We start from the raw sequence: 227,463 nt of genomic DNA on the forward strand, positions 1-227,463 counted from the left end.
TTCTGCACTACTCGACCGCCTGACATAGCGATGCCGGTTCGCGTATCCATTTCAACAGAGAGCACTGCGGTGGTCGGGTTGTTGATTTGGATAAACACATCATTATGGTTATGATTGACTATCCTACAGTGCCCGCCAGGTAATAGATTGACCTTGATGATGTTGTCATATCTAGGCGCACTACCCGGTATGAGTGGTCGTGCTTCGTATTTATTGTTGGGTAGTAACTGGATGCTGTCTGGCTCGGTGCTGCGCCATACGCCCGCTGGGATCGTGAATGTGTATTCCACGTCCATACCGTGCAATTGCGCATCGTCCCACATGGTGCCGATACTGCTACCGGTTAAGTATGCATCCGCGCTAATATCAAATTGGAACAGCGATAGCAAGTCCTCTTCATCGTCATAATAATTTGTGTCGGTCTCGCGGATCGTTACTGGTCTACCAGCTGGTGCAAGTATCGATTCCACTTTTGTCTTGTAACCCATGAGTGCGTTGTAAGACTGGGCACAATAAGACATGGTAAGTGAAAAAGCGGCTGGGCCTGCGGTGTGTGTGCCGGGGATCACTTGCTCTCCAAAGCGTCCGCCTAGCTTCACCGTCTGGATATTGAGGTTGTTAGGCCCGTGCAACTTTTGCGCGTCGGTCACCCAATGCCCGCCTGTATTAGCTATTTTCTCTGGGTCAGTGTTGAGCTTGTTACCGTCAACTGAGAACTCTGAGCGTTCAATTCTAGCTAAATTCCAGTCCATGTCTTAAGCCCCCATACCAATAAGTGCTGCGTTACGTCGGATAGAGTCAACATCCTTTTCCGATACTGGGTTATAGATGTTGATCTGGTTATATGGCCTATCGCCTCGATCTCTATCGCCCTCGCGCTTGCCTGCGTTGAATTCTTTAAGCGTTAAAGCGTCTGGCCGGTGTGATAGGTCAATTGTGCTTGCTAGGTTGACCTTCGGAATAAAGCTCTTGTGATTGGTGAAAATATTGTCTTCCCACCCAAAGTGCTTCATGAGCTTATCTAGCTTCGGCCAAAGGTCGCGCCCGATAGCGTCGCCAATTGAGAAGATTGAGTTTAGGAATGTATCTATGAGGCCTAACAGTGTTTTGAGTAGACCCTTCATACCGTAGATAAACCAGTCCCCGGCCTTGCGGAAATTGCCTTTGAATAGCTCGCGAATAGCGTTCCAAAAACCGATAAACATCCCCTTGATACCATCGACCAAGTTCTTGATGTTCTCGGATACCTTGCGCCCCCAGTCTACAATCGCCATTAGCGCCCCCATTGCGCCTTCGACAAAGGCTGGAGCCAAAGTGCCAACAAGCCCGATAACAGCGCCAACATCAGCGATAAGCTGAGGTAACATCTCAATAATCCGGGGTAGTGACTCGGAAACGCTTTCGAAAATCTTCGTAATGTTTCCGATAAATTCCTCATCGCTAAAGGCTTCTACTGCCTTAGTGATGAGGTCAATAACCAGCGGAACCAGTGGCGGGATCTGCTCGGTTAAGACCGGCAATACTTCCTGAACCAACTTAGCGATCGTCTCACCGATACGCTGGCCTGCACCGTCTGCACCTATACCACTAAACAGCTCACCCAACTGCTTCGCGATCATTCCGAAGAATTCCGCAACGACCGGGATTATCGGCTGGAGATCTCGGAGAAGTTGCGTTATTCCCTCAAATAGTGTAAGGATACCATCTTTAAGCGCGGTGTTAGAGCTGAACTCAACTAGCATATCGATGATCAGCTTGAGACCTTCGGCTATGACGTTCGCGAAATCACCGATAAAAGGTGCCGCGTTTTCGATGATCTTTGCCAGACCCTCGCCCGCGTGGCTAAACAGTCCACCAAAAGCGCCGCCCAAAGACTCGATAATTTGAGCGACTGGCCCGGCTATTGACGTGAGAGCCTTGAGTCCGTCGGTTAAACCGTAGACAATTGAGGTAATGCCTTTAGAGAATCCTGGCTTGGTTGATAACTCCGCAACAAAGTTGGCGACCATGACCACTGCGCCGCCTAGGTAGTTAATAAGCGTCGTAATCAACGGCTCGTTATTGCGTATAAGCGTTGAAATGGCGTTAGCCACACTATTCAGCGCTGGCCCGAATTGACCCGCGAGAGTGCCGAATAAGCGCCCAATTGAGGGGGCTAGGCTCGCCATCACCTTGAGCGCGCTGACAATACTGTTAACAACTGAGACAATGCCGGTATTAAATTGAGGGCTTGCGGATAGCTGCTGGATGAACGTTGCAAAGATTGAAACGGCCTCGCCAACACCTGAGATAATGCGCGTGAGCGCTGGACCCATATTGGTAGTGACGGTAGCGATTGTGTCTAGCACATTTTTGACAACATTACCAATCATTGTGAGCAATTCGCCAAAAATGCTACCAATTCTAGGTGCTGCGCCTGCTAGGTTGCTTGTGCCGCTAATGAGGGCTGCAAACATATTATTAGCGCCGCGTGCGAAATCACCACTAGAGAGAATCCCCGCCAACAGGTTAATGAGGTTGCCCAGTACTTGCCCTGCTTGCTTCATTGAGGTAACAAAGCGCGGGATACCGTCGATCATCACTCCGAACAGGTTGCGCCATGCTGGAGCGGCTACCGCCATGGCGTCGCGCGCGCCGTTGAACAATTCCGCCATCTTGCCCTGAACGTGAGCTGAATTGATAACGCTGGCAAACTGCTTGACATCTTGCGCCATCTGGCTAAATGTGGTAACGCGTCCACCCGCCATACCTTTAAGAAGGCCGATCGTGATATCCCAAACAGCCTTGAGAAGGGTAGCCATATCTTTAAGCGCGGCTATGCCCTGGTCGATAAGGTCGATAAACTTACCCGTAGCGATAGCGTCGGTTAACCATCGATCGATATAGTCAACAACCCGCCCAAGCCATACGGTCAAGAACGGCAACATCTGCGAACTGGCTGCTACTAGCTTAATGAAAGCTTGTGTCAACTGCGCCAAGACTGGAGCCATAAGCTTCATTGACCATGCGACATTAGCGAAGATCACCTTGAGATGGAGAAGGGTCTCTGGCTTCATCAGCGTCTGAGATACGGCCTTGAGAATAATGCCGGTAGCGTGACCGATCGCATTCATACCAGCCGACAAAATAGGCATGATCGTGTGGATCATTGCCTTGATAGAGTCTCCGGCGACTTCGAAAGCAGACTCGCCGATAGACTCGAACATATATTTGAAGTTGTGTAATTCTTCGTCTAGCTGCTCGCCAATAGTCTTAAACGCGGCTTTAAACCCGACTAGGGCTAGTCCCGCGCCTGCTAGTGCGCCTGGTAATAATAAGGCTGCTCCGCTTGCGGTAACCAGACCCTTACCTAAGGTGAGAGCCATGCTGGAAAGGCTCGCCATCGACGCAAGAACTGGAGCGGATAACAGGGGAGTGAGGAAGGTAGCGCCACCAACAATAGCGCCACTGATAAGGGTAGCTTTAGCGGCTGCTATTGACATAGCTTTAAAAGCGCCTGCCACCCCGTAAACAGCGCGCTTTGTGCGCCCTAATGACATCTCAAGAAGGCGTAATGATGCACGGGTAGCGACCAGATAAGGCTTTGAAATAACCGGCTTGACTTTGGCTACAATAGTCTTGCCTAAAGTCTTGAGCTGCGCCCAGACAAACCCGAAAGACTTGCCCATAAGCGGTGCCACTTTAGCTACTACGGTGCCGCCTAATTTCGTAATAGCTGCTCGCGTTGCAACAGCACCAGCGCCTAGCTTTGTGTGAATTGTCTTCGTGATAGGCTTGCGGATCGCGTTGAGTACCGCAAGAGTCTGACCTGCGCCGCGTAATACCGCCGTAACGCGCGCCGTGACTGGTCGGCTGATAGCTCGAATCTGCGCGCGCGCTTTAGCTGCGCCGCGAATGACGGGGCGGATATGAGCCTTGATAGGCTTAGCGACCACCCGAAGGGCTGCGCGCGTCTTCGACAGATCAAGAAGGCCATTAGTACGTCTACCAACAGAAAGCGCGCGTCGCGTGTCCCGCTCTAATGCTTTTGCGGCTGCGCGCTGCTTCGCTATAGCCCGGCCTAAACCTTTAGTATTGACCCTGAGATCAATATCACCGTCTAGTCGCTTGAGTTGTGCTCGCGTTTGTGCTAATGACTGCTTAGTAAGCTTCGCTTCAACCTTGATATTAAGCGTCGTGGCCTCTTGAACGGCCTTGAGCTTAGCGCGCAATTCCTGCTTAAACCCGGTTAGGTCTGGCGTGACCTTGATACCGAGCTGGCCTACTGTCTTGCGCGCTGACATGTTAACCCCCGAGAAGTGTTAGGGAAGTACCCCAGTCCATTTCCGCAACCCTCTTTGCCTTTGCGCTACCCACTTGTGTGTGAATGTGTGGCTCTGGTGGTTCAATGATTGGTGTGAATCGTGCTTTATTTTGTGCGGCTGCTTGTGCCGTGAAAAAGACACCATCGGTAATGTGCGCTAAGAGTGATTGCGTTGACCCCCACCCGATAAACTTAGCGTTACCTAATGTGTCTGCGCGGTGTAGTGACATTGGTTCATGTTGTAACCTCGTGATAAGTTGAGCTAACCGGTCCGCGCTCTTGTTATCGGCTAGCCACTTATCAGCGTCCACGTGATACAGTGCGAACAGATCCGACCACACGTTAGGATGTGCTGCAATGTATTCTTTTAGCTTTGCTCTTTTCCCAGCTCTGCCGCATAGGACAAAGTGAGGCTCAAAGCCTTATTGAGGCCACCGTAACCGGCTGTAAATTCGCGGAACTTATCAGCGTTGACGGCAAAGTTATCGGTCACATAATCGATAAAGTCCGCGACAGACTCCATATCTAATGACTGGAGGTCTGTATCCTCGTCACCATCGATATCAAAACCGAGAGTGGTTAAGCGGCCAATGAGTCGCGCCTGGTCTGCTGCGTAGACAGTCGCGAAAGGTCGCAAAAGGTTAGAACCCTCGATATCGGCAAAGTTGAGTACTTCTGGTGTGGTGGTCTCGGTGTTATTTGACATATGATTACCTTTGTGCTAGGGGGTCGGTGTTATTGGCGGGGTAGTGGTTACTTAGCTACTGGCGGGAACCATTCCCAAAGAAGCTGGCCACCAGAACCCGCGCTTTGAGTAGCGGAACCGTTAATAGCCAAGTTGATCGGAATCTCGGTGAACTCCTCAAGAGAGAAGTTAGGGAAGGAACCCTTAAGAGATACGTTAGGAAGGTAAAGACCCGCTACATTCTCTTCATCCTCGACAACGATGAAAAACGCCTTATTGGTAGCCTGCGCGTTAGCGCCGATCTTTACACTGCCGGTGCCGCTGCTAGCGCCGAAGGCTAACTGGAAGGTCTCGGCCTCAAGGTTGACAATGTGCAAAGTGCCGGTGACGTTTTCAGCGGATCGGGTAGTGCGAAGAGAGAGACGATCCCAAGAGCGCTTAGTGGTGGTGTCTCCGCCATCGGTAGAGAACTCCGGCATGGATTCGGAAGAGTGATCGCCGATCCATTTCCACTCGCCCTCCGACTGCGCCGCGCCGCCTTTGAACTGGTAGCTGGTGAGAGAGAAGGGCTTTTTGTCGGCCTCGGCGTAGTAGACGTGTCCTAAGCCTGCAATATTGAGCTTTGCGGATGATGTGGTAGCCATGTGCTATTTGGGGTTGCCCGCAAATCGTGGACACGTAGTGGAGCTACCTAGTGGCTAGGCAGCTATTTCTTTTCTACTGGTGGTTAGACCAATGTGGTTTTCGAAGTCGACGGGGCTGACCATCCCGAGTGCAGAGTGCCGGCGCCGGCGGTTGTAGACGACTTCAATCCAGTAGGCAACGGCCTTGCGTGCAGCATCACGGGTCGCCCAGCGCTGCCGGTCATAGAATTCAGTCTTTAGCGTCGACCAGAACGACTCAGCCATCGCGTTATCGAAGCACACACCAGTACGCCCCACAGACTGGGCAATGCCCAGGTTGCGGCAGACCTCCCAGAGCTTCTCACTGGTAAATTGCGTTCCGCGGTCAGCGTGAAACACCAGCCCATCAGGAACATCACCGCGTAGCGTATGCGCCATCCGCAGGGCCCGTTCAACCAGGTGTGTGTCTTGAACGCTATCCATAGCCCAGCCCAGTACCCTGCGGGAATGACCATCGCGGACCGCGCACAAGTACAACCAGCCCTCACCGGTGCGCAGGTAGGTAATATCTGACATCCACACTCGGTTGAGCTGACCAGTATCAAACATGCGCTTGACCAGGTCAGGAAGAGTTGACTTACGCTTGGCTTGAATCGTTGTCACCGGGACAAAGGCACGCGGTGAAATCCCTTCAATGCCCATCATGCGCATCCGTTTAGCCACAGTCTTGCGATTCAAGGTGATCTGGTAGCGCTCGGCAAGCTCTGCGGTGATCCGCGGAGCACCATAAACCTCATCGGAGTCTTTCCAAATCTGATGAATCTTTCGGTCAACATCATCGTAAAATGCTGCCCGATCATCTTCGCCGGATAGTCGTTTCTGCTGCGCATGGGCCCATTTGTAGTATCCAGACCGAGATACTTTTAATAGTCGTGCCATGCGCTTGATGCTGTAGTTCGCCTTCTCCTGCTGCATTAGTTCGAACTTTTCTGCTCGCGTTGCTTCGCGGCGAAGAAGGCTGTCGCTTTTGACAAAAACTCGTTATCCATCTTGGCTTCTGCCAGCTCCCGGCGCAGACGAGCATTCTCAGCTCGGAGGTCAGCCTCGCTCATCCCATCGGAGGATCCTCGGCGTTCACGTTCGAGTTTGACCCACCGGCCCAAAAGCCCGGCGGAAACACCGATTTCCTTAGCCACATGAGCGATCGGTCGCTCTGACTCGATTACCAGGTTCGCGGCTTCACGCCGGTACTCCGGCGTGTACTTCTTGCGCTGTTGACTCACAATGAACATCCTCTCTTACGGACACAAGATCCGTACAAATAGGGTGTCCACTAAACGAGGGTAACCTCATATTCCTTTGCGGTGTGGGTAGATGCGACTATGGGGATCGCAAAATCAAACCGTGTAATTGTGTGGTCTTCAAGGTCAGAATCGACCTCGTACGGATACCCCATTCCCCTAGAAATATGAGATATCCCCCCGTGCTTATTGCTGTAGCCAGCATACCATAGGCGAAGGGCATTATGTCTTAATGTGTTAGCTAGATCATATGCGGTTGAGTATTCACGCGCGTAAATAGAGAGATCGACATCACCCATAAACCCAACCTCACGCGGCCCGTTGTTGATCTCTTGCGGTGACCCAACATCGACAATAACTAGCGGGAGTGAGCCTGGATCATCAGGCCATCGCCTAAATTCGGTAGTGACGTGTTTAGGGGCACAATCTCGGATAAACTGCAAGACAAAGCGGTTAACGTCCATCATGTGCCCCTATTGTGTGAATTTTCGCCAGATGTGGTGGCCTGGATGATACTTGCCAGACTTGTAGTGTTTGAACCCTAGTTCTAATGCGTAGTGCGCCGGATCGTAGCTCACGATGTAGTGGTCTGCTAAACCTTTTAAGGTCTCAATCTCCCGCGCAAATTGACCCTCAGAGTACGGATGACCTGCGAAATGAGCATTGATAGTTGACTGTAGCTTTTGCTTTTGTGACTCGACTATTGCCTCATATTCAGGCGTATCACTAACCATACGTGCGACAGTGCGGTTAAGTGCTTTATCGCTAATAAATTCGATATCAGGCATTATGTCGGCCTAACCTTCACACCCCGTGAGCGTAAGAATACGTTGTAATGAGCGGTTCTAGGTGAGTTGTCGTAATAGCGTGTCGGCCCTACTTGATCCCAGTGCCCCCGGTAGTGACCTGTAGGAATGTAGACAGTGCACGAAGTATCCCCCGGCCACGTACCTCGCGCAATTGCCTTAATTGTTGCACCTGCTGCGGTTGCCGTCTCGTCTTCACTGACTGGCTGGACTGTAACGCCCGTCACAATGATAGGCGGCATGTCTTTAACCTCGCGGCCTAGGTCTGTATCCACGGCTTTGCGGTTAGTGACAAAAAGGGTAGTGTTCCCCTTATCTATAAGTCTACCCACGTCCACCCCACGTTGTCGTGATAGTAGTTCTTCACCCGGTTACGTGCGTAGCCATCAGTCTCAGGCATGATCGTGTTATACACACCCCCGGCCCCTAGCTTGCTCAACTCTTCATCCAAGACATCAAGCAAACCAGACGCTACCTTGAGGTTCATACTATAGGAGTAATCACCCTCAGATTCGCGGGTATAGATCGAACCGTCAGCGCGAAAGACTCGCGCTACCATCTCCGCTTCAACATCGGCAACTAGTCGTTTATAAGACTCAACATTGGAGACATTGCGCTGGAGATTAGGGACTCGCGTCTCTAGAAGTCGCTCCGCCCTGTCTAGCAACAGCGGCGCATACTGCTTTTCCGTTGTTGTCAACGGTCGCAATAATGAGACCTCAAGATCCGCCGTTGTTGCTAGTGCCATGTGGCGCACCCCTTGTTAGTAGTTGTTTAGGCTGCGCTGCCTGCTGGCTTGTCGGTGTAGACTGCGAAACCGTCGACATCACCGATAATCCAGCCAAAGATAGCCTCAACGCGGATAGCCTCCAGGTTGTGCACAAAAAGGCTAATTTGGTTGCCGTCTGAGTCGGTGATGGATGCATCCTCTGAGCGGTAATAGGAAATACCATCGACAAAGCCAAAGCGCAAGTTGTCCTGGAAGTTACCACCGATCATGCGAACGCCGGTATCTGCTACAGCGCCATAGCGGCCTGCGACAGTCTGGCCAAAGTAGGTTGGCAAACCGAGGATGCTGCTATCACCAGAATCAGCCAAGTTGACATTGTCGTACAGTGGTCGGCCATTAGCGTCAAAGGCGCGGCCTAACTTTGTGCGAACCTGCGGCGCTGCAATGAACGCGTCAAAGTCAAAATCATTCTCGACAACCTTGTCATAGCCATCAAGAATATCAGCGGTAAGACCGCCATCCTTTACGGACGCGGTGCCTAACTGGATCTTGTTCTTGCTCTGAGTTAAGTACTCAACACCCGGGATCGTGTTACCGGTCAAACCGTCCTTGCCGTGGATGATAGCCACGTCAATAGCACGACGGATAGCCTTAGCGGCCTCGTCGATAAAGTGCTGGGTAACACCGTACTCATCAGCAATTCGGTGCTCCTTTGACCACGGGATAATAGTGGCGACCTTGATAGGCTTGACAGACTTAGCGGTAGATCCGACATTTGCCGTCGGCTTCATGCCGCCCTCGCCAACAACACCCGCGACAACCTCGCCAACCGGGGTAATGAACTGGTTACCAGACATTGCCATCGGGGTAGTGCCTGCTGCTTTGAGGATTACAGAATCATCAGCAGCCTTTTTATAGATAAGTGCGGAAGCCTTGGTGGGCAAAATGCCGCTCTTCCCAAGGGTCAAGACATTTTTAAGTTCTTTAGCCATTTTGTCATCTCCTGGTTGTGGTGGTTCTGCTTCGTGGCCTACGGTTGTACCGTCGGCATCGATCTCAGTATCAGTATTCGGTGTGGTCATGGTGCTCCCTTATTCGCTAAACAGCGCTGCGCTTAAGTCGGCAATCGGATCGCTCTTTGTGCGCTGCGTTGCTTGTGCTGGATCCGGGCGTCGTTGTGTCGGCTTAGACTGCGTAAGCTCAAACAATGCGTTAACAGACTTTTCCCACTCTTCAGGTGTGTCGCCAACCACATTTTCAGCAAACTTTCGATCAAGGCCTGCATCCAAAAGAAGGTTCTCTTTGTGACGTAGCGCCGACAGTGCCAAGTGGTCAGCCTCGATCTGCTTCGCGTTATCCTCAGCCAGTGCTAGAGTGCCCTGCAACTCTTGAATAGTTGAGTCTCGCTCAGTCAACCCCGCGATAGCCTGGTCTCGCTCTTGTGTTAGTGCGTGTGCTCGCTCTTGCGCTTTGGTCTTATCCTCGCGCAGATTCTGGATCAGATTCCACGCCTTTTCGGCGTTGAATTCCTCGTCCCCCCATGGCGGCGTGTTCGCGGCCTCGTGGTCATCGTTGGGTGTCTGCTCTTTAGTTGTTTGTGCCTCGTCGGACATTAAGTAACCTCACTCAGGTAGATGTTGTGGTGCGTAATCTATACGCAAACATGTACCAAGAATTATACAAGTGACCTTAGGCACTTAATTTTTTCTAGCCCGGCCCCATTGGATTCTTGCCCTGGTGCTCACCTGGCCACATACCGGTTGCGCGGTGATGTAACTTAGCGCAATACCCATCAGCTCGCCCCGGCATATACTTATTCAAGTGTCGAACGCATCGTCTATAGTCTCCGGGCGTGCCCCATGCAATTTTCACGCCACCTTTGCCTACGGTCCAATAGCGCCGTAGCTTCTCAGCGTTACCGTCGCCCGGCCTTAAGTCTGCCATTTTCTAAACTCCTAATATCGACAACCGGAAGTGCTTTACCATCTTCACGCATCTTTTTCAAGCGCTTGTTTAGCTCTAAAATGACCTGGTTCCCCTTGCCATAACTAGGGCCATGGTTATATGAAATGTAGGCTTGCCTAACCCCGTGCTTGTCTGTCCATTTCGTCCCCGTTACTTCATTGTACAAAGCTTGAGCGGCCTCAAACTGCTCTTTACCCGGCCAGTCCTTCGACGTGTAAACAGGTACAACAATGCAATCGCAATTGGGGTGATAGGAATTGATATATTCAACAACCCCGGCTTCTGCATAAGCGGTGGATACAGTGCGCGCGCCTGCTGCTTTTGCGCTGGAATAAACAGGGCCACGGCTTGCTAACATGACACAAAAAGCGCAATTCTCAGCCCCGGTCAACACTCGCGCATAACCAAAAGGGCGTTTACCGTTGTGTAGGTCTTTGTGGCGCAATACGCGGCCATTGATGATCTGCTTTTTAGTCGCTTGTGTGTCGTCTGGCTTGTTCTGCTGCTCGATAACGTCCGCGTACTCGTTATCGTCCCACTCGTCCCACCCATCGAACGAATCTAAGCCATCGTCCCAATCATCATCCTCAATAAGCTCTTCTTGCTCTACCGCTTCGCGTGCAACTGCGCGCCCTGCGTCCTCGACATGAATAGCTAGCATGTCGGCAACCTTGCGCGCTGCTTCTTGACGGTTACCGCGTAAGTGCTTACGTAAGACAGTCTCGACAGACTTATCAGGATATCCCGGCTGGGTAGGAATGAACGGATCATAAACCCCGGCATCTCTAGCGGTGTGCTTGAGTAGCGCAATACCCGCTTCCCAAGCCCTCGCGCGGTGCTGGCGGGTAATATCAACGGCTAAATCGGTGATCTGTTTTGCCGATTCTTCCTTGTTTTCTGGATCATAAAGTGCTATGATCAGCTTCTCGATCAGCGCTGTATAGGCTCTAACAATGGAGTCAAGAGTCAACCTATAAGACTGGATAGCTTGGTAATCACTAGCCATTAATGGCTCCTACCCGTGGGTACTCTTTCGCGTCTTCTTCACGCTCGCGTGCTAGCTGTTCCGGTGTTAAGCCCAAACCCTCGCGCGCGGTCTCAGCTGAAATAATGCCTTGAGCGTGTGCCTGCATGAGCGCGGCTTTTTGGCTTGCGGTGTTCGCGTCGGCTGGATCGCGCCATCTCAACTCAAGCGCCGCAGAATCCTTAAAATCTGCGACATCGTACATATCAAGCGCTACCCGCATAGCTTCAACAATTGCGCCACCAAAAGAGCGCTGTTTATCCTCAGCCCTGGTAACCAGTCGGTCTTTTGCCGTACGCAACGCCTCGGCACTTGACGGGTTATCCGTGGAGATACCCAACATCGCTGGTGGTATACCAGTGACAGAAGACACAATCTGCGCATAGAGCTTGTAAGAGTTGATGATTTGTGATAAGTCAGCACCCGGCAATTGTCCAAAGTTGGTACCCTCTGGCCCGATCCAAAGCGCGCTAAAGTAAGCCTTGAGTAGTGCGGCCTCTTTTTCAATAGTGCCGCCCTCGACTCCGCTTGCGTTAGCTGCGATAGCCTTGCCGATATCTTTTCCGGCCATATAGCGCTGCGGCATCGATAACGTCTCTTGCGCTACCTGCAAGTTAGTTAAAGAACGGCTTGCCGCGTCGGTGATAGTCGCGATCTCGACAATCTCACTGCGCCCTGTTCGGTCATCGATCCGCACTTTGTTGTACATCGGGATAAGCGTTGGCCGGTCTGTACCGGTGTCGATAGAGTCATATAGCTTCCAGCCACCGTTAAGAACGTAATAATCAACCCGGCCTGGTAGATAGTGTGCTGCATAGCTCACATCGCCAATGTCGTAGCGCTTAATAGCCTCCGCAAGTCGCCCCATGTGGTCATAGCGGGTTGAGATACCTTTTCGGGTATGCACCGAAATTCTAGGTACCCCGTCTTCACCGTGTCCGACAATGAAATAAGCTGCGCCCTGGACTAGCGCCTCTCGGATAGCGCGCGGTACTTCGGCTTCTAGGTTATTTGCACCCCACCATTCGCGGATCTTGTCCGGGATATCGTGCCCTCTAGCCATCGCGAAACCAGCGGGAACCAGAATCTCAGCTAAGACATCAACAGATAAGCGGGGGAAGGGTGCCACCATCTCTAGAAGTCGCATTTTTGGCGGTAATGTTACGCCTAGCGCGTCTAGTCGCTTCGTGCCCTCATAATAGGCTTCTAAAGAGTCGTAGTGTGGCGCGTAATCGGCTTGTGTGATGAATTCGTGTAAGTCAAGCATTCCAGTTTACCCTATAAGAACATATAATCGCTACTAAAGTCAGTGTGAGATCCGTCATAGTTAGGATCAGATTTCACGTGGTGATAAAGCATCCTCGCGCCCACCATGCACACTGCCGCGTCGATTTTGCGTGGCGAATTACCCGAATCTTTAGCGATAGATACCCATTTCTTGAGCGGGTAAGCGACCGCGTTTGTTACATGCTGGCTTAGGACTGGATCGCCGTTATGAGAAAATCGCCCCTCCACAATTTCCATATAAGTATACTCGACGGCTTTGGCAAACTGGATCTGCTTGCCAGAATTACCGCCGCGCATATCGAAGGCAATCATCGTGGAATACCCACCAGAAGGGGAGACCGGATAGCGGATCGTGTCTTCAAAGTGTCTCGGCCATTCATCAGCCACATAAGACTGCCAAAGAGTCATATCAGCCCAGAAACCTATAACGTTGAACTTATCCTTAACGTTTAGAACGGTGCGGTTGACATCCTGGTAATCGATAATCTTTTTACCGTCAGCAATCGGCTGCGGCTCCCATACGCCAATAGGGAAGACAAAGCCATCAGACATACAACAGGCGACTAAAGCGGTTGTGTCATCAGACTTTGACCCGTCAAAGAACATAACAATATCTTCGCCCTCGACTAGCTCGCGCTCGGTGTCAATAAGGCGCGCCCATTGCTCGTGTGATACCCAAGCGCCGCTTCGTGTGGAAGGCTGGTTAAGGTACTTGCGCCGTGATGTTGCTGCGCTCGCGGTAGGGGTGAGGATAGCGGCCTTAACTGTATCTATATTCACCCAAGAAGCATCCGCGTAGACATAGGCTAAAGCGTCATCAAGTGAAATTTCCCCCTCGCCCGGTGCTCCGAATACCGTGTTAGGTGGTGCAATCTTTGCGTCATACAAATTAGGTTTTTCCGCGTTTGACTTGCCCTCATGAAATAGGCACCAGTCCTCAAAATTGCGCTCTGCGATCGAATTTAGGTTAGGCTCCCATGCGTTGCACGTCTCAACAAAGCGACCGCCCAATTTAGCCAAGTTATCCTTGACAGCCTCAAAGAGTTTTACACCACGCTCGCCCACCCAGTGCTCCGTCTCGTCAAGAATTGCAAAAGTTGGGCTGTTACCCTCCATAGATTCGGGACTTGACGTAATCTGCTCTAACAGTCCACGCGCACCGTCAATCTCGATCTTTGTTTTTTGTATGTCGAGATCGTATTTATCAGCTAATGGCGAGTCTTTCGGCATCAGTTGGCGAACAATCTTCATCGTGTTTTTGGTCTGCTCAAGAGATACCGCGATAATTTGTACCCACGGTGCTGGTTCTGGAATGCCGACCGCTCCACCCGGTGCTTCGGGATCGAAATGATCGAATTTGACAGGTCCTAAAAGTTCTGCTACTGCGTGCACTGCTGCGAATGGTGACTTACCTGAACCTTTAGCAAGTCTGCGGGTAGCGTTGACGTGCTTGAAAGTGCCATCTGGCTCTAATTCGTAGAATTTGACAATAAAAAGTGCTTGACGTGGCGTTAATTGGAATGGTTTTCCTGCTCGTGGCCCGTTAACATGCTTTAAATTGTCATAAATCCACGCGATCACCTGAAAGCCCAGGGTAGGGGTGACCCCATCCCAGGCTTCTAGTGTGTCGGTGCGATCTCGTGGCGCAAGTGTGAGTTGGTCCCGCTCGCGCCAGTCTATTTTTGTGGCTTTAGCATTGCTAGACATTGTTCCGCGAATTTCTCTCCAGGCGTATCACCTTGCGCTTTGGCGATAATCACCTCTAGCGACAGATCCAAGCGTCTGCGGGTACCCTCCGTGAGCATCAAGTTAGACCGGATAGAGTGGATAGCCTGCATTAGTGCGCCCGAAGTCTTACCCGCCTTCATCGCTGCAATGTGCATCCGCGTAGTCTCGGTGAGCACGAAGTGCAAGACTGCCCAATCCGTCGGTTCGTAATACCGTGTAATGTCCGGCGTGTCTCTGGTGGCTCGCCATAGCGCTCGACAGTCTGGATCCCAATCCGGTGACCCCTTTGGCGGCTTTGGCGGCTCGTTATAGGCGGGAAGTTGCGCCCCTGCTCTGCGTCGCGCGCCCTCTGTCATGAGCAAATCATCAATACCAGCGCCAATAGTGGCTAGTACTTGCGCGTTAGGTAGGGCTCTCTGGAACTGCGACACATCAGCCATAAGCTGCCTAGCGGTTGCCCAGTCTGTAGCTGGCCAATGTGCGGTGTGTCGTGACTGTCCTAAGGCCTTCCACATCAGTTTCGCCGATTCTGACCAGCCTGTAGCTGCTCGCGGCTGCTTTGTGGTGCGCTTAATAGGCGCATCCGTCGTAATATGCGGCTGCGGGGTGGTGTTTCGTCGCGCTTTAAGCTCGGCTTTAGTGCGGTGGCCTTTGACATCCTCCGCCCGCTTAGGCATAGGACCTCGAACACCCATTCACACACCTCACTGCATATTATGCGCGCCCCCGAAGGCTTGAAAGCTTGAGAAATCTTATAAAAAGCTGAACCTCTGCCGGTTCCGTCCACCCTAAAACTCGGGAATTTTCCTGATGCCTAAACCAAAGGGCCAGGTCAGAGCGCCGGGGAGGGTATACCCCGGGGGTAGCTGAGAAACTCCTGAAAAATTTATTTTATATACATACTCCGAGAAGTCTGTATATTATTCACCGTCTTGTAAAGTTTACAATGTGGCGTTGATGATTCCATTATAGAGTAGGCCTTAGGCACTCAACCCCGATCACTTCTTCAGCCCGGGGTTGTCTTCGTGATAGCTGTACTTCCTCAAGCGTTGCGCCCTTACCCGGCTGCTATCTCGACCCCCGCGAGATGAATTGCACCGATAGTGTGCTGGTCGTAATTCACCATCAGGTGCACCGCCAAAGGCTAAAGGCTCGACATGATCAGCGGTAAGCGATAGGGGATGGCGTGCTGGTAGGTCTGTATCGATTACGCCCCGGCAAATGTGGCAGGTTGGATTAGTACCCCACTCCCGTAACGCTTTAGCGCGCGCTGCGAAATATCTTTTGTCCTTGTGACCGTCGCTTAAACTCATGCCGACATCTGCTCCAACTCTAGAAGGCTAGTCAGCCTCGATTCTGAGAACCCGCCCCACACTTCATCCCCGGCGACACATACAGGAAGGGAAGTAACGCCGTAACGCTTGACTAGATCATCAGCTAGGCCCGGCTCGTCATCGACATCAACGAAAGTAAAGGGAACGCGCTTGCGCTTGAGCCAATTTTTCGTGATTCTGCATTGCATGCAACCATGTTCACGCCCGTAAACTATTACGCTAGGCCGCTCGCTCGTCGGTGCGATAGCGTTTCCGATAGTTGTGTGCCCATGTAGTTGTTGCATATTCTAATACCTCATTAATTTTATACATTGCTGCGCCGTGTTCGCTGCGCCCCCAAACAGTCAAAACCCCCTGCGCCCCCAGCTTGTCCATGCTCTTGCGCGACATGACAGCACCATAAGCTGCTAAAGCTAGATAGCCGGTATAAGAACTGACCAACGCGCACGGATCAGCTAGTGCCGCATAATATGCGGCAGACTCTTGTAGATTGTCCTCTTCGTCTAGGACTAGGCTCTTCCACCATTGCGACAGTTGAAAGTGGAGAGCGTAAAGATCCATTCTATCAGAGAAGTCTATAACCTTAGCCGTGGTCTCGTGATGGATGATAAGCCAAAGCGCGTCTACAATACTTCGTCCTCGGTGTGGTTTATCAGGTGGATCAGTAGACCATCGCCGTACATCGTCAACAATCGCCGCTAGTGTTCGTTTACTTGTACCTAATAGTGCTAGTGGTTGCTGGCCGCTTATATGGCTAGAGAATCGCCCACTGTTCGTGGTAACTGACAACTCCAGGTCGTGCACCATGACCGCGATCTCCGCAACCTGCTTTATAAAATATTTGTCCATGCATACTATAATACATTAGAAATACCTTTTTGTCACCTAAATAATGCTTATTTAGTGTGTGATGTTCGCCACTCTGCATAGGTTAACAACAGGTGAATGCCGTTAACCGTTTGTTAATGTTCACCTACAAAAGTATTATCTGCAAAACTGTTAGCCGGATGAAGCAACTGAGACACCAAAATGGGCGATCCAACTTTTGGATTTCAAAACTTGGATCCTTTTTTAGGCTATAACCGCAGGTCGCTCGCTTGCATGGCAAAACGATCCAACTTTTGACCCCCTAGAAAAAAAAGAATTTACCTCTAGAGACGGCTCGCGACTCTCTCGCGTGTGAAAACTTCTTGTTCAAAACTTGGAAACTTGGATCGTGAGTGTGTTTGCCCAGCTCACACCCTATTTTTACTATCCAACTTTTAAAAACAAAAAATGGCAGAACTTGGATCGTCTCTCAAAAACCCCCTCTGACCTCGTTACTTGCCACTATGGAAAGTGTCCAAGTTTTACCTGGGCTTTTGCAAAACTTGGATCCTTTTCCCTTTATCGAACATAGCAACCAGTTGTTACCGTTCCGTTACACTATACCCATATAGCCTTCCCACGCTGTCCTATCACTAGCGCCATGTGATGATCACGCTGTCTGGCTGGAAGTGGTTGTTGCCCTTCTCACCGCGTCTTAAATGCACCACACACACCGCGTCTATGATCGCTCTTTTACTCAACAAATCCGCCTTCTTAAAATCCGCGCCCGGGTGAATGACGGCATCAAGTACGCGGCCTGTTGTGGTAGCTGCCGCTTTCTTAGTCTCGGCTGCAATCTCTGCCTCTACTTTGTCACGCGCTGCCGCATATTCCCGCCCCGTAATAACCCCATCCGCGTAGTCTGCCGCGAAGGTCTCTAATCGCCGCATCAGCGCCTCCACGCGCCCCGCTGCCGCGTTAGAACCATCATCGCTACTAAGACTAGCCGCCGCCTTCCTTAGACCCTTTAAAACGTCCTCGCGCGACAAATAAGCACTAATAACATCAAGCACAAAATCATCCACGGAACCGCGCTGCCGAACCATGCCACACTTATCGCACCGATACCTAGGACCATGATTCTTTAACGGAACATCGCAGTCATAACACCGAAATAACCCCGCCCCTAATCGCCGCCGCTCACGGGAACCGGTATAGCTGCTGAGCCTTCGCGGATCATCTAGCACCGCCTGCACCGCCCACCAATCATCCGCTGCAATAATTGGATCCCACTTGCCGCGAATAGGGGAACCATCATCATCGCGAACAATCGCGTCTGTTGTCTTGCTATCCCGTGTCGAATAGGTAACACCATCACGCCGCGCACTCATGCCTGTAGCCCTATAGGTAACCATCCCCGCATAGATAGGATTACGCAGAATCCGCCGCACCGTTGTCGGCCCCCACCCGTAAGGCTCTGGAACCTTAAGCGCCGCTCGCCCCTCACGCGCCCTTACCTCGTTGCGCTCGCGCGTAATTGTGTGTGACGGTCTAGGACACTTCTTCAACCCGTCCACATCACTATCACCATCAAGCGCGCGCGCTATATCTCTGAGCGAATGACCTTTAAGAAATGCTGCATACATCGCGCGCACCAATGCCGCCTCTTCTTCTATGATCACCCGCTCGCTGTCATAGCCAAAAGGCCTCACTCCGGATGGTGGATTACCCTTGCGCGCGCGTTGCTTTTGCGCATAGCTGCGCCGCCTCGACATGGTTTCTACTTCTTGCCGCGCTAGTGCAGCCTTGATACGTACGAATAACCGCCCGTAGTCCGTGCTTAGGTTAACCTCATTATCTGCCGTGACAATGTTGAGACCGCCCCGCTCCGCGCGCTCTAGCCACTGCTCAAGTTGCCCCGGCCTCCTGGATAACCGGTCAATGTCATAGCAGACAATGGTGGAAAATTCGCCCGCCTCAAAGGCTTTTTCCATAGCGTTATAACCTGGTCTATCCTTATCACCGCTGGCACTTATCGACTGGTCGACGTATTCACCCACCACGTCAAGCCCTAGCGCTGCCGCCTTCTTCTGGCACCCGTCGCGCTGCCGCTCAATAGCGAGACCATCACCCCGCGAGTCCAAAGAAATACGCAAGTAGAACACCGCGCGCTTATCGGCCATATCCTCACACCTTCTGTCCTGGTTGTTTAGTGGTTACTTTTTAACCATAGACGACTGCCTTGTCTTCCCATTCCCAGAAGCGCAAGGTAGGGCCGCGCTTTCCTGCGGCTACCTCGTTGAGAAGGACCTCGTCGAGCGCGACATTGACTGGAGTGGGGAGAACGCCGGGACGCAGAATTTCCCACGAATGGTCGGTGAAATCGGTGCCGCCGGACAGCGCTCGCTTGATGGTCGTAGCGAGGTGCCGGGTGTTAAAACCGTGCAGGGCGACGGGTTCGTCGACGCGTTCCAGGGCGGCGTCGAGGCGGGATTGAATGTCGGCCGTATTAGAGGCGGTGGTGAGGCCGACGAGGGCTGGGCTGAGGGCGTCGTAGGCTTCTTCGGGCTCAAGGAAGAAGTCTCCAGAGACTGTGGCATTGCTAATTGTGTTGTCGGGGTCCACGTCGATATCGACGACGATGAGTTTGCCGCCGGGGACCTTGAGTTCAAAGTGTCTATTTGTGCTCATGGTGTTCAGAGTACCTAGAGGGGTAGAAGTGTACGCGTGGAAATAGACCTTTAACCCCATACTGCGAGCGTGGGGGTACCGATGATTTGTTGATATTTCCTGTGAAGGGGGTAGAGGTTCGCGTGGAAATTGGACATTGTTGCAATGGAGGCGGAAGTGTACGTTGCCTTTCCGTCATGTGGTGCAGCGATACTCTGTCGCTTCGTTTTCGACCGGGGGGGTGTATAAAACGGGCCACTATGGTGCATAAATGAGTACGTTACCTAATCGTTATAGGTTGTGTGACCTGCGATAAGTGCGTGGAAGCTGGTTAATTTGCGTCGCGGAGGTGGCGAGTTGTTGATTTGTCCGTATCGTGGAGAGCAGAGCAAACGAAATAGCAAATCGCTACCCCTTCCAACCTTAGATACGGGGGTGGCGATCGGCTCGGCACGTTTGCCACCGATAGATAGACCATTTGTAGAAAGGTTTAAAGAACAATGGGCAAGAACATCAAGGATCTTTTCGACGCAACCGCATACGACAAGGCTGGCGAGAAGCTTGGTTCCGTCAAGGAGGTCTTCGTTGATGAGCAGACCGGTCAGCCGACCTTCGTTGAGGTCAACCACGGCCTGTTCGGCATGAACTCCAGCCTGGTTCCGCTCCGCGGCCACGACTTCAACGGTGATGAGCTCAAGCTGGCTTTCTCCAAGGACCGCATTGAGGATGCTCCGGACTTCGACTCCGATAAGCCGCTGACCCCGGAGGCTCAGGCCGATATCTTTAAGCACTACAACCTGGAAAACGCACAGGACGTCACCACCTACCGCGATGAGCGCACTGGCACCACCACCGGTGCAGGCGCTGCTGGCGCAGGCGTTGCAGGTGCTGGCGTTGCCGGTGCAGGCGCTCACGCCAACGATGAGACCGTGACCACCGAGCGCACCGCAGCCACCGACCGCGCTGCTGCCACCGACACCACCGCTGGTCACAACCTGACCGACAACGATAACGAGCTCATCCGTTCCGAGGAGCGCCTGGACGTTAACAAGGAGCGCGTAGCTACCGGCGAGGCACGTCTGCGCAAGTACGTTGTGACCGACACCGAGACCGTTGAGGTTCCGGTTGAGCGCGAAGAGGTTCGCGTCGAGCGCACCCCGATCTCCGAGGCTGACGCCGCTAACTTCAACGGCAACATCGGTGACAACGACACCGCAGAGGCTTCCGTCACCCTGCACGAGGAGCGCGTGAACGTTGACAAGAAGACCGTTCCGGTTGAGAAGGTCAACCTGTCCAAGGAGACCGTCCAGGACACCGAGACCCACACCGAGGAGCTGCGCAAGGAGCAGATCGACACCGACGGTATCACCGACGTCCGCAAGTAAAGCGGGATAAAGAAAAGGGCTTGAAGCTTAAGGGCTTCAGGCCCTTTTGGTGTTTGTAGAGGCCGTCTAGCAAATCGATGCGGAAGTAAGTAGGTTTGAGGGTATGTCTCGATTTAGTCCGCTGAACTGGCCAGTCGTGCGCCAGATCCGCAACAAGGATGCCTTCGGTCGCGACTTGTCGACCCAGTCGGCACACAGCGAGGATCTTCGCGGCCGCACTGTCGACGCAGACCGCGTGGTGCAGTCGGTATGCCCCTACTGCGCGGTGGGCTGCTCCCAGCGCGTCTACGTGAAGGATGACCGCGTCATCCAGATTGAGGGCGACCCGGATTCCCCGATTTCCCGCGGCCGCTTGTGCCCGAAGGGCTCTGCTTCTGAGCAGCTGATCAACTCCTCGTCGCGCGTTACCACGATTAAGTACCGTGCTCCCTATGCCACCGAGTGGCAAGAGCTCGATGAAGAAACCGCGATGAACATGATCGCGGATCGCTTTGTGGAATCGCGAAAGAGGCATTGGGAAGACGTCGATAAGCAAGGGCGTCCCCTCAACCGCACCATGGGCATTGCCGGATTGGGCGGTGCGACGCTGGACAATGAGGAGAATTACCTCATTAAGAAGCTGTTTACAGCAACCGGCGCGATTCAGGTCGAGAACCAGGCGCGCATATGACACTCCGCTACCGTTCCTAGTCTAGGAACGTCGTTTGGCCGCGGCGGCGCAACCCAACCGCTGCAGGATATGGCGAATGCGGACTGCATCGTCATCGAGGGTTCTAACATGGCCGAATGCCACCCCGTGGGTTTCCAGTGGGTCGTTGAAGCCAAGAAGCGTGGTGCACGTATTATCCACGTGGATCCGCGCTACACACGTACCTCTGCCTTTGCGAACCGCCACATTGGTATTCGCGGTGGCACGGACGTGGTACTGCTTGGTGCAATCATCAAGTACGTGCTGGATAATGACCTGTATTTCCACGATTACGTGGTGAATTACACAAATGCGGCGTCCATTATTTCCTCCGATTTCCAGGACACGGAAGACCTAGAGGGTCTGTTCTCTGGTTATGACTCGGAGACGGGCAAGTATGTCACGGATTCGTGGCAGTACGTGCAGAAACCTGAGGGCTCCTCATGGAACGTGGAGAAGGATCCGACTCTTCAGGACCCGAACACTGTCTTCCAGATTCTGAAGCGTCACTACTCGCGCTATACCCCGGAGATGGTGGAAGAAACCTGCGGTATTTCGCAGGAGGATTTCCACTACTTGGCTAACTCCATCGCGGAGAATTCCACCCCGGAACGTACGACCTGTTTCGCCTACGCACTGGGATTTACCCAACACACCCTGGGTGCTCAATTCATCCGCACGGCGGCAATTTTGCAGCTGCTAATGGGCAACATTGGCCGCCCGGGTTCGGGCATCATGGCACTGCGTGGACACGCCTCGATTCAGGGATCGACGGATATTCCCACGCTGTTCAACTCGTTGCCGGGCTACCTTCCGATGCCGCACGTGGACCAAGCGAACTGGAGCGAGTACCTCGATTCCTTCCGCAAGGACGACCAGAAGGGCTTCTGGCAGATAGGTGAAAACTATGCCGTGTCCTTGATGAAGTCCTACTGGGGCGACGCCGCCACTGAGGAAAACGAGTGGGGCTTTAACTTCATGCCACGCTTGTCTGGTGCGCATTCGACGTACGAGACACTTCTCGCCATGCTGCGCCAGGAGGTGGAAGGCTACATCGTCTTTGGACAGAACCCTGCTGTGGCACAGTCCAACGGTGGTATGCAGCGTCGCGGCCTCGCTTCGTTGAAGTGGTTGGTCGTGCGTGACTTCCAGGAGATTGAGACCGCATCCTTCTGGAAGGACTCCCCGGAAATCAAGAACGGCGAGCTTAAGACCGAGGACATTGGAACTGAGGTCTTCCTGATGCCGGCAGCCACCCACGTGGAGAAGTCCGGTACCTTCACCCAGACTCAGCGCATGGTGCAGTGGCGCTTCCAGGCGACTCCGCCTCCAGGCCAAGCACGCAGTGAGGCGTGGTTCTTCTACCACTTGGGCAAGAAGATTAGGGAGCGCCTCGCGGATTCCACTGATCCGCGCGATCTGCCGATTAAGGCTGTGACGTGGGATTACACGGAGGACGAGCACGGCGACCCGAGCTCGGATGAGATCCTGCGTGAAATCAACGGCTACTACCTCGATGGGCCGAAGAAGGGCCAGCTCCTGCCGGCCTTCACAGAGATGCGTGCCGACGGCTCGACGTCTGGCGGATGCTGGATTTACACCGGCGTGTACAAGGATGGCATCAACCATGCCGCGAAGAAGGTTCCGGGCTCCGAGCAGAACGAAGTTGCACTCGACTGGGGCTGGGTCTGGCCGGCTAATCGCCGCATCCTGTACAACCGTGCCTCCGCGAAGCCGGATGGAACCCCATGGTCGGAGCGCAAGAAGTACGTGTGGTGGGATGAAGCCCAAGGCAGGTGGGTCGGTGACGACGTACCGGATTTCCCAGCCACGAAGCGTCCAGACTATGTTGCACCCGTGGATGCCGTAGGCCCAGATGCCCTCGACGGTGATGATCCGTTCATCATGCAGGCAGACGGCTTGGGTTGGCTCTTTGCTCCCAAGGGGTTGTCCGATGGTCCGCTGCCGACTCACTACGAGCCGCAGGAATCCCCGGTCACGAACGCTCTGTACAAGCAGCAGCAATCGCCAACTCGCCTGACCATTAAACGTGAGGACAACCTCTCACGCCCAGAGCCAGGAGAGCATGGCGCAGATGTGTTCCCGTTTGTGTTCTCCACGTACCGACTGACGGAGATGTACACCTCGGGTGCAATGTCACGCCGACTGCCGTTCTTGGCGGAGCTGCAGCCAGGTTTGTTCTGCGAAGTGGATAAGGACTTGGCAGCAAAACGTGGCCTGGTCAACGGCGAGTGGGCAACCATCGTCTCGCCTCGTGGCGTCATTGAAGCCCAGGTGCTGGTGACTGACCGCATGGAGATGCTCACCATTAACGGTGAGGAGTTCCACCAGATTGGTCTGCCGTATCACTACGGAGAATCGGAGACCACCGATGTGGCTGGTGACGGTGCCAATGATCTGTTGGGCCTAACCCTGGAACCGAACGTGTTCATTCAGAACTCCAAGGTGGGTGCCTGCGATATTCAGCCGGGACGTCGCCCGCGTGGAGAAGCACGTGTCAAACTATTGCGGGAGTACCAAGAAAGGGCCAACCTGACTGTGGAATCCGGCAACCAGGTTCTCGACGTCGGTGATGAATTCACCACTAAAGGACAGGCAACTGAAGACAACACCGGTGATGATTCCACCGCAGGCAACGTAGCTGATTACGAAGGCAAGGAGGGTTAGACACCGTGGCTAATGCATTAACGGAAAAAGCCGACAAGCACGGCTACGAGTCCTACCAGCGCATGGCCTTCTTTACCGATACCTCCATTTGTATTGGATGTAAGGCCTGCGAGGTGGCGTGTAAAGAGTGGAACCGCAACCCGGTTGAGGGTTATGCGGTGACCGGTAACTCTTATGACAACACCGGTTCCTTAGGCGCAAACACGTGGCGTCACGTGGCGTTTGTTGAGCAGAACAACGAGCGCATTGAACAGGCACGCGAGGAAGGCCGCCAGCTCATCTCGCTGGGTATGCCGACGAGTAAAGCACCGACGACGCCACCAGATACCGACGACTTCCGCTGGCTCATGTCTTCGGATGTGTGCAAGCACTGCACCAATGCCGGCTGCCTGGATGTCTGCCCGACGGGTGCGTTGTTCCGCTCGGAGTTCGGCACCGTCGTGGTCCAAGATGACGTGTGTAATGGCTGCGGTACCTGTGTGGCTGGCTGCCCCTTTGGCGTGATTGAGCGCCGCGATGATGGTGGCGTCACGCTGAAAGCAGATAAGACGGCCACCGTAGACTATGAGGTACCTGATCACGCGGGCGTGAATGTGTTGGCCAAGCTCAAGCAACTCAAGCCGCAGGGCCCAGACCACGTGCCGGGACAGACCATGCCTATTAAGAACCTCGGCGTGGCCCAGAAATGCACCATGTGTTACGACCGCCTCAAGATTGGTGAGCAGCCCGCCTGCGCGAAGACGTGTCCTACGGATTCCATCCAGTTCGGCCCCTACGAGGAGATGCTTGCCGCAGCGCAGGAACGCGTTCGCATATTGCACGAGCAGGGGCTGACTGAGGCACGCCTGTATGGCGCGAACAGCGAGGACGGAGTCGGTGGCACCGGTTCCATCTTCCTGCTGCTGGATTCGCCGGAGGTCTATGGTCTGCCGCCCGATCCTCGCGTGCCCACGGCAGACTTGCCGCAGATGTACAAGACCGCGGTGAAAGCCATCGGAGGAATGGCACTCGCCGTAGCAGGAGCATTCGTGATGGGAGGCCGCAAGTGAGCGAGTTTGATGAGTACCGCCCGCCGCAAGAGCCACGTCGCTTTCGCGGCAAAAAAGGTGCTAAGAAGCGTAAGCGGGTAGGCGCTGGCGCCCAGGACGGATCCAAAGAACAGCGTATGGCGGAGGACTTCGAGTTCACTTCCTACTACGGCAAACCCGTGGTCAAGGCTCCGCCGTGGGAGTGGCCGATTGGTGGGTACCTCTTCCTTGGTGGCCTCGCGGGCGGTTCAGCTCTGTTGGCTACTGGTGCGCAGGCGACAGGTAATAAGGAATTGCGCCGTTCGACGAGGCTGACGGCCTTTTCGACGGCGTCGGTAGGCTCGGTGTTCTTGATTCTGGACTTGGGCCGCCCGGAGCGCCTCCTCAACATGTTCCGCGTGTTTAAAGTGACCTCACCGATGTCTATTGGCTCGTGGATTCTGGGCAGTTTCGCCTCGGCTGCTGCACTCCCCGCGGCTGTGGAAGCTGACGAGCTGGTTGGAGGGATGCTTCCTGCTAAGATTCGGGGTCTCCTCGACAAGGCAGCTGCTCCGGCTGGCGTGGTGGCCGGAGTATTCGGTGGTCCGCTGGCCGGATACACCGCAGTCTTGCTGGCGAATACCTCGAATCCGACGTGGAACGATGCAAAGAAGCATCTGCCGTATGTGTTCGTGTCCTCAGCATCGGCAGCCGCATCAGGAGCCGCCATGGTTTTCACCCCAGTAGAGAGCGCAGCGCCCGCACGTGCTCTTGGCATGGCGGCCGCTGCGAGTGACCTGGTGGCCACGCGGATTATGGAAGACAACATGGAGCCCGAGCCCAAGCGCCCGCTGCATGAGGGAATTCCAGGAAAGCTCATGAAGGCCTCCGAGGCGCTCATTGCGGCCGGCGGCGTGGGTTCCGCAGTAGCGGCACTGACGAAATCGCGGGCGGTATCGGTAGCTTCGGGTCTGGCGCTGATGGCGGGCTCAGCCTGCACACGCTTTGGCGTGCTCAATGCCGGACTGGAAGCGGTGAAGGATCCGTCGACGACCATCGGGCCGCAAAAGCGCCGCGCGGAGGCCCGCCGCAGGGCAGAGGGCCTAAAGCGCTCGACGGTGACTAGCGGATAGTAATCCCGGAGCCCTCCACGGTGCGGCCGATGACCGGGTAGCCGGGGACCTCGCCGATGACGAGCAGGCCGCCCGAGGTCTGGGCGTCGGCGAGGAGAACGAGGTTCTCCTCGCTGAGCTCGGTGTCGAGGTGGGAGCGTACCCACTCCAGGTTGCGGCGCGAGCCGCCCGGGATGAACCCTTCTGCCAGGGCCTCCTTCGCGCCCTCAATGGCAGGAACAGCAGAGAAGTCGAGCTCCGCACCGATTCCGGAGGCGCGGCACATCTTGTAGAGGTGCCCCAACAGTCCGAAGCCGGTGACGTCGGTGGCGGCACGTACCCCGGCTGCTACCGCGGCAGCGGCCGCATCGCGGTTAAGCGTGGTCATAGAGTCCACCGCGGCTTGGGAGACCTCGCCGGTGGCCTTGTGCTTGTTGTTGAGGATGCCCACGCCAATCGGCTTGGTCAGCGTGATGGGAAGCCCGGCCTCGGCGGCGTCGTTGCGCAAGATTTTGTCCGGGTGGACGATGCCCGTGGCCGCCAAACCATAGGTGGGTTCCGGAGCAGTGATGGAGTGACCACCGGTGATGGAGATGCCGGCTTGAGATGCCACGTCCATTCCACCGCGCAGGACCTCGCGCAAAATGTCGAGGCCAAGCACTTCGCGCGGCCAGCCGACGAGGTTGATGGCGGTAATGGGGGTGCCGCCCATAGCGTAGACGTCGGAAAGCGCATTGGCAGCGGCGACGCGGCCCCAGTCATACGGATCGTTGAGCATCGGCGTGAAGAAGTCCGCGGTAGAGATGACCGCGAGACCATCTGGGATGCGCACGGCGGAGGCATCGTCGCCGTCGTCAAGCCCGACCAACACGTTGGGGTCTGCGGTGCCCACGAGTCCCTCAACGGCAGACTCGAGTTCGCCCGGGGGAATCTTGCATGCACAGCCGCCACCGGCGGCAAAGGACGTTAGTTTAATGTCAGTCATAAGTACTACTTTAGCCACGTGTAAGGTGAGCAGGCGGAGGCGTACGTGTCCTGGTGGGCGCCCCGGTCTTCAAAACCGGTGAGGCCGAGCATCTCGGTCTGGCAGGTTCGATTCCTGTCCGTCTCCGCCATCCGCGCAGCTAGGAGGACCCATGACGACAGACCCCCGCCGCTTCATCCCCAAGATGGATGTGATCCTCAAGTATCCGGCAGTGCAGGCAGCGCACGAGCGCGTGGCGCCGTACAGGGTTCGTGCGGTTATTGACGCTGTGCTTGACGACGTCCGCTCCGCCTCCCTCGCGCCCTCCCAGATTGAGGAGGAGCTGGCTGCGAGGCTAGAGGAGGTACAGCCCTTTTCTTTGCGCCCGGTTATTAATGCCACGGGCGTTATTGTTCACACGAACCTGGGCCGCGCCCCGTTGCCGCCCGCAGCGGTCGATGCACTCGTGGCGGCGGCGTCCTACACAGATGTCGAGATGGATCTGGACAGTGGGCTGCGCTCCAGAAACAGGGGCCGCGCAGCTACTGAGGCGGTACTGGCCGCGTGCCCTGGCGCGGAGGACGCGCTCGTAGTGAACAACGGTGCGTCCGCGTTGCTGTTGGCCACGGCGGCGCTGGCGCCCGGCAAGGAGGTCATCATCTCGCGCGGGGAGCTCATCGAGATCGGCGCGGGCTTCCGCCTGCCGGAGCTTATCGAATCCACGGCTACGCGGCTGCGCGAGGTAGGTGCAACGAACCGAACACACCTGGCTGATTATGAGCGCGCCTTGGGGGAGAACACGGGCGCGATTCTCAAGGTGCATCCGTCGAACTTTCTCATCAGCGGCTTTACCTCTTCGGTGTCTGTGGCGCAGTTGCGTCAACTGACGGACTTGCCGCTTATTGCGGATATCGGTTCGGGACTACTCACGCCGGATGAGGTGCTTCCCGACGAACCCTCCGCGAGCGAGGCCCTGCGCAATGGCGCCGACGTGGTGCTTTTCTCTGGGGACAAGCTGCTCGGAGGCCCGCAGGCAGGCGTGCTCGTAGGGACGAAGGAGGCCATTGCTGCCTGCAAGAAACACCCGCTGGCACGGGCGGTGCGTATTGACAAGCTACGCCTCAATGCCTTGGAAGCGGCTATTTCTACCTCGACCAACGCGGTGCACGAGGCGCTGCATATTTCTGCCGAGCGCCACAAGGAGCGCACTGCGAGGATTGCCGCCGCGGTCGGGGCAGACGTCGTCGAGCACGACGGGCGCGTGGGCGGCGGCGGTGCCCCGGAGGTGCCACTGCCCGGTTGGGCCGTGGTGTTGCCGGAAGACCTGGCGCGTCCGCTTCGTTTGGGGGCTACACCTGTGGTGGCACGCGTGAGCCAAGGGCACTGCCTAGTTGATGTGCGGTGCGTTCCGGAGAGCCAAGATGCGGAGCTTATTGCGGCGATACGGGCGGTGATGTAGGTGTTTGTGGTTGCCACCGCAGGCCACGTGGACCATGGCAAGTCCAGCCTGGTTAAAGCGCTGACCGGTATGGAGCCGGATCGGTGGGAGGAGGAACAACGTCGCGGGCTCACGATTGACTTAGGCTTTGTGTGGACCAGGCTGGACTCCGGCGCGGACGTGGCCTTTGTGGACGTGCCGGGCCACGAGAAGTTCCTGGGGAACATGCTCGCCGGGGTGGGCCCGGCCCCAGTCGTGCTGTTCGTCGTCGCTGCCGACGAAGGCTGGCAGCCGCAGTCCACCGACCATCGCGATGCGCTGCGCGCACTCGGCGTGCAGCACGGCATCGTGGCGCTGACCCGTGCCGATAAAGCAGATGCAGCGCGCCGAGCGGAGGTGGCGGCGCAGGTTCGCACAGAGCTGGCTGGAATACGGCTTGCCGGTGCCCCCGTGATTGAGGTGTCGGCGAAGACTGGGGAGGGCGTCGATAAGCTCCGTGCGTCTTTAGATGTTCTCCTTGCTGGCATGCCAGCGCCGGATAAGAATGCCCGCGTGCGGCTGTGGGTGGACCGAGCGTTTAGCGTGAAGGGCGCTGGCACAGTGGTGACTGGAACGCTGGCCGCGGGCACACTTGCGGTCGGTGATGAGCTCATGCTGCGGGGCAGAAAGGTGCTGGTGAGAGGGCTGCAAAGCGAGAATGCTTCCGTGTCCTCAGTGGGGCCGGTCTCCCGCGTGGCGGTGAACGTCCGCGGGGTAGATGCAGACGAGATTCATCGCGGTGATGCACTGCTCAGTCCGAGTGCATGGCGCGTTCTTGAGACGGTGGATGTACGGCGCACGTGTGGCACTGACATGGCGGAGCTGCCTCGAAACCTCGTGGTCCACACCGGCACGGCTGGAGTAGGCGCGCGGCTGCGTCCGCTGGGAGGCGACTTTGCTCGACTGACTCTCGAGGAGCCGCTGCCGCTTACTCTGCTCGATAGGTTTGTTGTGCGCAGCCCTGGTGGGCGGCACGTGGTGGCCGGAGTAGAGGTCGTGGATGTGCACCCAGCTCCGCTTACTCGGCGCGGGGACGCGAAGAAACGAGCAGACCAGCTGGCGCAGGTAATTCCGCAGGATCCGGCTGACTGGCTGAAGCGCAGCGGCTACGACCGCGTGGACAACCTCATCCGCGACGGGTTCTCTATATCGGAGCGGCCAGCAGGAATCATTGAGTTTCGGGATTGGTGGATCTCCGCTGGCCAGGTTTCCCTCTGGAAGCAGGAGTTGCTGCGCGCGGTGACGGAGCATTCAGAGGCCAACCCGCTTGCGCCGGGGCTGCCGCGGCCAGCTGCCATGGATTCCTTGCAGCTCACTGAACCCGCACTCCTGGGACTAGCGGTGGCTGCGGCTAAAGTCGAATCGGTCGACGGCGTGCTCCGCCTGCCTGGTCAGAGTGTGGATTTGGGGCCTGCTGAAAAAGGCGTGGCCGAGCTCGAGCGGCGCTTGCGCGATGATTGTTTTGCAGCACCGGAGGCTGAAGACCTCAAGGACCTAGGTCTGGGGGCCAAAGAGCTTGCCGCAGCCGAGCGCGCCGGGCGTTTGCTCCGACTGCCGGGAGGAGTGGTGTTGCTGCCCTCCGCGCCCCGCGAGGCACAGGCCGTGATCTCCAAGCTGGAGCAGCCCTTTACGCTCTCGGCTGCGCGCAAGGTGTTGGGGACGACGCGCCGGGTCGCTATCCCGCTGCTAGAGCACCTCGATTCGATTGGGGTGACTCGCTTGGTGGACGGGCAGCGGACGGTGCGCTAAGTGCTGGTGGGTGGCTGTTTAGCAGTAGGGCGCGGTGCCTGGCGTGATGGCTGGGGAGCACTGGCTCGGTACTAGGAGCAAAGGAACCAAAGTAGGGGAACCATTTGTGGGGTGGTTTCGGAGAAAGTCCAGGTCGAAGCGTAAGGACAAGTGCATAAGATACTTGTCAAAAGGTGCCTTTGCCCCTTTGTGGTAGGCGAGCGGTGGCGGGGCTAAGAGTCCGGGGAGATGAAGGTGCGCGGGCCGGTGGGAAGCGGGGATGCGAGAGGGTCAGCTGAGGCGGTGACGTCCCAGTCGGCGGTGAGGTCGAGAACAGGCGGAATGGCGGGGTGATCCGGCGAAAGCGGCAGCGGGGGAAGCGCGGGAGAAAAGAGCGCGCTGGTATCGAGGGGTAGGTCGACGGCAATGCGGCCGGCAGCGGCATAAGCGCGGGCAGCGAGCGTTGCGCCGGAAGAGGCGGCAGCCTCGAAGGCGGCGGCGAGGGCGGGGGAGTCGCTCAGCGATGTGCATGGGCCAAGGACGAGGTCACAGTAGGTAGCGAGCACGGTGCCGTCGAGGACGACGAGGGACACAATGAGCTGTTGGGTGCCCATCTCGCGGAGCTGGTGGGCGGTGAGTTGGCCGGCGGAGACGTCGATAAGCACGCCGTGCCCGCCGGCCACCAAGGCAGTGCCTCCTGGCTGGTTGTTCGCGGGAATCATCCAGGGATCGAGGCCGAGGGCGACTGCCACGTCGACGGCGCCGTCGATAATCTCGACCGTCGCATGCGTCGACGGCGTCAGCCCGGCCGCGCGCAGACGGGCGAGTGACGGATACTCCGCGGACTCCTCGCCATCGAGAGCCCCCAAGAAACCAAAAGGCGAGCGGATGCGCCAGCCGCGGGTGGCGGGGTCGGGGATGAGGGAGACGTCGACAAGCACAGGCTCCGATGCCAACCCCGGGATGCTCAACGCGGTGCCGAGACTGACGTGGTCGAGGACCGCCACGTGCTCAACACCGAAGTAAGAGGGGGCCAGCGGGTACAGCGCCATGGTTGTGCGAAGTCACCTCGTGTTGTTGGGGGAAGGGTGGACTTTATCAATCTTACGCAGAGGGGGAATCATCTCTGTGGCGACGTCCACGGACGACGACTCAAAAGCGCTATAGTTTCCCACTATGGATCTAGCCACCGTCGCTTTCGCATTCGGCCTCGTGCTTTTTTCTGGCTTGTCGACGTCCATCGGGGGCGCGTTGGCCGTCGGAAAGCGCGAGCCAGGCCCGGGGTTCATGGCGACTGCCCTGGGCCTGTCTGCGGGAGTGATGCTCTACGTGTCCTTTATGGAGATTCTCCCGGAAGGAATCGCCAAGCTGGGGGAGGCCTCCGGAACCGAAAAAACTGCCACCTGGCTGGGGGTCATCGCGTTCTTTGTCGGTATTGCCGTCATCGCCATCATTGACCGTGCCGTGCCGGAGGAAATCAACCCGCACGAGCCGGCGACGACGGAGGAAGAAGCACGCCGCAGGAGACTCATGAAGACAGGTGTCTTCACCGCCTTTGCCCTGGCGCTGCACAACTTCCCCGAGGGTTTTGCTACGTTCCTCTCCGGCTTGGAGGCCCCTGAAATTGCGATCCCGATCGCCGTGGCCATTGCAATTCACAATATTCCGGAAGGTATTGCCGTGGCGGTGCCTCTGCGCGCGGCGACGGGTTCGCGAAAGAAAGCCTTCTGGTGGGCCACCATTTCGGGGCTCGCGGAGCCTGTCGGTGCGCTCATTGGCTTTGCTATTCTTATGCCCTTTATTGGGCCGGCGACGATGGGCTTTAGCTTCGCCGCCATCGCCGGCATCATGGTCTTCATCTCCCTCGATGAGCTCCTGCCCACCGCGGAGGAGACCGGCAAGCATCACTTCGCCATTTACGGGCTGATTGCCGGCATGGCCATCATGGCAGTATCGCTGATGCTCTTTATGTAAGCGCTACTTCACACGCTCAGCAGTGGCCTTGACCGCCATGATGACGGTGGCCACGACGGTGCCCAAAATAAGGCCGAAAACCATGGACATGCCGGTATCTGCCAGCCAGGTCAGCGCTCCGTTGCTGATGTTTTCAGTGACACCGTGGATGAAGCCATAGGGCTGCTCCGCACCGAATTCATGCAGACCCTTGATGACGATGTGGCCACCGACCCACAACATGGCGGCGGTACCGATGACACCGATGATGTCGAGAACCACGGGCATACCTTTGACCAAGGCGGTGCCAAGAGCGGAATCGCCGTTGTTGCGCTCAAGGAGGCCCATGCCGATGTCATCCATTTTCACCAAGACGGCGACCGCGCCATAGACACCGAGAGTCAGGATGATGCCCACAATGATGAGGGACGCCAAGCGCATCCAGAAGGGCTGGTCAATGACTTCGTTGAGCGAGATGACCATGATCTCTGCGGAGAGAATAAGGTCGGTCGTAATAGCGGAACGCACCAGGGAATCTTCGGCGTTGGCGCCTTTTTCCCGGACAGGCTTCTTTTCTTCCTCGCCGCGGTGGAAGAGGACGTGGATAATTTTCTCCGCGCCCTCGAAGCAAAGGTAGGTGCCGCCGCACATGAGAATCGGGGTGAGGGCCCAAGGAGCGATCCAGGAGAGGATCAGCGCGATGGGCAGAATGATGATGAGCTTGTTGATGAGCGAGCCCTTGGTGATGCGCCAAATCATGGGCAGCTCGCGCTGCGGTTTCACGCCATCAACGAATTGTGGGGTCACGGCTGCATCGTCGACGACCACACCGACGGATTTCATGGAAGTCTTGCCGGCGAGTGCCGCCACGTCATCGACGCTAGAGGCAGCGGATCGGGCGATGAGGGCGACGTCGTCAAGCAGGGCGAACAGGCCACCGGCCATGGCTTACATCCTTTTGAGGTAGGGAGAAGAGTGCTTTCCTTAGGCTACTCGGCGGGGACGAGTTCCACATTGTCAGCCCACGTGAGATCCATCCCCAACGTACGCAGCCAGTCCATGGCGTCATCGCCATAGCGCGTAATACCCTCTACGGCCGTGAGAGTGCGTTCCATGGCGCGCTCGGCCTCTTCGGCGCTGATGAGGCCCGTGGAGGTGGCGGCGGCGAGTTCGTCGATATCGAGCACGTCGACCGGTTCGCCGGAGGTGGACACCAGGTCAACATAGAGATCGCGGGTGGTCCACACGTCACCCTCAACGTCGATATCGGCGACATCGAAGTAGAAATCCTGCTCCACGTCGACGCCCTCACGGAAGTGGAAGATGCTGGCGCGCAGGCCCAACTCCGGCAGAAGCCAAGACTCGAGGTAGCCAAAGCGCGGGTGGTTGGCGCCGCGGGCCATGTAGAGACCGAAATCGGTGACGCGGTAGGTGTCTACCTCCCGCACAAACCCTTTGGGGTCAACGTTGGTGTTGGCCGCCGTATTAAAGGTCTCTTGCTTGACTGGATGTAGCTCAGTACTCATTAGTTCACCTCGAGGAAGGCCGCGGTGGGTGGGAAGGTACACGAGGAATCAGCAGTGTTGACGGAGCCAGACAGGATCGCCACGACCGTTCCCTTGCCGGTGCTGGCGCGGCCAGAAACCGTCGTGGGGCCATCGGCGTTGATGCCGTTGTTAAACAGCGGAGTGGTGCCAAACTGGAAGGTATCCAGGTTGAACCACTGAACGTTCATCGAGCCCTGCTGCTCGGCGGCAGTTGGCGTGCCCAAGGCGGTGAAGAGGAAGACGGTTTCTCCTTCCCCGGCGCCGGGAGCGGGGATATCGGTAGGGCCGGGCACAGCGATAGCCGAACCGACCGAATCGCCCTGCCCGCCGATGCACTGCGCGGAGACCGTCGGCCAGTAGAACTGACGGAAGGCGGGATTGTTGCCCTCCGGCATGGCCACGCCACCCTCGCCGTCCTCACCAGCAGTGAAATTAAGGGCGGTGAGGATAGCGCTACGGGCATCCTGGGGGATCCATGGCTGTGCGGCGAAAGCGCGGACGCGTTCCTGAGTCTCCGGGGTTGGTCGGCCGAGGCTGTCCAGCGGATTGCTGCTGTGGGCGGCAGTGGCCAGGGAGGAGAGATCGGGTGCATCAGCATGCGCAGGGGTGACGCTGAGCAGGCCCAGCATCACAGCAGCCGTCATTCCGGCAAGGCCGCGGTGGGCGGCGCTGCCGGTGGAGTGCTGTTCGTCGAGAGCCATGGACATCCTTGTGTAGAAGACGGCGCGCGCAAACAACATTAGTCACACGCGCCACAATAGTATCTGCTGTCACAATATTCACTTTTTTGGCGTAGTCAACTCGAAACGAGCTCTACTGTGGGGTATGTCGGCACTCGATATGAATTCGTTACACAAGGAACGCGATGCTGCATGGATGTGGTGGAGCGAGTATATTTAAGGGCCGTTCACACCGCTAATGCATCATGCTTGAAGGAGCACCCCACACGTGAGTAATACTGAGTTCCGTAACGTAGCCATCGTCGCACACGTTGACCACGGTAAAACCACCCTCGTCAACGGCATGCTGGAACAGTCCGGCGCTTTCGGCGACCATGGCGAACACTCGGATCGCGTCATGGACTCCAATGATCAGGAGCGCGAGCGTGGCATCACCATTCTGGCGAAGAACACCGCCATTCACCGCAAGGGCCTAGGCAAGGACGGCGGGGATCTCATCATCAACGTCATCGATACCCCGGGTCACGCCGACTTCGGCGGCGAGGTCGAGCGCGGCATCTCCATGGTGGACGGCGTCGTGCTGCTTGTCGACGCCTCCGAAGGCCCCCTCCCGCAGACCCGCTTCGTCCTCACCAAGGCGCTTGAGGCGAAGCTGCCAGTGATCATTTGTGTCAACAAGACCGATCGCCCGGATGCCCGCATCGACGAAGTGGTGACCGAGGCACAGGACCTCTTGCTGGAAATCGCCGCGGGTCTGGAAGACGAGGAAGCCGCTGCCGCCGCAGAGGAGCTTTTGGATCTGCCGGTTCTCTACGCTTCCGGCCGCGAGGGCAAGGCTTCCACCGAGAACCCGGGTGACGGCAACGTCCCGAACGCCGAGGACCTGCAGGCGCTTTTCGACGTCATCTACGACGTCCTCCCCGAGCCCTCCGCCTCCGTCGACGGCCCGCTCCAGGCACACGTGACCAACCTGGACTCTGATGACTTCCTGGGCCGTATTGCTCTGCTGCGCATCTACTCCGGCACCATCAAGAAGGGGCAGCAGGTGGCCTGGATTCACTACGATGACGAAGGTGAGATGCACACCAAGACCGTCAAGGTGGCTGAGCTTTTGCGCACCGTCGGCTTCCAGCGCCAGCCCGATACCGAGGCTATCGCGGGTGACATCGTGGCTATCTCCGGCATCTCCGACATTATGATCGGTGACACCATCGCTGACGTGGAGAACCCTGAGCCGCTGCCGCGCATCAAGGTTGATGAGCCGGCCATCTCCATGACCATTGGTGTTAATACGTCCCCAATGGCTGGCCAGGGCGGCGGCGACAAGCTCACCGCCCGCATGGTCAAGGCCCGTCTGGACCAGGAGCTCATCGGTAACGTGTCCATCAAGGTGCTGCCGACCGACCGCCCAGATGCCTGGGAGGTGCAGGGCCGCGGCGAGATGGCCCTCTCCGTGCTTATTGAGAACATGCGCCGCGAAGGCTTCGAGCTCACCGTGGGCAAGCCGCAGGTGGTCACCCAGGTCATCGACGGCAAGACTATGGAGCCTTACGAGATGCTCACCATCGATTCCCCCTCAGAGCACCAGGGTGCAATCACCCAGCTGCTGGCTGGCCGCAAGGGCCAGATGCAGTCCATGGACGTGCGCGAAGGTGACTGGGTCCGCATGGTCTTCCGCATCCCAGCCCGTGGCCTGATTGGTTTCCGTACGCAGTTCCTGACTGAGACCCGCGGCGCAGGTATTGCCAACTCCATTTCCGATGGCCTGGACGTTTGGGCCGGTGAAATCAAGGCTCGCCCAACCGGTTCGCTCGTGGCTGACCGCTCCGGCCAGATCACCGCCTACGCACTGCAGCAGCTGGCCGACCGCGGCGACTTCTTCGTCGAGCCGGGTATGGAGGCCTACGAGGGCATGGTCGTTGGTGCCAACAACCGTGATGAGGATATGGACATCAACATCACGAAGGAAAAGAAGCTCACCAACATGCGCTCCGCCACCGCGGATGCCACCGTCACTTTGGCCAAGGCGAAGACCCTGTCTCTCGATGAGGCGCTTGAGTTCTGTGGCAATGACGAGTGCGTCGAGGTTGGCCCGAAGGTGCTGCGCGTGCGCAAGGTCGAACTTTCCGCGACCGACCGCAAGCGTGCCGCTGCTCGCGCGAAGCAGCTCAACAAGTAAAGCGTTGAAGGTGTGGTGGCGTGGTCCGTTTCTCCCGGTTGCTGGCTGCGTGTGTGCTGGTCAGTGGGTTGAGTGCTTGCCAGGCTAATCCTGGACCACCGCCCGTCGTGGAGGCGGACGAGCAGAGTGCGTCGCCCACCGAGTCGACTACGGAAAGCCCCACTCCAGAGGAGGATCCGGAGGAGGATGTGCTGCCTGAGCGCAGCACCGTGGCCATCGGCGTAGACCCACTGCGCGGCGGCCTTAATCCGCACCTCATCGCACATAACTCGGAGTTGGTGAGCCAGATTGCGGAGCTCGTCCTTCCCTCCGCCTTCCACGGCGATGAGATGGATACGGACGTGCTGGAATCGGCAGAGGAGATCGATGCCCCAGGCACCATCGCCATGCGCGTGCGCTACACCATTGCCGGGCCCGCGCAATGGTCGGACGGCACACCGATTAGCGGTTCGGATTTTCACTACCTGTGGTCACAGATCACCCGTACACCCGGGGCCAATTCGGCGTCGGGGTACCAGGCGATCTCGGCGGTGAGGACGTCGGGTAGCGGCCGCGTTGTCACAGTGGACTTTGAGCGCCGCGTCGAGGACTGGCACAGGCTTTTTGCCCATCTGTTGCCCTCGCATTTGCTCGTGGACAAGGAGTTTTCTTCTGTTCTCTCGGAGGGCATTCCGGCCTCTGCTGGGCGCTACATGGTGGCCGGCATGGACCGCAGCCGCGGCGTCATCACGCTGAATCGCAATGACCGCTTCTGGGGTGAGGACCCTGCGACCATTGACGTCATCCAGCTCCGCGCCCTGCGGGATACCACCCAGGCTGTTAATATGCTGCGCTCGCACCAGATTGGGTTTGCGGACTTTACCCCGCAGCAGACCAGTTTGGAGAGCTTGAGCTTGCTCAACAACGTCAACACTGGGGTAGTAACGCGCTCACGCCAATTGCGCGTGCAGATGTCCACTCTCGAGGAGGCGCTGCCGGAAGAACCCCAACGCCGCGCGCTGGCCTCTCTGCTCAACACTGAGCAGATCGCGCGCCTGGCCACGGGCCGCTCCTCCAACTTAGAGCCAGGTCACAATCCTTTTAACGACCCCGTAGAGCTCTCCCCACTGCGCGAGCGTGCCGGGCGCAAGCCGCTGCGCATCGCCGTCGATCCGCTCAACCCCACTGCGCTGGCGGCAGCCAACACCATCGCGGACGTGCTGCAGTCGAAGGCTATCGACGTCGAAATTGTCTCCGAACGCCTCAGCACCATCACCACGGAGCTGCTTCCCGCCGGCAAGGTGGATGTGGTTTTGGCCTGGGACGAGAATGGTAAAGATTCGTTGAGCATGGCGGATTTTTTCACCTGTGCGACGACGAGCAGCCCCGCAGGCGAGCTCAACGGCTTCTGTCCCGAGCACGCAGAAGACACAGCGGCGGAGATTCTCGATGGTTCCCTCGATTCCATGGCAGCCCAAGAGCGGGTCAACCAACTCAATATGGAGCACGTGCTTTTTGTCCCTTTGCTGAATGAAGTGCGAATTCACGCCTTGGGCAAGGGTATCGTGGGGCCCGGACAAAGCATTGAGGACTGGGATTCTGGCCTCGTCAGCGCACCGCAGTGGAGGAAAGATGAAGACTAAAGATCTCACCGGCTACCGCGTTCTAGCGGTGCACGCCCACCCAGATGACGAGGTGCTTTTCACCGGTGGCACCTTGGCGGATATGGCTGCCCGCGGCGCCGACGTCGCCGTTATTACCGCAACGTTGGGCGAGGAAGGCGAGGTTATTGGTGAAACCTACCAGGGGCTGGCGGAAAGCGATCGCCTCGGAGGCTTCCGCGCGTGGGAGCTGAAACGTTCTCTCGACGCTTTGGGTGTTCGCGGCATCCAACTCGGCGGGTTCGGGCACTTTCGTGATTCTGGCATGGCCGGGTCTCCCGCGCACGAGAACCCACAGGCACTGGTCAACCGCGTCGACGAAGCAGCAGACTTGCTCAGGGCCCACCTGGATCGATGGCAGCCGCACGCCGTGCTCACGTATGGCCCCGATGGCGGCTATGGCCACCCGGATCACATCGCGGTACACCGCGCGGTTCATGCCGCCGCGGCGCCAGAGCAGCGCATCTGGTGGGCCATTTTCGAGCGCGCTGCCCACTACCGCGCGCTGGAGTCCATCACCCCACCGGAGGGCTGGAGCCTGCCGGATAAGGCCTACCTGGATAACTTCACCACCGAAGGTTTCGACGTGGCCTATGCGCTTGCCGACGTCCCCCTAGCCTCCAAGCGCGCCGCCATGCTCGCCCACGCCACGCAAATTTGGCTGGCCGATGGTTCGCTCAACCCCGTCAACCCACATGCAGCCCAGGCTGGACTCAGCAACCCCGCTGAAGTACCCGCCGCCTATGCGCTCTCCAACCTGTTCACCATGCCGCTTCTGCGCCACGAGTATTACCAGCTGGGCCAAGGCGCACCGCAGGATTCCTTGCTGGGGGAGAAGTGAGGGAGCGCGCCATCCGCACTGATTTCTCTCGCGGCGAGCAAATTGGCGGCCTCGTGTGGCTGGTGTTGGGAGCGCTGTGCTCGCTGACTCTCGAGGTGGTGTACCTCACCGCTCGCGTGCCGTGGTTCGACGGATCCAGCGTTCCTTTCCCCATCACCATCCTCATCGCTTGGTGGTTTAACGGGGTGCTCACGCGCACAGCACGACTATGGAGTGAGAATCCCTACATCGCGGGTCTGCCGGGATTCGCGTGGGTGGGCGGATTCTTCGCATTCATGCTGGGAGGAGCCATTGGTGACGGTTCGTTGCTGGCCAATAATATTCTTAGCCTGCTCCTGTTGACGGCGGGAATCGCGGGTAGCGTTTGGCCATTTTTTAAGCCGGAGTAGCATACTGTTATTCGTAGAAAACCCGTGACACACAGGAGTTTGAACCCCTTATGACTTACACCATCGCGCAGCCTTGCGTCGACGTGATGGACCGCGGCTGCGTTGAAGAGTGCCCGGTCGACTGCATCTACGAGGGCAAGCGCATGCTCTACATCCACCCAGACGAGTGCGTGGACTGTGGCGCCTGCGAGCCTGCTTGCCCGGTCGAAGCCATTTTCTACGAGGACGATGTTCCGGATGAGTGGCTGGATTACAACGACGCCAACGCTGCGTTCTTCGACGACCTTGGCTCCCCAGGCGGCGCTGCGGCCTTGGGACCGCAAGACTTCGACGTCCCGATGATCGCCGCACTCCCGCCGCAGAACCAGGAGTAGACCATGAGCCGCACGCCGCTCGGAGACTCACTTCCGGATTTCCCGTGGAACTCCTTGGCCGATGCCAAGAAGAAGGCCCAGGCCCATCCGGACGGAATCGTGGATCTCTCTGTAGGCAACCCTGTCGATCCGGTCGCACCCGGTGTGCAGCTAGCTCTTTCTTCTGTAGCGGAAGCTCCCGGCTACCCGCAAACACAAGGCACTCCGGAACTGCGGGAGGCCATCGCTCAGGCCCTAGAACGCCGTTACCACATGCAGGTGGACGCGGTCCTGCCGGTCATCGGCACCAAGGAAGCCATCGCGTGGCTGCCCACCTTGTTGGGCATGCGCGGCCAGACCGTGGCCTTCCCCTCGGTGGCATACCCCACCTATGAGGTCGGCGCGCTCCTTGCAGGCGCGAAGCCGCTGCGCGCGGACGAGGACTTCCAGGACGCCTCGCTGGTATTCATCAATTCGCCGTCTAATCCGACGGGCAAGGTGTTGGGCGTCGATAGGCTTCGCGAAATCGTCGCCTGGGCGCGCGCGAACAATGCCATCGTGGCCTCCGACGAGTGCTACATGAGCCTCGGTTGGGATGACGCGAACCCGCCCGTATCCATTCTCGACCCGCGGGTCACCGACGGCGATAACACCGGGCTCATCGCTATGCATTCGCTGTCCAAGACCGCGAACATGGCGTCCTACCGCGCTGGTTTCTTTGCCGGCGATGCCGAACTCATTGCCGAGCTGCTGGAACTGCGTAAGCACGCAGGGCTCATCGTTCCGGGCCCGATTCAGGCCGCCATGGTCGCCGCGCTTGACGACGACCCCTCCGAAGCCCTCCAACGCCAGCGCTACGCCACCCGCCGTGCCAAGCTTATGCGCGCGCTGACCGACGCTGGTTTCACCATCGAGCACTCGGAGGCCGGCATGTACCTGTGGGCTACGCGTGGTGAGAATTGCCGCGCAACCGTCGATTGGCTGGCGGAACGCGGCATCCTCGTTGCCCCTGGTGATTTCTACGGTCCCGCCGGCGAGCAGTACGTGCGCATTGGCTTGAACGGCACTGATGAGCGCATCGCCGCAGCGGTCGCACGGTTGGCTGCGTAAGTGGCCTTTCGCCCTCCAGCGCGGGAGGGGATTAGCCCGCGCAAGGTGATGCTCACCGGCATCGTGCCTGCTTCTCCTACCTATTGGGCAGGGGAGGCGGGGGATTCCGCGTTTTCGCCCGGGACACGCTTGGAGCCAGGCACTCTACTTCCTGGGCCCACGTTGGCGTGGTATCACCCTTCCGTCCCGCGTGAAGAACCCATTCCTTTCGACTACTGGGTGGTGTATGAGGACGGGGATCTGATAGTCGTCGATAAGCCGCACTTCTTACCCACGACGTCGAATGGGCGCATCGTGCGCGAAACCCTGCAGACTCGGCTCCGAGTGGATTTCGGGGAGGACGAGATTGTGCCGCTGCACCGTCTGGACAGGCTGACTGCGGGGCTGGTGTTGTGCTCGCGCAATCCCCGGACGCGGCCTTGTTACCAGCGTCTTTTTCAGGATCGAGTGGTGGTGAAACATTACCAAGCTCGAGTAGCCGCTCCCTTTTCTTTTGACGGTACGGTCCGCCTAGGCATGCGGCGCGTGCGCGGTGAGCGTCAGGTGCGCGTGGATCCTTCCGGGACTCTTACGCAGACTCGCGTGCTTGCCCAAGGCACGCTTGTCGACGTCTGGCCGCTCACCGGCCATACCCACCAGATTCGCGTGGTGCTCAATCACCTGGGCCATCCGATCATGGGCGATGATACCTATCCCGTGGACCGCGGGCTGGCCCTTTATGATTTCTCTTCGCCCTTGCAGCTTGCACACATCGCGATGAGCTTTACTGACCCCATAAGTGGCCGTGAGCGTGTGTTTAAGCGCGTGCACGGCGAGCGTTTTTAGTTTGCGCGAGGCGAGGGACTAAACTCGTACGAAGTTTTATTCATCAATATTGAGCATTCTGCATGAAGGGTGGGTCCATGGCGGACTTGAGCTTTGCTCGCTTTGCCTCGAACTTTGGCCAGTTCATCAAGTTCGGACTGGTTGGCGGTTCGGGCACGCTGGTCAACATTGCGACCTCCATCGTGGCCGCGAAATGCGGCTTGGCCTGGTTCGGCGCCACTCCGCATGATGCGATGTTTAACCTCTTTGGCACCCAGTTCCACGTGCGCTGGTTCATGCTCTTTTCCACCATTGCCTTTCTTGTGGCTAATACGTGGAACTACCAGCTCAATCGCATGTGGACCTTCAAGTCCGTGAACAAGGTGTCGTGGTTGCGAGGATTCTTGCCGTTCCTCATTACTGGCATTGGCGCCTACTTGGTAACTCTCGCGGTGCAGTACTTGCTCATGAATCCGACCTCGCCGCTGCAGCTTCCGCCTCATATCTTCGACGACACCACCGGCTTCCGCACGATGTACTACTGGGCGAACGCCATCTCCATTGTCGTGGCCATGCCTATCAATTTTGTGTTCAACAAGCTGTGGACCTTCCGCTCGACGCCCAAGAAGCCGGTCGTGGTGCACGAAACTAAGCCCGCTTAAGCGTCGTTGCAGCCTGGGGCCACGTGCTTTCCCGCCCCGCCACCCTCCACTCTCCGCGCCATCCTGCCCCCGCTGCTCTTCCCGCCACACCGACCCTCCACACCGACCCTCCACCCTTCGCGCTCACCAGCGTCCGGTCGCGGGATCTTCGTGCTTCTCCGGTGAGCGCGAAAGGCGCGGACCTTCACCCACCACTCCCTTCGCGCTCACGGGAAACGCCCGTTCTGCGAGAATCTTGGTTTCGGTGAGCGTCTAGGGCAGCCACCACCCGAGCGGCAGCTACCACTCGAACGTCAGCCACCACCCTTGGCGCTCACAGGGATGAGAAAACAGCAACACCCGCCTTCCGCGGTGAGCGCGAAGGGCGGGCCGGAAAATGAAAGCAGTTAGTCCTCGAGTTCGGCATCGAGGCGGGCTTGGTCGCGACGATGCTGGCGACGTCGAATGAAGGGCGTCAGGATCACCACGGTCATAACACCAGCCACGGCGCCAATGAGATAAGAGGCCGGGGCAGGCTTGTAGGCGTTACACGCAATGCCGGCGAACATAACGATGAGCGGTACGAGGTACAAGACCATCACAGTCCAATTGCGGCTGACGAGTGGTGTCGCGATGCGACGGCGCAGCCACACCGTACCAATGGTATTTCCGATAACCGTGGGCACAAGCACGAGAAGGCAGAGCATGCTCATCTGGCCTGGGAGTACCCACGCGAGAATGGCAGCGACGACGAGTTCGAGAAACTGGATGAGAGGCGCAGCAATGGTGCACGCCTTGTAGAAGGTTTCGCGCTCGTATTCGTCGTGTGATGCACGTTCGATTTCTCGAAGTGAGTAGTTGGCAATTGCATTAATCATGTTGATCATCTCCAAAAATTTCTTCGACGGTTTTTCCAAGTTCGCGGCAGATGTCTAGGGCGAGATGCACTGAAGGGGAATAGTTTCCGCGTTCAATGTTCGCGATGGTCTGGCGGGAGACGCCTGCTCGTTCGGCGAGTTCAGCCTGTGACAGCTCGAGCCAACGCCGCCATTTGCGGACCATGTTGGGGTTGTCGGGCATCGAACCTCCTTTAAGGTGTGTCGCGCTTACATGACTCAGTGTAAAGAATAATTGACACTAAGGCAACCGTTGTAGGCATAAATGCCACATCCAATAGGGCTGTGTCACGCACGAGGGCAGTTGCGGCTCTCGACCTTTGAGCAGCTCAAGCGTCGCTTTGATGAGGGCGAGGGCATCATCGAGGTGGTAACGGATATCGTCGGCAGTAAAGCGCAAAACTGTGTAACCGTGAGCGACAGCCGCATTCTGTTTGGATCGATCTGCCTGAAAAACCTCACTGTGCTTGTGGTACTCCCAGCCATCAACTTCGATGATGAGTTTGTCAATGAGAAAGTCGAAGCGGTACCCCGCGATGAGCACATTATGCTCCGGGTAAATCCCTTTCGCCCGCAAACTCCGGCTGAGCTCCTGCTCCGACCGGCTATCCGTGCCTATCGGGGTGTTTCGAATCGCCTCTTTCAGCCGCCGGGGCACTCGCCGCATCCTCTGCTTGTCTTTCTCTAAGCGTCCGGGGCCGTCTTTGCCGCGATAATGCTTCTCCAGCAAAGGGCCGCTCGCGCCAGCTATACGGCGCGCCGACCACAGCGCCTCGACAACGGGCAGGCCTCCCACCTTGGTTGTAGCGCGAAGCCGCGAATGCGTCACGCGAAACTTCTTCCCTTTAAGAGTTCGCGGCCCCTCTGCTTCCAGGGGAAATGTCAGCTGTCGACCGAGGTAAATCTCCTGCGCAGTCTTGCCCGTGAAATGAACGCGGCTCAACCCATGCACCAAAGCCCGCGCGACCGCCAGCGGCGTCCACTCGTCGGTGTAAATCCCCCGATGCACACGGAAGAGCGTACGCTCGCGAAGCTTCCGCTTGATAGCCTCTTTGCCGAGTCCCTGTTCGCGTAGTTCTGCGGTAGTCCATGTTCCCATAGGACCGAAAATAAGCAGTGCTTAGCGACGCCCCCACCACCCCAACCACAGCCTGTGGAGAACTAGCTCTCGCGAGCGGCCCCCAGGGCTGAATTGCTGTTCCCCTGTGGATAACGTCCCTTCGCGCTCACCGACGAGTGGCGGAATGTGGTAGTGGAGGCTGACTGTGAGCGTGTCGGGCTTGAAGCTGGGTCAGCTCACCGCACCAACCGCCCATCGCGCCGCCCCCAACCTTTCGCACCGACTCGTTGCCAACGGCCTTACGCCCTTCGCATCGCCCCACCAATGAACACCGCCCTTTGCGCTCACCGAAATCAAGTTTCGACAATATGTGGCGCTTACGGTGAGCGCGAAGGGAGGGTAAGGGGCGCGGGGTGGTGCGAGATTAGCTCACAACGCCCTTTGCGCTCACGGGGCGAGTTGAAGTGGCGCTCTGGTGGTCGATGGTGAGCGCGAAGGGAGGGAAAGAGGCGCGGGGTGGTGCGGGATTAGCTCACAACGCCCTTTGCGCTCACGGGGCGAGTTGAAGTGGCGCTCTGGTGGTCGATGGTGAGCGCGAAGGGAGGGTAAGAGGCGCGGGGTGGTGCGGGATTAGCTCACAACGCCCTTCGCGCTCACGGAGCGAGTTGAAATGGTGCTCTGGTGGTCGCTGGTGAGCGCGAAGGGAGGGTAAGACGCGCGGATTGGGGAGGGGAAGGGGAGAGAACTGCAGGGGGGGAGAGGAGAGTTGGGGAGAGAACGGCAGTGAAAGTGGTAATAGGAGAGAGAAGAGAGGAGCAGGGTAGCTAGCGGGCTTCTAGCTCGGCGGCGGTAGGCAGCGGGAGGCGAGCCGTGGGGGCGATGCCGCGAGCCTTGGCGTTGATAACACCGGCGATGGCGAGTACCGCGAACATGGAGGCGGCGGAGAGGAGTTGGATGCGGGCGGAGGCGTCGGTAAGCATGAGCACCGCAATGGCAGCAAAGAGTGCCAGGGCGAACCACGTGAGGTAAGGGTAGGCCCACATGCGCACGGGCAGCGGGTGAATGGCCTCGAGCTGGCGGCGCAAGCGCAGCTGGCTCACGGCGATGAACACCCACACGATGAGCAACGACGCGCCGGCCGCGTTGAGCATGAAGGACAAAAGCCAGCCCGTATCGGCGTAATTCAGCACGACCATGACCACGGACAACGCCACAGAGAGAGCAATGGCGGCCGTGGGCACGCCGCGGCGGTCAGTCGAAGCGAAAAGCTTGGGAGCCTCACCGCGTGAGGCCAGCGAATGCATCATGCGCGAAGAAGCGTAAATCTGCGCGTTGAAGGCAGAGAGCAGCGCGAGGACGATGACAACCTCCATGATGACCGCAGCACCTGGGATGCCAGCGCGGTCGAGCACCATGGTGAAGGGGGATTCGGCAGCGGACTGCGCGGAACCGAGCGAGGAGTAGGGCAGGAGGAAGGTGATGACGAGGACGGAGCCAAGGTAGAACACCGAAATGCGCGTAATCGTGGTGCGCACAGCGTTAACGAGGGACTTTTCTGGGTCCTCGGACTCGGCAGCCGCGATGGCGACGACCTCGATGCCGCCGAAAGCGAAGGCCACGGCAAGCAGGCCCGCTGCGACGCCACCGAGGCCGTTCGGCATGAAGCCATCTTCCAAGAAGATCGACGTGCCGATAAAGGAGTGGCCGGGCAGGAGGCCAAAGACGAGGAGCGCGCCAATGATGAGGAAGAGGACAATGACGGCGACCTTGATGAAGGCGAACCAGTACTCGAACTCGCCAAACATGCGCACGCGCAGCAGGTTAATGAGGCCGAAGAGCGCGACGCAGATGGCAGCAGGGATCCACGGTGGGCAGTCGAACCACGCGCCGATAAAACCTGCGGCGCCGGTGATTTCGGCACCGAGGACTGCGACAGTGGCGAGCCAATAAATCCAGCCTTGGGTAAAGCCTGCCCAGCGACCGATGCCGTGCTCCGCGTACTCGGAGAAGGAACCGGAGGCGGGGATGACCGTGCCCATCTCACCAAGCATCTGCATGACGAGGATAGCAAGGAAACCAGCGATGAGATAGGCCAACAGAACGGCCGGGCCGGCGGCGGAAATGCCCACACCGGTACCCAGGAAAAGGCCCGCGCCAATGGTGGAACCGAGGCCCATCATAGTGAGATGGCGGACCTTCAGGCCGCTGCCGAGCGAGCGAGTAGAGGAATCGTTTTGAGCAGTCACCTCTAGCATTCTAGGCAGCCACTCGCGGGATTTGGGCAAAAGGGGAGATTTTGGCCGAGCCTGAGTAGTGGCGGATCGCACAAGGCCCCGCAGAGCGGGGCCTTAGGGCAGTAAAGATTAGTTCTTGTGCAGGTCCTCGTTGAGGGCCACAGCCTCCGACTTCCAGTCCACGGCCTCGACGGCGCCGGTGGTGGAGTTGCGGCGCAGCAGCACGCCCGAGACACCAGAGAGCTGAGAACCCTTGACGGTCTCGCCCTCGGCAACATCGAGCGCCTGAGCAATCTTGCCGAAGACGGCGATCTTGGTACCTGCGGTGACGTAGAGGCCGGCTTCGACGACGGCGTCGTCGCCAAGCGAAATGCCAATGCCGGAGTTAGCGCCGAGCAGGCAGCGCTCACCGATGGAGATGACCTCCTTGCCGCCGCCGGACAAAGTACCCATGATGGAGACACCGCCGCCGATATCGGAGCCATCGCCCACGACGACGCCCGCAGAAATACGGCCCTCGACCATGGAAGCGCCCAAGGTACCAGCGTTGAAGTTCACGAAGCCCTCGTGCATTACCGTGGTGCCCTCAGCCAAGTGAGCGCCCAGGCGAACGCGGTCGGCGTCACCAATGCGCACGCCGGACGGGACAACGTAGTCCACCATGCGCGGGAACTTATCGACGGAGTAGACCACGACCGGGCCGCGGGAGGCGAGGCGGCCGCGGACCATCTGGAAATCAGCAACCGCGCAGGGGCCGTAGTTAGTCCAGACCACGTTGGCCAGCTTGCCAAAGATGCCATCGACGTTCAGGCCGTGCGGCTTGACTGCGCGGTGGGAAAGCAGGTGGAGGCGCAGGTAAGCGTCGTACGTATCGGCCGGAGCCTCGTCCAGATCCTTGATGGAGGTTTCCACCGCAATGCGGGCCACCCCGCGCTCTTCATCCGGACCAACGAGTTCGGCGAACTGCTGCGGAGTCTCCTCCAAGCGCTTGGTGCCGCTGGCATCTACAGGGGTATCGAGGTGGACTGCTGGGAACCAGACGTCCAGGACGGTGCCGTCGTGGGTAATGGTTGCCAGGCCACGTGCGGAAGCAGTAGTCATAGCGTCACACCCTAGCAGCTACACGTCTGAGTGTCGCTTCTTCCTACCCGGTAGTAGGTAGAAGATAACAATGAGCCCGGCCGTGAGGATGAGGACGGCGATGACTTGGTTGCGGGCGGAGGCGTCGAAAAGCATGAGCAACGTCAAGCCGACAAGGGCCAGGACGGTCAGCCACGGCAGCCACGGGTAGCCCGGAACGCGCAGCGTGGTGAGCTCGCCATTGGCCTTGAGTTGGGGATGCAGCCTGATGTAGGAGGCCACGATGAAGCACCAAATCACGAGGAGGCAACCGCCCACCGCGTTAAAGAGGAAGGCCAAGAGCCCCGGCGGATTCCAGTACTGCAGCACCACCGACGCGAAAGCGAAAATGATGGACAGCAGCACCGCGAAGATGGGGGAGCCGGAGGTGTTGGTCTTCAAGAAGACGTGGTGGGCGCTGTGGTCCTTGGCCATGTCGTAGACCAAACGGGAGGTGGCGTAAATCTGTGCGTTGAACGCAGAGAGCAGCGCGAGGGCGATAACAACCTCCATAAAGCCGGCGGCAAAAGGAATCTGTGCTGCGCCCAAGACGAGGGTGAAGGGCGAATCGGCAGCCACGTCGGCATCCTGGATGGAGCTGAAAGGCAGAGCCATCGTGATAACGAGGATGGAGCCGATGTAGAAGACCATGATGCGCACGATGATGGCGCGGACGGCAGTGGCCACGTTGTGGGCGGGGTCCTCGGATTCGGCCGCGGCAATCGTCACCAGCTCAATTCCGCCGAAAGCAAAGGCCACGGCCAAAAGGCCAGCAGCAAATCCCGGCCCGCCGTTGGGCAGGAAATTCTCCGTAAAGTTGTGGCCGGCCACGGAGAGGTCCATACCGGGCAGGATGCCCAGAGCCATGAGCACACCGACGCCAAGGAAGGCGACAATGGTGCCCACTTTGATGATGGCAAACCAGAATTCAAACTCGCCAAAGCCGCCCACGGCCGCAAAATTGACCACCGCAAAGAAGACCACGGCGACTAGGGCCGGAATCCACGGATCCACGCCAAACCAGTTGGAGATGATGGCCGCGGCGCCGGTGATTTCAGCGCCCATGACCATGACGAGCATGAACCAATAAATCCAGCCCAGGGTAAAACGCGCCCACGGGCCAAAAGCTTGGCCCGCGTAGGTGGAGAACGCTCCGAGGGAGGGGCGGGCAGCGGCCATTTCTCCGAGCATCCACATCACCAAGGCGATGAGGGCGCCCGCTACTGCATAGGAGACGAGGATAGACGTGCCGGAGACCTGGATTCCCAGTCCTACGCCGAGAAACAGCCCCGCACCCACCGCCGAGCCGAGGCCCATCATGGTGAGGTGTCGGGTTTTGAGTTGTGTGGCCGCAGCCATGTGAGATCACCTTCAACAACGTTGATTATTTGCAACGGGAAGTACTTTACGCAATGCACTAACTGACGGGGAACGCTAGCATGGCGGGTTGTGACTTTAAATCTCTTCGCCGACCCCATTGAGCTCACCAAGGCACTGGTGGATATCCCCAGTCCCTCTCACCACGAGGAGGCTATTGCCACTGCCGTCGAGGAGGCCCTGCGCGGCCTGGACCAGAGCGAGGTCGAGGTTGAGCGCTACGGCAATACTGTCTGTGCCCGCACCAATCGCGGTCTGAAGACTCGCGTCGTGCTCGCTGGGCACATCGACACCGTGCCGCTGGCCGATAACGTGCCTCACTCCATGTCTGAAGATGGCACCACCATGTATGGCTGCGGCACCGTGGACATGAAGTCCGGCATGGCCGTCTACCTCAACGCGTTTGCGCAGCTCTATGACGCAGAGGAGCTTAAGCACGATCTCACCGTCATCGCCTACGAGGGCGAGGAGGTGGCCACCGAGTTCAACGGCTTGGGCCATCTGCAAAAGGATCACCCGGAGTGGCTGCAGGGAGACCTCGCGCTGCTGGGCGAACCTTCCGGCGCCATGATCGAGGCCGGTTGCCAGGGCACCATTCGCCTGCGCGTGACAGCACAGGGCACCCGAGCGCACTCGGCCCGTGCGTGGCTGGGCTCCAATGCCGCCCACACCTTGGCCCCTGTGATGATGAACGTGGCCAACTACCAGCCGCGCGAGGTGGAGATTGATGGCTGCACCTACAAGGAAGGCCTCAATATCGTGCACCTCGAATCCGGCGTGGCTACCAACACGATTCCGGATGAAGCCTGGATGTTCGTCAATTTCCGCTTTGCCCCGGACCGCACCGCGGAGGAAGCGTTGGCGCATATGAAGGAGGTCATCGGCGAGCACGAGAACGTCAGCATCGAGGTCGATGACATCGCCAGTGCCGCCCTGCCGGGCCTGGGACAGCCGGCGGCACGTGCGCTTGTCGACGCCGTCGGGGGCAACGTCCGCGCCAAGTACGGCTGGACCGACGTCGCCCGCTTCTCCGAGATGGGGACCCCAGCCGTTAACTTCGGCCCCGGCGATCCGGGCTTTGCTCATAAGAAGGACGAACAAGTCCTCGTTGAGCAGATTACCGAGGTTTCTCACGCTCTCTTGAACTACCTGAAGGGATAATTCACCATGACCCCTGAGCAAATCCGCACTCTCCGCGGCCCACTGCTCGTCCGCACCGCCGGCGAGCAATCCTCCACCTTCGACCAGCGCCTTCTGCAGTCCGGCGCGGATCACGAATGGCAGCATGCTGATCCGTGGCGCGTCCTGCGCATCCAGGGCGAGTTCGTGGATGGTTTCGATGCTCTGGCCAAGCTTCCGAAGGCCGTGACCGTCTTTGGCTCCGCGCGGTCGCGCGAGGAGGATCCGATCTACCGGCTTGGTGTGACCGTCGGCAAGCGCTTGGCGGAGGCCCAGTACGCCGTCATCACTGGTGGAGGTCCCGGCGTTATGGAAGCGGCCAATCGCGGTGCGCACGAGGCCGGTGGGCTCTCTGTGGGCCTGGGCATCGAGTTGCCCCACGAGCAGGGCCTTAACCCATACGTCGATCTGGGCTTAAACTTCCGATACTTCTTCGCGCGCAAGACCATGTTCCTCAAATACTCCCAGGCCTTCATCTGCTTGCCCGGCGGCATGGGCACGATGGATGAATTCTTCGAGGTCATGTGTATGGTTCAGACCGGCAAGGTCACCAACTATCCCATCGTGCTGATGGGCACCGACTACTGGTCGGGCCTGGTGGAATGGATGAAGCGCACGCTGGCGGATGGAGGTTTTATTAACCCGGAGGACCTGGATCTTTTCCTCGTGACCGACGATCCGGATGAAGCCCTGGCCCACATCGTGGCGGCGCACAAGGTGATGTCGGATAAGCGCATCCGGGAGCAGGAGGACAAGTGAGCCCCCAGCGTGGTCTGGCCCAGGTCATGGCGATTGTGAACCGCACGCCGGATTCCTTTTATGACAAGGGCGCTACCTTCGAGCTGGACCCCGCAGTGGAGCGAGGGGAGCAGGCGCTTGCCGACGGCGCCTCCATCATCGACATCGGCGGAGTCAAGGCCGGGCCGGGAGAACATGTCGACGCGACCGAGGAAATCGAGCGCGTCGTGCCTACCATCGCGGAGTTGCATCGCCGCCACCCGGAGGCGCTGATTTCGGTGGACACGTGGCGCGCAGAGGTGGCCGAAGCCGCGATTGCGGCCGGCGCCGGTCTGGTCAATGACACGTGGGCAGGCTGGGACCCAGAGCTCATCGAGGTCGCCGGCGACAAGAAGGTGGGCTACGTGTGCTCCCATACCGGTGGAGTGGTACCGCGTACCCGCCCGCATCGCGTGCACTTCGATGATGTGGTGGCTGACGTTATCGCAGAAACCACGCGGCTGGCCGAGCGAGCCGCAAGCCTCGGGTGCCCGGAGGAACTGACCTTCATCGACCCCACGCATGACTTTGGCAAGAACACCTTTCACGGCTTAGAGCTGTTGCGCCGTATCGACGAGGTTGTCGCCACCGGATGGCCGGTGCTCATGGCCTTGTCCAACAAGGATTTTGTGGGCGAGACCCTCGACCGCGCCGTGGACCAACGCGTGGCGGGCACGCTGGCGGCGACGGCGTGGTCGGCTGCGCGCGGCGTGGCCGCCTTCCGCGTACACGAAGTGGGGCCGACACTCGACGTCATCCGCATGACCGCTGCCATCCAGGGCGAGATGCAGCCCTTGGCGACGACCCGCGGGTTGGCATGAAAGTTTCCGTCATTATCCCCGCGCTCAACGAGGAGTGCACCGTGGCGCACGTCGTGCGCGCATGCCTAGCCGATGAACCCCACGAGGTGCTCGTCATCGATGCGGACTCGAGCGATGAGACTTCGGCTGAGTCACAGGCAGCAGGAGCTCGGGTGCTCAACTGGCGGGAAATCCTGCCTGAGGAGCCCCGACCCGGCAAGGGCGAATCCCTCTGGCGCGGCGTGGCGGCAGCTGAGGGCGACATCGTCGTCTTTATTGATGCTGATCTTGAATCCGCTGCTGCCGGAATGGTCTCCGCGCTTACTGAGCCTTTCATCGATCCGCACATCCAGATGGTCAAGGCGCGCTACCAGCGCAGTTTTCAAGGAAAGCCCACTGGCGGCGGGCGTGTGACTGAGCTAACCGCCAAGCCGCTGTTGCGGCAGTTCTTTCCGGAGCTCGCGCACATTGACCAGCCTCTCGGCGGCGAATACGCCTTAAGGCGCGCGGCTGCCATGGAGCTGCCGTTCGTGGAAGGATACGGGGTGGAAGCGGGGCTGCTGGTGGACGTCGCCAAGCGCTATGGCCCCCACGCCGTCGCCGAGGTGGACCTGGGCACCCGTGCACACCGCAACCGCCCGCTGGAGGAGCTGGCGCCGATGGCGGACGTGGTGGCGCGCACGATCCTCTCGCGCGCCGGCGTCATTGGGGCGGTGCCGCAGCGACCACCACTGATGGGTAGGATTTAGCGCATGATGTCCTGGATTTTGCTCATCGTTGTCCTCATTGCGCTCATCATCATCGGTTCATGGGCGTGGGGCAGCATTGTCGGCCGCGGCACCGTTATGGATACCCCAGACGAAGCCGTCGATGTCGACGCCGAAAATCTCCGCGCCTTGGAAGAGGGCCGCTTCGATGACCTGCGCTTTGACGTGGTTCCGCGTGGCTACCGCCAGGACCAAGTCGACGCGCTCATTGCTGCAGTAGAACGCCGTCTGACTGCTCCGCACGGCTCGTCTGCTGTGCCCGCGAGCGTAAACGCGCCGCGTGAGTCTGAAAAAGGGCTAGACTAGAAGGACGTTATAACAAAAGTCGAAGGAGACTCACTATGGCAGCGATGAAGCCACGTACTACTGGTGGAGAGATGGAAGCAGTAGAGGAGTCCCGCAAGATCGTCATGCGTATTCCTTCTGACGGGGGTGGCCGCATTGTCATCGAGCTCAGCAAAGAAGAAGCCGCGCAGCTCGGTTCACTCCTCGTCGAAGTTTCTAGCTAGTCTAGGAACATGCTTTCACATATCGTCGATATTCTGGCCGATCCCGCCGATGGCAGCGCCCTCACGGGCGCGGATGACTTTGCTCGCCTCGTCTCGGAGACCGGCCATTCCTATGATGTGGCCAAGCAGGGCTATGTCACGCTGGCGGCCGGTGCTGGACTGAAGCACCAGGGTGATGATGCCTCCATGGTGACTGCACGTGAAACCTACCTCGCCATGGGCCACTTTGCGCCCTTCGTGGAGGCAGTCACCGGCGCTGTGCAAGATTCCCTGGAAACCCAGGACGAGGCCAGCTATGCCGCAGGTCTGGACGAACATACCGCTCCCACTCTCCTCGAGGTGGGTGCCGGAACTGGTTACTATCTAGCCCATACCCTGGACTCTATTGAAGGTGCACGGGGAGTCGGGCTCGACATTTCCACGAATGCTGCCAAGCATTTGGCCAAATCCCACGAGCGCGTGGGTGCCGTGGTGGCGGATGTGTGGGAGCGTCTGCCTATTCGCGATAACTCGATTCACGCCATCTCCGTGGTCTTTGCCCCGCGTAACCCGGCGGAATTCCAGCGAGTCCTGGCTCCCGGCGGCGAGGTCATCGTTCTGACCCCGCAGGCAGGCCACCTGGATGAGCTGCGTGAGCCACTCGGCATCCTGGGCGTGGAAGAGGGCAAGGTGGAGCGCCTCTACGCCCAGGCGGAGGGCTTCTTAGAGCAGGCAGCTGAGCCGGTGGATATTTCTTTCCCTATTATCTTGGACAAGGCGTCGATTGCCGCCCAAGTAGGAATGAGCCCGTCGGCGCGCCACATTAGCCCGGAGGAGCTGGCAGAGCGTATGGCCGCCCTGCCGCAGTCCCTAACCGTGACGGCACACGCGCGCCTGGACCGACTGCGTTCGGCGCCCTAGACGCCGAACGAGCTAATCACATTAGGAGCGCTTGGATCCCTTACGGTTCCAGGACTGCTCAATAATGGCCTCACCGTCTGTGTCGACTTCGATGGCGGAGCAGCCACCCTCGAAGTAGACGCGGGAGCTCATGGCAACGAGGCCACCGTCGACGAAGACCTCCACGCTCGCACCATCCTGAATGATGGTGAGCGTGTCGGAATCTCCCTCCGCCAGTGGGGCCACGGCTGGAGCGGAATCCTTGAAGTAGTGATCGAAGGCCTTGGACATTGAACGGTCCACGCTGATTTCGTCACCAGTGTGGCGAATCACGACGGCTGGCTCACCGGAGCCATCAAGCAGCGTCACGGTAACGCTGGAGTTTTCCGGAACCTCGAGAACGCCGGTCCAGGACTGCGCGTAGTCAGACAGCTTGACCGCATCCGGCAAACCCTGGGCCGGGGTCTGGTAGAGCACCCCGCCTTGGAGCGTCACCGCACGAGGCAACGACAGGCTGTTCGCCCAGCCCTCGGCTTCCCATGTTGGGTGCTTGGACGCATCATCACCGCGACCATTGCCGTTGAGCAGTCCCAGAATGACAGCGCGGTCATAGCGGCGCTCCTGGGCAATCGTGCCTGTCGTAGTGTTGGTGTTGCGCGGACGGGAGAAATCGTGGCCGAAGTCCACGCGTTGGAAACCCTTGGCCACGGTGAACTCGGTGCCGTCGAGGCGCCCCACGATGTAGCCGGACACGTCACGGCCGGCGCGCTCCAAAGTGACGAAGAGGACGTCGTAGATTTCTCCGTCTACTTCGTCGCGCAGGCGCACCAGACGCGGCGACACCACCGGCGGGATGGGGGAGGTGGCCGGGACTTCGCCCTCATTAAACCCTGGGTCACCGTTGAAACTCAGCCTGCCCAGCAGGGACCAGGACTCTCCATTAGGGCTCTCGAGGATGACCGGGACGGGGGCATCGGCATCACCGGTCAGGGCTAGCATGAGCCAGCCATCGTGGCCTTCCTCGCGATCCTCCTTGGCCCAATCAGGCACCACAGACGGCGAGCGGAAGCGGTCAAAGTCAGTATGAGCTCCTACAGCTTCCCCGAAGCGGACCACGCCCGGGTCCAAGGCAGTCGGGTCATCAGAGACGACACATTCGTCGGCATAGTCGGTATAGCGTGCCAAACGCACGCTGGTGCCCACGGACGTTACGGATGTGAAATACAAGTTGAGAGCATCCTGACCTTCCGCCACGGAGCCAGCGCGCAGGGAAAGCTCACCGCCGACGGGGGCTAGGACATCATCGCAGTCCAGCCACGCGAACGGCGTTTCTTCGGAGAAGGTGTGTCCCCAGCGGGCCGGTTGGCCGGGCTCGGGGCGGTATTGGTGGAACAAGTGCCACGTATCACCATCGCGGACGATGCCGGCGGGCGCATCGAGGATACCGCTATCGGGGACGAAATGAATTTCTGGTCGGTGTTGTTGGGGTTGCGTCACGGCAGTCCTTCCTACATCAACGAGCGGTAAATGTCCACGGTCTGCTGCGCGATCGTGGCCCAGGAGAACTCACGAATTGCGCGTTCACGGCCGACAGTGCCGAAGCGTTGCGCCAGCTCAGCGTCCGCAGCCACACGGTTGACCGCAGCGGCAATATCAGCCTCAAACGAGGCTTCATCGGCAGCGTCAAAGTGCACCAGGACACCGGTCTCGCCGTCGACGACGACCTCCGGAATGCCGCCGACATCAGAGGCCACAACGGCCGTGCCACAGGCCATAGCCTCCAGGTTGACAATGCCCAGCGGCTCGTAAATGGAGGGACACACGAACACATCCGCGCCGGAGTACACCTGTTTAATTTCTTCGCGGGAGAGCATCTCCTTGACCCAAAACACGCCATCGCGCTGCGCACGTAGCTCGTCGACGAGGGCCTCAGTCTCTGCGGCAATTTCCGGGGTATCCGGAGCGCCCGCACAGAGCACGAGCTGGATATCCTCATCGAAGCTCTGCGCGGCTTTAAGGAGGTGCTTCACGCCCTTCTGCCGGGTAATACGGCCCACGAAGGCAGCGATGGGGCGCTGCTTGTCGACGCCCAACCTATCCAGCACCGGCGCCTCTCCCGGTTGCCAGATCTCAGTGTCGATGCCGTTAAGGACGACGTGGACCTTGTCGGCAGAAATACGCGGGTAGGCCTCGAGGATGGACTCTTTCATGCCGACTGAGACCGCAATGACGGCGTCGGCGTATTCCATGGCATTCTTCTCTGACCACGAGGAGATCTCATAGCCTCCGCCGAGCTGTTCCCGCTTCCACGGGCGGTGCGGTTCCAAGGAGTGTGCGGTGACAACGTGTGGGATGCCATAGAGGCGGCCGGCAAGGTGGCCACCCAAACCGGTGTACCAGGTGTGGGAGTGGGCCACGTCGATGTCGGACGCTGCGTTAGCCATGCGCAGTCCCGTGGACAGGGTCTGGATCGCAGCGTTTGCCTCAGTGTCCTTCAGTTCAGGGTCGACTCCATGCACAAAGACGTCCTCTTCATCGCGCGGGGACCCCATGCAGTGAACAGAAACGTCAATAATGTCACGCATAAATCGGGTCAGCTCCGCAACGTGCACACCCGCTCCGCCGTAGATTTCCGGCGGGTACTCCTTAGAAAAAATTCCGGCTCTCATACCCTCCCAGAGTACGGATCTTCCCCTGCGCGCGCAGAAGGTCAGCGAAAGGGCAGTAGTAGGGCAGTAGTAGGGCAGACGTGATTCTGCGCGACCCCGATGGCGGGGGTGAAAACCTGCATCTTTTCCCTGCAGAATGTGGAAAAACTCGTTAGATTGGGTGTCGTGAGAAGCCTTCCTAACGTCCTTGCCATTGTCCTCGCCGGCGGCGAGGGAAAGCGCCTCTTCCCCCTGACTGAAGACCGCGCTAAGCCCGCCGTTCCGTTTGGTGGTTCCTACCGCCTCATTGACTTCGTGTTGTCTAACCTCGTCAACGCCGGTTTCTTGAAGATTGCCGTGCTGACTCAGTACAAGTCCCACTCCCTGGACCGCCACATTTCCCAGGCGTGGAACTTGTCGGGGCCGACACCGCAGTTCATTGCCTCCGTCCCGGCCCAGCAGCGCCGCGGTAAGCGCTGGTACAACGGTTCGGCCGATGCCATCCTGCAGTCGTTGAACCTGATCTATGACGAGAAGCCGGATTACGTCATCGTCTTCGGCGCGGACCACGTCTACCGTATGGATCCGGCTCAGATGGTGGAGGAGCACATCGCTACGGGTCTGGACTGCTCTGTCGCGGGTATTCGCGTTCCGCGCTCGGAAGCGACCGCCTTCGGCTGTATCCAGGCAGACGGCATGGGCACCATCACGTCCTTCGTGGAGAAACCTGCTGACCCGCCAGCTACTCCGGATGACCCGAACATGACTTATGCGTCGATGGGCAACTACGTCTTCACCACCGAGGCCCTCATTGAGGCCCTCCTGCAGGATGAGAAGAATGAGGAATCTGCCCACGATATGGGTGGTGACATCATCCCGTACTTCGTGGAGCGCCAGCAGGCGCACGTCTATGACTTCATGTCTAATGAGGTCCCCGGCTCCACGGAGCGCGACCATGGTTACTGGCGTGATGTCGGTACCATCGATTCCTTCTATGAGGCGCATATGGACATGATTTCCGTGCACCCCATTTTCAATCTGTACAACCGCTCATGGCCAATTCATTCCACGGATGATTCCAACTTCCCGCCGGCCAAGTTCGTGCAGAACGGTATTGCCCAGTCCTCGATGGTGGCCCCTGGCTGCATTGTCTCCGGTGGTACTGTGCGCAACTCGGTGCTGGCTTCCGACGTTCACGTGGCCGACGGTGCGACGGTCGAAGGATCCGTCATTCTCCCCGGCGTGCGCATCGGCCGCGGTGCCGTGGTGCGCCGCGCCATCTTGGACAAGAACGTCGTCGTGAGCGACGGCGCCATTATCGGTGTGGACCGTGAGCGCGATGAGCAGCGCTTCAAGGTCTCCGATGGCGGCGTGGTCGTCGTGGGCAAGAACGAGAAGGTTTAACTCAGTCCACACCGCGACCCCAGACCGGAACCAGCTCCCGATTAAGTCCAAAGGGAGGGCGCAAGGACAACAATCCCGGCCTCTTCACCCCACGCAAGGGGGGAGGAGAGCCGGGATATTTATTCGCCTTGGTGAGTTAGAGCTTGGTCACGAGGGTGAGCCCCGCACCATAAGGCAGGCGGGTGACGGCCGCGCCTTCGAGGGAACGCGCAATTTCGTCGGCCTCACGGGCAGCGGCGGTGTCGCGGTCAGTGCGCGAGCTATCAGCCACGGTGCCATCCAGCAGCGAGTTCGCGAGCACCAACGTGCCGTGCTGGTGTAGGAGCGGCCAGGCGGCCTTCACCAGCGCGGGCATGTCGAGGGCAGGTACCTCGGCGTAGATGACCTGGTAGGTGTCGTTGGCCAAACGCCCCATGATGTCGAGCGGACGTGAGGGCAGGAAGCGCCCGCGGCTAGAGGAGTAGCCGGCATCGCGGAAGGTCTGCTTTGCGCTGGCTTGGTGCTCAGCTTCCGGATCAATACAGGTGAGAATGCCGTTCTCCGGCATTCCGGCGAGTAGGTAGAGACCCACCACAGAGGCCGCCGGGGTAATTGCAACCGCCTGGGGGCGCGACGTCGTTCCAGAGGAGACGGCCGCCAGGGTGCTCAGTAGCTGTCCGGTGGATTCATCCGGAACCGGCAGTCCGTATTCCTCTGCGTGGGCGCGGGCGCTGGTGAGCGCTTCCGATACCTCGCTGGTGGATTCGATGAAAGATCGCAGTGCGTCATAAGCAGTAGTAGTCACAGTGAAAACCATAGTGAAAGGACCGTGGCTGTGGGACAAGAATCGCGCAGGATGCAGTGCCCAATGTGACGCGAGTAGCGCATGAAACCCGTGGTATGGATTCACAGGGTGCTCACAGTACTGTGGCTGGAGTTTCCGTGCTGTCTATAGAAAGATGATGGTCATGACAAAAAAGCAGCGCGAGAATGTACCCCCGCTCAGCTCTGAAGAACAGATCAGCACCGTCGAAGAGCACACTGCTGAAGCTGAAGAGCTTACGGGTACTGCCGCGTTCGATGCCGGTGAAGCCGATATGCCCTCGTGGGGCGAGCTGGTGGCCGAGCATGCTGATGGTGTCTACCGCTTGGCGTACCGCCTCTCCGGTAACCAACACGATGCCGAAGACCTGACGCAGGAAACCTTCATGCGCGTCTTCCGCTCTCTGGATAAGTACCAGGCCGGTACGTTCCAGGGTTGGCTGCACCGCATCACCACTAACCTCTTCCTCGATATGGTGCGCCACCGCTCCAAGATTCGTATGGAGGCCCTGCCGGAGGATTACGAGCGCGTGCCGGGCACCGACATGACACCGGAGCAGGCCTACTCGGTAGCCAACTTGGACCCGGCGCTGCAGTCGGCGCTGGATAACCTGGCTCCGGACTTCCGTGTCGCCGTGGTTCTCTGTGATGTCGTGGGCATGAGCTATGACGAGATTGCCGAAACCCTCGGCGTAAAGATGGGTACTGTGCGCTCCCGCATTCACCGTGGCCGCTCCCAGCTACGTGCCGCACTGGAGAAGGAGGCACAGACCAACGCGGACACCCGCAGCCTCTTGCGTACGCGCTAAAGCTAGACTTGGCCAACAACTAGCCCCTCGGCAGAGGGGCTGCCCAAAGATTGAGGACGAAAGGAGAACGTTTCGTGGAGTCGCTAAATGACAAGCCCCACGAGCGTTCCCTTTCCTTGCCCGGCATCTTTACGGAGGCACAGGCCAAGGTTCGTGACAAAGCTAAGGCTCGCGCACAGCGCGCGGACACCATCGGGCACTTGGGTCCAGAAGCCATCGTGGCCTTCGTGGATGGGGAAATGCCCGCCAAGTACGCTCACCGCGTCCGCGTCCACCTCGTGCACTGTGCCGAGTGCCGCGCCGAAATCCACCACCAGCGCAACGCCTCCGAGTGGGTACGTGAATGCAGCGTGGAATCGCACGTGCGGGCCCCGGAATCCCTCATGGCCAAACTGACCGGCATCGCCCACCAGGGAGCGGGTCCAGGTCCTGATGCGGAGGAACCTGCCTGCCAGCCGCGCCAGGACTTCTTGGACAAGGTGGAGATGGTGATGCGCGCCATTAAGCACAATCAGCGCGGTTGAGTTGGGGGGGTGTTCCTATATAGTTTGTCAACCTCGCGGGTGGATTAGCCGGGGTTGATTTTTCAGCCGGGGTTGTTTGGCCGTGTTGTTTTCTGGCATGGCTGTTAGCCGACTGGGGTTTCCCAGTCGGCTGTTTGGTTCTTGGGGTTTAGGCTGCTTTGACTTCCTGTGATTGGTCGGGATCGCGGTAGTACTCGTGGTTGCTCATCATGGCGTATAGGACGTTGAGCCGTCTGCGGGCTAGTGCTACGACTGCAGCGTTGTGTCTCTTGCCTTCACGGCGCTTTCGTTCATAGAATTGCCGTGAACGCTCGTGGAATCTGATGGATGCAAAAGATGATTGCCATAGGGCGTTCTTTAATTTTTTATTGCCAGCTCTGTTCAGTGAGTTCGACATGATTGAGGTTCCGGACTGATTCGTTCGGGGTGATAAGCCAGCGTAAGAGGCTAGGTGCGCAGCTGTCGGGAAGTCGGACATGTCGCCCGCGGTCATGAGAATTTGGGCAGCCGTCTTCGGCCCGATTCCTGGCATGGATAGCAGGATTTGAGTGTGGGGGATGTCGTTGATGAGCTCGATGACTTCCTGCTCGATTTGTTTGCGGTGCTCGAGCTTTAAAAGCGCGTCCTTCGCCGACATTGCTACGCCCATTTCGGCATATTGTGCACCAGCAATGGCGACTGTTTGCTCAGAGATGGCAGCGAATATGGCATCGATGACGGGCTCGGGATTGCGTGCCTTATAGCGTCGAGCGAAGGCAGCTGCTTTGGCTTTTCCGAGGCGCTTTATCTTGGTCGGCCCGCCGTAGCGTGCAAGTAGGTGCAGAACCCATTTGCGGTGGATCACCTGGCCGCGAAGGGCTTGCTCGAATTGCGGGTAGCAGCCAACTAGTGCACTTCGAATCTGATTGATGAGCCTGGTGTAGGAGCGCGCTAAGTCTTCGTCGATGCCGTTGAGGACTTTCAACTGGAGAAAGGCTTCTTCGACGCGGTCGACACTGCGGAGGGATTCCGGAAGGTTCTTTGCAGCGTGGGCGATGATATATGCATCCCGGATATCAGTTTTGGCATTACCAGCGTGGATACGTGAGAGTTGACGCATAGCCAAACCTGGAAGGTAGCGCACATCGATTCCGATATCTTGGGCAACCGCGACAGTTAGTCGCCCAATGTTATTGGGCTGGTCCACGACGACAAGGACCTTGTGGTCGTTTGCGCTAAACGTTGAAAAGAGTGTGCGCAGGGATTTTTCGTTTTGGTTGATACGCTTTGATAGCACTTGGGCGCCGTCGATATCTAAGACGCAAGCGTGGTGAAAGTATTTGCCAACGTCCATGCCGATGACATAGTCGTAGGTCATGCCAGACCTCCTAGCGAATTGAACGAGTATGAGACTTATTTCATCGCTGGTGGTCGGACATACTTCACGCTGGCATCCACATTACTTGAGACCTCACACATCCTGTGTGGGTCAGGTTCCTATTAGCAGTCTGGAGTATGTCACTGCCTTCGGCGGCATCACCCCCCGGATCATTTTCAGACAGGGACGAAAACAAGCCATACCGAAGCCAGCGACTAGTTCCGCTGCCACAAGGCAGAAGGAACGCAGATAAACATAGCCTGCCCCAGCATGGGGCTAGGAGTACGAATCCTGGGCTCCTTCAAGCGGAACTGCTAACAACGTAATGGGGAGTACTCGTGCTCAGTGAGCGCGGCATGCTCGTCCCAGATTCTGCCGGCAAAGTGGTTAAGATAGTCTCGTGTTTTCCTCAATCGGTTGGCTGGAGATCATCACTATTGTTCTCCTTGGCCTCGTCATCATTGGTCCGGAGCGCCTCCCCGGCGTGATAATGGACGTGCGTGCGGCCATCTACGCGGCGCGTAAGGCCATCAACAATGCCAAAGCGGAGCTCAATGGTGAGATGAACGGATTGGGTGCGGAATTCGATGACCTCCGCGTTCCCTTAAGTCAGGCGGCGGAATGGACGCGCTTGGGTCCGCGTGGCGTTATTACTAAGGCGCTTTTCGACGGCGACGATTCCGCCTGGGATGACTTCAATCCGAAGAAGATGGCGGAGGACATCAAGCACAGTACGGACCCTGCGCAGAAGGACATGCCGTCTCCTGCGGCCCAGACCGGGCAGGCGCCACAGCAGACCGGTGGGCCACAGCCGGCCACGCAGAATCCGCACGAGCAGCACTCACAGCAGCCAGGCCGGCCAACGTTCGATTATTCCCAGATTTACGCCGACCCCAACGCCAGCGCCCCTGAGACAGAGCAACCCCCGCGCGGCGGGAATGCATCCACCGGCGGGGGCAGCGTCTCCTGGGAAGACGTCACGTAACCGTGACGGTCTAGCTTTTAGGGGGACGGACTAGCTTTTACGGGTCACGCCTAGGCCGAGCTTCTTACCCACGAGGGAATCAGAGCGCACGGCGATCGAGTCTGCGACGGAGTTGATGGCCTGGGTGGCAGGAGAATCAGGGGCCTTGAGGACGATGGGCGTTCCCTCGTCACCGGCTGCGCGCAGGGCAGGGTCCAGTGGGATGGAGGCCATCAGCGGAACGTCGTGGCCCAACAGCACGCTGAGGCGCTCAGCGACGACCTGCCCGCCGCCCTCGCCGAAAATGTCCATGGTGGAACCATCTGGCATCACCATGGCACCCATGTTTTCGATGACGCCGGCAACGCGCTGGCGAGTCTGCTGGGAAATGGAACCGGCGCGCTCGGCTACCTCAGCAGCCGCAGCCTGCGGGGTTGTCACGATGAGCAGCTCGGCATTCGGGATGAGCTGCGCTACCGACAACGCGACGTCACCGGTGCCCGGCGGAAGGTCGAGGAGGAGAACATCTAGGTCACCCCAGAAGACATCTGCGAGGAACTGCTGGAGTGCGCGGTGGAGCATGGGCCCGCGCCAGACGACGGGTGCATTGCCCTCCACGAATTGCCCAATGGAGATGTGCTTGATGTCGTGGGAGATGGGGGGAAGCAGCATTTCGTCGTCAAGCACGGTGGGGCCCGCCGTAGAGCCGAGCAAGCTGGGAACGGAGTGGCCATAAATGTCGGCGTCCACAATGCCGACCTTGAGACCCTTCTCCACAAGTGCAGCTGCCAGATTCACCGTGACGGAGGACTTTCCCACGCCACCCTTGCCGGATGCTACGGCGAACACGCGCGTGGTGGATTCCGGCTTGGCAAAAGGAATCTCTGGCTCGGCCTGTCCACCGCGCAGCTTCTGCTTCAGCTCTTGGCGTTGCTCATCGCTCATCGGCGTCATGGAGATAGAAATCTCACCCACGCCGTCTAACTCAGCGACGGCAGCGCGAGTGTTGGATTCGATGGTGCTCTTCATCGGGCAGCCGGCGATGGTGAGATACAGCTCGATGTCCACATCCGCACCGTTGACGGCAACGGACTTCACCATGCCGAGCTCAGTGATGGGACGGCCGATTTCAGGGTCGTCGACGCGCTCAAGCGCGGAACGAACAGCAGATTCAGTAATTGCGCTAGTCATAACTCGCACCAGTCTAGTCATCCTCCATTGAGGAGAGCCACACAGCATGAGTGCTACGGGGTGTGTAAGATTCAGCCAGACGCTGCAGCTGAGCGCTGTAGCCGCTGAGTTGTGACATGTTGTGCTTCATGTCCTGCGCCTTGTCCGGTAGAAGAGAAAGAATGCGCCAGATTTTGATGCCTCGCCTTGCTGCACGTTCCCGAACCTTTTCTCGCGTTGTTGGGGTAGCGGTGGTGGGGATAATGGGGGCGTCGATCAGCGCTTGCTCCGGGTATGAACCCCATCCGGACCCGCAACCATTTGCGTCTTCGCCCATTACCATCATGATTGACCCAACGTCCCACAAACAGCGCGTGCTGGCGGAGATCTACCGCCAGACTTTGCTTGACGAAGGACGTGCGGTCACTGTTTCCCAGGATCCCATGGTGGTGCGGCGGGGCAATGGACATTCTGGCGGTGTGAGCCGCACCGGCAACTTCTTTGTTGGCTGCACGGGTGAGTTCTTGAACGTTTTCAACCCAGCGGAGGCCCGCTCGATATCGAAGGACTACGTGGCCGCCCAAGATAAGGGCACAAAGGACGTAGATTTCTTGGAGCGCGCACACATCGCGCTCATGGCGTCGATGCCGCCAGAGCTATCCGTCGTGGAACCCGCCGGTGCACAAGGCTGCCCGAACTCCACACCGGAGCTGCCGCAAAACTACGTCGTGGTGTACCAAGACGGCCTGTTCAATCGAGATGAGAAGTTGGAAGTGGCTTCCTTCACCAAGTTCCTTACCGCACAGGACCTCGACGAGGTAGTGCAGGACGTTAAGGATTCCGAGGACTTTGAGTCGGCCGTACGTGCTTGGATGGAGGCCAACCTCCAGCAAAACCTTAACGAGGAAGGCGACTCCAATTCCTCCGGCGGATCAGATTTGGTGCACGACGAAAAATAGGCATCCAGTCGGGCTCGGAAATGTGGAGAAATTAATAAAATGTTATTGGTTGCAGTTTTCCACAAATCGCTGGTTAAACGAAAAAACTGTTGTGTTCTTTAGGGGGAGGAAGTAGGATCTTTTGGTGTTGCTCTGCCTATTGCCGTTAATTCTCTCGGGCAGTTGTGGGGAAACTTTTTAACATGCCCCGGTGCTGCTCTGTTCTCACTGGGGCGAGGCAGAATGCTGCATTGGAAAGGACATAATCGAAGGAGTTCGACCCAACGCCGTACTTCCCGCAGGGGAGTAGCCACTCTCTCTGCCATCACTCTCGCTCTCAGTGGTCTCAGCATCACTTCTTTTAACTCGGTGGCCCCAGAGGCTTCCGCTGAATCGTTTACCGGCGGCATCCGTGATAAGTCCGGCGCGGTAGAGAAGGACGCCCAGCAGGCGTCCGACCTGCCGGCCGGTTCATGTGTTGTTGAGAGCGGTGAGAGGAGCGGAAGTCAGGCAGGTTTCAGCTGGAGCACCCTGGAGCCGAGTAAGTCCAGCCTCGACAGAAAGCTTGGGGCCTGAGCGTCGCCTTTGATAACTCGAAGGACCGCACATTCGCCGATTGGTACTTCACCAATACGGGGAACCTTGGCGCATTCTTGAATACCGTCGAGGTGCCTTCCATGGAGGCCGGCCAGACCTTCCTTGACAAGAGCGTCACTCACAAGGCCGACGAAAACATCAACATTACTGCTAGTGGTCGCATTCTACGGAACTTGAATATCTACGCAGAGCTGACCGATGAGAAAGTCAAGCAGTTCGCTTCGGCCTCTGGTGATCACCCTGTACGTTACGCCTGGCAAAGCAACTACAAGCGGGACAATCCTGATGGTCTGAACGCGACCCTGGGGCCCAGCGCTGCTTTTGGCGCTACTGTAAACCCGTGGCCGAGCGAGAACATCGAATGTAACCCGATCACGGTTTCGTGGGAGAGTCAAGAAAAGCTGGTCATTAGGCCCGGCGAAGAGCTCAAAGTCGGCAAAATCAATGTCCCGGCTGTGAAGAATGGTGGCACGGATGATTCCCTGTCCCGCATGGTCGTGGAGGCTTACGACGCGCAGGGTAACTTCATTGGCACAAGCGACACCGGTGCTTCCGGAGGTGGTGCGTCGAGTGTACGTATTGATCAGACCACCGGCGAAATCTTCTACACCATGCCGAAGTACAAGGGCACGGACCTGAGCGACCAGCAGGGCATGCGCTTTAGCGCGCTTGCTAAGCCCCGTACCGTCGAGCAGTTGCAGGCTGCGGTTGAACACAACAATAGCGGTGCAGGCAGTGCATTCGAAAGCTCCAACTCGCTGACCCGCTACAACCAGGCGAACGTTATCGCGAACCACCAGTGGAGCTTCGACGACACCCAGTTCCACGACCAATGTTGAGTCCAAGGATGTTCAGCCGAGCCAGAGCGACAACACCAGCCGCTACACTGGCAAGTCCCCGAGCACCACGGATTCCAAGAAGAGCACCAACTCTGGCTTCCTGGCTAACACTGGTGCGAACGTCTTGGGTCTGCTGGCCGCAGGTCTGGCACTCATTGCCGGTGCCGCACTGCTGCTGCGCCCTGGTCGCCGCCGCAAGGAGTCCTAGAACTACCTAGGACCCTGGGGCCAATTTGGCACCCTAGGCCACGGCTACTGAGGCCGTGAAGAAAACGCCCGAGCACAACGCTCGGGCGTTTCTTGTTTTGTCTATTTGGCACTCTGGTTACCGAGGTGATGCTAGTACTTCTATCCGTGTGGCGTGGTGGCGAGGTTGCGGCTGGGAAGCCACCAGTTCATTCCCGTTCCGGTGGATAGGGCGGCACGGGAACCTTCTGGCTTTGATGTAGCTTCCGCGCAACGTTGAGAGCGCAAAAAATGAGCACGATAGGCGGCGCAACGAGGTCGGTTGAAGGGCTATCGTGCTCATTTTTCGCAGGCGGGGAGGGAGAGAATGATCCGAAGAAGGATCCCTAGGTTCCAGCCGGGGCAGAAGGCATAGCAAAGGCCCCAGCCGCCACTGCTCGGGGAGAGGTGGAAAGACCGGGGCCTTGGAAGGGCCTAGACGCTACTAGATGTCGAATGCCTCTTCCAGCAGGTTCTTCTGCTCAATCTGGTGAACCTTCGCGTTACCGGTTGCAGTCGAGGACTGCGAGCGACGGGAGACGCGGACCAGCTCCGGCATATCCGGGATGAGCTCACGCAGGTGCTCGTTGTAGAACGGCCACGGACCCTGGTTGGCCGGCTCGTCCTGAACAAAGCGAACCTGCTCAGCGTTCGGGTAGGACTCAAAGGCCTCACGCAGGCGGTTGAACGGAATCGGGTGAAGCATCTCCACACGCACGATGGCGATGTCATCGCGGCCATCGGCTTCCTTCTTCTTGGCCAGCTCCCAGTAGAGCTTGCCGGAGACCAGCATGATGGTCTTGACCTTGTCGGCGTCGCCCACCTTCTTACCGTTGATGTCGAAGAAGTTCGGGTCGTTGATAACGGACTGGAACTTCGTGACCTCGGTGAAGTCGGATACGGAGGAGGTCGCAGCCTTGTTACGCAGCATGGACTTCGGGGTGAAGACGACCAGCGGGCGCTTCATCTCACCGAGGGCCTGGCGGCGCAGCAGGTGGAAGTGATTGGCCGGGGTGGATGGCTGGGCCACGGTCATGGAGCCCTCAGCGCACAGCTGCAGGTAACGCTCGATGCGGGCGGAGGAGTGGTCCGGGCCCTGGCCCTCGTAGCCGTGCGGCAGCAGCAGGATCAGGCTGGAGAGCTGGCCCCACTTGGCCTCACCGGAGGAGATGTACTCATCGATGATGGTCTGAGCGCCGTTGGCGAAGTCACCGAACTGTGCCTCCCAGGCCACGACGGCATCCGGGTTACCCACGGTGTAGCCGTACTCGAAGCCCATGCCGGCGAACTCGGTCAGTGCCGAGTTGTAGACCATGAACTTACCGCCGTTGCCCTTGGACGTAGCCAGGTGAGCAACCGGGTTGTACTCTTCGCCGGTGGCTGGGTCGAAGGCCACAGCGTGGCGCTGGGTAAAGGTACCGCGGCGGGAATCCTCACCGGCGAGGCGAACAACCTTGCCGGAGTTAGCCAGGGAACCGAAGGCGATGAGCTCGCCCCAACCCCAGTCGATGCCGCCTTCGCGGGCGGACTTCTGGCGCTCCTTGGCAACCTTGCCCACACGCTTGTGGTACTCGAAGCCCTCCGGCGGGGTGCCGTAGGCATCGCCAATCTCCGCCATCTCCTCGGCGGTGATGGAGGTATCCAGACCGCGGGTGAGATCCTGGGAGGAAGTAATACCGGTCTGCTCCTTCGGGCCGGCCTTCTCCGCTTCCTTATGCTCAGCGAAGACGGACTCCATCTGGTCATGGAAGTCACGTGCAGCTGCCTCTGCTTCTTCATCAGACAGGTCACCGCGGCCGATGAGCTCCTCGGTGTAGCGCTCACGGACGGACTTGTGGTTGTCAATGATGTCGTAGAGCCGCGGCTGTGTCATGGACGGATCATCAGCCTCGTTGTGGCCGCGCAGGCGGTAGCACACGAGGTCAATGAAGACGTCCTTGCCAAAGCGGCGGCGGTACTCAGTGGCGAGCTTACCTACCCAAACAACAGCCTCCGGGTTGTCGCCATTGACGTGGAAGACCGGGCAGTCGAAGCCCTTGGCCAAGTCGGTGGCGTAGTGCGTGGAACGGCCGGAATCCGGGGTAGTGGTGAAGCCCACCTGGTTGTTGACCACAACGTGGACCGTACCGCCGGTGGTGTAGCCACGCAGCTGGGACAGGTTGATGGTCTCCTGCACCACGCCGAGGCCGGTGAAGGAAGCATCGCCGTGGAGCATGATCGGGACAACGGTGTGGCCCTCCGGGCCCTTGTCCAGGATGTCCTGCTTAGCGCGGGCAATACCTTCCATGACCGGGTCAACGGCCTCGAGGTGAGACGGGTTAGCAGCGAGGGTGACCTTGATTTCCCCATCGCCGAACATCTGCAGGTGCTCGCCCTCAGCACCGAGGTGGTACTTCACGTCGCCAGAGCCGCCAAGCTGGCCGCCCTTGTAGTTGCCATCGAACTCACCGAAGATATCGGCCAGCGGCTTGCCCACGATGTTAAAGAGCACGTTGAGGCGGCCGCGGTGCGGCATACCGATGACGACCTCGTCAAGATCCTGGCCAGCGGCAGTGTCCACGATGGAGTCCAGCAGAGCGATGAGGGACTCAGCACCCTCCAGGGAGAAACGCTTTTGGCCTACGTACTTGGTCTGCAGGAAGTTCTCGAATGCCTCGGCAGCGTTGACCTTCTGCAGGATGTACTTCTGCTCAGAGTTGGACGGCTTCGGCATGCCGGCCTCAATCTGCTCCTGCAGCCAGCTGCGCTCATCGCGGTCCAGGATGTGGGTGTATTCCGAGCCCACCTTGAGGGTGTAGGCGGAGCGTAGGCGAGTAACCACCTCGCGCAGTGTCATGGTCTCCTTGCCACCGAAACCACCCACGTTGAAGGTACGGTCCAGATCCCAAATGGTCAGACCGTGAGTAGACAGGTCGAGGTCGCGGTGGTCCGGCCACGGCAAGCCCGGCTGCTTCCAACCCAGCGGGTTGATGTCAGCAAGGAGGTGGCCGCGGGAGCGGTAAGCCTCGATGTACTGCATGACGCGAGTGTTCTTATCGACGCCCGTGTTAGGCACGTCAGCAGCCCAACGGAAGGGCTGGTAGGGAACACCCAGGGACTCGAAGAGCTCGTCCCAGAAAGCATCATCCAGAATGAGCTGGCCAATGGTGCGCAGGAACTCACCGGACTCCGCGCCCTGAATAACGCGGTGGTCGTAGGTGGAGGTCAGAGTAACCAGGCGGCCTACGCCCAAGTCAGCCAAGCGGTCGGCGGAGGTGCCAGCGAACTCAGCCGGGTAGTCCATGGAACCGACACCAATGATGGAGCCGGAGCCCTTGGTCAAGCGGGCGATGGAGTGGCGGGTACCGATGCCGCCCGGGTTGGTGAGGTTAATGGTGACGCCGGAGAAGTCATCCATCGTCAGCTTGTTCTTGCGGGAACGGTCAACGATGTCCTGGTAGGCATCGATGAACTCGGCAAAAGTCTTGTTCTCTGCTTCCTTAATGGCGGCAACCACGAGGGCGCGGGAGCCATCCTTCTGCGGAAGGTCAATGGCCAGGCCCAGGTTGACGTGCTCCGGCTGAACCACGGTGGGCTTGCCGTCCTGAATCTCGTAACGCACGTTCATGTCCGGGTGGATCTGAACGGCCTTAACCAGGGCGTAACCCAGGATGTGGGTAAAGGAGATCTTGCCTCCGCGGGTGCGCTTGAGGTGATCGTTGATCATTGCGCGGTTTTCCCACATGAGCTTGACCGGGATGTCGCGGACGGTCGTAGCGGTGGGGATCTCCAGGGATTCGTCCATGTTCTTGGCAATTGCCTTGAACATGCCCTTGAGCACACGGGAGCCGGGCTCCGGGGCGTCCTTGATGCGGTCGAGCGGGGACTCCGACTTCTTCTGATCCGCCTTCGGCTTCGTCGCCGAAGACTTCGAGTCGCTCGGTGACTTAGCGCCAGGGGCAGCAGGGGACTTCTCTGCAGGTTTAGCGGCGGAGCTTGCCTTCTTCTGTTCCGGTTTCTGTGCCGGGGCAGAAGCCGTGGAGCCAGAGGCCTTGGCGGAGGCCTTGGGCTGTGCGGCCTGCTTGGGAGCCCCGTTAGCCTCAAAGTAGTCACGCCACTCCTTATCTACGGAGTTTGGGTCCTTTGAGTACTGCTGGAACTGTTCGTCAATCAGCCACGCGTTCGGGCCGTAGATGCTCGATTTGCTCACGGCAGGTGTTCGCCTCTTTCTGTGCTTTAAAGTTTGTCTTTAATCGACTGTAGTAGGCCATTCCATGGGCGCGAAAGGCACCCGGAAAGGTGTCTCCCCATATGATACGGCCCACGTAAGTTTGCTCACTACCCTGGGGCGCGTTTCCCGTGTTTATTCCCCCTGCAGGGGGGGTGTTCCTATATAGTTTGTCAACCTCGCGGGTGGATTAGCCGGGGTTGATTTTTCAGCCGGGGTTGTTTGGCCGTGTTGTTTTCTGGCATGGCTGTTAGCCGACTGGGGTTTCCCAGTCGGCTGTTTGGTTCTTGGGGTTTAGGCTGCTTTGACTTCCTGTGATTGGTCGGGATCGCGGTAGTACTCGTGGTTGCTCATCATGGCGTATAGGACGTTGAGCCGTCTGCGGGCTAGTGCTACGACTGCAGCGTTGTGTCTCTTGCCTTCACGGCGCTTTCGTTCATAGAATTGCCGTGAACGCTCGTGGAATCTGATGGATGCAAAAGATGATTGCCATAGGGCGTTCTTTAATTTTTTATTGCCAGCTCTGTTCAGTGAGTTCGACATGATTGAGGTTCCGGACTGATTCGTTCGGGGTGATAAGCCAGCGTAAGAGGCTAGGTGCGCAGCTGTCGGGAAGTCGGACATGTCGCCCGCGGTCATGAGAATTTGGGCAGCCGTCTTCGGCCCGATTCCTGGCATGGATAGCAGGATTTGAGTGTGGGGGATGTCGTTGATGAGCTCGATGACTTCCTGCTCGATTTGTTTGCGGTGCTCGAGCTTTAAAAGCGCGTCCTTCGCCGACATTGCTACGCCCATTTCGGCATATTGTGCACCAGCAATGGCGACTGTTTGCTCAGAGATGGCAGCGAATATGGCATCGATGACGGGCTCGGGATTGCGTGCCTTATAGCGTCGAGCGAAGGCAGCTGCTTTGGCTTTTCCGAGGCGCTTTATCTTGGTCGGCCCGCCGTAGCGTGCAAGTAGGTGCAGAACCCATTTGCGGTGGATCACCTGGCCGCGAAGGGCTTGCTCGAATTGCGGGTAGCAGCCAACTAGTGCACTTCGAATCTGATTGATGAGCCTGGTGTAGGAGCGCGCTAAGTCTTCGTCGATGCCGTTGAGGACTTTCAACTGGAGAAAGGCTTCTTCGACGCGGTCGACACTGCGGAGGGATTCCGGAAGGTTCTTTGCAGCGTGGGCGATGATATATGCATCCCGGATATCAGTTTTGGCATTACCAGCGTGGATACGTGAGAGTTGACGCATAGCCAAACCTGGAAGGTAGCGCACATCGATTCCGATATCTTGGGCAACCGCGACAGTTAGTCGCCCAATGTTATTGGGCTGGTCCACGACGACAAGGACCTTGTGGTCGTTTGCGCTAAACGTTGAAAAGAGTGTGCGCAGGGATTTTTCGTTTTGGTTGATACGCTTTGATAGCACTTGGGCGCCGTCGATATCTAAGACGCAAGCGTGGTGAAAGTATTTGCCAACGTCCATGCCGATGACATAGTCGTAGGTCATGCCAGACCTCCTAGCGAATTGAACGAGTATGAGACTTATTTCATCGCTGGTGGTCGGACATACTTCACGCTGGCATCCACATTACTTGAGACCTCACACATCCTGTGTGGGTCAGGTTCCTATTAGCAGTCTGGAGTATGTCACTGCCTTCGGCGGCATCACCCCCCGGATCATTTTCAGACAGGGACGAAAACAAGCCATACCGAAGCCAGCGACTAGTTCCGCTGCCACAAGGCAGAAGGAACGCAGATAAACATAGCCTGCCCCAGCATGGGGCTAGGAGTACGAATCCTGGGCTCCTTCAAGCGGAACTGCTAACAACGTAATGGGGGAGAGCTGGGTGCCCGCATGGTTAATAACTTGGCGGGCAATTTTACGGTTGGCAGTCGTTCCCAGTACTGCACCTACCCCCATCGGCAAGAGTTTGGACAGCCATGCCCACTTCACTTTCTTACGGGCTTGCTTCAAAAAGAGCTTGGTCAGTCGGCCGTTGATACCACTCAGAGTTGGCCCCGAGAAACGGGAGAGGGTAGCAGCGGACTTCATGCCGGAGAGCGTGGTGACGTCGCCAAGCATGGTGTCCACCAGAGCACTGCCCTGGGATCCGGTGAGGACTACGAGGACGAGCGCGCGGCGGCGCTCTTCATCGCGGATGTCATCGCCACGCAGGTGCGCCGAGGCCAGGATGTACCATGCGGCAGCCTCAAGGAAGACGAGGGATTCTGCACCTACTGCAGCCGCACCGGAGACCAGGCCGATGCCGGGGAAGGCAGCCGAGGCGCCTGCGGCCGCACCGGTGCCCGAGACAATGTTGAGGAAGTGCTTGTCAATGAGCTCCTGCAGCTCCTCGGGAGAGGCATTCTTGTTCTTCTTCTTCAAACGATCGACGTAGCCGATGATGATGGAGGATTGCACCGACACCACCTTGTTGATGGCCGCCAGAAAACCTTGACTAATACGGTTGCTCTCGTCCACGTCGAGCTTTTCCACCTCGGTCGGAGCGTCCTTTTCCTTCTGTCCAATTCCAAGCATGTTCTTCACCTGATTTCGTCTACATTGTTAACGGTATGTTCACTACCGTATCGAAAAAGCTGTTCCCAGCGCAGAGTCAGGCTGGGGGATTAGTCTAGGGGCCATGAGCGAGTACGAGCCTTTCCCCCCGCGCGAGGTAAGCGCGGCTGCGGCCCGCCTGCTTGCTGAGTCGTTACACGCCCGCGCCCGTGCCGCTCAGGAGGCAGCGAGGACAGCGTGGGCGGATGAGATTACGGTTCTGACAACTTCCGGCTGGGTACGCGGCAGCCTCGAGGAGGACTTGCGCCCAGACCGGCCGCTGTCGACACCAGTGCGGTCGTGGCGTGGCATTCCCTTTGGGGCAACGACCGCGGGAGAGTATCGCTTCCGTGAACCGCGCCCAGCGCCGCCATGGCAGGGGATTCGGGACTGCCGTGAGTTCGGCGATGTGGCCCCGCAGCCCGTCTACTCGTGGACGGACCGCATCGAAGGCACGGAAGATTGCTTGACTCTCGATATCGTCCGACCACACACCGAACATGACGCCGCTCCCAACACGGAGAAACTACCCGTTGTTGTCTACCTGCATGGCGGCAGTTTCATCGTGGGGTCCTCGCACATGCTCATGCTGCGCGGCTTTGAATTCGCCGCGCAGATGGGCGTGGTCTATGTGTCCGTCAACTTCCGCTTAGGCGCGCTGGGGTACCTCGACGTGCGCAGTTTGGGTGGGGAGGCCTGCGCTAATCCCGCAGTGGCGGACCAAGTCCTTGCTTTGGAGTGGGTACGCGACAACATCGCTGCTTTCGGCGGAGACCCGAATAACGTGACTCTTATGGGCGAATCCGCGGGTGGCGCAGCAGTGCTGACCCTCATGGCCGTTCCCCGCGCGGAAGGCCTCTTTCATCGTGCCATTGCCCAGTCGCCGCCGATTGGCATGATTCATTCCCGGGCACAGTCAATGTTCTGGGCGCGCGAGCTCGTGGATAAGATGGCCCTGCCGCGTGATACCACGGCGGATGATTTGCGCCGCGAGGATTTTGCGGACCTAGTGCGCTCGGGGCAATCCATGATGTGGCGCGCAGGCGAGTTGCTCTACCTGAACTCCTGCTACGCGCCCACCGTGGATGGTGAACTCATTCCGCAGCATCCGATTGAGGCTTTCGAGGAGGGCGCCCAACACCCAGTGCCGCTGCTCATCGGTACCAATTCCGGTGAGGCGAGCTTTGGAAAGTTCCTCTATCAACGCCAACGCTCCCGCGAACGTGCGGCCTTGCGGCTGTTGGCGTCCTTCGACCCGGAGAGCGCACCGGACGTCGTTGCGGCCTACGGCGGGGCGGTCTCGCGCAGTGACTTCGGGGACTTGCTGACCGACGCCCTCTTTTGGGCCCCCACCGTCCGCGTCGCCTCAGAACATGCTCGCCGGTACCCCACGTGGATGTATCGTTTCGACTTCGCGCCGGCAGCGCTGCGCTGGCTGGGGCTGGGGGCGATGCACTCGATGGAGCTGTCGAATATCTTCGGCGATCCCGGTGCGTCACGAGTGTCCTTCTTGACCACCATGGGCAAGTCCTCCGACATGGAGGAGGTCACTGAGAATATGCAGGCCCAATGGAGCGCGTTCATCAATGGTGGCGCTCCGCGTGAGGATTGGCCGCGGTACCGGGCTCCGCAGCGAGAGACGATGATTTTTGATGTGCGGCCTCATATCGAAGAGGCGCCGATGGAGACGCGCCGCCAAGCCTGGGAGTCCTATGACATGTTGGAGTGGGGAACCGGACGCCCGGAGATCCTGAAGCTTCTGGGTTTCATGCCCGATGACCACAATCGCGGGTAGGATGTGTGGGGCCTTGGTAGCAGCCGGGGTGACACTGCCACATGGACGGATGTTGATCACATGAGCTTTTTTGAAGATATTGCTTCTGCGCTGGACGGGGAAGGTATTGAATCCCGCGTCAATGACGATGTGATGTTCGTGCCCATCACCTCTGACTTGGAGATCCAGTTTGTAGAAATTGACCCGATTCTCCCTGCCGCCAACGTCTACATCGCCGCCGCGGACGTGGATGAGGATGATGAGGATTTCGAGGCCGTCTTGGTCTCCGTTGCGTTCTCTGTGGAGGATGCGGTGGAAGCGGTGTCGCGCCATATCGCTACCGACCAAGTGGTCACTGTGCTTCGTGACCTTCTTGAGGGCACCGATGAGCGCATTGCTGAACTGGAGTTTCTCCAGGATGAGTTCAACCCTAATCTTGTCGTGGCGGAGGTCGCTAACGATTCCGAGCTGCGCGTGCTCGTGGAGACTATTGACGGCATCCCCAGCGCCGTGGTGCGTTTCCTCTCCTTTGACTTCGACGAGGAGGAGCTCGACGATCTTGAAGATGAGGCCATCAGTGAGCTCTGGGACAACGACGCCGTGGAGGACCTGGGGGAGGAAGAGCGCGTGGCGCTTTTCGACGCCGGCGAGTTCGACGACACCACCCTCGCTCCCATCATCGAGGTTCCCGCCGAGGCGCTCGAGCTTGGCACCTACACTGACTTTGATCGCCTCTTCGACGTCCTGAGCTTGGTCTCTGACCAGGCCCTGGATTGGGAAGCCCAGCTGGTTAGCGTGGAGGACCCCGACTTTGATGAGCCGGACGTCTATGACATCTTCGGTGCCGACGACGGTGAGGACGATGATGACGTTCTCTACGATGACGACACCGATGTCGACGATGTCGACGTTGATGACGAGGACGATGACAACCTTGATCACGAGGGCGACGAGAGCTAGGACTAGTCGCCTCCTCGGCATGGGCACGCTAGGATAATCGGGTATATTTGTTGAACTCGATGAGGGGCAGCCAGGGTCTATGCCGGTTAATATGGCTTTTCGCGGTCACCGCATCTGCGTTCTTCTCGGCCTAGCCTGTGCTGTGGTGGCGTGGGGCCTCACCCTCACCCCGGGCTTCAAGAATGTTGAAGGGACCTTTGATTCCCTCCTCCCGACAACGGTGTGGGGCTTGAGCCTTTTGAGCGTCCTGCTCTTCTTTGGCTCCCAGCGCGGACTCTGGCGCAGCCCTGCGCTCATTAACGCCCTTCTTGCCGCCGTGGTGGACATAGTGGGCTCGACGTTGTTCTTCGAACTCAGCATCCCGCTCTACATGGACACCGCAGGAATAGTGTTCGTCGCGATGATTTATGGCCCGGTTCTCGGCATGGGAACAGCGGTTTTGTCGTTGACCTTAAGAACCGTGGTCAGTCCCTGGGAGCTTGCGTATCTGCCCAACGTGCTGATTTTGGCCATAATGGTGGGCTGGCTCGCACGCCGTGGTGCGTTCAAACGCATGATTTCCACTCTGTTTACAGGTTATGGAATCGGCATCGTTGCGGCACTTGTGTCCTTGGCGTCGACCCTGTTCGCGCTGGAGCAGAATCTGCCGCGCGGCGCCCGCGAGCTCGCCAACTTTTTTCAGTTGGCCACCCATGACGAAACCACGGCGACTCTACTGCAAGTATTGACCTCTGACCCGCTTGATAAGGCTTTCACCGTCGTGCTGGTGTGCTTGTTTATCCGCTTCGTGCCGAAGCCCGTGCGGAATTCGTTCGACCGGCCAGAAACTCAGTCGGCCGTGGCCCGTGTGCTGACAGAGGATCGCTTCAGTCTTTCCTTGGATGACGATCCTCCCCGCAACTTTGTCGGCCGACTGCAACGCTACCTGTAGCGGACCACGGCTTAAGCAGCTTGGCTGAAGTCCTCGAAGAGCGATAGGGGAGAGCGGACTGGAGTGTAGGAGCTATCGACGAGCCAGACGAAGGTCGCGGCGCTACTGCTTGAAATCTCATGTACTGCCGTGACTAAGTTCGCAGGAACGAGCGCGCGGACCCACGCTTCCGCAATCGCAGGGGATACAAGCTGGCCAGTAGGGGAAGTAATGCGAACGGTAATGAGGTAGGACGGGACTCGCTTTTCCCCGAAGCCAAGCACACGAGCTTTCACCCGTTCCCCTACCCGGTGACGAGACACAGTCAGCGTCAGCGGTGGGGTAGCTTCTCCTTCCTCGTCTCGAAGGGGTACTGAGGGAAGAGACTTTGACGGTGGCCGCCATTGCGGTGTGGGACGTGCCAGTGAGCGCGGATGGCGAATGATGCTCTCCACGGAGTTCAGAGTGTCGGCATGATGAAAGAGGATGTCAGCGGTGAGTTCTCCAGCAGCAATGCTGGACGGGGTGGAGTGTGGAACCGCGGTACGAAAGCTGTAGTAATTCTTCATGGCCCTCACAGTAGAAACCAGTGCGGACATTGAAACCCACACTATCGAAAAGAGGTTCGATGATTTGGATGGATGGGCTACAGTTGGTGTCGCTATGAGTAAGGGCGTTACACAAGAACTGAAGATTCCGCGGGAGATCTGGGTGATGGTCACCGCGGGCTTCATCATCGCATTGGGCTATGGGCTGATAGCGCCCCTTCTTCCGCAGTTCATTGTCAGCTTTGATGTGTCGATGGCGGCCGCAGGCCTTGTCGTCTCCATTTTCTCCGCTAGCCGCCTCGTCTTCGCACCCGGTGCTGGCCGCCTCATCGACCGCGTGGGCACGCGCGGCGTCTACCTGACCGGATTGTTAACCGTTGCGATTACAACAGGTCTTGTGGGTATTGCCCAGGAGTATTGGCACATCGTGGTGCTGCGCGCCATCGCGGGGATTGGCTCCACCATGTTCACTGTGGCAGCCATGGCGCTCATCGTGAAGCTCTCGCCACCCCCGATTCGTGGTCGCTGCTCGGCAACGTATGCCACCTCTTTTCTCCTGGGTAACGTCATCGGCCCGCTCGTTGGCGCCAGTTTGTCCTTCCTTGGTTTTCGGTGGCCATTCTTCATCTACGGGCTAGGCGTGGCGCTCGCGGCACTCGTTGTGTGGATTCTGATGCCGGCCGTCGACACGGATGCTGAACGCCAGCACCGACTTCCGCCGATGAAGCTGCGGGAGGCCTGGGGTGATACCGCCTACCGTGCGGTGCTGACCTCGAACTTCGCCCAGGGATGGATCAACATGGGCGTGCGTGTCGCAGTCCTTCCACTGTTTGCGGCGTCCATCTTCCACAATGGTGGCCAGGCCTCAGGCATTGCCCTGGCGGTCTTCGCGGCGGGCAATGCGGTTGTGCTGCAGTTCTCTGGTTCCTGGTCTGACCGCATTGGGCGGCGCCCACTTATTCTCGCGGGCCTTGTGGGCTCGGCACTGTTCGTCGGAACGCTGGGCTTGGCGACGTCCGTGTGGGCCCTCCTCGTCCTCTCCGCTTTTGCCGGTGCCTCCTCAGGGTTGATTGTGCCGTCGCAGCAGGCGGCCATCGCCGATGTGGTGGGCTCACACCGTTCTGGTGGACAGGTGCTCTCTACCTTTCAGATGGCTGGTGACTTTGGGCAGATCCTGGGGCCGATCGTGATTGGATTCCTTGCGGATCAATTTGGCTTCGGGGTGGCCTTCGGTATGTGCGCCCTTGTGGCAGCTGGCGGAGTCCTTGCGTGGAGCTTCGGGCGCGACACCTTGCAGGATAAGAAAATTATGTTGCAGGGGCTTCGTCGTAGGTATAAATAGACGCTGCACAGCACTACTTTTGCCGCAACGCTGCGAAAGCTGAGGCCACGCTTAAAAAAGTTTTTGTTAAACTTGTGGTGTGAATTTTCAACAAAGGGTGGAGCGCCACCGGGCATCACTGAGTCGGGCAGACGAGGCGGTCGTCGATGTGATTCTCAGCCGACCGCAAGAAGCAGCCCTGTGGCGCGGCGAAGACGTTGCCGCCAAAGCCGGTGTCCATGGCTCTGCTGTGACCCGCACCGCCAAGAAGCTTGGGTACAAAGGTTATCTGGAGCTGCGCCAAGAATTGCGCAGGATGCATGACCAGTACCTTGCTGCTGAGCACTCCAACGGTCGTCGTGCATTCCGCAATGAAGCGGGACAGACAGTGCTGGGGCAGCTGGTGTCTAAGGAGATGGATTCGCTGTCCGCGGCGTCGGGAAGCGTAGACCAGCACTCTATTAACAGAGCAGCGGATTTAGTGATGAATGCCCGCGATATCTACATCTACGGCCGCGGCAACTCCATTCCTCTGTGTGATCAGACAGAGCGCCGCTTTCGCCGCCTGGGACGGTCTGTCCATGACCTTTCTGGTGAGACGGACCATGACATGGCTGAACAGCTGCTCCGCATGGGGGAGCCAGACCTTCTTGTGGTCTTTGCCTTCCGCCGTTCCACGCGGCCGCTACGTCAGTTGCTGAACTATGCTGAGGCGGTCAATTGCAAGGTCCTGCTCATTACTGATGACCTTCGCGTTGTTCACCCAGTACCTGTCGTAACTTTGGCCGCCCCGCGTGGCGATGAGGGAACCTTTACCACCCTGTCGGTTCCTATGCTCATGTTGAATGCCATTGTGCTGTCGATTCAGCGACGATACGAGCACGATGTTGCCCCATTTCAGCAGAAGCTGAAGAATATTCTCGAAGGCTTCGAGACTTAACGCGTGGTACGTGCTCGCTTGCTGCAGGCGGCCCAGCGTGGGGAGTGGCCCAATGCAGCCTTGAAGTCACGCTCGCGATAACGCGTGAAGCCATAAGTCGAAGCTTCGGAACCGGTATTCGGGCGGCTCCATCGCTTCTGGCTACGATCGCTGGCGGCTTCCATGCCACTCCTCCGTAAATTGCTCAACTATTTTTCGCTCAGTTGACACTAATCTTCTAAGAAAATATTAGGTTAACCCAAGATGTCCGTCAATTCCGCGCTGTGAGATCCTCACATTCGGGGGTGGGGTTCTCAATAAAAGCAAACATAACTGCGTGGCTTAATCTTGATTGAACCCGAATATCTGCAATCTTTGATGCATTAGGGGGTAGGGATATGTGCGAGAGTGGCCGTACTTGCTCAACCATTGGTTCCTGAAATTTCTTACATAAAGTGAGTTAATTGTTGCATTTGTATATCTAGGGGCCTGGAGGGGTACTAGACCAAAAGCGGGAAATAGGGCCTAGGCGACAGTTCGTCCTGCTGCATACAACTTCTTAGGCATGTCGCGACGTAGGCTCCATTCGAATTGGATGGGCTTTTCGCCGCGGTGCGTTACATAGTCAACGTTGCCGAGGAAGGTGTACGCTGCGGCGGTATCCACCCTATTCTTCTTGGTGAAGCGAGTAGCGATGATGATGTGTCCGCCGAGCTTTTGATGTTCAATGTAGCGCTTGGCCATCGCCGATTTCAGAGTGGTCGTGGATTGGGACTCCCAGTGAAGCCGATCCGGAGATAGGGGGTAGTCGCGGTAATTCGTTGAAGCACTTACATTCTCATCTTTCTGGAAAGTCACCAAGAAGAGATCAGTGTTCGAGGTGTCGAAGCGTTTGACTCCTTCGCGAGGAAGGTTGGCGAGCTTTTTGAGCGGGCCTTCGTCCAAAGCGCCGACAAGCTCAGCAAGGCTATAGTCTGCATGCGTCTCAAGCACGCTGTGAGAAGACTGCTGGGGAATCACGCGGGATGCTTCAAGCGCAATCTGCATGACTTGATTGACTTCGTTGACGAATGCGGGATGGGAACGCACGGTATCGAGCGCTTCATCCAGAGAAGCCGGGATGGCTGTATTGGAATTCGCCCATAGTGCCAGAACGAGCATCGTGGCGTAGCGCTTTTCACGCTCAGTCATGTCTTGTTCTGAGGGCCCGTCCGCTTCCATGAGTCGGCTGTAGGCTGCTACGCGGTCAGGGTCATTGATGTGGAGGAGTACTCGGATACGGCTCAGGAGGAAGGCTTCTTCGCAGTCCTCATCGGACGCAGGTAGAAGCTTTTCATCGCGAAGGAGGGTAGTCCAGGAGATTCCTTTCCTGCGGTAGATGTCCTCTAAAGGAATGTTGGACTCGCGAAGAAAAGCTGCAAGGTCAATAGTTCCGTGTTCGCTAATCTGTGAGCGGATCTTTTTGACAGAGTTTCTTGCCAGGCGCTTGACGTTGGCCAAAACGCGGTCTGTCGTCATACGATCCAACGTGATGTTGGAGCCCGGTGGCGCAGTGGGGAAGCCTTGCTCGACTTCTTTGATGAAGCTCTTGCCGCGGGCAGCGGTCAGTACCTTGAAGCGTTCTTCGAAGTCGAATTCTTCGTGCTGGAGTCCAAGAAAATCGAACACAATACACGCGTCTTTACCCTGGTTAAGGCGCAGCCCGCGGCCCAGCTGCTGAACAAAAAGAACCGGGCTCTGAGTGGGACGTAGAAGTAAAAGAGTGTTGATGGAAGGGATGTCGATGCCCTCGTTGAAAATGTCGACCGCAAAGATGATCTTGATGTCGCCATCGCGCAGCTGCGCGATAGCCTTCCTGCGTTCCTCAGTACTTTGCTTGCTGCTTACCGCCAAAGCTGGGATGCCGAAAGCATTGAATTGTTCGGACATGTACTCGGCGTGGGCGATCGAAACACAAAAGCCGAGGGCCTTCATCTGGGAGAGATCGAAGATACGACGGTTGAGCTCATTGATGATGAATCGGGTGCGCTTCTCTCCAGCTTTGATATAAAACTCGCTGAGCTCTGACGTGTTGTAGTCCGTTTTACCTCGGTTCCATGTCAGGCTCGTGAGATCGGTATCGTCATCGACCCCGTAATAATGCAAAGGCGCGAGTAGCTGTAGGCGCAGTGCATCCCACAGTCGTAGTTCATGGGCTACGCGGTAGTCGAAAAACTTCTGGACGTTCTCGCCGTCTCCGCGCTCGGGCGTTGCTGTGAGTCCGAGGAGCTCTTGAGGTTGGAAGTAGTTCAGAGTTTTGCGGTAGGTCGGGGCCTCTGCGTGGTGGAATTCATCGATCACGATGACATCGAAGTGGTCAGGAGCGATGCGTGTCAGTCGATCACCGTGGAGGGATTGAACGCTTGCAAAAACATGGGTCCAGCGACGGGGCTCCTCGCCTCCGATGAGAATTTCACCAAAGTCCGAGCTTTGAAGTACCTCCCGGTACGTGCGCTGAGCTTGTTGGAGGATCTCCCTGCGGTGAGCCACAAACAGAAGACGTGGACGGCGCCCAAACTCCGCACAGAGTTGGCGATAGTCTAAGGCTGCGACGACGGTCTTACCAGTGCCGGTAGCCGCAATCAGCAGGTTTTTGTGTCGGCCGTGCACTGCTCGTTCCGAATGCAATGCCTCAAGCATCTCTTGCTGGTAGGGGTAGGGCTCGACACGCAGACCCGATAGCTCGAGCTTCTCGTCCTGTTTCGCTTCAAGGAACTTTGCGCCGCGAAGTGCCTCTAGCAAGCGCTCGTAATCACGCTCCGGGTCGAAGTGCTTGAAGTGATTGTCGTGCCAATAGCTGTCGAAAGTCTTGATGAACTTTTCGATGATCTCCGGAGTAGTAGAGCGGGAGCCGCGAACGTTCCACTCCCAGCCGTCGACAAGCGCAGAACGGGACAGGTTAGAGCTGCCGATGAAGGCGGTATCGAATCCAGACTCGCGGCGGAAGAGCCACGCCTTTGCATGCAAACGGGTGGTCTTGTGCTCGTAGCAAATACGGACTTCAGCGTTGTAGTCCTCGACAAGGCGGCGTACAGCAGCGGCTTCAGTCGCACCACAATACGTTGAGGTGATGACTCGGAGGGGGATCTGGTGATCGCGTAGGTACTCCAGTTCATCACTAATGGCCGAAATGCCTGAGTTCTTGATGAATGCACAGAGCAGATCGACGGAATCGGCAGTACGAATCTCGCGGGCAATTTCCACCGACATGTTGGTATCGTCCACGCTATTGGTAAAAAGCGCGCTGGAGTTCAGTGAAACTTCGGGCAAGACAGGTGGCTCGGTGAGCTCAGACCTGTACATGGCATAGAGCAACTGTTCAGCTGATACTTTCTCGTCCGCGCCAAGGTGCTGTGCGAGGTTGTTGATGAGTGCGACGCGTTCTTCCGGCTTTTTGATCTCGAGGAGTCGTTGCTCAATAACCCGTGCGAAGTGTTGGGATACTGCCGCGGCGAATCTGGGGTCGACATCCTTAGTGGTAGCTTCGGTAATTCCGGAAGCCGCGGTGGGAATGGCTCGCTGGGTCTCCTTGATTCGCTCGTGAATACGGGCGGTGATGGGGGTTTCGTAAATACCGAAAGGCAGCAGATCGTGAGGGGTCATAGGCGGGAGGAGATGAGCTCAACGGCGGGGATGTCAGCGGGAGCCCAGTCGAGCTCTTGGGCTTCGGCGGCGGTGACCCACCGGGTGGCGTCATGGTCGGTGAGTACAAGGTCTCCGGATTGGATGGTGCACAGGAAGGTGGTGAGCTCGATGGTAGCGAACTCATAAGTGTGGACCGTCGTGGTGACTTTGTCACCGACAGTCGCTGTAAGGGAAAGCTCTTCTGCCAACTCGCGTGCTAAGGCATCCTGTGGAGTCTCGCCCGGCTCGATCTTTCCACCGGGGAACTCCCACATGCCGGCTAGAGACTTTCCTGGGGCCTTACGACAGGCCAGGATTCGGTCACCATCAATAAAGACGGCGCCAACCACACGAATCGGAGAACTCATGGGACCAGTATGCCGGCTGGCCCGAATCTTAGCCAGAAGGTACGGCCTGTGTTTAGGCCGAAACCGCGGAAAAGTGCGCGGTAACGATGTCGTCGATAAGCCGGGCGGCGAGCTTGGCGGTGCGGTTGTCGAGGTCGAAGGAGGGGTTGAGCTCGACGACGTCGACAAGCGCGAGGCGACCCGTGGCGGCGATGGTGACGGCGAGTTCGCGGATGATGGGAAGGTCAACGCCGAGTCCGGCCGGAGCAGAAACGCCTGGGGCCTGCGCTGCGGGGAGGACATCCAGGTCAATGGAGAGATGGATGGGGGCTGTGCCGGCGCAGAGCTGCTCGGCGTGGGCGCGGAGCTGCTCCACGTTCATGGTGAGGAGTTCCTCGTCGAGGGAGATGGTGACGCCGAGATCGGCGGCTTCGTCGAAGAGAACCTTGGTGTTGTTGGGGCGGGAAATGCCCAGGACGGTGTAGTCGAAATCGGGGCGGCCAACGAGTTCAGAAATCTGCTTAAACGGCGTGCCGGAAGTGGGCACATCCGCGGTACGCAGATCGAAGTGGGCATCGAGGTTGATGATCTTCAGCGGCCCCTTCGCATGGAAGGCGCCGCGGTGGGAGCCGAAGGCAGTTTCGTGGCCGCCGCCCAAGATGATGGGAAGGTGGCCAGCAGCGGATAGGGCTTCGACGGACGTAGAGAGGCGCTCGTGGGCGCCCTCCAGGTCGGTGCTTTGGGTGGTGATCGTGCCGGCGTCGTAAAGCGCATGCTCATGGTGCACCGCGAGGGAGCCTAGGGCGTTGCGCAGTGCCTCCGGGCCCGCAGCCGCGCCGGGGCGGCCATGGTTGCGCTCAACTCCCTCGTCGGAGGCGAAGCCCAGCAGTGCTACGCCGGGCTGCGCCTGTGGGTTGTCCACGTCGAGGGGGCGAATCACGCTGTGCCACCGCGCGTGCTCCGGGCCGGGGCCATCGGAGCGGCCAGACCACTCGGGTGCAGGGGAGTAAGCGGGGGCTTCAACGCTGTTCATGGTTATCCTTTCGGGACGGAACTGGGTTCGGCGTGCGCAGCGGCGTGGTTGCGCCGGCCGGTGAGGTAGAAGATGGCTGTCATAAGGATGATGAAACCAACGCCTACCGCTAGGGCCGGACGGTACTGCGGCTGCCATGCCATGATGCCAAAAGTGAACGTGATGAAGGCGATGGCGAAGTATTGACCCCACGGCCAGAAGGGCACTGTGTAGGTCAGGCTGGCGCGTTCCTGCGGCGACATCTGCTTACGGGAAGCCACGTGGGCCAGCAGAATCATGAGCCAGACATAGATGGTGGCGAACGTGGCCAGGGAGGCGATGACCTCGAAGACGTTGTCGGGGATAAAGGCGTTGAGGACCGTGCCGATGACCATGACGATGAGCAAAATGACCATGGTCATCACCGGTACGCCGCGTGCTTTCTTGGCCATAATTTTAGGTGCGAGATTTTGGCGTGCCAGGCCGGTGAGCACGTTGCCGGCACCGAAGAGATCGGCATTGATGGCGGAGACAGCCGCGGTGATGACCACGACGTTGAGAGCGGCTGCTGCCCACGTGACGCCCAGGGTGGAGAAGATTTGGACGAAGGGGCTTTCCTCACCCGTAATGGTGCGCCAGGGGTTAATCATGAGGATGACCAGGATGGCCAGCACGTAGAACAGCAGGATGCGCACGGGGATGGTGTTGACGGCTTTGGGGACGGACTTCTCCGGTTCCTCGGCCTCCGCACTGGCCACGCCCACGATTTCTGTGCCGCCGAAGGCGAAGAGAACGAGGATGAAGGAGGCGATCATGCCGGAGGGGCCGTTGGGGAAGAAACCACCGTCATTGACTAAGTTGGCAGGGCCGGTGGTCTCCGCGGTGGAGAGACCGAAGACTAAGACGGCTACGCCGCCGATTATCATCGCGACGACCGCGCCGACTTTGACGATGGTGAAGGCGAATTCCAGCTCGCCGAAGGCTTTGACCGTGGCGAGGTTCGCGCCGCCGACGAGTAATAGGGTAGCGGCCACCCAGACCCATTGCGGTGAGCCGGGAAACCAGAACTGCATATAGACGCCGATGGCGGTGAGGTCCGCGAGCGCCACGATGACCATTTCAAAGGCGAACATCCAGCCGGTGATGTAGCCCGCCCAAGGCCCGAGGAAGGCACGGGCGTATTCGGCGAAGGAGCCGGTGACTGGGTGGTGGACCGACATCTCTCCGAGCGCGCGCAGGAGGAAGTACACGACGGCGCCGCCGAGGAGGTAGACCAGCAGCACGGAGGGGCCGGCAGCTTGGATGGCGCTGGCGGAGCCGTAGAACAAGCCGGTGCCGATGGCGGAGCCGAGTGCGATGAAGTGCAGGTGGCGGTGCTTAAGGCCTCTGCGCTGGGTGGTGGTCTCGGGCACGGTGGCCGTCCTCCTCCTTCGTGAAGAATGCGAGTGAAAATGCGTCTGAGAGCTACTTTCCTCTAGTTACTGCGTGGGGTCAATTCAATGAAATTCAGCCAGGTGACATGTCTTTCACTAGATGTCCGGGGGTGATCTAAGTGACATTTAAGAAAGTTGTGGTTAGTATCTTTGTGACCCGCGTGTGGCTGTTGCGTGGGCATGGTTGGCGTTTCATCCCGCACTGTGCGTCGTTGGAACGCGCGTTGTTGGTCCGCCTGCCGTGCTAGAGACGTGTAATTTGTCGCCCATACCGTGAGGTAAAAAATGAAGAACGAAGACGCCCTTGTTGACGCCTTCTACGAGCCCGAAGAGGCCACGCCCACCAAGAAGGGGCTGTGGCGGCTGTTTGTCTACAGCGCCATCGGAGCTTTCGTTTTCTTTTTCCCCGTCAGCTACGGCGGGAAGAAGTCGATTCCGCTTGACCATATGGTCACCATCATCCGTACACACGCGGAGGCTGTGGTGCCGTGGATCATCTTGGCGCTGGCCGTCTATGGCACTGTGCGCAGCATTGTGAATAAGAACTGGCGGGAAGGTGCCCTGCAGGCGGTGTTCACCGTGCTCAACGTCGTGGGCATGGTGGTGTCCTTCCTTATGGTGTTAGGAACACTGCCTGGTGTGTTGGGCAACGAGGATATTGTTCCCTTCCTGTGGAACTCCATCGCCACGCCCGTAGGGCTCATCGTTCCCATTGGCGGTGCCTTCCTTGGCCTGCTCATTGGTTATGGTCTGCTGGAGTTTGTAGGCGTGTTCATGCAGCCCATCATGCGGCCCCTGTGGCGCACGCCGGGGCGCTCCGCCATCGATGCCGTTGCCTCCTTCGTGGGTTCCTACTCGTTGGGCATTCTCATTACTGACCGCGTGTACCAGCGTGGCGGCTACACGGCGCGTGAGGCCTCCATCATCGCGACGGGTTTCTCCACGGTGTCTGCAGCTTTTATGGTCATCGTGGCCAAGCAGCTGGACTTGATGGGCATGTGGGGAATCTATTTTGCCGTGTCCCTGGTGGTGACGTTCCTCGTTACCGCTATCACCGTGTGGATTCCGCCGCTGAGCACCATTCCCAACGAGTATGTTTCCGGCGTAACGCCGGATCCGGAGAAGCCGGTCAAAGGCAACTACTTCAAGGCAGCGTGGAGGGAAGCGCTGTTGCAGCTCGACCGCGCACCGTCGTTGGGCGCTGCCATCTGGGAGAACCTGCGCGATGGCGTGCGCATGGCCGCAGCCATTGTTCCCTCCATCATGTCGGTCGGCCTCATTGGCTTGCTTCTGGCTAAATTCACGCCGCTCTTTGATTGGTTGGGCTATGTGTTCTACCCCTTCGCGTGGATTGTGCAGCTTCCAGAACCCGAACTAGCGGGTAAAGCTGCAGCGATGGGGATTGCGGAGATGTTCCTGCCGGCCACGATGGTGGCGGATTCCTCCAGCCTGACGCTGAAATTCGTCATCGGTGTGGTGGCGGTGTCAGCCATCATCTTCTTCTCCGCGCTGGTGCCGTGCATTCTGGCCACCAAGATTCCAATTAAGCTGTGGCATCTTGTTGTCATCTGGTTCGAGCGCGTGGTCCTCACCATCATCATTGCCACGCCGATTGCTTTCCTCGTGACCTAGCTAAACTGTCGCGCTATGAGTAACTCCCGCGTTCCGGCCGCGCGCAATGCGCTGGAAATCCTCCGGCTGCTATCGACCATTGATGTCCCCATTTCCGCGGCGCGGATCCGCAGCGAGTTGGACCTGCCACGCTCATCTACCTATCACCTTCTCAAAGAGATGGTGGACGCGGGATTCGTGGTGCACCTGCCGGAGAACCAAACCTATGGATTGGGCCTTGCGGCCTACTCCATGGCGGCTGCCTATGCCACGCAGCAGCCCCTCGTTCGGGCAACGCAGGGGCACCTGGAACGTATTGCTAGCAAGGTAGATGGCTCCGGTCACCTGTCGCGCCTAGCGGGGTCGGAGATCCTGTACCTCAATGAGGTCCGAGCGCCAAAGGCTATGTCCTTGGTGACGGAAAGAGGAGTGCGCCTCCAAGCGCAGCGCACGGCCTCGGGGCGAGCGATGCTCGCGGTGCTTCCGGAAGCCGAATGGCGTGCGGCCTATTCGGCTGGGGCGCTTAGCTTTGGAGAGTTTAAGACCATCCTGCGTGACGTTCGGGAGCGAGGCTGGGCTGAAGAGGTTGAGGTGGTCGCCCGCGGGCAGGCCTCGGTTGGGGTGGCGATTGTTGACCATGTAGGCAGGCCCGCAGCAGCACTGGCGGTGACCTATCCAGTAGGTACTGCCGACGCCGCCGCAGTGGCCCACGAGCTTAAAGCCGCCGCCGCGCAGGTGGCGAAGCGGATGTATGGCCGGCGTTAAGCTGCGTTAACCCGTGCACGGACACTGCGCGGAGGTGTAGCAGGTGTGCTAGCCGAGGTGGCTGTTGTACTATGAGCGCAACGCGTGAGGCTGTAGCGCGCATCACTATATTCTGAAAACTTGTGAAAGCACATACGTATGTGTGACCGCAAATACATTGTTCTGTGTGCCTGTGTGCTCCGAGCTTTTGGTCACCCTTGGCGGCCATTGGCAGGGTATTTGGTGCGCAGCGATACGTGAAGGAGCCTTTAATGCCTAATTCTTATCCCTCCACCGTGACCGTGGGCATCGGTGCCCTGAGCATTGAGGAGGTCGTGGCCGTTGCGCGTTATGGTGCGAAGGTAGAGATTTCCCAGGAAGCGCTGGAGGGCATTGCCTCCACGCGTGACCGTGTAGAAGAGCTTGCCCAGGACCCGACGCCGGTTTACGGAATCTCCACTGGTTTTGGTGCGCTGGCGCGCCGCCACATCCCGGAGGAGATGCGCGCGCAGCTGCAGCTGTCCCTGGTGCGCTCCCATGCCGCAGGTACTGGTCCGGAGGTAGAGACCGAAGTTATTCGCGCTCTTATGCTTCTGCGTTTGTCTACCTTGTGTACCGGCCGCACCGGCGTGCGTCCGGTCGTAGCAGAAACCTATGCGGCAGTGCTTAATGCCAACATTCATCCGGTGGTTCGTGAGTATGGTTCCCTGGGCTGCTCCGGTGACCTGGCTCCGCTCGCGCACTGTGCCCTGGCGCTGTTGGGTGAAGGCGAGGTGCGCGTCGACGGCGGCGACATTACGCCCGCTGGTGAGGCCCTCGCGGCAGCCGGTATCGAGCCACTGCAGCTTCGTGAGAAGGAAGGCTTGGCCCTTATCAACGGCACCGATGGCATGTTGGGTCAGCTCTGCCTCGCTATCACTGACCTGCGCGAATTGGCCAAGACGGCTGACATCGCCACCGCGATGACGGTGGAGGGATTGCTGGGCACCCTAGTGGTCTTCGCCGACGACCTGCAGCAGCTGCGCCCGCACCCGGGTCAGGCCGATGCTGCTGCTAACATCCTCACCGTGGCCGAGGGCTCTGCGATTCTGGACGCAGCTCGTGAAGAATTCAAGAAGAACCAGGTGCAGGACGCCTACTCGGTGCGCTGTGCCCCGCAGGTGGCTGGCGGCTTCCGCGATACCTTGGCGCACACCGCACTGGTAGCTGAACGTGAGCTTGCCGCCGCCGTCGATAACCCGGTGGTGGCGAAGGACGGCCGCGTAGTCTCCAACGGCAACTTCCACGGCGCGCCGGTGGCCTACGTGCTGGACTTCCTGGCGATTGTGGTGGCTGACCTGGCCTCCATCTCTGAGCGTCGAACGGACCGTTTCCTCGACGTTGCCCGCAACCGCGGCCTTCACGCCTTCCTGGCCGATGACCCAGGCGTAGATTCCGGCCACATGATTGCGCAGTATGCGCAGGCGGGCATCGTCTCTGAGCTCAAACGCCTGGCCAACCCGTCGTCTGCGGACTCCATCCCGTCCTCGGCGATGCAGGAGGACCACGTCTCCATGGGCTGGACTGGTGCGCGCAAACTGCGCAAGGCCGTCGACGGCCTGCAGCGTGTGCTTGCCATCGAAATCCTGACTGCCGCCCGCGCTATCGATATGCGTGAGGGTGAGCCGGCCAAGGGGACTGGCGCGGTTATCGCCGCCCTCCGCAAGACCGTGCAGGGCCCGGGCACAGACCGCTACTTGAGCCCGGAGATTGAGGAAACCGTGCGCCTAGTCAAGGAAGGCGCGCTCGTGGCTGCGGTGGAGGAGGTCGTCGGCACGCTGCGCTAAGCGCCACCCCGGCCCCCATGGTCGTGCTGAGTTCCGCACGGTCCATGGGGGCCTTTTCTGTGCGCACCGCCCAAGCACCGGTCGCTCGACAGTCTGGCATATGAGACAGGTGGATAAAATGTGGCCTGGAAGATAGGCGTGGGTCACAGTACCTTGTCCTGTGTGACGCCAACCAAGCCTTCAGGGACAGCCCCGGGAAACCGGCCTGGGGCTTGGGAGGGCGTCGAGAAGCACGAGCGAAAGGAAGTCATGTCTGAACCCCGCGAAGTACGCGCCCCGCGCGGAACTGAACTCACTGCCAAGTCGTGGCAGACCGAAGCCCCGCTGCGCATGCTCATGAACAACCTTGATCCTGAGGTTGCTGAGCGCCCCGAGGACCTCGTCGTCTACGGCGGCACTGGGCGTGCTGCCCGCAGCTGGGAAGCCTTCGATGCCATCGTGGAGTCTCTGAAAGACCTCGAGTCCGATGAGACCCTCTTGGTGCAGTCCGGCAAGCCGGTGGGTATCTGGAAAACCAACGAGTGGGCACCGCGCGTGCTCATTGCGAATTCCAACCTGGTCGGTGACTGGGCCAACTGGGAGCACTTCCGCCAGCTCGAGGATGAAGGCTTGATGATGTACGGCCAGATGACGGCCGGTTCCTGGATTTACATTGCGACCCAGGGCATCCTGCAGGGAACCTTTGAGACTTTCGCGGCCGTGGCCAAGAAGCGTTTCAACGGCACGCTTGCCGGTACCTTCACCCTGACCGGCGGCTGCGGCGGCATGGGCGGTGCACAGCCGCTGTCCGTCACCCTCAACGGCGGTGCCTGTCTCATCGTGGATGTGGACGAGACCCGCTTGAAGCGCCGTCAGCACAAGCGCTACCTCGATGAGGTTGTTACCGACCTGGATGAGGCTCTCAAGCTGGTGTTGGAGGCCAAGGAGAACAAGAAGCCGCTGTCCGTCGGCCTGGTGGGCAACGCCGCCGAGGTCTTCCCGGAGGTGCTGCGTCGCCAGCGCGCCGGCGAGTTCACCGTGGATATCGTCACGGACCAGACCTCCGCGCACGACCCGCTGAGCTACCTGCCCACCGAAATCACGGTGGAGGATTGGCACAACGAGGCCAAGGCGGATCCGACCACCTTCACCAAGAAGGCTCGCGAGGCCATGGCCGCCCAGGTCCAGGCCATGGTGGAATTCCAGGACGAGGGCGCTGAGGTCTTCGACTACGGCAACTCCATCCGCGACGAGGCCCGCAAGGCCGGCTACCAGCGCGCCTTCGAGTTCCCGGGCTTCGTCCCGGCCTACATCCGCCCGCTCTTCTGCGAGGGTCTCGGACCTTTCCGCTGGGCAGCGCTTTCCGGCGACCCGGAGGACATCAAGGTCACCGACCAGGCGCTCAAGGAGCTCTTCCCGGACAACGAGCACCTGCACAACTGGCTCGATGCCGCCGAGGAGTACGTGGAGTTCGAGGGCCTGCCGGCACGTATTTGCTGGCTGGGCTACAACGAGCGCCACAAGGCCGGCCTGCTCTTCAACGACTTGGTCAAGGAAGGCAAGATCAAGGCTCCGATCGTCATCGGCCGCGACCACCTGGACTCCGGCTCCGTGGCCTCCCCGTACCGCGAGACCGAGGCCATGCTCGATGGCACCGATGCTGTGGCCGACTGGCCGCTGCTCAACGCCATGACCGCTGTCTCCTCCGGTGCCACCTGGGTATCCATCCACCACGGCGGTGGCGTGGGCATGGGTCGCTCCATCCACGCCGGTCAGGTCACCGTGGCCGATGGCACCGAGCTGGCCGCCGCCAAGCTGCGTGCGGTGCTGACCAACGACCCAGGCATGGGTGTTATCCGCCACGTGGATTCCGGTTACACTCGCGCCAAGGAAGTCGCCGACGAGCGCGGCGTGCGTATCCCGATGGAGTTCAAGGCCCGCGACTAGACACGAGAGGAAAAGAAGATCATGTCCACCCTGTTTACTGGAATCTCAGAGCTGCGTACGGTGTCGGAGGCCGGCACGCTTGCCGACGCCGCCCTTATCGCCAACACCGACGGCACCATCGCCTGGATCGGCCCGGCCTCCGAGGCCCCGGCTGCGGATGAAAAGGTTGACCTTGGCGGGCGCGCAGTTCTGCCGGGCTGGGTGGATTCCCATACGCACATGATCTTCGACGGCGACCGCTCCGCTGAGTTCGAAGCCCGCATGGCGGGTGAGTCCTACCAGGCCGGCGGCATCGCCGTAACCATGGATGCCACCCGCTCGGCGGGGGAGGAGCGTCTGGAAAAGCTCCTCGTGGAACGCATCGCTGCTGCCCACCGCGGTGGTACGACGACCTTGGAGACGAAGACCGGCTATGGCCTCAACACTGAGTCCGAGATTGAGGCCGCTCGGGTAGCTGCCCGCCACGTCGATGACGTCACCTTCCTCGGCGCGCACCTCGTGCCGCCGGGAGCGGAAGCGGAAACCTACCTCGACGAGGTTGTCGGCCCGATGCTCGATGGTGTCGCCGAACACGTGCAGTGGATCGACGTCTTCTGCGAGCGCGGCGCCTTTGACGAGGAGCAGTCGCGCCACGTGCTGGAGGCAGGCAAAGCCCGCGGACTCGGCGTGCGCGTGCACGGCAACCAACTCGGCGAGGGGCCTGGTGTGGCGCTCGCCGTGGAGTTGGGCGCGGCTTCCGTGGACCACGTCAACTACCTCAGCGATGCTGATATCGAGGCGCTGGCCTCCTCCGAGACGGTGGCCACGCTGTTGCCGGCCTGTGATCTGTCGACCCGCGAGCCGCTGGCCCCGGGGCGCAAGCTTCTCGATGCCGGCGCGACCGTCGCCATCGCCTCCAACCTCAACCCCGGCACGTCGTACACGTCCTCGATGAACTTCTGTGTCACCACGGCCGTGCTCCAGCAGCACCTCACCCTTGATGAGGCCATTGCTGCCGGCACGGTGGGTGGAGCTACCGCACTGCGTCGTCAGAATGTTGGTGAAGGTAAGGATGCGCAGGGCCGTCCGGCCAAGGGCTCGCTGGTCGTCGGCGCTGCCGCGGACCTCCACGTCCTCGATGCTCCGAGCGCCATCCACTTGGCCTACCGGCCGGGCATGCCGATGACGTTTAAGACCTTCGTCGGTGGCCGCGAGGTCTAGCCCCGTGGGCAAAGGCACCATATGAGGGGCACCTTATGAAGAAAACCGTATACGTCGACCTGGGGTTTTAGGCGTCGAAGGCGGTAAAAGGTGCCTTTAGTATGGTGCCTTTGGTCTTTCGGGACCTGCGGACTCTAGGGATTGGGTAAGGCCCACGGGGGAGTGGGGAGCAGCATGGGGGGGAGCGGCAGGCTGCGGGGAGGAATAGATAATCTCACCGCAGTGCCGTACTCTGGTCTAAGCAATGAGCATTACCGATAACGTCACCGGCGGCGTCAACGAGCCGGAAGAATTCAATAAGTCGGAATCTCAGGAAAACTCGCAAGGTGGCGAAGCGCAGGACGCTTCGCAGGCTTCTAGCCAGGACACCGGGGCTGCGAATAACCCTGAGGACACCGGCGCTGAAGAAACTTCAGCCAACGACAACTCCCAGGGTTTTGCGCACCTCGGTCTGCCTGATGACGTTCAGGAAGCCGTAGCTAAGGTGGGCTTTACCAAGCCATCCCCAATTCAGGAAGAAACCATCCCGATCCTCATGGAGGGCCGCGACGTCGTCGGCCTCGCCCAGACGGGTACAGGTAAGACCGCAGCCTTCGCGCTGCCGGTTCTCTCCCAGATCGATACCAAGGCCCGCTACCCGCAGGCACTCGTTCTCGCGCCCACGCGCGAGCTGGCCCTCCAGGTCGCGGACTCCTTCCAGTCCTTCGCCGACCACTTGGGCCGCATCGACGTCCTGCCCATCTACGGCGGCCAGGCCTATGGCATTCAGCTCTCCGGGCTGCGCCGCGGTGCCCAGATCATCGTCGGCACCCCGGGCCGTGTCATCGACCACCTGGAGAAGGGTTCCCTGGACATCTCCCAGCTGCGCTTCCTCGTCCTCGATGAGGCGGACGAGATGCTCAACATGGGCTTCCAGGAAGACGTTGAGCGCATTCTTGAGGACACCCCGGAGGACAAGCAGGTCGCACTCTTCTCGGCCACCATGCCGAATTCGATTCGCCGCCTGTCCAAGCAGTACCTCAACAACCCCGCCGAGGTCACTGTGAAGTCGGAGCGCCGCACGAATGACAACATCACGCAGCGCTTCCTGCTGACCCCGCACCGCCACAAGATGGATGCGTTTACCCGCATCCTCGAGGTCATTGATTACGACGCCATCATCGTCTTCTGTCGCACCAAGCACGCGACGGAGGACGTGGCCGACAGCCTCAAGGAGGCCGGCTACAACGCTGCCGCTATCAACGGCGATATCGCTCAGCAACAGCGTGAGCGCACCGTGGACCAGCTCAAGGATGGCCGCCTGGACATTCTCGTGGCGACCGACGTCGCCGCGCGTGGCCTCGACGTGGACCGCATTACCCACGTGGTCAACTACGACATTCCGAATGACACCGAGTCCTATGTGCACCGTATCGGCCGTACCGGCCGTGCTGGCCGCACGGGCGAGGCCATCCTGTTCGTCACCCCGCGTGAGCGCCGCATGCTGCGCTCCATTGAGCGCGTGACCAACGCCCGCTTGGAGGAGATGGACCTTCCGACCGCGGATGAGGTCAACGCCAAGCGCAAGGAGAAGTTCTTCGCTTCCATCGGTGCTTCGCAGGAGGACAAGCAGTTCGAGTTCTTCCGCGACATGGTGCGCGAGTACTCTGCTGCAGAAAACGTGGCGATGGACGATATCGCTGCGGCCTTGGCCGTGCAGCTACAGGGCGGGACGGAGTTCCTGCTCAAGGAGCGCCCAATGACCAAGAAGGATCGTCGCGAGCGCGAACGCTTCGACCGCGATGACCGCGGGCGTGACCGCGGCCGTGACCGCGACCGCGGTGGCCGTGGACGAGATCGTGACCGAGGCCCGCGCCGCCCAGACGGCGACTTCGAAACCTACCGTCTGGACGTGGGCAAGCGCCAGAACGTGCGCCCAGGCGCCATCGTTGGTGCGCTGGCTAACGAAGGTGGTTTGACCTCCAAGGACTTCGGCCGAATCACCATTGCGGTGGGCCATACCCTGGTGGATTTGCCGAAGAATCTGGACCCGGCTGTTCTGGACCGTCTCAAGGACACCCGCATTTCCGGCCAGCTGATCAAGATCCAGAAGGATACTGGCCGCCCGCCGCGCCGTAACTTCGATGATGATCGTGGCGGCCGCGGTGGACGCGGCGGCCGTGGTGGTTATCGCGACCGCGACCGCGGTGGACGTGGCGGCCGTGGAGGCTGGCGCGACTAAGTAACTGTCGGCGCTAGTGCACGTGCTCGTGCCGACACAGAAAACCCCCCGAACTTGCGAAAGTCTTAGCCCAGATAGGATTTCTGAGCAGACTTTCGTGAGTTCGGGAGGTTGTGCGTTTTCGGTGTGCTGTCCTGGGACTCTAAAAGTGAGTTACACGTACATCAGGATGGCGCAGACAACCCACAGCAGGTTGAAGATACCGGAGAACATAGCCAGTTGCTTCTTCAGCTTGGCCACATCGGCGCTGCCCGGGCTAGCAATCGCAGCCATAGCCTTGTTCTGCTTCGGGATAACCACGACGAGCAGAATGACCCAGGCAATAACGGAGAGCAGAAGGGCAATGTGGAACTGGACCTGGGACTTATAGGCGTCAAGGTCAGTAAGGAAGACAGCTAGTCCGATTACCGGAACGATGGCAGAGATGTAGCCATACGTCGAGGTGATCTTGTTGAGGATGCCCGCTGCGCCAGCAGCGGACGCATCGCCAGCAGCGGCCTTCTCAAGTTGGCCGGGGAAGGCAGAAGTGGAGACACACACGGTACCGACCAACAAAATGGCGGCGAAGGCGTGGAGGAAGATGAGCAAGCTAGTCATGAGGAGAAGTCTTTACCTTTCTGGTCATGGGTTTCCCTGCGAAAGTCTAACGACGCTCCGTGATGAAATCGAATCGACACTGATGGCGCATTGCCTCGTAGTCACGGGCGGGGAGCGGTAGCTCATACTTCCGCGCAACGGCAGCGAGCCTGCGTGAATAGTCGCAGCGATCTGACGGCGGAAGCCAATCAGCCGGCAAAGAATCGGACTTTGCTTGGTTCAGGCTGCGGGCGGTGGCAACAAGGTTGAGCGGATCGTTGGCAAACGCCAGCTTTTGCTCCCTAGTCCACGTCGATGCACCGAGGTCCCATGCTGCAGAGAGAGGAAAGACGTGGTCCACTTCAACGCGGTCTGGGGCGGGGCCACTGGAGTAAGGATCAACAAGGACGCCGTTGATAGTTTGGGTGTCCTTGATGGCCTCGCGTGTGCCAGGCAGCCAACCACCAAAATCAGCACGTTCATAACCCGGCGTTGATACGCGTGCCGGCACTGTGGCCACTCCCAGGCTGGGGCCCGGGAAGAAGTGGTATCCGGCATAGGTGAGTGTGGCTAGGGAAAGGAGTCCGAAATAGGCGGTACGCAGGTCCATGACCATTTAGACTGTGTGCAACGTTGAGAGGTTCCCTGTAGAGATGTCGAGAAGTGTGGAGATGAAGGGAACGTGTGCGGGGGATTAATAAAACTTGACACAATCAAATGAAGGTTAATAATAAACATGACCTTTCTTAGAAAGAGTCAAAACCTATCGAACCTGTTGACACTGCTTAAAGAAAGGATATGCAGTTTAAAGAAAGGATATGCAGTGAAATCGTCCCTTCCCATTCTTACTGTGGCATGTCTCGTTGCCGCATCAAGCCCTGTTGCCTTAGCGCAGGAAGTCGCGCCAGAACTACCAGAATCCGCTCTCGCTGAGGAAGCCCTTAAAGATCCCGTAGCAACGAAGAGCCCGGAGGAATCCGGTGATATTGAGGATGCTGCAGAGGAGTTGAGGAACTACTCCACGGCACCGGAACCTGGTATGAACAACCCGGTCGGTGATGAATACTCGGCCTTCTACCACGACTCCGTTGATGTGGAGTCATCCGCTCCCGGCCAGCTTTTCCGTTCCGAGCCTGTTCGCAACCCGTCGAACACCCTCGGAATTACCAACATTGGACCGTACAAGGCCCAGCGAATCCTGTATTCGTCTACCAACCGCACTGGAAAAAAGACTGCTGTTAGCGGCATTGTTATTGAGCCCAAAGCTGCATGGGTGAGGCCCGGCCCGCGCCCAGTTGTAGCATTCGCCCCGGGGACGCAGGGAGTGGCAGACCGATGCGCGCCGTCGCGCAAGATCGCTGAAGGTGTGGGGGACTACGAGCAGTTCTTCTTTGAGCAATACCTGAAGAAGGGCTACGCGGTTGTGGTCACAGACTATGAAGGTCTTGGGACCCCAGGTATGCACACCTACATGGATCGAATCTCTCAGGCGCATGCCGTCTTGGATAGTGCGCGTGCAGCACAGCAGCTTAGCGGTTGGGATATTGCTGCCGATAACCCCGTGTTTATCAATGGTTACTCGCAGGGCGGTGGGGCAGCGGCATCAGCAGCGGAGCTCTATGACGATTACGCGCCTGAACTTAACGTCAAACTAGCTACCATTGGCGCTGCGCCCGCCGACCTGACGTTGCTGCCGCCGGCGCTCGACGGCACGTTGTACTTCCTGTTTGAATCCTATGCGTTGCTGGGGCTGAGTGACTCCTATGGGGAAGACCTTTATTCCCACCTCAATGAGAAGGGCGCTGAAATCCTTAAACGCGCCACCAACACCTGCACCTTGGGGCTCACAAGCTTTGCAGGAACTACTATTGAGCAGATCAGCAATGAGGAGAAGGATGTTGACCAGTTCATTGCTTCTGCGCCATACGACCGTATCCTCGCGGACCAGCACATCGGTTACGATGCGCCGTCGATCCCAGTGGTAGTCACGCATGGCCGCGGCGATGACGTGATTCCTTTCTCGACCGCTGAGCAGTTGGTTAACCAATGGACATCGCGCGGCGCGAACGTGACGTTTATCCCGAATGATGCACGTTCACATGTTGCTGGCACCGTCCCACACATTACTGAGTCAGTCAAAGCTATTGAGGCGGTGTTGTCTTAAAAGTTCTTGCGCATAAGACAAACCCCTCGCCGAAGCTTTGTGATGAATTAGCTCAGCGAGGGGCTTGAAAGGAAATGGGATAGCGGTCAGCGTTTAGCTTTGCACCTGTTCCGCAGCCTCCTCGAAGTCGAGGTTCTTGTTGTTCTCGACGAGCTTGGCCAGACGGGAGGCCTCCTCAAACTCCTGGGTGACCTTCTCGTCCGGGGCCTTGGTGGCCAGGGAAACACCGACGGCCACGAGCAGAGCGGAGATGAAGCCCGGAACCAGCTCGTAGAGGGCATCGCCCAGCGGGCTCATGCCCCAGCCAATAGCAACGATGGCACCGGTGAGCATTCCGGCGATGGCGCCAGTGGAGTTCAGGCGCTTCCAGTACAGCGACAGAAGGACGATCGGGCCGAAGGCAGAGCCGAAGCCAGCCCAGGCGAAGCCAACCAGACCCAAAATCGAGTCAGATGGGTTGATAGCCAGCAGGGCAGCGATGATGGCGATGGCCACGACAGCGGTGCGGGACAGGTTAATCAGGACGTTCTGGCTTGGCTTCTTCTTCGCAAAGATGAGGTAGAGGTCCTCAATCAAGGAGGTAGAGACAACCAGCATCTGGGAGGACATGGTGGACATGATGGCTGCCAGAACCGCAGTCAGGACCAGACCGGCAAATAGCGGGTGGAACATAACCTGCGCCATGTCCAGGAAGATGGTCTCGTAGTTCTCCTGGTCGGTGATGGAGTGACCGGTCTGGGTGAAGAAGACGGTGCCGGAGAGTGCCACGAAGATGGCGCCGATAAGGGAGATGCCCATCCAGCTCACGCCGTAGAAACGGCCCGCGCGGGCGTCGGACGGCTTACGCAATGCCATGAAGCGCACGATGATGTGGGGCTGTCCGAAGTAGCCCAGGCCCCAGGCCACGTTACCGATGATGACGGCGGCGGAAACACCGGAGAACATAGAGAAGTAGTTCGGGTTCTCAATAACGCCATCGGTGGCGTAGGGATTCTCAGCAGCAAAGCTGAAGATTTCGCTGGGGTTGTCCAGTGCGAAGATCACCATGATCGGCACGATGATGAGGGAAGCGAACATGAGCAGGCCCTGGACGGTATCGGTATAGGACACCGCGAGGAAGCCGCCGACAAACGTGTAGAACACCGTCACGGCAGCCACGACGAGCATGCCGACCATGTAGTCGCCGCCGAAGCTGGACTCGAAGTAGCGGCCACCGGCGACCATGCCGGAGGACACGTAGAAAGTGAAGAAGAAGATGATAATGGCCGCAGCGATAATGCGCAGCATGCGCGACTTATCGTGTAGGCGGTTCTCAAAGAAGGACGGCACAGTAATAGAATTGCCGGCAATTTCGGAGTAGGAACGCAGACGCGGCGCAACCCACTTCCAGTTCGCCCAAGCACCTGCCAGAAGGCCGATGGCCATCCAGAGCTCGGACATACCGGTGAGGAACAGGGCGCCCGGCAGGCCCATGAGTAGCCAGCCGGACATATCGGAAGCGCCGGCGGACAGTGCGGCTACGAACGGGTGAAGCCCGCGGCCGGCTAGAACATAGTCGTCGTATTCATCCGTCTGCTTGTAGCTCCAGAAGCCGATGGCGGCCATGGCAAGCAGGTAGATGATCATCGCAACGACGTACCAAGTGGAGTCTTGCACTGATCTCTCCTTGAGATTGAGATTAAGAGTAGGACTCATTCACGCTAACGAGGTAAACGGCCCTGCCCAACTGAAAATCGGCAAGGTGACCAGTATTCGGTTACCTTGGTCACAGCTTAATGTACGGTCTTACTGGCGTAACGCCGAAATGTAACGAGACTATAACGATTGGGTATTGCGGCAGCATTTGGGAACTTTCTGCACCCAGTGCCCCCAGATGGTGTGCTGCTAAACTGGCCGTTATGGCTTCTTACCTGCTGCATGGCCTCTGGCTGCCCGTCTCTGGGCTGAGTCTGTGGATCGAACAGGTCGAAGGACACAAAATCGTCATGCCCTCCGCCGTTCCGGAGGGCACCTTCCCCGATGTCGTCGACACCATCTTGGGGAAGAAGACGTTCCGCAACCGAGCGCGGGTGTCGCTGCGCACGCCGAAAGGAAAAGACGTCTCCCTGATGGTGCCCATGGCCATGTTCGCACCTGATGAGGCAGTCGAGACCCTGGCCAAACTGGAATACCTCGACACTGACAGCCAAGCGGTGACGGCAGAGCAGCGCCTGACCATTGCCCCGGATCTCATGTGGCTCATACGGGCTTACCGCGGTCTCTACCGTTTCGTCCGGGCCGGACGCGTGACTATTCGCCTGTCCTATCAAGCAGGCGAGTGGTACCCCATGTGGCAGCTCGCCTCCGGACTGGGAGAGCGCAGCTGGCTGGCGGAAATGCTCGCCGCAGCACCTGGCATTCTGACGATTAATAACCGCGCGCTGTCAGATGATCTAGCTGATGAGCTCACGCACTGGATTGCCTATACCCAGCTGCGTTCGCAGATTGATGCTCCACGTGCAGCACCCTGGCATGATTTCGCCCTCTCACTGCTGAAGACCTCCCCCGTGAAGAAGGGCCGCGCCCAGCTGCTTCGCGGGCTCAATGAGTGGAAGGACTCCATCACGTCGGTGGACCTGCAATTGGTCTTCCTCGTCGAAGAGCCGCAGGAGGATGAGGATCCAGAAGAGACCACGTGGCCCATCCGCGTGCTTGTGCGCTCTGGCACCGATTCGCCGCGCCCGGTGAAGCAGGAGCAGTTGGACCGCGGGAGCGTCGAGAAGCTTCGCGATGCCCGCCGCCACGCCTTTGACGTGGCCCCGCGCCTGAAATACAACTCGGGGGCACCCTCGCCCTATGCCGGTGACTGGGACGTGTATCTGACGACCGAACAGCTCGTGGAGTTTGTCACCCACGATGCTGCAGCCTTGCGCAAGGCCGGTTTCACCGTCATGCTGCCGAAATCGTGGTCGCATATGGAGACCAAGGCCAAGCTGGAGACCGTCGAGGTGCACGACCCGGCTGAAGGTTCCACCAAGGCGCATATCGGCATGGAGAAACTCGTCAACTATGACTGGAAACTCTCCGTCGGTGACACGCAGCTCACCGATGCCGAAATGGAGGAGCTGGTTAAGTCCAAGTCCGGCCTCATCAAGTTGCGCGGTGAGTGGGTCATGGCGGATACCCAGGCACTTAACAAGATTCAGCAGTACATGCGTGAGCTTGCCGATACCGCCCGCAGGCGAGCCCTCAAAGAACTCGAGCAGCTCGCAAAAACCGCCGAAATGGCTCGCCAGCTGGAGCAACCCGGCTGGGAGGAGCTCGTCGCTGAGGTAGAGCGCCGCCGTAAGGAATTCAACGAAGGCGAAGAAGATAACGTCGTTTCCATTGCGGACCTGCGCGAGATGGCGCTCAAGTCGATGGCGGAGGATCCCATCGCCTTTACCGGCTCCCAGTGGCACACCTCGCTGCTCGGAGGCCTCGAAACCACTGCTCCGGACCGCGTGGACATCCCCGATACCGTCCATGCGGAGCTGCGCGAGTACCAGCGTCGCGGCGTGGATTGGCTCTACTGGATGTCCCAGAACAATATTGGAGCAGTGCTTGCCGACGACATGGGGTTGGGCAAAACCCTCCAACTACTGTCGTTGCTGGCCGTCGAAAAGGCGGCGTGGGCGAAAGCCCACGCCGCGGAAGACAAGGATGCCGCGGAGGATAAGGACGCCACGGCGTGGAACCCCACGCTGGTTGTCGCCCCCACCTCCGTCGTGGGCAACTGGGCCCGTGAGGCCGCGCGCTTCGTGCCGAGCTTCAAGGTCGTCGTCCAACACGGCACCGGCAGGCTCAAAGGCGAAAAACTGGTGGAGGCGGCCCAGAACGCTGACGTCGTCATTACCTCCTATGGCACCGTGGCCCGAGACTTCCTTACCTTGAGCCAGGTGGACTGGGACCGCGTTGTGCTCGATGAAGCACAAGCCATCAAGAATGCGGCAACACGTTCTTCCAAAGCGGTGCGCGCCATCCCGTCGCGCCACCGCGTGGCGCTGACCGGTACGCCGATTGAAAACCGCTTGTCAGAGATGCGCTCCATCCTGGACTATTGCAACCCCGGCATCCTCGGCTCAGCCTCGTTCTTTCGCAACCATTTTGCCAAGTCCATCGAACGCGAAGGCAACGAGGAGATGGCCGAGCGCCTGCGCCTTCTCACCGCGCCGTTTATCCTGCGTCGGCTGAAGACGGACCCAAACATCATCGATGACCTGCCTGACAAATCCGAGCAGATCATCACCGTGCGCATGACCGACGAGCAAGCAGCTCTCTATAAGGCACTCGTTGCTGACGTGGAACAAGCCCTAGGCAAAAAGGAAGGCATGTCGCGCCGCGGGCTCGTGCTGGCCTCGCTCACGCGTATCAAACAGATTTGTAACCACCCGGCCCACTTCCTTGGTGACGGCAGCGCGGTCACCATCAAAGGCAAGCACCGCTCCGGCAAAGTGGAAGAGCTCATGCGCATTGTGGACCAGGCGATTGAATCCCGCGAGCGCGTGCTCATCTTTACCCAATACAGGGCCTTCGGCGATATTCTCCAGCCTTATCTTTCTGACCAGTTGGGCACTGATATTCCCTTCCTCCACGGCGGAGTGAGCAAGAACAAACGTGATCAGATGGTGCAGGATTTCCAAGCCGATGACGGAGCTCCCGTCATGTTGCTCTCGCTAAAGGCGGGAGGTACGGGGTTGAACCTCACGGCGGCGTCGATAGTCGTGCACATGGACCGCTGGTGGAACCCAGCCGTGGAGAACCAGGCTACCGACCGTGCCTTCCGCATCGGTCAGGAGCGCAACGTGCAGGTCTACAAGATGATTACAGCTGGCACGCTGGAGGAGTCCATCCAAGACATCCTCGACGGTAAGACGCAGCTCGCTGGCGCTGTGGTGGGCGAGGGCGAAGGCTGGCTCACGGAGCTAACCCCGGAGCAGCTGGCAGATCTCATGAGCTACAAGGGACAGGAGAACTAAATGGCACCGTCACGCCCTGGAGACGACAACGTCATCTACGCCAACTTTGGCACCCGGAAGCGCGTCAGCACGCCTGAGGAGGTCCACCGCGTAGACCGCGTGCGCACGATGCAGCCGGCTGCGACTCGTGTGGTGAACTTTGTCAATGGGCAGACGGATTCCGGGCGCATCAGCCGCGGGCGCCAATACGCCACGGAAGGTCACGTCGTGGGCCTTGACGTGCGCAACGGTGCGGTTCACGGCAAGGTGGCAGGCTCCCAGAACGAACCTTTCGCGGTGCTGATCCAGGTCCCGTACCGCAACAACGAGGACATCGGCCGTTTGTCGGAGATGTTTGCGCGCACCCCCAACTCCGTGGCGAAGGCGAGGGAGGGCCTGCTTGCCGACGACGCCCTTGACATCCTCTTCGCCGAATTCGCCGACGACCTCCGTTTCTCTTGCACCTGCCCCGACCCGGAATATGTGTGCAAACACATCGTCGCCGTGGCAGATCGCCTTGCTGCCCGCATGGATGCCGATCCGTCTGTCATCTTCGCCCTGCGCGGACTGGACTTTGCTCGTTTGGAGCAATCCGTTATGGAGCAGGCCAAGGCGGCCTCTGAGGATTCTTATAGCGGCGTAGAGATGGACCCTGAAGAGCGCAATGCTCTGTTCTGGGAAGGGCGCGAACTGCCACCGCTTCCCGAACCTAAGTACGCACCCGCAGTGGATGATTCTGACCCTGACCTGCTGCGCCGTGCCATGCGTGCGGTGAGCCATACGAACATAGATGTGCTTCGCGCAGTCTCCGATGTCGATGACCTTTACTACCATCTGACGCATTAGAGTTGTCGTCTCCGCGACCCGTGAGGAGTAAGAATTCATGGCCGCTGTCACGTTCATCCATACCTCCGACTTTCAGCTGGGGATGAGCCGCTGGTTTCTTTCCCCCGCAGCGCAATCGCGCTTCGATGATGACCGGGAGGAGGCGGTAGCGCGTCTCGGTGAGCTAGCCAGCGAAACGGGTGCCGAATTCATCGTGGTGGCTGGTGACGTGTTTGAACATAACTCCCTCAACAAGTCCACGTTGCTGCGCGCAAAAGAGGTCTTTAAGAACTTGCCCGTGCCCGTCTACCTGTTGCCAGGCAACCACGACCCGCTCGTGGCGGACTCCATTTTCTTTCACTCCTTTGCGGATAACGTCCACGTTATTGCAGATTCCGAGCCCATCGAGGTACGCCCAGGGGTAGAAATCGTCGGCGCGCCCTACCTGTCGAAACGCGCGAATTACGACCTCGTGCGCCGTGCACTGGAGCCCTTGGAGCCATTCGATAAGGCAGCGGGCGGGATTGCCCGCATCGCGGTGGGCCACGGCCAAGTGGAATCCCGCGCAGGTGAATCTGCTGATACCGATGCAGACACCATTGACTTGGCATTCGTGGAGCGCTGCCTCGACGAAGGAATTATTGATTACCTGGCGCTCGGGGATACTCACTCCACGGCCTCTCTTGGCCGCACCGGCAAGGTGTGGTTCTCCGGTAGCCCGGAAACCACGGCCTTCGATGATCGCGAGCGCGATTCCGGTAATGCGTTGGTAGTGACGGTTGAGGGTGAGCGGGTGGACGTCGCCAAGCACAGCGTTGGACGTTGGCACTTCCGCGCCATCGATGTTGACCTTAACTCGATGGAGGAGGTCGAGCGCTTCTTGTCGGATCTGGATGAGCTGCCTGGAAAGACGCGCACTGCGGTGAAGTACAGCCTGTGCGGAACGCTGGGCCTGAACGCTCAAGCACGGCTAGAGCAGGGCCTTGCGGATCTGGAAGAGGTCTTTGCCTCCCTGAAACCACGTGAGCGGACGATGGACCTGCACCTTGCTCCGTCAGAGGAGGAATTGGGCGAGCTGAGTGTGAGTGGCTATGCCGCCGATGCACTGACAGAACTGCTGGAGGATCTGGACAACCCCACCGCCCGTGATGCCGCCAACCTGCTGTTTCGTCTCAGTGCGAAGGGAGCCTAAACCATGATGCAACTGCATTCTGTTGAACTGACAAATGTCCGCGCTGTGGAACACCTGGTGGTTTCGGATTTGCCGGAGACGGGTGTCGTGGTGATTGGCGGCCCAAATGAGGCCGGCAAGTCCACGTTCGTGGAGGCCATCGACTTTGTTCTGACGGAAAAGCACACGGCGGGATCAAAGAAGATTAAGGCGCTCAAACCCGTGGGCCGTGACGTAGCGCCCGAGGTCACGCTGGAAGCGACCGTGGGCCCTTATCGCTTCCGGATTCACAAGAGGTGGTTGAAGAAGCGTGCCTCGGAATTGCAGGTGTTGTCTCCGCGCCCCGGGCAATGGACAGGTGCTGAGGCCGATAATGAGCTCGACCGCATCTTGAGCGAGCACCTTGACCGCGCACTACTCGATGCGCTGTTTGTGCGCCAGGATGACCAGAATGAGGGCATCGCTGCAGTCGGCATCCCGTCTCTAACTGCCGCACTGGAAGAAGAAACCGGGTCGAGCGCTGTGGCTGAGGATTCCAAGCTACTCACGCGCATCGAAACTGAGTACACGCAGTACTACACCGCCAAGACGGATAAACCGGCAGGGGAGTACAAGGCTGCTATTGCGGCTTTAGAGGAAGCGGAGGACGCCCATGCCTCTGCTGAAGCCGCCCTGCGCGAGCTCGATGGCGTGGTGGAGCGCTACGAGGCTGCGGAGCTCAAGCAGAGTGAAGCTGAGGCCGCCCTGCCTGCTGCCGAAGAGGACTGCGCTCGCCTCGATGCAGAACTTGTCGCGGCACGCGCGGCTCAGGAGAAGGTGAGTGCGCAAGAGGCTGCTGTTACTCGCGCTGCGGAGGCTTTGATGCGTGCCCAGGAGGATGCCAAGCGCCGACAGACCCTCGTGGAGGAGCACTCCCTCGCGGTCAAGGCCGTTGAGCGTGCTGCGATGGTTCTAGCGCAGGCAACTGAACGGGCAGACACCGAAGCAGCTGCACGGCTGAAACTCGAAGGAGAACGCGCTGAAGTACAGAAGCGCTATGACGCAGTGCGTGAGGAGCGTCAGCGGGCGAGCCGTGCGTGGCAGCGCGCGGAGCACGACGCTTTGGGCACACGCTTAGAAACGTTGAATGCTCTCGAGGAAACCCTGGCGGTTCGCCGCCGTGAAATGGCCGCAGCACCCGCCATTGCGAACCTTGATGCGCTGGTGGAAGCTGAACGTGAGGTTAGCATTCAGAAGCGCCTGCGTGCGGCCGCCGCCGCGAAGCTCTATGTCACCGGCTCGGGTGAGATCACGGTGGACGGTGAGCCTCTGGCTCTCGATTCCGGTGAGGAAACCCCGGTTGAGCTGCACGATGGCACGATGGTGTGCATCGGCGAGGTCACCGCGCGCTATGCCGCCGCTGCCGGCGAATCCGGAGTCGATGGTGTTGAGAAAGCCCAGGCAGAGCTAGTCCGCCTTCTGGACAACGCTGGCTGCGAGACCGTCGAGGTAGCTCGCGCGGCCCATGAGAAGCACGAGCAGCTTGCTACAGCGCTAGACAGCGCTTCCCGTGAGCTGGTTGCTGCCTTGGGTGGTGATGATTTGGGCGAGCTTCGCGCGCGCTTTGAGGCTAGTGCCATCGAAGAACTGGAGACTGCCGATGAAAATGACGACGAGCCACGTGAGCTTGCCGTTGTGGAGAAAGAAGAGGAATTGTTGCGCACTCAGCTCGACGAGCTGGACCGTGCGTTGGCTCCCTATCGCGAGAACAAAGCTGGGGCGGCTCTCGACGTTGCTCAAGTCCGCGCCGACGAAGCCGAATCGCAGCGTGGCCTCAAGGCCCAGGCCATTGCCGCCGCCCGCGAGCAGCGTAGTGACGACGACGTTCGCGCCGCCATAGAAAAAGCCCGTTCAGCACAGGCTAACGAGGAAGCCGTCCTTAAAGAGATGTCGGGCGTGGATGTTGCCACCGCAGAAACCTTGGCACAAGGCGCACGAACGCACGTTGAGTCGCTTAAAGCCGCGGTGTCTGATGCCAATGGTGAGAAGCGTGAGCTTACTGGCCGCATTGAGTTGCACTCCGGTGCGGCCGAAGCACGAGAAAGGGCCGCTGCCGAGCTGGAGATGGCCCGCGAACGCCACGCCGCCACCGAACGCCGGGCTGAGGCCGCCCGTTATCTACGCATGCTTATGCTGCGCCATCGTGACGCCGCCCGCCAGCGCTATGCGGAGCCTTTTGTCACGGCACTCAATGGTTTGGCGCGCACCGTCTTTGGCAGCGACGTGGATTTCCACCTGTCAGAAGAACTCAAGGTAGAAACGCGCAGCCGCAATGGCGACACCGTGGATTTTGAGGGCCTATCCGGGGGAGCCAAGGAGCAGTTGGGGATTCTGACGCGGTTTGCCATCGCGCAGCTCGTCTCTGGGGATTCCGTGCCCATCATTATTGATGATGCATTGGGGTCCACCGATTCTTCCCGTCTGCAGCTCATGGCAGCGCTTTTCACTAAGGCGGGAAAGAGTTCCCAGGTCATTGTGTTGACCTGCATGCCTCAGCGTTATTCCTGGGTTGGTGGGCGCACCGAGTTGAGCATGGAAAAATTAAAAGGGCTGTAACTCCAAAGTGTAGGGTTGTTGTCATGACTGCGGAAACTCGATGGCTCAACGAAGAAGAACAAGACCTGTGGCGTCACCTCTTGGCCTGCATCCGCAAGATCAACCGCGGCATGGAGGAGACCCTCTTGGCTTGCGGAGATATCTCCATGTCTGAGTACTCCGTGCTCGTGTCCCTCTCTGAAGCCCCGAACCACCGCCTGCGTCTGCGTGAACTGTGCTCGGAGCTGGAGTGGGATCGCTCCCGCGCCTCGCACCAAATCACGCGGATGGAAAAACGTGGTCTCGTGTCCAAAGAAAAATGCGAAGGCGATGCCAGGGGAGTCGAGGTCGTTATCACGCGACTCGGCTTTAAGCGGCTTCGAGCATCCGTACCGGAACACGTGGAGTCCGTTCGCCGCATGGTCTTTGACCACCTCGATTCCGCAGATGCCCCAGCGCTCCTGCGGTTTTGTGAGGGCGTGTTAGCAGAGAATAACTTGCCCGGTTATAAGGACTTCGTCCCCGACGAGCTCCTGCGCGGAAGTCGCTCTTAAGATCGAGCGATTCACGGGTACAGTGGGCCCAGACCGCATTCTCACCAGGAGGTGTATCCCCACATCATGATGGGACAAGAACTATTCGAGCACCCGAAACGCCAATACGCTCAGTACCGCATTGAAGCGCTGGAGGAGTTGAGCGCGCAGGTGGGCCCAGTGGAGGACGTTGACGAGCTGAGCGATGAACAGGCCGCGGCTTTAGAGCAGGCTCTGGAACAGCATCCAGAAAGCGCTGTGACCTTCGATGAGCTTTCACAGCAATGGATTGTTGGCGCTGAAGATGACATCAATCGCATGTTCCACGACCGCGAAGAATTCATCGAGGCGTTGGAGAATAACGAGGATCCTGGGGTCTAGCTCACACACGGTGTCAAACTTCTGACGGATAGCCGCTGAAAATCTGCGTATAACTACGGCCGGTACTGTATAACCTGCTAACATACTCTGTGTTAATGGGCGAGCGTCCCTCAGCTGTGAGGGAGAAGACTCCAGCATGAGCTCCTCGGAGAGGGAGCTAAGTGAAAGGATTGAACATGATCAACCAGCGCGATTTGGCTCAGGAAGAGCGCGAGGCTGCCGCACGCGACAAGGCTGACGGTTGGGTATCCGTCTTCGTTCAGTGGATTCCCTTGATGCTCATCTCCGTGGTTATTCTGACCGCCCTTTTCTTCGGTATGTACTACATCGAGCACGGTACCTTGGACATCACGCAGGAGATCGTGAACCCGTTCATCACTCAGTAACGCGAACGGACGCGCGGACGCTGTAAAGCCTCCGCAGCCCGTGGTGCAGTAGCCACGGCACCAACAAAGCCCCGGCAGCTCAATCGCAGAAGCTGCTGGGGCTTTTTCATACCCGTTTGCCATGCGGCCATGCCGCTAGCACGCTGGCTAATCGATGGGAGCCACGCGAACACGGTTACCGTCGGGATCAGCAACGACAAACGTTGTGCCGAAGACATCCTCGTGCGGTTCTTCAAGGACCTCTACGCCTGTGGCCGTCCAGTTGTTGTAAACCTTAAGTACTTCGTCCTTGTCCACATTGAGGCAGACTTCCGAGGTACGCGTCGGGGCAGAGGAGAGTGCTTGGCTCTCGCCGCTCCACACAGCGAGTGAAACGCCATCGCCTAGGTCGAAGGTGACGTAGCGGGGTGAGGTGAAGTCAACCGTGAGTCCAAGATGCTGTGAATAGAACTCAACGGATTTCTCGACGTTGCTGGCATAAACAATGAAGACGATTTCACGGTTCGACATGCGTAAAATTTTACCTATGAACGACAATCTCCGCATTCGACAAGATTGAAGAAACCGACTCCGGTGATGCTCCACGAGGCTGGAACGCTTCTAACTACCCTTGAGAACCATGAGTGACAACGTCTATGTGCGCTTTCTCAATGGCCCGCTCCAGTGGCTCGGTATCGTCGTTGGCCTCGCAGTTGTGACAGCGCTTCTGCCAACAATGGTTAATTCCACGTGGGTAGCTATCCTTTTTGGCGCAGTGGTTATCGTGGCAACGTTGGCCTGCATTGTGATGCGGGTGAAGATCGTCGTGAGCGACGACGGCGTGACGGCTTCCGTCTTGGGCTTGTTTTCAAAGACGATTTCCCTCAAGGACATCACCGGTGTCAGCGTCGGTCCGGAGACAGGACTGAAAGAAGGCGCAGGTCCACGCGTGGTCGATGGTTCATCGGCCTATATCGTTTCCGGGCCCACCGTGTGTATCGAGCAAGGAGCCTCCTCTTTTATCGCCTCAGCCAAGAACCCAGAGGAGGTTGTTGCAGACATTCAGGCGCGCCTTGCGCGTGCGGCTTAGGCGAAAAGGACGTTAGCGAGGATGGTTCTCCTCATAAGGTTTGTTTGGGCCCAAACGAACCATATGAGGAGGGGAGGAAGGTTCGTTTGCCCCCAGGGGAACCTTGTGAGTAGTGCCTTATGACTGGAACCATCTTGATGTGGTGTTAGGGGGTGTGACGGCTATGGGAAGGCACCGGACCTATGCATCAAAAAGTGCCCCTGACAGTGTCCGGTTCGGAGACATCGTTTCGCATGTCTCATGAGACTGTTCCGGTAGAAAGCCCTGAAGCCACAACTGCCCAGACACGACGAAAAGCGATGTCTCAAGACATCGATCCTCTGAGGCTTTCCACACCAAAGTGACGACTGCCAAAAATCCGCTCGTGTGAGGCCCAGCTCGGTTGCTTTTAGCGCTTTCAGGAGCAGTTCTAGGAGTGTGTCTCAAACTATGAACGACAACTGAGGTCGGAACTAGGTCTCAGTTATCGTGCATACGGGCACGATCTTGGGCCGCACAGTTGCCTGTACTGAGGAGTATCCGTGACGATGCGGCTAGCCGATTTCCGAGCTCTAGTCCACAGCCCCGGGGTCTCACACAACTGTCACTGTCATTCACGGTAGATAGCGGCTAAAAATTACAGGATTCTGGCCCTTATCTACCGTGAATGTGGCCGTTAGCCTAAATGTTGGCCTCGGCTCCGAAAACGAAAAGTCTCGAGACACCGACCGGAACGATGTCTCGAGACTTCACAGAGTGCCCCTGACAGGGATCGAACCTGCGACCTTCGGTACCGGAAACCGATGCTCTAATCCGCTGAGCTACAAGGGCATCGCTGGCGAAATGCCAACGATGCGATTCTAGCGCATAGGGGTGAGCGCCTAGAAATTGGCTCGCGCAGTGAGTAGCCCTTGAAAGGTGCGGCTGGTGAGGTGATGCGGTGAGGTGCTTACTGCTCGAAATAGCCGGGGGCGTCGGTGGTGCTGACGTGGCCGGTGCGCAGGTACTCCATGACGATGTCATCGACGGCACCGTTGCCGGTGGCGAACTGGCCGTGGCCCGGACCATGCACCGTGACGATCTGGGAGCGCATGGCGTCTGACATACCGCGGAAATCGCTATACGGCGTTAAGGGATCGCCGGTAGCTTGAAGCTGGAGGGGCGGGGTGGTGAGGCGGGAGCCGTCGAGAAGCACAGGCGTCGTTATAGGTTCGCGCCCGCCGCAGAACTGTCCAGAGCGGAATTGGTTGTTCTGTACCGTGAATGGATCCTTGGTGACGAAAGCGTCCCACAGAAACGCCGCGCCATAACCGAATTCGTGGGCCGAGTAGGTTTCATTGCACAGCACAAGGTTGGTGGTAAAGCCTTGCGCGCGGCCGGAAGCGTCCGTGGGGAGGGAGTCTGTGGTCTGAGCATTACCGAGGTCAATGGTCTCGATTCCGGCGATGTGATGGGCTGCCGTCTCCCACGAACTTGGGTAGGGCAGGATCGTTGCAGCGATCTGTAGCGTTGGGGAGTTCGACTGGCTGGCACCAAGGTTTCGGAGTTGGTCGAAGAGGTTCTCCAGTTGGACGCGCAGTGGGTTCGTCGCGGTTATGACTTCAGCACCACGTTGGCCGGTAAAGGCCAGGGGAGCAGGCAGGTCTTCGGTGCTAGCAGCAGGCGGATGTGCAGTGGGGCGCACACCGGATTCGGCCCTAACCTTGTCTGCCCAGTGTTCATATACCTGCAGGGGAGTTGTGCCCAGGTGATATGTGGCGTCGTTCGCTGCGATGTAGCCGAAGAAGTCAGCGAGAGCCCGTGTGGTGCCTCGTTGCTGGCTGGCGGCCTGACGGTTCAGCGACGCAGACGGGGTGTAGCCGGAATCAAGAACGACGCGGTCGGTGTGCTCCGGAAAGAACGTGGCGTAGGTGGAGGCCACCAAGGTGCCGTAGGAAACACCAGAGGCGATGATCGTCTCCGTACCCAAGGCGGCGCGGACCTGCTCCCAATCACGGGCGACGTTTGCCGTGGTCATGGAATCGGCATAGCCAGGGAAGGACTGTTCGCAGGCATCGCGGATCAGCTGGCCAAAGTGTGTGAACTGACCCGTACCCTCGGCGTCTTCGACAACGGAGCTGTCACAGTCAAGGGGCGTGGAAAAGCGTAAACCCCGGGACTGTACACCCACCATGTCGTAGTGCGTAGTGAGTTCCTCGGGCCAGAGAAAACTGGAGATAGCCGCCAAGGCATCACCGCCGGGGCCACCAGGGTTGATGAAGATTGTGCCGCGGGACTGTGCGGTGGCAGGACGGCGCACGAATCCGACCTGGATGCTGCCGCGCTCGGGGGCATCGTAGAAAGTAGGCACGGTGATGTGACCGCACTCGGCGCCAGGTGCATCGACGTCCGCAGGGCATGGTACCCAATCGATGGTTGGGGTGCCTGCGGGCGCGGGGGTTGAGGAAGGGCCGACAGCGGTGTTTGGTGCGGCAGTGGCTGGTGTACTGATTACGAGTCCAACACAACCGAGTAGTGCGGCGGCGAGCGTGGCGGTCACCGCGCGAGCTGAGTCGAAAACGTGAGAAAGGCGCATAACAGAACTCCTTGCCGGTCTGGCTACAGTTCTAGTTTATGCGCCTTGAGCAGTGCTTTTTCTCAGGTTTGACCTCTGCGTGCGAGGCTATGTGTAACCTCACACGCCAACTGCGTGCCCTACTGGTTCTGGGGCTGCTCGGCCCGGGGCTGGTCGAAGAAGCCCGGGGCATCGGCGGTGTTTACCTCGCCGGTGCGCAGGTAGTTAACCACAATGTTGTCAACGGCCTGGTTGCCTACGGCGAAGTGGCCGTGGCCGGGGCCATGGACGGTGACCACGCGGGACTGCATCGGATCCGACAGCCCACGGAAGTGAGCGTACGGGGTCTGCGGGTCACCGGTGGATTGGATCTGCAGTGGCTTGGTGGCGAGGTTGGCACCGTTCACGGCCACCGGCTTGGTGATGGGGGCGCGGCCGCCGCAGCCGGAGCCGGAGGAGTACAGCGAGTTGAACAAGGTGAACGGGTCCAGGGTGAAGTAGTTCGACCACAGGAAGGCCGGGATGGTGGTCGGATCCGACGGCGCAGTGTTCTCATTGCACATGATGATGTTCTGCATGCTCGTCGCATTCAGAATGGCCTGTTGAGCCTGCTTCGGGTCCTGCGGGCCTTCCTTGGCTGCTTCTTCAAAGTTGATGGGCTCAATGCCGGCAATGTGCTTAGCCAGTGTTTCCCATGCCTCTGGGCGCGGCAGAAGCTCACGGGTGGTGTTCAGCGTAGGGGAGGTTACCTGTAGTGCCTGCGGGTTGCGAGCCCTGCCTGCCAAGTGCTCTGCCTGCACGCGCAGCTGGCCGGTAGCAGTCATAATGTTTGCGCCTGGCTGGCCAGCGAACTCAAGGCCCGGTGGGAGGTCACCAATCTGTGCATCCGGCGGGAGGACGGTGGGGCGCACGCCGGCCTCGGCAGCGACAACCTGGGACCAGCGCTCATACGCCTTCAGCGGAGTTTTACCAGCGTGGTAGGTGGCGTCATTCTTCGCCATGTAGGTGAAGAAATCTTCCAGGGCGTTTTCGTAGCCCGCCTGTTGGGAGGCGAAGATTCCGTTCCAGGCCATGTTCGGATTCATGCCGGAATCGAGCACCATCTTGTCGGTGTGCTGCGGGAACAAGGTGGCGTAGGTCGAGCCCAAGAAGGTGCCGTAGGACAGACCAGCGATGTTGATGCGCTCCTCGCCGAGTGCCTGGCGCACGACCTCCCAGTCACGGGCAGTGTTTTCTGTGGTGATGGAGTCGGTGTAACCAGGGGTGTTCTTCTCACAATCCTGGCGGGTGATGGCGCCAATCTGCGTCAGCGCAACGATTGGGTTATCACCCGGGTTGCTTGCCGTGCAGTTGACGGGCGCGGACTCGCGCAAGCCACGCGGCTGCACACCAATGATATCGAACTCCTGCTCAATCTCTTTCGGCCATGCGGCGTTGTTGACCCAGCCATAAGCGTCACCGTTCGGACCACCCGGGTTGGTGAACAGGCTGCCCTTGCGCGCACCCGTTGCCTTCAGGCGGATAAAACCAACCTCAATGGTGCCCTTGTCCGGGGCATCGTAGTAGGTCGGTACGGTCACATGACCGCATTCAGCACGCTCATGGTCAACCCCCTCTGGACACTCTCCCCACGTGATGGTGGGCTGGTCAGCGTGGGCAACGGTGGGAACGGCTACTAAGCCGGCAGCCAGAGCTACAGGGCCTAGAACCGAGCCCAGAACGCGAGAAAGGCGCATAGAACAAGGCTCCTAAAATGGTGAGTAGGTACTCGCCTTATCCTATGCGCCATGGGTGATGTAAGACAGCTAAGTCAGCATGGAGGAGGGGGAGTGGCTACCCCCGTTTACCTCACTACTTAACAATCACCACAATGAGATCACGCGGACCGTGGACACCCTCCACGCGGCTGAGCTCAATATCGGACGTCGCCGACGGGCCGGAAATCCACGTAGCCGGGCGCTCCGGGTTCATGCGGGAGACAACCTCCGGGATGCCGTACACGATCTGGTCGTCGCGCACGATGCAGATGTGGCGGTCCGGGACCAGAGTCAGGGCACGGCGGCCACAGAGTTCGTTGGACTCCAGGACGATGGTGCCGGTCTGTGCCGAGGTGACGTGGGACTCGGTAAGCACCGCGTCAACGTCGTTCAGCTCGCGCGGATCCTTGGCATTGTCATCCGGGTTGGTAGTGCCCTCGAAACCATTGAGTAGGCCGGTATCGATACCAGGCGCATAGGTAACGGTGGAGCAGCCACGGTCCTTCAGGATGTCCACAATCGTGGAATTGAGCCCGGCCTCGTCGGTGACGTGGACGTCAGCCTTGTAGTCCTCGAGGCGGTCGACGAGCATGTCGCGCAGTTCATCGTCGCTCAGCGTGCCTTCACGCTGGTACTCACGCGGAACCTCGACGTGGTCCGGCAATCCGGCCTGCTTCTGAGCAGAAGAGATGCGCTTCAGAATCTCTTCCTTGGCGGCGCTGTTCTTGGTGGTCACTTGATGCCCTCCTTCTTGGCTTGGGCGAGGAGTTCTTGGGCTTCGTCAGAGTTGAACCACTGACGGAAGGACTTCTTCGGCGGAACGGCAGTATCGCGTACATCGGACCAACCGGACATGAACAGCGGCAGCTTGTCGATGACACCGTTGAAACCACCAAGGACGCGACCCAGAGCCACCATGTGGGTGACCTGGTTCCATATCTTCGGGTTGGTCCACAGAAGCTGCGGAACCTTGAAGATCTTCTCCTCGATCGGCGGGGTCGCGTTGGTGACCTTCTGGTGGCGGTTTTCCAGAATCACCTGGGAAAGCGGGATGCGTACCGGGCAGACCTCGTCGCAACGGCCACACAGCGAGCAGGCATAGGGCAAGCTTGCCGACGGATCGTTGTGGTCCTTCATGCCCGTCAACTGCGGCGTCAGGGAGATACCAATCGGGCCCGGGTAGACGGAGCCGTAGGCGTGGCCACCGGCGCGCTCGTAGACCGGGCAGACGTTGAGGCAGGCGGAGCAGCGGATGCACTTGAGCGCCTGGCTGCCCACCGGAGAAGACAGGGCAGCGGTGCGGCCATTGTCCAGGAGAACCAGGTGGAAGTTCTGCGGGCCGTCACCTTCGGTCACGCCGGACCACATCGAGGTGTACGGGTTCATGCGCTCAGCGGTGGAGGAGCGTGGCAGCAGCTGAAGGAATACCTCAAGATCCTGGAACGTCGGAACGAGTTTCTCAATACCCATGACGGTAATGAGGGTCTCCGGCAGGGTCAGACACATACGGCCGTTGCCCTCGGACTCTACGATGTTGATGGTGCCGGTCTCGGCCACACCGAAGTTTGCGCCGGAGATGGCAACCTTGGCCTTCATGAACTGCTCGCGCAGGAACTGGCGGGATGCCTCAGCCAGCTCAGCAGGCTCGGCTTTGAGGGAGTCATCGGTATTCGGCATCTTGTTGACGAAGATGTCACGGATTTCCGCACGGTTGCGGTGAATAGCCGGGACCAGAATGTGGGACGGCTTATCCTCACCCAGCTGGACGATGAGCTCCGCCAGGTCGGTTTCGCGGGCGTGGATGCCGGCTTCTTCGAGGTGCTCGTTGAGCGCGATTTCCTGGGTAGCCATGGACTTGACCTTGACCACGTCGGTCTCGCCGGTCTCCCTAATGAGCCCCTCGATGATCTCGTTGGCTTCCTTAGCATCACGTGCCCAGTGCACGATGCCGCCTCGCTTGGTCACTTGCTCCTCAAACTGGAGAAGGAGCTCGCTCATGCGGGCGCCGACGTCCTCCTTGAGGGCGGAACCAGCGTCACGCAACTGCTCCCAGTCCGGGGTCTCATCGACAGCGCCCTGGCGCTTGTTACGAATGGTGGTGGTGGCGTGGTGGAGGTTGCGGCGCTGGGTAGCGTTATTAAGACCGACGTGTGCCAGCGGCACAAAAGCCTTGGAACCGCGCAGGTTGCCGTAACCTTCGGGCGCGCGCGGCGGGGTGGTGTCGAGGAAGGAAGTCATTAGAGCATCTTCTCCTTAGAGTAGGCCGCGGACTCTGGGGTCCACGGGTGTTCCTTGGTGGAGGCGAGGATCTCAGCCAAGTGAATGGCGCGCACGCCAGCACGCTGACGTGACAGGGCACCACCGATGTTCATGAGACAGGAAGAGTCACCACCGGTGACGAACTCGGCTGCGGTTTCGCGGACGTGGCGAGTCTTATCACCAACCATGGCCGCGGAGACCTCTGCGTTCTTGAGGGCGAAGGTACCGCCGAAGCCGCAGCACTCTTCCTTGTTAGGAAGCTCCACCAAGTCGATTCCCTCGACTTCCTGCAGTAGCTGATAGGGGCGGTCACCAAGCTTGAGGAAGCGCAGGCCGTGGCAGGAAGGGTGGTAGGTCACGCGGTGCGGGAAGAACGCGCCCACGTTGGTTACGCCGGCGACGTCCACGAGGAATTCCGGCAGGTCCAGGGTCTTTTCTGAGGTCTTCTTAGCGCCATCGACATCAGCGGCGGTGCCGAAGCGTTGAGCAATCATCGTGTGCTGCTCGCGCACTGCTCCTACGCAGGAGCCGGAGGAAGAAACCACGTAATCGATGGACGGATCAGCAAAGGCGTCCGCATAGGAGCGGATCATGCCTAGCGTTTCCTTCTGGTAACCGGTGTTGATGTGCATCTGACCGCAGCAGGTCTGCTCTTCGGGGAAGACCACGTCATAGCCTAGACGGGACAGGACGAGGGCCGTGGCCTTGTGCGCATCGGGGAACAGAGAATCACCGATACAGGTGGAAAACAATGCTATTCGCATTAGTGTTGCGCTCCTTATCTGCCCCACGCGTCCGCTGTCGTCTCCATGGAGAGAGTTTGTACATGGTAGACAGCGGTGCGCAGAACATGTGCCTACAGGTATAGGCAGAATTCTACCGTGGAAAATCGTTTTTCTCGACACGAAAAATTCCCACTACCTGGCACTTTAACGCAACATTAATGTTGTGAAATTCTTACGTGCACAGATGCTGACACATCAGCCGCCGAGCAGTAAGGACTACTCAGCGGCTGGTGGAGCGGATGCGCCCGAATCCGGGGGCAGGCGTTCTAAGGAGTGCGCGGTGTGCTGACCATTTTCTACGGAACGAGGAAGCCCAGAACGTTGGTCATGAGGAAGACGATGATGCAGACGACGGCAAGGAAGGCTACGGAGTAGCCCACGACGGCCTTGAAGATGCGGGACTCCTCGCCTTCCATCTTCACTGCGGTAGCGGCAATGGCCAGGGACTGCGGAGAAATCATCTTGCCCACAACACCACCTGAGGTGTTGGCTGCCAGCATGAGATCCGGGTTGACGCCAATACGGTCGGCGGCGGTGACCTGCAGGTTGGCAAAGAGCGCATTGGCGGAGGTATCGGAACCTGTCACGGCGGTACCAATCCAACCCAGGACCGGGGAGAAGAGTGCGAAGATGCCACCGACGGATGCTACGAACTGACCAATGGAAATGGTCTGGCCCGAGTAGTTCATGGTGTACGCCAGCGCCAGAACCAAGATGATGGTCAGTGCGGAGAACTTCATGCGGTTGATAACTTCGCCGAACTTCGCCAGCGGCTCGGAGGCCTCCAGCGTGTAGCGGCCGTTCTCGTTAAAGGCCATGTAGATGATAGCCACGATGATGCCGGAGATGAGAAGCAAGGTGCCCGGGTTGCCCAAGACGTTGAACTTGAAGGCGGTGTCCATGGCGTTGCCGTCGGCGTCGATAATGGTGCCGTCGAGAAGCGGCCACGGGATGTTGAGCTGGATGAAACCGAAGATGGCTGGCCACGCAGTGGCTACGGCGAAGACGGCGGTGACAACCGCGTAGGGCAGCAGCGCCATCCAGATGCGGCGGCCGTTAAGATCGGACACCTCTTCCTGGGCGGGCAGCTCCATGCGCTCACGCAGGCTGTCGACGCCCTTGGGCTTCCATACACGCAGGAAGAGGAAGCCCGCGCCCAGGGAGACAATGCAGGCCACGACGTTGGTGAGCTGGTAGGCGAAGAACGTGGCGGCTGCCCACTGCGCGATGGCGAAGGACACACCGATGACCGCGGCGGCGGGGCCGGCTTCCTTGACGCCACGCATGCCGTCGAGGATGAAAAGGATGAAGAAGGGCACGACCGCAGCGATGAGCAGCACCTGCAGGGAGATCAGGCTGGCGATGTCCGCGGTCTGCTCGGCGGTACGGCCGCCGACGGAACCGGCGGTGGTGACCGGGATGCCCACAGCACCAAAGGCCACCGGGGCGGTGTTCGCAATCAACACGGTGGTGGCGGCCTTTAGGGGCTTCACACCCAGCGCCAGGATCATCGTGGCGGTAATAGCCACCGGTGCACCGAAGCCGGCGAGGGCCTCCAGCAGGCCACCGAAGCAGAAAGCAATGAGGATGGCCTGGATACGGATATCGCCATCGCCCAAGAGGTCGAAGGTCTTACGTAGGTCCTCGAAGCGGCCGGACGACACGGTCACTTCGTAGAACCAAATGGCGGTGATGATGACCCAAACGATGGGGAAGAGGCCGAAGAGGCCGCCGCGTAGTGCGGAGGACAGTGCCATATCGGCAGGCATGCCGATGCCGAAGATGGCGATGAGAAGCGCCACAAGGAGTGCGACTGCTCCCGAGGTGTGAGCGCGGGCTTTGAGGCCCAGCAGCATGATGAAGAACGCGATCAGCGGCAGGGTAGAGACCGCAGCGGTGGCTCCCACGCTGCCAGCGATGGCATCGGTGGTGATGTTGAAGGTTGACATAAAGCTCAATTCACAGTGTTTCCCGCTTTTCCTCCACGTACTGCGTGGTCACTGTGAAGTAGTGACCTGTACGGAGGAGGAGGTGCGAGGCGATGGAACGATACAGTTAGCGTGTTTAGCGTAGAACCTCACACCCTCATGTGCCGCATTATTCACCTGATGGGGGTGAGTGCGCTAGTTAACGTTTGAGCGTCCCGAGTACGCGAGCAGCCTGATCGTGCCTCCCAGCGGCAAGGACGATAGACTTTGGCCCTATGAATCCTGAAGATCTTTCCGCCCTGATCAAAGAGACCGCTGCGGCCGTCCTTACCGAGCATGAGCTGGACGCCTTCGTCCTGCCGGAGACCGTGACCGTCGAGCGCCCGCGTAACCCGGAGCACGGTGACTACGCCACGAACCTGGCCCTCCAGGTGGCCAAGAAGGCCGGTGCCCAGCCCCGCGAGCTGGCGCAGTGGTTGGCAGATGCCCTCGCCGGCAACGATGCCATCGATGAAGCCTCCATCGCAGGCCCGGGATTCCTCAACATTCGCCTTGCCGCCGCAGCGCAGGGCGCTATTGTGGCCCAGGTCCTCAACGGCGGTGCAGACTTCGGTAGCAACACCACCTACCAGGGCACGAAGATCAACCTGGAGTTCGTTTCCGCGAACCCGACTGGCCCGATCCACCTGGGTGGTACCCGCTGGGCCGCCGTGGGTGACTCGCTCGGCCGCGTGCTCGAAGCCTCCGGCGCGGAAGTTACCCGCGAGTACTACTTCAACGACCACGGCGGACAGATCGACCGCTTTGCGCGTTCGCTGGTGGCCGCCGCCAAGGGCGAACCCACCCCGGAGGACGGTTACGGCGGCGACTATATTAAGGAAATCGCGCAGGGCGTGCTCGAACAGAACCCGGACGCCCTCGACGGTGGCGATGCCGAAGTGCAGGAAGCCTTCCGCTCGGCGGGCGTGGAGATGATGTTCGCCCAAATTAAGGAGTCCCTCCACGAGTTCGGCGTGGACTTCGACGTCTACTTCCACGAGAATTCCCTCTTCGAGTCCGGCGCGGTGGAAAAGTCCATCCAGAAGCTCAAGGACAACGGCAAGCTCTACGAGTCCGAGGGCGCATGGTGGCTGAAGTCCACCGAGTACGGCGATGACAAGGACCGCGTGGTTATTAAGTCCGATGGCAATGCCGCCTACATCGCCGGTGATATCGCCTACGTGGCCGATAAGTTCGACCGCGGACACGACCTGGCCATCTACATGCTGGGCGCGGACCATCACGGCTACATCGCTCGCTTGCGCGCATCCGCCCAGGCTCTCGGGTACAACCCAGAGGCCGTCGAGGTCCTCATCGGCCAGATGGTTAACCTGGTCCGCGATGGCCAGGCGGTGAAGATGTCCAAGCGTGCGGGCACTGTCATTACCCTCGATGATCTTGTTGAAGCCATCGGCGTCGACGGTGCGCGCTACTCCCTGGTGCGCTCCTCCGTGGACTCCAGCCTGGACATCGACTTAGGCCTGTGGGCTTCCCAGTCGGCGGATAACCCAGTCTACTACGTGCAGTACGGCCACGCCCGCATTTGTTCCATCCTGCGTAAGGCAGCGGAACTGGGCTTCGACACCGCCGCGCTTGCCGACGCCCCCCTCGACCTCCTCACCCACGACAAGGAAGGCGATCTCATCCGCACTCTGGGCGAGTTCCCCGAGGTGGTGGCTACCGCAGCGACCCTGCGCGAGCCGCACCGCATCGCGCGCTACGCCGAGGAACTGGCAGCCGTCTTCCACCGCTTCTATGACCAGTGCCAGGTGCTGCCGAAGACTGATGAAGCGACCGAGCCGATTCACTCCGCGCGCCTCGCCCTGGCCAACGCCACCCGCCAGGTCATGGCCAATGCCTTGACCATGGTGGGGGTTAGCGCACCGGAGAAGATGTAAGACGGAGAAGATGTAAGACAAGGTATCGATGACTGACTTCAATTCCCTTCCGGCCCACGTGTGGCCGCGTAACGCTGCTCGAGATTCGGATGGCGTGGTCTCGATTGGCGGCGTTTCTTTGACCGAGCTGGCTGAAGAATACGGCACTCCGCTCTACGTTTTCGATGAGCAAGACTTCCGCTCGCGCTGTAAGGATATGGCCCAAGCCTTCGGCGGCCCCGACCACGTGCACTACGCTTCCAAGGCCTTCATTACCAAGCGCATCGTGCGCTGGGTGGATGAGGAGGGGCTGTGCCTCGACGTGGCTTCCCTTAACGAAGCCAAGCTGGCGCTAGCCGCGAACTTCCCACCGGAGCGCATGACCGCGCACGGCAACAACAAGGAAGACGAATATTTGCAGCTGTGTGTGAGCGAGGGGATTGGGCATGTAGTGCTGGATAACGCGGAGGAGCTCTCGCGTCTCAACAGCATTGCCGCAGCCGCCGGACGCGTCCAGCCGGTCATGATCCGCGTCAAACCCGGTATCGACGCCCACACGCACGAATTCATCGCCACCGCCCACGAGGACCAGAAGTTCGGCATTTCCCTGTCCACCGGCGCCGCCTTTGAGGTTGCTCGCACGGTGTTGGAATCCGCCAATCTTAAGCTGGTGGGCCTGCACTGCCACGTCGGTTCCTCGGTGTTCAACGCCGATGGCTTCAAGCTGGCTGCTGAGCGCGTGCTGAGCCTGTACAAGCGCATTCACTCCGAGCTCGGCGTTGCCCTCGAAGAGCTGGACTTGGGCGGCGGCTTTGGCATTCCTTATATGGAATATGAGGAGGCCCTCGACGTCGCCACCCTGGCTAAAGACCTCCTCGACGCCGTGCAGCGCACCGCTACTGAACTCGGTATCAAGCCGCCGTTCGTGCTGGTGGAACCTGGCCGCTCTCTGGTGGGTGCCTCCGCGGTCACCGTCTACCGCGTGGGCACGGTCAAGGATGTGGAGACCGGCAAGGCGGATCTGCCGATGCGCCGCTACCTGTCCGTGGACGGCGGCATGTCGGACAATATCCGGCCGGCACTCTATGGCTCGGACTACGACGTGCGTGTGGTCAACCGTCGTACCCAGGGCGAGCCAGTGGACTCGCGTATCGTGGGCTTCCACTGTGAATCCGGTGACATTCTGGTCAATGAGCGCCGTTTCCCCTCGGATATCACCACCGGCGATCTCCTCGCCTTCGCCACCACCGGCGCCTATCAGTACATGATGGCCTCGCGCTATAACGGCGCTCTGCGCCCAGCGGTAGTCTCCGTGCGTGACGGCAAAGCTTCACTCATGCTGCGCCGGGAAACGGTGGAGGACTTGCTGGCGTTGGACGTCGATTAGCGCGGCGTTGGCACAGCTCACCGCATTTTATTCAGGGTGACATGGCCGGTCGCGCGGAGTGCAGGCCATTCCGCGTAGAAATAGACAGCTCGTTCTGTATAGTGATGGGCTAGCACGTAACAACCATTCGCAATTTCAACAAAGGGACACCATGACGACGAACCGTAGCAAGAAGCCCGAAGGCGAGCCTGTAGGAATCGCATTGCTTGGCTTTGGCACCGTGGGCGCCGAGGTTTTCCGCCTCGTGCAAGAAAACGCTGATGCTTTTGCGCACCGTATCGGCGGCCCCGTGGAGATCCGCGGCGTGGCCGTGCACAACAAGAATAAATTGCGCCCGGGCGTGCCGGCGGAGCTGCTGACCGACGACGCCAAGGCGCTCGTCCTGCGCGATGATATCGACCTCGTCGTCGAGGTAATCGGCGGCATTGATTTCCCGCGCGAGCTCGTCCTCGCCGCCCTCAACGCCGGCAAGTCCGTGGTCACCGCCAACAAGGCTCTCGTGGCCGCGCACGCGGATGAGCTGGCGGAGGCTGCCGACCGCGCCGACGTCGACCTTTACTTTGAGGCCGCCGTGGCCGCCGCCATCCCGGTGGTGGGCATGCTGCGCCGCTCTCTGGCCGGTGACAAGATCCAGCGCATCTCCGGAATCGTCAACGGCACCACCAACTTCATCCTGGACGCTATGGAGTCCACTGGTGCCTCCTATGAGGATGCACTGGCTGAGGCGACCCGCCTGGGCTACGCCGAGGCCGATCCCACCGCTGACGTGGAGGGCCACGACGCCGCCTCGAAGGCTGCCATCTTGGCATCCCTGGGCTTCTACACCCGCCTGACCTTCGACGATGTCTACTGCGAGGGTATTTCGAAGATCACCGCCGATGACATCACGGCCGCCAACCAGGCTGGCTACTCCATCAAGTTGCTGGCCATCTGCGAGCGCCTTGTGGATGAGGAGACCGGTGCGGAATCCGTCAACGCCCGTGTCCACCCGACGTTGGTTCCGAAGGATCACCCACTGGCTTCGGTCAGCCAGTCCTACAACGCTATCTTCGTTGAGGCAGAGGCCGCTGGCTCACTGATGTTCTACGGCAACGGCGCTGGCGGTAACCCGACCGCCTCTGCTGTGCTGGGTGATGTCATCGGCGCGGCACGCAACATCGTCCACGGCGGCCGTGCGCCGGGGGAGAATACCTACGCCAACCTGCCCATCGCTGAGTTTGGTGAGGTGGAGACCCGCTACCACGTGGACATGGAGGTGGATGACCGCACCGGCGTGTTGTCAGTCATCTCCGGCGTTTTTGCCCGCCATGGTGTTTCCCTGCGCACCGTGCGCCAGGAAGATGGCGAGGAGACCGCTCGCCTTATCGTGGTCACCCACGCGGCTAAGGAAGCGGTGCTGGAGGACATCGTCGCGGCCCTTGGCGAGCTCGATGAGGTCAAGGCCGTTCACTCCGTCATCCGCCTAGGCGTCTAAAGCTGAGGCTGTGACAATGAGCATCGATATCGAAGTTGGCACCAAAGTCACCGTCCAGGTCCCAGCCTCCTCGGCTAACCTGGGGCCGGGTTACGACACCCTCGGCATCGCGCTGAGCCTCTACGACACCGTGGAGGTAGAGGTCACTCGCTCCGGCTTGGAGGTGGAGATTTTTGGCGAGGGCGCAGATGATTTGCCCCGCGACGGCTCCCACCTGGTAGTCAAGGCCATCCGTTCTGCGCTTCAGGCTGCCGACGTCGAGGCCTCCGGCCTGCGCGTGGTGTGTACGAATAACATCCCGCAGTCCCGCGGCTTGGGCTCCTCGGCGTCTGCCGCGGTGGCTGGCGTGGCCGCAGGCAACGGCCTGGCCGGTTTCCCGCTCTCCGCGGAGCAGGTTGTCCAGCTCTCCTCGGCCTTCGAAGGGCACCCGGATAACGCCGCAGCGTCCGTGCTGGGTAACGCCGTCGTCTCGTGGACCACGGTGCCTGTCGACGGCCGCTCGCTCCCGGAATACCGCGCCGCTACTCTCGACGTCCACGAATCCATCAAGGCCACGGCCCTGGTCCCAGATTTCCACGCCTCAACGCAGGCAGTGCGCCGCGTGCTTCCCTCGCACGTCACGCATGCCGACGCCGCTTTCAACGTCTCCCGCACCGCGGTCAACGTGGCAGCGCTGACCGCCTACCCGGAGCTGCTCTGGGAGGGCACCCGCGACCGCCTGCACCAGCCTTATCGCGCGGACGTGTTGCCGGTAACCGCGGAGTGGGTCAACCGCCTGCGCAACCGCGGCTACGCGGCCTACCTCTCAGGTGCGGGTCCTACCATCATGGTCCTCCACACGGAGCCCATTGAAGAGTCCATCTTGGATGAAGCCCGAGAGCAAGGCCTTCGTGTCCTCGAGCTGGAGGTCGCTGGACCGGTGAGTGTCGAGCGCGGTTAAAACCTTCGAGCGCGGTGCCGTATGGCACCGCGCTTTCTCGTGGCTAGCTCGCCGTCTTGACGTTGACCCGGCAGACCCCGTTGCCGGACTGCGGCATGAGTGTGAGGTGGAGGCGCCCGCCAGCCTCCACGGCTGCTTGCTCAAGGTAGCCATCGTGAATGGCGCAGACAAAGGGGGAGGGGCGGATACCCGCGGTGACGAACGGGCACGCGTGAAGCTCTAAGTCTGTCTCGCCCGTCTGGTTGAACCTATCGATGGATGTCACCGGATCGAAGCCCATATCGCGCATGGCGCGATACAGCGGAGCGAGAGCATCAGCCTTATTGACAGTCTTGTCGGCGGTGGCCTGTGCCCAGCGGCGACCAATCTCTCGTGCCTGCTCAGAAGCGAAGTCATCAAGCTGGTCCTTATCCGCCAGCATTTCTGCGAGGACGCTGATGAGGGACACATACTCCTCTGCCACGGAGCGATTATCAGGGATACGCACTTGGAAAATGAGGGAGGGGCGCCCGCGGCCTTGTGCTGGAGCGGTGATGACGCGGACGGCACCGGCATTCACTAACTCGTCGAGGTGACCACGCGCGGTGTTGACGTGCATACCCATCGCGTCCGCGACGTCCGCTGCTTTCGCCCCTTGGGGATATTCCTGCAGGGCTTTGAGTACTTCTCGCTGCTTGGGGGAGAGATGAAGCGACTCGGGAAAAAGCTCCGTGGAGGAACGGGGAGTATGCGTAGACATCGGCAGATGGATCCTTCAGACGGTTCTAGTGGGGATCCTACAACTCGGACATCCATTTTCTATAATTTTTACCGACTTTTTCGTAGGATAATGCTCACTACGTGCGCTAACTCAGAGGACTACATACGGGGATATACCGATACTGCGTCTTGATTGAGACGGCAGCGCACCGAGGCGCCCGGCGCGGGCTCGCCCGCAACCCCGCTGACACGCACGCGTTGGGGGCCGGTTTGAGCGAGCACGATGCCGCCGCCTACTGCGGCAACTGCCTGCAGGGAGAGCTCGCCAGCCGCATCTGCGTAGAGCGCGGTGGGTGGGAAGGCTACCCACGCAGATCCGTCATCCACGTCGGGGGCGGGGAGAGCAATCTCACCGGCGGTGCAGACTCCATCTGCCACGGTTCCTTCAAGAAGGTTAAGACCCGCGAGGGAGGCCACGAAGGCGTTGGGAGGATGGGCGAGCAGGTCCTGTGCATAGCCCTTGGCGGTGATGGAACCGCCTTCCATGACGAGGATGTCGGTGGCCAGGGCGCTGATGTCGTGGAGGTTGTGCGTGACCAGCACGGTCGTGCGGTCGGGCGCTGCGACCGAGAGGAGGTGGCGCCATCGGGCGGCTGACTCGACATCCATAGCAGCGAAAGGTTCGTCGAGTACAAGGACCTCTGGGCGGGCAGCGAGCGCGCGTAGTAGGGCCACCTGGGCTGCTTGCCCGCCGGATAGTTCGCGCACGTAGTTCAAATTCTCCAGCCCGGCATTGCCCAGGAGCTCTTCTGTGCGTGCATCGTCCTTGGTCACCATGGACAGTGCTTGTCGTACCGTCGCGGTGGGCGGAAGACCGGGGTTCTGGGTGAGCATCACCACGCGGTCTGCGGAGACCGTGGCGCCCCGAAGGCGACCTGAGAGGAAACGCATGAGGGTGGTCTTACCAGCACCGTTAGGGCCCACCACGGCGGTGATTGCCCCTCCCCGGAAGGTCACGTCGTGGGGGCCCGCGACGAGGCTTACCTCTCGTGGACTCTGCACAGGTGCCGTGAGCGCGCGGAGGGACTCAGTGTTCATAGGGGAGAGCGTGCGGGCGACTGCCTCACGGTGCCGGCGGAGCAGCGAGGGCACGCCTGCTGCAGCCAGGAGGAGAACTGCCAGTGCGATGAGGATAGCAGAAAGTGCATAGGCGGTGTCGGCGCTGACCTCGCGTTCGAGGTAGATGCCGCTGGACATTGTGCGGGTGATACCAGGCATCGAGCCCGCGAAAGTGATGGTGGTGCCGAATTCACCGAGTGAACGCGCAAAGGCCAAGGCGGCGCCTGTGAGGACAGCTGGGGCGATGGCGGGCGCGGTGATGTGGCGCAGAATCTCGCCTGGGCGCATGCCGACGCCACGCGCGCTCGCCACAACCTCATGATCAAGCTGGCGCAGGGCGGAATCGACGGCCACGACCACGAAGGGCAAGGTGACGAAGATATGTGCTACCACCACGCCCGCGAAAGCGAAGGCCACGCGAATCTCAGCGGCTTCGAGCAGGGGGCCCAAAAGGCCGCGTCGTCCCAAGAGAGCGGTGAGGGCCAAACCACCCACCACCGGCGGCAGCGCCAGTGGCAGATAGACCACCAGCCGCACGAGGTGCGCAGTGCGGTGCAGCTGCTGTAGCCACAGCGCCAAGCAGGTTCCGAGAAGAGTGGAGAGAATCGTGGCGAGCGCAGCTGAGCTCAGCGTGATGCGAAGGAGGTCTTGAGTGGCTGGCGCGCGGAGATTCTCTGGGAGTTGTCCCCAGGGGATGCGGAGCCCTAATGCCAGGATGGGGGCAACGATGTAGACGGCGGCGAGGGCGCCGACAGCAACTACCGCCCACGGCACGCGGGGGTGTTGCTCACGCAGATCAAGAGAGGTGTTCATTTAGTCAACCGGGGTAAAGCCATACTTTTGCCACTCGGCGTCAAAGCCATCGTCTAGAAGATCCAAGACCGCTTGTGCTTCATCGCGACGAGGTGAGGCGGCCACTACGGCGCCGAGGATTTCGTTGGGGAAGTCTTCGGCGCCATCAATGGGGATGGCTTCCACATCATCGCTGGATGTGGCGTCGGTGGCGTAGACCATACCGGCATCGGCTTCCCCGGAAGCTACTTTACCGAGGACGTTGGCGACTTGGGATTCCAGGGAATACGGCTCCACGTTGAGCCCCTTGGCTGCAAGAATCTTCGCCGACAGTGCACCGCAGGGTACTTGGGCATCACAGAGGACGAGGCGCGTGGAGGCATCAATGTCCTCGATAGTCTCCAGTCCGGCGGGGTTGCCCTTGGGCACCACCATGACCATCGTGTTGGTAGCCAGTACCTTTGGCTTGTCGACATCGCCGTGTGAAACGGCCCGGTCCATCGTGGTCGCAGAAGCGGTGATGAGGAGGTCGGCCGGGGCGCCGTCGTAAAGCTGCTGCACCAACCCCGAGGAACCACCGTTGTTGATAGCCAGGTCGATGTCGGTGTGCGCAGCCAAGTCGTTGTTGATAAGACGCGTCGAGGACGCTGCGAATACCGAAAGCGGCTTATCCGTTGGCTGCGCGGTGCACCCAGCAAGGCTGAGCGCGGCGGCGAGGATGGGGAGGATAAAACGGCGCATGCCCGCTTACTTTACGCGGTGCGGGTGAACTTAATGTGGACGTCCTCTGGTTCCTTCTTGAGGTACTCCAGCTCGAAGCGTTCTTCGCGTTGCTCGATTTCTGTGAGTAGCGGCAGCGGATCGTGTGGGGCAATAAGGATCATGGCTTCACCGACGTTGAGTGTTCCCAGCGCGCCGTGGATGGCGCCGTGGCGGACGGCGTGGGGAATCTCAGAGGCGTTAAGGGTGGGGAGGCTCGCGCCCTTGGAGGAGTCGAAGATTGGCAGGTTCATGGTTGTGGTCCTTTCCGTCACACGCGGCGGCACGCGTTGCCGCTCACGATGCCAATTTACTACGATTAAAGCCGTGAAAAAAGATGTGAACCTGCTAGATGTCTCCCTTGCCGCTCGCCGGCGTTGGCACACCACAGCTTTCGCGTTGGTAGCCTTCTGGATTCTCGCGGGCATCGGGCTCACCATCGCCGGTTCCCTTGGCGCCCCGGTGGTGTGGTGGGTTCTCATCCACCCCTTCACCATTGGTGCGCTCACCACCGCCATCGTGGTCTTTTCCACGCACTTTACTGAAGCACTCACCCGCACCCCGGCGACGAACTACCGCGGTGTTGCCACGCGCGTGGCCGCCATCCAGCTGGGACTGGTGCTCCTCCTTGTCGACCGCGCGGGCTACGACTGGGGCGCGCTTGCCGACGCCTCCTCCGTCCTCCTCATCCTCACCCTCACATGGCACGCGTGGGCGCTGTGGCAGAAACTGCGCGGCTCGCTGTCCGGTTCCTTCGCGCTCACCGTGCCCTTCTATCTGGCGGCAGCCGGCTTCATGGTGTGCGCGATCGGCGTTGTTTTCCTCGCCGCCCACGGCGTGGGCAACTATTCATTGCTCGTTGCTGCGCACTCGCGCGGGATGGTGTGGGGCTTCGCTCTGCTCACCATCCTGGGAACCGTGGTGACCTTGCTGCCCACGCTGACCCGCACGCCGATTTCGCCCATCGCGCGTTCTCGCTGCACCCGCGCGCTCATCGTGCACTGCGCTGGGCTGGCTTCGGCCATGGGGCTAGAGGCCGCAGGGCTGACCCGCGCCGCCGGTGTAGCCCAGCTGCTTGTGGTCGTAGCGGGGGTTCTCATCATCCAACCCGTGCTCGCGGGTGCGCTGGCCGGCAGGATGTCCACGGCGAGCATGTCCGCCATGGCGGGGCTGGTGTGGATGCTGGCCCTCTGCGCGGGCGATGCCGTTGCCAGCGCTGTAGGTGCCTATCCCCGCGCAGTCACGCTGTTGCTCATGCCCGCCTTTGTCGGCGCAGGGTTGTTGCAGCTGGTCACGGGTGTCCTTCACCACATGCTGCCCATCCTGGCGCGCGCCCGGCGCACCGAGCGTGCTGGCTACCTGCGCCTGGGGTTGATCAACGTGGGTGGCTTGGCTTGCCTGCTGGGGATTCCGGTGGTGCACGCTGCCGGGCTTATCATGATGGGGCTAGGCCTTATCGCTGCCGTCGCGGTCTTAGTCTGGGCCGTGGTTTCTACCAAAGGAGATGTTCATGTCTAGCGCGCCTGCTCAGGCCCCTGAGACAAAGAAGTGGACCGCATGGCTCATCATTATTCTCGCGCTCGTCGCGGTGATCGGCTTGGCGGTGATGAATTCTACGGCGGCGCAGCGCGGCGCTACCTCCGCCGCGCCTGCCGACGCCACCACGATCGACGTCTCCGTCGACGGCATGGCCTTCGTTCCCGCCTCGGTGGACATTCCGGCCGGAACCCACCTCGTGGTGAACTTCACCAACACCGGTGACCAAGTCCATGACCTAAAGATCGGTGGGGCAGAGACCAGCCGAGTGGAGCCGGGCGAGAGTGCGGTGCTGGATGTCGGTGTTATCACCGAATCCGTCGAGGGATACTGCACCATCGCCGGGCACAAAATGCAGGGCATGACCTTTATGGTCAACGTGACCGATGACCCGGCAGCGGGTGAGAAGTCAACATCGGGCCATCATCATGCCGTTGCCGCTCCCGCGAACGTGCCTTCCCTGGCTGAGCGCATGGCGCCGCGTGAGGATTTCGAGGCCTTTGACCCAGTGCTGAAGCCTGCGAAAGGCACAGTCCACGAGGAAACGTGGACCATGACGGAGGAGGAAGTCGAGGTCGCTCCTGGTGTGCGCCAAACGCGCTGGCTCTTCAACGGCCAAGCACCCGGCCCCACCCTGCGCGGCACGGTGGGCGATACCTTCCGCATCACCATTAAAAACGAAGGTTCCATGGGCCACTCCGTCGACTTCCACGCCGGTGAGGTCAGCCCTAATGAGACGATGAAGACCATTCAACCGGGCGAATCCTTGACCTATGAGTTCGTGGCACACCGCGCGGGTGCGTGGATGTATCACTGCTCGACCATGCCGATGAGCCTGCACATTGCCAACGGCATGGCCGGTGCCGTCATCATTGATCCGAAGGGCGAGGATGCGCTTTCCGACGTCGACGCGGAATACCTCCTCACCTCCGCTGAAGTTTTCCTCGCCGCAGAGGGCAGCGAGGCTGAGGGCGCGGATCCGCAGCGCGTGAGCGATGGCTCCTATGACCTCACCGCCTTCAACTACTATCCCAATCAATACGACGACGGCCTCGCCCCGCTGCATGCGAAGGTGGGCGATACGGTGCGCATTTGGCTGGTGAACCTAGGCCCGGATTTGCCGCTGAGCTTCCACGTCGTGGGCGAGATCTTCGATACCGTCTACAAGGAAGGTGCATACCTTCTGCAGGATGCCGAGGATTCCGGTTCGCAGGCTGTTGACCTTCTCCCGGCACAGGGCGGCTTCGTGGAAATGACCTTCAACGAACCCGGCACCTACTCCTTTGTCAACCACATCATGACTAATGCGGAAAAGGGCCAGCACGGACAGATCATCGTCGAGTAGTCTGGCGGGCCTGCCTGCGAGCGCGCAGTTCATCGACGGTATCGATGTCGCGCACGGCCTCCGTTCCCGGAACGTGCACAACGTTCTCGGCTAGGCGCAGCAGACGCATAGCGGGCTGATTGCGCGGATCGCCAAGCTCACCCAGGGCTTTCTGCAGCGCTTCGGTGCGCCAGAGTGCGCAGAGAGGCTGCAGATGGCCGTCGAGAGTAGCGATGGCGACGTCAGCGCCCGATTGCTCGAGTGCCCCGGCCAAGGCTGGCAGCATCTGTGGGGAATCAGGGGCGTCGACCGCCAAGACAGCCGTGGTGCGTAGAGAGAGGCCTGAAAGCGCTGCATGGCCTGCCGCAATACCTGCGACTGGCCCGCCGAAGAGAGGAGACTCGCAGACCTGAGGCATACCCAGCCGGTATGGCGAGACCACTGCGGTGGGCATGCCGTAAGGAAGTTGGCGCACCAGGCGGTCGATGAGGCGCTCGCCGGCGAGAATGACGCTGGCCTTATCCACGCCGCCCATCCGCGTGCCGCGCCCACCGGCCAGGATGATGACGCCGTGCATGGCTAGACTTCCTGCGCGCCGGGCAACTCGCGGGACCACTCACCGGAGCGCCCGCCGGACTTGGCGGTGATGCCGCAGCGCCGGATATAGGCAGATCGGTCCACGCCTTTGACCATGTCAATGAGCGCTAGGGCAGCAACGTTGACGGCGGTGAGCGCTTCCATCTCTACGCCGGTGCGGTCGGCGGTGCGCACGGTGGCCTCGATGAACACATGGTCGTCGCGTAGCTCAATGTCCACGGCACAACCATGCACACCGATGGTGTGGGCCAGCGGCAAGAGATCTGGCACCTTCTTGGCGGCGGCAATGCCGGCCACGCGGGCCACGGCGAGGACGTCACCTTTGGGCACGTTGCCCTCGCGCAGCGCGGTGAGGACCTCCGGGGAACAGGCCACCTCACCTTGGGCGGTGGCTGTGCGCACGGTGGGGTTCTTCTCCGTCACATCCACCATGTAGGCAGAGCCGGAGTCGTTGAGGTGCGTGAACTTCATGGTGTCAGGATTCCTTTGATTAGTAGGGATACACGGTGAGCGTGTTGCCGGGGGCGATGGACTCGGTAATGAGCGCGAAAGCATTCGTGTCGAGTAGGGCGCCGACGTGATGGCTGCGCATCCGGGGACCCGGGGGTGGGGCTGCGGTGACCATGCCGTTGAGGGCGAGATGACAGGGCTGGATGAGGGGATGCGAGGCCGCGGGGAAATCGGCCGCAGCAGTGGCGGTGAGGTGTGGCCGGTCCACAACGCTTTGCGGTCGGGGCAATCCAGCAAGCGTTCGCAGTAGTGGGGTGAGGTAGAGATGCGCGGAGACAAATGCCGCGACAGGGTTGCCGGGCAGACACACGACGGGCACCTCGTTCCACAGCGCGTGGCCTTGTGGCGCGCCGGGGCGCTGGTCCACGTGACCGAACCAGGGGCGTTCGCCGTGCTCGGTGAGCACATCACGTACAACGTCGAAGGCCCCGGCGGACACTCCGCCCGTGGTGACGATGAGATCGGAACCGGTGGCTCCTTGCGTAGCGTTATCGAAGGTTTCTCGCAGCTCCTCTGGGGCATCACCGCAGCACAGCCGGGTGATGTCGCAGGTTCCGGTGGCGTGAAGGATGGCCTCAAGCATGGGGCCGTTGGAGTCAGGGAGTTGGCCGTTGAGAAGCTCCTCGCCGGTGGCAATGACAGTGATGCGCGGGACGCGGTAGAGCTCGGTGGAAGTGATGCCGGAGGATAAAAGGGTGGCGAGGAGCGGGGCATCGATGAGCGAGGAAGATTGGGCAATCTCCTCACCGCAGGCAATATGGGAGCCGCGGCGGCGAATATGGGACCGAGTGGGCAGACGGTGAACGGTGACAGCCTCCGGAAGTGGGCCGGGGCCAGGGGAGACGCCCGTATCTTCGACAGGGACGACCAATCCATCAAAGCCCTCGGGGATAGCCCCACCCGTCATGATGCGCACGGCCGTCCCAGACTGCGGAGCGCACGGTGCAGCGCCCGCGGGTACGTCACCGACAACCTTGAGCGCGCACGGCTTATCCAAGGGTGGGGTAAGAAAACCATCCATCGCGGAATTGTCCTGCGGTGGGATAGCGCGGCGGGCGGTAACGGTCTGCGCAAGCACCCGTCCTGCGTGCACCGAGCTTCGTTCCGTAGACACGGGGCGGATAAGGGCATGCAGGCGTGAGAAGTAGTCCTCGATACTCGTGCCAGGCGTTGTCATTGCACCTAATCTAGCCGCCGATGGCGGACATGGGGCGATCGGGCTGGAGGAAACCCTCGTCATTCACTCCGTGGCCTGGCAGCTTGCGCCACATCTCCCCGGCCCATGCCGCCGCAAGCTCGTCGTCGCTGGCGCCGGCACGCATCAGATCCCGCAGGGAGGTCTCCGAATTTCCAAACAGGCAATTGCGCACTGCGCCATCAGTAGTCAGGCGAGTGCGGTCGCAGTTGCCGCAAAAGGGGCGGGTAACAGAAGCGATGACGCCGATGCGCCCTGGTGGGGTGGAGCCATCGCGGGAGGTAGCCTCCCACAGCGCGGCAGGGGCCGAGCCGCGGGTTTCTTCTGCTGGTGTGAGCTCGAACTCCTCGCGCAGGAAAGCAAGAATCTCCTCGGCCGTGACCATGCGGGAGCGGTCCCACTCCTCCCGCGGTCCCAGCGGCATCTGCTCAATAAAACGCAGCTGCGCACCATGCTCGAGGCAGAAGCGCGCCAGAGGAAGAATGGCAGATTCATTGACCCCAGGCATGATAACGGCATTGATTTTCACCGGGGCCATATCGGCGGCAAGGGCAGCGTCGATGGAGGCAAGCACGTCCGGCAGGCGGTCGCGCCGGGTAAGCCGAGCGTAAAGCTCGCGGTCAAGGGTATCGAGGGAAATGTTGACGCGGTCCAGCCCGGCGCGCTGGAGCTCTTCAAGCCGCTTGTCCAACCCTAAACCGTTGGTGGTCAGCGCAGTGGAGGGAGCGATACCCTCATCGGTACGCAGAGCGGAAGTAGCGGCGATGATCTTCTCCAAGGAGTTACGCAGGAGTGGCTCACCGCCGGTGAAACGTACCTGGCGGATTCCGAGCTTCTCCACGGCGAGGCGGATGAGGCGGATGGTTTCGTCGTCGCTAAGCGTCTGTTCGGTCGGCATCCACTCAAAGCCCTCGGCCGGCATGCAATAGGTGCAGCGCAGATTGCAGCGGTCCGTCAAAGACACACGCAGGTCGCGGGCCTGGCGGCCGTAGCGGTCAAGAAGCGCGCGGTGGCCATCAGGACTAGGCCCCGGCACGTCAGCAGGAAGGCTAGCCGCACCGGGGATACGGGGCAGGGGCAGTGGGGTGGAATCGGACATTGCTCGCTACTGTAGCCCGAAGTGCGCTGAATTAATAGGCAGCGGATTTACTCCTCGGCATCGAGGCGCTGAGATTCACCCGGGCCCTTAAGTCGGATGATGTTGTAGTCACCTTCAGCCAGGTGAGCACGCAGGTCCTTCTTATCGAACTTGCCCACGGAGGTCTTATCGATGGATTTCACAAAGGTCCAGTACTCCGGCAGCATCCAGGAGGGCAGCTCTGAGCGCATAGCATCGCGCAGACGCTCGGCGGTTTCAATGGTGGGGGAAATCCCCGCTGCCAGCACCGTGACCGCCAGTGGGCGCTCAACCCATTGCTTATCCGGGTAGCCGATGACGGCGCATTCGAGCACCGCCGGGTTGGCCATAATGAGGTTTTCCAGCTGGACTGAATAGATCCACTCGCCACCAGAGCGGATGACATCGCGGGCGCGGTCCTCCACGGTGAGGAAGCCCTCCTCGTTGACGAAGCCGACATCACCGGTGCGCAGCCATCCATCCGCAGTGAACTTGGACTCGGCGTCCTCGACGTTCTTGCCGCGGAACTCGTGGGCGGCACCGCCGTCTTCGGAGGTGGGCGAGTGATAGTAGGAACCAGTAACGAGGTTGCCACGGACTTGAATCTCGCCGGCGTTGCGGTCGGTGGTGTTGACCACGTGGCCATCATTGACCACGCGGTATTCCAGGGAGGCGGGGAAGCGTCCTTGAGAAATGCGGTAGGCCCAGCGCGCTTCGCCGGAAGCACCTGAAGGCGGGCGCGCAACGGTTCCGACGGTGGTAGTCTCCGCCATGCCCCAGACGTGCACCACGTCGACACCGTAGCGCTCTTCCCACATCTTGATGAGCTGCGGGGGCACCGGCGAGCCGCCGGCAAAAATCTCGGTGAGAGTCATGCGCTCCGGTGGGTGCTTGAGGTAATGCACAAAGAGCTGAATCCAAATCGTGGGCACGCCATGCGCCACGCGCGGGGAGGTCGCAGCAATGATTCTGGCCAGGGTGGCGGGAGAGACGTCGGCGTCGGGAAGCACCAGCGGCGTGCCCGTCATCCATGCCGCAAAAGGAACGCCCCAGCTCAGCACGTGATAAATGGGAATGCAGCACAGGAAGGTCTCTCCGTGCGTCACACACAGCGAATCGGAGGCGCGCAGCTGCATGCCCTCAAGATATAGCGCGCGGTGCGAATAGAGCACGCCTTTGGGTGCGCCTGTGGTGCCGGTGGAATAACACAGAGCGGCTGCGGTGTGCTCATCCAAGGTGGGCCAGTCGTAGACCGTCGAGCGGCCATCGAGCAGCTCCTCGTAGCTGTAGACTTCGATGCCCTGGGGCATGGGAACAGTGAGCTTATCGACGTCCGTGAAGACCACCGCGCGCACGCAGTCCACGCCTTTGAGGACGTTCGCGAGCTGCTGGCCAAGGCGCCCATCGGCGACAATAACCTGTACTTCCGCATGGTTGACGATGTGCCGAATCTGGTCATTCATCAGCTGCTTGTTGAGCGGCGTAAACACCGCGCCTTTGCAGGCCGTGCCAAAGAGGACTTCGAGGTGCTCCGCGCAATTCCACATGAAGGACCCCACGCGCTCATCCCCGGTAACCCCCAACGTGTCGTGCAGCGCATGCGCGAAAGCGGCAGCGCGTGCGCCGATGTCGGCGAAGGTGGTTTCCTCGCGCTCATTGCCCGGATCGTCACTATGCCACGTGATGACCTGGGTTTGGCCGTGGACGGAGGAACCGTACTCCAGGATGCGCGTCAGGGACAGGGGGATATCCTGCATGGTGGAGAGCATGCGTACCACTTTAGCCGTGTCAGTGTGAGCGCGGTGGAAGGATGCGGTATAGTTAACCGCGACTGGCGGGGAGGCCCTCCCCGCACCTTCCGAGCATCCTCCACGGTGTGCACTCGCGAGACTGCGCACGACGGTGAAGGGGAGTAGAGATACGCTCGCAGTCGCCTCTTAAAATATCTCCCATCAGTGACCCACGGCTTTAGTTCTTTTCCGCGCCGCGGGGGCGCGTCTACGAGGGGAGAGCCACAAAACCCACCGCCCACGGGTATCGCGGTTGCGTGAACTCGCTGGTGGCGGCGGACCACTTCAATTACACACTGGCTTCCAACGCCCACGCGTGGGCTGCACCGCTTGATTGCGGCCTGGCCATGTTGGTGCTCGTTGGTGAAGCGACGAAAGGATATCCGTGAGCGATACGGACAAGACCGCAGCACAGGACTTGGCGTCTCTGAAGCTGCCGGAACTGCGCAAGCTTGCAGCGGAGCGCGGACTCCGCGGCGTTTCCGGACTGCGCAAGGGGGACCTCATTACTGCTCTGACCACTGGCCAGGTTCCGGTGCGTGCCGCGAAGGCGAGCACACAGGCTGCCGACGCCCCGAAGGCTCCGAAGGCAGAGGACAAGACCGAGGAGAAGGCCTCCACGCCACGCCGCGCAGTGCGCAAGGCTTCCCGCCCGGCTGGCTCCGCCGAGGAGAAGAACCATGATGCCCAGAAGGGCGCGAAGAGCAACCCTGAACAGGGCTCCGACCAGGGCTCTGAGCAGGGTGACAACAACGCGGACAAGGGCGGCAAGAACGACGAGCAGCGCTACGAGTCGCGCTCCCAGGCCCGCCGCGCTCGCCGCAACCGTGCCCGCCGCCAGGAGCGCGAGGCGCGCGAAGAGGCTAAGGCTTCCGGTCACGATGACCAGAACAACGGTGGCCAAAACAACAGTGGCCAGGACAAGGGCAATTCTGGCAACCAGGGCGGCAACAACGATGGCCAGAGCAAGTCGGAGGACAACCAGGGCCGCCACGACAATGGTGGCGGCAACAACAACGGTGGTAACAATAACGGCGGCAACAACCGTCGTGACAACAACAACCGCCACGATGACGACAACAACCACGGTGGTGGCGGACGTCGCAACCGCCGTAACCGCCGAAACCGTCGCGGCCGTGACCGTGATGGCGGCGGCAATGGCGGTAACGACCTGCAGATCCGCGAGGGCGATGAGGTGCAGATCGTCGGCGGCATCCTCGAGGTTGTGGACAACAACGTAGCCTTCCTGCGCACCACGGGCTACCGCGCAGCGAGCTCCGATGTCTTTGTCAACAACAACCTCGTGCGCCGCCTGGGCCTGCGCTCCGGCGATGCGCTGACGGGCAAGGTCAAGGTTTCTGGCCCGACCCACACGCACGGCAACGGCCGCAACCGCCGCAAGTACAACCAGCTGGTGGAGGTCGACACCGTCAATGGTCTCGATCCGTCGAGCGCCAAGGAGCGTCCGGACTTCGCCAAGCTCACCCCGCTCTATCCGAACCAGCGTCTGCGCCTAGAGACGGATCCGAAGATCCTCACCACCCGCGTCATTGACCTCATCATGCCGATTGGTAAGGGCCAGCGCGCGCTCATTGTCTCCCCGCCGAAGGCCGGTAAGACGACGATTCTGCAGAACATCGCCAACGCGATTGCTGCCAATAACCCGGAGTGCTACCTCATGGTCGTTCTCGTTGACGAGCGCCCTGAAGAGGTCACCGACATGCAGCGCAGCGTTAAGGGTGAGGTCATTGCCTCCACCTTCGACCGCCCGCCGTCAGAGCACACCTCCGTGGCGGAGCTGGCCATCGAGCGCGCCAAGCGCCTGGTGGAGCAGGGCAAGGACGTCGTCGTCCTGCTCGATTCCATTACTCGCCTGGGCCGTGCCTACAACAACTCCTCGCCGGCTTCCGGTCGCATTCTCTCCGGTGGTGTGGACTCCAACGCTCTCTACCCGCCGAAGCGTTTCCTCGGTGCTGCCCGCAACATCGAGAACGGCGGCTCGCTGACCATCATCGCTACCGCGATGGTGGAGACCGGCTCCACCGGTGACACCGTCATCTTCGAGGAGTTCAAGGGCACCGGCAACGCTGAACTGAAGCTGGACCGCGCCATTTCTGAGCGCCGTATCTTCCCGGCTGTGGACGTCAACCCGTCCGGTACCCGCAAGGACGAGCTCCTGCTCGTCCCGGAGGAAGCGCGCATCATGACGAAGCTGCGTCGCATCCTCTCTGGCCTGGACTCCTTCGCCGCCATCGACCTGCTCATCAAGCAGCTCAAGAAGACCCGCTCCAACGGTGAGTTCCTCATGCAGGTGGCGTCCTCTGCGCCTATGGCGGCAGATACTGACGAGGAGGACTACAAGTAATGTCGAACCAGGTTTCCCTCGTTGACGATATTGTCTCCGAGTACCAGGGCATCGAAATGCAGATGGCTGACCCGGAGGTAGCCGGTGATCAGTCCCAGTTCCGCAAGCTCTCTAAGCGCTACGCTGAGCTGCGCCCTATCGTCGCCGTGAATGACGAGTTGGTCCAGGCACGCCAGGACCTGGCCGATGCCAAGGAGATGGCCTACGAGGACCACGAGTTTCAGCCTGAGGTAGATCGCCTCGAGCCGCTTGTCGTGGAGCTGGAAGAAAAGCTCGCCGACCTGCTTGCGCCACGCGATGAGCAGGACTCCGAGGACATCATCATGGAGATTAAGGCCGGTGCCGGTGGTGAAGAGGCAGCTCTCTTCGCCGGCGACTTGGCCCGCATGTATGAGCGCTTTGCTGATAAGGCCGGCTTCCAGTGGGAGGTTTTGGGTCTCAACGAGTCGGATTTGGGCGGCGTGAAGGATATGTCCATCTCCTTCAAGTCCAAGACCCCGTCGCGCGACGGCGCTTGGAGCGTGTTCAAGTTTGAGGGCGGAGTGCACCGCGTGCAGCGTATCCCGGTAACGGAGTCCCAGGGTCGCATCCAGACCTCGGCTGCCGGCGTTCTGGTCTACCCGGAGCCGGAAGAAGTCGAAGCAGTCAACATCGATGACAAGGATATCCGCGTCGACGTGTACCGTTCCTCCGGTAAGGGCGGCCAGGGCGTGAACACCACTGACTCCGCCGTGCGTATTACCCATCTGCCGACTGGCCTGGTGGTGACGTGTCAGAAGGAGCGTTCCCAGATCCAGAACAAGGCGCGTGCCCTGCAGGTGCTGCAGGCTCGCCTCGACCAGATGGAGCGCGAGGCCCGTGAGGCCGAGGCCGGCGAGCAGCGCGCCTCCCAGGTGCGCACTATGGACCGTTCCGAGCGCATCCGTACCTATAACTGGCCGGAGAACCGTATTACCGATCACCGCATTGGTTACAAGGCCAACAACCTGGACGCGGTGCTCAACGGCGATATGCACGAGCTCATTGAGGCTCTCCAGGCCCAGGAGCGTGCCGAGCGCCTTGAGGCTGAGGGCTAAGGTATAAGGCTAGGACGAGATACGGTGACGTTTCACACCTATCAGGAGGCGCTTCGCGATGCCGCGGGGCGCCTTCGCGCTGCCGGTGTCCCCTCACCGGAGTGGGACGCACGTGTGCTTGCCGCGCACCTCATCCACTGCGGTCACATGGACATTCCCATGGGACAGGAGCCCATCCCGGGCTTCGACGTGGCCTATGGGGCGCTGGTGGGGCGTCGTGAAGCGCGCGAGCCCCTCCAACACATCCTGGGCCACGCGTGGTTTGGTCCGCTCGAACTCGAGGTGGGGCCTGGCGTGTTCATTCCGCGTCCAGAGACGGAGGTGCTTGCCGACTATGCCGTCGGACTTCTTAAGAATTCCGACGCGGAGGACAGTCGCGTCGTTGACCTGTGTACGGGGTCCGGGGCGCTGGCGCTCTATGTCGCGCACTCCCTGCCCCGGGCACAGGTGTGGGGCGTGGAGCTTTCCGACGCCTCCCTGGCCTACGCCCAGCGCAACGCAGCACGTTATACCCCTGAACTTCAGTTGGTTCAGGGCGATGTGACCGACCCACAGGTCCTTTCCGAGTTGGATGGCACCGTGGACCTCGTGCTCACCAATCCGCCCTACGTGCCCGAAACCCCTAACCTGGAGCCGGAGGTGTACCAGGACCCCCACGAGGCCGTCTTTGGTGGGGCAGACGGGATGGACACCATCACCGCCATGATTCCCACCATCGCGCGCCTGTTGCGCCCAGGCGGGCGGGTAGGCCTTGAGCACGATGATGAGACTTCCCACCAGGTCCAGGAAGCATTCCGCGCACATGGCGGATTCGAGCAGGTCGACATACTTCATGACCTCACAGGTACCGCGCGGTTTGTGACGGCCGTGCGCGGAGTACAGTAGATTGGTCAAGGATTGGCCAACCAGCCGACGCTACATGAGCGTGGCATAAAGGAGAATCACACCGATGCAGGGACAGATTTTTAACTGCGCGGATGCAGCCGAGCGCAAAGAAGGCATGGAGCTTGCAGTCAAGGCCGCTAAGTCTGGGCGTCTCGTGGTCATGCCTACCGATACCCTTTACGGGCTGGGCTGTGATGCCTTCGATAATGACGCTGTGGCCAGTCTCCTCGCCACCAAACATCGCGGGCCCGATATGCCGGTACCGGTGCTGGTGGGCTCGTGGGATACCGTCAAGGGCCTCGTGGCACGGTTGGATGACACCGCCCAGAACCTCATCGAGGCGTTCTGGCCGGGAGGGCTGTCGATCGTCGTCGAACAGGCTCCGTCGCTGCCCTGGAACCTGGGGGATACGCGTGGCACGGTGATGCTGCGTATGCCGCTTCACCCCATCGCCATTGAGCTGTTGCGCGAGGTCGGCCCCATGGCTGTCTCCTCAGCGAATATCTCCGGCCACCAGCCACCGACGACCGCCATCGCTGCCAAGCAGCAGCTGGGCAAAGCCGTAACGGTCTACCTCGATGGTGGGGAAGCAGAGATTGGCAAGCCTTCGACCATCATCGATCTTTCCGGCCCGCACCCATATCTGCTGCGCGAGGGAGCATTGACGGCTGAAGAGATCGCTGACGTTATTGGCGTGACCCCAGAATCCCTGCGCACGCGCCCGACGGCACAGAACTAAGGAGCGCGCACCGTGGCAGGAACAGGCGTGCCGCTGCGCGAATTGGCCTTGGTCATCTTCGTCGCGGCTGCATTTACGTATCTCAGCACCGGTCTGGTGCGTACTTTTCTCGTGCGCACGGGCCGAGTAGCGGAGATTCGCCTGCGCGATAGCCACTCGCAACCTACTCCGCAGTTGGGCGGCGTGGCCATGTTTACCGGCTTTGCCACGGCAGTCTATCTGGCGGGCCAGCTTCCAGCCTTGACTCGCGGCTTTATGCCCGTAACCCCGGAGATGAACGCTGTGCTCTGGTCGGCTGCGGCCATTGTGCTAGTCGGAGTGGTTGATGACCTGATAGAGCTGAGTGCGATAGTTAAACTTGTGGGCCAACTGGTCGCCGCTGCGCTCATGAGCGGTTTGGGCCTGACGTGGACGTTGCTCTTTCTGCCGTTTGGTGATGGAACTACGGTCATCCTCGACCAAGTCCAGAGCACACTCTTGACTGTGTTCTTTACAGTGCTTCTCATCAACGCCATCAACTTCGTTGACGGCCTGGACGGTTTGGCCGCTGGCCTCGGCATGATTGCTGGTGGCGCTATCCTCATCTTTTCGCTCACAGTGCTCCATGACCAAGGTGGGGCAGTGTCGGCGTACCCGCCGGCGATCATTGCTGCCGCGCTCGTGGGAGTGTGCGCCGGCTTCTTGCCGCATAACTTCGAGCCCTCACGCATCTTTATGGGCGATAGCGGCGCGATGCTCATCGGCTTGCTGCTGGCGGCTGCATCCACCTCAGCTTCAGGCAAAATCAACATGTCACTGTATGGAACGGTGGACATGGTAGCGCTCATGTCACCGCTGATTGTGGTCATCGCAGCGGTCTTTATTCCAGTCCTGGACCTTGTCTGGGCCGTTATTCGCCGCGTTTCCCAAGGGCGCTCGCCTTTCGCGGCGGACAAGGCGCATATCCATCACCGCTTGCTGTCGTTGGGGCATACGCACCGCCGGACGGTACTCGTGCTGTACTTGTGGGTCTCAGCGGTGGCGTTTGGCGCGGTGTCTTTTTCCATCGTTCCCGCGCCCGTTGCGGTGGCACTAGCCGTGCTTGCCCTCGTTGGCGCCTTTGTTGTGACCCTCATTCCGCTGCGCCAGGGCAAGATTGGGCGTAAGTCTCGTCCGACGAGCGTGGTGCTCGAAACGGATCCCTCCTGAGGTAGGGTAAGGGGCTGTGACTGAATCAACGAGCTCTGACCAGCTATCGCCGTACGATGATCACCGCCGCCCGCTGAAACGCGCACTGCGCCTCGGGGCGATGGGCCTCGTGGTGGTGACCATTGCTTCCCTCGCTATTTGGGGCGGTGTCCGTGGCACGCCGGGTCTTCTGGGCGTGCTGGTCGGCGCAGCCATCGGCGGTGGCTTCGTGCTTTTCACGGCAGCCTCGGTGCTGTTGACTGCACGCACGACGCCATCTACGACCATGGCCGTGGTCCTTGGCGGTTGGCTGCTCAAGGTGGTCATCCTCATCATGGTCCTGCTGCTGATTAAGGACTTGGAGTTCTACGACACCATGGCGCTTTTCGTTACCGTTATCTGTGCGCTGGCGGTCACCCTTGGAACTGAGGTATGGGGAGTCGTGACCTCCAACGTGACGTACGTGTCCTAGCACAGCGGGACAATTGTCCCGACCACCATGTTCACCGCCCTTACTGGATCCCCCAGGAGGCTGGCTTTTGCATTTGTTTGTGTGGCACTGCGGGCACCCGTAGTTACCCCCGTCGAGGTGGGAAAACAGGGGTATGTGACCAAGTCCACTGACTGGGGTTTTGGCAGAATGCGGGCGTTTTAGGTCTATCCGTGAGGGTGGGGTAGCGAGTTGCTTGAGGCACGGTGCCCCCACGTGCGAAAACTTGTCATCAAACTGATACCATTCACTTCGGGTTACCGCGGGTTAGTGTCATGCTAGCCCGATACAGTGCGGTTTATCCTTGTCTTGTTCACGCTGATGTGCGACGGAGTCCGTGAGCAAGGCAAAGAGCTGAAGACGTCCATCGCACCACATAGCCTTCGACAAGCTGTGTGGCCCGAACACGGGAGAGAACGCTGAGCGTTACAACATTGGCCATGAAGGGTAGCTTTCACGCACCCGAACTGGATCCAGAATTTTTCCCGGGGCACGTAACCGATGACGGTGAAGTCGTCGACCTTTTGTTTGCTGACTTCGCCAACGGTTGGTTCGCTTTGGATCGCATCATGCTGGTTCGCCTGTTCATGGCAGCCATTTTGGTGCTCCTTTTTGTTGTCGCCTTTAAGAAGCCCAAGTTGGTTCCTAAAGGATTGCAGAACGTAGGCGAGCACGCGATTGACTTCGTGCGAATTCACATCGCAGAAGACATCTTGGGCAAGAAGGAAGGGCGCCGTTTCCTTCCGATTTTGGCCTCTATCTTCTTCGGCGTTTTGTTCTGGAACGTAGCAACTATTGTTCCGGGCCTGAACATCTCTCCGAACGCCCGTATTGGTATGCCGATCGTGTTGGCCATCGTGGCGTACATCGCCATGATCTATGCCGGCGCGAAGCGCTTCGGTTTCGGCAAGTTTGTCAAGTCCTCGGTGGTTATTCCTAACCTTCCGCCGATGCTGCACGTTCTTGTTGTGCCGATTGAGGCATTCTCTACGTTCGTTATGCGCCCAGTCACGCTGGCACTTCGTCTTATGGCGAACTTCCTGGCTGGTCACCTCATTTTGGTCCTGTTGTACTCGGCAACGAACTTCTTTTTCTTCCAGTTCAACGCCTGGACTGCATTGAGTGGCCTGACGCTGGTCGCAGCGGTTCTGTTCACGATCTACGAGATTATCGTCATCTTCCTGCAGGCATACATCTTTGCCCTGCTGACGGCGGTATACATCGAATTGTCGCTGCATGCAGACTCGCACTAACAACAACGCGAACCTCGCGGTTAACTAAATATCCCCAGAATCCATCCTCACTGCCCCCGCGGACTAGCCCGCGGGAGAAACTTTGAAAGGGAACGACTTTCATCATGAACGAAATCATTCTTGCTCAGGACGCTGCTGAGTCCACCCTCAAGGGCCTCGGCGCCATCGGCTACGGCATCGCAACCATCGGCCCGGGTCTGGGCATCGGTATCCTCGTCGGCAAGACCGTCGAGGGCATGGCCCGCCAGCCGGAGATGGCTGGTCAGCTGCGTACCACCATGTTCCTGGGTATCGCCTTCGTTGAGGCCCTCGCCCTCATCGGCCTCGTTGCAGGCTTCCTGTTCTAAAGAGCGCTTTACACAAGTAAATCGAACTTTAAGAACGGAGCCCCATGAACAACGTCATTTACTACCTTGCAGCGGAAGGAAGTGAGCACCTGCCGCTGGAGAGCGGCAACTCCATCCTTCTGCCCAAGATGTACGACTTGGTCTGGTCTCTCATTCCGTTCGCCGTCATCCTGCTGATTTTCTGGAAGTTTGTTCTTCCGGCATACAGCAAGATGTTGCAGGAGCGTGAAGACCGGATCGAGGGTGGCCTTAAGCGTGCGGAGGCTCAGCAGGCCGAAGCAAAGGCCGCTTTGGAAAAGTACAACGCTCAGCTCGCTGACGCTCGAGCAGAGGCTGCTGAGATCCGTGAGCAGGCGCGTGAGCGCGGCAAGCTGATCGAGGCAGAGGCTAAGGAAGCTGCAGAAGAAGAGTCTCGTCGCATTCTTGCCGCTGGCGAGAAGCAGCTGGAAGCTTCCCGCGCACAGGTCGTGTCTGAGCTGCGTTCCGACATCGGACAGAACTCCATCAACTTGGCAGAGAAGCTTCTCGGCGGCGAACTTTCCGACGCCACGAAGCAGTCCTCCACCATTGATAGCTTCCTGTCCGAGCTCGACACTGTGGCACCGGCCGGAAAGTAGGCAACTATGAAGGCAGCTAGCCGCGAAGCACTCGCTACCGTTGAGTCCAAACTGGATGGTTTTCTTTCCGGTGACAACTCGGTAGCTACTGCTACCCAGGCAGGCCAGGACCTCTTCGAAGTTGTCCGCGTCCTCGACGGTGACCGCGAACTGCGCGTTGCCCTGACCGATGATGCGGTCTCCTCTGAGGAGCGTAAGTCCCTGGTCCAGAAGCTTTTCGGCGGCAAGATTTCCCCGGTAGCACAGCAGGTGCTCGAGGAAGCCGCCGCCGCACAGTGGTCCTCCCCGCGTGATATCGCCCGCGGCCTCGTGAAGCTTGGCCGCCGCGCTCTTCTGCGTGGCGCTGAGTCCGAGGGCAAGCTGGGCCAGGTTGAAGACGAGCTCTTCTCCCTGTCGCGCGTGCTGGACCGCGAAGGCGAACTGACCCAGCTGCTTTCAGACCGTACTGCGACGTCCGACCGCAAGGTTGGACTGCTGGCAAGCGTGCTCTACGGCAAGGTCACCATGGTCACTGAAGCGCTCGCGCTGCAGGCCATTGGCCGCCCGGAGCAGAACCCGATTGATGATATTGCCGCACTGGCAGACTCCGCAGCCGAGCTGCAGGGCCGCTCCATTGCGCGCGTGACGTCGGCGGGTGAGCTAAACGATAGCCAGCGGGCAGCACTCGCTGAAAAGCTGGGCAAAATTTATGGTCGTGCGATGTCCATCCACTCTGAGGTTGACACCAGCCTCCTCGGTGGTATGACCATCCGCGTTGGCGACGAAGTCATTGATGGTTCGACGGCAGGCAAGATTTCCCGTCTTCGTGCTGTGATGGCATAAGCCGAAACGACAGAAACGATTAAGTAATTGCTGGAAGATACTACCGAGAGCAGGAAGAACATGGCGGAGCTGACGATCTCCTCCGACGAGATCCGTAGCGCGATTGCGAACTACACCTCGAGCTACTCCGCGGAGGCCTCCCGTGAGGAGGTCGGCGTGGTCATTTCGGCAGCTGACGGTATTGCGCAGGTTTCGGGCCTGCCGTCCGTCATGGCGAATGAGCTGCTCGAGTTCCCAGGCGGCGTTATCGGCGTCGCTCAGAACCTTGACACCAACTCCATCGGTGTCGTGGTCTTGGGCAACTTCGAGTCCCTTAAGGAAGGCGACGAGGTCAAGAGGACCGGCGAAGTCCTCTCCATCCCTGTGGGCGAGGAATTCCTCGGCCGCGTTATCAACCCACTGGGCCAGCCGATTGACGGCATGGGCCCGATCACCGCTGAAGAGGACCGCGTCCTCGAGCTGCAGGCACCGTCCGTGCTGCAGCGTCAGCCGGTGGAAGAGCCGATGCAGACCGGCATCAAGGCAATTGACGCCATGACCCCGATTGGTCGTGGTCAGCGTCAGTTGATCATTGGTGACCGTAAGACGGGTAAGACCGCCGTCTGTATCGACACCATCCTGAACCAGAAGGCTAACTGGGAGTCTGGCGACAAGAACAAGCAGGTCCGCTGCATCTACGTCGCCATCGGCCAGAAGGGCTCCACCATTGCTGGTGTGCGCCACACCCTGGAGCAGCACGGCGCCCTGGAGTACACCACCATCGTGGCGGCTCCGGCATCCGACGCTGCCGGCTTCAAGTGGCTGGCACCGTTCTCCGGTGCAGCTCTGGGTCAGCACTGGATGTACCAGGGCAACCACGTCCTGATCATTTACGATGATCTGACCAAGCAGGCTGAGGCCTACCGTGCGATTTCCCTTCTGCTGCGTCGTCCACCGGGCCGTGAGGCATACCCGGGTGACGTCTTCTACCTCCACTCCCGTCTGCTGGAGCGTGCTGCAAAGCTCTCCGACGACATGGGTGCAGGTTCCATGACCGCACTGCCGATCATCGAGACGAAGGCGAACGACGTCTCCGCCTTCATTCCGACCAACGTTATTTCTATTACCGACGGCCAGGTCTTCCTGGAGTCCGACCTGTTCAACCAGGGCGTCCGTCCGGCTATTAACGTCGGTGTGTCCGTCTCCCGTGTTGGTGGTGCCGCACAGACCAAGGGCATGAAGAAGGTTGCCGGTAACCTCCGTCTGGAGCTGGCTGCCTACCGTGACCTGCAGGCCTTCGCGGCCTTTGCGTCCGACCTCGACTCTGCTTCCAAGGCTCAGCTGGAGCGCGGTGAGCGCCTCGTTGAGCTGCTCAAGCAGTCCGAGTCCTCCCCGCAGCCTGTCGAGTACCAGATGGTTTCCATCTTCCTCGCCGACCAGGGCATCTTCGACGTCGTTCCCGTCGAGGACGTACGTCGCTTCGAGAAGGAGCTGCACGATCACCTCAACTCTGCAACCCCGCAGGTGTTCGAGCAGATTCAGGGCGGCACCGCTCTGACCGACGAGTCTAAGGATGCACTTGTTGCAGCAGCCAAGGACTTCACTCCGTCCTTCCGCACCTCTGAGGGCCATAACCTCGGCACTGAGGCTCCGGTGGATCCGCTCGACGCTGAGGAGATCAACAAGTCCGAGCTCAGCGTCTCCCGCAAGACGGCCAAGTAGAGTTTCGCACGCTCTAAGAATCAACCGTCTAGAAAGAGAAGGGAGGAGCGAAAACCATGGCTAATCTTCGTGAACTGCGCGACCGCATCAGGTCCGTCAATTCCACTAAGAAGATCACCAAGGCACAGGAGCTCATTGCTACCTCGCGCATTACCAAGGCTCAGGCCAGGGTAGAGGCGTCGCAGCCTTATGCGCACGAGCTGTCCAACGTGTTGAACAAGCTCGCCGCACACACATCCCTGGATCACCCGATGCTCCGTGAGCGTGAAGATGGCAAGGTTGCCGCAATCCTCGTGGTCTCCTCTGACCGCGGTATGTGCGGCGGCTACAACAACAACGTCTTCAAGAAGGCGGCCGAACTCGAGGCTTTGCTGAAGAGCGAAGGTTACGAGACCGTCCGCTACGTCACGGGTAACAAGGGCGTTGGCTTCTACAAGTTCCGTGAAGCCGAGGTCGCAGGCAGCTGGACCGGATTCTCGCAGGATCCGACCTGGAAGGCGACGCATGACGTGCGCCGCCACATCATCGACGGCTTCATTGCCGGTTCGAAGGGCCAGGCGAAGACCCGTGCGGGAATCAACCTCGAGGGCGAGACCGTTCGCGGTTTCGACCAGGTACACGTCGTGTACACCGAGTTTGAGTCCATGCTGACCCAGACGGCGCGTGTGCAGCAGCTGCTGCCGGTGGTACCGGTTATTGAGGAAGAGGACTTCAACATGGGTGAGTCCGCGCTTTCCGACGCCTCGTCGGCCAATCAGGTCACCCCTGATTACGACTTCGAGCCGGATGCGGACACCCTCATGGAAGCACTGCTCCCGCAGTACGTGTCCCGTCTCCTGTTTGCGATGTTCTTGGAGGCTTCAGCCTCCGAGTCCGCCGCACGCCGTACCGCAATGAAGTCTGCAACTGATAACGCGACCGAGCTGGTCAAGGACCTCTCTCGCGTGGCCAACCAGGCACGTCAGGCGCAGATTACCCAAGAAATCACAGAGATCGTCGGTGGCGCTGGGGCGCTCGCCGAAAGCGCAGAAAGTGACTAGATTATGACTACAGCTCTGCAAGAGCAGAACACACAGTCGTCGGCTACCGCCGGCCGTGTGGTGCGTGTCATCGGTCCGGTCGTCGACGTGGAGTTTCCGCGTGGCGGGCTGCCGGCACTGTACAACGCACTGACCGTCGAGGTGACCCTCGAGGCTGTTGCAAAGACCGTCACCCTTGAGGTCGCTCAGCACCTCGGTGACAACCTCGTCCGTGCCGTGTCCATGGCTCCGACCGACGGCCTCGTCCGTGGCGCTGCCGTGACCGACACCGGCAAGCCGATTTCCGTCCCGGTGGGCGATGTGGTCAAGGGCCACGTCTTCAACGCCCTCGGTGACTGCCTTGACCAGCCGGGGCTGGGCCGCGATGGCGAGCAGTGGGGCATCCACCGCGAGCCGCCGGCATTCGACCAGCTGGAAGGTAAGACCGAGATCCTCGAGACCGGCATTAAGGTCATTGACCTTCTCACCCCGTACGTCAAGGGCGGCAAGATTGGCCTCTTTGGTGGTGCCGGTGTGGGCAAGACCGTTCTTATCCAGGAGATGATTACTCGTATCGCACGCGAGTTCTCCGGTACCTCCGTCTTCGCCGGCGTCGGCGAGCGTACCCGTGAGGGCACCGACCTCTTCCTCGAGATGGAAGAGATGGGCGTTCTCCAGGACACCGCCCTCGTGTTCGGCCAGATGGATGAGCCGCCGGGAGTCCGTATGCGCGTGGCTCTGTCCGGTCTGACCATGGCGGAGTACTTCCGCGATGTCCAGAACCAGGACGTGCTGCTGTTCATCGACAACATCTTCCGTTTCACCCAGGCAGGTTCTGAGGTGTCCACGCTGCTCGGCCGTATGCCGTCTGCCGTGGGTTACCAGCCGACCTTGGCTGATGAGATGGGTGTGCTGCAGGAGCGTATTACCTCCACCAAGGGTAAGTCCATTACCTCCCTGCAGGCCGTCTACGTGCCGGCCGATGACTACACCGACCCGGCTCCGGCCACCACCTTCGCCCACCTCGATGCCACCACCGAGCTGGATCGTTCCATTGCTTCTAAGGGTATTTACCCGGCAGTGAACCCGCTGACCTCTACCTCCCGTATTCTGGAGCCGTCCATCGTGGGCGAGCGCCACTACGAGGTAGCACAGCGTGTCATCGGTATCCTGCAGAAGAACAAGGAGCTCCAGGACATCATCGCCATCCTCGGTATGGACGAGCTGTCTGAGGAGGACAAGGTTACCGTTCAGCGAGCACGTCGTATCGAGCGCTTCCTGGGCCAGAACTTCTTCGTCGCAGAGAAGTTCACCGGTCTGCCGGGCTCCTACGTGCCGCTGTCTGACACGATCGACGCTTTCGAGCGCATCTGCAACGGCGAATTCGACCACTACCCGGAGCAGGCTTTCAACGGCTTGGGTGGCTTGGACGACGTCGAGGCTGCGTACAAGAAGCTGAGCGAGAAGAAGTAGGGAGAGGCACATGGCTGACATCACCGCCGAATTGGTTTCCGTCGAGCGCCTGCTGTGGACCGGCAAGGCCACCATGGTGACGGCTGAGACCACCGAGGGTGAGATCGGCGTGCTTCCTGGCCACGAGCCTATGGTTGGTCAGCTGATCAACAATGGCGTTGTGACCATCCACCCAGCGGACGGCGAGCGCCGCGTCGCTGCCGTCCAGGGTGGCTTCCTCTCCGTATCCGAGAACAAAATCACCGTCCTCGCAGATTGGGCCATCTGGGCCCGCGAGGTCGATGAGACCCAGGCTCAGGAAGACCTGAAGTCTGAGGATGAGTTGACGAGGTCCCGCGGTGAAGCTGCATTGCGCGCCGTGCGCCGCTTCAACAGCTAACGGATTAGCGGAGAGGGGAGAGAACGGGCAGCAATGACCGCCCTTCCCACTCTGGCTTGAAAAGAACCCCCTGTACCTCTTTCCACTAGGAGGTACAGGGGGTTTGCCATACCCACACAAACTGGCATTGCAATGTTGCTAGGCGGTACAATCGTTGAAACATATCGCATTGCCGTAAAGGACTGTTTGTCATGAATTCTCAGGTGCTGCAGGGGCTACTCTTCGTCCTTCTCCTGATTATTCTGGCTGTCATCATCCTTGCCGCAGTGCGCTTTTTTACGCTGCGCTCGCGCGGCACCACGGTGCTCCTGCGCGTTCTGCCGGCCAAAGATTCCCATTCGTGGCGTCATGGGCTGGTGCGCTACAACGGCGAATATATGGAGTACTTTAAGCTTCGCTCCGTTCTTCCCCGCGCCAATATGCGGTTCAATCGCCTCGACATCACCTTGAACGGAATCCGTTCGCTGGATGATGACGAGGCTTCTTTTATGCCCGCTAGCGACCAGGTTATGGGGATCAGCGTCCATGGCAAGGACTATGAGATTGCCTCCGATGCGCAAGGCATCATGGCCCTAAATGCCTGGGTGGAAGCAGCACCGTCGAAGCGGAAAGAGAAGCTGAACTATCACCAGATGCGCCAGCGTGCCACCCGCTTTCCAAAGAAATAGACCCCACCCGTTAGGGTAGAGTGCATGCGTGTAGTCATCGCCCGTTGCTCAGTAGATTACGTCGGCCGCCTCGATGCCCACCTGCCCTTGGCGGACCGCCTCATCCTTATTAAGGCCGATGGTTCGGTGTCTGTGCATGCGGATGACCGTGCCTACAAGCCCTTGAACTGGATGACTCCTCCGTGCACCTTTGAGGAATCGGAGATTACGGATATCGATGGCGACGACACCGGCGAGAAACTGTGGCTGGTGGAGAACCCTAAAGGCGAACAGCTTCGTATCACCATCGCAGAGGTGCACCAGGACATCGAGATGGACTTGGGCGAAGACCCAGGCTTGGTCAAGGACGGTGTCGAAGCACACCTGCAAGAGCTTCTGGCGGAACACATCGAAACGCTAGGGGAGAAGTACTCGCTTGTCCGTCGCGAGTATCCCACGGCGATTGGCCCAGTGGACATTATGGCGAAGAACTCTCAGAATGAGTTCGTGGCCGTCGAAGTCAAGCGCCGCGGTGGTATCGATGGCGTCGAGCAACTTACGCGTTACCTCGATTTGCTTAACCGCGATGACCTTCTGGCGCCAGTCCATGGTGTGTTTGCGGCACAGGAAATCAAGCCGCAAGCCCGCACCTTGGCTGAAGACCGCGGCATTCGCTGCGTGGTGCTCGATTACCAGGAACTGCGCGGAATCGAGTCCAACGAGCTGCGGCTGTTCTAATGCCACGCCGAAACCGAAGAATCCGGGAGGAGCCCCGCTTCTTGCCGCGGGATGGCAGCGCGTTGCTCGGCTCGCAGACCGTTCCGGGGCCGAGTTGGACGCATGGGGAACCTTTCATTATGCGGCACATCGGCAGTTCGGCGGCGAAGAAGTTCTACGTATGCCCCAGCTGCAACCAGAACATCCCGCCCGGGGTAGCGCACATTGTGGCCTGGCCGCGCGATAGCGGCAGACAAGGCGATGACCGCAGGCACTGGCACCGCCACTGTTGGGAGCGGCGGTAGACTAGCGGGCATGATTGTTGCCTTTTCTGTAGCCCCGACCATCGTGGGTGATGAGAGCGCCGAGATGTCTGACGCCGTGGCGGAGGCCGTGCGCGTGGTCCGTGCTTCCGGCCTACCCAACGAGACCAATGCGATGTTCACCCTCATCGAAGGTGAGTGGGACGAAGTCTTTGCGGTGATTAAGGAGGCCACCGACGCTGTCCGTGCAGTCTCTCCGCGCACGAGCCTGGTCATTAAGGCCGATATTCGCGAAGGCGTCACCGGGCAGATAACCCAGAAAGTAGAATCCGTTAACCGTTACTTGGAGGAAAATCAGTGACCGGACCGTACGTTGGCGGCGCCCTCGATTTGGGAGCCATTAAACAGCAGGCAGAGGCCAAGGCGAAAGCGCAGGAGCAGGGCGGTCGAGCCGGTGCACCTTCCCCGACAGGTGTGCAGCCCTTCTTTGAGGTCACAGAACAGAACTTCGAGAATGACCTCGTGCGTCGCTCCGCTGAGGTACCCGTCATCGCGCTTATCGGTTCCCCGCGTTCCCCAGCCTCGGAGCAGTTGAAGAAGGACTTCGAGGAGATGGCCGCGGCCGGCGGCTTAAAGTTCATCGTGGGCTACATCAACGCCGATGTGGTGCCGCAGGTCGCGCAGGTCTTTGGTGTACAGAACCTGCCCACCACCGTGGCGATTGCCGCCGGCCAGCCGGTCACCAACTTTGAAGGTAGCCAGCCCCGAGAGAACCTGGAGCAGTGGGTAGCGGCGATCGTCGAGAAGCTCGGCCCTCAGCTGCGCGGCCTGCAGGATACTGGTGCTGAGCAGCCCCAAACGGAGGAAGCATCCGACCCGCGCCTGCTCGTGGCAGAGGACGCCCTGAATGCTGGCGATTTCGACGCCGCTATTGCTGCTTACGATGAGGTGCTTGCCGCCGAGCCTGACAATGCCGAAATCAAGCAGGCGCGTGCCACCACCGTGGTGCTCAAGCGCCTCAAAGCATCCGCGAAGGACGGCGATCCCATTGCGGAAGCTGCGGAGAATCCGCAGGACGTGGATAAGCAGCTCGCGGCCGCTGATGCCCACATTGTTGCCGGCACTCCGGACGTTGCCTTTAGCCGGCTTATCGACGCCATGAAGGTCACCGCCGGCGACGACAAGGCCCGTCTGAAGGACCGTCTGCTCGAGCTGTTTGCCCTCTATGATTCTGGTGATCCGCGCGTACTCGCGGCCCGCACGCAGCTCGCTAGTGCGCTGTATTAGTACCTAGTCTCGCTGTCTGGCCCGTTAACCGTTTCTGGTTGGCGGGTTTCGTCGTCTCGTCGCTTGCCTCCGCTAGCTGCGGGATCGCCGATGTGCCCGCTGACCGTGGTGTGGTTGGCGGGTTTAGGCGCGGGCGCGTGCGTGCAGGCGGTTAGCCTGCACCCGGTGGGTCGGCCGGCTGGCTTGTTCCTGGCGGCGGGTCGGGTGGTTGTCCTGTTTGTTCGGCGGCGAGTCTTGCTATTGCTTCTTGGTATTCGGGCATGGCGGTAATTGGCACACCCCAGGGCGGGATGTAGCTCACCCCGGTGTTTAGCCGGAACATGTAGCCGCGCCCGGTGGGGCGTTTGGGGTCATCGTCGTTAATTCCGTTGTGGTAGGCGCACAGGAAGGTGAGGTTTTTAAGGTTGGTAAAACCTCCTGCCTGCCAGGGGATGAGGTGGTGGACTTCGCAGTAATCAGCTGGTTTGTTGCAGCCGTCGCGTGAGCAGGTTTGGAATTCAGCAGCCAGGCTGATGCGTTGTTTCCAGCTGGCATGCCGCTGAATCCTATAAGAGTTAATGGGCCCCTCTAAAGGGTGGATGATGGTGGCGTAGCCAATCTCAGCAAACTTGTAGGCCAAAAAGTCTGCCCCGCTCATGCGCGCGCCGTTGGTGAGGTTAAGTTCTATTTCCTCCCCATCACCGTTGATAATGCGGTCAAATTCATCCAGGGTGACAACGACTTGAGCGTGTACGGCGGGTTTGGTGCCAATGCCGCCGGTGACAATGATGGTGCGGGCAGCATCAAGCAGGTTTGTTTTGTTGACGGATTCTAGGGTGCCTCTGATGTCGGCGATGACGGTGGGGGTGTCGGTGATGGTGATGGAGTTCGGGCCGTGTGCGCGGTAGGTGAAGCGTACTCCGGGTTTGGCGGTGCGCTTGGACTGAAGTTCTTTTAGGCGGGTGGTGGCAACCTGGCGGATTTTGTGGGCAGGCGTTCCGGCAAGCTTGATGCGTAGGTTCCAGGCGTCGAGGTCTTTTTTGACTTTGGCGGTGTAGGACTCGATCAGGGTGAGAATGCTAAGGCTATGTTTGTGTGCCATCGCGGCGGCGCGTGCTTTGCGTTGTTTGCCGGTGAAGCGGGTGTGCCCGAAGTAGATGCGGTGCAGGTGGGAAAGCTCGGTGGCGTCGGCTGGGTCGGCGCCGAGCGCGCGCAGTTCGTCGGGTGAGCTGGATGCTTGTTCCACTAGCGCGATCCCCGAGTTGCGGTAGTGGAAGTAGGTTTCTAATACCCCCATGGCCACAGAGACTAAAACAGGCCCACCAACCCCGCAACCGGAGCAGCGAAAAGTTTCCCAAAGCTCCTCGGGTGTGAATTGAGTAATGCTACATTCTAAAAAGTGTTGTAACACACATCTCAGTGTTTCTCTGACAGAAGGAATCTCATGCGCACATCTCGCACTCTCCGAACCGCTACCGCACTGTTGGGCGCAGTGGCACTCACTGTGCCACTGGCCGCGTGCGGCGGAAGCTCTACCGAGGCGGCTGCCGGTGGCGATGCCATCGTCCGCGTCCCCGGTACCGAGCCCCAGCAGGGGCTTATCCCCGCTATGACGAATGAGAACGGCGGCGGGCGCGTCGTCGATATGCTTTACTCCGGCCTCATCTATTACGACGCTGACGGTGAGGTCCACAATGAGATGGCGGAGTCCATCGACAAAGAAGGGGAGAAGACCTACAAGGTCACCCTTAAGCCGGACATCACCTTCTCTGACGGCACGCCGGTTACGGCCGCGACATTCGTCGATACGTGGAATTATGCGGTGGCGAACGAGCAGCTTAACGAGAGCTTCTTCTCCTCCATCAAAGGCTACGGCGAAGGTGTGAAGGAGATGGAGGGCCTCAAGGTCCTCGATGACCGCACCTTCACCATCGAACTGACCCAGCCGGAGAGTGACTTCCCGTCGCGCCTAGGCTATAACGCCTACTTCCCGCTGCCGCCGGAAGCCCTCGACGATCCGCAGGGCTTTGGTGAGAACCCGGTTTCCAATGGCCCGTACCGGTTCAAGGAATGGAACCACAACCAGAACATTGTTCTGGAGCCGAACCCAGAGTACGGCGGGGATCGCACGCCGAAGAACGATGGCCTCGAGTTCGTCTTCTACGCCGACAGCGGTGCCTCCTACATGGACCTGCTCTCCAATAATCTCGATGTGCTGGAGGCAATCCCGTCCTCGGCATTCGGCAACTACGAGCAGGACTTGGGCGAGCGCCAGGAAACGAAGCCGGCTGCTACCTACCTAGAGATGTCCATTCACGTGGACACCCCGCACTTTAGTGGGGAAGAGGGCGCTCTACGTCGACGCGCGGTGTCGATGGCTATCAACCGCGAGGAGATCGCGAAGACCATATTCCACGGCACTCGTACGCCGGCCCGCGAGTTCACGTCGCCAGTGCTCACCGGCTATAGCGACAGCCTGCCGGGCTCAGAGAACCTAGACTTCAACCCCGAGGAAGCCAAGAAGCTGTGGGCCGAGGCCGACAAGAAGTACGGCACCTTTGAAGACACCTTCCCCATCAACTACAACACCGATGGCGATAACAAGGACTGGGCCGATGCCGTGGCCAATAGCATCAGCAACACTTTGGGTATCCGAGCCGTGGGTAACCCTTATCCGGACTTCAAGTCCTTCCGTGAGGCCTACCGCGCTGAGCGCATGGACGGCGCTTACCGTACCGCATGGTTCGCGGATTACCCGTCGATGGGTAACTTCCTGGGCCCGAACTTCACCACGGGTGTGGCCTCCAATGACTCGAAATACTCCAACCCGGAGTTCGATGAGCTCATCGTCAAAGCCAATGGCGCTAATTCCCCGGAGGAAGCCGCCAAGCTGTATAACCAGGCCCAGGAGCTGCTCCTGCGAGACCTTCCTGCCATTCCGCTCTTCTACCCGAACGTCGTCGGCGGCTGGTCAGAGAATGTGAGCAACGTGACCTTCAACTGGAAGTCCCTGCCGGTCTACTACGAGATTGAGAAAACCGTTCAGTAAACTTCGACTACAGTACGGGGGTATGACCTCCGTACTTTTTCTCTGCAACACCAACCGTGGCAAGTCTCAGATGGCTGCCGCTCTAGCCAAAAAGCACGCGCCCGATTGGGAGATTCACTCTGCAGGAGTAAAGACCACTGAACAGCACCGCGAGCAGGGCGTGAATGCCGAGGCACAGGCCTCACTGGCCAAGATTGGTGCCGATATGTCGGGAACGCCGACGCTTATCGACGAATCCCTAGCCTCCTCCGTCGACCACGTCATCGTCGTCGGCGATGCGCACTACGCCGGCAACTGCGAGCGCTGGGAGATTGAAGATCCGTCCCTGCGCGGCATGGAGGGCGAGGAGCGCATGGATGCGCTTCGCGATGACATTGATGCTCGCGTAAGAGCTTTCCTTGATGCTCACGCGTAGGACTGAAACTGAAACTGCCTGATCTGCCAAAAGTAGGGGCTGGAATTCGATCCCAGCGGTGATCTTTGGCAGATCGGGCAGTTGTGTCTCTCAGGCCTTGCTTGCGATGAGCGTGAGCACGCGCCGAGCCAGGCTCGGCGCTAGGCCACTCAGCTTAGCCGCGGAAGGCATACCACTGCACCGAATTAGCCGGTAGGTGCAGGTGGAGGTGGTTGCCTTCCGAGTGGACATGGTGGGCAAGGTCGTTGCCAGCACCTTGGTAGACGGCGTCGTCTGTGTTGATGACTAGCTCCCACTCGCCATCGCGCGGCACCCAGAGGTCATAGTTCGGCACCGAGCTGCCGGAGAAGTTACACACCGCGAGAAGGACGGAGCCGTCCTTGCCGTAGCGGACATAGCCCAACATGTTGTTGTTGGAGTCATCCGCCTTGACCCACTGGAACCCGTCCTGAGTGAAATCCTGCGTCCACAGGGCCGGGTGCTGCTTGTACACGATGTTGAGATCTCGCACGAGGCGCTTGATGCCGTGGTGCCATTCGTTGCCCCAGCCTTCTAGGTTGGACCAGTCCACGGAGTTGCCCTCAGACCACTCGGTGGTCTGACCGAACTCCTGGCCCATAAACATCAACTGCTTGCCGGGATGGGAGAACATGTAGCCATAGAGGGCACGCAGGCCGGCCGCCTTGTTCCAATCATCGCCCGGCATGCGCTCCCACAGGGAGCCCTTGCCGTGGACGACCTCATCGTGGCTAAACGGCAGCACGTAGCGCTCGGAGTAGGCATAGACCATAGAGAATGTCAGCTCGCCGTGGTGGTAGCGGCGGTGGATGGGCTCGTGCTTGAAGTACTCCAGGGTGTCGTTCATCCAGCCCATGTTCCACTTCAGGTTAAAGCCGAGGCCGCCTTCGTGAGTCGGCGCGGTAACACCTGGCCAGGAGGTGGATTCCTCCGCAATGGTGAGCACGCCCGGGTGGGTTCGGTGGAGGGTGGCATTAGTTTCCTGGAGGAATTGGACTGCCTCAAGGTTTTCGCGGCCGCCGTAGATGTTGGGCAGCCATTCGTCGCGGGAGTAGTCCAAATAGAGCATGGAAGCTACCGCGTCGACACGCAGGCCGTCGATGTGGAATTCCTCCGCCCAGTAAAGCGCATTGGCCACGAGGAAGTTGCGGACCTCGTTGCGGCCGAAGTCGAAGACGTAGGTGCCCCAGTCTGCCTGCTCGCCGCGGCGTGGGTCGGGGTGCTCGTACAGCGCCTGGCCGTCGAAGCGGCCGAGTGCCCATTCATCCTTGGGGAAGTGGGCGGGGACCCAGTCGATGATGACGCCGATGCCGGCCGTGTGCAGGTCATTGATGAGCGCACGGAGTTCATCCGGGGAGCCCCAGCGGGCAGACGGAGCGAAGTAGCCCGACACCTGGTATCCCCAGGAACCGCCGAAGGGGTGCTCGGCCACGGGCAGCATTTCCACGTGGGTAAAGCCGTGCTCGAGAAGATAGGGGATGAGTTCCTCGCGGAGGCTGTTGTAGTTGGCGCCGATCTTCCAGGAGCCGACGTGCAGCTCGTAGATGCTCATCGGCACATCGAGGTCATCGTTGCGCTGCGACATCCAGTCGTCATCGCTCCACTCGAAGGTGGAGCGAGCCACTACGGAGGCGGTCTCCGGCGGGGCAATGGTGCGCTTGGCCAGGGGATCGGCCTTATCGATGCGCGGCGAATTCTTGCCATGTACGGCGAACTTATAGCGCTCGCCTTCACCGACGCCCGGGATAAAGACCTCCCAGATACCGGTGGAGCCCAGGCTACGCATGGGGAATTGGGTAGGGTTCCAGCCGCAGAAGTCACCGACAACGGCAACACCTTCCGCATTCGGGGCCCACACGGCAAAAGCAGTACCGGTGACCGTACCCATGTCGGTGGTGTAGGTCTTCAGATTGGCGCCGAGCACGTCCCACAGGCGCTCATGGCGGCCCTCACCAATGAGGTGCTGGTCCAAGGTCCCCAAGGTGGGCAGGAAGTGGTAGCCATCGGCCACCTCAACAGCGGGCTGGCCTGGGTAGGTAATGCGCAGGCGGTAGTCGGATTCAACCGCCAGCGGCGCCTCCCAGATGTCATCGCCGACCGGGGTCATGGCGATGGTCTCCGTCGCGGTGACGAGCTCGACGGCTTCGGCACCGGGGCGGCGGGTGCGGACGGTTCCTTGATGCCACCCATAAAAATCATGGGGAGCATGGTGGCGGCAGGAATTGAGACGTTCACGATCGGTGGCCGGGATGTTCATAATGACCAAATTACCTAACTCTCGTCACCCGCGCGGGCCAAAAGATAACTAGGCGCGGTAGTCCTCCACGCGGCGCCAGGCCAGCTGCTCCTGCAGGTCATGGTCGGCAGGGGGAAGGATGAAGACATGGGCGACGTCGCGAAGCGGCTCGAGGCGCACAAAGTTGCGGTCGGACCACTCGTAGGCCGAGCCACTAATAGCATCCTGGACGGTGAAGTGATCCCCCGGGTGGCGGCCCACGGCCGGCAGATCCAGGTAGACCGTCGCCTCCTGCGCATTGCGCGGATCGAGATTCACCACGACCAAGACCACGTTGCCGGTCGCGGCATCCGCCTTGGAGTAGGCGATGATGGCCTCGTTATCCGTGTTGTGGAAGCGCAGCGTACGCAGCTGCTGCAGGGCAGGATTCTCTCGGCGGATGAGGTTGAGCAGGCGGATATAGGATTCCAGGGAGTCGCCGGATTTCACGGCTGCCTGGAAATCGCGCGGGCGCAGCTCGTACTTCTCCGAATCGAGGTACTCCTCACTGCCAGGCTTCACGGCTTGGTGCTCGTAGAGCTCGAAGCCGGAGTAGACACCCCATAGCGGGGAGAGCGTAGCCGCCAGGGTGGCGCGGATGGCGAACATGGCACGCCCGCCGGTCTGGAGGGACTCGTGGAGGATATCCGGGGTGTTGACAAAGAGGTTGGGGCGGCAAATATCGGCCTGTTCCACGTGCATCTGTGCCAACTTCGTCAGATCATATTTGGAGGTCTGCCACGTGAAGTAGGTGTAGGACTGCGTAAAGCCGGCCTTAGCCAGACCGAAGAGGCGCGGGGCGCGGGTAAAGGCCTCAGACAGGAAGATGACCTCTGGGTGGGTCACATGCACCTTGGAAATAAGCCAGTTCCAGAAGTTGGTGGGCTTGGTATGTGGGTTGTCCACGCGGAAGGTGGTGACACCGGCTTCGACCCAAATCATGACGATGCGATAAATCTCCGCGTAGATGGCGTCCGGGTCGTTATCGAAGTTCAGCGGGTAGATGTCCTGGTACTTCTTGGGTGGGTTTTCGGCGTAGGCAATGGTGCCGTCGGCAAGCACGGTGAAAAATTCCGGATTGCTCTCGGCCCACGGATGATCTGGGGAGGCCTGGAGTGCCAGGTCGAGGGCGACTTCGAGGCCCAAGTCCTCGGCCTTCTTCACCAAGGCTTTGAAATCCTCCATCGTGCCCAGCTCCGGGTGGGTCGTGGAGTGATCCTGGATGGCCCACGGCGAGCCAACATCACCGGGCTCAGCCACAACGGAGTTGTTCTTGCCCTTGCGGTGCACCTTGCCAATGGGGTGAATCGGCGGAAAGTACACGGTGTCAAAGCCCATGGCCGCCACGCGTTCTAGTGCCTGCGCGGTGGTCTCAAAAGTACCGTGCACCGGGTTACCCTCGGCGTCCCACCCACCCGTGGAGCGCGGGAAGAGTTCATACCAAGAGTTAAACAGCGCATCGCGGCGATCCACCAAGACTTCGTGGATGTCACCTTCCACGAGGAGGTGGCGCAGTGGGTGGTGGTGCAGAATCTCAGCGACCTCATCAGAAAGCGCGGTACGCACGCGCTTATCGACGTCCCCCTGCTCGTCCCGCAGCGCCTTCGATGCCTTAAACAGCAGCTCAGCTTTCTCGCTCGGGCTTTGAAGTGCGGCTTCTTCGAAGAGCTCCGCGCCGTGAAGAAGATCGTTGTTGAGTTCGCGTGCCGATTGGCCGGCTTCCATCTTCTTGGTGACGGCATTGCGCCACGTGGCCATGGGATCAGACCAGGCATCGACGCGGAAGAACCAGCGGCCCGGGGTAGCAGGGGTAAAGACACCATGGACGCGATCCTGGTTGTCCGGATCCACCGTCATCGTGACGGAGGAGGTGGAGGGGGATTCGGTGTTCCATACCGACAGGGTTGCGGCAACGGCGTCATGGCCCTCGCGCCATACCAATGCGGTGACGGGGATAACCTCGCCGACTACGGCTTTCGAGGCTACGTTTCCAGAAAGAGAAGGGCGGACATCGTCGATACCAAGGCGTTGAGTCATGCCCATAGAATAATGCAGCTGTGCCAGTTTCACCGGGGAAGACTGTGTCAGTTACACCGGGGACGGAAAATATCGGCCACAATGGGGGACTGTGAACACTCCTGAGCAAACTGGCGATATGAACCTAGAGAACCAGCCCACCGATGAGGACTGGCTCATCGACTTCCGCGGCGTCGAGCTGCGCCGCGGCGGCAATACCCTCGTTGGCCCCGTTGACTGGCAGGTCGAGCTCGATGAGCGGTGGGTCATCATCGGACCCAATGGTGCGGGCAAGACCTCGCTCGTGCGCATGGCCGCTGCCGAGGAATTCCCGTCTGCCGGCGTGGCCTACCTCATGGGCGAGCGAATCGGCAAGACCGATATGCGCGATCTCCGCGCGGCCATCGGCATTTCCTCATCCGCCGTGCAGCACCGCATTCCCGATGGCGAACGCGTCGATGACCTCGTGGTGTCCGCCGGCTATGCCGTCCTGGGCCGCTGGCGCGAGGACTACCAGGATATGGACTTCTCCCGTGCCGATGACATCTTGGCTCAGGTCGGTGCTTCCCACCTGGCCAAGCGCACGTGGGGCACGCTGTCTGAAGGTGAGAAAAAGCGCGTCATCTTAGCCCGCGCGCTCATGTCCAACCCGGAACTGCTCATCCTGGATGAACCTTCCGCCGGCATGGACCTCGGTGGCCGCGAGGACCTCGTGGGTTACCTGGGTGACTTGGCCCTAGACCCGGATGCCCCTGCCATCGTCATGATTACTCACCACGTCGAGGAAATCCCTTACGGGTTTACGCATGCGATGATCCTGGATGAGGGTAGAGTCGTGGCCAAAGGACTCATCAATACGGTGCTCACATCGGAGAACCTCTCCACGGCCTTCCACCAGCCTATCCAGGTGGACCGAATTGGGGAGAGGTACTTCGCCCGCCGTATTCGATAGCCCACCAAGCCCTTGACAGCAGCCCTTGATAGCGCGTGCGCGATATCAATAACACGGAAAGTTGCATGAGCCAGCCCGATCACGACGCCCTGGATGCCATCGATAGTGGGGACACCACCGGCTTCAACGGCGCGCGCTTGGCCGCAACCGTCCTCCTGCTGCGCGATAGCCCCGACGGCATCCAGGTGTGGATCCAAGAACGCGTCCACACCATGCGCAATTACCCCGGGCACGTGGTCTTTCCCGGCGGTGGAGTAGACCCCCGCGATTTCCCGCCCCGCTCCTGGGATTCCGGCGAGTTGTGGGCGGGACGCTCGGTAGTCTCTATGGCGCGGCGCATGGGCGTGACGAAGTACAAAGCCCATGCCCTTGTCTTCGCCGCCGCACGCGAGCTCTTCGAAGAATCCGGAACACTGCTGGCCATCCGGGACGACGGCATCGTCTCCGACGCCTCCCGCTATCACCGCGAACGCGAGCTGCTGGAGACTCACGCCATCTCGTTTACAGAGTTCCTCTCCCACAACGGAATGCGCGTCGATGCCGACATGCTCCTGCCGTGGTCGCGCTGGGCCGGGGAAGTCAAAAACCAGTGGTTCGACACCTTCTTCTTCATTGGCGTGTTGCCAGAAGGCCAAGAACCCGATGGCGATACTGGTGAGGCCGACGATGCCGGATGGTTCGACCCACAGCTCGTCCTCGACGGCTGGCGCGCCGGGCTCGTTCGCCTCGCCATCCCCACCTGGGCGCAGCTCAAGCGCCTAGCTTCCTACCGCAGCGTGCAGGAGGTCATGGATGACGCCTCTTTCTCCGACCTGCGCCCCATCATCGGTGACCCCGAAGACGATGAGCGCTACCGCGAATTCTTCACCACCTTTCCCGTCAACCGTATCTAGACCGGCTTTGAGAACAATCCTTAAGAACGCACCATGAGCTACACCCTGGACGAAGTTTCCTTCCTTAGTGAGAACGCATCCGTCATCGACGCCGCCGCAACAAACCTGGAGGGGACGAAGAAGGGGCATCTGAGGGACGTCGCCAAGCTCCAGGCCCAGTTTGGGGACTATGGGCGCGCCGTGGCCGAACTGCTGAAAGCCCGGCGTTCCGGCAAGCTGCCACAGGATTGGCTCATGGACCACGATTCCGCACAACAGGCCACGGCGCCGGCAGTCGCTGAGTACCGCGCGCAGTTCCTTAAAGCACGCGGCGTCGACCTCGTCCACGACCTCACCTGCTCCATCGGCACAGAGGGGCAGGCCTATGCGCCCGGCACATATGTGGGCAGCGACCTCGACGCCTCACGCGTGGCCATGGCGCAACACAACATTGAGCACCCAGTCTTTCGCGCCGATGCGCTCACCACCACAACCACCGCCCGGGTCTGCATCGCCGACCCCGCCCGCCGCCAAGGTGGAAAACGCATCACCCGCCTCGATGAGCTGCTGCCACCACCGCAGGACCTGCTCGATAGCCACGGTGAACTCGCTATCAAATGCGCGCCCGGCATCGACCACTCCGAATGGGAAGGTCTAGCCTGCGTGGCCAGCCTCGACGGCGGGGTCAAAGAGACCTGCCTATATACGCGGGGACTTGGAACAGGGAAGAGAGCGGTCATCCTCAACGCAACGCCCGAAGGACTGCACACAGACATCATCGAGGATGACCTCGACGAAGACGAGCTACCCGAGGCCGGGCCCATCGGGCGCTTCCTCATCGACCCCGACGGCGCCATCGTGCGCGCCGGGCTGGTGCGATACTACGCCGCGCGGGAAGGGCTGCACCAGCTGGACCCGCGCATTGCCTACCTGACCGGTGAGCGCCTGCCGGAGGGCACCTCGGGATTTGAATTCATCGAGATGGTGCCCATGAGGAAGCTCAAGGCGGCCATGGCCGCACACGATGTGGGCTCCCTGGAGATCTTGGTACGCGGGCAAGATGTGGACCCGGACCAGCTGCGCAAGAAGCTCAAGCTCAAGGGCTCGACGGCCAAGACGCTCGTGGTCACCCGCATTGGGGCCAAGGGAGTCGCGGTGCTGTGCGGACCGCGAGTAGTATCGACCGAAGGTAATTACGCACCCTAATAGTTTCAAAATTTACGGAAGGGGAAGTGCCCACATGCCAGTCATTGTGGCTCTGGTTAAGCACGTACCGGATACGTGGTCAACGAAGACCCTCGAGGCGGACCACACCTTGGACCGCACCTCGGTGGATAACGTCATCGATGAGGTTAACGAGTACTCCGTCGAACAGGCACTGCGCCTGCGTGACGACAACGCCGATGCCGGCTATGAGGTTGTAGCCCTCACCATGGGCCCGGCCGCTGCCGATGAAGCCCTGCGCAAGGCCCTGGCCATGGGCGCGGACCACGCCGTGCACGTGGTCGACGACGCCCTCGCTGGCGCCGATGCCCTGGCTACCGCCTGGGTTCTTAATGCCGCCATCAACCAAGTGGCGGAAAAGTTCGGCGAGGTCCAGGTCATCACCTTGGGCAACAACTCCTCCGACGCCTCCACTGGGCTTATCGCTGGCCTGCTAGCTGAGTACCGCCAGCTGCCCGCGCTCACGGAGCTCAAGGCCGCCTCCCTGGCCGGTGCTACCGCCACCGGCACTCGCGAGGATGCCCACGGCCACTGGGAGCTTGAGGCCAATCTTCCGGCCATCCTGTCCTTTACCGACAAGGCCGATAAGCCGCGTTTCCCCAACTTCAAGGGCCTGATGGCCGCCAAGAAGGCTGAGGTCACCACCCTCGCCGTGGCGGACCTCGGCATTGATGGCGTGCCGTCCACCACCACGGTCACCGCCTCTGCGCAGCGCCCGGCCCGTACCGCCGGTGAGGTCATCACCGACCCAGATCCGGCCGTGGCTGCCGCCAAGGTCGCAGACTTCTTGGCCGCCAAGAATCTCATCGAGGGTTAAAGGAGAAAAGATATGTCTCACGTTTATGTCCTAGTTGAGCACGAAGCAGACCAGCTCAGCCCCGTTACCGGCGAGCTCATCACCGCCGCCCGCGCGCTCGGCACCGTCTCCGCCGTCGTTGTGGCCAAGGATGCCACCACCGCCGCATCTTTCGACGCCGAGCTGGGCAACCTCGGCGCCGCCCAGGTGGTTCAGGCCACCGCCGCCGACTATGAGCAGCGCATCGTCACCCCGGAGGTCGACGCCCTCCACGCCTTGGCCGCCAATAACCCGGCACCCATCGTGCTGGCCTCCACCCCGACCAACAACGAGATCGCCGGCCGCCTGGCTGCGCGCCTAGGCTCAGGTGCTTTGGTCAACGTCGACGGCATCAATGCCGACGGCAGCGCACACCACACCATCTTCGGTGGTTCCTACGAGACTTCCTCTACGGCTACCGGCTCCGTGGTCTACACCCTGCGCCCAGGCTCCGTGGTTGCCGAGCCGCAGCCGGTCACCGCAGCGCCCGCTCCTTTCGAGCTGCCTGCCGCTACCGCGAAGGATGTCACCGTCACCTCCTTCACCCCGGCTGAGAAGACCGCTCGTCCGGAGCTGACCTCCGCCAAGGTCGTTGTGGCCGGTGGCCGCGGCGTGGGCGATAAGTTCGCCGACGTGGTGGAGCCGCTTGCCGACGCCCTCGGTGCCGCCGTCGGTGCCACCCGCGACGCCGTGGACGAGGGTTTCTACGACCCCGCTTTCCAGATTGGTCAGACCGGCGCGACCGTGTCCCCGAAGCTCTACATTGGCCTAGGCATTTCCGGTGCTATTCAGCACACCTCCGGCATGCAGACCTCGGAGACCATCGTCGTGGTCAACCAAGACCAGGACGAGCCTTTCTTCCAGATCGCTGACCTCGGCGTGGTGGGTGACCTCCACGAGATCGCCCCGGCTCTGGCCAAGGAGCTCGAGGCCCGCAAGGGGGCCGGCAACTAATGCCGCTCTACCTCGATTACGCAGCCACCCAGCCCATGCGCCAGTGCGCCATCGACGCATGGACGCAGGCAGCCAATTCTCTCAACCCGGGCGCGTCCTATGCCTCTGGGCGCAAGGCGCGCTCCGTGCTGGATGACGCCCGCGAGACCGTCGCCGAGCTGCTCGGCTGCGAACCCATCGAGGTCATCTTCACCTCCTCCGGCACGGAGGCGGACAACATCGCCATCCAGGGGCTCTTTCGCGCAGCACAGAATGCAGCACGCAGTGGGAGCACAGCAGATGAACCGTCGAAACGTATTGTTTCGACCCCCATCGAGCACCCCGCCGTGCTCGAAACCGTGGAGAAGCTCCAGGCTGAGCATGGCGCGACCGTTGAGCTGCTCCCAGTCGATTCCACCGGCCACGTCAGCGACTTAAGCGCCTTGGATACACCGGCCGCGGTGGCTACCTGCATGTGGGCTAATAATGAGACCGGCGCCATTCAGCCGGTCGCCGACATTACGGAGCGCGCCGCTGCACAGAACACCCCAGTGCACATCGATGCTGTGCAGGTCGCCGGCAAGCTGCTCATCAACTTCCACGAGCTGGGTGCTACCACGCTCGCGGCCAGCGCTCACAAGTTCGGCGGTCCCCGCGGCATCGGCCTGCTGCTCGCACGCCGTACCCCCGCCCCTCAACCCATCGCCTTCGGCGGCGGACAAGAGCGCGGCATCCGCCCCGGCACCGTGGACGTGGCCAGTGCCAGCGCGCTCGCTGCGGCCCTGCGCGAGTCTGTCGCAGAGATGGAGCAGGAGAATACCCGCCTGACTACACTCCGCGACAAGCTCAAGGCCGGCATCGAATCCAGCATCGACAACGTCATCATTAACTCTGCCGAGCCCACCTTGGCTTCTCACCTGCATGCGTCCTTCCCCGGCACGGACGGCGACAGCCTCATCATGCTTCTCGACGCCGCCGGCATCGAAGCCTCCGCCGGCTCCGCCTGTCACGCAGGCGTTAACCGCATGTCCCACGTGCTGGAAGCCATGGGCATTGACGAGGAACACGGCCGTGGCTCCCTGCGCTTTACCCTAGGCCGCCTCACCACCGAAGAGGACATCGACGTGGTCCTCAACGAACTACCGGAGATTATCCGCCGCGCGCGTTCGGTCTAAGGGAAGCACGGCTTTCTGGTAACTTCGCCGGACGACCCCTAACGCTGGGGCTTTGGTCCACAGCATCCTCTTCGCCGTCCGTCTTGTGTCCGGAAATTTGGTGTAGCTTCAGTAGCTTGTTTCGTGTGCTCTGGTACGTACGACCCAGAGCGCAAGTTTTATCCAGTCAGAAAGCCACACAATTAGCGGGAGAGTCCTCTGCCTTTCGCCTACTGTCATCATTGTTGAAACTCTAACTCTCGAAGAACCGCACCTTTCGGAGGGGCGTCGCCAAGCACTGCCCAATCACTTGCTGTAGTGAATGATGATGGGGACCAGCGCCACAGCTAAGAGTACGAGAGTGATGGTGCCGGTTTTCTTGCGCGCAGGATCATCGGATAGCAGTGCAGCCAAGGCTAGGAAGGCAAACAGCGGTGTTAGGACGAACATCGCCAAGAGCAGACCGATAAGGATGAAAAGGCCTAGGAAGCCGAAGAGGAATGACGCGTCGTCACCAACGAGATCCGCGATGAAGAGTGAACCGTATCCAATTGCCCAACCGCAAAGAACGACAATAGTGCCTTTGAGGGCAAGCGTCTCATTGAAGAATCGTGCCAAGCCACGTCGTCTTTCCGGTGATTGCTCTTCGGGGCGATTGGGCTCGGCGGTGTGCTGTTCCATGGCGCTGTCCTTTGTCGGCGTCAGTGTCTGATGTTGCCATTGCCAGAATGTGTGGTGGCGAGGTTGAGCCGCAGTGTAGCAGCGGGCGGTGCTGCACGGTGGGGTTCTGGGGAGTGGCGTCGGTGATGTGACAAAAGCGTTTAGTGTTTCGCGTGTTGTTTCAGTGATTGGTGTTAAAGCGGAGGTAGTGTGGCGCGCATGAGCCATGCACGTCGCCTTGTTACCGCTGCCGTTACTGCAGTAACGGCCCTTGCGCTGTCCGTATCCGCTGCCGTTGCCATTCCGTCATACGCGCCGTCCGGTGTGGATGTCTCCGGCAATAACCACATGTCCCTGCGCGGCATCGATTGGGATGCCGTGAAGTCCGATGGCCAGTCCTATGCCTTCGTTAAGGCCACGGAAGGTATCGGGTTTGTAAATTCCCACTTCGTGCGTGACGCCAACGCCGCAGCTGCTGCTGGGCTCAAGGTTGGCGCCTACCACTACGCACGCCCGGCAGGGGATGCCAAGCAGCAGGCGGCCAGCTTCGCCTCCCAAATCGCGTTGGTGCCGACGCAGACTCTGCCGCCGGTGCTTGACATCGAGGTTGATGAGGGCCTGAGCGCTAAGCAGTTGGAGGAGTGGATTGACACCTTCATGACGGAGGTTAAGTCCCTGACCGGTCGCACGCCGATGCTGTACACCTACAAGTACTTCTGGATGGGCCAGATGGGTAACACCACGCGTTTCTCCGAGTACCCGCTGTGGTTGGCGGCCTACCAGGACACCGCGCCGGACCCGGTCGGTGGCTGGGACAAGCTGGCCTTCTGGCAGCGCTCGGGTTCTGGGCGAGTGGCCGGCATTGAGACGGACGTTGACTTGAACCTCTTTAACGGTACTGAGGCTCAGCTGCATTCCTTCTCCGGTGGCAATTACATTGACTTTGGTGGCATCTTGGATGACCTGGTCATTCCGGGCGTGGACCTTGGTGATGACGCCGGCGTGTTGATTGCCGGAATCCTGGCGCTGGCAGCAGGTGCGGCGGCCGTTCCTGCCGTGGCTGATGCTGCGAAGGATGCGGGCTTGGACGTGGATCCGACCGGGCTTGTGAAGCAGGCAGAGAAGCTGCTCAACACTGGCGCTATTAGCACCGACGACCTCAAGGACCTGGCACACAACGACGCTACCGTCGGCGACCTAGCAATCTTCTTGGATAACGCGCAGCACCTGCAGGACTTTGATGCCAACAACGTCAGCGAGCAGGACGTCGAGTATGCCAGCCGTGCCGCCCGCAGTGTTGGTCACGCCGCGGGTGTGGACATCCCGGCATTTGATTCCAAGCAGGTGGCGGACCTGCTCAAGAGCCTCCGCTAAGTCTCTTTAGGGCTTGAGTGTCCTTAACTCTCCACGCCCTCCGGGGCGTCGTGACGTGGGCTCGCGCCGGTAAAGAAGCGGCGGGTCCAGGATTCGTCGCGGAAGTGTGCAGGCACCGCACCAGAGAGTAGCGGCTTGGCTAGGGCAGCGGCTTCGGGGGATCCGTCTGCGGGGAGCTCGGTGTCTGAGCCAATGAGGATGATGTTGCCGTAGCGTCGGCCTTTGAGCATGGGAGGGTCGGCGATGACGGCGACGTGTGCGAAGACTTCTGCCATTCCCGCGAGTTCTGCTTTCGCGCCTTGGAGATCGGAGTGGTCACCACAGTTGGCCACGTAGAGGCCACCGGGGCTTAGCGTGGCGTGGGCGTGCTGGAAAAATTCCACGGTGGTCAGCGGTTCTGGCGTCACGGCACCGGCGAAGACGTCACGGATGATGACATCGAAGCGGTTTGGCGGGAACCCTTCGGTGACTGCGCGTGCCTCGCCGGCGCGAATCTTCACGCGGGGAGAAGAGGGGATATCTGCCAGCTCGCGGATGAGCTCGGCCAGCTTGGCGTCGAGTTCGACCACCGTGTTGTGGGAATCCAGCCACAGGTCAGCGAAGTAGCGGGGGAGAGAACAGCCACCGCCGCCCAAATGGAGTAGGCGTTTGCCGGGCGCGAGATTCTCTACTGCGGCAGCGATCCAGCGCATGTACTCGAACTCCAGGGTGCGCGGCTCATCGGGGATGAGGTGTGAGGAAGGCACGCCATTGATATTGAGGATGAAGGCGCCGTCGCGGAAAGGATCCGGCTCGACAACGAGCTCGCCGGTGGAAATCTCGTAGGTGCCCGCGATGGAGTTGGTGGTGTTGCGCTTTCTGCCCATAGTGCCTCTTAGCTTAGGGAATAGGCTGCGTGGTCCGCGTGTTGGGGTATGAGGTACACCGCGACTAGCCTTGGTGGACGACAAAGCAACGAAAAGGGGAGAGCATGCGAGTACTGGTAGCCATGTCAGGCGGCGTCGATTCCTCCGTGGCGGCCGCACGCGCAGTGGAAGCGGGCCACGACGTCATTGGCGTGCACCTAGCGCTGCACAAGGATGCGCAGCAGACCCGTGAGAAGGCACGTGGGTGCTGCTCCCTAGAGGATTCCGCCGATGCCCGTCGTGTGTGCGACAAGCTCGGCATTCCCTTCTATGTGTGGGACTTCTCCGAGGAGTTCAAGGAAGCCGTCATCGGGGATTTCGTGGACTCCTACGCCCGCGGTGAGACCCCGAATCCGTGCTTGCGTTGTAATGAGAAGATTAAATTTGCTGCCCTTCTGCGCAAGGGCATGGCGCTGGGCTTTGATGCGGTGGCCACGGGCCACTATGCCACCATCGACTCCGATGGCTACATGCGCCGCTCCCTGGATGAGAACAAGGACCAGTCCTATGTGCTGGGCGTTATCACCAAGGAGGAGCTGGAACACTGCTTCTTCCCGATTGGCGATACCCCGAAGCCGCAGATTCGCGAGGAAGCGAAGCGCTACGGATTCTCTACTGCGTCCAAGCCTGATTCTTATGACATCTGCTTCATCCCGGACGGCAATACCCAGGCCTTCCTGGGCCGTTCCATCGGCCTGCGCCCGGGCATGATCGTGGATACTAAGGGCAACGAGCTCAAGGAGCACGATGGCGCGTGGAACTACACCATCGGTCAGCGCAAGGGCTTGGACATTAAGACGCCGACTGCCGATGGCTCCCCGCGCTACGTCACCGACATCGACGCGGCGACCGGCACCGTCACCGTGGGCTCGCGCGCCGACTTGGCCGTGACCCGCATTGCGGCTGACCGCCTGAAATACCTGCACCCGGCGATGGAGGGTGACTTCGACTGCGAGGTGCAGGTGCGCGCCCACGGCTCCGTCGTTCCCTGCCGCGCCCACGTGGACCGTGAGGCTGACCGCATGACGCTGGAGCTTAACGAGCCACTCTCCGGTGTAGCCCGCGGCCAGGCCGCGGTGCTCTACTTGCCGAGCCCGGATGAACTGGGAGATATCGTGCTCGGTTCCGGCACCATTTGCGGGACTGGGTAGTTTTAGCGAAGGACGCAGTCAGCAATGAGGCGGTCGAGGGCTCGAATATCGACCTTGGGGCCGACGTTGATTTTGATGTGGCCTGCACGAGTCCACAATTCGAGCTCGGCGTTGACATCTAGAAGCTTTCCAGCGTTTTCTGTCGACCACATATTAATCGCAGAATATGGGAGCGAATAGACTTCTACCTTTTTGCCTGTAAGTCCTTGAGAATCCCGGACGATCAGGCGATGAGTGGTGAAGACTGCTGCATCCCGGACCGTTTTGAAAGCACAGACTGGTTTCTCGTTCGCAGTCAGAAGAGCTGGTATATCTTCAGGTATCTCGCACGGGGAGTAAAAGGTCCATCCAGTAAATTGTTCCAAAGGCATGAAAAGTCCTTTCTGTGTGACGATTGCCTTCCTGAAGGTGGGATTATAGGGGAAACGTAGGAGGAGATGAGATGACTGGACTCGTACTGGGGCCTATGCCCGGTACCTCCATCGCGGAGGCCGCGGACATCATCATGGGGGAGACGGAGCTGCCCGCCATTCCGCAGCTGCCACAGCGCGGTCTGGGCTCTGATCCGGTAGGCCGCACGGCCAGCATGATGGAGGCTATTTCCATTGACCGCGGCCCGCGTGCGTGGCGCATGACGGCGCGCCCGCAGCTACTCACGCGCCGCACGTGGGACCGCTTGGAGCGCGACCTCGACGAGGTCCAGGAGGTCTGGGGTGAGACTGTTCCCCAGGTTAAGGTGCAGGCACTTGGCCCCTGGTCGCTCGCGGCGAGCATTGAGCTTTCCGACGGCCACCGCGTCCTCACCGACCGCGGCGCCTTCAACGAGCTGGCCGAGTCTTTGCTTCATGGTGTCCACGCCCACGCCGCGGATGTCGCGCGCCGCTTCCACGGGGAGGTCGTCGTCCAACTCGACGAGCCTCTGCTTGGCGACGTTGTGGCCGGGCGCATCCCTGGCACCACCGACTTCGACACCATTCCCGCCGTCCCCGATGATGTCGCGCTCGACCTCCTGCAGTCCTTCGACGCGGATTACCTGCACGCCCCGCCGCTGTGGTCGATAGCGCCAGCCGCGACAACTTTCCTCACGGATTTCCGTGGTCTAGAGACCCCACGTAACCTTGATGGTTTGGGAGAGCACTTAAGCGCTGGCCACCGCATCGGTCTAGGCATGGAGGGTTCCGATGCCCGCGCGGAGGCCATCGCGCTGGCCCGGCACCTCGACCGCATTGGCATGCCGCGCGAGCTGCTCGTCGATTATTTCGACGTCTATCCCGTCAAGGCCTCCGCCAGCTCCCTGCGCTCGGCTACTGAAACCGCGGATATCCTTACCCGCGATGCCGGTGATCTCTAATTGACCTTTAGTACACCTTTTAATCGACTCTGCCCAGGCTGTCCGTCGCAGTGAAGTAGGCCTCCATATACGGAATGACGAACTGAAGCTGGCCGTGGGCGGTAGGTTCGATGAGGTCGGCGTCGATAAGCCTTTGGCGCGTAGCCGAGAGTGAGCGCACCGTCCGATCTTGGTGCGCTGCAATGTTTTTAATCTCTGCCGTGCCGTCCTCCATAACCGCGCTCATTGCTTCAAGGAAGAGACGCTGTGCCGGCGGGAGCGCCAGGGTAGCGGGCTGGTGGACCTGGGCGCCTAGAACCGAGATCGCCTCGGCTGATACTGCAGCGACGTCGCGTTCCTCGATGCTGCTTCCACCTCCACGCTGCGCCCTGCCCCAGGCCAACGAACCGACGAGCTGCACGAGGTAGGGGTAGCCTCGGGAAAGGCGCACGGCGGCGGTCACTGCATCATCAGTGAATTCGAGTCCAGAGTGCGCGGCAGTTTCTGTGAACGCCACGGTGGCGTTAGCAGGAGAGAGCGGACCCAAAACAAACTTCTGGGCGCGGCGTAGGAAGGTCACGCCAGGCAAGTCCAGCAGGCGGTTAACGCCCTGCGGCAAACCAGCGGCCACGATGGCAACGTCGAGCTCATCGCGCACGAGGTCCTGGTAGGTCACGGCCAGGGAAGTGAGGTGGTCTGCGTCCGCGTCCTGTACCTCGTCGATGGTGAGCAGTACGCCTGTGCCTTTGAGTAGCGCTAAAAGCTCGCGCAGGCGAGTGTTGAGCGTGGGTTTAAAGGCCTCTTCCGTGTTGTGCTGAATGCCGATGGTTGCCAGACCGCCAACACCGACGCGGTTGACCTTGTGCTTGTCTGCCGGGGCTAGCTTGTCCATGATGCGCGGGATGGTGGTATCGACCAGTTCTTCCACCATGGAGCTTCGGCCAGATGCCCGCAACGTAATCCACCCGCGGCTCGAGGCGATATCTTCGAGTTCGTTCAGGAGGACCGTCTTGCCAATACCGCGGGCGCCGCTAATGATAAGCGAGCGGCCTGGGCTGCCTGGTTGGGAGTCAAGCGCAGCCCGGAAGGTGTCGAGCACTGCTGTGCGGCCGACCCAAAAGAGTGGTGGAACGCCGAACGTGGGGCGAAAAGGATTCTCGTGCGGGGACATGGTCACCATCGTAGCGCAATGGGAGATTTGGGAGACTTTTCAAAGTGTGGAGATTTGGGAGACTTTTGTCTCCCAAGTGGATTTAGGCGTCCCGCACCGCCCGAATAGCACCGACGACGTCGAAATCACCGTCAATAGCAATAGGCTCTCGATGGGTGAGCTCAGTGATCTTTTCCTGAACACTTCGACGCTGTGAGAAATCAGGGCGTGAAGCTGTGGTTGTCAGGAGATCGCGTAGGTAGTCTTCCAAGGAAGCTCCGGCAGCGTCAGCGCGCTTCTGAAGGGTGGCAATTACGGTGGGGGTGACGTCATGGATGTGAACGGTGTGGCGAGCGGGAGTTGTCAAAGCGTCAGTGTACGGGGGCTTAGCTTCTCGGCGTGGGCTTCGCGCCTGCCGCCCGCCAAGCCACCGCGCCAGCGTACACAGCGCATGCGGCGACGATGCCATACCACCAGGCGAAGTGGAGGCCTGAATTCCAGGGTAGGGTATATCCGATAAAGACTAGGACGAGGGCCGTAATTGCTACGGAAATGGCGCGATAGACCGTCTTTCCTGAGGTGGTGAATGCCTTCCAGGCGGACCACAAAAGAGCGGCAATGATAACAATCATGCTGATGGTGAGGGACACGGTTTCTCCTTAAGATGCGAGCTCGTTGAATAGTGCTTGGGCTAGGTCTTCGGTGCCGGCGGGTGAATCGTTGTTGGCGAAAGTAGCGCGTTTGGTGTCCGGATCGATGATGAGCATTGTGGAATAGCCAGAGGTGCCGCCGTCGTGCCAGAAACCTGGGCCGTCTTCGTTAGGAACCCAGCCGTATTCTGTATCGCCGTTATCCATAAACCACTCGGCGAACTTGGCCATGTCACTTGCCGTGGAGCGGATAGCGCCCGCGGGTGCGGAGCCGTCCTCCTCCCAAGGCTCGGCGTGGCGGCCGGTGTTGGTAAGTCCCTGTGGGGCGTCGTCGGGCACGGAGCCCGGCGTCATGAGGTAGGTTTCGGTCATTTCTGCAGGCTCGAAGATGCGTTCTTTGAGCATCTGCTCATAAGGCTGCCCGGCAACGGTCTCCACTACGTGGCCCAGGAGTCCATAGCCAAGATTGGAATAGGATTCTTCGCCGCGGTTCTTCAGCTCGGCGTTCGTGGCGGCAGCCATGATGTCCTCTACGGTCTCGCCTTCATAGGGGTTCGAACCGGTGACACCCGAGGCGAGACTGCTGAGGAGGTCCGTGCTCGCCAGTCGCGGTAGACCCGAGGTGTGGTCGAGCAGTTCCCTCACGGTGACGTCAGCGACGGGCGCATCGCCGACGTCGAGGACTTCGCCCACAGTGGTATCAGGGTTCAACTTTCCTTCGTCGACGAGCTGGCGGGCCAGTTCGCCGGTGAACATCTTGGTCACGGAGCCGATTTCGACCTCTGTGTGCTCGTCGCTGCCCAGTCCCGCGAAGGTGGCCTTGCCGTCCTGGAGGGTAAACGCGGTGAGGTTGTGGAAACCAGACTCGGAGTGCTTTTCCAGCTGGGTTGCTAGGGCTTCGTCGCCAGTTTTGTCTTGTGCCAGAGCAATTCTTTGTGGTCCTACAACGAGGAGGACGGCGGCAACAGCAATGAAGGTGATGATAGCTAGGGCAATCTTGGATGCGACACGGTTGTTCATTAGTGGTCCTCACTCGCAGTGATGATGGTGAGAAGGGGGATAACTCGGGCGGGGCGGATGGCATATTCGCCGCCGGACTTGGTGGTCCAACCGGCGTGGGTGAGTGCGCTTAAGTGGTGATAGGCGGTGCCGGTGGAGGAGACGATGTTTTCTTCGACAAGCTCAGCGGCAGTTGCGGGTGCGGCGAGCAGGCGGCGAAGGATCTCACCGCGGATGGGGTGTGCAAGGGCGGAAAGGCGTTCGAGGTTGTCTGTCCACTCTTCGTCGCTGACGAAGTGAGTGGGGCGTTGCCATTGGTAGGCATAAGTGCGCTTGCCGACGTTGATGTTTCCTCCGAAGATGACGGAGCCATCGGGAAGCTGATCGTTGGGCGCGAGGGCGTCAACGAGCCAGTAGGCCGAATTTTCTGTGGTTGGTTGGGTGGCGGCCGGTGAAACGGGGTCGGTGTTTTCGGCGCTGGCGCGTCCCTCAAGCGCGGCGACGCGCGCTTCAAGTTCGGCAAGGCGTGCTTCGACTGTTGTTTCCATGTTTTCTAGAATGCCAGAACTCTAGAAAACTGGCAAGGGTTAATGGGAAAAGGGGCCCTGGAGTTAAGAGATCATCGGCCACGCGGTGGAGACATCCGAGGCATCGCGCCCGCGGCCCTCCAGGTACTTCTTGAAGGATTCGCGGTCCTTGTACCACTCCACGGCCTGATACTCCATGAGCTCGTTGGTATCCATCTGGGCTAGCTCGGGGAAGTGTTGACGCACCTGCTTCCAAGCCACGCGGGCGGCCGCGAGGGCGTCGGCAGTCGCCTCATGCGCGTTGCTCAACTCCACGCCGTAGTGTGCGGACACCTCTCCCAAGGTGCGCTTGCCTTTGCGCCACTTGTCTTTGACGCGGTCGATGACGAAAGGATCGAACACCGGACCGTTCACCGTGAAGTCCCCGGTCAACGCGCGTAGCACGGATAGGTCGTAGGCGGCGTTGTAGACAATGAGGGTCAGACCATCGTCCCAGGCCTGATAGATGGCGTTGACCGTCTCCTTGAGTACGTCCTCATGCGGTCGGCCCTCGGCACGAGCCTTCTCCGTGGTGATGCCGTGAACCTTAGCGGCTTCCTCCGGGATCTCCACGCCTGGGTCAGCGAGCATCTCCTGACTATTCACGTCGCGCCCATCGATGCGCACCAGGGCAGAGGTGACGATGCGGGCTTCTTTAGGGTTCACGGAGGTGGTCTCGAGGTCGAAGGAGAGCATGCGGGTGGCGTCGAAGTTCATGGACAACACTCTAGCGCCCGGCTCGGACACACACCGTGGAAGTGTTGCAGAATGACGAACGGACTCCTGTGAAATGACGGACGAACTACTGCAGAATGACGGACGAAGTCTTGCAGAATGACCAACCGCAGGTCACAGGCATGTCCGCGGGCCCCGCTACACTGGTTAACCGTGAGTGATGCAGTAGATATCCAACGCGAATGGTCCGAGCTTGCCCAGGAAGTGCGCAAGCACCGCGAGCTGTACTACAACGGTGAGCCGTCGATTCCGGATGCAGACTTTGACGCGCTTTTCCAGCGATTGCTGAAACTGGAGGCTGAGCATCCAGAGCTGCAGACTCCGGATTCCCCAACCCAGCAGGTGGGAGCCGCGCCGGAAGGTGCTGTCGACATCGAGCACCTTGAGCGCCTGTACAGCTTGGACAACGTTTTTAGCGCCGAGGAATTGCAGGACTGGTTGGACCGCACTCCCGCCGAGGCCTATCTCACCGAGTTGAAGATTGACGGCTTGTCCATCGATGTGGTCTACCGTGACGGCAAGCTCGCCACGGCCGCCACTCGAGGTGATGGTCGCGTCGGCGAGGACATCACTGCCAATGCGCGCGTCATTCCTGATATCCCGCAGGAGCTGACCGGAACGGAAGAATACCCGGTGCCGCCATTGGTGGAGGTCCGCGGCGAGGTGTACATGCGCCCAGATGAGTTTGAGGAGATCAACTCTGCGCGTCGTGAAGCCGGCAAACCTACGTTTGCCAACCCGCGTAATGCAGCCGCGGGTGGACTGCGCATGAAAGACCCGGAGGACGTCAAGAAGCGCCGCCTCCACATGGTCTGCCACGGCATTGGCGCGCGTGAGGGGTTCCAGCCCACCTCGCAGCATGACGCCTACCGTGCTCTCGAAGCTTGGGGATTCCCAGTCTCGCCGTACACAAAGCGCGTAAACACGGCTAAGGAAGTCCAGGAGCAGGTCGCTCACTGGGCGGAGCACCGGCACGATGCCTACTTCGAAATGGATGGCCTCGTGGTCAAGGTCGATGACCTGGCCAGCCAGCGTGCGCTGGGAGCAACCTCACGCGCGCCGCGGTGGGCTATCGCCTACAAGTACCCGCCGGAAGAGGTTACAACGAAGCTCCTCAACATTGAGGTGGGAGTCGGCCGCACGGGCCGCGTGACGCCTTTTGCGATTATGGAGCCGGTGTTTGTCTCAGGCTCGACAGTTTCCATGGCTACCTTGCACAACCAGTTCGAAGTCAAGAACAAGAATGTGCTCATTGGGGACACCATCATCATTCGCAAGGCCGGAGAGATTATCCCGGAGGTCCTTGGTCCGGTGCTGGACAAGCGCGACGGTAGTGAGACCGAGTGGCTTTTCCCAGAAAACTGTCCTGCCTGTGGCACGAAGCTCGCTCCGCAGAAGGAAGGCGACCAGGACTGGCGCTGCCCGAATACACGCAGCTGTCCCGCGCAGCTCGCAGCGCGCCTTGAGTACTTGGCTTCTCGCAAGGCGCTCGACATTGGTGAGCTAGGGGAAAAGGCCGCGGCAGATCTCATTGCTTCCGGCGTGCTCAAGGACGAGGCGGATCTTTTTGACCTCGATGAGGAAGCGCTGCTCAAGTCTTCTATGTACAAGACGAAGAGCGGCAAGCTTAATGCTTCCGGCAAGAAGCTGTTGGAGAACCTCAAGACTGCGCGTGAGACTGACTTTTGGCGCGTGCTCGTGGCGTTGTCCATCCGCCATGTGGGCCCCATCGCTGCCCGCGCGCTCGCTACGCGTTTCGGATCGATGGGGGCGCTGCGTGAAGCCTCGGTGGAGCAGCTCGCCGATACCGATGGGGTGGGCAGCATCATTGCTGAATCCTTTAAAGTTTGGTTCGAGGTGGACTGGCACGACAACATCGTCCAGAAGTGGACCGCAGCAGGCGTGACGATGGCGGATGAAGTCAGTGACAAACCCGAACAAACCCTGGAGGGCCTCACCGTCGTGGTCACCGGGACTCTAGAAAACTTCACCCGTGATTCTGCCAAGGAAGCCATCATTACCCGTGGCGGCAAGGCCTCTGGGTCAGTGTCAAAGAAAACCAACTACGTCGTCGTGGGCGAGAATGCTGGCTCCAAAGAACAAAAGGCTCGTGACCTTGGTTTGACCATCCTCGATGAGGCCGGCTTCGAGCGCCTGTTGGAGACCGGAGAGGCATGAAGCTAGCTGCCTGTGACCTTGACGGCACCATCTACTTCGACGGGCACATGCCGGAAGATGTTCCCGCAGCCATTGCAGAATGGCGAGCTGCGGGCAACCTGGCCGTAGTGGCCACAGGCAAATCTCCCTATGCGATGCGGCGGGCGCTGGAGCCTTTCGACATCGATTTCGACTACTACCTCTTGTGCAACGGCACGGTCATCCTCGACGGTGAGCAGCGCCTTCTCTATGAGAACCATGTCCCGCCGGAGGCTGTGCGTGCCGTCTACGAGTATGTGCGTGACATTCCTGACTTAGACCTTTACTGCACGCGTCTCGACGGTCCCGACGGACACCTTGTGCGAAACGTCAATGGAGTACACAACCCCATCATCACGGACCCGGTTCCGGTTCCATCTATTGCGATTGAGCAGGAAGTCTTTCCCCTGGTGGCGGCGTGGACGCCGGGGAACACAGACCTACAACATGACATTGCGTCGTGGGTAGCGGCACATTTCGACGTTGGTACGGCGCTAAACCGCAACTTCTTCGACATCACTCCGCTTGGGCATGACAAGGGCTTTGCCTTGACATGGTTGATGGATTACCTCGCGCTTGACCGAGCGGATACAGAGGTCATCACATTGGGCGATGGTCACAATGACCTGCCCATGCATGCGCTTGCCGACGTCCCCCTCACCTTCCCCTGGGCACATTCCACCGTCCGCGAGGCCTGTCATGTAATCGTAGACTCCGCCGTGGAGGGCCTACTAAGGTATTCATCATGAAGATCGCGGCTCTGGATATGGACGGCACTGTCTACGTCGATGAGAACATCACGGAGGCGGTCAAGGAAGCGATTGCCGCGTGGCGCTCGGCCGGCAATCTCGCTGTTTCCGCCACCGGTAAGTCCATTGCTAACGCCCGCGGTACGCTCGAGCCCTTTGGTGTGGAGCTGGACTACCACGTGCTGTACAACGGCACGGTTCTCACCGAGGGGGATTACACGGTCCTTCAGGAAGAGCACTTGGCTGCCGATACTGTCACGGCCATTGCTGAACGCTTCACAGGCAAGGCGCTCAATATCTATACCACCGGCCTGACCGGGGCCGACCAGCTTGTGTGGGACGGCCTCTCCGGCCAGGAGTCATCGATGGTGGCAGGGGCGCAGGTGGCGGACCTGGAGGTCGCCGCCAAGCGCGACACCACACTGATGTCCTTGTGGATTCCTGGTGATGCCGCGCTGCGACAGGAGGTGGACGAGTGGGTTCGTGCGAATTGTGACGTCGAGTCATCTTTCAACTGCGATTTCTACGACATCATGCCGCCAGGGCACAACAAGGGAGAAGGCTTGACGCGGCTTCTGAGCAGCCTCGGCCATGAGGATACCGAGCTCTACACCTTCGGCGATAGCTTCAACGATCTCTCCATGCATGCCATAGCCACGGAGTCCTTTAGCTTCCCGCACGGAGAAATTGGCGGCCACGTCGACCACATTGTGCCGGACGTCGCCGCGGGGTTGAATGGCCTCCTGGCACGCTCCTAGCTCAGGTGCTCCTAGCTTAGGAAAGCGCCCAAAATAGCGCCCAAGTCACCGAGATGTTCGACTTCTGATGCGAGGTAGTCCGGACCGCCCACGCGGCCCATCACCACAACGTACTTGGTGCCCACGAGGGGAGCAGCAGCCAGTGCGGAATCGAGCAGCGCCCATGACTCTGGAATCCACGTGTCTTTCTCCGGATGGAGGATGCGGGCGGAGTCGATGCTGAGATCGGTTGGGATCGTGCCATCGTCGGCAGGCGCGGCGTCGGAGGACGCAATACGCTTGATGGGGTCTTCATTAGTGATTACGACGGCCCACGTTGATGTCAGCGCCTTGGGGATTGCCGCGCAGACTTCCTCCATTGCGGCTTTGACATTGCGGCGCGAGGCCACGGTGGCGAGCAAACGGATCTGGCCTCGGCGATCGACGCGCCCGCTAAATGGGCGGATAGAATCAATCTCCACGCCGTCTACTGTCTGCGCAGCAGTAATAATCTCATCAGCCATGGTGGTCTTCGGCAGATCTAGGACAATGTCATCCATAACGGTGCCGTCGGGGAAGTTCTCCACGATGTCCACAGAGCGAATATCGGCCTCAATCTCTCCGAGGGCATTGGCTAAAAGGCCTAGGCTGCCAGGGGTATCGGGGAGAAGGACACGGACGAGGTACGACATATGTTTCTTTCTCTGGGCAGGTTTGTGAAGGAGAATTAATAGGTTAACCTAACGTGATCTATGGTACACAAGCGTCCGAATAGTATTCAATAACCTCGGTGGTGTACATGCGCCCGGAGTGGTGGTGGCGACGGCGAACGCGTGCAGTACCATGGGTGCTTAGCTATTAACCGTCTCGATGAATAAAAGGATGGAGTTCGCGTGTCTGATATTTCGCGTGACGAGGTCGCGCACCTGGCAAAGCTGTCGCGATTGGCCCTGAGCGAGGAAGAACTGAAGCAGTTCGCTGCACAGATCGACGAAATCGTGGACTCGGTGTCCGCGGTTGGCAAGGTCAAGGCTGAAGGTGTGGAGCCGATGTCACACCCGCACTCCGTACATGCTCCAATGCGTGAGGACGTTATCGTGCGCACCCTCACCGCCGAGCAAGCACTGGACCAGGCGCCGGCATCTGAAGATGACCGCTTCATGGTTCCGCAGATTCTGGGTGGAGGAGACGAATAAGAATGGCACAATTCATTGCGCCCACCGAGGGTATTACCGCACTGACCGCAGCTGAGTTGGCTCAGAAGATCCACTCCCGTGAACTCACCTCCCGCGAAGTTACTCAGGCTTTCTTGGACCGCATCGCGGAAACCGACGGCGAGCTCAACGCCTTCTTGCACGTCGGTGCCGAGGAAGCGCTGGCGGCTGCCGACGCCGTCGATAAATCCCTCGACGCTGGCGAAGAACCCGCATCCGCTTTGGCGGGCGTGCCGCTGGCACTCAAGGACCTGCTCGTGACGACGGATGCTCCGACGACCGCCGCCTCCAAGATGCTGGAAGGCTGGGTCTCGCCTTACGACGCCACCCTGGTCACCAAGCTGCGTGAGGCTGGCATCCCAATCTTGGGCAAGACCAACCTCGATGAGTTCGCGATGGGCTCTTCCAACGAGAACTCCGCTTACGGCCCCGCCCACAACCCCTACGACACTGAGCGCACCCCGGGCGGCTCCGGCGGTGGCACCGCTGCGGCACTTGCCTCGGGTCAGGCCCCGCTGGGCATCGGTACTGACACGGGTGGTTCCATCCGCCAGCCGGCTGCGCTGACCAATACTGTCGGCGTGAAGCCGACCTACGGCACCGTGTCGCGCTATGGCCTCATCGCTGCTGCTAGCTCTCTGGATCAGGCAGGCCCGACGGCCCGCACCGTACTGGATACCGCTCTATTGCACGAGATTATTGCCGGCCACGACTCCTTTGACGCCACCTCCGTGGATAAGCCGGTGGCACCGGTAGTCGCCGCCGCCAAGGAAGGCGCTAAGGGCGACCTGTCTGGCGTCAAGGTTGGCTTGATTAAGCAATTTGAGCGTGACGGTTGGCAGCCGGGTGTGATGGAGGCCTATCATGCTGCCGTTGAGCAGCTGAAGTCCCAGGGCGCTGAAATCGTTGAGGTTGACTGCCCGCACTTCGATGAAGCTCTGGCTGCGTACTACCTCATCATGCCGTGTGAAGTCTCTTCCAACCTGGCCCGCTTTGATGGCATGCGTTATGGCCTCCGCGTGGGCGATGACGGCACGCGCTCTGCTGAGGAGGTCATGTCGCTGTCTCGCGCGGAGGGCTTTGGACCTGAGGTCAAGCGCCGCATCATGTTGGGTACGTATGCGCTGTCTGTTGGCTACTACGACGCCTACTACTTGCAGGCACAGCGCGTGCGCACCCTCATCGCTCAGGACTTTGAGCGTGCTTTCGAACAAGTTGATGTTCTTGTTTCCCCAACCACCCCAACCACGGCCTTCAAGCTGGGGGAGAAGGTTGAGGATCCGATGGAGATGTACAACTTCGACCTCTGCACCCTGCCACTGAACCTTGCTGGCGTGTGTGGCATGTCCGTACCGTCTGGTTTGGCCTCCGACACCAACCTGCCGACCGGCCTGCAGATCATGGCCCCCGCATTCCAGGATGACCGCCTGTACAAGGTGGGCGCTGCTTACGAAGCCGGCCGTAAGTAACGCACTCCAAACTACGCCGAGCATCTCCTAACAGCCGCCAGACCTACCTCTGGCGGCTTTTGCTTTACCTACGGCCTCCTTCACTTCGGAGCCGAGTGCATTTCACCCGACGCATCGCTTCGTCGTTTCACACGACGGGACCATTTTTGAGGCTTGGGCTTTTGAGCGAGTTTTTGGTTTGTCTTCGTCGTTTCATTCGACGACCGAGGTTGTGCGGGGGTGAGTCTTATCTTCGTCGTTTGATTCGACGGCGCGGGGTTTAGAAGGGGATGTCGTCGGTGGTGTCGGTGTTTTCGCCGGTTTGGGCTGTGGTTTCGGTTTCTGCTGTTTCTTCTGCTTGGGTTTGTTGTTGTTTGTGGTAGTCGTCGAGGGCTTGTTTGAGTCTTTGGGCTTGTTCTCTTATGCGTGTGCGGGTGGTGGTGATGTGTTGGCCGACGGTTTGGGCCCAGCGTTTTTGTTTAGGTGCTAGGGGTCCTTCTGGTTCGGTGATGCACCAGGTGCCGTTTTGAAATAGCCAGATGATATCCCCGCTATTTGGGTCCAGAAGGTAGTGAAGAGTGCCATCGGTTTTCATGTTGTGATGCTTCTGGCACAAACACGCCAGGTTACTGGGGTGAGTGGCACCACCGTCGGCATAGTTGTGCCGGTGGTCTAGTTGGGTGTGGTGGGCTGGTTCAGTGCATCCGTCGATGCGGCAGGTGCCGTCTCTTCCTTCGACTTCTTTGCGCATTCCTACACTTGGGCGATAGGAATCTGTTTCCTCGCTAGGTTTTGTCAGGTCGCGTTGTTTATCGTGTGGCATGGGGGTGGCTTTCCACCCAAAGCCCTCAATGTAGGTTGGGGCGTTGTCAACATCGCAGGCTCTATAAGTATTGAGGATAACGGTTGTCGGTGGGGTGATTTCACCGCTGAGAAGTTTCTTTACGGCCTCGGTAAGGCTTAGGCCTTTATGGGCGGCGGTTTTGCGGATGAAGGCATCGAGTTTGATGCCGGTGTTCTCATCGACTCCAAGTTCAAGCCACGCTGTAGTGCCGTTGGAGTAGAACGTGTAGGTGTCTTTCGGGCGGGTGTCCCGATAGGCGATGGTGTCATCGAGTGCTTTGCATAAGTCGCGGACTTTGCGGCGAATTTGGGCGCGGGTAGGAAAGGCCTGGTTGGGTTTGGTGGGGGTGAAATAGTCTGCCAGCATGCCATCAATGAGCGTTAGTGTGGCAGTAGTAGGCCCGGCAAGGGCTGACATGGGTTGGTCAATAGCGATAAGGGATTCGATATCAAGCACATAGTGCTCTTCTTGTAAGGCCTTGACTTTCGGCAGGGTATCCAGGCGGTGGAGGGCTCTGAGTCCTGCTTTGATGTGTCCTTCGGTTAGTGCCCAGGTGTTGACGAGGCTGAGTGCTGTGGTGTCGATATCGTCTTCAAGTTGGGGTTTGCCACTAAGCCAGGCCTGGTAGGTGGCTTTCCTGGCAATGCTGCGGGCAACAGCGTGTGGGTTATGAGGGTTGGTAATACTAAAGAAGGCGTCCGGCAGGATGGTGGTGGTGCTCATTGGCGTATCCCCGAAAATGTTCTAGTTAGAAGAAGTGTTCTACAACCAATCCTAGTGTCAACGTATTTCGAGGTCTATAGCCTGCGGGGATAAACTTCACAAATCAAGAAGCATGGGGGTGTCAAGCAGTGCTTTAGGTTGTGTGTTCGACTCTTGTCGAGCTGGGGATATAGGTTTTACTCATACACAACAACGGGGGGTAGATGTCGGACTGACTGAGGGGGCTTACTCCCTTGCTTAGGATTGGCTAGTGTTGTGATGTCTAGCGACTTTTTGGACACGGAGTCCAGGATGTTTTTGGACGGGATGTCTAGTGGCTTTTTGGACGTTTGCGGCGGTGGAATAGCCGGATGGCTATTCCATTGCATAAGCGTAGAAAGGTCGCAGATTTCGATCCCGTTCGTGACGGCAAGACGGTCACACAGTTTTGCAAAGAATTAGGAATCTCGCGGCAGACGTACCACAACATCAAAAGCCGGATAGCGCAGAAGGGTCGCGCAGGTATTGTGCCTGATTCGACTGCCCCGAAGAATCCGATTAAGAAATTTAACGAGGCCGATAAAATCGCAGTCGTCCACGCCAGGCAGGAGTTGATGGAGCAAGGCTTGGATTATGGGCCTTGGTCGATCTACTACTTCTTGTTTGACACTGTAGGCCCAGATTCCACACCGTCGCGTTCTACAATCGCCTCGTGGCTTCATGAGCTGGGATTTGTTGATGCCAATGCCCGCAAACGGCCACGCAGCTCCTATAAGCGCTTCGCCCGTGATCTCGTCGGTGAACTCTGGCAAATCGATGGACTGGTCTACCGCCTCTTTGACCATGCCCACACACATGTCACGATTTACCAGATTATCGATGATGCCAGCAGATTCGATGTCGGAACCACAGCGTTCGCTCTGCCAGAAAACGGTACTGATGCCCGCGCCGCACTGGCCGCAGCGTTCGCCGCCTACGGCAAACCTCAAGAAATCCTTTCCGACAATGGCGATGCGTTCGCCACCTATCACCGTGGTTTTCTCTCTGCTACTGAAACTTGGCTCGCTAGCCAAGGTGTACTTGCTATTGCTGGTTTCGCCCCGACAACCCAGGGAAAAGACGAACGCTCTCACCGCACGTTGACCCAGTTCCTCGATGCACGCCACCCAGTTTGCCTTGCTGAGGTCAACACATATCTGGCTGAATATCGCCAGGTCTACAACGAACGACGACGGCACCAATCACTGCTGGTCGGCAAAATGCACATCACACCACGCCAGGCCTTCGATACCTTCCCCAAGGCACCATCACCTACACATCCACTCGATCCCGAGCAGGTCTGGGCCCGCGTAGTCGCCTATAACCAAGCGCACAATCCACACGCTGTATCCGAAATGCTAAACGGCCCCGCGGAAGCGGCAACTTCACACGAGGCCTGCACCGATGACATGGCAGCTTTGCAAGGCATACCTCCCACCGATACCCCCACACTAACGGCGCCGACGACAAATTCAACAAACCATTGGGGTATCCCAGACCAGCTCTGCGTAAGCAAAGACGGCGTTGTACGCGTGTGCGGCTTCGGTCTCTACATTGGTCTGAGGTTTAAAAACCGCAGACTCTACTCCACAGTCACAGCCGAAAACGTTGCGGAGTTCTACACGGCCCATGACGGTGAATTCCTCTTCAGCGTGCCCCTGCCGATCACGTTGAGCCACAGACCACCAGGTGGCCAGATCAACATCAACCTCGTTGAAGGAATGAAACACCGCCAACCACCACGGATGAACCCGAAACTATCCAAACCCCGGCCGAAACGCAGGCCACAACCATAAACCGCTAGAAGTGTCCAAGACCTCCATGGACTCCGTGTCCAAAAAGACACCGGACTCCATGTCCAAAAACCCTATGGACATAACAAGGATTGGCTAGTGTCTTGTGGCCTAAACGGGGGTGGGGACTTAGAAAATAATTTTTTGAGTACTTTCCATTTGCGTAGATGTGTATTAGAGTGAACTTAGTGATTGCATCTGCTGGGTGCGGATCACACTGTGAGAGAGACAAATAAAACGCCCGCGAGCACCATTCCCTAAATGGGTGCACGCTGGGCGTTTTATTGGGTGTGGTCTTAGTGGGCGTCGGAAAGCGCGTAGGCGGCGCCGGCACTCGCGGCGGTAACAGCGAGGACAGATGGCCAAGCGCCAATCTTCTTCGCCAAGGGGTGTGAAAGGCCGAACGCGCCTGCGTACAGTGCGGTCAATCCCGCAGTGGTCGCTGGGTTCGTCTTAGTCCACCAGCTGCGGCCAGCCCATGCACCCGCGGCGGCGAGGACAACGCCACCGAGTGGACGAATTCCAGTTTCCTTGGCCGTGAGCCATCCGCCGATGAGCCCCAGAGCCACGGTAGTGGCAGTTGACACGTCCTGCGGTTTCTTAATGTCAATCATTCCCATGCCGCCCAGTGTAGGCCGGTGTCCGAGGCGACGGCTAGACTTCGCTGCATGAATCAACCCGTTGCGCTACCGCCTGAAAGCCAAGCTTGGCGCGCTATGGCCGCGCTGTCCCTGGGATTTTTCATTTCTCTGCTGGACCAGACAATGATTGCCGTTGCGCTTCCCGACGTCCGTCGTGAGTTCAACGCTGGAGTCAATCAGGTGCTGTGGGTGTCTGCTATCTACTTGCTGGCTGTTGTAGTGCCCTTGCTGTTTACCGGCAGGCTCGGGGATATTTACGGACAAAAACGTATGTTCCAGCTCGGCGTAGGTCTCTTTGGCATCGGAGCTCTCCTGTGCGCGCTAGCGCCTAACGTGGAGTTTCTCATTGCGGCTCGCGCGGTTCAGGGCTTCGGAGCTTCCATTCAGATGCCGCAGACTATGGCGGTGATTAACCGGGTCTTTGCTCGTGAGCGGCGCGGTCGTGCGCTCGGCGTCTGGGGAATTGTGGGCTCGGTAGCGTCTTTGGCAGGGCCCTTGATGGGTGGGTTCGTTGTTGCCGCCTTTGGCTGGCAGGCAGTCTTCTGGGTTCACGTCCCCTTTGTTATCGCGGCGATTGTGCTGGCAGCGCTGTGGGTTCCGTCGCTGCCAACGACGGCAAGGAAGATTGATTACGTTTCAGTGGCGGCGTCATTTGTTGCGTTGAGCTTTCTTGTCTTTGCCGTCCAACAGGGCCCAGAGACAGGCTGGCCGTGGTGGATCTGGGCGCTCCTTGGCGTAGGTCTCGTCGGCATCGCGGTCTTCGTCCGACTGCAAAAGCGCAGCCGCGAACCCTTGATTCCGCTCGAGCTATTCGCAGACCGTAACTATTCTGCGGGCTCGGTCGCAATTGTGGCGATGGGATTTATGGCAGCGTCGATGATGATTCCCATCATGATGTGGCTGCAGGGCTCGCAAGGGCTATCCGCACGGGATGCGGGCCTCGTGGTGACACCTATGGCGCTAGTGTCGTTGTGCGTATCGCCCTTGGCAGGGATCCTTGCGGACAAGCTGGATCCACGGCGTCTGGCAACCACCGGCTTTGGAATTCTAATAGCCACGTTTATCTCATTGTGGTTCCTTATGCGCGCTGATGTCACCGCGTGGTGGTTGGCCCTGCCATGCGCGGCGTTGGGGGCAGGGCAGTCCTTTATTTGGGGATCTAATGCAGCCACTACCATGCGAGACATCGAGCCACAGCTCATGGGAGCGGCATCGGGCGTGTACAACACGTCGCGCCAAGTAGGCTCCGTCATTGGCGTCGCGGCGGTCTCAGCCGTGATGCAGGTGGCCGGCGCTGCGAATTCCCTCATCATCATTGTGATGATGCTGGCAGTAGGGTGGGGCGCGTCACTCTTCTTCCGAGACACCCTGCATGCGGTTACGGAACCTGCACAGCTATAGGGAAGGGGGTAGATTGGGACTCATGCGTCTTGCTGTACTGACATCCGGTGGTGATTGCCCCGGTCTAAATGCTGTTATCCGCGCGGTCGTTCGTACCGCATCTAACGAATTTGGCGATACGGTCGTCGGCTACGAGGACGGCTGGGTTGGTCTCATGGAGGACCGTCGTCGGGACCTTTATGATGATGCAGAGATTGACCGCATTCTTCTACGCGGTGGCACCATCCTCGGTACGGGCCGACTGCACCCAGACAAGTTCAAGGCGGGTCTGGATACCATCAAGGCAAATATGGCCGACGCCGAAGTTGACGCGCTCATCGCCATCGGCGGTGAGGGAACCCTCAAGGGTGCCAAGTGGCTTTCTGACAACGGAATTCCAGTTGTGGGCGTGCCGAAGACCATTGACAATGACGTCAACGCAACGGACTACACCTTCGGCTTCGACACTGCGGTCTCCGTAGCAACCGACGCCATCGATCGTCTTCACACTACGGCGGAGTCCCACGACCGTATTCTCATCGTTGAGGTCATGGGCCGTCACGTGGGCTGGATTGCGCTGCATGCAGGTATGGCCGGCGGTGCACACTACACGGTGATTCCTGAGGTGCCTTTCGATATTGCTGATATCACCAAGGCCATGGAACGCCGTTTCCAGATGGGGGAGAAGTACGGCATCATCTGTGTCGCGGAAGGTGCCCTTCCCAAGGAAGGCACGATGGATTTCGAAGAAGGCGGTGTCGACCAGTTCGGTCACCAGACCTTCAACGGTATTGGCCAAGTCATCGGCGATGAGATTAAGAAGCGCACGGGCTATGACGTGCGTACCACGGTCCTTGGCCACATCCAGCGCGGTGGTACGCCGACAGCCTATGACCGCGTCCTCGCTACCCGCTACGGCACCCACGCTGCACGCGCGGCCCACAACGGTGAGTCTGGAATGTGTGTGGCCCTGCACGGAGAGAATATTGATTTGGTGCCGCTCGAAGAGGCCGTGGGCAAGCTCAAAGTGGTCCCAGAAAAGCGCTACGCCAACGCGCAGGCCCTGTTCGGTTAAAGGACGCGTAGAACCACGTTTTAAAGGAAGTAATGACGAGCGTCCTCGCTTATTTTGCTGATCAACCCGTCCTGTTGGTCTTTCTGCTCATTGGTGTCGGCATGGCCCTCGGCGGCATCAAGACCAAGGGCATCAGCCTCGGCGCGGCAGCCGTGCTCTTTTTGGGCATCGCCTTTTCGGCAACGGCCTCGGCAGCTGGAGTGGAAGCATCGGTGCCGCCGATTCTGGGCATGTTCGGCCTTGTGTTGTTTGCCTTCGGAATTGGTAACAATTCCGGAGTGTCCTTCTTCAAATCCCTGAAGACGGCCACGGGGCCAGTGTTGTCCATGATTGCCGTGTTCCTCGTCGCTGCAATCGCCGCGTGGGGCTTGGGAACATTCGTCTTTGAGCTTCCCCTCGCCACGATTGCCGGCACGTTTGCCGGTGCCGTGACGAATACCCCGGCACTGGCAGCGGCGTCGGAAGCCACGGGCGATCCTGGTGCTGCGACCGTGGGTTATGCGGTTTCCTACCTGTTTGGTGTTATCGGCATGCTGGTTGCGACAGTCGTCGTGCTTCGGGATGCCGGCAATGACGACGACACCCTTTCACCGGTGACCCGCCAGCACATGCAGCTGCAGCGTGAAACGTCGATCGCCGAAATTGCGGACATTGGCAATGGGGAAATCCAGGTCACTCGTCTGCGTCGCGTCGGCAGCAATGACATTGTTATCCCCAAGTACTTTGATGTACTGCATCCAGGAGACGTCGTGACGCTGGTGGGCGCACCGGAGGACCTTGACAACATTATTGAGCGCTCCGGACGTGAGTCCCCACAGATTCTCAACGACGACCGCCATGACCTTGATTTTCGCCGCATCACCATTTCTGAGCACAATCTTGCTGGGCAGACCATCGCGGAACTCAATAACCAACTTTCTGATAGATGGGGAGCACGCATCTCCCGTGTCCGCCGAGCTGACAATGACCAGGTAGCTATCCCCGAGCACATCGTGGAACTGGGCGACCGCGTGCGTGTGGTCGGCCGCCAGAGTGCTATGCGGGAAATTTCTAAGTTTCTAGGTGATTCTTCCCAGGGATTGACCGACATCAACCCTGTTTCCCTTGGCTTGGGCCTTGCTTTGGGTATTTTCCTGGGCCACATCGACATTCCGATTCCGGGCGGATCTTCTTTCAATCTGGGTGCTGCGGCAGGAGTGCTCATCGTGGCACTCGTGATGGCGCGCATCGGGCGCATTGGTAGCACGGTGACGGCCTTGCCGCACTCCGCAAACACCATCTTGGCGGAACTGGGGCTCTTGCTGTTCCTAGCCCAGGCAGGCACGAATGCCGGTAGTGAGATTGCCAGCGCCTTTACCGGTGGTTCATGGTGGAAGATTCTTCTGCTCGGCGTTATTGTCACCACCATTGTGGCGACAGGGTATGCCTTTGTCCTGCGGAGGTTCTTGCACGTTGGAGCCACCAAGACTGCCGGCGCACTGGCAGGTGCGCAAACGCAGCCGGCAGTGCTGGCCTTTGTCAACAATCGCACCAATACTGACCAGCGCGTAGCACTGGGCTACGCCATGGTGTACCCGGCGGCAATGATTGCCAAGATTCTCGTCACGCATGGCCTCACCGTCTTGGGCTAGCCGGTTGCGCATGGAGTCGCGTTGACATACTAAGATGGCACGCATGACTGCTGCGATGTATGACCTGATGGACTATGACGAGGTCCTAGAAAAGTTCGAACCCGTTATGGGCATGGAAGTCCACGTGGAGCTCAACACGGAGACCAAGATGTTCTCCACTTCGCCCACGAACTTCAACGCAGCCCCCAATTCCAACGTTGACCCGGTGTCCCTCGGACTGCCCGGTGCCCTTCCTGTGGTCAACTCCAAAGGTGTGGAAGGCGCTATCAAGATTGGCCTCGCGCTGAACTGCTCCATCGCGGAGTCTTCGCGCTTTGCCCGCAAGAACTACTTCTACCCGGACCAGCCGAAGAACTACCAGATTTCCCAGTACGATGAGCCGATTGCGTACGACGGTTACCTGGACGTCGTCTTGGACGACGGCACTGAGTGGCGCGTAGAGATTGAGCGCGCCCACATGGAGGAAGACACCGGCAAGCTGACCCACCTGGGCGGTGCGGATGGTCGTATTCACGGCGCCACGACGTCGCTGGTGGATTGCAACCGCGCAGGTATTCCGCTCATTGAGATCGTGACGAAGCCGATTATTGGCGCCGGAGAGCGTGCCCCCGAGGTAGCCCGCGCTTACGTGTCTGCACTGCGCGAGCTCGTGGCGGCTTTGGGCGTGTCCGATGCCCGCATGGACCAGGGCTCGATGCGCGTGGACTCCAACGTGTCGCTGCGCCCGGTGGGCCAGGAGGAGTTCGGTACCCGCACCGAAACCAAGAACATCAACTCGCTGCGCTCGGTAGAGCAGGCGGTTCGTTTCGAGATGCAGCGCCAGGCGCAGGTGCTTGTCGACGGCGGAGAGATCGTCCAGGAAACACGCCACTACCAGGAAACGGACGGCTCCACGTCGAAGGGCCGCCCGAAAGAGACTGCGGAAGATTACCGCTACTTCAATGATCCTGACCTGCCGCCGGTCATCGTGTCCCGCGAGTGGGTTGAGGAGATCCGCCAGACCCTGCCGGAGATGCCGTGGATTCGCCGCGCTCGTATCCAGGAAGAGTGGGGGCTAAAGGATGAGGAAATGCGTGACCTGGTCAACGCAGGCGCACTTGACCTCATCATCGAAACCGTGGAAGCCGGCACCTCTCCGGATGAGGCGCGCTCCTGGTGGGTTTCTTACCTCACCGGTAAGGCCAACGAGGCAGGCGTAGAGCTTACCGCACTCAACATCACCCCGGCCCAGGTTGCCCGCGTGGTCGAGCTGGTCAAGGAAGGCAAGCTCACCACCAAGCTGGCCCGCCAAGCGGTCGACGGTGTACTGGAAGGTGAGGGTGACGTCGATGAGGTCGTCGCCAAGCGTGGCCTCGAAGTCGTGCGTGACGACGGCGCCATTGAGAAGGCCGTCGACGAGGCGCTTGCTGCCAATCCCGACATCGTGGAGAAGTACAAGGCCGGTAACAAGAAGGTGACCGGCGCCATTGTCGGTGCCGTCATGAAGGCTACGCAGGGCAAGGCAGACCCGGGCCAGGTCAACCAGCTCATCGCTAAGAAGCTCTCCTAGTTGGTAAAAATTTCCATTATGCGAGGTCAGGCGCCTGCGGGGTACCGTGGGCGCCATGACTATTAGAGCGAAAGCACTACAGAAAACCGGCCCAAACGAACCCTACAAGGTCGTAACGATTGAGCGCCGCGACCCGCGCGCCGATGACGTCGTCATCGACATTAAGGCGGCCGGTATCTGCCACTCGGATATTCACACCATCCGCAACGAGTGGGGCGAGGCGCACTTTCCCCTCACCGTTGGCCATGAGATTGCCGGCGTGGTGTCCGCCGTGGGGGAGGACGTCACCAAATTCCAGGTCGGTGACCGCGTTGGTGTCGGCTGTATGGTCAATTCCTGCGGCGAGTGCGAGCAGTGCCAGGCCGGGATGGAGCAAAACTGCCTGAACGGCAATGTTGGCACGTATAACTCCAAGGATGTTGATGGCACCATTACGCAGGGTGGCTACTCCGAGAAGGTCGTCGTCAACGAGAACTTTGTTCTCCGCATCCCAGATTCCCTTGACTTTGGCGTAGCGGCGCCGCTGCTGTGCGCTGGTATCACCACCTACTCGCCGCTGGCTCGCTGGGACGTCAAGGAAGGCCAGAAGGTCGCTATCGTCGGACTTGGTGGACTGGGTCACATGGGCGTGCAGATCGCTGCCGCGAAGGGCGCGGATGTCACCGTGATCTCCCGTACCACGCGCAAGGCTGAGGATGCCAAGAAGCTAGGAGCTACCCGCCTGCTGGCCACCACGGAGGAAGAAGACTTCTTTAGGAACCACCGCGGCGAGTTTGACCTCATCTTGTCCACTATCTCCGCTGAGTATGACCTCGAAGACTACTTGCGTCTGCTCAAGCCGCGCGGCATCATGTCCGTCGTCGGCCTTCCGCCAGAAGCTCTCTCACTGCGCCTTAACCGTCTCGTCGGCGGCGGCAAGGTGCTCACCGGCAACAACATCGGTGGCATTGCAGAAACCCAAGAGATGCTGGACTTCTGCGCGAAGCATAATCTCGGCGCAGTCATCGAGAAGGTCAGCGTCGATGAGGTGGACGCCGCCTATGACCGCGTCGTGGCCGGTGACGTCAAGTTCCGCTGTGTCATTGATACTGCGACGTTTGCGGACCACCAAGGGTAGAAGGGCTTTGTGACCTAGAACGGAGGCAGCGGTGATTTTGCTCATTGGTGAAAGCAATTTGGAGTAATATCTCGGCCGCCGCACCTACATTTTCTTTTCTGCTGGGCGTACCGTGGACATAAGTCTTGCGCCATGCTTCTGACGGGAGCCGTGGCGCGTTTTTATTCCTTCACACTCAGAAAAGAAGATGGATATACGTGTCGTATAAAAACGTTGCGGGCATCGCCCTGTCCTTTATCGGCCTGCTTGTTGGAGCAGGCTTCGCTACGGGCCAGGAAGTTGTCCAGTATTTCACGTCCTTTGGAATCAACGGAATCTGGGGCATTGTGGTTGCCGGCCTTGTTATGACCTTGGCCGGTACCGTGTTCCTTCAGCTGGGCAGCTATTTCCATGCCAGCGAGCACAATCAGGTGTTCCGAAACATTACTCACCCGATCATTTCGCGCATTCTCGACGTTGCCGTAATTCTTACTCTCTTCGCGGTGGGCTTCGTCATGTTGGCTGGCGCGGGTTCCAACATGCAGCAGCAATTTGGGTGGCCAGCGTGGATCGGCTCACTGCTGATGCTCGTGCTCGTCCTGGTGACCGGCATGATGGACGTGGACAAGGTCTCCCGTGTCATCGGCCTGCTGACCCCGTCGATCATCATTGCGGTGCTGTTTGTGGGCGTCTACACCTTGATGCACATGCCGGAGAACGTCTCCGCTGCCATCGACGCCTCTGCTGCCATCGAATCGCCGATTCCGAACTGGCTGGTGTCCGCGCTCAACTACAACGGCCTAGCCCTCATTCTGGCCGTGTCAATGTCACTGGTCATCGGCGGCGATAACATTAGTCCGCGCGAAGCCGGGTGGGGCGGCATCGTAGGTGGCGCGGTCTATGCCGTGCTCATGGGTATCGCCGGCTTCTCCTTGCTCATGAACGCGGAGGCCGTTGGGGAATCTGACATCCCGATGCTCACCTTGGTCGATGAGATTCACCCGACTCTCGGCCTCATCATGGCCGTCATCATCTACCTGATGATCTTTAACACGGCTATCGGCATGTTCTATGCGCTGGGCAAGCGCCTATCGTCCGGCAACGAGTCGAAGTACCGCATCATTTTTATCGCCGGCTGCCTTGCCGGTTTCGCGGTATCCTTCGCTGGCTTCAAGGCGCTCATGCAGTATGTCTATCCAGTACTGGGGTACATGGGAATCGTCCTCGTGGCCATTCTGGTCTTTGGGTGGCTGCGTTCCTTGGGCCAGATTAAGGACGAAGGCCTGCGTCGTGAGCGCATTCGCGCGCTGCTGCACCTCAAGCTGCACCCGGATGAGGCCTACGATGCCGAGCGTTACGACGATGAAATTGGTCAGCAAATCGCTGATTCCAACATGGATGATGAAGCGTTGTACGAGGATCTTGTCACGGAGGTCGTAGACGAATTGCACGGCGACGATGACGTGGACTTCGACAAAGAGAAGTGGGAAGAAAGTCGCAACGACCACACCTACTACACCGAGCGCGACGGCGTGGAGCAAGATCGCAGCGAAGAAGAAATCAAGGAGTGGGTCGAGGAGACCGGCGCCGTCGGCGACCCCGCTGAGGACGAGCCCGTAGAAGACCGCCCCGCTAAGAATTAGTGCAGCAGCAGCTTTGCCGTTAGCGCAATCATCACGCAGCCGATGACGATGTTAACGATGCGCCACGTCGCCGGCTTCGCCAGCACATTAGAAAGCTTGTAGGCGCCAAAGCCGAGGGAGGGGAACCAGACGGCGCTGGCGAGTACGGCACCGGCGGCGAAGACCCAGCGCTGCTCGCCGTATTGGTTGGCAATGCCGCCGAGCATGACCAGTGCATCGACATAGGCCAGGGGATTAAGCCACGTCAGTGCCATTGCTGCCATGACGGGCTTGACCCACGACTTGGAGCGCACGCGGGGACGAATCTTTGTCAGGACTGAGCCTCCCGGTGCATCGCTATTGCCGCCGTTAGCGTCAACCGACGCGGCGACGGGTTCGGTCTTCTGGACGATGAGTGCCTCTTCTTCCTTCTTAAAGGCATCGCGGAAGCACGTGAAGCCAAAGTAGATGAGGTAGGCAGCGCCGAGGTACTTCACCACGGTCAGAGCGGTGGGGAAGCGCTCCACCAAAATGCCCACACCAGCGGTGCCGGCGTTGATCAGGACGACGTCGGACAGCAAACAAGCAAGCAGAATCGCACCGACGTGATCGCGTTTGATGCCCATTTTGATGATGTAGGCGTTCTGCGGTCCAATGGCGATGATGAGGGAGAGTCCCAGCGCAAATCCTGCGAGCAATACTGACATGGCATCCAGTGTGCGGAAGATTGCACATGAAGTCCAGTTAAGTGTTCTACAGCTGGTTTAAAATAGCTTCATGAACCCACTGCATACTGAAACTTTGCTGGCCATCGTCGATGAGGGCTCCTTCGAGGCGGCCGCAAGCGTGTTGGGAATCACTCCTTCTGCCGTGAGTCAGCGCATCAAAGCGCTGGAGATTTCGACCGGACGCATCCTGCTGCGCCGAGGAAATCCCGTCACTGTGACTGAAGCCGGCGAGATCGTCGCCCAGGCTGCGCGGCGTATGGCTCTCGTCCAAGCGGAGGCTGATGCCCGCCTTACTGAACGCCTATCCCGCGTGCCGCTGACCGTAGCTATCAATTCCGATTCGCTGGCTACCTGGTTTCGGCCAGTGATCCAACGCACTGCGGAGAGGGGCGAGGCGGCCCTGCGCATCCGCATTGAGGATGAGGCCCGCACGTTGGCCATGTTGCGCCGCGGCGACGTGCTGGGCGCGGTCACACGCGAGCAAACCCCGGTCTCCGGGTGCGAATCTACGTACCTGGGCACCATGCGCTACTTTGCCGTCGCTGCACCAAGCCTGGCGGAGGGTTTCGAAGACTGGGATACCCTGCCCATCGTGGGCTTCGGTCCGAACGATGCCACCTTGGACGACGCCATGCGCGAGCGTTTCATCGACTCCCACGTCCTGCGCGCACGGGTCTCACAGATCCCCTCGTCCGAGTCATATGTCGAGGCAGTGCGCTTTGGTTTGGGATGGGGCCTGGTGCCGCGGTTGCAGGCGCAGCCTCTGTTGGACGCGGGGGAGCTGGTGCTTCTCGACGATTTCCCGCTCGACATCGACCTCTATTGGCAGCGATGGCGCCTCGAATCTGAGGTGCTAGCCGACCTCACCGGTGACGTCCTTGCCGCTGGCCGGGCAGTTTTAGCTACACGCCGCGCCGAACAGGATGCACCATAAGGACCGTGCACTGGCTTAAGTTGGAGGCATGAGCGATAAGACTCCTGATAAAGCAACCGACATCGACGATGACATCCCTACCTACAACTCTGGCGCTAACTCCGTAAAGGCGAGCAAGCGCGACGCAGCGGAGACCACCACTGACGCCACCACTGAGAACACCACTGACGCAGTGGCTGATACGGCTGCTGAGGAACCGAAGAAGAGCCGTCTCTTCCAGCGTGCTGGACGTGCCGAGCCTACGGTTATTAAGCCGAAGCCAGCGGAGGCCGCCACGACCGACCCTGCACCTACGTCTGATCCTGCTGCTGAGGCCAAGACCGAAACCTTTGAGAGTGCCTCTCGTGACACTCGCGACTCCCTGTCTTTTGATAGCTCCGCTGCAGATACTGAGACCACCGCTTTTCCGCGAGCAGACGCCACTGCAGAGCCTTCAGCTGAGACGTACGATGACGTGCCCAGTACCGTCGCTGTGGCTGACCCGGCTATCGAGTCCGATTCTGAGACCAAGGTGACCGCGGAGGAGCCTCTGCGAGCTCGCCGCGGCACCATCGACTTCGGTCTGCTCTTCGTGCGCTTGGCGTTGGGTATATACCTGCTCGTCGCCGGTGCGTCCACCTTCTTCAAGCTGGGCGGCAATGAGGGCCTGTCGGGTCTCGAGAACGAGTACGGCGAGTACACCATGGCGGCTGCCTTGGCCATCGGTGTGCCGACCGTCCAGCTCATCGCCGGTGCCTTCCTGCTGCTTGGTTTGGTTACCCCACTGGCCGCGATGTTCGGCCTGATTGTGACCGGTTTCGAGGCCATCCACGGACTCAACACCTCGGGTGATGGCCTCGATATCTTTGCGTGGGACGAAAGCGTTTGGCTGGGCCTCGTGCTGTTTGCCATCGCGCTGGCACTGCAGTTTACCGGCCCGGGGTTCATTTCCTTGGATTTCAACCGTTCCTGGACCCGCCGCCCGCTGGCTACGTCCTGGATTTTCGTTGTTATTGGCGTCGCGGCACTCGTCGCTATCTGGTGGTTCGGAACTGGAGTTAATCCGCTGAGCTAAGCGCCTCCCTCTTGTTGTTTGCCATTGCGTAAAGTAAGTTGTTTTTCGTAGTGGAAAACAATGCGGCTATGGCCGCGAGAGGGGAGTCTTCGTCATGGCGGATCAGGATGTCCGGGAAGCGCTCGCATTTGCGGAAGAGCAACACGCGGCCGCGGCCAAGCGGCCGCCCGTTTGGTTGACTCTGCTTGCGGCGGTGGCCTACGGAGCTTGGTTTGCCTATATGTGGATCAAGGATGATGTCCACCCGCTCGTCCTCGTGGGTGGGCTTCTGCTAGTTCTCGGCCTTCTGATAGGGCTGGCTTTCTTTTATCGCACGGGGGTTCGGGATTCGATGCGCCAGAAGGTGGATCCTCATGCTTCCCGTAGCGTTACGTGGCGCTTCTACGCAGGTTTAGGATTTTTGTTTTTACCGGCGCTCTTTAATCCCTTCGTTGAAGGTCACCTCGTTGCCTCGTGCATCGCGGGTGTCCTGTGTGCCGCGGCGGTCTTTTGGACGCTACACACCGGTGCGCTGGACAGGATGCCGCGATGAGTGGCCTCGACCCTGTTATTCACCCGCTCAACCGCTTCAAAATCTGTGCCACGCTCAATGCCTTCGGAGCCACGCAGGGCGGGGAGGTAAACCGAGAGATGAAGTTCGCCATGTTACGTGACCGCACGGAGCTTTCCGATGCCTCCCTGTCCAAGCAACTCGGAGCTCTGGAAAAAGCCGGCTACGTGACTCGCTTCCGCGAGTACGGCACCAGCCGCGCCAAGGACTCGGTGTGGGTGGCCTTGACGGCAGAAGGCAAGCGAGCCTTCGACGGTCACCTAGCAGCGCTCAAGGCTCTAGCCGAGGGCTGAGATCGGAATCGTGGCAATGAATGAGGTGCCCAAGTTGCCAAAGTTTTCCCTCGCGCGGCAATAACGGCGCATAACTTTGGCAGGTAGGGCAGTGTGCACCCCGAATCTGCGCTTGGCTTAGCTGCTAGGGGTCGCAGCAAGTGCAGCATGAGGTTTGTCTGCTTGGGTGTCCTTAACCTTGAGGCAGATGGCGTAGAGCGCCCACGCCAGCAGTGCGAGCCACACGAAGTCATCGACCAGGAATTTCTGATAGAGCGGCATTGTGTGAACATCGATGGCATCGCCGAACCACCATTTGCCTGGGACGGTGACGAGCATGCCTACCCAGGCAGCGAGAACTGCCAACAGGCTGCCGGCCACCCAGGTGGACCGGCGCCAAGTCCACGCACGGTACATCATCACCGGAACGATGAGGGAGAGCCAGACCCAATGGTGGGACCACGAAACAGGGGAGATGAGCAGCATGACGGTGGCGGTGGTGAGGTGGGCGTCGACAAGCAGCCCCTGCTTTACCTGCGCCACAATGAGTGCTGAGCCAACACCGATGACCGCGAGCGCTGCGACCAGCCACAGCACGTTGATGAGTGTGCCGTGATTGTCCATGGCCTCCTGTGACGTAAAGAGGCGCTGGATGACGCCTTTGAGGGAGGAATTGGACTGATAGGCCGTGCCCACGCCGAAGTCCCCACCGGAGCCCATGTCGAGCAGCTTTGACGTGAAGAATTCTACGAAGGCATCCCAGCGGTAGGCAGCGGCTAGCAACGTGGCGACAACCGCGGAGATGAAAGCAGTAAGAATCGGCTTCCACTCGCGGCGCAGCAAAAAGTACAGCAGCATGGCCAGCGGCGTAATTTTGATGGCCGCTGCACAACCGATGAGCCAGCCTTGGGGCAGCCAACGCTTGCGCGGCACGAGGTCAAAAACAACCAACGCCATGATGACGATATTGATCTGGGCAAAGCCATTGTTGAGGCGAATGGGCTCGAAGAACATCGTGGCCGCCCAGACCAGCGCCACAACCGGCAGTAGAGGCTTTACTTTCAGCGCGCGGAAGATGGCGTATAGGCAGGCCAACACGAGAGCGTCGGAGATGGTGATCATGATGTTGCCCGCCATATCATCGCTCATCCACTCAAAGGCCGTGAGAGGCACCATGACGAGCGCGCCGAAGGGCGGGTAGATAAAGGGGAGCGCTAGATCACCGGCGTACATGGGCTCCGAATAGACCGAGCGGCCCTCCATGAAGGCGCGCACGCCCTCGCGGTAAATGATCATGTCCACTGGGAAGTCCGTGTGGAGTACGTGGCGGATGACGCCGACCAGGCCCACGATGAGCCCCGCGGCGGTTAAAAGCGTGCGCCCAAAGGCGTTAGTGGCGAATTTCATCGCCTTTACTCTAATTGACGTGACCATCCACCACGCGCACCGCACCACGATCCGCTGACGTGGCCATGTTGGCATAGGCGCGCAGAGCTTTGGTGACTGGGCGGTTGCGGTCCTTCGGCGTCCAGGGCTTCTCACGCTGCTCTTCGGCGGCGCGGCGGCGCGCGAGTACGTCTTCATCCACGTCCAGGGTGAGCTGGCGCTCGCGGATGTTGATGGTGATGGGGTCGCCATTTTCCACCAAGCCAATGAGGCCGCCATGCGCAGCTTCGGGGGAAATGTGGCCGATGGAGAGGCCGGAGGTGCCGCCGGAGAACCGGCCATCCGTAATCAAGGCGCAGGCCTTGCCCAAGTCCGAACCTTTGAGGAAGGACGTCGGGTGGAGCATCTCCTGCATGCCGGGGCCACCCGCGGGGCCCTCGTAGCGGATGACGATGACATCGCCCGGCTGGACTTCCTTCTTGAGGATGATGGAGACGGCTTCTTCCTGGGACTCGACAACGCGTGCAGGCCCGGTGAAGGTCCACAGTTCTTCCTCCACGCCGGCGGCTTTAACGATGGCGCCGTTAGGTGCCAGGTTGCCGCGCAGGACTACGAGTCCGCCATCAGAGGAGAAGGCATGCTCGGCATCATGGATGCAGCCATTAACTGCATCCGTGTCGAGCTCATCCCAGCGGTTGGACTGGGAGAACGGCGAGGTCGTTCGCACGCCGCCAGGGGCAGCCAAGAAGAGCTCGCGGGCGGCGTCGGTAGCTTTGCCACCGCGGATATCCCAGTCATCGAGCCATTCCTCGGCGTTGTCATAGAGAGCCGTATGTACCTTGAGGTTGAGGTGGCCAGCGCGGCGCAGCTCGCCCAAGATGGCGGGGATACCGCCGGCGCGGTGTACATCTTCGATGTGGTACGTGCCGTTGGGGGCCACCTTGGACAGGCAGGGCACGCGGTAGGAGATGTCGTTGATGTCCTCGAGCGTGAAGTCCACCTCGCCCTCCTGGGCCGCGGCGAGGGTATGGAGGATGGTGTTGGTGGACCCACCCATGGCCATATCGAGGGCCATGGCGTTGGTGAAGGCCTCCTTGGTGGCAATCGAGCGCGGGAGTACCGCGTCATCTTCCTCGCCGTAGTAGCGCTGGCACATGTCAACAATGGTGCGGCCTGCCTGTTCAAAGAGGCGACGGCGGAAGGCGTGGGTGGCCAGGGTGGTGCCGTTGCCGGGCAGTGCCAAGCCGAGCGCCTCGGTGAGGCAGTTCATGGAGTTGGCAGTGAACATTCCGGAGCAGGAACCACAGGTGGGGCAGGCGGATTCCTCCACCTGGGCCAGTCCCTCATCGGAGACGGCCTCGCTGGCCGACGCCGTGATGGCCGTAATCAGATCCGTCGGTGCATGCGCCACGCCATCGACGACGACGGCTTTGCCGGCCTCCATCGGGCCGCCGGAGACGAAGATGGTGGGGATGTTGAGACGCAGCGCAGCGTTGAGCATGCCCGGGGTGATCTTGTCGCAGTTGGAGATACACACGAGGGCGTCGGCAGTATGCGCGTTGGCCATGTACTCGATGGAATCGGAGATGATTTCACGTGAGGGCAGGGAATAGAGCATGCCGCTGTGGCCCATGGCAATGCCATCGTCAACGGCGATGGTGTTGAACTCCTTGGGTACGCCACCCGCTTCGCGCACAGCATCGGCCACAATGTCACCGACGTTCTTCAGGTGGACGTGGCCGGGCACGAACTGAGTATAGGAGTTGGCAATGGCCACGATCGGCTTGCCAAAGTCGTTCTCCTTAGTGCCGGTGGCACGCCAGAGAGCGCGGGCACCGGATGCCTGGCGGCCAACGGTGGTGACTTTAGAGCGCAGCGGGTACATAGTTATTCCTTCAGTTCGGGGTGTGCTTCGAGGTAGTCGGCGTATTCCTCCTTGGTGAGGAGGACTTGCTGGCCGTCGCGGTGGACAATGACCACCTTGTCGTCGGCGGCGTTGCGTCCCGCGGTGAGAGCATCGGGGATACGGCCCTGGGACGCCTTGGCCAAGCGCGGCAGCGAGTTAAAGGTCACGCCGGGGAGGTTGAGATTCTTGCCATCGGTTGTCCGGGCATAGGCACGCGAACGCTGGAAGCCGATTCCTGCGAAGTCCTTCCACGCGATGTCCTTGGGGCCGCGGAAACCGTACCTGATGTGGAGGCCGTGAGAATCCACCGTGGTGCGCGAGCGTAGGACCCACCAGAAACCAAGTATGGGGAAAATGAGAATCCAGAACAGGTACTTTGGTGCCCAGCCGATGCTCAGCAGCGCGATGGCGGCGAGTAGCCCAATGCCGAGGAGGTGTTCGCGGGTGGGCTTAAAGGTTTCGGCCGGGGAGTGGTCGGCGCGGGAAGATGCGTTCTGCGGGTGTGAGGACGTCATAGTGGGTCATCGTAATTGACTGTGTGGTGCTGTGGCGAACCGCCCCACCTGTGATATCTCACAAAATGAGAAAACGATCCCAAAAATGGGGGTAATTGCCTGCGGTGGCTTTTCTATCGGTGTATAGTTTGTCGCATGATCATTATTCGACTTCACCTCGTAGTACCCGGGCGGCGCGAGCCGTAACGAGTCCACAGTGACGTCGACCTGCAGCGCCCCCGCCACCTTCACACCCAGAAGGACAGACGGGGGCGTTAGTTATAGGCAATGGTCTCTCCGATATCCACCCCATAGAAGGAGCACACCTACCGTGACAGCTTCCACTCCGCCACATCAGGCGCCCGAGCGCATCACGGGCGCACACGCCATCGTTCGCACTCTTGAAGATCTTGGTACTGAACTCGTCTTTGGTATTCCGGGCGGCGCCGTGCTTCCGCTCTATGACGCACTCTTCGAATCAACGAAGCTGCGCCACGTGCTTACTCGCCACGAGCAGGGCGCCGGCCATGCGGCCGAGGGCTATGCTCAGGCCTCTGGAAAGGTGGGCGTCATGATTGCCACCTCGGGTCCAGGTGCTACCAACCTGGTGACGCCGCTTGCCGACGCCAACCTGGACTCCGTCCCCGTCGTCGCGATTACCGGGCAGGTAGGTAGCTCTTTGCTGGGAACCGATGCCTTTCAGGAAGCCGATATTCGCGGTGTGACGATGCCGATTACGAAGCACAACTTCATCGTCACTGATGCAGCTGACATCCCGGCCGCCATTTCCGCCGCCTTCCATTTGGCCTCAACTGGGCGCCCTGGCCCGGTTTTGGTGGATATTCCCAAGGATGTCCAAAACGCCTATATGGAGTACACAGGTCCACAGATGATGGACCTGCCGGGATACAAGCCCACCACGACGCCGCACCCACGCCAGATCTCGCAGGCGGTGAAGCGGATCGCCCGCGCGAAGAAACCGGTGCTCTACATCGGCGGTGGCGTTATCAAAGCCGGGGCCTCGCGCGAGCTGCGCGAGTTTGCTGAGCTGACCGGAATTCCCGTAGTCACCACCCTCATGGCCCTAGGTTCCTTCCCTGATTCACACCCGCTGCACATGGGTATGCCGGGAATGCACGGAACCGTGCCGGCAGTAGCGGCGCTCCAGCGCTCCGACCTCATCATCGCTATCGGTGCGCGCTTCGATGACCGTGTCACTGGTGATACCGCCACATTTGCTCCGCATGCCGAGGTCATTCACGCCGACATTGACCCGGCCGAGGTAGGCAAGATCCGGGAGGTGTCCATTCCGATCGTGGGCGATGCCCGCGAGGTGCTGCTTAGCCTGACTAAGGCCTATGACAATGACAGTGAGATTTCTGCACCGCAGATTGATGCGTGGATGGAGTACCTCACCGACATGCAGCGCCGTTTCCCGCGCGGTTTCGAGCCGACTCCCGATGGGCTGCTCAACCCGCAGCAGGTTATTGCCAAGCTTAGTGAGATTGTCGGGACGGAGGCCATCTACTGTGCCGGCGTGGGCCAGCACCAGATGTGGTCCGCACAGTTCTTGGATTTCGAGCACCCACGGAGCTGGATTAACTCTGGCGGTGCTGGAACCATGGGTTATGCCGTGCCGGCAGCGCTGGGCGCGAAGGCTGCTTTGCCCGAGCGAGAAGTCTGGGCCATTGACGGTGACGGTTGCTTCCAGATGACCAACCAGGAGCTCACCACCGCGGCAGTCGAAGGTTTCCCCATCAAGGTGGCCGTTATTAACAACGGAAACCTGGGCATGGTGCGCCAGTGGCAGACGCTGTTCTATGACAACAAGTTCTCCCACACCAAGCTGCGCGAGCACGATGAATATGTGCCCGATTTTGTGAAGCTGGGTGAGGCCCTGGGGTGCGTGGCGATTCGCGTCACCACCGAAGAGGAGATCGCGCCCGCCATCGAGCGCGCCCGCCAGATTAATGATCGTCCGGTAGTCATCGACTTCATCGTGGGCCAGGATGCTCAGGTGTGGCCGATGATTGGCGGCGGTGCCTCGAACGAGGAAATCCAGTACGCGCTGGGCCTGCGCCCGCTATTTGATGAAAATGAGTCCGCGGCCGAGGAACCGGCCGAGATCCACGAATCCCTCGAGGAGGCCTAAGCACAATGGCGAAAGACGATATCACCCGCCACACACTGTCCGTATTGGTCGAGGATATTGAGGGCATCATCTCCCGCGTGACCGGTATGTTTACCCGCCGCGGCTACAACCTTATCTCCCTGGTTTCTGCAAAGACGGAGACCGAAGGGATTAACCGCCTTACCATCGTTGTGGATGCCTCAGAGGTGGTCACTGAACAGGTGACCAAGCAGCTCAACAAAATTGTGCCCGTCCTCAAGGTGGTGGAGCTGGAAGAGGAAAGTACGATTGCGCGCGGCATCATGTTGGTGAAGGTGACAGCAGACAACGAGAACCGCCCCCAGGTGGTCGACGCGGTCAACATCTTCCGTGCTCGCATCGTGGATGTGGCTCCAGAGTCTGTGGTCATTGAGGCTACCGGTACGCCGGGTAAGTTGCGCGCGCTTCTCGACGTCCTCGAGCCCTTCGGCATCCGCGAACTGGTGCAGTCTGGTCACGTGGCGCTGGCCCGTGGCCCGAAGGCAATGGCACCATCGAAATAAAAATCTCACATTGTGGACCTCCCGTCTCAAAATGTGATACAACTTCACTAGAGCGATGTCCTACACAAGTATCAGTAAAGGAACACAGAATCATGGCTATTGAAACTCTCTACGACGACGACGCCGACCTGTCCATCATCCAGGGCCGCAAGGTGGCCGTCATTGGCTACGGCTCCCAGGGCCACGCCCACGCGATGAACCTGCGCGATTCCGGTGTTGAGGTTGCTATCGGTCTGCGCGAAGGCTCCACGTCCCGCGAGAAAGCAGAGGAGGCCGGCTTCCAGGTCTTCACCAACGCTGAGGCAGCCAAGTGGGCCGATGTGATTATGCTCTTGGCTCCCGATACCTCCCAGGCCGCCATCTTCACCAACGACATCGAGCCGAACCTGGAGGACGGCAACGCCCTGTTCTTCGGCCATGGCCTCAACATTCACTTCGGTCTGATCAAGCCAGCTGAGAACATCACCATCGGTATGGTCGCTCCGAAGGGCCCGGGCCACTTGGTTCGCCGCCAGTTTGTCGACGGCAAGGGCGTTCCTTGCCTCATCGCTACCGAGCAGGACCCGAAAGGTGAGGGCCGCGAGCTGACCTTGTCCTACGCGGCCGCTATCGGTGGCGCTCGTGCCGGTGTCATTCCGACCACCTTCAAGGATGAGACTGAAACCGACCTGTTCGGCGAGCAGGCAGTCCTGTGTGGTGGCGTGGAGTACCTCATCATGAACGGTTTCGAGGTCCTCACCGAGGCCGGCTACGAGCCGGAGATGGCCTACTTCGAGGTCTGCCACGAGCTGAAGCTCATCGTTGACCTCATCGTTGAGGGCGGCATCCAGAACATGAACTACTCCTGCTCTGATACCGCTGAGTTCGGTGGCTACCTCTCCGGCCCGCGCGTTATCGATGAGTCTGTTAAGGAGCGCATGAAGGACGTCCTGACCGACATTCAGGATGGCACCTTCGTCAAGCGCCTCGTCGCCAATGTGGAAGGTGGCAACAAGGAGCTTGAGGAGTTGCGCGAGAAGGTAAACAACCACCCGATCGAAAAGACCGGCTCCCAGCTGCGCGACCTCATGAGCTGGGTAAAGAATCCTTTGAACGATACGGTCTAAATTTCCCTGCTAGGGGCGCCGCTATCCTCCGCGCCCCGGTCGACGATCCCACATGGATCACACAAAAGTTCCCCCGGCTATTTCGGCCGGGGGATTTCCTGCGTTTTAGGCCTCTCCGAGCTCGGTCTCTAACCACTCAACCGCGGCGCGGGCGCCCTGGGCGAGGGCGTCGAGGAAGTTGATTGCGGTTCCGCCTTCATCGTCGACTTCCATGCATTCATCGAGAAGGTTGGCGATTGCCTGAGCTGCGTGATGGTCGATTTCGTAGCCGTAACGGCTCATTTCCTCGGCCATGACCTGAATGATGGAGTCGGTTTCGGGGTAGGTGTACAGGGTCATTGCGGGTGCCTTTCTCCCGGTCTCTTTTGCTTACACCTTAAGTATACCAAAATAGGGGAAAGTGTCAACACCACATTACACAATTTATTCACCAATTGCGTGAAGCGGGACCGCTGCCGACTTAAGCTCTGAACCGATCGCCGAGCTAATCGCCCCGGCTACCCGCTCCCGCGCGCCCTCAACCACATGCGTATAAACCGCCAGCGTTGTCGCCGCCGATGAATGTCCCAATACCTGCGCCACGTCCTGAATCGGAACACCTGCCGTAATCAACTGTGACGCGAAATAGTGCCGCAGCGCGTGAAAGTGAACGTTCGGCGCTCCTACCGCTTCCGCAACTCTGCGAACTTTTACCGCCGCGCGCGAATGAATGATCGGCCTCCCGGTCGCGGAGATGAAAAGATACTCATTGCCTTCCCGCCCGTCGGTATGCCGATGAAGTAGCGCGGTAACGTCCGCGGCGATTGGAATATCTCGGCGGCTTCCGGTGGTCTTTAGTTCTACGCGGCGGCGTGGTTCCTCTTTCCCGAGCTGCTTCCTGATTCGGATAATGCCGGCCTCATAGTCGATTTCGGAAACCAAAAGGCCGGCCAGCTCCGATATTCGCGCGCCCGTGAACGCGGCGAGCGTTAGCATGTCTGCAAGTACTGGATCGGGCCGTAAATGATTGGTGCGGGGCTTGCCGCCCTTCCGCTTTACTTCCGTGTACTTGACCCCGCCGGCGCGTAGTCCTTTGGCCACGGCGTGAATCTGCGCGGCGGTGGGAATGAGGTCCGGTTCGAGGGCGTCATTTCGTTTAGGAAGGACAACGGGGTTGCGCGGAATCATTCCTTCCGCAACTGCCCACTTCATCGCGGAATTAAGATGCCTCATGGCGTTGCGCGCGGTGGTTTCGCTTACTCCGCGGTCTTTGCGGTCTATCCATGTCCGCCCGGTGCGTAGTTGCGCCCCCCACTTTTGAACGTCCGCCGCGGTGAGCTCATGGGCTTTATAGTCTGCGATTGGTGGAAGATTCTTATTAAGGGTGTATTCGTACTGGATGAGGCTCGCTGAGCGCAGCGGCCGGTGGTAAAGCCATTGCGTGAAAACGTCTTTAACGGTGAGCTTTTGCATCTCACTAGGCAGATAGTTCCCGCGGGCGGCGGCGCTGATTTGGTCCGCTTCCCACTGGACCGCCTCGCCGCGGGTGTCGAAACTTTTGGAGTGCTGTTTCCCGCCGGGGTCGCGCCAGCGGGCGATCCATCGTTCTTTTCCTTTGGGCGATAGGCGTTTATGAACGCTCATGTGTTATTGTCCTTTGTGGGTTCTTTGCTCTTTTGCTTACACTTTTAGGGCGGTTCCCAGCCCCGCGTACTCGAATACACGCGGGGCTTTTTCGTTTTATATCTGATTGACCGGGGTGTTGTTGGCGAGGGCGGTGGAAGTATCGCCCCGGATTTCCTCGCATATTTTTAGCCGGTAGAGAATTTCGTCGGTGAGGTCCTGGTCTCTTGCCTGCCGCAGCGCGGATAGCGGGGTAGGCGCTGTACTCCACTTCGCCTGCATGAAGCCTAGGGCGACGAGGGCGTCGATCGGGTTGCTGTTATAAGCCTCGGCAATTTTGATGATGGTGTCCGCTGGAAGTTCATTGTTTTTCATGTGGCGCCCGAGGGTGGCGTCGGATATTCCGGCCCGCTCGGAAATTTTGCGGTTGCTGTCCCCGCCGGTGGCCCGCCGGAGCCATTGTTCTTGGTTCATGGGACCGAGTGTATATACCCATGAGGGGGTGCGTCAAAATGAAGCGGCGCGTGTGACCTGCAGCGATATCGAAAGATGGCGTGTCCTGTGTAAAAAAATTATAGGCTGCGTTAAAATGATGCAGCGTATCAAAATGAAGCACTAGGAGCCCTCAACATCATGATCCGTCTCGACCCTGAATCCCTCGACCGCGCCCGCCAGGTGCTCGGCGTGACCAGCGATGCCGCCCTGGCTAAAGAGCTCGACCGCTCCCCGCAAACGGTTTATAACTGGCGCCGCGGGAAGAACGCCCCGGGCCTAAAAGACCTCGCTATTCTGCAAAAAATCACGGGGTGGCCCTACGGAAAAATGCTTTTGGTGGAGGAAAAGACCGCCGCCTAAATCGTGCTCACCCCGCCCGGCGTGATGGGGAAAGGGCGGGCGGGGCGAGCGCCTCCATAACTAAATAGGGAAAATTTCTTCCCGCGTTCCCCGCGCTGGTGCGCAATAGGTGAGGTTCGATTCCTCGCCGGTGGAGCCGGGAGGCATGTCAAATCGGTATGAAGTTCCCTCTTTCTGAGGCCGTTAAGCGCCCTCATGACCCCTATCCCGCCGACGGGCGAGGGGTTGCTGCATGTCTCCCTTGTAAGTTTCCGCGGCCTGACCCCCAATAGGGCCGCGGGAAATCGAAAAAGTTCCCCCGGTGGTTTCTGCAAATTTCGACCGGGGGAACGAGCTAGCCCCCTTTTTGGAAAGAGGACACATTGAATACTAGCAAACTGCCCCGCACCTATACGGTGCCTGAAACCGCGGAGATCCTCGGAATTTCCGCCCGCTCCCTGTACCGATACGTCCAGAATGGTGATGCCGATGACCTCGGCCCCGTGAAGGTCATGAAAAAAGGCCGCGCCCGCGTGGGCTTCCTGAAGTCCCGCGTTGATGCCCTAACCCAGGTCGGAGGTGCCGCGTGAACCACTGGAAGGACTACGCCCTCGGCGCCGTGTTCGGCGCCCCGGTGCTAATTGGTTTCCTGCTAGCCGCCGGAGGCCTGGTATGAAAGATGATTTTCAGGTTTGGAAGGACCTCATGAAGGTCGAGACCCGCTGCGAGATGGCGATCGTTAGCCTTTCCGGAATCGTGGAAGAAATTGATTTCACGGCATTCCTGATTTCGTCCGCGGGGGTCCCGGTAGGAACGGGCTCGATGAAGTACGCCTCTTCCTTGCTCGGCGGTATTAAGCGCGAATTGGAATCACTCTCCAATAATGCCCGCAAAGAGCGCGTGAAGCGTCAAGAAAGAATGTTTGATGCGCTGGAGGACAACGAATGAACGAGAATGAAAAGTACCTCTATAACGAGGTGCTAAAGAATGCCATGATCCGAGCTCTCGATGCTAGGAAGTGTAAAGCTTCACTTGAAGTTTTTTCTTCCTCAATCGCTCATGTACTTCACATTCTAGACATAGCCAGCGGAAATACGTCCAGCCCGGCGCTTACCGAGGTGACCCTACAGCGCGTTAAAGGCGAGCTGGATTCTCTTAAGCGCGGGGCGGAAGAATCGGCCGCCGTCTGGGAAGAATATTCCGATGAATTGATCCTGAAGGTATCGGAAATACTAAAGGAAAACGAATGAGTGCCGAGCTGATTCCGTATATCGTGCTAGGCGTCTTTTTCGGGATTCCCGGCGTGATGGTTGGCGTCATCTCTAGGAAGGTTTCCCGCCTGGAGGAGGAACTGGAATCCGCGTGGGATGTACTGCGTGGCATGAGCTCCGCGTTGCGGTCCCTTTCTTCCGCCCTGTCTGAAGAGGGGAAGCCGTCTATCCCTGATGATTTTCCCGGAACCCTAGAAATGAACTTCATTCATCGATTCGGGGAGCCGGAGCCATGACATGCCCTTTGCCCTTGAAGCGGCCTAAATGGCCGGATGTTGCTAACGAGTATCGCCATTTCCGCGCGTGCGGAATGTCTGAATGCGGCGCGCTTGCCCGCCTCGGCGTGGTGTACGGCGTCGACTCTGAAACCGTGCGCAAATACGTGTTTCGCCAAATGAGAAGGGAAATGAATCGTGCCCAAAATAATTGAACACCCGCCTGCCCCGGGAACGGGTGAATGGTCGCGGATTATTACCGCGTCTAAAGTTCCCGGAATCCTCGGCGTATCCCGATGGACCTCACAGTTCGCCGCCTGGCATGAATTGGCCGGGAATGTTGATCACCCGCCGATGAATGCCGACCGCGCGGCGTGGGGTCATATCGCTGAAGAATCTTTGGCGAAATGGTGGCTGCATAATAACCCCGGTTGGCATCTCAACGTGGCCCGCCGCGGCCGCGCCGAAATCGCCTATACAAACGATGATTTGCCGTTCCCCAATATGGCAACAATTGATAGGCGCGCGATGAACCGGAAGTACGGCACTACCAGCCCGGAGCGCTTCCACATCATTGAATGTAAGACCGCTATGACTATGAACGATTGGGGGCGGCCCGATGAACCGGATTCCATCCCATACGATTACCTGACCCAGGTGAACTTTCAGCAGGGCGTGTCCGGAATCCACAAGGCCTCTATTGTGGTGCTCGGCCCGACCGGGCTTCCTGAGATTCATAGGGTGCCCTGGGACCCGGAACTTTTCGCCCTGATTGTCGACAAACTCACGGAAGCCGATGAAGCGATCCGCGCCGGTGCTTTCCCGCCGCTGGATGAATCGAAAGCTACCTATGACGCGGTGCGCGGAATGCACCCGGAAATCGATAGGGAAGGCCGGGTGGAAGTCGACCGTGAAACCGCGTTGCGGTGGCTGGATACCGCCGAGGCGGAAAAGGAAGCAAAGAGCGCGGTAATCGGCGTGAAGTCGGAGGCCGCGCAGCTTATGGGCTCGGCCCGAATTGCGGAATACCGCGGCGTGAAAATCGCCGACCGGCGTTCCCGAATGGGGGCCACCCCGCAGGTGTATTTCAACCGTGCTGCTGATATTCGGGAGCAAGCATGAGCCGGTGGAAAGTGAAGCGGGTGCGGTTGCGTACCGGGGGCTGGGGCGAATGGGCGGCTTGCAATGATGACGAGCCCTGGATGTATTTCCTCACCCACGCCGGAGCCCTCACCTTCGCCGACCAGCGCGCCCGAACAATCGAAGTCACCCTGCCGCGCCTCACGGCACTGCCAACCGGGCGGCTAGTTGTACCCCGCAACGGGCTGATTATCGAACGTGGGCGCAGCAGCTCTCACCCTCAACTCCCGACCGGGTACATCGCCGTAGAGCCGTGGGAGCTTCGTCCCCTCGCCCTTGCCCTACTCGCTATTGCACAACATAAGGAGGAAGCATGATCCGCCGCTCCCGCACCTGCATTATCCGCGTGCGTGTCAACGTGGATATTGCCGACGAGTTCCTCGCCCTGGTTCTCAACGATAAAGGCGAATTCGATTTCAACCGGATTGTTCCTCCTCCGGCGATACCCGATACCGAGGCGAAATGGCGTGATGAGTCGTTCATTGTTGATTGGGAACGCCGCCGACACGGCGTGAAGGGAAACGCCTTCCATACAACGGTTATCGAGCCCGATAAAAAGGAAGAACGATACTGGGCGGAAGTGATTTTTTCCACCGCGGGCCTGTATCCCGCCCCGGTGCTGGAAGAGCTCTCCCGCCTTTTCCCGGCTCACCCTATCGCGGTGATTTTTTCGTCCGAGAATATTGGTTCCGGCTATCACGGTGGTTTCTATTTGGTCGATGGTCGCGATATTGAAGCCCCTATCTTCACGGCGGAAGCCTGCGCCGGTTTACGGTACCCGAATTATTGGGCTGCCAATTGGGATTGCTTGGTAGTCAACGACGACGAGCTGGCTTCCATGTTTGGTACCGATGATTTGCCGTTCCCGCTGGATGTGAATGATTCCGTGCTGTATGACCCGTTCCTCATTCTTCCCGGCTTCCGCCAGGTGATTGGTGATGATGAGGACCTCAACCGTTTCTGGATTAAACCCTAAAGGAAGGAAAAATAATGTCTGATATTGAACGCTACGAGCCGTCCGATTCCGAGATTTCGGCGGTGAAGAATGAATTTCGTAATACCGCGGTTGATGCTATCGACCGGGAACTGGAAGTGATCCAAAAGGCTAGTGAAGTCGTGCCCGTGCTCATTCGCGGACGTATGGTGCCGCAGGCCTATCTTCCTGATTTTTCGCCGCGGAAGAATGCCCCGGCCCAGGGTGAGGACGCTGCTATTGCGAAAGCGCTAGCCGCCGCGGTGTACGGCGCGAATTTGGGTTTCGGCGTGTCGACCTCGCTTCAGAACGTGTTTGTTGTGAACGGCACCCCCTCCATTTATGCGCGTACGGCTGTGTCCCTCGTGCTAGCACAAGGCCACGAGGTGTGGGTGGATGAATCCTCCGCCGAGCGCGTGGTTGTTTGCGGCCGGCGCCGCGGTTCCTCGGCGGTGTTTACCTCAACGTGGGATATTAAGCGCGCGAAGAAAGCGGGCTTTACGTCTAACCAGAAATACGCCAGCCAACCGGAAGAGATGCTGTACGCGAAAGCGGCTATGGAAGTCTGCCGCCGTATGGCCGCGGATGTTCTGAATGCCATTCCGTATTCCTCGGAAGAGCTCGAGCTGGAAGGCCCGGCGCCGATTAAGGCGCAGGCTCGTCGGATGGATAGCGGCCGCGGTAATGCCGGGCTGAAGGCCGCTCTTGCCAACTCCACTAGCCATGTTTCGGAAGAATCGGCGGCGGAATCCGCGGAACCTGCGCAGCTGGAAGCCCAACCGGCCCCGGCGGAAGAACTCTCCGATGATGACGCCGCGCTACTCGCCGACCTGAAGGAAACGCTTAATGGCTATACCGGGAAAGCGGATGTGGAAAAGCTCATGGCTGATTTGCAAAAGGAAGGCGCCCCGGACGCGTTCCTACAGGCCGGCCGTGACCGGTGGCGCGAAATCGATAAGGGGAATGCTCAATGATTGATTACGAATACCGTGCTGGGCGTTTAGTTTCCGGCCCGGAACTGCGCTACACGGCCGGGGGAACGCCGGTGGTGAACCTCACCCTGATCCAATCAAATCGATACCTCGACCGGGATTCCGGGGAGTGGAAGGAAGCCGCCCGCGCCGTGATTGATGTGTCCCTGTGGGATAAAGAACGGCGCGATAAAGACCCGGTTCCGTGGACCAGGTGGGCTAATACTCACCTGAAGGTAGGGGATTTAGTGGTGGTGCATGGCCGTATGAACCAGCGCCGCTGGCAGACCCGTGATGGGGAAAACCGCTATAAGACGGAGTTCATCGCCGACAAGGTGTTTACCGCTTTGTCCAATCTGGAATCCGATTCCGGTGGCGCCGCGGTTAATGGTGAACCGCCGTTCTAAACCGCAATGTGTAACCAGTCTTTGTCCCCTATCTCTACGGCGTTTCCGTTCATGCCGTCGGAGGTGGGGGACCAGTTTTATCTACCTCTGGAAGGAATTGATGATGCCCCGGATTCGGTCGATTAAGCCGGAGTTCTGGTCCTCGCCGTCGGTTACGTCTATGTCGCCCTGGGCGCGGCTGCTGTATATCGCTATGTGGAATTGGGCGGATGATGCCGGGCGGGGGACGTATAACCCGCGCGAATTGTTGGGTTTTGCGTTCCCAAACGATGAAGAAATATCAGTAGCGGAATTTCGGCGCATATGCGCGGAAGTTCGGCGCGTATGCGCGGTAGATTTTTACGACGTTGGCGGAAGGCGTTATTACGCGATTCCGAACTGGAAAAGGCATCAATCTAAGAATGCCCGTATGAGCGGCTCGAAATACCCCGCCCCGGAGGACGGTCTACCCTTCGACCCTGAAAAGATGCAGGTCATTGGGGAAGATGCGGAAAGTAGCGGAATTTCGGCGCATATGCGCGGAAGTTCGGCGCATAGTCGCGGAAGCTCGGCGCATGTGCGCCTAATTTCCTCTACTGGAACAGGGGAACAGGGGAACAGGGGAGAGGGGGTTAAGGAGATCAGTAACGGTACTAGTTATCCACAGGCTGTGGATAAAACGACCCCCCCTGAAAATTCTCCCGACCAACCGCCCACGCCTAACGGCGGGCGGCCGGTCTGCAAGAAACATGCCGCGCTTCCCGATGATGAAATTCCCCCGTGTGGCGCCTGCGAACGATTACGCAAAGCCGCCGAGACCCACGCCCGGGCCGAGGAGAGTACCCAGCGCGCCTTACGCCGCGCCGCCATTGATGCCTGTCCCCGCTGCGATGACAACGGGATTGCCCGCGAGGGCTCCGTTGCGGTGCGCTGCACTCACGAAACCAACCAGCCGCCCTTTTGAAACTTCATGGAAGGAAACCAAATGAACAACAATCTGCACAACCTCCTAGCGCGCCTCACGCTGCGCGCTAACCGGGGTGAACTAAACCCCCGGGAACGCGCCGCCCTTGACCGCGCGATAGAACGCTACCGCGGGGAGCGCCCCGCAACCCGCCATAACCGCCCGTTCTTCTTCTACCGTTAGGAAACCAAAAATGTTCCGCATGACAACCAAAGAATTCGAGCCGCTACTCACCCCAGCAGGAACCCCCTTCCTCGCAACCGTCTACGGCGGCCTGCCCCAGCTGGTAGTCCGCAGCCCCCACCTCGGCGACCTTGAAGCCTGGTACCACCTCAACGGGGCGGAATGGGTACGCGCCGATGATGAAGATGTGAACATCATCGCCAGTTTCGTCCCCGTGCCGCTGATTGACGTCGATGAATGCGATTGCGATTGCGGGTTATGCGATGACGAATGATCCAATCATGGCCGTCTTTGTTCCTGGTATTCCCCGCCCGCAGGGCTCGAAAAGCTACCTAGGTTCCGGCCGTATGCGGGAATCCTCCCAATACCTGCCGGCGTGGCGACAACTGGTAGCAACCCGGGCGCGTGCTGCATTCGGCCGCCGCGCCCCCGTCGATGAACCGGTGTTGCTGGATGTGGTGTTTGTCCTCCCGGCGCGGAAGGACGAGCCCGAGCCCGGCGGTTGGCATACGGTCACCCCGGATCTGGATAAACTCGTGCGCGCCGTAGGTGACGCGCTCGTTGAGGCTCGGGTGCTTCACGACGACGCCAGAGTAGCGGCCATACGCGCCGCTAAGCGCCGAGCACGCCTCAATGAACCCCCGGGTGCCCACATACACATTGATTCGCTTAAACGGCCACACAGCGCTTCATAGGAGAAACCGTGAACAAGCTATGGGAAGCCTGCCTTACTCTCGCATGGCGGAGACTCAACTGGATAGCGCAACTGCCTTTCTGGCTCTTCGCTGGCTATATTCCGGATTTCGATGAATGGATGGAAGAAATAGAGAAACCATGAACCCTGACACCCTTCACGCCACCGCCGAAACCCTCCGCCGTGCCTACAGCGAACTGGAAGCCGCTAAGCACGCCTCCGGGAAAATACGCGATGAAAGAACCATGCGCCCCGGCGGCCGCCTCGGACCCGCCAGCCCCGGCCGGCCCCGCCCCGTCGAGCTCTGCATGGAGCTAGAACTCCGCCTATACGATTTCGTCTGCGATGCTAAAAGATTCATCACCCCCCGCCGCTCATTCAACAAGAACTGGCCCGAGCTCATGGATTGGATCCTCTTCAACGCCGAGGCCCTCGCCGAGCTCGATGTAGCCGACGACCTCGCCGATGAACTGCGCTGGCAACGCAACCAAATCAACCACCTGCTCTACCCCGCCCCGCCTCGTACCAACCGGCCCGAGCCCTGGCGCCCCGCCCGCCATGTCATCGCCCTACTCCGCGGACAAGGCCACCGCGTAACCGCCGACCAACTACGCAAACTCGCATCACGCGGCCTAATCAACTCCGAAACCAACGGAAGGCTAAACCTCTACCGAACCACCGAAATAATCGATTACCTCAACTCAACACCGCCCGAAAGAAACGCCGCTGACCAGTAATAACCCAACGTTGTCCGCTCATGTGCTATACTTCGTGGCCGTGGCCCCCGTGCGCCCCGGAAACACGCAACACCCCCGGGACAACGTACGGGGGTTTATCCATACCTCAACCCCGGGGAGGTGCCATGGCCGATAAATGGACCGGCCGCGCCGCAGCCAACCTCCGACGCGAATACCTAGAACAATGCCGCGCCATAAACGCCGCCTGCTGGCTCTGTAACCAGCCAATCAACTACGACGCGCGCCCCGGCACCCCCAACTCCTTCGAGCCCGACCATGCTCTCCCGCGCGCCGATTACCCCGAGCTCGCCCTCGACCCCGACAACCTCAGACCAGCCCACGCCTCCTGCAACCGCTCACGCGGAAAAAAGGATCGCCCCCTGCCACTCGGCCGCCGCAGCCTCCCACAATGGGCTTAAACGGCGCGCTAGGCGGGGTAGGGGCGTTCAAATCACTAGCTCGGAAGGCCCCGGAAAATGAGCGGGGAGGGGTTGGCCTCTCTCCCCACGCGCCAGACCGCCCCCCGGTCGCGCGCGTGCGCGCGTGCGCGCGCGTAGATAGAAACACTTCCGGAAGGAGCTCCGCCCGTTGAATAGCCCAATAGCCGCCGTGATTGGCCCCCGATTGTGCGATTCCGCTGCGTTTTGCACCGAAAAAGGCCTATCGCACCGCGTGGCGGTCTCCCGCGTGTCGGTAAAACGCGGCGTACTGAACCGCCTTCCTGATTCCGCGCGGGTTATCGTGCTCGATGGGGTAGAGCTGGAAGGTCTTTCCCGGTTCAACGTGGAGCGCGCCGATTCCTCACCCGGCTATCGCGATAGCTCGTCAAGCGCAGCAGGATATTAAAGGTTGGGGGGATAAGTTTCAATGAGCCGCGTGAACGCTATTTCTTATGAGCGCTTTGGCGTGGATGAACTGTTGCTTTTTGAGGGGAATCCTCGGCGTGGTGATGTAGCCCGTATTTCGGAATCTTTGCGGGCGCGTGGCCAATATAAACCGATTGTGGTTAACCGCGGAACGGAAACCGGTCGGCCGCTGGAAGTCTTAGCCGGTAATCACACGCTCATGGCGGCGCGGTCTATCGGGTGGGAAGAAATCGACTGCGCGGTGATTGATGTTGATGATGATACGGCTAAAGCTATCGTCGCTTCCGATAATCGATTAGCCGACCTCGGCGGCTACGATGACGAGGCGCTGGCTGCGCTGCTGTCTGATTTGGAATCGCTCGATGGAACCGGCTATACGGATTCCGATTTGAACGAAATTCTGAAAGCGCAAGAACAACCCGAGGAACTCACGGATAGGGATGAAGCCCCCTCGGTTCCTGACAAGGCACCCATTTCCGCGCCGGGTGATGTGTGGGAGCTCGGCCCGCACCGCCTGTGGTGTGGCGACTCTACGAATATCGATGGTGTCTTAGAAAATCTGCTGTTTGATGGGCTCGCGGATTGCGTGTGGACCGACCCGCCTTATGGCGTGTCTTATTCCTCTAACGCGCGGCATGCTGGGGACGGTTACCAAACTAACCGGGCTAATCATTCGATTTTGAATGATGGGGAGGAAGGCCTCGCCGAGCTGCTGCATGGGGCGTTTACTACTTTGGTGGCCGCGGCTAAACCGGGCGCGCCGGTTTACGTGGCGCATGCCGATGCGAAACGCCTGGTGTTTGAAACCGCGTTTCGTGAAGCCGGTCTAATCTTTCGCCAGAACTTGATTTGGGTGAAGAACAACCACGCGATCGGGCGCGCGGATTATCACTACAAGCATGAGCCGATTCTTTTTGGTGAAGCCCCGAAATTTGGTGATGAAGCCGAAACCCCAGCGGAAGATGAAACCAATACCGACGAGGTGGATACCACCGCCCCCTACAAGGAAGGCCACGGCCCGGTGCTGTACGGTTTCGCGCCGGGCGGCGCGGTCCGCCTCGGCCGGGGTGGCCCCCGGTGGTTTGGCAATAATTCCCAGTTCACAACACTGGAATTTGCTATGCCGCGCTCGAACGATGTTCACCCCACGATGAAGCCGGTTGATTTGGTGCTGCGCATGCTGAACAACTCATGCCCGCCGGGTGGTGTGGTCCTGGACCTCTTCGGCGGTTCCGGCTCGACCCTGATTGCTGCGCACCACCGCGGGGCGCAGGCCCGCCTGGTGGAACTGGATCCGCGGTATGTTGATGTGATTTGCCGCCGCTGGCAAGAACATACCGGTTCGATTCCTCGGCGTGATGGAGAGGAGGTTGATTTCCTTGCATGAAATTAGTGATGTGGAACGCGCGGTGAACCTGCGCGTGGCCGGCGTGTCTTACGCGGATATTGCCGACCGTCTCGGCGTTGATGTGATTGAAGCCGAGGACATGGTGGCTGGCTACCTGTCTGCCATGAGCTCGGAATCGCCTGATATTCGTATCCGTCTTGAACTGTCCCGGCTGGATTCTTTGCTGAAGGCGATTTGGAAGCAGGCCGCCCGCGGTGACTCTACCGCTGTAGGGCAGGCCCTGAAGATTACCGGCCAGCGCGCGACCCTGCTGTCGAAACTCGGCGATAACCCGTTGGAATCCGGCGTTAGTACTGAACTCGACGGCTCCGTTTCTGAAGAAATGGCGCGATTGTGGAAGCCGGCTGATTTGAAACAGGGGGAATAATGTCTATCTCTGAAGATTACTCATTGCCGGCTTTCGTAGTCCGGTCCATTGCTGCGCGTGGTGATGTGATTACCGAGGCGGACTCTGCCATGGTGCAGGTTGCTTTGTTAGCAGCAAACCAGCTGGAAAAGGAATTTCTGGCCGGTGGTGAACGCGCTACTAAAGCGATGTACATGATTCCGCATTTCAAGAACCTCATGACTGATTTTGGTTGCCTTCCAGCTGCGCGCGCCGAGCTCGATGCTCTATTGAAGCGTCTGAAGGAAACCGGTTCCGAGCCGGGCCCTGAAGATAAGGAAGTGAAGAACGAAATCGCCGCGCGCCGGGCCCGTATCCGTGGCCGGGCTTAAGGGCAAGACCGAGCCGCGTATTTTCACCCCTCCGCTGGTGGAACTCACCCCGGAAACGTCTTTGGGTTTCGGGGTGATTGAATTCGCCGAGACGGTGCTCGGCCTGGAGCTAAGGCCGTGGCAAAAGTGGTTGTTTATCCATGCTCTCGAGCTGGATATGACAACGGTTCCGGGCTCTGATTCCTTCGACCCGGATACGCCGCCGGCGCGCTATTACGATTACCGCTTTAGGCAGGTCTGCGTGCTTGTTGGACGCCAGAACGGTAAAACGCTTCTAATGTGCATCCTCGGCCTGTGGAGGTTGTTCTATGACGGGGCATCCGAAATGATTTCCGCTGCTCAAAATCTAAATGTTGCGCAAGGCACATTGAAGGAAGCGTTTAATCTGGCTCGGTCTCATCCTGATATGAAGAAATATTTACCCCACGAGATGAAGCGCGGGAAGTGGGTTCCAACTATGCGAACCGCTAACGGTTCGAACCGTCTTGAATTAGGGGAGGTCCCGAAAGGTTTAGAGTATGTGCTTGATGCGGCGGGAAGTATGCCCGCCTGGTATGTGGTTGCTAATAACGGCGGTGGCCGTTCCTACTCTGTGGATTTGGCGCTACTCGACGAGGTGCGGGAATATACCGATGAAGAAATGTGGGAAGCCATCGAGCCAACTACCTCGGAGCGGCCCCGGAATCAAATTTGGGCGTTCAGTAACGCCGGTACCGCGCAGTCTGTGGTGTTGAGGCGTATTCGGAACGTTGCTCTGAAGGCGATTAACGCCGGCGATACCGATGATGAACGCCTCTTTTTGGCGGAATGGTCCGCCGAGCCGGGCCGCTCTATCTTTGATAGGGAAGGTTGGGCGGAAGCGAACCCGTCATTGGGGTACGGCGTGCGTACGGAATCGGACATGCTGGCTAAAGCGAAAGCGGCGGTGGATCCGGAAGCTGAAAAGTCCTCCCCGGATGGATTCCGTACGGAATACCTGTGTCAATGGGTGGAATCTTTGGAGCCGGGAAAGATTGGGGAGGACTTGTGGGCCTCTTTGGAATCCCCGGTGGAAATCGACCCGGAAGAAACGCCGGTTTATGTCGGTATCGATGTCGCGGTGGAAGCGCGCGCGGCTCATGTCGCGGTGGCTTTCGAGCGCCCGGATGGTCATTGGCATGTGGAGGTAGTTGCCTCCCGCGCGGGTATCGCGTGGGTTGCTGATTGGCTGGAAGCCCGCCGCGCGGTGGGTTTCGACGGCCGTGTTGGTATGCAGATTCGCGGCGCTCCCTCGGCGGCGCTGGCCCCGTTGCTGGAAGATGCCGGCGTGGAAATCGTGCCGTGGCAGGGTGCGGAAATGAGCGGCTCTGTCCTGGGATACCTGAACGCTATTCGCGCGGGTGAAGTTCATCATTCCGGCCGGGCGGAAGGGGAGGAAGCTTCCCCGACTCTGCTGGAAGCCGCGGTGGTAGGTGTGCGCGATAGGAAGGCCGGCGACGTCTTTATCTGGGATAGGGATAAATCGGTAGGCGATGCAACCCCGTTCATTGCAACGAATATCGCGTGGTGGCTTGGCCACCATAAGGAAGAAGAATTTATCTCTGCTTATTCCGGCGACGGCTGGATTGATGAAGATGAAGCGGATGAAGAACTCTCCGAGGACCTGGACGCGGGAATGATTATTTTCTGATAGGAGGCCTTATGGGCATTCTGGATAAATTAACCGGGTGGCGGCGCCCCCCGGCGGAAGAACCGCGTAACTATGCCCTCGATAACGGGATTAACCTCAACGAAATCTGGGACTTCCATATTGATCACATGTCGGTGGAAGATTTGTACCGTACTCAACCGCATTTGCGTACGGTAACCAGCTTCATCGCCCGTATGGTGTCATCCGTATCCCTGCATGCTTACCGGCGGGAAGCCGACGGCGGGCGGGTAAGGGTGCATGATTCCGAGCTTGCCCAATTGCTGAAGCAATCTTCCCGGTCTTTGCTCATGTCTGATTTGCTTACCACTACCGTGATGGATCTCTGCCTGTACGACGAGTGGATTTGGTACGTGGATTATGATGATTCGTGGGGGGCGCGGTGGTCCATTTATCCGATTCCTCTACGGTGGGTAAGGAAACGGTATTTTGATGACCCGTGGACTTTTAAGGGCATTACCCTAAACGATGAACGCGGCCGGGAAATCTTCCTACCCGCGGAAAAGCTCATTCGCCATTCGGGTTATAACCCGTCTTCCACCCAGTGCGGTGTTTCCCCGATCCTCGCTCTGAAAGATGTGCTGAAGCAAAATAGGGCCCGGGCGGAATACCAGGCCCAGCTGTGGGATAGGGGCCCGCGTATGGCCGGTTTCATCGAGCGGCCGCTGGATGCGAAATGGGACCATAAGGACCGCCAGCGGTTTAAGTCTGATTTGCGTGCCCAATTCGCCGCCGGTGGTTCCGGCGCGGGTGGAATTGCCCTACTGGAAGATGGGATGAAGTTCTCCCCTCATCACCTGAAGGCTTCCGATGAGCAGGTGGTGGAACAAACCAAACTTTCTCTGGAAACCGTGGCGCAGGTCTATCACGTGAACCCGACCATGGTGGGCATTCTGGATAACGCGAATTATTCCAACGTGAAGGAATTCCGGCAGTCCCTCTACGGTGATTCCCTGCTGCCAATCATGAAGGGGATCGAGGAAGCGCTGAATTCTTTCCTGCTGCCAATGATGGGGGTGGAAACCGACGAGTACTACGCGGAATTCAATATGGGCGAGCGTCTGCGCGCCCGATTTGAAGAGCAGGCCGCGGTTACCTCCCAGGCGATTGGTGCGCCGTGGATGACCGTGAATGAAGGCCGCGCGATGAACAACCTTCCGAAAATTGATGGTGGCGATGACCTTGCCCGCCCGCTGAATACGGAATTCGGAAGTAGCGGCCCGGAAGGTGAACCGGAAGGGGATAGCGAATGATTGAGCTAGTGTCCTGGGGTTACCAATACGGGAACGCGCCGGTAGGCCACGCCGCTTTCGACCTCACAGTTCTTCCCCCACCCCCGCCGATAGTTGCCAACGGCTGCGGCCTCGACGAGCCGGTGCAGCGCTACTACCTCTCTGACCCCGTGGTTCAACAATGGGCGGCGACTATCGCCTGCCTCGGCCTGGAGCTCGAGCGAAATCATGAATCCCCGCTCATGGTGTTCATCTGCAAGGAAGGCCGCCACCGCTCCGTGGCCATGGCGGAATACGTAGGGGAACTTTTACGGCTCGGCGGCTCGAAAAATACTATTAGGCACCTTTGCCTAGGAGGTGATCAACGATGACTATTCACGTTGTCATGGGCCCGCCGTGCTCTGGTAAATCAACCTACGTCGCGAAAAAGGCCGGAGTCGGCAACCCCCGCTTTGATGTAGACGCGGTGTACTCATGCCTAGCGGGGCAGGAACTGCATCATGAAAAACCGCCGGCGATTACGGATGTAGTTTCCGCTATGCGGCGCGGTCTTTATGGCTGGCTCATGGATCCGGAAACTCGGCCCGTTGGTGATGTGTGGCTGATCCATGGCAACCCGCCGCCGGCGACAATCGCCTCTTTTAAGGCGGTTGGGGCGGAGTTTCATATTCTCGACCCCGGTATGGAAGCCTGCCTAGCCCGCGCGGAAGAGGATGACCGCCCTGAAGGAACGGAAGAACGAATTAGGGGCTGGTACGACAACCCGCCGGTAATTCCCGACGATGAAAAGGAAGGTGAACCAGTGCTGAAAGATTTCAAGGTGGAAGTAAAGGCCGGCGGCGCCGATGACACCCCGGAAGGCTATATCTCCGCTTACGCCGCGGTATTCGACAACGTTGATTCATACGGTGATGTAATCCGCCGCGGCGCTTTTGAGGAAACGCTGAAGGAATGGAAGGAATCCGGAAACAATATCCCGCTGCTGTACGGCCATGATTTCGCGGATCCTTTCTCAAATATCGGCGTGGTTACCTCCGCGGTGGAAGATGACCACGGCCTGAAGATTGAGGCGGTCCTGGACCTCGACAACGAAAAGGCGGCGCAGGTTCATCGCCTGATTAAGGAACGCCGTCTATCTCAGATGAGCTTCGCGTTCCGCGTGCTCGATGCTGCGGAAGCCACCGTGGATGACGAGCACGTCTTTGAGCTGAAGCGCTTGAAGCTCTATGAGGTGTCCGTCGTTCCGATTGGCGCGAATGAACAAACTGAAATTTTGTCCGTTAAGAACGCCTCCGAGATGCTGTCGACCGCTGTGAAGCAGGCCGGGAAGCTGTCCGAGGCGGAGCGCGCTCGCCTGTCACAGGCGTGTAAGGCCGCCGCTCATGAACTCGACGGCGCCCCCGGCGCCGATGAATCGGCGGAAGATGAATCCAGCTTAGCCCGCGCCCGCGCGGCTAAGGCTCTCGTGATGCTCATGGAAGGAGCAACTAATGCGTAAGACGATCGCAGAACTGAAGGCCGAGCGCGATAAGCTCCGTGCCGAAATTGAGGAGATTGCCTTTAAGGGCGACTCCATGTCCGAGGCGGAATACAACGCAGTTAAGGAAAAGATGGACGAGGTGAAGGAATACGACGCGGAAATCGCGGATCGTGTCGAGCGCGATGAAATGCTGAAGGCCCTGAAGCAGTTCGGTCGCGGCGCTGATTCCGGTGATCCTTCCCCGACGGGTGAAACCGATGAATCTACCCTCGGCGGTCATTTCGTGAAGTCCGCCGCCGCCGAGCTGAAGGCCTTCCGCCCGGGTAAGACGATTTCCTACCAGGCCCCGGAATTTAAGGCGGCCTCCGACCCGTCTCTTACCGGCGGCCAGGGCCAGGGCGTTATCGATGGATACGCCACCGAGTGGTCCCGCGCGATTGTCAACCAGCGCCGTGAGCGCCTGGTAGCCGCCGACCTCATGGGCTCTGCGCGTCTTACCCAGCCGGTAATTAAGTACCTGGTTGAAAAGCTTAACCGCATTGCGGAAGGCGGCCCGGAGTTCGTCGCCGAGGGCGCTAAGAAGCCGTACGTCCGCTACTCCCCGCTGGATCTGGTAACCGAGTCCCCGGCTAAGATTGCGGCGCTTACTAAGGTCTCCGATGAGATGCTGGAAGATCTTCCGTTCATCGCGGATTACATTAATAACCAGCTTGTCTACGACCTCTCTGTCGAGGAAGAAAAAGCCCTCCTGAATGGTGACGGCCAGGGCTCCAACCTCATGGGCCTTTTCAACCGTGAAGGAATTCAGTCTCATGATATTTCCGGCGACCCGTTCGATGGTCTGCTGGAAGCTATCGATATGGTTGCGCTGGCTACCCCGCTTACCGCCGACGGCATCATGCTTAACCCGGCGGATTACCAGCAGCTGCGCAAGAAGAAGGACAATAACGGTCAGTACCTCGCCGGCGGTCCGTTCCAGGGCCAGTACGGCAATAACGGTATTCTGTTGTCCCCGGCGGTGTGGGGCCTGAGCGTGGTTTCCACCCCGGCGGTGGAGCAGGGTACCTACATGGTGGGCGCGTTCCGCCAGGGTGCGACTATCCTTCGCCGCGGTGGCCTGCGCGTGGATTCCACGAATACCAACGTGGATGATTTCGAGAACAACCTCGTTACCCTGCGCGCCGAGGAGCGTCTCGGCCTCATGGTTCCGCGCCCGGCTGCATTCGTCACGGGTAAGATTTCCGGCGCCGGCGCTGCCGCCGATACCGGAGCGGCTGCCTAATGGGCACCCCGCGTGAACTGCGCCCCTATAGCGTTCCGGTAGGAAGCGGGCTGGAGTTCACCCTCATGCTCTCCCCGGAAACTGCCGCCCGTCACTACCCGGATGCCCGGGAAGTGAAGGTGGCGCCGGTGGAAGTAAAGGCGGATAAGCCGCGCCGCGGCCGCCCCCGGAAGAACCGCGCTGCATCTGACTAGGCACCTATCGGAGGAAGGGGGTCTGTGATGGAACTCGAGCACGGCGTTGAATCGTCTGATCCGCAGGTTCCTCAGGAGGCCATTGACCGGGCTGTTTCTACGCTGCGCCAGCTGTGCGGGTGGCATATTTTCCCGGTCATTGATGAAGAACTGGCAATCCTGGTTCCCGGTGACGGCCAGGTGATCCTTCCAACGAAACGCCTTGTGGAAGTGGAATCCCTGCATGTGGATTCCCGCCCGGTAGATGTGTCCGCCCTTACCTATGATGAGGCCGGTATCGTCTACGTTCCCGGGCTAAAGCCCCGCCGGGACGGGGTTCCGCGGAAGGTTGAGGCGAAAATACGCCATGGTTTCGATAATCCTGTGGATGTTATCGGCGTGGTGAAGGCCATGGCGGCGCGGTCCTGCCAGCCTCAATCGTCTTATACCGTGGGCCGTATCTCCCTCGGCGCGCCCGGTGCTGCGACCCCGCAGTCAACGGAATGGCGATTGGTCGATTTCTATAAGTTGGGGGCTCGGCCATGACCGGGGGCCTGATTTTTAACCAGCGCCTGGAGCTGAAGGTCCCGCGGGAAGTCGACAGCGTGTATTCCTCCGAGCCGGTACTGGATTGGGATAACCCGGAATGGAAGGAAGTCCCTTTTCAAGTATCGGTTCAATTCGGCGGGACCTCGGAGGGCGATGACGATCGCCCCCAGGTGGTTACGTCTTACGTACTTATTACCCCGCCGGGGACTGATATTCCGGAACTCTCGGCGGAAAGCGTGATACGTGTCGGCGGGGTAATGGAGCTAGCGGTAGTCGGCGAGCCTGCCCGGTGGCCCGACCCGTGGAACGCCGGGGTAGTGCATCATTTGGAAGCCGATTTGGAGGTAGTCGATGGCTAATTATCCGGGCTGGCAAATGAAGATGTGGGATTCCCTGAATCGGGATAAAAAGCTGCAGGCCGCGGTTATTGACCGCGCTCATAAGACGGCGCGGCGTGCTACTCAACTTTCCCGGGAATCCGGCGGGACTGCTAACTATTCCGTGACCTCTGGTATCCGCCCCGGGGGCCGTTTCTACGCTTCCGTGGTGTCTGACAATGGTGCGGAAGAGCAGGGAACGGAAGAGGTTCCGCGTACTAATGCGCTACGGCGGGCGGTGCGCGGTGGATAATTTCGCACTACTCGTCACCGCGCTAGGGGAAAATTTTCCCTACCCGGTGCACGTGGACCTACCGCATAAATTCGAGCTGAAAGAACTTCCTACGATTGGCCTATTTTCGGCCGGACCAGCGGAACGCCGCCCGGGGTTAAACGTCCTCGGCGTGGATGTGGAAGATATTGATCTCCATTTTTTCGTGAGCCCGGAAATGATGCGCAGCGGTGAGGCGATGAAGCGCGCCGCTATTCTGCGAATTTTCCTAGCTCGGGTGCGTGCCGATTCGACGCGGGTGCTGGATGTTACCCGCCCGGAAATCATGCTTGATCGTAATCCGCGGGTGAAGCGGATAGGCCTCACGGTGTCTATTGCTTCACCTATTGATGAATCCAATTTCCTGTAGGAGGAATTTCTCATGGCCATTGCAACACCTAAGGTTGACCTTACTGCCCCTAACTACTCCACCCAGCTACTGAACCTCGGCGTGACCGGGCGCCTCATGTACGCCCCGCCGGGTACCGAAATGCCCGAAAACATGGGCGCTTACGAGAAGCCCTTTGTTGATTTCGGTTGGATTGCCGATTCCGGTATTTCCGAGTCCCTGAAT

At 59.5% G+C, this 227,463-nt stretch carries 218 protein-coding genes and 2 tRNA genes (2 of these 220 cut by a window edge); 136 read left to right on the plus strand and 84 right to left on the minus strand.

What is annotated here, in order from left to right:
• The 16 genes from I6J26_RS11045 to I6J26_RS11120 form a co-directional block, all read right to left on the minus strand.
• On the minus strand, positions 1-752 hold the 5' portion of the coding sequence (locus tag I6J26_RS11045; protein WP_115021625.1) for a hypothetical protein. Its footprint begins 112 nt before the window's first position; 752 of the gene's 864 nt are visible here — the first part of the coding sequence; its start codon is at positions 750-752; its stop codon lies off the left edge, out of view.
• A 3-nt stretch (positions 753-755) separates the two neighbouring features.
• A complete protein-coding gene (locus I6J26_RS11050; protein WP_115021626.1) occupies positions 756-4,283 on the minus strand; it encodes a phage tail protein in 3,528 nt (1,175 codons plus the stop codon).
• A gap of 387 nt (positions 4,284-4,670) precedes the next feature.
• Entirely contained in the window at positions 4,671-5,009 is a 339-nt protein-coding gene (locus I6J26_RS11055) for a hypothetical protein (protein WP_115021628.1), read from the minus strand.
• 47 nt (positions 5,010-5,056) lie between these two features.
• On the minus strand, positions 5,057-5,632 hold the full coding sequence (locus I6J26_RS11060; RefSeq protein ID WP_115021629.1) for a hypothetical protein: 576 nt from the start codon (positions 5,630-5,632) through the stop codon (positions 5,057-5,059).
• 54 nt (positions 5,633-5,686) lie between these two features.
• Positions 5,687-6,903 (minus strand): IS3 family transposase gene (locus tag I6J26_RS11065; RefSeq protein WP_115021451.1). Its coding sequence is split into 2 segments (ribosomal slippage): positions 5,687-6,642 and positions 6,642-6,903, totalling 1,218 coding nucleotides; the frame shifts between segments, so codons are not numbered across the junction.
• Positions 6,904-7,385: 482 nt separating this feature from the next.
• Positions 7,386-7,700 (minus strand): DUF5403 family protein, encoded by a 315-nt coding sequence (locus tag I6J26_RS11070; RefSeq protein ID WP_115021631.1) that lies wholly within the window; start codon positions 7,698-7,700, stop codon positions 7,386-7,388.
• A gap of 334 nt (positions 7,701-8,034) precedes the next feature.
• Complete coding sequence (locus tag I6J26_RS11075; RefSeq protein ID WP_115021632.1) at positions 8,035-8,466, minus strand: Gp19/Gp15/Gp42 family protein; 432 nt, start codon at positions 8,464-8,466, stop codon at positions 8,035-8,037.
• A 26-nt stretch (positions 8,467-8,492) separates the two neighbouring features.
• Positions 8,493-9,530 carry a phage major capsid protein gene (locus tag I6J26_RS11080; RefSeq protein ID WP_115021633.1) on the minus strand — a complete coding sequence of 346 codons (1,038 nt, stop codon included), beginning with the start codon at positions 9,528-9,530 and terminating at the stop codon, positions 8,493-8,495.
• A gap of 9 nt (positions 9,531-9,539) precedes the next feature.
• Positions 9,540-10,061, minus strand: a complete 522-nt coding sequence (locus I6J26_RS11085) for a hypothetical protein (protein WP_115021634.1) — start codon at positions 10,059-10,061, stop codon at positions 9,540-9,542.
• A gap of 302 nt (positions 10,062-10,363) precedes the next feature.
• Positions 10,364-11,419 (minus strand): hypothetical protein, encoded by a 1,056-nt coding sequence (locus tag I6J26_RS11090; RefSeq protein ID WP_115021636.1) that lies wholly within the window; start codon positions 11,417-11,419, stop codon positions 10,364-10,366.
• On the minus strand, positions 11,412-12,704 hold the full coding sequence (locus I6J26_RS11095; RefSeq protein ID WP_115021637.1) for a phage portal protein: 1,293 nt from the start codon (positions 12,702-12,704) through the stop codon (positions 11,412-11,414). Before I6J26_RS11095 ends, I6J26_RS11090 begins: the two co-directional genes overlap by 8 nt.
• An 11-nt stretch (positions 12,705-12,715) precedes the next feature.
• Positions 12,716-14,431 (minus strand): terminase, encoded by a 1,716-nt coding sequence (locus I6J26_RS11100; protein WP_147279323.1) that lies wholly within the window; start codon positions 14,429-14,431, stop codon positions 12,716-12,718.
• Between the two features lie 1,330 nt (positions 14,432-15,761).
• Positions 15,762-16,070 carry a glutaredoxin family protein gene (locus I6J26_RS13010; RefSeq protein WP_115021640.1) on the minus strand — a complete coding sequence of 103 codons (309 nt, stop codon included), beginning with the start codon at positions 16,068-16,070 and terminating at the stop codon, positions 15,762-15,764.
• The gene (locus I6J26_RS11110; protein WP_147279324.1) at positions 16,006-16,635 is read right to left on the minus strand and encodes a hypothetical protein; all 630 of its coding nucleotides are present in this window, start codon (positions 16,633-16,635) and stop codon (positions 16,006-16,008) included. Before I6J26_RS11110 ends, I6J26_RS13010 begins: the two co-directional genes overlap by 65 nt.
• A 611-nt stretch (positions 16,636-17,246) precedes the next feature.
• Positions 17,247-18,776: a recombinase family protein gene (locus tag I6J26_RS11115; RefSeq protein WP_115021641.1), complete on the minus strand. Its 1,530-nt coding sequence runs from the start codon at positions 18,774-18,776 to the stop codon at positions 17,247-17,249.
• A 40-nt stretch (positions 18,777-18,816) separates the two neighbouring features.
• Positions 18,817-19,284, minus strand: coding sequence for a hypothetical protein (locus I6J26_RS11120; RefSeq protein WP_239121789.1), 468 nt, complete (start codon positions 19,282-19,284; stop codon positions 18,817-18,819).
• A gap of 479 nt (positions 19,285-19,763) precedes the next feature.
• Between I6J26_RS11120 and I6J26_RS11125 the strand changes: the two genes are divergently transcribed.
• The 4 genes from I6J26_RS11125 (at position 19,764) to nrfD (ending at position 26,164) form a co-directional block, all read left to right on the plus strand.
• Positions 19,764-20,648, plus strand: coding sequence for a PRC and DUF2382 domain-containing protein (locus I6J26_RS11125; RefSeq protein WP_115021642.1), 885 nt, complete (start codon positions 19,764-19,766; stop codon positions 20,646-20,648).
• 103 nt (positions 20,649-20,751) lie between these two features.
• Entirely contained in the window at positions 20,752-24,024 is a 3,273-nt protein-coding gene (fdnG, locus tag I6J26_RS11135; RefSeq protein ID WP_239121790.1) for a formate dehydrogenase-N subunit alpha, read from the plus strand.
• Positions 24,025-24,029: 5 nt separating this feature from the next.
• On the plus strand, positions 24,030-25,073 hold the full coding sequence (locus tag I6J26_RS11140; protein WP_115021645.1) for a 4Fe-4S dicluster domain-containing protein: 1,044 nt from the start codon (positions 24,030-24,032) through the stop codon (positions 25,071-25,073).
• Positions 25,070-26,164, plus strand: a complete 1,095-nt coding sequence (nrfD, locus tag I6J26_RS11145; protein WP_115021646.1) for an NrfD/PsrC family molybdoenzyme membrane anchor subunit — start codon at positions 25,070-25,072, stop codon at positions 26,162-26,164. The genes I6J26_RS11140 and nrfD overlap by 4 nt, the downstream gene beginning before the upstream one ends.
• Here nrfD and selD read toward each other — a convergent pair.
• Positions 26,154-27,128 carry a selenide, water dikinase SelD gene (gene selD, locus I6J26_RS11150; RefSeq protein ID WP_115021647.1) on the minus strand — a complete coding sequence of 325 codons (975 nt, stop codon included), beginning with the start codon at positions 27,126-27,128 and terminating at the stop codon, positions 26,154-26,156. The two genes, nrfD and selD, sit on opposite strands and share 11 nt — an antisense overlap.
• 35 nt (positions 27,129-27,163) lie before the next feature.
• Here selD and I6J26_RS11155 point away from each other — a divergent pair.
• The 3 genes from I6J26_RS11155 (at position 27,164) to selB (ending at position 30,333) form a co-directional block, all read left to right on the plus strand.
• A tRNA-Sec gene (locus tag I6J26_RS11155) sits at positions 27,164-27,258 on the plus strand.
• A gap of 21 nt (positions 27,259-27,279) precedes the next feature.
• A complete protein-coding gene (gene selA, locus I6J26_RS11160) occupies positions 27,280-28,566 on the plus strand; it encodes an L-seryl-tRNA(Sec) selenium transferase (protein WP_115021648.1) in 1,287 nt (428 codons plus the stop codon).
• On the plus strand, positions 28,567-30,333 hold the full coding sequence (gene selB / locus I6J26_RS11165; RefSeq protein ID WP_115021649.1) for a selenocysteine-specific translation elongation factor: 1,767 nt from the start codon (positions 28,567-28,569) through the stop codon (positions 30,331-30,333). It abuts the gene before it with no gap.
• Between the two features lie 212 nt (positions 30,334-30,545).
• Here the strand turns inward: selB and I6J26_RS11170 are convergent, their stop codons facing one another.
• Positions 30,546-31,364, minus strand: a complete 819-nt coding sequence (locus I6J26_RS11170; RefSeq protein WP_115021650.1) for a hypothetical protein — start codon at positions 31,362-31,364, stop codon at positions 30,546-30,548.
• A 124-nt stretch (positions 31,365-31,488) separates the two neighbouring features.
• Between I6J26_RS11170 and zupT the strand changes: the two genes are divergently transcribed.
• Complete coding sequence (gene zupT / locus I6J26_RS11175; RefSeq protein ID WP_039674792.1) at positions 31,489-32,286, plus strand: zinc transporter ZupT; 798 nt, start codon at positions 31,489-31,491, stop codon at positions 32,284-32,286.
• A gap of 3 nt (positions 32,287-32,289) precedes the next feature.
• Here the strand turns inward: zupT and I6J26_RS11180 are convergent, their stop codons facing one another.
• From I6J26_RS11180 to I6J26_RS11190, 3 genes are read right to left on the minus strand one after another with little or no spacing between them, the layout of a single operon-like run.
• A complete protein-coding gene (locus I6J26_RS11180) occupies positions 32,290-33,210 on the minus strand; it encodes a DUF808 domain-containing protein (RefSeq protein ID WP_115021651.1) in 921 nt (306 codons plus the stop codon).
• 44 nt (positions 33,211-33,254) lie between these two features.
• Positions 33,255-33,791 carry a DUF402 domain-containing protein gene (locus I6J26_RS11185; protein ID WP_115021652.1) on the minus strand — a complete coding sequence of 179 codons (537 nt, stop codon included), beginning with the start codon at positions 33,789-33,791 and terminating at the stop codon, positions 33,255-33,257.
• Entirely contained in the window at positions 33,791-34,513 is a 723-nt protein-coding gene (locus I6J26_RS11190; RefSeq protein WP_115021653.1) for an Rv1157c family protein, read from the minus strand. The genes I6J26_RS11185 and I6J26_RS11190 overlap by 1 nt, the downstream gene beginning before the upstream one ends.
• A 247-nt stretch (positions 34,514-34,760) precedes the next feature.
• Between I6J26_RS11190 and typA the strand changes: the two genes are divergently transcribed.
• The 8 genes from typA to I6J26_RS11230 all read left to right on the plus strand — a co-directional run bounded on the left by typA (position 34,761) and on the right by I6J26_RS11230 (position 42,470).
• Positions 34,761-36,671, plus strand: a complete 1,911-nt coding sequence (typA, locus tag I6J26_RS11195; protein ID WP_115021654.1) for a translational GTPase TypA — start codon at positions 34,761-34,763, stop codon at positions 36,669-36,671.
• Positions 36,672-36,691: 20 nt separating this feature from the next.
• Complete coding sequence (locus tag I6J26_RS11200; RefSeq protein WP_115021655.1) at positions 36,692-38,293, plus strand: ABC transporter family substrate-binding protein; 1,602 nt, start codon at positions 36,692-36,694, stop codon at positions 38,291-38,293.
• The gene (locus I6J26_RS11205; protein WP_115021656.1) at positions 38,283-39,152 is read left to right on the plus strand and encodes a PIG-L family deacetylase; all 870 of its coding nucleotides are present in this window, start codon (positions 38,283-38,285) and stop codon (positions 39,150-39,152) included. Before I6J26_RS11200 ends, I6J26_RS11205 begins: the two co-directional genes overlap by 11 nt.
• Positions 39,149-39,541, plus strand: a complete 393-nt coding sequence (locus I6J26_RS11210) for a hypothetical protein (RefSeq protein ID WP_115021657.1) — start codon at positions 39,149-39,151, stop codon at positions 39,539-39,541. The genes I6J26_RS11205 and I6J26_RS11210 overlap by 4 nt, the downstream gene beginning before the upstream one ends.
• A gap of 50 nt (positions 39,542-39,591) precedes the next feature.
• Positions 39,592-39,915, plus strand: coding sequence for a ferredoxin (gene fdxA / locus I6J26_RS11215; protein ID WP_005327491.1), 324 nt, complete (start codon positions 39,592-39,594; stop codon positions 39,913-39,915).
• Between the two features lie 3 nt (positions 39,916-39,918).
• Entirely contained in the window at positions 39,919-41,004 is a 1,086-nt protein-coding gene (gene dapC / locus I6J26_RS11220; RefSeq protein ID WP_115021658.1) for a succinyldiaminopimelate transaminase, read from the plus strand.
• Positions 41,005-41,829 carry a pseudouridine synthase gene (locus I6J26_RS11225; RefSeq protein WP_115021659.1) on the plus strand — a complete coding sequence of 275 codons (825 nt, stop codon included), beginning with the start codon at positions 41,005-41,007 and terminating at the stop codon, positions 41,827-41,829. It begins immediately after the preceding gene.
• Between the two features lie 77 nt (positions 41,830-41,906).
• Positions 41,907-42,470, plus strand: coding sequence for a GtrA family protein (locus tag I6J26_RS11230; protein ID WP_115021660.1), 564 nt, complete (start codon positions 41,907-41,909; stop codon positions 42,468-42,470).
• A 386-nt stretch (positions 42,471-42,856) separates the two neighbouring features.
• Here the strand turns inward: I6J26_RS11230 and I6J26_RS11235 are convergent, their stop codons facing one another.
• The 6 genes from I6J26_RS11235 to I6J26_RS11260 all read right to left on the minus strand — a co-directional run bounded on the left by I6J26_RS11235 (position 42,857) and on the right by I6J26_RS11260 (position 49,117).
• Positions 42,857-43,327 carry a transcriptional regulator gene (locus I6J26_RS11235; RefSeq protein ID WP_115024290.1) on the minus strand — a complete coding sequence of 157 codons (471 nt, stop codon included), beginning with the start codon at positions 43,325-43,327 and terminating at the stop codon, positions 42,857-42,859.
• Positions 43,320-43,529 carry a helix-turn-helix transcriptional regulator gene (locus I6J26_RS11240; RefSeq protein ID WP_039674807.1) on the minus strand — a complete coding sequence of 70 codons (210 nt, stop codon included), beginning with the start codon at positions 43,527-43,529 and terminating at the stop codon, positions 43,320-43,322. Before I6J26_RS11240 ends, I6J26_RS11235 begins: the two co-directional genes overlap by 8 nt.
• 57 nt (positions 43,530-43,586) lie before the next feature.
• The gene (locus I6J26_RS11245) at positions 43,587-44,444 is read right to left on the minus strand and encodes a DUF559 domain-containing protein (RefSeq protein WP_115021661.1); all 858 of its coding nucleotides are present in this window, start codon (positions 44,442-44,444) and stop codon (positions 43,587-43,589) included.
• A 785-nt stretch (positions 44,445-45,229) separates the two neighbouring features.
• The gene (locus I6J26_RS11250; RefSeq protein ID WP_115021662.1) at positions 45,230-46,660 is read right to left on the minus strand and encodes an amino acid permease; all 1,431 of its coding nucleotides are present in this window, start codon (positions 46,658-46,660) and stop codon (positions 45,230-45,232) included.
• Positions 46,661-46,768: 108 nt separating this feature from the next.
• Positions 46,769-47,740 carry a 2,3,4,5-tetrahydropyridine-2,6-dicarboxylate N-succinyltransferase gene (gene dapD / locus I6J26_RS11255; protein ID WP_115021663.1) on the minus strand — a complete coding sequence of 324 codons (972 nt, stop codon included), beginning with the start codon at positions 47,738-47,740 and terminating at the stop codon, positions 46,769-46,771.
• A gap of 18 nt (positions 47,741-47,758) precedes the next feature.
• Complete coding sequence (locus tag I6J26_RS11260; protein ID WP_115021664.1) at positions 47,759-49,117, minus strand: amino acid permease; 1,359 nt, start codon at positions 49,115-49,117, stop codon at positions 47,759-47,761.
• Positions 49,118-49,207: 90 nt separating this feature from the next.
• On the opposite strand from I6J26_RS11260, the gene dapE reads away from it, so the two are divergent.
• Genes dapE through I6J26_RS11295 form a run of 7 tightly spaced genes read left to right on the plus strand, consistent with a single transcriptional unit; the run spans position 49,208 to position 54,067 of the window.
• Complete coding sequence (gene dapE, locus I6J26_RS11265) at positions 49,208-50,296, plus strand: succinyl-diaminopimelate desuccinylase (RefSeq protein ID WP_115021665.1); 1,089 nt, start codon at positions 49,208-49,210, stop codon at positions 50,294-50,296.
• A gap of 6 nt (positions 50,297-50,302) precedes the next feature.
• A complete protein-coding gene (locus I6J26_RS11270; protein ID WP_115021666.1) occupies positions 50,303-51,073 on the plus strand; it encodes a TIGR00730 family Rossman fold protein in 771 nt (256 codons plus the stop codon).
• A gap of 26 nt (positions 51,074-51,099) precedes the next feature.
• Positions 51,100-51,912, plus strand: a complete 813-nt coding sequence (folP, locus tag I6J26_RS11275; protein ID WP_181815440.1) for a dihydropteroate synthase — start codon at positions 51,100-51,102, stop codon at positions 51,910-51,912.
• On the plus strand, positions 51,909-52,640 hold the full coding sequence (locus I6J26_RS11280) for a glucosyl-3-phosphoglycerate synthase (protein WP_115021668.1): 732 nt from the start codon (positions 51,909-51,911) through the stop codon (positions 52,638-52,640). The genes folP and I6J26_RS11280 overlap by 4 nt, the downstream gene beginning before the upstream one ends.
• Before the next feature lie 3 nt (positions 52,641-52,643).
• Positions 52,644-52,964, plus strand: a complete 321-nt coding sequence (locus tag I6J26_RS11285; protein ID WP_052319686.1) for a DivIVA domain-containing protein — start codon at positions 52,644-52,646, stop codon at positions 52,962-52,964.
• 35 nt (positions 52,965-52,999) lie between these two features.
• Positions 53,000-53,167: a DUF3117 domain-containing protein gene (locus tag I6J26_RS11290; protein WP_070537056.1), complete on the plus strand. Its 168-nt coding sequence runs from the start codon at positions 53,000-53,002 to the stop codon at positions 53,165-53,167.
• Between the two features lie 9 nt (positions 53,168-53,176).
• The gene (locus I6J26_RS11295; protein WP_115021669.1) at positions 53,177-54,067 is read left to right on the plus strand and encodes a methyltransferase domain-containing protein; all 891 of its coding nucleotides are present in this window, start codon (positions 53,177-53,179) and stop codon (positions 54,065-54,067) included.
• A gap of 21 nt (positions 54,068-54,088) precedes the next feature.
• On the opposite strand, the gene I6J26_RS11300 is transcribed toward I6J26_RS11295, so the two are convergent.
• Both I6J26_RS11300 and glgA read right to left on the minus strand, forming a co-directional pair.
• Positions 54,089-55,543 (minus strand): GH32 C-terminal domain-containing protein, encoded by a 1,455-nt coding sequence (locus I6J26_RS11300; protein WP_115021670.1) that lies wholly within the window; start codon positions 55,541-55,543, stop codon positions 54,089-54,091.
• Between the two features lie 11 nt (positions 55,544-55,554).
• Entirely contained in the window at positions 55,555-56,715 is a 1,161-nt protein-coding gene (gene glgA, locus I6J26_RS11305; RefSeq protein ID WP_115021671.1) for a glycogen synthase, read from the minus strand.
• 165 nt (positions 56,716-56,880) lie between these two features.
• On the opposite strand from glgA, the gene glgC reads away from it, so the two are divergent.
• The gene (gene glgC, locus I6J26_RS11310; RefSeq protein WP_039674867.1) at positions 56,881-58,098 is read left to right on the plus strand and encodes a glucose-1-phosphate adenylyltransferase; all 1,218 of its coding nucleotides are present in this window, start codon (positions 56,881-56,883) and stop codon (positions 58,096-58,098) included.
• Between the two features lie 136 nt (positions 58,099-58,234).
• Here glgC and I6J26_RS11315 read toward each other — a convergent pair whose 3' ends face one another.
• Positions 58,235-58,882, minus strand: coding sequence for an O-methyltransferase (locus tag I6J26_RS11315; RefSeq protein ID WP_115021672.1), 648 nt, complete (start codon positions 58,880-58,882; stop codon positions 58,235-58,237).
• A 163-nt stretch (positions 58,883-59,045) separates the two neighbouring features.
• Here I6J26_RS11315 and sigE point away from each other — a divergent pair, with 163 nt between their 5' ends.
• Positions 59,046-59,708, plus strand: a complete 663-nt coding sequence (gene sigE, locus I6J26_RS11320) for an RNA polymerase sigma factor SigE (RefSeq protein ID WP_115021673.1) — start codon at positions 59,046-59,048, stop codon at positions 59,706-59,708.
• Between the two features lie 74 nt (positions 59,709-59,782).
• On the plus strand, positions 59,783-60,232 hold the full coding sequence (locus tag I6J26_RS11325) for an anti-sigma factor family protein (protein ID WP_115021674.1): 450 nt from the start codon (positions 59,783-59,785) through the stop codon (positions 60,230-60,232).
• A gap of 148 nt (positions 60,233-60,380) precedes the next feature.
• Here I6J26_RS11325 and I6J26_RS11330 read toward each other — a convergent pair whose 3' ends face one another.
• A complete protein-coding gene (locus I6J26_RS11330) occupies positions 60,381-61,589 on the minus strand; it encodes an IS110 family transposase (protein ID WP_070672735.1) in 1,209 nt (402 codons plus the stop codon).
• Positions 61,590-61,989: 400 nt separating this feature from the next.
• On the opposite strand from I6J26_RS11330, the gene I6J26_RS11335 reads away from it, so the two are divergent.
• Positions 61,990-62,574, plus strand: a complete 585-nt coding sequence (locus tag I6J26_RS11335; protein WP_115021675.1) for a Sec-independent protein translocase TatB — start codon at positions 61,990-61,992, stop codon at positions 62,572-62,574.
• A gap of 30 nt (positions 62,575-62,604) precedes the next feature.
• Here the strand turns inward: I6J26_RS11335 and I6J26_RS11340 are convergent, their stop codons facing one another.
• Positions 62,605-63,744, minus strand: a complete 1,140-nt coding sequence (locus I6J26_RS11340) for an Mrp/NBP35 family ATP-binding protein (protein WP_181815357.1) — start codon at positions 63,742-63,744, stop codon at positions 62,605-62,607.
• A 13-nt stretch (positions 63,745-63,757) separates the two neighbouring features.
• Positions 63,758-64,060, minus strand: a complete 303-nt coding sequence (locus tag I6J26_RS12960; RefSeq protein WP_239121791.1) for a hypothetical protein — start codon at positions 64,058-64,060, stop codon at positions 63,758-63,760.
• Between the two features lie 7 nt (positions 64,061-64,067).
• On the opposite strand from I6J26_RS12960, the gene I6J26_RS11345 reads away from it, so the two are divergent.
• The 3 genes from I6J26_RS11345 to I6J26_RS13015 all read left to right on the plus strand — a co-directional run bounded on the left by I6J26_RS11345 (position 64,068) and on the right by I6J26_RS13015 (position 66,305).
• Positions 64,068-64,682 (plus strand): hypothetical protein, encoded by a 615-nt coding sequence (locus tag I6J26_RS11345; protein WP_239121792.1) that lies wholly within the window; start codon positions 64,068-64,070, stop codon positions 64,680-64,682.
• Positions 64,683-65,233: 551 nt separating this feature from the next.
• Positions 65,234-66,097 (plus strand): adhesin domain containing protein, encoded by an 864-nt coding sequence (locus tag I6J26_RS11350; RefSeq protein WP_309473139.1) that lies wholly within the window; start codon positions 65,234-65,236, stop codon positions 66,095-66,097.
• Positions 66,098-66,197: 100 nt separating this feature from the next.
• Positions 66,198-66,305, plus strand: a complete 108-nt coding sequence (locus I6J26_RS13015; RefSeq protein WP_115021679.1) for a hypothetical protein — start codon at positions 66,198-66,200, stop codon at positions 66,303-66,305.
• A gap of 462 nt (positions 66,306-66,767) precedes the next feature.
• Here I6J26_RS13015 and I6J26_RS11360 read toward each other — a convergent pair whose 3' ends face one another.
• The 3 genes from I6J26_RS11360 to I6J26_RS11370 all read right to left on the minus strand — a co-directional run bounded on the left by I6J26_RS11360 (position 66,768) and on the right by I6J26_RS11370 (position 73,064).
• Positions 66,768-70,511, minus strand: coding sequence for a multifunctional oxoglutarate decarboxylase/oxoglutarate dehydrogenase thiamine pyrophosphate-binding subunit/dihydrolipoyllysine-residue succinyltransferase subunit (locus I6J26_RS11360; RefSeq protein WP_115021680.1), 3,744 nt, complete (start codon positions 70,509-70,511; stop codon positions 66,768-66,770).
• Positions 70,512-70,823: 312 nt separating this feature from the next.
• On the minus strand, positions 70,824-72,032 hold the full coding sequence (locus I6J26_RS11365) for an IS110 family transposase (RefSeq protein ID WP_070672735.1): 1,209 nt from the start codon (positions 72,030-72,032) through the stop codon (positions 70,824-70,826).
• Between the two features lie 276 nt (positions 72,033-72,308).
• Positions 72,309-73,064 (minus strand): hypothetical protein, encoded by a 756-nt coding sequence (locus I6J26_RS11370; protein ID WP_115021681.1) that lies wholly within the window; start codon positions 73,062-73,064, stop codon positions 72,309-72,311.
• Positions 73,065-73,167: 103 nt separating this feature from the next.
• On the opposite strand from I6J26_RS11370, the gene I6J26_RS11375 reads away from it, so the two are divergent.
• The 3 genes from I6J26_RS11375 to I6J26_RS11385 all read left to right on the plus strand — a co-directional run bounded on the left by I6J26_RS11375 (position 73,168) and on the right by I6J26_RS11385 (position 76,747).
• A complete protein-coding gene (locus I6J26_RS11375) occupies positions 73,168-74,877 on the plus strand; it encodes a carboxylesterase/lipase family protein (RefSeq protein ID WP_115021682.1) in 1,710 nt (569 codons plus the stop codon).
• Between the two features lie 60 nt (positions 74,878-74,937).
• Positions 74,938-75,816 (plus strand): DNA primase, encoded by an 879-nt coding sequence (locus I6J26_RS11380; protein ID WP_115021683.1) that lies wholly within the window; start codon positions 74,938-74,940, stop codon positions 75,814-75,816.
• Positions 75,817-75,907: 91 nt separating this feature from the next.
• Positions 75,908-76,747 carry a hypothetical protein gene (locus I6J26_RS11385; protein WP_147279326.1) on the plus strand — a complete coding sequence of 280 codons (840 nt, stop codon included), beginning with the start codon at positions 75,908-75,910 and terminating at the stop codon, positions 76,745-76,747.
• A gap of 11 nt (positions 76,748-76,758) precedes the next feature.
• Here I6J26_RS11385 and I6J26_RS12965 read toward each other — a convergent pair whose 3' ends face one another.
• Complete coding sequence (locus I6J26_RS12965; protein ID WP_239121793.1) at positions 76,759-77,295, minus strand: hypothetical protein; 537 nt, start codon at positions 77,293-77,295, stop codon at positions 76,759-76,761.
• 94 nt (positions 77,296-77,389) lie between these two features.
• Here I6J26_RS12965 and I6J26_RS11395 point away from each other — a divergent pair, with 94 nt between their 5' ends.
• Both I6J26_RS11395 and I6J26_RS11400 read left to right on the plus strand, forming a co-directional pair.
• The gene (locus tag I6J26_RS11395) at positions 77,390-78,616 is read left to right on the plus strand and encodes an MFS transporter (RefSeq protein WP_115024295.1); all 1,227 of its coding nucleotides are present in this window, start codon (positions 77,390-77,392) and stop codon (positions 78,614-78,616) included.
• 79 nt (positions 78,617-78,695) lie between these two features.
• Positions 78,696-79,535: a MurR/RpiR family transcriptional regulator gene (locus I6J26_RS11400; RefSeq protein WP_115021685.1), complete on the plus strand. Its 840-nt coding sequence runs from the start codon at positions 78,696-78,698 to the stop codon at positions 79,533-79,535.
• On the opposite strand, the gene I6J26_RS11405 is transcribed toward I6J26_RS11400, so the two are convergent.
• From I6J26_RS11405 to I6J26_RS11425, 5 genes are all read right to left on the minus strand, one after another.
• Positions 79,532-79,699, minus strand: coding sequence for a hypothetical protein (locus I6J26_RS11405; protein ID WP_181815358.1), 168 nt, complete (start codon positions 79,697-79,699; stop codon positions 79,532-79,534). The two genes, I6J26_RS11400 and I6J26_RS11405, sit on opposite strands and share 4 nt — an antisense overlap.
• Positions 79,700-80,039: 340 nt before the next feature.
• The gene (locus tag I6J26_RS11410) at positions 80,040-83,156 is read right to left on the minus strand and encodes a DUF3427 domain-containing protein (RefSeq protein ID WP_115021686.1); all 3,117 of its coding nucleotides are present in this window, start codon (positions 83,154-83,156) and stop codon (positions 80,040-80,042) included.
• Positions 83,153-83,545 carry a (deoxy)nucleoside triphosphate pyrophosphohydrolase gene (locus I6J26_RS11415; protein WP_115021687.1) on the minus strand — a complete coding sequence of 131 codons (393 nt, stop codon included), beginning with the start codon at positions 83,543-83,545 and terminating at the stop codon, positions 83,153-83,155. The genes I6J26_RS11410 and I6J26_RS11415 overlap by 4 nt, the downstream gene beginning before the upstream one ends.
• Before the next feature lie 52 nt (positions 83,546-83,597).
• Complete coding sequence (hutG, locus tag I6J26_RS11420) at positions 83,598-84,557, minus strand: formimidoylglutamase (RefSeq protein WP_115021688.1); 960 nt, start codon at positions 84,555-84,557, stop codon at positions 83,598-83,600.
• 2 nt (positions 84,558-84,559) lie between these two features.
• The gene (locus I6J26_RS11425) at positions 84,560-85,948 is read right to left on the minus strand and encodes an amino acid permease (RefSeq protein WP_115021689.1); all 1,389 of its coding nucleotides are present in this window, start codon (positions 85,946-85,948) and stop codon (positions 84,560-84,562) included.
• Between the two features lie 306 nt (positions 85,949-86,254).
• Between I6J26_RS11425 and I6J26_RS11430 the strand changes: the two genes are divergently transcribed.
• From I6J26_RS11430 to I6J26_RS11455, 6 genes are all read left to right on the plus strand, one after another.
• Positions 86,255-87,601: a YjiH family protein gene (locus I6J26_RS11430; protein WP_115021690.1), complete on the plus strand. Its 1,347-nt coding sequence runs from the start codon at positions 86,255-86,257 to the stop codon at positions 87,599-87,601.
• Between the two features lie 15 nt (positions 87,602-87,616).
• Entirely contained in the window at positions 87,617-88,345 is a 729-nt protein-coding gene (locus I6J26_RS11435) for an IclR family transcriptional regulator (RefSeq protein ID WP_115021691.1), read from the plus strand.
• A 251-nt stretch (positions 88,346-88,596) separates the two neighbouring features.
• Positions 88,597-90,150 (plus strand): histidine ammonia-lyase, encoded by a 1,554-nt coding sequence (gene hutH / locus I6J26_RS11440; protein WP_115021692.1) that lies wholly within the window; start codon positions 88,597-88,599, stop codon positions 90,148-90,150.
• Between the two features lie 249 nt (positions 90,151-90,399).
• The gene (locus tag I6J26_RS11445) at positions 90,400-92,076 is read left to right on the plus strand and encodes a urocanate hydratase (protein WP_115021693.1); all 1,677 of its coding nucleotides are present in this window, start codon (positions 90,400-90,402) and stop codon (positions 92,074-92,076) included.
• Positions 92,077-92,097: 21 nt separating this feature from the next.
• Positions 92,098-93,276 carry an imidazolonepropionase gene (hutI, locus tag I6J26_RS11450; RefSeq protein ID WP_115021694.1) on the plus strand — a complete coding sequence of 393 codons (1,179 nt, stop codon included), beginning with the start codon at positions 92,098-92,100 and terminating at the stop codon, positions 93,274-93,276.
• 244 nt (positions 93,277-93,520) lie between these two features.
• Positions 93,521-95,497, plus strand: coding sequence for a DEAD/DEAH box helicase (locus I6J26_RS11455; RefSeq protein WP_115021695.1), 1,977 nt, complete (start codon positions 93,521-93,523; stop codon positions 95,495-95,497).
• Between the two features lie 153 nt (positions 95,498-95,650).
• Here the strand turns inward: I6J26_RS11455 and I6J26_RS11460 are convergent, their stop codons facing one another.
• On the minus strand, positions 95,651-96,094 hold the full coding sequence (locus I6J26_RS11460; protein ID WP_115021696.1) for a DUF2269 domain-containing protein: 444 nt from the start codon (positions 96,092-96,094) through the stop codon (positions 95,651-95,653).
• 46 nt (positions 96,095-96,140) lie between these two features.
• Positions 96,141-96,683: an HNH endonuclease family protein gene (locus tag I6J26_RS11465; protein WP_115024298.1), complete on the minus strand. Its 543-nt coding sequence runs from the start codon at positions 96,681-96,683 to the stop codon at positions 96,141-96,143.
• Positions 96,684-96,896: 213 nt separating this feature from the next.
• Between I6J26_RS11465 and I6J26_RS11470 the strand changes: the two genes are divergently transcribed.
• Positions 96,897-98,237 carry a lipase family protein gene (locus I6J26_RS11470; protein ID WP_239121794.1) on the plus strand — a complete coding sequence of 447 codons (1,341 nt, stop codon included), beginning with the start codon at positions 96,897-96,899 and terminating at the stop codon, positions 98,235-98,237.
• A gap of 93 nt (positions 98,238-98,330) precedes the next feature.
• Here the strand turns inward: I6J26_RS11470 and putP are convergent, their stop codons facing one another.
• Complete coding sequence (gene putP, locus I6J26_RS11475; protein WP_115021698.1) at positions 98,331-99,893, minus strand: sodium/proline symporter PutP; 1,563 nt, start codon at positions 99,891-99,893, stop codon at positions 98,331-98,333.
• A 242-nt stretch (positions 99,894-100,135) separates the two neighbouring features.
• On the opposite strand from putP, the gene I6J26_RS11480 reads away from it, so the two are divergent.
• The 7 genes from I6J26_RS11480 (at position 100,136) to I6J26_RS11510 (ending at position 109,083) form a co-directional block, all read left to right on the plus strand.
• Positions 100,136-103,234, plus strand: coding sequence for a DEAD/DEAH box helicase (locus tag I6J26_RS11480; protein ID WP_115021699.1), 3,099 nt, complete (start codon positions 100,136-100,138; stop codon positions 103,232-103,234).
• Positions 103,235-104,059: a hypothetical protein gene (locus I6J26_RS11485; RefSeq protein WP_115021700.1), complete on the plus strand. Its 825-nt coding sequence runs from the start codon at positions 103,235-103,237 to the stop codon at positions 104,057-104,059.
• A 37-nt stretch (positions 104,060-104,096) separates the two neighbouring features.
• The gene (locus tag I6J26_RS11490) at positions 104,097-105,230 is read left to right on the plus strand and encodes a metallophosphoesterase family protein (RefSeq protein ID WP_115021701.1); all 1,134 of its coding nucleotides are present in this window, start codon (positions 104,097-104,099) and stop codon (positions 105,228-105,230) included.
• A gap of 3 nt (positions 105,231-105,233) precedes the next feature.
• Positions 105,234-107,804: an AAA family ATPase gene (locus I6J26_RS11495; RefSeq protein ID WP_115021702.1), complete on the plus strand. Its 2,571-nt coding sequence runs from the start codon at positions 105,234-105,236 to the stop codon at positions 107,802-107,804.
• 23 nt (positions 107,805-107,827) lie between these two features.
• Positions 107,828-108,337 (plus strand): MarR family winged helix-turn-helix transcriptional regulator, encoded by a 510-nt coding sequence (locus I6J26_RS11500; RefSeq protein ID WP_115021703.1) that lies wholly within the window; start codon positions 107,828-107,830, stop codon positions 108,335-108,337.
• A gap of 66 nt (positions 108,338-108,403) precedes the next feature.
• Positions 108,404-108,697, plus strand: coding sequence for a molecular chaperone GrpE (locus I6J26_RS11505; RefSeq protein ID WP_115021704.1), 294 nt, complete (start codon positions 108,404-108,406; stop codon positions 108,695-108,697).
• Positions 108,698-108,873: 176 nt separating this feature from the next.
• Positions 108,874-109,083: a hypothetical protein gene (locus I6J26_RS11510; RefSeq protein ID WP_115021705.1), complete on the plus strand. Its 210-nt coding sequence runs from the start codon at positions 108,874-108,876 to the stop codon at positions 109,081-109,083.
• A gap of 147 nt (positions 109,084-109,230) precedes the next feature.
• Here the strand turns inward: I6J26_RS11510 and I6J26_RS11515 are convergent, their stop codons facing one another.
• Positions 109,231-109,593, minus strand: coding sequence for a VOC family protein (locus I6J26_RS11515; protein WP_115021706.1), 363 nt, complete (start codon positions 109,591-109,593; stop codon positions 109,231-109,233).
• 109 nt (positions 109,594-109,702) lie between these two features.
• Between I6J26_RS11515 and I6J26_RS11520 the strand changes: the two genes are divergently transcribed.
• Positions 109,703-110,152, plus strand: a complete 450-nt coding sequence (locus I6J26_RS11520; RefSeq protein WP_115021707.1) for a hypothetical protein — start codon at positions 109,703-109,705, stop codon at positions 110,150-110,152.
• Positions 110,153-110,888: 736 nt separating this feature from the next.
• Here the strand turns inward: I6J26_RS11520 and I6J26_RS11525 are convergent.
• From I6J26_RS11525 to I6J26_RS11555, 7 genes are all read right to left on the minus strand, one after another.
• Positions 110,889-110,962, minus strand: a tRNA-Arg gene (locus I6J26_RS11525).
• Positions 110,963-111,080: 118 nt separating this feature from the next.
• Entirely contained in the window at positions 111,081-112,706 is a 1,626-nt protein-coding gene (locus tag I6J26_RS11530) for an alpha/beta fold hydrolase (RefSeq protein WP_115021708.1), read from the minus strand.
• Between the two features lie 119 nt (positions 112,707-112,825).
• Complete coding sequence (locus I6J26_RS11535; RefSeq protein ID WP_039674943.1) at positions 112,826-114,421, minus strand: alpha/beta fold hydrolase; 1,596 nt, start codon at positions 114,419-114,421, stop codon at positions 112,826-112,828.
• 115 nt (positions 114,422-114,536) lie between these two features.
• Positions 114,537-115,178, minus strand: coding sequence for a LutC/YkgG family protein (locus I6J26_RS11540; RefSeq protein ID WP_115021709.1), 642 nt, complete (start codon positions 115,176-115,178; stop codon positions 114,537-114,539).
• A complete protein-coding gene (locus tag I6J26_RS11545; protein WP_115021710.1) occupies positions 115,175-116,680 on the minus strand; it encodes a LutB/LldF family L-lactate oxidation iron-sulfur protein in 1,506 nt (501 codons plus the stop codon). Before I6J26_RS11545 ends, I6J26_RS11540 begins: the two co-directional genes overlap by 4 nt.
• The gene (locus I6J26_RS11550; protein WP_115021711.1) at positions 116,680-117,465 is read right to left on the minus strand and encodes a (Fe-S)-binding protein; all 786 of its coding nucleotides are present in this window, start codon (positions 117,463-117,465) and stop codon (positions 116,680-116,682) included. Before I6J26_RS11550 ends, I6J26_RS11545 begins: the two co-directional genes overlap by 1 nt.
• A gap of 317 nt (positions 117,466-117,782) precedes the next feature.
• Positions 117,783-119,435: an L-lactate permease gene (locus tag I6J26_RS11555; protein WP_115021712.1), complete on the minus strand. Its 1,653-nt coding sequence runs from the start codon at positions 119,433-119,435 to the stop codon at positions 117,783-117,785.
• A 254-nt stretch (positions 119,436-119,689) separates the two neighbouring features.
• On the opposite strand from I6J26_RS11555, the gene argS reads away from it, so the two are divergent.
• The 4 genes from argS (at position 119,690) to thrB (ending at position 125,131) form a co-directional block, all read left to right on the plus strand.
• Complete coding sequence (argS, locus tag I6J26_RS11560) at positions 119,690-121,351, plus strand: arginine--tRNA ligase (protein WP_115021713.1); 1,662 nt, start codon at positions 119,690-119,692, stop codon at positions 121,349-121,351.
• Between the two features lie 28 nt (positions 121,352-121,379).
• On the plus strand, positions 121,380-122,717 hold the full coding sequence (gene lysA / locus I6J26_RS11565; protein WP_039674956.1) for a diaminopimelate decarboxylase: 1,338 nt from the start codon (positions 121,380-121,382) through the stop codon (positions 122,715-122,717).
• Between the two features lie 151 nt (positions 122,718-122,868).
• A complete protein-coding gene (locus I6J26_RS11570) occupies positions 122,869-124,191 on the plus strand; it encodes a homoserine dehydrogenase (RefSeq protein WP_115021714.1) in 1,323 nt (440 codons plus the stop codon).
• Between the two features lie 16 nt (positions 124,192-124,207).
• Entirely contained in the window at positions 124,208-125,131 is a 924-nt protein-coding gene (gene thrB, locus I6J26_RS11575; protein WP_115021715.1) for a homoserine kinase, read from the plus strand.
• A gap of 43 nt (positions 125,132-125,174) precedes the next feature.
• Here thrB and I6J26_RS11580 read toward each other — a convergent pair whose 3' ends face one another.
• From I6J26_RS11580 to I6J26_RS11595, 4 genes are all read right to left on the minus strand, one after another.
• Positions 125,175-125,870 carry a helix-turn-helix transcriptional regulator gene (locus I6J26_RS11580; protein WP_115021716.1) on the minus strand — a complete coding sequence of 232 codons (696 nt, stop codon included), beginning with the start codon at positions 125,868-125,870 and terminating at the stop codon, positions 125,175-125,177.
• Positions 125,871-125,989: 119 nt separating this feature from the next.
• Positions 125,990-127,762: an ATP-binding cassette domain-containing protein gene (locus I6J26_RS11585; RefSeq protein ID WP_115021717.1), complete on the minus strand. Its 1,773-nt coding sequence runs from the start codon at positions 127,760-127,762 to the stop codon at positions 125,990-125,992.
• Complete coding sequence (gene modA, locus I6J26_RS11590) at positions 127,763-128,482, minus strand: molybdate ABC transporter substrate-binding protein (protein ID WP_115021718.1); 720 nt, start codon at positions 128,480-128,482, stop codon at positions 127,763-127,765.
• An 11-nt stretch (positions 128,483-128,493) separates the two neighbouring features.
• Complete coding sequence (locus I6J26_RS11595; RefSeq protein ID WP_115021719.1) at positions 128,494-128,754, minus strand: DUF2249 domain-containing protein; 261 nt, start codon at positions 128,752-128,754, stop codon at positions 128,494-128,496.
• 85 nt (positions 128,755-128,839) lie between these two features.
• Here I6J26_RS11595 and I6J26_RS11600 point away from each other — a divergent pair, with 85 nt between their 5' ends.
• On the plus strand, positions 128,840-130,018 hold the full coding sequence (locus I6J26_RS11600; protein WP_115024301.1) for a beta-carotene 15,15'-monooxygenase: 1,179 nt from the start codon (positions 128,840-128,842) through the stop codon (positions 130,016-130,018).
• Entirely contained in the window at positions 130,011-131,381 is a 1,371-nt protein-coding gene (locus tag I6J26_RS11605) for a multicopper oxidase domain-containing protein (RefSeq protein ID WP_115021720.1), read from the plus strand. The genes I6J26_RS11600 and I6J26_RS11605 overlap by 8 nt, the downstream gene beginning before the upstream one ends.
• Here the strand turns inward: I6J26_RS11605 and mobA are convergent.
• From mobA to I6J26_RS11630, 5 genes are read right to left on the minus strand one after another with little or no spacing between them, the layout of a single operon-like run.
• On the minus strand, positions 131,368-131,937 hold the full coding sequence (gene mobA / locus I6J26_RS11610; RefSeq protein WP_115021721.1) for a molybdenum cofactor guanylyltransferase: 570 nt from the start codon (positions 131,935-131,937) through the stop codon (positions 131,368-131,370). The genes I6J26_RS11605 and mobA overlap by 14 nt on opposite strands.
• A 2-nt stretch (positions 131,938-131,939) precedes the next feature.
• Complete coding sequence (moaC, locus tag I6J26_RS11615) at positions 131,940-132,428, minus strand: cyclic pyranopterin monophosphate synthase MoaC (protein WP_115021722.1); 489 nt, start codon at positions 132,426-132,428, stop codon at positions 131,940-131,942.
• Positions 132,429-132,447: 19 nt separating this feature from the next.
• Complete coding sequence (locus tag I6J26_RS11620; RefSeq protein WP_115021723.1) at positions 132,448-133,644, minus strand: molybdopterin molybdotransferase MoeA; 1,197 nt, start codon at positions 133,642-133,644, stop codon at positions 132,448-132,450.
• A 10-nt stretch (positions 133,645-133,654) separates the two neighbouring features.
• Positions 133,655-134,761 (minus strand): GTP 3',8-cyclase MoaA, encoded by a 1,107-nt coding sequence (gene moaA, locus I6J26_RS11625; protein ID WP_115021724.1) that lies wholly within the window; start codon positions 134,759-134,761, stop codon positions 133,655-133,657.
• Positions 134,762-134,808: 47 nt separating this feature from the next.
• Entirely contained in the window at positions 134,809-136,548 is a 1,740-nt protein-coding gene (locus tag I6J26_RS11630; protein WP_115021725.1) for a long-chain fatty-acid--CoA ligase, read from the minus strand.
• Positions 136,549-136,954: 406 nt separating this feature from the next.
• On the opposite strand from I6J26_RS11630, the gene rho reads away from it, so the two are divergent.
• The 19 genes from rho to I6J26_RS11720 all read left to right on the plus strand — a co-directional run bounded on the left by rho (position 136,955) and on the right by I6J26_RS11720 (position 153,816).
• Positions 136,955-138,934, plus strand: a complete 1,980-nt coding sequence (rho, locus tag I6J26_RS11635) for a transcription termination factor Rho (RefSeq protein ID WP_115021726.1) — start codon at positions 136,955-136,957, stop codon at positions 138,932-138,934.
• Positions 138,934-140,010: a peptide chain release factor 1 gene (prfA, locus tag I6J26_RS11640; protein ID WP_039674978.1), complete on the plus strand. Its 1,077-nt coding sequence runs from the start codon at positions 138,934-138,936 to the stop codon at positions 140,008-140,010. Before rho ends, prfA begins: the two co-directional genes overlap by 1 nt.
• Positions 140,011-140,034: 24 nt before the next feature.
• Positions 140,035-140,895, plus strand: coding sequence for a peptide chain release factor N(5)-glutamine methyltransferase (gene prmC, locus I6J26_RS11645; RefSeq protein WP_115021727.1), 861 nt, complete (start codon positions 140,035-140,037; stop codon positions 140,893-140,895).
• Positions 140,896-140,959: 64 nt separating this feature from the next.
• Positions 140,960-141,634, plus strand: a complete 675-nt coding sequence (locus tag I6J26_RS11650) for an L-threonylcarbamoyladenylate synthase (RefSeq protein WP_115021728.1) — start codon at positions 140,960-140,962, stop codon at positions 141,632-141,634.
• A 12-nt stretch (positions 141,635-141,646) separates the two neighbouring features.
• Complete coding sequence (locus I6J26_RS11655; protein WP_115021729.1) at positions 141,647-142,822, plus strand: MraY family glycosyltransferase; 1,176 nt, start codon at positions 141,647-141,649, stop codon at positions 142,820-142,822.
• Positions 142,823-142,838: 16 nt separating this feature from the next.
• Entirely contained in the window at positions 142,839-143,273 is a 435-nt protein-coding gene (locus tag I6J26_RS11660) for a hypothetical protein (RefSeq protein ID WP_070672487.1), read from the plus strand.
• A 458-nt stretch (positions 143,274-143,731) separates the two neighbouring features.
• Positions 143,732-144,544: a F0F1 ATP synthase subunit A gene (gene atpB, locus I6J26_RS11665; protein WP_115021730.1), complete on the plus strand. Its 813-nt coding sequence runs from the start codon at positions 143,732-143,734 to the stop codon at positions 144,542-144,544.
• Positions 144,545-144,648: 104 nt separating this feature from the next.
• Positions 144,649-144,891, plus strand: coding sequence for an ATP synthase F0 subunit C (locus I6J26_RS11670; RefSeq protein WP_042530472.1), 243 nt, complete (start codon positions 144,649-144,651; stop codon positions 144,889-144,891).
• Between the two features lie 44 nt (positions 144,892-144,935).
• Positions 144,936-145,508 carry a F0F1 ATP synthase subunit B gene (locus I6J26_RS11675; RefSeq protein ID WP_115021731.1) on the plus strand — a complete coding sequence of 191 codons (573 nt, stop codon included), beginning with the start codon at positions 144,936-144,938 and terminating at the stop codon, positions 145,506-145,508.
• A gap of 6 nt (positions 145,509-145,514) precedes the next feature.
• Entirely contained in the window at positions 145,515-146,330 is an 816-nt protein-coding gene (locus I6J26_RS11680; protein ID WP_115021732.1) for a F0F1 ATP synthase subunit delta, read from the plus strand.
• Positions 146,331-146,390: 60 nt separating this feature from the next.
• Entirely contained in the window at positions 146,391-148,031 is a 1,641-nt protein-coding gene (gene atpA / locus I6J26_RS11685) for a F0F1 ATP synthase subunit alpha (protein ID WP_039674995.1), read from the plus strand.
• 56 nt (positions 148,032-148,087) lie between these two features.
• On the plus strand, positions 148,088-149,071 hold the full coding sequence (locus tag I6J26_RS11690) for a F0F1 ATP synthase subunit gamma (RefSeq protein ID WP_115021733.1): 984 nt from the start codon (positions 148,088-148,090) through the stop codon (positions 149,069-149,071).
• A 3-nt stretch (positions 149,072-149,074) separates the two neighbouring features.
• Positions 149,075-150,523, plus strand: a complete 1,449-nt coding sequence (atpD, locus tag I6J26_RS11695; RefSeq protein ID WP_115021734.1) for a F0F1 ATP synthase subunit beta — start codon at positions 149,075-149,077, stop codon at positions 150,521-150,523.
• A 10-nt stretch (positions 150,524-150,533) separates the two neighbouring features.
• Positions 150,534-150,902 carry a F0F1 ATP synthase subunit epsilon gene (locus tag I6J26_RS11700; RefSeq protein WP_115021735.1) on the plus strand — a complete coding sequence of 123 codons (369 nt, stop codon included), beginning with the start codon at positions 150,534-150,536 and terminating at the stop codon, positions 150,900-150,902.
• Between the two features lie 191 nt (positions 150,903-151,093).
• Positions 151,094-151,570, plus strand: coding sequence for a DUF2550 domain-containing protein (locus tag I6J26_RS11705; RefSeq protein WP_115021736.1), 477 nt, complete (start codon positions 151,094-151,096; stop codon positions 151,568-151,570).
• Between the two features lie 24 nt (positions 151,571-151,594).
• Positions 151,595-152,287 carry an endonuclease NucS gene (gene nucS, locus I6J26_RS11710; RefSeq protein ID WP_115021737.1) on the plus strand — a complete coding sequence of 231 codons (693 nt, stop codon included), beginning with the start codon at positions 151,595-151,597 and terminating at the stop codon, positions 152,285-152,287.
• The gene (locus I6J26_RS12970; RefSeq protein ID WP_115021738.1) at positions 152,287-152,571 is read left to right on the plus strand and encodes a hypothetical protein; all 285 of its coding nucleotides are present in this window, start codon (positions 152,287-152,289) and stop codon (positions 152,569-152,571) included. Before nucS ends, I6J26_RS12970 begins: the two co-directional genes overlap by 1 nt.
• A gap of 10 nt (positions 152,572-152,581) precedes the next feature.
• Positions 152,582-152,890, plus strand: a complete 309-nt coding sequence (locus I6J26_RS11715; RefSeq protein WP_115021739.1) for an MTH1187 family thiamine-binding protein — start codon at positions 152,582-152,584, stop codon at positions 152,888-152,890.
• A complete protein-coding gene (locus tag I6J26_RS11720; protein WP_115021740.1) occupies positions 152,887-153,816 on the plus strand; it encodes a tetratricopeptide repeat protein in 930 nt (309 codons plus the stop codon). Before I6J26_RS11715 ends, I6J26_RS11720 begins: the two co-directional genes overlap by 4 nt.
• Before the next feature lie 151 nt (positions 153,817-153,967).
• Here I6J26_RS11720 and I6J26_RS11725 read toward each other — a convergent pair whose 3' ends face one another.
• The gene (locus I6J26_RS11725; protein ID WP_115021741.1) at positions 153,968-155,092 is read right to left on the minus strand and encodes an HNH endonuclease signature motif containing protein; all 1,125 of its coding nucleotides are present in this window, start codon (positions 155,090-155,092) and stop codon (positions 153,968-153,970) included.
• Between the two features lie 147 nt (positions 155,093-155,239).
• On the opposite strand from I6J26_RS11725, the gene I6J26_RS11730 reads away from it, so the two are divergent.
• Positions 155,240-156,844 carry a peptide ABC transporter substrate-binding protein gene (locus I6J26_RS11730; RefSeq protein ID WP_115021742.1) on the plus strand — a complete coding sequence of 535 codons (1,605 nt, stop codon included), beginning with the start codon at positions 155,240-155,242 and terminating at the stop codon, positions 156,842-156,844.
• Positions 156,845-156,866: 22 nt separating this feature from the next.
• Positions 156,867-157,259: a low molecular weight phosphatase family protein gene (locus tag I6J26_RS11735; RefSeq protein WP_115021743.1), complete on the plus strand. Its 393-nt coding sequence runs from the start codon at positions 156,867-156,869 to the stop codon at positions 157,257-157,259.
• Positions 157,260-157,413: 154 nt separating this feature from the next.
• Here the strand turns inward: I6J26_RS11735 and glgB are convergent, their stop codons facing one another.
• The gene (glgB, locus tag I6J26_RS11740; protein WP_115021744.1) at positions 157,414-159,534 is read right to left on the minus strand and encodes a 1,4-alpha-glucan branching protein GlgB; all 2,121 of its coding nucleotides are present in this window, start codon (positions 159,532-159,534) and stop codon (positions 157,414-157,416) included.
• Between the two features lie 48 nt (positions 159,535-159,582).
• A complete protein-coding gene (locus tag I6J26_RS11745; protein ID WP_115021745.1) occupies positions 159,583-161,589 on the minus strand; it encodes a maltotransferase domain-containing protein in 2,007 nt (668 codons plus the stop codon).
• Positions 161,590-161,707: 118 nt separating this feature from the next.
• Between I6J26_RS11745 and I6J26_RS11750 the strand changes: the two genes are divergently transcribed.
• From I6J26_RS11750 to I6J26_RS11775, 6 genes are all read left to right on the plus strand, one after another.
• Positions 161,708-162,520 carry an ABC transporter ATP-binding protein gene (locus I6J26_RS11750; RefSeq protein ID WP_115024303.1) on the plus strand — a complete coding sequence of 271 codons (813 nt, stop codon included), beginning with the start codon at positions 161,708-161,710 and terminating at the stop codon, positions 162,518-162,520.
• A 65-nt stretch (positions 162,521-162,585) separates the two neighbouring features.
• Positions 162,586-163,413 (plus strand): NUDIX hydrolase, encoded by an 828-nt coding sequence (locus tag I6J26_RS11755; protein WP_115021746.1) that lies wholly within the window; start codon positions 162,586-162,588, stop codon positions 163,411-163,413.
• A 33-nt stretch (positions 163,414-163,446) separates the two neighbouring features.
• The gene (locus tag I6J26_RS11760) at positions 163,447-164,598 is read left to right on the plus strand and encodes a THUMP-like domain-containing protein (RefSeq protein WP_115021747.1); all 1,152 of its coding nucleotides are present in this window, start codon (positions 163,447-163,449) and stop codon (positions 164,596-164,598) included.
• Positions 164,599-164,632: 34 nt separating this feature from the next.
• A complete protein-coding gene (locus tag I6J26_RS11765) occupies positions 164,633-165,433 on the plus strand; it encodes an electron transfer flavoprotein subunit beta/FixA family protein (RefSeq protein WP_115021748.1) in 801 nt (266 codons plus the stop codon).
• Between the two features lie 12 nt (positions 165,434-165,445).
• Positions 165,446-166,405, plus strand: coding sequence for an electron transfer flavoprotein subunit alpha/FixB family protein (locus I6J26_RS11770; RefSeq protein ID WP_115021749.1), 960 nt, complete (start codon positions 165,446-165,448; stop codon positions 166,403-166,405).
• A complete protein-coding gene (locus tag I6J26_RS11775; protein WP_115021750.1) occupies positions 166,405-167,559 on the plus strand; it encodes a cysteine desulfurase family protein in 1,155 nt (384 codons plus the stop codon). Before I6J26_RS11770 ends, I6J26_RS11775 begins: the two co-directional genes overlap by 1 nt.
• A gap of 285 nt (positions 167,560-167,844) precedes the next feature.
• Here I6J26_RS11775 and I6J26_RS11780 read toward each other — a convergent pair whose 3' ends face one another.
• The gene (locus I6J26_RS11780; protein WP_115021751.1) at positions 167,845-168,219 is read right to left on the minus strand and encodes a hypothetical protein; all 375 of its coding nucleotides are present in this window, start codon (positions 168,217-168,219) and stop codon (positions 167,845-167,847) included.
• A 198-nt stretch (positions 168,220-168,417) separates the two neighbouring features.
• On the opposite strand from I6J26_RS11780, the gene I6J26_RS11785 reads away from it, so the two are divergent.
• Positions 168,418-169,572 carry a glycoside hydrolase family 25 protein gene (locus I6J26_RS11785; RefSeq protein ID WP_115021752.1) on the plus strand — a complete coding sequence of 385 codons (1,155 nt, stop codon included), beginning with the start codon at positions 168,418-168,420 and terminating at the stop codon, positions 169,570-169,572.
• Positions 169,573-169,595: 23 nt separating this feature from the next.
• Here I6J26_RS11785 and I6J26_RS11790 read toward each other — a convergent pair whose 3' ends face one another.
• Positions 169,596-170,438 carry a spermidine synthase gene (locus I6J26_RS11790; RefSeq protein WP_115021753.1) on the minus strand — a complete coding sequence of 281 codons (843 nt, stop codon included), beginning with the start codon at positions 170,436-170,438 and terminating at the stop codon, positions 169,596-169,598.
• A 104-nt stretch (positions 170,439-170,542) separates the two neighbouring features.
• Between I6J26_RS11790 and mnmA the strand changes: the two genes are divergently transcribed.
• Complete coding sequence (mnmA, locus tag I6J26_RS11795; protein WP_115021754.1) at positions 170,543-171,628, plus strand: tRNA 2-thiouridine(34) synthase MnmA; 1,086 nt, start codon at positions 170,543-170,545, stop codon at positions 171,626-171,628.
• A gap of 2 nt (positions 171,629-171,630) precedes the next feature.
• On the opposite strand, the gene I6J26_RS11800 is transcribed toward mnmA, so the two are convergent.
• Positions 171,631-171,999 (minus strand): PH domain-containing protein, encoded by a 369-nt coding sequence (locus I6J26_RS11800; protein ID WP_115021755.1) that lies wholly within the window; start codon positions 171,997-171,999, stop codon positions 171,631-171,633.
• Between the two features lie 71 nt (positions 172,000-172,070).
• Between I6J26_RS11800 and I6J26_RS11805 the strand changes: the two genes are divergently transcribed.
• On the plus strand, positions 172,071-172,979 hold the full coding sequence (locus I6J26_RS11805) for a methionine synthase (RefSeq protein ID WP_115021756.1): 909 nt from the start codon (positions 172,071-172,073) through the stop codon (positions 172,977-172,979).
• A gap of 19 nt (positions 172,980-172,998) precedes the next feature.
• On the opposite strand, the gene I6J26_RS11810 is transcribed toward I6J26_RS11805, so the two are convergent.
• From I6J26_RS11810 to I6J26_RS11835, 6 genes are all read right to left on the minus strand, one after another.
• Complete coding sequence (locus I6J26_RS11810) at positions 172,999-174,138, minus strand: ATP-binding protein (RefSeq protein ID WP_115021757.1); 1,140 nt, start codon at positions 174,136-174,138, stop codon at positions 172,999-173,001.
• Positions 174,139-174,211: 73 nt separating this feature from the next.
• Entirely contained in the window at positions 174,212-174,475 is a 264-nt protein-coding gene (locus I6J26_RS11815) for a hypothetical protein (RefSeq protein WP_147279327.1), read from the minus strand.
• A 19-nt stretch (positions 174,476-174,494) separates the two neighbouring features.
• Positions 174,495-174,758: a hypothetical protein gene (locus I6J26_RS11820; RefSeq protein WP_115021759.1), complete on the minus strand. Its 264-nt coding sequence runs from the start codon at positions 174,756-174,758 to the stop codon at positions 174,495-174,497.
• Between the two features lie 9 nt (positions 174,759-174,767).
• Positions 174,768-175,778: a serine hydrolase domain-containing protein gene (locus I6J26_RS11825; RefSeq protein WP_115021760.1), complete on the minus strand. Its 1,011-nt coding sequence runs from the start codon at positions 175,776-175,778 to the stop codon at positions 174,768-174,770.
• Positions 175,778-176,305: an ArsR/SmtB family transcription factor gene (locus I6J26_RS11830; protein WP_115021761.1), complete on the minus strand. Its 528-nt coding sequence runs from the start codon at positions 176,303-176,305 to the stop codon at positions 175,778-175,780. The genes I6J26_RS11825 and I6J26_RS11830 overlap by 1 nt, the downstream gene beginning before the upstream one ends.
• Before the next feature lie 63 nt (positions 176,306-176,368).
• Positions 176,369-177,040 (minus strand): 3'-5' exonuclease, encoded by a 672-nt coding sequence (locus I6J26_RS11835; RefSeq protein ID WP_115021762.1) that lies wholly within the window; start codon positions 177,038-177,040, stop codon positions 176,369-176,371.
• A gap of 171 nt (positions 177,041-177,211) precedes the next feature.
• On the opposite strand from I6J26_RS11835, the gene ligA reads away from it, so the two are divergent.
• The 3 genes from ligA to I6J26_RS11850 are packed head-to-tail and all read left to right on the plus strand — an operon-like array spanning position 177,212 to position 180,761.
• Positions 177,212-179,236, plus strand: a complete 2,025-nt coding sequence (ligA, locus tag I6J26_RS11840; protein ID WP_115021763.1) for an NAD-dependent DNA ligase LigA — start codon at positions 177,212-177,214, stop codon at positions 179,234-179,236.
• Positions 179,233-180,003, plus strand: coding sequence for an HAD family hydrolase (locus I6J26_RS11845; RefSeq protein ID WP_115021764.1), 771 nt, complete (start codon positions 179,233-179,235; stop codon positions 180,001-180,003). Before ligA ends, I6J26_RS11845 begins: the two co-directional genes overlap by 4 nt.
• The gene (locus I6J26_RS11850; RefSeq protein ID WP_115021765.1) at positions 180,000-180,761 is read left to right on the plus strand and encodes an HAD family hydrolase; all 762 of its coding nucleotides are present in this window, start codon (positions 180,000-180,002) and stop codon (positions 180,759-180,761) included. The genes I6J26_RS11845 and I6J26_RS11850 overlap by 4 nt, the downstream gene beginning before the upstream one ends.
• An 11-nt stretch (positions 180,762-180,772) precedes the next feature.
• Here I6J26_RS11850 and I6J26_RS11855 read toward each other — a convergent pair whose 3' ends face one another.
• A complete protein-coding gene (locus tag I6J26_RS11855; RefSeq protein WP_115021766.1) occupies positions 180,773-181,432 on the minus strand; it encodes an amino acid-binding ACT domain protein in 660 nt (219 codons plus the stop codon).
• A gap of 201 nt (positions 181,433-181,633) precedes the next feature.
• On the opposite strand from I6J26_RS11855, the gene gatC reads away from it, so the two are divergent.
• Together gatC and gatA are read left to right on the plus strand one after the other, a co-directional pair.
• On the plus strand, positions 181,634-181,936 hold the full coding sequence (gene gatC, locus I6J26_RS11860; RefSeq protein WP_115021767.1) for an Asp-tRNA(Asn)/Glu-tRNA(Gln) amidotransferase subunit GatC: 303 nt from the start codon (positions 181,634-181,636) through the stop codon (positions 181,934-181,936).
• A 2-nt stretch (positions 181,937-181,938) separates the two neighbouring features.
• Positions 181,939-183,423: an Asp-tRNA(Asn)/Glu-tRNA(Gln) amidotransferase subunit GatA gene (gatA, locus tag I6J26_RS11865; RefSeq protein WP_115021768.1), complete on the plus strand. Its 1,485-nt coding sequence runs from the start codon at positions 181,939-181,941 to the stop codon at positions 183,421-183,423.
• A 259-nt stretch (positions 183,424-183,682) separates the two neighbouring features.
• Here gatA and I6J26_RS11870 read toward each other — a convergent pair whose 3' ends face one another.
• On the minus strand, positions 183,683-184,969 hold the full coding sequence (locus tag I6J26_RS11870) for an HNH endonuclease signature motif containing protein (protein WP_115021769.1): 1,287 nt from the start codon (positions 184,967-184,969) through the stop codon (positions 183,683-183,685).
• 350 nt (positions 184,970-185,319) lie between these two features.
• On the opposite strand from I6J26_RS11870, the gene I6J26_RS11875 reads away from it, so the two are divergent.
• Positions 185,320-186,783, plus strand: coding sequence for a DDE-type integrase/transposase/recombinase (locus I6J26_RS11875; RefSeq protein ID WP_115021246.1), 1,464 nt, complete (start codon positions 185,320-185,322; stop codon positions 186,781-186,783).
• Between the two features lie 293 nt (positions 186,784-187,076).
• Here the strand turns inward: I6J26_RS11875 and I6J26_RS11880 are convergent, their stop codons facing one another.
• Positions 187,077-187,400, minus strand: a complete 324-nt coding sequence (locus tag I6J26_RS11880; RefSeq protein WP_115021770.1) for a hypothetical protein — start codon at positions 187,398-187,400, stop codon at positions 187,077-187,079.
• A gap of 48 nt (positions 187,401-187,448) precedes the next feature.
• On the opposite strand from I6J26_RS11880, the gene I6J26_RS11885 reads away from it, so the two are divergent.
• The 6 genes from I6J26_RS11885 to I6J26_RS11910 all read left to right on the plus strand — a co-directional run bounded on the left by I6J26_RS11885 (position 187,449) and on the right by I6J26_RS11910 (position 195,795).
• A complete protein-coding gene (locus I6J26_RS11885) occupies positions 187,449-188,822 on the plus strand; it encodes a DHA2 family efflux MFS transporter permease subunit (protein ID WP_115021771.1) in 1,374 nt (457 codons plus the stop codon).
• A 22-nt stretch (positions 188,823-188,844) separates the two neighbouring features.
• On the plus strand, positions 188,845-189,876 hold the full coding sequence (locus tag I6J26_RS11890) for an ATP-dependent 6-phosphofructokinase (protein WP_115021772.1): 1,032 nt from the start codon (positions 188,845-188,847) through the stop codon (positions 189,874-189,876).
• Between the two features lie 32 nt (positions 189,877-189,908).
• Positions 189,909-191,507: an aspartate:alanine exchanger family transporter gene (locus I6J26_RS11895; protein ID WP_115021773.1), complete on the plus strand. Its 1,599-nt coding sequence runs from the start codon at positions 189,909-189,911 to the stop codon at positions 191,505-191,507.
• Between the two features lie 43 nt (positions 191,508-191,550).
• Positions 191,551-193,056, plus strand: a complete 1,506-nt coding sequence (gene gatB / locus I6J26_RS11900) for an Asp-tRNA(Asn)/Glu-tRNA(Gln) amidotransferase subunit GatB (protein ID WP_115021774.1) — start codon at positions 191,551-191,553, stop codon at positions 193,054-193,056.
• Positions 193,057-193,111: 55 nt separating this feature from the next.
• Positions 193,112-194,173 (plus strand): NAD(P)-dependent alcohol dehydrogenase, encoded by a 1,062-nt coding sequence (locus I6J26_RS11905; protein WP_115021775.1) that lies wholly within the window; start codon positions 193,112-193,114, stop codon positions 194,171-194,173.
• A 197-nt stretch (positions 194,174-194,370) separates the two neighbouring features.
• Entirely contained in the window at positions 194,371-195,795 is a 1,425-nt protein-coding gene (locus tag I6J26_RS11910) for a YkvI family membrane protein (protein WP_115021776.1), read from the plus strand.
• Here the strand turns inward: I6J26_RS11910 and I6J26_RS11915 are convergent.
• On the minus strand, positions 195,792-196,481 hold the full coding sequence (locus tag I6J26_RS11915) for a LysE/ArgO family amino acid transporter (RefSeq protein WP_115021777.1): 690 nt from the start codon (positions 196,479-196,481) through the stop codon (positions 195,792-195,794). The genes I6J26_RS11910 and I6J26_RS11915 overlap by 4 nt on opposite strands.
• Positions 196,482-196,551: 70 nt before the next feature.
• Here I6J26_RS11915 and I6J26_RS11920 point away from each other — a divergent pair, with 70 nt between their 5' ends.
• From I6J26_RS11920 to I6J26_RS11935, 4 genes are all read left to right on the plus strand, one after another.
• On the plus strand, positions 196,552-197,436 hold the full coding sequence (locus I6J26_RS11920) for a LysR family transcriptional regulator ArgP (protein ID WP_115021778.1): 885 nt from the start codon (positions 196,552-196,554) through the stop codon (positions 197,434-197,436).
• Between the two features lie 28 nt (positions 197,437-197,464).
• Positions 197,465-198,490 (plus strand): DoxX family membrane protein, encoded by a 1,026-nt coding sequence (locus tag I6J26_RS11925; protein WP_115021779.1) that lies wholly within the window; start codon positions 197,465-197,467, stop codon positions 198,488-198,490.
• Positions 198,491-198,584: 94 nt separating this feature from the next.
• On the plus strand, positions 198,585-199,022 hold the full coding sequence (locus I6J26_RS11930; protein ID WP_115021780.1) for a hypothetical protein: 438 nt from the start codon (positions 198,585-198,587) through the stop codon (positions 199,020-199,022).
• On the plus strand, positions 199,019-199,333 hold the full coding sequence (locus I6J26_RS11935) for a transcriptional regulator (RefSeq protein ID WP_115021781.1): 315 nt from the start codon (positions 199,019-199,021) through the stop codon (positions 199,331-199,333). Before I6J26_RS11930 ends, I6J26_RS11935 begins: the two co-directional genes overlap by 4 nt.
• Positions 199,334-199,450: 117 nt before the next feature.
• Here I6J26_RS11935 and I6J26_RS11940 read toward each other — a convergent pair whose 3' ends face one another.
• From I6J26_RS11940 to I6J26_RS11950, 3 genes are read right to left on the minus strand one after another with little or no spacing between them, the layout of a single operon-like run.
• Complete coding sequence (locus tag I6J26_RS11940) at positions 199,451-200,719, minus strand: glycosyltransferase family 87 protein (protein WP_115021782.1); 1,269 nt, start codon at positions 200,717-200,719, stop codon at positions 199,451-199,453.
• Between the two features lie 10 nt (positions 200,720-200,729).
• Entirely contained in the window at positions 200,730-202,583 is a 1,854-nt protein-coding gene (gene ilvD, locus I6J26_RS11945) for a dihydroxy-acid dehydratase (protein ID WP_115021783.1), read from the minus strand.
• A gap of 2 nt (positions 202,584-202,585) precedes the next feature.
• Positions 202,586-203,119, minus strand: a complete 534-nt coding sequence (locus I6J26_RS11950) for a PH domain-containing protein (protein ID WP_115021784.1) — start codon at positions 203,117-203,119, stop codon at positions 202,586-202,588.
• 310 nt (positions 203,120-203,429) lie between these two features.
• Between I6J26_RS11950 and I6J26_RS11955 the strand changes: the two genes are divergently transcribed.
• The 3 genes from I6J26_RS11955 to ilvC all read left to right on the plus strand — a co-directional run bounded on the left by I6J26_RS11955 (position 203,430) and on the right by ilvC (position 206,877).
• Positions 203,430-205,250, plus strand: a complete 1,821-nt coding sequence (locus I6J26_RS11955; RefSeq protein ID WP_115021785.1) for an acetolactate synthase large subunit — start codon at positions 203,430-203,432, stop codon at positions 205,248-205,250.
• Between the two features lie 5 nt (positions 205,251-205,255).
• Positions 205,256-205,771: an acetolactate synthase small subunit gene (gene ilvN, locus I6J26_RS11960; protein ID WP_039675112.1), complete on the plus strand. Its 516-nt coding sequence runs from the start codon at positions 205,256-205,258 to the stop codon at positions 205,769-205,771.
• 92 nt (positions 205,772-205,863) lie between these two features.
• A complete protein-coding gene (ilvC, locus tag I6J26_RS11965) occupies positions 205,864-206,877 on the plus strand; it encodes a ketol-acid reductoisomerase (protein WP_115021786.1) in 1,014 nt (337 codons plus the stop codon).
• 105 nt (positions 206,878-206,982) lie between these two features.
• On the opposite strand, the gene I6J26_RS11970 is transcribed toward ilvC, so the two are convergent.
• The 3 genes from I6J26_RS11970 to I6J26_RS11980 form a co-directional block, all read right to left on the minus strand.
• Positions 206,983-207,216, minus strand: coding sequence for a hypothetical protein (locus I6J26_RS11970; RefSeq protein WP_115021787.1), 234 nt, complete (start codon positions 207,214-207,216; stop codon positions 206,983-206,985).
• An 84-nt stretch (positions 207,217-207,300) separates the two neighbouring features.
• Positions 207,301-208,500 carry a tyrosine-type recombinase/integrase gene (locus I6J26_RS11975; protein ID WP_115021788.1) on the minus strand — a complete coding sequence of 400 codons (1,200 nt, stop codon included), beginning with the start codon at positions 208,498-208,500 and terminating at the stop codon, positions 207,301-207,303.
• Between the two features lie 96 nt (positions 208,501-208,596).
• Positions 208,597-208,953, minus strand: coding sequence for a hypothetical protein (locus I6J26_RS11980; protein WP_115021790.1), 357 nt, complete (start codon positions 208,951-208,953; stop codon positions 208,597-208,599).
• 159 nt (positions 208,954-209,112) lie between these two features.
• Here I6J26_RS11980 and I6J26_RS11985 point away from each other — a divergent pair, with 159 nt between their 5' ends.
• The 31 genes from I6J26_RS11985 to I6J26_RS12130 form a co-directional block, all read left to right on the plus strand.
• Positions 209,113-209,334 carry a transcriptional regulator gene (locus I6J26_RS11985; RefSeq protein ID WP_115021792.1) on the plus strand — a complete coding sequence of 74 codons (222 nt, stop codon included), beginning with the start codon at positions 209,113-209,115 and terminating at the stop codon, positions 209,332-209,334.
• A gap of 362 nt (positions 209,335-209,696) precedes the next feature.
• The gene (locus tag I6J26_RS11990) at positions 209,697-209,903 is read left to right on the plus strand and encodes a helix-turn-helix transcriptional regulator (protein WP_115021794.1); all 207 of its coding nucleotides are present in this window, start codon (positions 209,697-209,699) and stop codon (positions 209,901-209,903) included.
• A gap of 115 nt (positions 209,904-210,018) precedes the next feature.
• Entirely contained in the window at positions 210,019-210,261 is a 243-nt protein-coding gene (locus I6J26_RS11995) for a hypothetical protein (RefSeq protein ID WP_147279328.1), read from the plus strand.
• A complete protein-coding gene (locus I6J26_RS12000) occupies positions 210,258-210,563 on the plus strand; it encodes a hypothetical protein (RefSeq protein WP_115021798.1) in 306 nt (101 codons plus the stop codon). Before I6J26_RS11995 ends, I6J26_RS12000 begins: the two co-directional genes overlap by 4 nt.
• The gene (locus tag I6J26_RS12005) at positions 210,560-210,820 is read left to right on the plus strand and encodes a hypothetical protein (RefSeq protein WP_115021800.1); all 261 of its coding nucleotides are present in this window, start codon (positions 210,560-210,562) and stop codon (positions 210,818-210,820) included. Before I6J26_RS12000 ends, I6J26_RS12005 begins: the two co-directional genes overlap by 4 nt.
• Positions 210,821-210,997: 177 nt before the next feature.
• Positions 210,998-211,921 carry a YqaJ viral recombinase family protein gene (locus tag I6J26_RS12010; RefSeq protein ID WP_181815359.1) on the plus strand — a complete coding sequence of 308 codons (924 nt, stop codon included), beginning with the start codon at positions 210,998-211,000 and terminating at the stop codon, positions 211,919-211,921.
• Positions 211,918-212,256 (plus strand): hypothetical protein, encoded by a 339-nt coding sequence (locus tag I6J26_RS12015; protein WP_115021804.1) that lies wholly within the window; start codon positions 211,918-211,920, stop codon positions 212,254-212,256. The genes I6J26_RS12010 and I6J26_RS12015 overlap by 4 nt, the downstream gene beginning before the upstream one ends.
• A complete protein-coding gene (locus I6J26_RS12020; protein WP_115021805.1) occupies positions 212,253-212,915 on the plus strand; it encodes a hypothetical protein in 663 nt (220 codons plus the stop codon). The genes I6J26_RS12015 and I6J26_RS12020 overlap by 4 nt, the downstream gene beginning before the upstream one ends.
• A 14-nt stretch (positions 212,916-212,929) precedes the next feature.
• Positions 212,930-213,886, plus strand: a complete 957-nt coding sequence (locus I6J26_RS12025; protein ID WP_115021807.1) for a hypothetical protein — start codon at positions 212,930-212,932, stop codon at positions 213,884-213,886.
• Positions 213,883-214,290: a single-stranded DNA-binding protein gene (locus tag I6J26_RS12030; protein ID WP_115021809.1), complete on the plus strand. Its 408-nt coding sequence runs from the start codon at positions 213,883-213,885 to the stop codon at positions 214,288-214,290. The genes I6J26_RS12025 and I6J26_RS12030 overlap by 4 nt, the downstream gene beginning before the upstream one ends.
• Positions 214,291-215,254: 964 nt before the next feature.
• Complete coding sequence (locus I6J26_RS12035; protein ID WP_181815360.1) at positions 215,255-215,416, plus strand: hypothetical protein; 162 nt, start codon at positions 215,255-215,257, stop codon at positions 215,414-215,416.
• Between the two features lie 19 nt (positions 215,417-215,435).
• Positions 215,436-215,690: a hypothetical protein gene (locus I6J26_RS12040; protein ID WP_147279329.1), complete on the plus strand. Its 255-nt coding sequence runs from the start codon at positions 215,436-215,438 to the stop codon at positions 215,688-215,690.
• The gene (locus I6J26_RS12045; RefSeq protein ID WP_181815361.1) at positions 215,680-216,111 is read left to right on the plus strand and encodes a RusA family crossover junction endodeoxyribonuclease; all 432 of its coding nucleotides are present in this window, start codon (positions 215,680-215,682) and stop codon (positions 216,109-216,111) included. Before I6J26_RS12040 ends, I6J26_RS12045 begins: the two co-directional genes overlap by 11 nt.
• Before the next feature lie 8 nt (positions 216,112-216,119).
• A complete protein-coding gene (locus tag I6J26_RS12990; protein WP_258553369.1) occupies positions 216,120-216,254 on the plus strand; it encodes a hypothetical protein in 135 nt (44 codons plus the stop codon).
• Entirely contained in the window at positions 216,251-216,847 is a 597-nt protein-coding gene (locus I6J26_RS12050) for a hypothetical protein (protein ID WP_115021818.1), read from the plus strand. The genes I6J26_RS12990 and I6J26_RS12050 overlap by 4 nt, the downstream gene beginning before the upstream one ends.
• Positions 216,848-216,972: 125 nt before the next feature.
• Positions 216,973-217,266, plus strand: coding sequence for an HNH endonuclease (locus I6J26_RS12055; RefSeq protein ID WP_115021820.1), 294 nt, complete (start codon positions 216,973-216,975; stop codon positions 217,264-217,266).
• Positions 217,267-217,435: 169 nt separating this feature from the next.
• The gene (locus I6J26_RS12060) at positions 217,436-217,693 is read left to right on the plus strand and encodes a hypothetical protein (RefSeq protein WP_147279330.1); all 258 of its coding nucleotides are present in this window, start codon (positions 217,436-217,438) and stop codon (positions 217,691-217,693) included.
• A gap of 21 nt (positions 217,694-217,714) precedes the next feature.
• Positions 217,715-219,100: a DNA methyltransferase gene (locus I6J26_RS12065; RefSeq protein ID WP_115021822.1), complete on the plus strand. Its 1,386-nt coding sequence runs from the start codon at positions 217,715-217,717 to the stop codon at positions 219,098-219,100.
• Positions 219,093-219,488 (plus strand): hypothetical protein, encoded by a 396-nt coding sequence (locus I6J26_RS12070; protein ID WP_147279331.1) that lies wholly within the window; start codon positions 219,093-219,095, stop codon positions 219,486-219,488. Before I6J26_RS12065 ends, I6J26_RS12070 begins: the two co-directional genes overlap by 8 nt.
• A complete protein-coding gene (locus I6J26_RS12075) occupies positions 219,488-219,838 on the plus strand; it encodes a terminase small subunit (protein WP_115021826.1) in 351 nt (116 codons plus the stop codon). The genes I6J26_RS12070 and I6J26_RS12075 overlap by 1 nt, the downstream gene beginning before the upstream one ends.
• Positions 219,825-221,507, plus strand: a complete 1,683-nt coding sequence (locus I6J26_RS12080) for a hypothetical protein (protein ID WP_115021828.1) — start codon at positions 219,825-219,827, stop codon at positions 221,505-221,507. The genes I6J26_RS12075 and I6J26_RS12080 overlap by 14 nt, the downstream gene beginning before the upstream one ends.
• Before the next feature lie 11 nt (positions 221,508-221,518).
• The gene (locus tag I6J26_RS12085; RefSeq protein ID WP_115021830.1) at positions 221,519-222,778 is read left to right on the plus strand and encodes a phage portal protein; all 1,260 of its coding nucleotides are present in this window, start codon (positions 221,519-221,521) and stop codon (positions 222,776-222,778) included.
• On the plus strand, positions 222,775-223,128 hold the full coding sequence (locus I6J26_RS12090) for a RapZ C-terminal domain-containing protein (protein ID WP_115021832.1): 354 nt from the start codon (positions 222,775-222,777) through the stop codon (positions 223,126-223,128). Before I6J26_RS12085 ends, I6J26_RS12090 begins: the two co-directional genes overlap by 4 nt.
• Positions 223,125-224,255 (plus strand): HK97 family phage prohead protease, encoded by a 1,131-nt coding sequence (locus I6J26_RS12095; RefSeq protein ID WP_115021834.1) that lies wholly within the window; start codon positions 223,125-223,127, stop codon positions 224,253-224,255. The genes I6J26_RS12090 and I6J26_RS12095 overlap by 4 nt, the downstream gene beginning before the upstream one ends.
• Entirely contained in the window at positions 224,248-225,519 is a 1,272-nt protein-coding gene (locus tag I6J26_RS12100; RefSeq protein WP_115021836.1) for a phage major capsid protein, read from the plus strand. The genes I6J26_RS12095 and I6J26_RS12100 overlap by 8 nt, the downstream gene beginning before the upstream one ends.
• Positions 225,519-225,713 carry a hypothetical protein gene (locus tag I6J26_RS12105; protein WP_115021838.1) on the plus strand — a complete coding sequence of 65 codons (195 nt, stop codon included), beginning with the start codon at positions 225,519-225,521 and terminating at the stop codon, positions 225,711-225,713. Before I6J26_RS12100 ends, I6J26_RS12105 begins: the two co-directional genes overlap by 1 nt.
• Before the next feature lie 27 nt (positions 225,714-225,740).
• Complete coding sequence (locus tag I6J26_RS12110; RefSeq protein WP_115021840.1) at positions 225,741-226,238, plus strand: hypothetical protein; 498 nt, start codon at positions 225,741-225,743, stop codon at positions 226,236-226,238.
• Positions 226,235-226,600 carry a hypothetical protein gene (locus tag I6J26_RS12115; protein ID WP_115021842.1) on the plus strand — a complete coding sequence of 122 codons (366 nt, stop codon included), beginning with the start codon at positions 226,235-226,237 and terminating at the stop codon, positions 226,598-226,600. The genes I6J26_RS12110 and I6J26_RS12115 overlap by 4 nt, the downstream gene beginning before the upstream one ends.
• A complete protein-coding gene (locus I6J26_RS12120; protein ID WP_239121795.1) occupies positions 226,593-226,871 on the plus strand; it encodes a hypothetical protein in 279 nt (92 codons plus the stop codon). The genes I6J26_RS12115 and I6J26_RS12120 overlap by 8 nt, the downstream gene beginning before the upstream one ends.
• Complete coding sequence (locus I6J26_RS12125; RefSeq protein ID WP_115021844.1) at positions 226,840-227,259, plus strand: hypothetical protein; 420 nt, start codon at positions 226,840-226,842, stop codon at positions 227,257-227,259. The genes I6J26_RS12120 and I6J26_RS12125 overlap by 32 nt, the downstream gene beginning before the upstream one ends.
• 12 nt (positions 227,260-227,271) lie before the next feature.
• Positions 227,272-227,463, plus strand: partial view of a hypothetical protein gene (locus tag I6J26_RS12130; protein WP_115021846.1) — the start only. Its footprint extends 588 nt past the window's final position; the window shows 192 of its 780 coding nt (coding positions 1-192); it begins with the start codon at positions 227,272-227,274; the stop codon falls past the right edge of the window.

This window comes from Corynebacterium minutissimum (assembly GCF_016889765.1).
Lineage (GTDB): Bacteria > Actinomycetota > Actinomycetes > Mycobacteriales > Mycobacteriaceae > Corynebacterium > Corynebacterium minutissimum_B.

What these genes read in the sequence shown, in the direction of transcription:
- I6J26_RS12120 (WP_239121795.1), top strand. Translation starts at nt 226,593, where the DNA reads ATGGCTAATTATCCGGGCTGGCAAATGAAGATGTGGGATTCCCTGAAT.
- I6J26_RS11690 (WP_115021733.1), top strand. Translation starts at nt 148,088, where the DNA reads ATGGCTAATCTTCGTGAACTGCGCGACCGCATCAGGTCCGTCAATTCC.
- ilvC (WP_115021786.1), top strand. Translation starts at nt 205,864, where the DNA reads ATGGCTATTGAAACTCTCTACGACGACGACGCCGACCTGTCCATCATC.
- I6J26_RS11340 (WP_181815357.1), bottom strand. Translation starts at nt 63,744, where the DNA reads ATGACTAGCGCAATTACTGAATCTGCTGTTCGTTCCGCGCTTGAGCGC.
- dapD (WP_115021663.1), bottom strand. Translation starts at nt 47,740, where the DNA reads ATGACTACTGCTTCCGCACGTGGCCTGGCAACCATTACCCACGACGGC.
- I6J26_RS11445 (WP_115021693.1), top strand. Translation starts at nt 90,400, where the DNA reads ATGTCTGAACCCCGCGAAGTACGCGCCCCGCGCGGAACTGAACTCACT.
- I6J26_RS11480 (WP_115021699.1), top strand. Translation starts at nt 100,136, where the DNA reads ATGGCTTCTTACCTGCTGCATGGCCTCTGGCTGCCCGTCTCTGGGCTG.
- I6J26_RS11895 (WP_115021773.1), top strand. Translation starts at nt 189,909, where the DNA reads ATGACGAGCGTCCTCGCTTATTTTGCTGATCAACCCGTCCTGTTGGTC.
- I6J26_RS11250 (WP_115021662.1), bottom strand. Translation starts at nt 46,660, where the DNA reads ATGCTAGAGGTGACTGCTCAAAACGATTCCTCTACTCGCTCGCTCGGC.
- I6J26_RS11700 (WP_115021735.1), top strand. Translation starts at nt 150,534, where the DNA reads ATGGCTGACATCACCGCCGAATTGGTTTCCGTCGAGCGCCTGCTGTGG.
- I6J26_RS11330 (WP_070672735.1), bottom strand. Translation starts at nt 61,589, where the DNA reads ATGACCTACGACTATGTCATCGGCATGGACGTTGGCAAATACTTTCAC.
- I6J26_RS11730 (WP_115021742.1), top strand. Translation starts at nt 155,240, where the DNA reads ATGCGCACATCTCGCACTCTCCGAACCGCTACCGCACTGTTGGGCGCA.
- I6J26_RS11455 (WP_115021695.1), top strand. Translation starts at nt 93,521, where the DNA reads ATGAGCATTACCGATAACGTCACCGGCGGCGTCAACGAGCCGGAAGAA.
- I6J26_RS11345 (WP_239121792.1), top strand. Translation starts at nt 64,068, where the DNA reads ATGATTGACCCAACGTCCCACAAACAGCGCGTGCTGGCGGAGATCTAC.
- I6J26_RS11830 (WP_115021761.1), bottom strand. Translation starts at nt 176,305, where the DNA reads ATGGAAACAACAGTCGAAGCACGCCTTGCCGAACTTGAAGCGCGCGTC.
- I6J26_RS11190 (WP_115021653.1), bottom strand. Translation starts at nt 34,513, where the DNA reads ATGGCTCTCGACGAACAGCACTCCACCGGCAGCGCCGCCCACCGCGGC.
- I6J26_RS12020 (WP_115021805.1), top strand. Translation starts at nt 212,253, where the DNA reads ATGATCCGCCGCTCCCGCACCTGCATTATCCGCGTGCGTGTCAACGTG.
- I6J26_RS11790 (WP_115021753.1), bottom strand. Translation starts at nt 170,438, where the DNA reads ATGGGCAGAAAGCGCAACACCACCAACTCCATCGCGGGCACCTACGAG.
- I6J26_RS11505 (WP_115021704.1), top strand. Translation starts at nt 108,404, where the DNA reads ATGATGGGACAAGAACTATTCGAGCACCCGAAACGCCAATACGCTCAG.
- I6J26_RS11680 (WP_115021732.1), top strand. Translation starts at nt 145,515, where the DNA reads ATGAAGGCAGCTAGCCGCGAAGCACTCGCTACCGTTGAGTCCAAACTG.
- I6J26_RS12045 (WP_181815361.1), top strand. Translation starts at nt 215,680, where the DNA reads ATGACGAATGATCCAATCATGGCCGTCTTTGTTCCTGGTATTCCCCGC.
- I6J26_RS13010 (WP_115021640.1), bottom strand. Translation starts at nt 16,070, where the DNA reads ATGCAACAACTACATGGGCACACAACTATCGGAAACGCTATCGCACCG.
- I6J26_RS11090 (WP_115021636.1), bottom strand. Translation starts at nt 11,419, where the DNA reads ATGGCTAGTGATTACCAAGCTATCCAGTCTTATAGGTTGACTCTTGAC.
- I6J26_RS11950 (WP_115021784.1), bottom strand. Translation starts at nt 203,119, where the DNA reads ATGACGTCCTCACACCCGCAGAACGCATCTTCCCGCGCCGACCACTCC.
- glgB (WP_115021744.1), bottom strand. Translation starts at nt 159,534, where the DNA reads ATGAACATCCCGGCCACCGATCGTGAACGTCTCAATTCCTGCCGCCAC.
- I6J26_RS12000 (WP_115021798.1), top strand. Translation starts at nt 210,258, where the DNA reads ATGAACGAGAATGAAAAGTACCTCTATAACGAGGTGCTAAAGAATGCC.
- I6J26_RS11460 (WP_115021696.1), bottom strand. Translation starts at nt 96,094, where the DNA reads ATGACTAGCTTGCTCATCTTCCTCCACGCCTTCGCCGCCATTTTGTTG.
- I6J26_RS11845 (WP_115021764.1), top strand. Translation starts at nt 179,233, where the DNA reads ATGAAGCTAGCTGCCTGTGACCTTGACGGCACCATCTACTTCGACGGG.
- I6J26_RS11705 (WP_115021736.1), top strand. Translation starts at nt 151,094, where the DNA reads ATGAATTCTCAGGTGCTGCAGGGGCTACTCTTCGTCCTTCTCCTGATT.
- I6J26_RS11715 (WP_115021739.1), top strand. Translation starts at nt 152,582, where the DNA reads ATGATTGTTGCCTTTTCTGTAGCCCCGACCATCGTGGGTGATGAGAGC.
- I6J26_RS11495 (WP_115021702.1), top strand. Translation starts at nt 105,234, where the DNA reads ATGATGCAACTGCATTCTGTTGAACTGACAAATGTCCGCGCTGTGGAA.
- I6J26_RS11110 (WP_147279324.1), bottom strand. Translation starts at nt 16,635, where the DNA reads ATGGACAAATATTTTATAAAGCAGGTTGCGGAGATCGCGGTCATGGTG.
- I6J26_RS11775 (WP_115021750.1), top strand. Translation starts at nt 166,405, where the DNA reads ATGCCGCTCTACCTCGATTACGCAGCCACCCAGCCCATGCGCCAGTGC.
- I6J26_RS11620 (WP_115021723.1), bottom strand. Translation starts at nt 133,644, where the DNA reads ATGACAACGCCTGGCACGAGTATCGAGGACTACTTCTCACGCCTGCAT.
- I6J26_RS11050 (WP_115021626.1), bottom strand. Translation starts at nt 4,283, where the DNA reads ATGTCAGCGCGCAAGACAGTAGGCCAGCTCGGTATCAAGGTCACGCCA.
- I6J26_RS11905 (WP_115021775.1), top strand. Translation starts at nt 193,112, where the DNA reads ATGACTATTAGAGCGAAAGCACTACAGAAAACCGGCCCAAACGAACCC.
- I6J26_RS11780 (WP_115021751.1), bottom strand. Translation starts at nt 168,219, where the DNA reads ATGGAACAGCACACCGCCGAGCCCAATCGCCCCGAAGAGCAATCACCG.
- I6J26_RS11570 (WP_115021714.1), top strand. Translation starts at nt 122,869, where the DNA reads ATGACGACGAACCGTAGCAAGAAGCCCGAAGGCGAGCCTGTAGGAATC.
- I6J26_RS12095 (WP_115021834.1), top strand. Translation starts at nt 223,125, where the DNA reads ATGACTATTCACGTTGTCATGGGCCCGCCGTGCTCTGGTAAATCAACC.
- zupT (WP_039674792.1), top strand. Translation starts at nt 31,489, where the DNA reads ATGGATCTAGCCACCGTCGCTTTCGCATTCGGCCTCGTGCTTTTTTCT.
- I6J26_RS11465 (WP_115024298.1), bottom strand. Translation starts at nt 96,683, where the DNA reads ATGGACCTGCGTACCGCCTATTTCGGACTCCTTTCCCTAGCCACACTC.
- I6J26_RS11485 (WP_115021700.1), top strand. Translation starts at nt 103,235, where the DNA reads ATGGCACCGTCACGCCCTGGAGACGACAACGTCATCTACGCCAACTTT.
- glgA (WP_115021671.1), bottom strand. Translation starts at nt 56,715, where the DNA reads ATGAGAGCCGGAATTTTTTCTAAGGAGTACCCGCCGGAAATCTACGGC.
- I6J26_RS11595 (WP_115021719.1), bottom strand. Translation starts at nt 128,754, where the DNA reads ATGAACCTGCCAATCTTCGACTCCTCCAAGGGCGCGAGCCTCCCCACC.
- I6J26_RS11230 (WP_115021660.1), top strand. Translation starts at nt 41,907, where the DNA reads ATGGCGGACTTGAGCTTTGCTCGCTTTGCCTCGAACTTTGGCCAGTTC.
- I6J26_RS11170 (WP_115021650.1), bottom strand. Translation starts at nt 31,364, where the DNA reads ATGGCGCTGTACCCGCTGGCCCCCTCTTACTTCGGTGTTGAGCACGTG.
- I6J26_RS11925 (WP_115021779.1), top strand. Translation starts at nt 197,465, where the DNA reads ATGAGCGATAAGACTCCTGATAAAGCAACCGACATCGACGATGACATC.
- I6J26_RS11875 (WP_115021246.1), top strand. Translation starts at nt 185,320, where the DNA reads ATGGCTATTCCATTGCATAAGCGTAGAAAGGTCGCAGATTTCGATCCC.
- I6J26_RS12085 (WP_115021830.1), top strand. Translation starts at nt 221,519, where the DNA reads ATGGGCATTCTGGATAAATTAACCGGGTGGCGGCGCCCCCCGGCGGAA.
- I6J26_RS11750 (WP_115024303.1), top strand. Translation starts at nt 161,708, where the DNA reads ATGAACCTAGAGAACCAGCCCACCGATGAGGACTGGCTCATCGACTTC.
- I6J26_RS11285 (WP_052319686.1), top strand. Translation starts at nt 52,644, where the DNA reads ATGATGTCCTGGATTTTGCTCATCGTTGTCCTCATTGCGCTCATCATC.
- I6J26_RS11800 (WP_115021755.1), bottom strand. Translation starts at nt 171,999, where the DNA reads ATGCCTTTGGAACAATTTACTGGATGGACCTTTTACTCCCCGTGCGAG.
- I6J26_RS11880 (WP_115021770.1), bottom strand. Translation starts at nt 187,400, where the DNA reads ATGGGAATGATTGACATTAAGAAACCGCAGGACGTGTCAACTGCCACT.
- I6J26_RS11530 (WP_115021708.1), bottom strand. Translation starts at nt 112,706, where the DNA reads ATGCGCCTTTCTCACGTTTTCGACTCAGCTCGCGCGGTGACCGCCACG.
- lysA (WP_039674956.1), top strand. Translation starts at nt 121,380, where the DNA reads ATGACTGACTTCAATTCCCTTCCGGCCCACGTGTGGCCGCGTAACGCT.
- I6J26_RS11770 (WP_115021749.1), top strand. Translation starts at nt 165,446, where the DNA reads ATGTCTCACGTTTATGTCCTAGTTGAGCACGAAGCAGACCAGCTCAGC.
- moaC (WP_115021722.1), bottom strand. Translation starts at nt 132,428, where the DNA reads ATGAAGTTCACGCACCTCAACGACTCCGGCTCTGCCTACATGGTGGAT.
- I6J26_RS12115 (WP_115021842.1), top strand. Translation starts at nt 226,235, where the DNA reads ATGACCGGGGGCCTGATTTTTAACCAGCGCCTGGAGCTGAAGGTCCCG.
- atpB (WP_115021730.1), top strand. Translation starts at nt 143,732, where the DNA reads ATGAAGGGTAGCTTTCACGCACCCGAACTGGATCCAGAATTTTTCCCG.
- I6J26_RS11115 (WP_115021641.1), bottom strand. Translation starts at nt 18,776, where the DNA reads ATGGCCGATAAGCGCGCGGTGTTCTACTTGCGTATTTCTTTGGACTCG.
- I6J26_RS11515 (WP_115021706.1), bottom strand. Translation starts at nt 109,593, where the DNA reads ATGTCGAACCGTGAAATCGTCTTCATTGTTTATGCCAGCAACGTCGAG.
- I6J26_RS11890 (WP_115021772.1), top strand. Translation starts at nt 188,845, where the DNA reads ATGCGTCTTGCTGTACTGACATCCGGTGGTGATTGCCCCGGTCTAAAT.
- gatA (WP_115021768.1), top strand. Translation starts at nt 181,939, where the DNA reads ATGGCACAATTCATTGCGCCCACCGAGGGTATTACCGCACTGACCGCA.
- fdxA (WP_005327491.1), top strand. Translation starts at nt 39,592, where the DNA reads ATGACTTACACCATCGCGCAGCCTTGCGTCGACGTGATGGACCGCGGC.
- I6J26_RS11985 (WP_115021792.1), top strand. Translation starts at nt 209,113, where the DNA reads ATGATCCGTCTCGACCCTGAATCCCTCGACCGCGCCCGCCAGGTGCTC.
- I6J26_RS11125 (WP_115021642.1), top strand. Translation starts at nt 19,764, where the DNA reads ATGGGCAAGAACATCAAGGATCTTTTCGACGCAACCGCATACGACAAG.
- I6J26_RS11935 (WP_115021781.1), top strand. Translation starts at nt 199,019, where the DNA reads ATGAGTGGCCTCGACCCTGTTATTCACCCGCTCAACCGCTTCAAAATC.
- sigE (WP_115021673.1), top strand. Translation starts at nt 59,046, where the DNA reads ATGACAAAAAAGCAGCGCGAGAATGTACCCCCGCTCAGCTCTGAAGAA.
- I6J26_RS12105 (WP_115021838.1), top strand. Translation starts at nt 225,519, where the DNA reads ATGGGCACCCCGCGTGAACTGCGCCCCTATAGCGTTCCGGTAGGAAGC.
- I6J26_RS11270 (WP_115021666.1), top strand. Translation starts at nt 50,303, where the DNA reads ATGACCCCTGAGCAAATCCGCACTCTCCGCGGCCCACTGCTCGTCCGC.
- I6J26_RS11585 (WP_115021717.1), bottom strand. Translation starts at nt 127,762, where the DNA reads ATGAACACCTCTCTTGATCTGCGTGAGCAACACCCCCGCGTGCCGTGG.
- I6J26_RS11380 (WP_115021683.1), top strand. Translation starts at nt 74,938, where the DNA reads ATGAGCTTTTTTGAAGATATTGCTTCTGCGCTGGACGGGGAAGGTATT.
- I6J26_RS11370 (WP_115021681.1), bottom strand. Translation starts at nt 73,064, where the DNA reads ATGCTTGGAATTGGACAGAAGGAAAAGGACGCTCCGACCGAGGTGGAA.
- I6J26_RS11650 (WP_115021728.1), top strand. Translation starts at nt 140,960, where the DNA reads ATGCAGGGACAGATTTTTAACTGCGCGGATGCAGCCGAGCGCAAAGAA.
- I6J26_RS12055 (WP_115021820.1), top strand. Translation starts at nt 216,973, where the DNA reads ATGGCCGATAAATGGACCGGCCGCGCCGCAGCCAACCTCCGACGCGAA.
- I6J26_RS11120 (WP_239121789.1), bottom strand. Translation starts at nt 19,284, where the DNA reads ATGAGCACAAATAGACACTTTGAACTCAAGGTCCCCGGCGGCAAACTC.
- ilvN (WP_039675112.1), top strand. Translation starts at nt 205,256, where the DNA reads ATGGCGAAAGACGATATCACCCGCCACACACTGTCCGTATTGGTCGAG.
- I6J26_RS11855 (WP_115021766.1), bottom strand. Translation starts at nt 181,432, where the DNA reads ATGTCGTACCTCGTCCGTGTCCTTCTCCCCGATACCCCTGGCAGCCTA.
- I6J26_RS11290 (WP_070537056.1), top strand. Translation starts at nt 53,000, where the DNA reads ATGGCAGCGATGAAGCCACGTACTACTGGTGGAGAGATGGAAGCAGTA.
- I6J26_RS11940 (WP_115021782.1), bottom strand. Translation starts at nt 200,719, where the DNA reads ATGAAATTCGCCACTAACGCCTTTGGGCGCACGCTTTTAACCGCCGCG.
- I6J26_RS11060 (WP_115021629.1), bottom strand. Translation starts at nt 5,632, where the DNA reads ATGGCTACCACATCATCCGCAAAGCTCAATATTGCAGGCTTAGGACAC.
- I6J26_RS11055 (WP_115021628.1), bottom strand. Translation starts at nt 5,009, where the DNA reads ATGTCAAATAACACCGAGACCACCACACCAGAAGTACTCAACTTTGCC.
- I6J26_RS12030 (WP_115021809.1), top strand. Translation starts at nt 213,883, where the DNA reads ATGATTGATTACGAATACCGTGCTGGGCGTTTAGTTTCCGGCCCGGAA.
- atpA (WP_039674995.1), top strand. Translation starts at nt 146,391, where the DNA reads ATGGCGGAGCTGACGATCTCCTCCGACGAGATCCGTAGCGCGATTGCG.
- I6J26_RS11980 (WP_115021790.1), bottom strand. Translation starts at nt 208,953, where the DNA reads ATGAACCAAGAACAATGGCTCCGGCGGGCCACCGGCGGGGACAGCAAC.
- I6J26_RS11920 (WP_115021778.1), top strand. Translation starts at nt 196,552, where the DNA reads ATGAACCCACTGCATACTGAAACTTTGCTGGCCATCGTCGATGAGGGC.
- I6J26_RS12040 (WP_147279329.1), top strand. Translation starts at nt 215,436, where the DNA reads ATGACAACCAAAGAATTCGAGCCGCTACTCACCCCAGCAGGAACCCCC.
- I6J26_RS12100 (WP_115021836.1), top strand. Translation starts at nt 224,248, where the DNA reads ATGCGTAAGACGATCGCAGAACTGAAGGCCGAGCGCGATAAGCTCCGT.
- I6J26_RS11930 (WP_115021780.1), top strand. Translation starts at nt 198,585, where the DNA reads ATGGCGGATCAGGATGTCCGGGAAGCGCTCGCATTTGCGGAAGAGCAA.
- I6J26_RS11430 (WP_115021690.1), top strand. Translation starts at nt 86,255, where the DNA reads ATGAAGAACGAAGACGCCCTTGTTGACGCCTTCTACGAGCCCGAAGAG.
- modA (WP_115021718.1), bottom strand. Translation starts at nt 128,482, where the DNA reads ATGCGCCGTTTTATCCTCCCCATCCTCGCCGCCGCGCTCAGCCTTGCT.
- I6J26_RS11755 (WP_115021746.1), top strand. Translation starts at nt 162,586, where the DNA reads ATGAGCCAGCCCGATCACGACGCCCTGGATGCCATCGATAGTGGGGAC.
- I6J26_RS12035 (WP_181815360.1), top strand. Translation starts at nt 215,255, where the DNA reads ATGAACAACAATCTGCACAACCTCCTAGCGCGCCTCACGCTGCGCGCT.
- I6J26_RS11365 (WP_070672735.1), bottom strand. Translation starts at nt 72,032, where the DNA reads ATGACCTACGACTATGTCATCGGCATGGACGTTGGCAAATACTTTCAC.
- I6J26_RS11415 (WP_115021687.1), bottom strand. Translation starts at nt 83,545, where the DNA reads ATGAGTTCTCCGATTCGTGTGGTTGGCGCCGTCTTTATTGATGGTGAC.
- I6J26_RS11185 (WP_115021652.1), bottom strand. Translation starts at nt 33,791, where the DNA reads ATGAGTACTGAGCTACATCCAGTCAAGCAAGAGACCTTTAATACGGCG.
- I6J26_RS11385 (WP_147279326.1), top strand. Translation starts at nt 75,908, where the DNA reads ATGGCTTTTCGCGGTCACCGCATCTGCGTTCTTCTCGGCCTAGCCTGT.
- I6J26_RS11550 (WP_115021711.1), bottom strand. Translation starts at nt 117,465, where the DNA reads ATGCGAATAGCATTGTTTTCCACCTGTATCGGTGATTCTCTGTTCCCC.
- I6J26_RS11850 (WP_115021765.1), top strand. Translation starts at nt 180,000, where the DNA reads ATGAAGATCGCGGCTCTGGATATGGACGGCACTGTCTACGTCGATGAG.
- I6J26_RS12025 (WP_115021807.1), top strand. Translation starts at nt 212,930, where the DNA reads ATGTCTGATATTGAACGCTACGAGCCGTCCGATTCCGAGATTTCGGCG.
- I6J26_RS11675 (WP_115021731.1), top strand. Translation starts at nt 144,936, where the DNA reads ATGAACAACGTCATTTACTACCTTGCAGCGGAAGGAAGTGAGCACCTG.
- I6J26_RS11395 (WP_115024295.1), top strand. Translation starts at nt 77,390, where the DNA reads ATGAGTAAGGGCGTTACACAAGAACTGAAGATTCCGCGGGAGATCTGG.
- I6J26_RS11070 (WP_115021631.1), bottom strand. Translation starts at nt 7,700, where the DNA reads ATGCCTGATATCGAATTTATTAGCGATAAAGCACTTAACCGCACTGTC.
- I6J26_RS11995 (WP_147279328.1), top strand. Translation starts at nt 210,019, where the DNA reads ATGAAGGTCGAGACCCGCTGCGAGATGGCGATCGTTAGCCTTTCCGGA.
- I6J26_RS11725 (WP_115021741.1), bottom strand. Translation starts at nt 155,092, where the DNA reads ATGGGGGTATTAGAAACCTACTTCCACTACCGCAACTCGGGGATCGCG.
- I6J26_RS11580 (WP_115021716.1), bottom strand. Translation starts at nt 125,870, where the DNA reads ATGTCTACGCATACTCCCCGTTCCTCCACGGAGCTTTTTCCCGAGTCG.
- hutH (WP_115021692.1), top strand. Translation starts at nt 88,597, where the DNA reads ATGCCTAATTCTTATCCCTCCACCGTGACCGTGGGCATCGGTGCCCTG.
- dapC (WP_115021658.1), top strand. Translation starts at nt 39,919, where the DNA reads ATGAGCCGCACGCCGCTCGGAGACTCACTTCCGGATTTCCCGTGGAAC.
- folP (WP_181815440.1), top strand. Translation starts at nt 51,100, where the DNA reads ATGGCGATTGTGAACCGCACGCCGGATTCCTTTTATGACAAGGGCGCT.
- I6J26_RS11280 (WP_115021668.1), top strand. Translation starts at nt 51,909, where the DNA reads ATGAAAGTTTCCGTCATTATCCCCGCGCTCAACGAGGAGTGCACCGTG.
- I6J26_RS11245 (WP_115021661.1), bottom strand. Translation starts at nt 44,444, where the DNA reads ATGGGAACATGGACTACCGCAGAACTACGCGAACAGGGACTCGGCAAA.
- I6J26_RS11490 (WP_115021701.1), top strand. Translation starts at nt 104,097, where the DNA reads ATGGCCGCTGTCACGTTCATCCATACCTCCGACTTTCAGCTGGGGATG.
- moaA (WP_115021724.1), bottom strand. Translation starts at nt 134,761, where the DNA reads ATGTCCGATTCCACCCCACTGCCCCTGCCCCGTATCCCCGGTGCGGCT.
- I6J26_RS11295 (WP_115021669.1), top strand. Translation starts at nt 53,177, where the DNA reads ATGCTTTCACATATCGTCGATATTCTGGCCGATCCCGCCGATGGCAGC.
- I6J26_RS11670 (WP_042530472.1), top strand. Translation starts at nt 144,649, where the DNA reads ATGAACGAAATCATTCTTGCTCAGGACGCTGCTGAGTCCACCCTCAAG.
- I6J26_RS12960 (WP_239121791.1), bottom strand. Translation starts at nt 64,060, where the DNA reads ATGGGCGAAGACGCAAATGGTTGCGGGTCCGGATGGGGTTCATACCCG.
- I6J26_RS11375 (WP_115021682.1), top strand. Translation starts at nt 73,168, where the DNA reads ATGAGCGAGTACGAGCCTTTCCCCCCGCGCGAGGTAAGCGCGGCTGCG.
- I6J26_RS11975 (WP_115021788.1), bottom strand. Translation starts at nt 208,500, where the DNA reads ATGAGCGTTCATAAACGCCTATCGCCCAAAGGAAAAGAACGATGGATC.
- I6J26_RS11535 (WP_039674943.1), bottom strand. Translation starts at nt 114,421, where the DNA reads ATGCGCCTTTCTCGCGTTCTGGGCTCGGTTCTAGGCCCTGTAGCTCTG.
- I6J26_RS11085 (WP_115021634.1), bottom strand. Translation starts at nt 10,061, where the DNA reads ATGTCCGACGAGGCACAAACAACTAAAGAGCAGACACCCAACGATGAC.
- I6J26_RS12965 (WP_239121793.1), bottom strand. Translation starts at nt 77,295, where the DNA reads ATGAAGAATTACTACAGCTTTCGTACCGCGGTTCCACACTCCACCCCG.
- I6J26_RS11885 (WP_115021771.1), top strand. Translation starts at nt 187,449, where the DNA reads ATGAATCAACCCGTTGCGCTACCGCCTGAAAGCCAAGCTTGGCGCGCT.
- I6J26_RS11520 (WP_115021707.1), top strand. Translation starts at nt 109,703, where the DNA reads ATGAGTGACAACGTCTATGTGCGCTTTCTCAATGGCCCGCTCCAGTGG.
- I6J26_RS12970 (WP_115021738.1), top strand. Translation starts at nt 152,287, where the DNA reads ATGCCACGCCGAAACCGAAGAATCCGGGAGGAGCCCCGCTTCTTGCCG.
- I6J26_RS11435 (WP_115021691.1), top strand. Translation starts at nt 87,617, where the DNA reads ATGAGTAACTCCCGCGTTCCGGCCGCGCGCAATGCGCTGGAAATCCTC.
- I6J26_RS12015 (WP_115021804.1), top strand. Translation starts at nt 211,918, where the DNA reads ATGAGCCGGTGGAAAGTGAAGCGGGTGCGGTTGCGTACCGGGGGCTGG.
- I6J26_RS11510 (WP_115021705.1), top strand. Translation starts at nt 108,874, where the DNA reads ATGATCAACCAGCGCGATTTGGCTCAGGAAGAGCGCGAGGCTGCCGCA.
- I6J26_RS12090 (WP_115021832.1), top strand. Translation starts at nt 222,775, where the DNA reads ATGATTGAGCTAGTGTCCTGGGGTTACCAATACGGGAACGCGCCGGTA.
- I6J26_RS11870 (WP_115021769.1), bottom strand. Translation starts at nt 184,969, where the DNA reads ATGAGCACCACCACCATCCTGCCGGACGCCTTCTTTAGTATTACCAAC.
- selA (WP_115021648.1), top strand. Translation starts at nt 27,280, where the DNA reads ATGACGACAGACCCCCGCCGCTTCATCCCCAAGATGGATGTGATCCTC.
- I6J26_RS11760 (WP_115021747.1), top strand. Translation starts at nt 163,447, where the DNA reads ATGAGCTACACCCTGGACGAAGTTTCCTTCCTTAGTGAGAACGCATCC.
- I6J26_RS11240 (WP_039674807.1), bottom strand. Translation starts at nt 43,529, where the DNA reads ATGCCCGACAACCCCAACATGGTCCGCAAATGGCGGCGTTGGCTCGAG.
- I6J26_RS11410 (WP_115021686.1), bottom strand. Translation starts at nt 83,156, where the DNA reads ATGACCCCTCACGATCTGCTGCCTTTCGGTATTTACGAAACCCCCATC.
- I6J26_RS11835 (WP_115021762.1), bottom strand. Translation starts at nt 177,040, where the DNA reads ATGAACTTCGACGCCACCCGCATGCTCTCCTTCGACCTCGAGACCACC.
- I6J26_RS11970 (WP_115021787.1), bottom strand. Translation starts at nt 207,216, where the DNA reads ATGACCCTGTACACCTACCCCGAAACCGACTCCATCATTCAGGTCATG.
- I6J26_RS11205 (WP_115021656.1), top strand. Translation starts at nt 38,283, where the DNA reads ATGAAGACTAAAGATCTCACCGGCTACCGCGTTCTAGCGGTGCACGCC.
- I6J26_RS11235 (WP_115024290.1), bottom strand. Translation starts at nt 43,327, where the DNA reads ATGATTAATGCAATTGCCAACTACTCACTTCGAGAAATCGAACGTGCA.
- I6J26_RS12125 (WP_115021844.1), top strand. Translation starts at nt 226,840, where the DNA reads ATGCGCTACGGCGGGCGGTGCGCGGTGGATAATTTCGCACTACTCGTC.
- atpD (WP_115021734.1), top strand. Translation starts at nt 149,075, where the DNA reads ATGACTACAGCTCTGCAAGAGCAGAACACACAGTCGTCGGCTACCGCC.
- I6J26_RS11405 (WP_181815358.1), bottom strand. Translation starts at nt 79,699, where the DNA reads ATGGAAGCCGCCAGCGATCGTAGCCAGAAGCGATGGAGCCGCCCGAAT.
- I6J26_RS12005 (WP_115021800.1), top strand. Translation starts at nt 210,560, where the DNA reads ATGAGTGCCGAGCTGATTCCGTATATCGTGCTAGGCGTCTTTTTCGGG.
- I6J26_RS11735 (WP_115021743.1), top strand. Translation starts at nt 156,867, where the DNA reads ATGACCTCCGTACTTTTTCTCTGCAACACCAACCGTGGCAAGTCTCAG.
- I6J26_RS11555 (WP_115021712.1), bottom strand. Translation starts at nt 119,435, where the DNA reads ATGTCAACCTTCAACATCACCACCGATGCCATCGCTGGCAGCGTGGGA.
- argS (WP_115021713.1), top strand. Translation starts at nt 119,690, where the DNA reads ATGAATCCTGAAGATCTTTCCGCCCTGATCAAAGAGACCGCTGCGGCC.
- I6J26_RS12065 (WP_115021822.1), top strand. Translation starts at nt 217,715, where the DNA reads ATGAGCCGCGTGAACGCTATTTCTTATGAGCGCTTTGGCGTGGATGAA.
- I6J26_RS11545 (WP_115021710.1), bottom strand. Translation starts at nt 116,680, where the DNA reads ATGACTTCCTTCCTCGACACCACCCCGCCGCGCGCGCCCGAAGGTTAC.
- gatB (WP_115021774.1), top strand. Translation starts at nt 191,551, where the DNA reads ATGACTGCTGCGATGTATGACCTGATGGACTATGACGAGGTCCTAGAA.
- selD (WP_115021647.1), bottom strand. Translation starts at nt 27,128, where the DNA reads ATGACTGACATTAAACTAACGTCCTTTGCCGCCGGTGGCGGCTGTGCA.
- I6J26_RS11500 (WP_115021703.1), top strand. Translation starts at nt 107,828, where the DNA reads ATGACTGCGGAAACTCGATGGCTCAACGAAGAAGAACAAGACCTGTGG.
- I6J26_RS12075 (WP_115021826.1), top strand. Translation starts at nt 219,488, where the DNA reads ATGTCTATCTCTGAAGATTACTCATTGCCGGCTTTCGTAGTCCGGTCC.
- I6J26_RS11765 (WP_115021748.1), top strand. Translation starts at nt 164,633, where the DNA reads ATGCCAGTCATTGTGGCTCTGGTTAAGCACGTACCGGATACGTGGTCA.
- I6J26_RS11605 (WP_115021720.1), top strand. Translation starts at nt 130,011, where the DNA reads ATGTCTAGCGCGCCTGCTCAGGCCCCTGAGACAAAGAAGTGGACCGCA.
- I6J26_RS11100 (WP_147279323.1), bottom strand. Translation starts at nt 14,431, where the DNA reads ATGTCTAGCAATGCTAAAGCCACAAAAATAGACTGGCGCGAGCGGGAC.
- I6J26_RS11825 (WP_115021760.1), bottom strand. Translation starts at nt 175,778, where the DNA reads ATGAACAACCGTGTCGCATCCAAGATTGCCCTAGCTATCATCACCTTC.
- I6J26_RS12110 (WP_115021840.1), top strand. Translation starts at nt 225,741, where the DNA reads ATGGAACTCGAGCACGGCGTTGAATCGTCTGATCCGCAGGTTCCTCAG.
- thrB (WP_115021715.1), top strand. Translation starts at nt 124,208, where the DNA reads ATGAGCATCGATATCGAAGTTGGCACCAAAGTCACCGTCCAGGTCCCA.
- I6J26_RS11180 (WP_115021651.1), bottom strand. Translation starts at nt 33,210, where the DNA reads ATGGCCGGTGGCCTGTTCGCCCTGCTTGACGACGTCGCCCTCATCGCC.
- I6J26_RS12050 (WP_115021818.1), top strand. Translation starts at nt 216,251, where the DNA reads ATGAACCCTGACACCCTTCACGCCACCGCCGAAACCCTCCGCCGTGCC.
- hutI (WP_115021694.1), top strand. Translation starts at nt 92,098, where the DNA reads ATGTCCACCCTGTTTACTGGAATCTCAGAGCTGCGTACGGTGTCGGAG.
- I6J26_RS11630 (WP_115021725.1), bottom strand. Translation starts at nt 136,548, where the DNA reads ATGCTCTCCACCATGCAGGATATCCCCCTGTCCCTGACGCGCATCCTG.
- nucS (WP_115021737.1), top strand. Translation starts at nt 151,595, where the DNA reads ATGCGTGTAGTCATCGCCCGTTGCTCAGTAGATTACGTCGGCCGCCTC.
- prfA (WP_039674978.1), top strand. Translation starts at nt 138,934, where the DNA reads ATGTCGAACCAGGTTTCCCTCGTTGACGATATTGTCTCCGAGTACCAG.
- I6J26_RS11080 (WP_115021633.1), bottom strand. Translation starts at nt 9,530, where the DNA reads ATGACCACACCGAATACTGATACTGAGATCGATGCCGACGGTACAACC.
- I6J26_RS11805 (WP_115021756.1), top strand. Translation starts at nt 172,071, where the DNA reads ATGACTGGACTCGTACTGGGGCCTATGCCCGGTACCTCCATCGCGGAG.
- I6J26_RS11785 (WP_115021752.1), top strand. Translation starts at nt 168,418, where the DNA reads ATGAGCCATGCACGTCGCCTTGTTACCGCTGCCGTTACTGCAGTAACG.
- I6J26_RS11915 (WP_115021777.1), bottom strand. Translation starts at nt 196,481, where the DNA reads ATGTCAGTATTGCTCGCAGGATTTGCGCTGGGACTCTCCCTCATCATC.
- mobA (WP_115021721.1), bottom strand. Translation starts at nt 131,937, where the DNA reads ATGCACGGCGTCATCATCCTGGCCGGTGGGCGCGGCACGCGGATGGGC.
- hutG (WP_115021688.1), bottom strand. Translation starts at nt 84,557, where the DNA reads ATGAACAGCGTTGAAGCCCCCGCTTACTCCCCTGCACCCGAGTGGTCT.
- I6J26_RS11095 (WP_115021637.1), bottom strand. Translation starts at nt 12,704, where the DNA reads ATGCTTGACTTACACGAATTCATCACACAAGCCGATTACGCGCCACAC.
- I6J26_RS11745 (WP_115021745.1), bottom strand. Translation starts at nt 161,589, where the DNA reads ATGACTCAACGCCTTGGTATCGACGATGTCCGCCCTTCTCTTTCTGGA.
- I6J26_RS11260 (WP_115021664.1), bottom strand. Translation starts at nt 49,117, where the DNA reads ATGGCTGCGGCCACACAACTCAAAACCCGACACCTCACCATGATGGGC.
- mnmA (WP_115021754.1), top strand. Translation starts at nt 170,543, where the DNA reads ATGCGAGTACTGGTAGCCATGTCAGGCGGCGTCGATTCCTCCGTGGCG.
- ilvD (WP_115021783.1), bottom strand. Translation starts at nt 202,583, where the DNA reads ATGTACCCGCTGCGCTCTAAAGTCACCACCGTTGGCCGCCAGGCATCC.
- I6J26_RS11810 (WP_115021757.1), bottom strand. Translation starts at nt 174,138, where the DNA reads ATGGTGACCATGTCCCCGCACGAGAATCCTTTTCGCCCCACGTTCGGC.
- I6J26_RS11075 (WP_115021632.1), bottom strand. Translation starts at nt 8,466, where the DNA reads ATGGCACTAGCAACAACGGCGGATCTTGAGGTCTCATTATTGCGACCG.